The following is a 222,815-nucleotide window of genomic DNA, read 5'->3' as shown; positions in this document are numbered from 1 at the left end:
CGCTTGGCCTCGCCGCGGCTCATCACGCGGCCGGCGCCGTGCGAGCAGCTGTCGAAGCTGTCGGCGTTGCCCTTGCCGCGCACGATGTAGCTGCGCGCGCCCATGCTGCCGGGGATGATGCCCAGCTGCCCGGCCTTCGCGCTGACCGCGCCCTTGCGGGTCACGTAGACGTCCTCGCCGAAGTGGTGCTCCTTCTGCACGTAGTTGTGGTGGCAGTTGACCGCTTCGATGTGGCTCTGGAAGCTCTTGCGGATCACCGTCTTCGCGGCCTCGATCACGCGCCGCATCATCACTTCGCGGTTGACGGCCGCGAACTTCTGCGCCCAGCCCACCGCCCGCACGTAGTCGCCGAAGTAGCGGCTGCCTTCCTCGAAATAGGCCAGGTCGCGGTCGGGCAGGTTCACCTGGTGGCGCATCGCATCCTGCTTCGCCAGCTCGATGAACAGGGTGCCGATGAAGTTGCCGACGCCGCGCGAGCCCGAGTGCAGCATGAACCACACGAAGCCGGCTTCGTCGAGGCAGACCTCGATGAAGTGGTTGCCCGTGCCCAGCGTTCCCAGGTGCTGGATGTGGTTGGTCTTGGCCAGCTTCGGGTAGTCGCGGCACAGGGCCGTGAACTCGGGTTCGAGCTGCGCCCATGCGGTGTCGACCGACCCCGGCGCCTTCTGCCACGCCCCGGGATCGCGCGCGCCCGGCTTGCGGCCGTGCGGCACGGCACGCTCGATGGCCGAGCGCAGCGGGCCCAGGTTGTCAGGCAGGTCAGTGGCCACCAGCGTGGTCTTGCAGGCGATCATTCCGCAGCCGATGTCGACGCCCACCGCGGCCGGGATGATGGCGCGCAGGGTCGGGATCACCGAGCCCACCGTGGCCCCGATGCCGACGTGCACGTCGGGCATGGCCGCGATGTGCCTGAAGACGATCGGCAGGCGCGCCGCATGGCTCAGCTGGCGCCGGGCCTCGTCTTCGACCGGCACGCCGCGCGTCCACATCTTGATGGGCACGCCGCCACCGACTTCTTCCTCGACGTAGTTCTTGTCGTTCATGATGTTTCTCCTTGTGCGGCCGTCGCGCATCACGCCACGTGCAGCTCGCCGCGCCGCAGGCGCGAGCCAATGCGTTCGATGCGACGCCAGCCGCTGTTGTCGTTGAGGGTGATCCAGCGCCGCTCCTCGGAACGGTAGAACCAGTCCTTGTCCTGCTGGTAGTACACCTGGGCGCCGCTGGCTTCCCAGATGTTGGCGATCTCGTTGCTGTGCGCGCGCTGCTCGTCGAAGTCGGTGGTGGCCTTCTGGCCCATCTCGCTGTAGAGCGCGTTGAGCTGCAGCAGCAGCGCGGCGACCTCGGCCGGCATGCGCTCGGCGGCCAGGCCGATCTTCACCGCCTCGTCCAGCAGGATCGGATAGTTGTGCGAAGGGTACTTGCCGTTGAGTGCGCCCGCAATCGCCTCGGCCTTGGCCTCGTCGGCGATGTGGTAGGCCAGCAGCTCGCGGCACAGCATGATCGACAGCGACTCGGCCCGGTCGACCGCGCCGATCACCAGCGGATGCACGTACTGGAACAGCGACTTGTAGGCGTTCTCGGGCACCTCGCCTTGCTGCTCGCGCCACAGGCGGATCACGCGCTGCAGCTCGTCGAGGCTGACACTGACGCGGTCGTTGTCCCGGTCGACCGGCGACAGCGCGTGGTTCAGCGAAGTGTCCACCGCAGTGAGATAGGCGGTCGGGCCCATCAGGATGCTGTCCGCGCCGAGCGCCACCATGGTGGCGGCCGACGCGCACTCGAGCGGCACCAGCGCGACCAGGCGGCGGCAATGCTGCCGCAGCAGGTTCACCAGGCGCAGCGACACCTGGCCGCTGCCGCCGCTCGACTTCAGGAACAGGTAGATCACCTCGTGCTCGCCGAGCCGCTGCAGCACGTGGTACATCGCGACCACGTCGCTGTGGCACACCGAGCCGCGTGGCCCATTCCAGTAGGCGATGAGCGGCGCACCGAGCTGCTCGGCCAGCCGGGCGATCAGCGACTGCGTCTTGCCGAACAGCACCGGGGGCTGCTTGACCTTCACCGGCATCTCGATGGCCGGGAGTTGTTCGTTCTTCATGTTGTTCTCTTTCAGTTGATGGGGCTGCTCGACGCAGCCTCGGACGCCGTGGCGCCCGAGTTGCGAAATCGTCAGCTCAGGCGCGATCCCTTCGGCAGGCGCGCGGCCAGCCACCCGTGCACGTCGGCGCGAATCTGTCGACCTTCGAGCAGGAAGCCTTCGAAGCGACTCGGCACGTACGGCAGGTAAACCAGCGGCATGCGCGCCTCCTCCGGCGTCCGGTCGGCCTTGCGGCCGTTGCACGCGCCGCAGGCGGCGACCAGGTTCATCCAGGTCCAGCCGCCGCCCCGCGATGCGGGCACGATGTGCTCGCACTGCAGGTCGCGCTCCGCGAAGCGCTGGGCGCAGTAGGCGCAGGTCATGCGGTCGCGGCGCAAGAGCTTGCGCTTGCTGAAGGCCGGCGCGACGTCGAACAGGTTGACGCGCGAGGCGCCAGCCAGCGCGATGATCGGATGCACGTCGATGACCGACTGGCGGCCGCGCGCGACATTGAAGCCGCCGCGCAGCGTGGCCAGCGGGCCATCGCCATCGACCCATGCCACCGAGCCCGTGGCCACATGCAGCGCCGCGTGCTCGAGCGAGATCCACGCCTGCGGCGTGCCCTGGATGTCGAGTTGCAGCACGTGGCTGTGGTGTGGGTGCATGGGTGGCCTCCTTTCATGGCCGGGTCGGGGGAAAACGCTTGAATGAATGGGGTGCACGAACGGAATCGAACCGTCGTCAGCGGGATCACAACCTGCGGCTCTGCCATTGAGCTACGCGCACCATGGTCACCACTCGCCGAGCTCTCTCACGCGCTGGTCGAGATCCAGGCGATCGAGACGATCCGGCGCGTGCCGGCGGAAGATCAAGCCGCCGAGACGCCTCACCACGGCGAGAGCCAGCGGATCGCGCGGCATGGATGGCCGCACGGCGATCGTGCGAATCGGGGTGTTGCGTCTGCGCATGGCGGCTCCTGTGATGACGTTGAATTGGCGTTCCGCAGGGGAGTCGAACCCCTGGCTTCCTCCTGGACAGGGAGGCACTCTGGCCACTGAGTTAGCGGAACAAGGTCTGGTCCGTGCGGCAGGTTTCGAACCTGCGGCCTCGTGCTCCCAAAGCACGCGCGCTGCCTGCTGCGCCACACACGGAAAAACTGAAGATGGCGTCTCGTGCGGGGGTCGAACCCGCGATCTTCGGGATGAAAGCCCGATGTCCTTGGCCACTAGACGAACGAGACAAGAAGAAAAAGTTGGTGCCCCAGGGGAGAGTCGAACTCCCAGGATTCCGCTTCTGAGGCGGACACGTCTGCCGGTTCCGTCACCGGGGCTTTGAACGATCCATTTCGGTTGTGGCCTCACGCGATGGGCAGCGCGTCGCGCACGCTGCCCCGTCGACATCGCTGCACAGGGGTGATCAAGCCCCTGCACATCCCGCCAGGCCGTCCACGCGGCTGATCCCTGGCGGTGGGGTGAAGTCACACCCGAAATGGAGCGGGCGCCGGGCGCAAGTCCCGGGGTCCGCATCAAGTGCGAAGCGGCGATCCGGTCCAGTGTCCGGTCGCGCTTCGCGGCAAATTCTTAAAGAGCATCCACCGGGTCTGGACCTCGGTGCGTGCAGCGCGATCACTGCAGAAAAACAAAAAGGCCCGGAACCTTTCGGTGTCCGGGCCTCTGCAATAGAGAGCTTGGAGGTACGCGCCTACGCGCTCCCTCCACCCGGGGGCACCTGATCCTCATACGCCTTGGCCCACAAGCTGGCTTGCGTGGCATGCATGGGGTTCAGGCGCAGATCGAATTTCGACGGCAGGTTGCCGAGGTCGTGGCACGACGAGACGCGCACGAACGTCCGGCCCGATGCGGGTCGAATGCTGGTGAGGCTCAGAGCTGCGTTCACGTTGGTTCCTGCTTGCGTTGATGAAATTCGTGCGGCTTGGGCCGCGAAGGAAGTGGACTGTAAATAGTCTTTACTGCGACGTCAACAGGCTCGACAATCTTTTCCTGTCTCGTTGTTGTTTTTGAACAGTGCTCCCTCTCACCGTCATCCGTCGCCGCAATGCGCTGCTGCTCCATCGGCGCTTTCTCGAACAGGCAATCGCCGCCGGGCTGCCGGCCAAGGGCCTGGACCAAGCCTTCGCGAAGAAGCTCGAGATTTCGCCCAGCATGTGGAGCCAGATCAAGAGTTCGCGGCCCATCGGGGACACCCTGGCGCGGCAGATCGAGCGGCACTGCGATGTCGATGCCGGTTGGCTCGACGAAGACGACCTGGTCGCCGATGCGCCGGATCCCGCGGAAGAGCGCTTCGTCGCGGCTGCGCGGCAGGCTTGGCGGGGGGCCAATGCGAAGGGGAAGCGGGAGTTGAGTCGCTCGCTCCGAGCGATCACGCTCGGGCAAGCGCCTTTGCCGCAACGAGAGTGACGGCGCCGCGTGTCTGTCTTGGCGCTCGCACTCGAGGGCGTCGGTTTTAGACAGACCGAAACCCTTGGAGCCCATTCATGGCTGTTTCCACCCCCGCGTTCGCATCCTCCAGCCGCTCCTCGGCTCGCACCGTTCGCGATTCAAATGCCACCGAGGCACTCGCATCCCGACCCCGCACTTCAGCATCGCTCGCCTTCAAAGCGCAAGCCGAACTGGACCACCTGTGCGACGCCCAACTCGCCTACGCCTGCATCGAACAGCTGCTCGATCCGGACCGCTCGAGTGACGGCGAGGAGATGCAGATCCACGCCACGCGCAGTCAGTTCAGCGCCCTGTTGAGGCTGCTCAACGGGGAATTGAAGCAGCGTCTCGAGTCTGTGGATGCCGCGCTGCAGTCGGTGCGCGACGCCTTGAAGAGCGGTGCCTGACAGGCACTTCCTCCGGTTGACCCAAGACGTGGCGTTCCGTTATTTATGTAGTTGTTGATTTTTATATAAAAAAAGCAACATACTGCGACATGGCCAGCCACTCCCAAAGCACCCAGGAAGACGCCATCCTCGCGCTGGCAGCTGAGCACCCGCTGCTGAGAGCACGCGAACTGCGCGAGCACGGGCTGCCGACGATCGCCCTCAGCCGACTGGTGGGCGCCGGCAAGCTCGAACGCGTCGCTCGTGGCGTCTACAGCCGGCCGGGGCGCGCAATCAGCGAGCATCGCTCGTTGGCCGAGATTGCGCTGCGCGTCCCGCGCGGTGTGGTGTGCCTGTTGTCGGCGCTGCGCGTGCACGGGATCGGTACGCAAGCCCCCTCCGAGGTCTGGCTGGCCCTTCCGTCCAACGTGCCCGCCCCACGCATCGACCAGCCGGCCCTGCGCGCGATCCGCATGTCCGGTCCGGCGCTCACCGAAGGCATGGAGCATGTGCTGATCGACGGTGTGCAGGTTCCAGTCTTCAACGCGGCGAAGACCGTTGCCGACTGCTTCAAGTACCGCAACAAGATCGGCCTGGACGTGGCCCTCGAGGCACTGCATGACGGTTGGGCTCAGCGCAAGCTGACCATGGACGCGCTCTGGCACTACGCGAGCGTCGATCGAGTCGCCAATGTGATGCGCCCCTATCTCGAAAGCGTCACCCTATGAGCCGCAATGTCGGCATGACCTGCACAAAGCCAGGAAGAAGCCGCGCATGTAGAAACGCCCCAGGACCCTGAAGGGCGCTGGGGCGCATAAATATGGTGGCCTGGGGCGGAATCGAACCACCGACACGCGGATTTTCAATCCGCTGCTCTACCAACTGAGCTACCGGGCCTTGGTGTGCAGCCCGCGATTATACAGCGCTTCTGCGCCCTCGCGAAAGATCGACGCCAAGTTGCTTGAGTTTTCTGTACAGATGGGTGCGCTCGAGCCCGGTCTTCTCGGCCACGCGGGTCATCGAGCCGTTCTCCATCGCAAGGTGGAATTCGAAATACGCCTTCTCGAAACCGTCGCGCGCATCGCGCAGCGGGCGGTCGAGGTCGAAGCTCTGGGTCGACTGCGGACCCAGGTCGGCAGCCGGCTGCATGGGCGCGGCCGGCACCAGCGCGCTGTCGCCCACCGTCGTGACGACGGCGGCGAAGCTGCTCGCGGGCGGCACCACGCTGGCCGCGGCGCGGCGGGCGCTCTCGCGCGCCAGACCCTGCTCGACCGCCTTCAGCAGCTTCTGCAGGGTGATCGGTTTCTCGAGGAAGGCAAAGGCACCGATGCGCGTGGCATCGACCGCGGTGTCGATCGTCGCATGGCCGCTCATCATGACCACCGGCATGCTCAGCAACCCGGCCGCCGACCACTCCTTGAGCAAAGTCACGCCATCGGTGTCCGGCATCCAGATGTCGAGCAGGACCAGGTCGGGACGGGCCCGCTGTCGCGCGGCGCGCGCTTCGGCCGCGTTCTCGGCGAGCTCCACGTTATGGCCTTCGTCATTGAGAATTTCGAAGAGCAGGTCCCGGATGCCCAGCTCGTCGTCGACCACGAGGATGTTTGCCATGTGTGCTTGAGTTGTGCGCGTTGTAGTTAGAGTAATCAGTTCGTTTGCGGATCCATGCCCGCCTGGCGCCGCCCGCGCTCAAAGAAGGGTGGATGACTTCGAATCTTCGGTGTGAGCGACCGCTCCCTGCGGCTGTGCTGCAAGCGCGAATGATAACGAGACTTGCGCACCCGCCACAGCCCCCTCGACCATGCGGTTCGAAAGTTCGATCCGGGCGCCGTGCTCGTCCGCGATCTTCTTGACCACCGCCAGGCCCAGCCCGGTGCCCTTGGCCTTGGTCGTGACGTAGGGCTCGAAGGCCCGCTTGAGGATGTGCTCGGCAAAACCGGCACCGCTGTCCTGCACCGTGAGGCGCACCCGCTGGCCGGATTCGCCGAGCCGGGTGCGGACCACGACCTCGGCGGCCTGCCCGGTCCGCCCGGCGTTCGCTTCGGCCGCGTCCTGGGCGTTTTGCAACAGGTTGTGAATCACCTGTCGGATCTGCTGCTCGTCGGCACGGATCGGCGGGCAACGCTCGTCGAGCTCGGGCCGCAGGGCCACCGTCGCGTTCTCGGGCGGATAGAGATGCAGCACGTCCAGAACCAGCGCGTTCAGGTCGACCGGCCGCAGATCGGCCGCAGGCAATCGCGCATAGTCGCGAAACTCGTTGACCAGCCGCTTCATGGCGTCGACCTGGTCGACGATGGTCTTGACCGACTTGGTGAGGATCGCCTGCTCGGGCTGGGCGACCTTGCCCGAGAGCTTCATCTCGAGCCGTTCGGCCGAGAGCTGGATCGGCGTCAGCGGGTTCTTGATCTCGTGCGCCAGCCGCCGCGCCACTTCGCCCCAGGCCTGCGCGCGCTGGGCCGAGACGATTTCGGAGATGTCGTCGAACACCAGCAGCCGCTCGGCGCCCGGCAGCTCGGCGCCGCGGGCCACGATGTTGATCGTGTCCTGCCCCATGGCATCGCCGCCGGCATGCAGTTCGAAGGCGTGCTGCCAGTGGTCGAGGCCGTGCTGCAGCCGCTCGACCTCGAAGTCGTCGAACTGCTGCTGCACGTTCTGCGCGAATTCCGCCAGGCCCGGGACCTCGGCCAGCTGCTGGCCTTCGAAGGCCGCCAGCGGCGCCCGCAGGACGCGGGTCGCGCCCGGGTTGGTCGAGCGGATGAAGCCGCGGGCGTCGAGCACGATCACGCCCGAGGTCAGGTTGTCCAGGATGGTCTGCAGGTTCGAGCGGGCGGCATCGAGCTCGCCCATGGTCTTCTCGACCACGCTGCGCGCATCGGCCAGCTGCTGCGTCATGACCGCGAAGGAACGGGTGAGCCCGCCGAGCTCGTCGCGGCCCTGGAGCACCGCGGTGGGCCGCAGGTCGCCGCCGGCCACCTGGCGCACGCCATCGGCCAGCACCAGCAGCGGCCGGGCCAGCTGGGTGCCGAACAGCACGGCCAGCAGCACGGCACCGAAGACCGCCAGGAACAAGGTCAGGGTCAGCGTGCCGATGTACATCCGGCGCAGGCCCTCGCGCGCCAGCGCCCGCTCCTGGTACTCGCGGTTGGCCTCCTGCACCGCCAGGGCATTGCTCACGACCGCCGGCGGCAGCGGCTGGGTGACCTGCAGGAAGCGCGGCTCGGTGTTGAACTCGAAGCCCTGGCTCTGCACCAGCGCCAGCGCCCTGACGCTGGCGACCGGTGCCGGCGCACCGGGCATCGGCGTCTCGTCGAGTCCCTCGATGTGGGCGACGGCGCGATCGCCACGGACCTGCCGCAGTTGCTGCGGGTTCGGCCGCTCGGGGCTCAGCTGGAAGCGCGAGGCGCCCGCGCTGGCCACCAGCTGGCCGCTGCCGGTCCAGAGGATGACGTCGGTGGCGCCCAGCTGGTCGCGGATGCGCTCGAGCACCAGCCCGGCGCGCGTGTCCGGCACATTGGCCAGCTGCGCGCTGGCGGTGCGTGTCTTGCTCGCGAGGTCGTCGGCCAGCGAGTCGAGCGTGGCGCGCCCCAGGTTCAGGCCGGCGTCGAGCGCCCCTTCGACCTTGACGTCGAACCAGCTCTCGATCGAGCGGGCGACGAACTGGTAGGAGACCACGTACACCAGCAGCCCGGGCACCACGCCGACCAGCGCGAAGATCATGGCCAGGTTGATCAGCAGCCGGCTGCCGAACTTGCCCTGCCGAAGCCGGCGCAGCAACCGGAACGCGACCCAGCCGATGACGATGACCAGCACCGCCGCCACCACCACGTTGATGCCGAACAGGCGGGTGTAGTTGCGCTCGTAGAGGGCACGGTTGTTGGTGGCCTGCGCCAGCAGGAACATCAGCACCAGGCCGATCGCCGTGACCAGCGCAGCCACCACCCCGATGGCCCAGCGGATGGCACGCGATCGCCGCGCCGCCGGCGACGCCCGCGGCGCGACCCGCGGGTCGGTGCTCACTTCGACTTCTCCAGCGGCAGCCGGGCGTTCTTCTCGACCGAGATGTTCCAGTCGCTCTGGCCGACCGCGCCGATCTGGAACGGCCGCGGCAGCTGGGAGGTGTCGAGCCGGAAGCGGAAGCTCACGGCATGGGAGGGGTCGTCACCGATCTCGGCCAGGTCGCCAAGCCGCAGCCGGCCGATCCGGCTGATGACCTCGAGCGCATCGGCCAGGGTGTCGAAGTTCTGGTTCAGCGACACGCCGAAGCCGGAATTGGTGATGGGAACGGGGGACACGTTGAGGCGCCATCGGCGGGTCAGGGGCTGGTAGGCCAGCCGCATGTAGCGCGCCGCCTGAGCCACTTTGAGATCGGTCCAGTACCAACGTTCCCGGTACAGCTCGGCTTCGGCCACGAAATAGATCGCGATGCCCTTCTCGAGCACCTCCTCGACCACCGGCGCCAGGTCGAACTGGACCTGGGCCGTGAGGTAGACGGCGTCGTCGGCCTGCTCCAGCCGCAGCTGCGTGATCGCCGCATTGCGCGAGTCGGCCCGCGCGGTGCCGGTCAGCCAGGCCGACAAGGCAACGACGAGGATCAGAAGCGCAGCCAGCCGCACCGGCCAGCGCCTTTCAGCGGGGCAGCTTTTCAAGCAGCGCGTAGAAGAAACCGTCGTGGTCACCCAAGGCATTGTCCGGGACGCCACGCGCATTCATGCCGCTTTGGGGTAGCAAATGGCCCGGCGAAGGCAGCAAACGGGCATCGGTGTTGTGTGCAAGGAACGCCTCGATCTGGTGCGCGCCTTCCTCGAAAAACACCGAGCAGGTGCAATAGAGCAGGCGCCCGCCCGGCCGGACCAGCGGCCACAGGCCGGCCAGCAGCATCGCCTGCTGGAGAGCCAGCTGCTCAATGTCGCTTTCGCGCCGCAGCCAGCGGACGTCGGGGTGGCGGCGGACGATGCCCGAAGCGGTGCATGGGGCGTCGAGCAAGATTGCATCGAAGGCCTGGCCGTCCCACCAGTCGGCCGGGCGCGAGGCGTCGGCGACCACGACCTTGGCGCCGAGGCCGAGCCGCGCCAGGGTCTCGTCGATGCGCCGGGCGCGGACCGGATCGACTTCCAGCGCCGTGACCTCGATGGCCGCGCTGCCGGCCGCCTCGAGCAGGTGCGCCGTCTTGCCGCCCGGTGCCGCGCAGGCGTCCAGCACCCGCAGCGGCGCATCGCGGCGCAGCTCGAGGCCGGACAGCAGCAAGGGAGCGGCGACCTGGGCCGCCGCATCCTGCACCGAGCATTCGCCCTCGGCGAATCCGGGAATCTGGCTCACCGGCCGGGCGCGCGCGAGTTGCAAGCCGCTGGCGGCGACCGGCACCGACGGCAGCTGCGCGGCCGCCAGGCCTTGGCGGAAGGCGGCGACGCTGGTCTTGCGCAGGTTGACGCGCAAGGTCATCGGCGCCTGGTTGTTGTCGGCCGCCAGCACGCGCTGCCAGTCGCGCGGATGCTGGCGCTTGAGCCGCTCGATCCACCAGCGCGGGTGGTTCCACTGCGCGACCGGTTCGCGGTCGGTGATCGACACCAACTCGTCGCGCTCGCGCAGGAAGCGCCGCAGGCAGGCGTTGACGAAGCTGGCCTGGGCCCGGGTGCCCGGATTGCGCTTGGCGGCCTCGACCGCCTGGTCGACCAGCGTGAAGGGCTCGTAGGGCGAACGCTCGCCGTCCCAGGCCAGGGCCAGCGCCGTGCAGAGCAGGGCGTCGGCCGCCGGCGGCGGGGTCCGCTTGGCCAGCTGGCGCCGCAGCGCCTCGGCCCGGCCGAGCCAGCGCAGCACCTGGAAACCCAGCGCCTGGACGCCCGGACGCAGGCCCGGCTCGACGGCCTCGAAGGCGACCGAGCCCGACACGCCGGCGCGGATCGAGGCGAGCGCCGCGGCGGTCAACTGCAACTGGCGCCACAGCGGCGGGGAAGCCTGTGGCGAATCGGAAATGGGGTCTGGATGATCTGGCAACTTGGGTCGATGGTAAGGGCGCTGGGGACAAGGAGGACGGCGTCGCTGGCCGAGCGGCTCAGCGCAACGGGGCCGCAGGCCGTAGCTGCATGATCCACGCCACGATGAGCGCTGGAAACTGGCCGATCGCCGCGTTGTACTGCGCCACCGCCAGGTTGAACTGCCCGCGGGCGATTTCCGCCGCGGCGGAAGGCTCGGGCCAGGCGATCGGTGCGCTGTCGGGCAGCAGCTCGTCCTTGCCGTTCAGCGGCGCGGGACGCGACAGCGTGCCGTCGGCCTCGAAGCTGACGACCGCCTCCGGATGCAGGCGCTGCCAGGCCGCCACCATCACGTGCAGGGCGGTGCCCAGCGCGGCGATGCCGGCCGGGTCGAGCGCCCGCAGGCGGGTGGCCGCCAGCAGCGTGGCGAGCTGGCCCGAGGCCGCCTGCAGCGAAGCGTCGGATGGCGGTTCGGCGCCCGCTGCATCGGCCGCATCGGCCTCGGCCGCACGCGCCTGCACGAACTCGAGCTGGCGCACCAGCGCGGCGTCGAGCGTCGCATAGGCCTGCAGGGCGCCCGAACGCAGCCGCATCAGCCGGTTGTAGGCGCCGACGAACCAGAACAGCGCCAGCGCGCCGCCGATCCAGAACGGCAGGGAGTCCGGCATGCCGTTCATGGCGCGGGCTTCCATGCAAAAGAAAAAGCCCCCGATCCGCGGGCGGAAAGGGGGCTTCGGATTCCGGTCATGGCCGGAGATGCTAACCAGTTATTCGGTCGCGGTGCCTTCGCTGGCATCGACCGTGGTGGTCGCCTCTTCGGTCGCGCTGCCGGCGCCGGCCAGTTCGGCCGCTTCCGACTCGGCGATCGCGCGGCGCTCGGCCTCGTCCATCGCGTCCTTGACCTTGCGTGCCTGGTGGTACGCCATGCCGGTGCCCGCGGGGATCAGGCGGCCGACGATGACGTTTTCCTTCAGGCCGCGCAGCTCGTCGCGCTTGCCCATGATCGCGGCTTCGGTCAGCACGCGCGTCGTTTCCTGGAACGATGCGGCGCTGATGAAGCTGTCGGTCGAGAGCGATGCCTTCGTGATACCCAGCAGCAGGTTGGTGAACGTGGCGGGGATCTTGCCAGCGGCGCGCAGGGCGTCGTTGGTGTTGAGCATCTCGCTGCGTTCGACCTGTTCACCGGCGATGTAGTTGGTGTCGCCGACGTTCTCGACCACGACCCGGCGCAGCATCTGGCGAACGATCACCTCGATGTGCTTGTCGTTGATCTTCACGCCTTGCAAGCGGTACACGTCCTGCACTTCGTCCACGATGTAGCGCGCCAGTTCTTCCGAACCCAGCAGACGCAGGATGTCCTGCGGGTCCGCCGGGCCGTCGACCACGCTCTCGCCCTTGTTCACCACCTGGCCTTCGTGCACCAGGATGTTCTTTTCCTTCGGCACGAGGTCTTCCCAGACGGTGCCTTCGGGGTCGGTGATCTGCAGGCGGATCTTGCCCTTGGTCTCCTTGCCGAACGACACGGTACCGGTCATCTCGGCCAGCATGCCCTTGTCCTTCGGCGAACGGGCCTCGAACAGCTCGGCCACGCGCGGCAGACCGCCGGTGATGTCGCGGGTCTTCTGGCCTTCGACCGGAATCCGCGCCAGCACTTCGCCGGGGCCCACGTCCTGGCCGTCACGCACCTGCACCAGCGCGCCGATCGGGAAGCCGATCGTCACCGAGTGGTCGGTGCCGGGGATCTTGACCTCGGCGCCCGAGGCGTCGATCAGCTTCACTTGCGGACGCACGACCTTGGCAGCGCCGCGGCGCTTCGGATCGATCACGACCAGGGTCGACAGGCCGGTGACTTCGTCCACCTGCTTGGCGACCGTGAGGCCTTCCTCGACATTCTCGAACTTCGTCTTGCCGGCGAATTCCGTGATGATCGGGCGGGTCAGCGGGTCCCAGTTGGCCAGCACGTGGCCGGCCTTGATGGTCTGGTCGGCCTTCACTGCCAGGATGGCGCCGTACGGCACCTTGTGGCGTTCACGCTCGCGGCCGTGCTCGTCATGGATGACGATTTCGCCCGAACGCGAGATCACGACCAGCTCGCCCTTGCTGTTGGTCACGTAGCGCATCGTGGCGTTGAAGCCGATCGAACCGTTCGACTTGGCTTCGACGCTCGAAGCGACCGCCGCACGCGACGCCGCACCACCGATGTGGAAGGTCCGCATCGTCAGCTGCGTGCCGGGTTCGCCGATCGACTGGGCGGCAATCACGCCGACCGCTTCGCCGTTGTTGACCAGGCCGCCGCGGCCGAGGTCGCGGCCATAGCACTTGGCGCAGATGCCGAAGCGCGTGGCGCAGGTCAGCGCCGTGCGCACCTTGACTTCGTCGACGCCGTCGGCTTCGAGCGCTTCGATCAGGTCTTCGTCGAGCATGTCGCCGGCGTTGGCCAGCACCGCACGCGTTTCCGGGTGCAGCACGTCCTCGGCCGCGGTGCGGCCCAGGATGCGGTCGCGCAGCGATTCGATGACTTCACCGCCTTCGACGATCGCGCGCATCACGGCACCTTCGTGGGTGCCGCAATCCTGCTCGATCACGACCAGGTCCTGCGTCACGTCGACCAGGCGGCGCGTCAGGTAACCCGAGTTCGCGGTCTTCAGCGCCGTGTCGGCCAGACCCTTTCGGGCACCGTGGGTGGAGATGAAGTACTCCAGCACGTTCAGGCCTTCGCGGAAGTTCGCCGTGATGGGCGTCTCGATGATCGAGCCGTCCGGCTTGGCCATCAGGCCCCGCATGCCGGCCACCTGGCGGATCTGCGCGGCGGAACCGCGAGCGCCCGAGTCGGCCATCATGTAGATCGAGTTGAACGACTCCTGCTCGACTTCCTTGCCGTGGCGGTCGGTGACGGTCTGCTTCGACAGCTTGGCCATCATCACCTTCGACACTTCGTCGCCGGCCTTGCCCCAGATGTCGACCACCTTGTTGTAGCGCTCGCCGGAGGTCACGAGACCGGACACGTACTGCTGCTCGATCTCCTTCACTTCCTTGGCCGAGCGGTCGATGATGCCGTGCTTTTCAGCGGGCACCAGCATGTCGTCGATCGCGATCGAGATACCGGCCTTGGTCGCCAGCCGGAAGCCGTTCTGCAGCAGCTTGTCGGCGAAGACGACGGTTTCCTTCAGGCCGCACTTGCGGAACGAGACGTTGATGAGCTTGGAGATTTCCTTCTTCTTCAGCGCCTTGTTGATGTTCGAGAACGGCAGGCCCTTGGGCAGGATCTCGGACAGCAGCGCACGGCCCACGGTCGTGTCCACCAGCGAGGTCGACGGCACGAACTCGCCCGTTTCCTTGTCCTTGGTGTACTCGGTGATGCGGACCGCGACCTTGGCGGTGAGCTCGACCACATTGGCGTCGAGCGCGCGCTGGACTTCGCCGATGTCGGAGAAGACCAGGCCTTCGCCCTTGGCGTTGATGCGGTCGCGGGTCGTGTAGTACAGACCCAGCACCACGTCTTGCGACGGCACGATCGACGGTTCGCCGGAAGCCGGGAACAGCACGTTGTTGGAGGCCAGCATCAAGGTGCGGGCTTCCATCTGTGCTTCGACCGACAGCGGCACGTGGACGGCCATCTGGTCACCGTCGAAGTCGGCGTTGAAGGCCGCGCAGACCAGCGGGTGCAGCTGGATCGCCTTGCCTTCGATCAGGATCGGCTCGAAGGCCTGGATGCCCAGACGGTGCAGCGTAGGCGCACGGTTCAGCATCACCGGGTGTTCCTTGATCACTTCTTCAAGGATGTCCCAGACCACCGGCGTGCCGGATTCCACTTCCTTCTTGGCCGCCTTGATCGTGGTCGCGATGCCCATGGCTTCGAGGCGCGAGAAGATGAAGGGCTTGAACAGCTCGAGCGCCATCAGCTTCGGCAGGCCGCACTGGTGCAGCTTGAGCGTCGGGCCGACCACGATGACCGAACGGCCCGAGTAGTCGACGCGCTTGCCCAGCAGATTCTGGCGGAAGCGGCCGCTCTTGCCCTTGATCATGTCGGCCAGCGACTTCAGCGCGCGCTTGTTGGCGCCCGTCATGGCCTTGCCGCGACGGCCGTTGTCCAGCAGCGAGTCGACCGCCTCTTGCAGCATCCGCTTTTCGTTGCGCGCGATGATCTCGGGAGCCTTCAGCTCCAGCAGGCGGCGCAGGCGCGAATTGCGGTTGATGACGCGGCGGTACAGGTCGTTCAGGTCGGAGGTCGCGAAGCGGCCGCCGTCCAGCGGCACCAGCGGACGCAGGTCCGGCGGCAGCACGGGCAGCACTTCGAGCACCATCCAGTTGGGCTTGATGCCCGACTTGCGGAAGGCTTCCAGCACCTTGAGGCGCTTGGAGTTCTTCTTGACCTTGACTTCGGAGCCGGTCAGGTCGCCGCGCAGCTTCTCGATCTCGCTGTCGATCTCGATGCCTTCGAGCAGGTCCTTGATGCCTTCGGCGCCCATCTTGGCCACGAATTCATCGCCGTATTCCTTGCGCTTCGCGTCGTAGTCGTCCTCGGACATGATGCCGAACTTCTTCAGCGGGGTCATGCCGGGGTCGGTGATCACGTAGGCTTCGAAGTACAGCACGCGTTCGATGTCGCGCAGGGTCATGTCGAGCACCAGGCCCAGACGCGACGGCAGCGACTTCAGGAACCAGATGTGGGCGCAAGGCGCGGCCAGGTCGATGTGACCCATGCGCTCGCGACGCACCTTGGTCTGCGTGACTTCGACGCCGCACTTCTCGCAGATCACGCCGCGGTGCTTCAGGCGCTTGTACTTGCCGCACAGGCACTCGTAGTCCTTGATCGGGCCGAAGATCTTGGCGCAGAAGAGACCGTCGCGCTCGGGCTTGAAGGTCCGGTAGTTGATCGTCTCGGGCTTCTTCACCTCGCCGAAGGACCACGAACGGATCTTCTCGGGCGAGGCCATGCCGATGCGGATGGCATCGAAATGCTCGTCCGGCGTGAATTGCTTGAACAGGTCGAGTAATGACTTCATGTGACTCTTTCCTTGTTGGCTTATGAGCGTTCGAGTTCGATGTCCAGGCCCAAGGAACGAATTTCCTTGACCAGCACATTGAACGATTCCGGCATGCCGGCTTCGATCGAGTGTTCGCCCTTGACGATGCTCTCGTAGACCTTGGTACGGCCCACCACGTCGTCGGACTTCACCGTGAGCATTTCCTGCAGCACGTAGGCGGCGCCGTAGGCTTCCAGCGCCCACACTTCCATTTCACCGAAGCGCTGGCCACCGAACTGGGCCTTGCCGCCCAGCGGTTGCTGCGTGACCAGCGAGTACGGGCCGGTCGAGCGGGCGTGCATCTTGTCGTCCACCAAGTGGTGCAGCTTCAAGAAGTGCATGTAGCCGACGGTGACCGGACGCTCGAACTGGTCGCCGGTGCGGCCGTCGTACAGGTAGGCCTGGGTGCGGGTATCGGTCAGGCCCTTGAGCTTGGCGATCTCGTCCGGGTAGGCGAGCTTCAGCATGCCGCGGATTTCTTCTTCCGAGGCGCCGTCGAACACCGGCGTGGCGAAGGTCGCGCCGCTCGACAGGTTGGCCGCCATCTCGAGCACGTCGGAGTCGCTCAGCTTGCCGAGGTCTTCCTTGCGGCCCGAGCCGTTGTACATCTCTTCCAGGAACTTGCGCAGCTCGGCCACCTTGGCCTCTTGCTGCAGCAGGTCGCCGATGCGCTGGCCGATGCCCTTGCCGGCCCAGCCCAGATGCACTTCGAGCACCTGCCCGACGTTCATCCGCGAGGGCACGCCCAGCGGGTTCAGGCAGATGTCGCACGGCGTGCCGTCGGCCATGTGGGGCATGTCTTCGACCGGAACGATCTTCGACACCACACCCTTGTTGCCGTGGCGGCCGGCCATCTTGTCGCCGGGCTGCAGGCGGCGCTTGACGGCCAGGTAGACCTTGACCATCTTCAGCACGCCCGCGGGCAGCTCGTCGCCCTGCGTGAGCTTCTTGCGCTTTTCTTCGAACGCGAGGTCGAAGCTGTGGCGGGTCTGCTCGAGCGAGTTCTTGATCGATTCGAGCTGGGTCGCCACTTCGTCTTCCGCTGGGCGGATGTCGAACCAGTGGAACTTCTCGATCGACGTCAGGTACGCCTTGTCGAGCTTGGTGCCCTTGGCCAGCTTGTTCGGGCCGCCATTGGCGACACGACCGGTCAGGAGCTTCTCGATCCGGTCGAAGGCGTCGGCCTCGACGATCCGCAGCTGGTCGTTCAGGTCGAGGCGGAAGCGCTTCAGCTCGTCGTCGATGATCTGCTGGGCGCGCTTGTCGCGCGTGATGCCTTCGCGGGTGAACACCTGGACGTCGATGACCGTGCCTTGCGAGCCCTGGTCGACGCGCAGCGAGGTGTCCTTCACGTCGGAAGCCTTCTCGCCGAAGATCGCGCGCAGCAGCTTCTCTTCAGGCGTCAGCGTGGTCTCGCCCTTCGGCGTGACCTTGCCCACCAGCGTGTCGCCCGGCTGCACTTCGGCGCCGACGTAGATGATCCCGGATTCGTCCAGGCGATTGAGCTGCTGCTCGGCCAGGTTCGGGATGTCGCGCGTGATTTCCTCGGCACCCAGCTTTGTGTCGCGGGCCATCACCACCAGTTCCTCGATGTGAATCGAGGTGTAGCGGTCTTCGGCCACCACGCGTTCGGAGATCAGGATCGAGTCTTCGAAGTTGTAGCCGTTCCAGGGCATGAAGCCGATCAGCATGTTCTGGCCGAGCGCGAGCTCGCCCAGGTCGGTCGACGCACCGTCGGCCACGACGTCGCCCTTGGCGATCTTGTCGCCGCGCTTGACGATCGGACGCTGATGGATGTTCGTGTTCTGGTTCGAACGCTGATACTTGATCAGGTTGTAGATGTCGACACCGACTTCACCGGCCGTGGCTTCGGCGTCGTTGACGCGAACCACGATGCGGGTCGCATCGACGTAGTCGACGATACCGCCGCGGGTGGCCGTGACCACGGTGCCCGAGTCGACCGCGGAGACGCGCTCGATGCCGGTACCGACGAACGGCTTTTCGGGGCGCAGCACAGGCACGGCCTGACGCTGCATGTTGGCGCCCATCAACGCGCGGTTCGCATCGTCGTGCTCCAGGAAGGGCACGAGCGAAGCAGCCACCGACACGATCTGCGCCGGCGACACGTCCATGTACTGGACGCGCTCGGCGCTCACCAGGATCGATTCGCCGGTTTCACGCGCCGACACCAGGTCGCCGGTCAGGCGGCCGTCCTTGTCCAGGGCCGCATTGGCCTGGGCGATGACGTACTTGCCTTCCTCGATGGCCGACAGGTAGTCGATGTCCATCGTGACCTTGCTGTCGACCACGCGGCGGTACGGCGTCTCGATGAAGCCGTACTCGTTCAGGCGGGCGTACAGGGCCAGCGAGTTGATCAGGCCGATGTTCGGGCCTTCGGGCGTTTCGATCGGGCACACGCGGCCGTAGTGGGTGACGTGCACGTCGCGCACTTCGAAGCCGGCGCGTTCTCGGGTCAGACCGCCCGGGCCCAGGGCCGAGACGCGACGCTTGTGCGTGATCTCGGACAGTGGGTTGGTCTGGTCCATGAACTGCGACAGCTGCGAGGCGCCGAAGAATTCCTTCAGGGCGGCCGAGATCGGCTTGCTGTTGATCAGGTCGTGCGGCATCAGCGGCTCTTGTTCCGCTTGACCCAGACGTTCCTTCACGGCCTTCTCGATACGGGCCAGGCCGGTGCGGTACTGGTTCTCGGCCAGTTCGCCGACGCAACGCACGCGGCGGTTGCCCAGGTGGTCGATGTCGTCGACTTCGCCACGGCCGTTGCGCAGGTCGACCAGGATCTTGACCACGGCCAGGATGTCCTCGTTGGTCAGCACCATCGGGCCGGTCGATTCGTCGCGGCCGACCTTGGCGTTGAACTTCATGCGGCCGACGCGCGACAGGTCGTACGTGTCGGGGTTGTAGAACAGGCGCTGGAACAGGGCCTGCACCGCGTCTTCGGTCGGCGGCTCGCCGGGGCGCATCATGCGGTAGATGGCGACGCGGGCGGCGAATTCGTCCACGGTTTCGTCGATGCGGAGCGTCTGCGAGATGTACGCGCCCTGGTCGAGTTCGTTGGTGTAGATCGCCTGCACGTCCTGCACGCCGGCCGTGCGCAGCTTCTTCAGCAGCGCTTCGGTCAGCTCGTCGTTGGCCTTGGCCAGGATCTCGCCGGTGTCGGGGTCGACGATGTTGCGGGCCACGACGCGGCCGACCAGGAAGTCTTCCGGCACGCTGATGTGCGTGGTTTCAGATTGCTCGAGCTCGCGCGTGTGGCGGGCCGTGACGCGCTTGTCCTTGGCGACCACGACCTTGCCGGCCTTGTCGGTGATGTCGAAACGGGCGACTTCGCCGCGCAGGCGTTCGGCGACGAACTCCATCTGCGCGCCGCTGTCCATCAGGCGGAAGTTGTCGTTGACGAAGAAGTTCGCCAGGATCGATTCCGGGTTCAGGCCGATCGCCTTCAGCAGGATCGTGACCGGCATCTTGCGGCGGCGGTCGACGCGGAAATACAGCATGTCCTTCGGGTCGAACTCGAAGTCGAGCCACGAGCCACGGTAGGGAATCACGCGCGCCGAGAACAGGAGCTTGCCCGAGCTGTGGGTCTTGCCCTTGTCGTGCTCGAAGAACACGCCGGGCGAACGGTGGAGCTGCGACACGATGACGCGCTCGGTGCCGTTGATGATGAACGAGCCCTTGTCGGTCATGAGCGGCACTTCGCCCATGTAGACCTCTTGCTCCTTGACTTCCTTGACCACCTTCGACTGCGAGGTCGACGACTCGCGGTCATAGATGATCAGCTGGACCTTGGCACGCACGGCCGAGGCGAAGGTCAGGCCACGGGTCTGGCACTCGCGGACGTCGAAAGCGGGCTTCGCGAGGTTGTACTCGAGAAACTTCATCTCGACGAAACCGTTGTGCGAGACGATCGGGAACGCTGCGTCGAAGGCAGCCTGCAGACCTTCCACGGTCCGTTTCTGGGGCGCGATGCCGGCTTGCAGGAACGCGGTGTATGCGTCTTTCTGCATCTGCAGCAGGTAGGGGATTTCGACGACGCTGTCGCGGTTACCGAAATTCTTTCGGATGCGCTTGCGTTCGGTGTAACTGTACGTGGACGTTTGGGCCATGAGAGCTCCGGAGCTTGAGATCTTCAGCGACGTGGTGAGGTGCGCGAGCACCACTCTCCTTGGCGGCTGGCCACTACCAGCCCTGGCGGACGGCGATGCGTTGCACATCGCCCGAACCAAGGGGGTCTTCTGCAGTCGGGGTCAGAAGACACTCAAAAATCGTCTTGTTTTCGCGTCAACAAGCCGACTTTTGGGTGCGCTCTGAAAGCGGCAAAGGCTGGAGGGCCTTGCAGCACCTCCAGCCCTCTGGGGAGACTGAATTACTTCAGTTCCACCTTGGCGCCAGCTTCTTCCAGCTTCTTCTTGGCGGCTTCGGCGTCAGCCTTCGACAGGCCTTCCTTGACGGCCTTGGGAGCGGCTTCCACCAGGTCCTTGGCTTCCTTGAGGCCCAGGCCGGTGATTTCGCGCACGGCCTTGATCGCCGACACCTTGTTCGCGCCAGCTTCCATCAGCATGACGTTGAACTCGGTCTGCTCTTCAGCCACGGCGGCCACGGCGCCGCCGCCGGCTGCGGGAGCCGACATTGCAGCGGCGCTCACGCCGAACTTCTCTTCGATGGCCTTGACCAGGTCGTTGAGTTCCAGGACCGTCATTGCGTCGAGCGCGGTCAGAAATGCGTCTTTATCGAATGCCATTTTTGTTTCCTAACAATTGGGTTGAATGTTTCAAACGCAAGGCTCAGGCGGCCTGCGCTTCTGCGGCGGGAGCTTCCGCCTGTGCTTCGCCACCACCACGCTTCTCGGCCAGCGCCGCGAGCACGCGGGCGGTACGAGAGATCGGGGATTGCATCAAGCCCAGCAATTGCGCCAGCAGCACTTCCTTGGAAGGGATGTTGGCCAGTTGCTTCACGCCTTCGACGTCCAGGGCCTTGCCACCGAATGCACCGCCGCGAATCACCAACTTGTCGTTGGTCTTCGCGAAATCGGCCACCACTTTCGCGGCGGCCACGGCGTCTTCGGAGAAGCCATAGATCAGCGGACCGGTCATCTGGTCGCCGATGATCTCAAACGCGCTACCAGCGACAGCACGGCGTGCCAGCGTGTTCTTCAACACGCTGAGGGTCACACCCTTGCTGCGTGCATCGGTACGCAGTTTGGTCATATCGGCCACCGTGATGCCACGGTATTCCGCCATCACGAGCGTTTGAGCTTTTGCGGCGAGGCTGGTCACATCACTGATGACCGCTTCTTTCTCACTGCGATTCAGACTCAAGGTCTACTCCTTTTCAATGCGATCCTCGGCGGGAGCCTCGGATCGCGCTTCATGCAGCGACCAACTGTTCGGAACAAAAACCAAATTCCTTGCAGTGGGGTCGCCATCTGCGCTGGCTGCCCGGCAAAGGCCGGGTGATTAAGTGCAGGCGACCTGCACACCAGCGGTCTTGGATGGCCCGGGGCACCCTGTAGAGCTGCCCCGACCCACCACATCCGCCTCACCGTTCGACCGGCGAGGCAAATCTCATATCAACGCTCAGCTCGCGGCGATGGTTTGCGTGTCCACGCGGACACCCAGACCCATCGTCGACGACACGGCCACCTTGCGCAGGTAGACACCCTTGCTGGTCGCCGGCTTGGCCTTGACCAGGGCGTCGATCAGCGCGGCGAGGTTGCCCTGCAGCTTTTCGTTGTCGAACGAACGGCGGCCGATCGTGCCGTGCACGATGCCGGCCTTGTCGACGCGGAACTGGACCTGGCCAGCCTTGGCGTTCTTGACGGCGGTCGCGACGTCGGGCGTCACGGTGCCGACCTTCGGGTTGGGCATCAGGCCGCGCGGGCCGAGGATCTGGCCCAGCGTACCGACCACACGCATCGCGTCCGGTGCGGCGATCACGACGTCGAAGGGCATGTCGCCAGCCTTCACCATCGCAGCCAGGTCGTCCATGCCGACGATGTCGGCGCCGGCGGCCTTGGCTTCTTCAGCCTTGGCGCCCTGGGCGAACACGGCCACGCGCTTGGTCTTGCCGGTGCCGTTGGGCAGCACGACAGCGCCGCGAACGACCTGGTCCGACTTCTTGGCGTCGATGCCGAGCTGCACCGCGACGTCGATGGACTCATCGAACTTGGCGGTGGCGGCGTCCTTCACGAGCACGATCGCATCGGCCAGCGGGTACAGCTTGTTGCTGTCGACCTTGCCCACGAGGGTCTTTTGCTTCTTTGTGATCTTGGCCATTTACACGCCCTCCACATTCACGCCCATCGAGCGGGCCGAGCCGGCGATGGTACGAACCGCGGCGTCCAGATCGGCGGCCGTCAGGTCCTTCATCTTGGCCTTGGCGATTTCCTCGAGCTGTGCGCGAGTGATCTTGCCGACCTTGTCCGTGTGCGGACGTGCGGAACCCTTCTCGAGCTTGATGGCCTTCTTGATCAAGGTGATCGCCGGCGGCGTCTTGATGATGAAGGTGAAGCTCTTGTCGGCGAACGCGGTGATGACCACCGGCAGCGGCAGGCCCGGCTCGACGCCTTGGGTCTGCGCGTTGAACGCCTTGCAGAATTCCATGATGTTCAAACCGCGCTGGCCCAGTGCGGGACCGATCGGCGGTGAGGGATTGGCTTTACCAGCTGGGACTTGCAGCTTGATGAAGCCGACGATTTTTTTCGCCATGCTTTTCTCCTTGCGGGTGATGACGCCTGGGCTTTTGTAGGCCTGGGCTCCCCGGGGTTAAACGACTCTTTGCTTCTGCCTGCGCCGAGTCGGGAAGCGCAGACAATCTAATCAGTTGAGGACAGAGCACGCTTCGCGTGGTCTGTCCCGCAAGGTCTCAGGTTTTCTCGACCTGAGCGAATTCGAGTTCGACAGGCGTCGCACGGCCGAAGATCATGACCGACACGCGCACCTTGCTCTTCTCGTAGTTGACTTCCTCGACCGTGCCGTTGAAGTCCGTGAACGGGCCTTCCTTGACGCGGACGAACTCGCCGACGATGAACTCGACCTTGTGGCGGGGCTTCTCGGTGCCCTGCTGCATCTGGCCGACGATGTCCTCGACTTCCTTTTGCGAGATCGGGGCCGGGCGGTTCTTGGCGCCACCGACGAAACCGGTCACCTTGTTGGTGTGCTTCACCAGGTGCCAGCTCTCGTCGTCCATGATCATCTCGACCAGCACGTAGCCCGGGAAGAAGCGGCGCTCGGTGGTGCGCTTCTGGCCGTTCTTGATCTCGACCACTTCTTCGGTCGGCACCAGGATGCGGCCGAACTTGCTTTGCATGCCGGCGCGGTTGATGCGCTCGAGGATGTTGCGTTCGACGGCCTTTTCCATGCCGGAATAGGCGTGCACCACGTACCAGCGCAGGTCCGGGTTGGCGGCGGGCGCCAGCAGCGGATTGATTTCCGGCGTGGCTTCTGCTTCGACGGCTTCGTCAGTCATTATTTTCTCCAGCCCAGAATGAGGTCGAAAAACACCCATTCGAGCGTCTTGTCGGTGAGCCAAAGGAAGATGGACATGATCGCCACGAAGGCGAACACGTAAGCCGTCATCTGGATCGTTTCCTTGCGGGTCGGCCAGACGACCTTCTTGACCTCGCGCCACGAATCGCGGCCGAAGGCCCACAGCTGGCGGCCGCTCTCGGAGCTTCCGAAAGCGCCCACGGCAGCAGCCAGGCCCACCAGCAAAGCGACCCACTGCACCACGGCACCCTGGCGCGTGAGCAGGTAGAACGCCACGATGGCGCCCACCGCCAGCACGACGGCCGCGGCCAGCTTGGCCTTGTCCGCATTGGTGCTCACGGTTTCGATTTGAGAAGTGGCCATCTTGGGCTATGTTCCTGCGGCCTTGCGGCCTTCAAATTCAATGCGTCGTCTCAGACGCCGAAGCCCGTCAGGACATGACGGGCTTGTTTTGGAGCCACCTAGGTGGCAGGGGCAGTAGGAATCGAACCTACAACCTTCGGTTTTGGAGACCGACGCTCTGCCAATTGAGCTATACCCCTGTGGAATCCTTGATCAGATGTCGAGGATCTTCGCCACGACGCCCGAGCCCACGGTGCGGCCGCCTTCACGGATGGCGAAGCGCAGGCCTTCTTCCATCGCGATCGGGTTGATCAGCTTGACCGTGATCGACACGTTGTCGCCCGGCATGACCATTTCCTTGTCCTTCGGCAGCTCGATCGCGCCGGTGACGTCGGTCGTGCGGAAGTAGAACTGCGGACGGTAGTTGTTGAAGAACGGCGTGTGACGGCCGCCTTCGTCCTTCGACAGAACGTACACCTCGGCGGTGAAGTGCGTGTGCGGCTTGATCGAGCCCGGCTTGCACAGGACTTGGCCACGCTCGACTTCTTCGCGCTTCGTGCCGCGCAGCAGCACGCCCACGTTGTCGCCCGCTTGACCCTGGTCCAGCAGCTTGCGGAACATTTCCACGCCGGTGCAAGTGGTCTTGACCGTCGGGCGGATGCCCACGATTTCGATTTCTTCACCGACCTTGATCACGCCGCGTTCGACCGCGCCCGTCACCACCGTGCCGCGGCCCGAGATCGAGAACACGTCTTCGACCGGCATCAGGAAGGTACCGTCCACGGCGCGCTCGGGCGTCGGGATGTAGGTGTCCAGCGCTTCGGCCAGCTTCATGATGGCGCCTTCGCCCAGCTCGCCCTTGTCGCCTTCCAGCGCCAGCTTGGCCGAGCCGTGGATGATCGGGGTGTCGTCGCCAGGGAACTCGTACTTGTCGAGGAGTTCGCGAACTTCCATCTCGACCAGCTCCAGCAGTTCCTTGTCGTCGACCATGTCGCACTTGTTCAGGAACACGATGATGTAGCCCACGCCCACCTGGCGCGCCAGCAGGATGTGCTCGCGGGTCTGGGGCATCGGGCCGTCGGCGGCCGAGCACACCAGGATCGCGCCGTCCATCTGGGCGGCGCCGGTGATCATGTTCTTCACGTAGTCGGCGTGGCCCGGGCAGTCGACGTGCGCGTAGTGGCGGTTGGCCGTTTCGTATTCGACGTGCGCGGTGTTGATCGTGATGCCGCGCGCCTTTTCTTCAGGAGCCGCGTCGATCTGGTCGTAGGCCTTCGCTTCGCCGCCGAACTTGGCCGACAGCACGGTGGCGATCGCCGCCGTCAGCGTCGTCTTGCCATGGTCCACGTGACCGATCGTGCCCACGTTGACGTGCGGCTTCGTGCGGGTGAATTTTCCTTTTGCCATTTTCTCGACTCCGAAAAATAACTAGATCAACACACTGACATGGGGTTGCAACCGGACGGCTGCAACCCCAAAACTGGTGCCCATTGCGGGAATCGGACCCGCGACCTCTCCCTTACCAAGGGAGTGCTCTACCACTGAGCCAAATGGGCAATATCAAAAAACCTGCGCTTCGCGCTGACCTGGACCTCTGGAGCGGGAGACGGGAATCGAACCCGCGTCATTAGCTTGGAAGGCTAGGGTTCTACCATTGAACTACTCCCGCATCGTGACACCCACCGGGTGCCGCAACGGTCACAGTCAAGCGCTCTGCAAAATCCATTTTTCGCTGGTGGAGAGGGCTGGATTCGAACCAGCGTACTCGTAAGAGGGCAGATTTACAGTCTGCTGCCATTAACCACTCGGCCACCTCTCCGGCGAACCTCGGAATATAGCACGAGTAGCAGGGCTGGTCGATCGCAGGCCTTCTACCGGGGCTCATTTCCCGAGAGCCTTAGATTTTCGCACGAAATCAGGCCCCTTCTTGCCCCGACCCCAAGGTTTCTGCTTCGCGCCAGGCGCGCGCCTGCCCGAAATGGCCACAGCCGATGAAGGGCAGCGGGGGCCGCAGGGCCGACAGAGGCGAGGGATGGTTGGCCACCAATATTTTGTGACGATTTGTATCGATCAGGACCCGCTTGGTCTGGGCATGCGCCCCCCACAGCATGAAGACCACCGGCCGGACCTGCTCGGCCACGTGGCGGATCACCGCGTCGGTCAGCGCCTCCCAGCCGCGCCCCGAATGGCTGGCGGCCTGGCCCTCCTCCACCGTCAGGCAGGTGTTGAGCAGCAGGACGCCGTGCGTGGCCCATTTCGCCAGGCTGCCGCCCGGGTTCGGGAATGCCGGCGGCGGCGTGCCGAGGTCGCGCTGCAGTTCCTTGAAGATGTTGCGCAGCGACGGCGGCAGCGGCACGCCGGGCGCCACCGAGAACGCCAGCCCTTCGGCCTGGCCCCGGCCGTGGTACGGGTCCTGGCCGAGGATGACGACCCGGACGTCCTCGGGCGGCGTCAGTTCGAGCGCCCGCAGCGGCTGCGGCGGGAAGATCACGGCGCCGGCGTCGAGCCGCTCGCGCAGGTAGGCCAGCAGCTTGACGCCGACCGGGCCGGCGAAGAACGCGTCGACCAGCGGCTGCCAGCCTGGCGCGACCGGCCAATCGGCGGGATCGGCCGTGGCGAGTTGGCCGCCGAAGCTCATCGGAACAGCTCGGCCAGCGCCTCGCCCGGCTCGTCCGCCCGCATGAAGGTCTCACCGACCAGGAAGGCGTGGACGCCGGCGGCGCGCAGCCGGGCCACCTCGTCGCGGGTCGCGATGCCCGACTCGGTCACCAGCAGGCGATCGGCCGGCACCTGGGCCCGCAGGTCGAGCGTGGTCTGCACCGACACCTCGAAGGTGCGCAGGTTGCGGTTGTTGATGCCGATCAGCGGCGTGCGCAGCTTGAGGGCGCGCTCGAGCTCGGCGCCGTCGTGCGCTTCCACCAGCACCGCCATGCCGAGCCCGGCCGCGATGGCTTCGTAGTCGCGCATCTGGGCATCGTCGAGGCAGGCGACGATCAGCAGGATGGCGTCGGCGCCCATCGCGCGCGACTCGTAGACCTGGTAGGGGTCGACGATGAAATCCTTGCGCAGCACCGGCAGTTCGCAGGACGCCCGGGCCTGCTTCAGGTAGTCGACGCCGCCCTGGAAAAACTGGCGATCGGTCAGGACCGAGAGGCAGGCGGCGCTGACCTGGCCGTCGCCCTCGGCGTAGCTTTGCGCGATGTCGGCCGGGATGAATTCGGCGCGCAGCACGCCCTTGCTCGGGCTCGCCTTCTTGACCTCGGCGATCACCGCGGCGGCGCCGGCGTCGATCTTGGCGCGCAGGGCGCCGACGAAGTCGCGCGTCAGCACACGGCTCTCGGCATCGAAGCGCACCGCTTCCAGCGGGCTTTTCTTCTTGGCGGCGATGATCTCCTCGCGCTTGACGGCGACGATCTTGTCCAGGGTGTTCGACATGTCTCGTGTCCTCCTCAGGCGGCCGCGGTGGCGGCAGCGAATTCGGCCAGCTTGGCCTTGGCCGCGCCGCTGTCGAGCGCGGCCCGGGCGCGCTCGACGCCGGCGGCGATCGAATCGCTGACGTTGGCCGCGTACAGCGCGGCGGCGGCGTTCAGCACGACGATGTCGCGCGCCGGGCCCGGCTGGTTGTCGAGCACGTCGAGCAGCATCGCCTTCGACTGCTCGGGGGTCTCGACGCGCAGGCTGCGGTTGCTCGACATCGAGAAGCCGAAGTCCTCGGGGTGCAGCTCGTACTCGCGGACCTCGCCGTCCTTCAGTTCGCCGACCATGGTGGCGGCGCCGAGCGAGACCTCGTCCATGCCGTCGCGGCCGTAGACCACCAGCGCATGCTCGGCGCCCAGGCGCTGCAGCGCCCGCACCTGGATGCCGACCAGGTCGGGGTGGAACACGCCCATCAGGATGTTGGGCGCGCCGGCCGGGTTGGTCAGCGGGCCGAGGATGTTGAAGATGGTCTTGATGCCGAGTTCCTTGCGCACCGGGGCCACGTTCTTCATCGCCGGATGGTGGTTCGGCGCGAACATGAAGCCGATGCCGACATCGGCGATGCACTTGGCGATCTGCTCGGGCTTCAGGTTGATGTTGATGCCCAGCGACTCGAGCACGTCGGCGCTGCCGGACTTGCTGCTGACGCTGCGCCCGCCATGCTTGCTGACCTTGGCGCCGGCCGCGGCCGCGACGAACATCGTGCAGGTCGAGATGTTGAAGGTGTGGGAGCCGTCGCCGCCGGTGCCGACGATGTCGACCAGGTGGGTCGTGTCCTTGACGGGCACCTTGGTCGCGACTTCGCGCATCACCTGCGCGGCAGCGGTGATCTCGCCGATGGTCTCCTTCTTGACGCGCAGGCCGGTGATCAGCGCCGCCATCATCACGGGCGAGCATTCCCCGCTCATGATGAGGCGCACGATGTGCAGCATCTCGTCGTGGAACACCTCGCGGTGCTCGACAGTGCGCTGCAGGGCTTCCTGGGGAGTGATGGGCATGGTGTGTGTCTCTCTGGTTTCAGTGGGGAGCGGACGGTGCCTGCGGGGCGTCGGACAACGCAAGCCGCAGGCCGAAGCCGACGAACAGCGCACCGGCGCCGCGCTGCAGCCAGTGCATGCCGCGCTGCACCAGGCCGACGCGGCGCGCGGTCCAGCCGGCCGCGAGCGCCCACGCCACGTTGACGAAGATCGCATTGAAATTGAACAGCACGCCCAGCAGGAAGAAGGCGAGTGCCTTGTCGTCGGTGCCCGGCGCGATGAACTGCGGCACGAAGGCCAGGAAGAACAGCGCCACCTTGGGGTTCAGGGCGTTGGTCCAGAAGCCGCCGAGGAACACGCTCCTGGCGCTCGCCGGGCCGGCCGCTTCCAACGCCGGCGCGGCCTCGGAAGCGCGCGAGAACAGCATCCGCACGCCGACCCACAGCAGGTAGGCCGCGCCGACCCACTTGAGCACGGCGAAGGCCGTGCTGGAGGCGGCCATCAGGGCGCTCAGGCCCAGCGCCGCGGCAACGATGTGGACGAAGCAGCCCGCCGTGATGCCGAAGCCCGCGAGGATGCCGGCGCGCACGCCGGAACGCAGCGAATGGCTCACGATGTAGAGCACGTCGGGCCCCGGCGTGAGGTTCAGCAGCAAGCCGGCGGCGACGAACAGCAGCAGCGCGTGGGCGTCAGGCATGGAAGAAGCTCCGGATGGCGCCGATGGCGCGGTCGATGCCGGCCGCGTTGACGTCCAGGTGGGTGGCGAAGCGCAGTCGGTAGAGGCCGGTGGCGAGCACGCCGTGTTCCTTCAGGTGGGCCAGCAGTTCGGCCGAGCGCGAGCGTGCCGCGCCGGTCAGGTCGACGAACAGCAGGTTGGTCTGCGGCGCCTCGACCTGCAGGCCGTCGATGCCTTGCAGGCCTTGCGCCAGCCGCTGTGCCAGCGCATGGTCGTCGGCCAGGCGATCGACGTGGTGTTCGAGCGCGTAGGCAGCGGCCGCGGCCAGCACCCCGGCCTGGCGCATGCCGCCGCCCGCCATCTTGCGGATGCGGTGGGCGCGCGCGATGAACTCGCGCGAACCGCACAGGGCCGAGCCGACCGGCGCGCCCAGGCCTTTGCTGAAGCACACCGACACGCTGTCGAAGCAGCCGGCGATCCGGCGCGCCTCGGCGCGCGCGTCGGTGCCGAGCGCGGCCGCCTGGGCGGTGGCCGCGTTGAAGAGCCGGGCGCCGTCGAGGTGGCGCGCCAGTCCCTTGCGCTGCGCCAATTCCGTGGCCTGCTCCACGTAGGCGAACGGCAGCAGCTTGCCGCCCAGCGTGTTCTCGAGCGCCAACAGCCGGGTGCGCGCGAAGTGGGCGTCGTCGGGCTTGATCGCGGCCTCGATCGCGTCCAGCGCCAGCGTGCCGTCGGGCTGGTGGTCGAGCGGCTGCGGCTGCACGCTGCCGAACACCGCCGCGCCGCCGCCTTCCCAGCGGTAGCAGTGCGCCTGCTGGCCGACGATGTATTCGTCGCCGCGCTGGCAGTGCGAGAGGATCGCGCAGAGATTGCTCTGCGTGCCGGTGGGCACGAACAGCGCCGCCTCGAAGCCCAGCATCTCGGCGATCTGGCGCTGCAGCGCGTTGACGCTGGGGTCGTCGGCGAAGACGTCGTCGCCGAGCGGCGCCGCGAGCATGGCTGCGCGCATGGCGTCGGTCGGCTGGGTCACGGTGTCGCTGCGCAGGTCGACGACCTTGGACGAGGGATGGCTCATTGGCGTCACTCCAGGAAGTTCTTGAGCATCGCGTGGCCATGCTCGGTAAGGATCGATTCGGGGTGGAACTGCACGCCTTCGACACGCACCGCATGGGCGAAGCCGGTGTGGCGCACGCCCATGATCTCGCCGTCGTCGGTCCAGGCGGTAAGCGCCAGGGTCTCGGGGCACGAGGCGCGCTCGATTGCCAGCGAGTGGTAGCGGTTGACGCTGAACTTCTCGGGCAGGCCGGCGAAGACGCCTTCGCGCGTGGTCGTGATCTCGCTGACCTTGCCGTGCATCAGCTGCTGGGCACGGATGATCTTGCCGCCGAAGGCGGCGCCGATCGCCTGGTGCCCGAGGCACACGCCCAGAATCGGCAACTTGCCCGCGAAGGCCTGGATCGCCGCCACCGAGACGCCGGCCTCGGCCGGCGAGCACGGCCCCGGCGAGACCACCAGCCGGTCGACACCGCCGGCGATGCGCGCCTGCAGCCCCTCGAGCGTGATCTCGTCATTGCGATGCACCTCGACTTCGGCGCCGAGCTCGCCGAAATACTGCACCAGGTTGTAGGTGAAGCTGTCGTAGTTGTCGATCATCAGGAGCTTCATGGCTTGACTCCGATCCGGTGCACGCCCTTGACCACCGGGAACACGTTGAAGTTGATCAGAAGGCCGAGCCGCAGCCCCGACAGCCGCACGGCGGCCTGGGCCTGCGCGCGGTGCAGGTCGGTCAGCGCATCGACCGCCCTGAGCTCGACCACCACCGACTGCTCGACCACGAAGGCGGCGCGGCAGACTTCGCCCAGCGAGCGGCCCTTGTAGCTGGCGTCGACCGGCACATTGCGCTGGAAACCGATCTCGCGCTCGGCGAGTTCGATCTCGAGCGCGGCGGCGTAGACCGCTTCGGGAAGGCCGGTGCCCAGGACCCGCTGCACCTCGACCGCGGCGCCGATGATCTCGTGCGAGAAGTCGTTGTTGTTGTTGTCTTCGGTGCTCATTCCAGGCCTTCCTCGACCAGCTCGGCGGCGCGCAGCAGCGCCCGCGCCTTGGCCTCGGTCTCTTTCCATTCGAGTTCGGGCACCGAGTCGGCCACCACGCCGGCCGCGGCCTGCACGTGCAGCATCTGGTCCTTGACGATGCCGGTACGGATCGCGATCGCGACGTCCATGTCGCCGGCATAGCTGATGTAGCCGCAGGCGCCGCCGTAGAGGCCGCGCTTGGTCGGTTCGAGCTGGTCGATCAGCTCCATCGCGTGCACCTTGGGCGCGCCCGTGAGGGTGCCGGCCGGGAAGGTGGCCTTGAGCACGTCGATCGCGGTCATGCCGTCCTTGAGCGTACCTTCGACATTGCTGACGATGTGCATCACGTGGCTGTAGCGCTCGACCGCGAAGGCCTCGGTCACCTTCACCGTGCCGGTCTTGGCGATGCGGCCGATGTCGTTGCGCGCCAGGTCGATCAGCATCACGTGCTCGGCGCGCTCCTTGGGGTCGTTGATGAGCTCGACCTCGGCCGCCTTGTCGAGTTCGGGCGAGGCGCCGCGCGGCCGGGTGCCGGCGAGCGGGCGGATCGTGATCTTCTGCTCGCCTTCGCCGGTGTGCTCCTGCCGCACCAGGATCTCGGGCGAGGCGCCCACCACGTGGAAATCGCCCAGATGGTAGTAGTACATGTAGGGCGACGGGTTGAGCGACCGCAGCGCCCGGTACAGCGACAGCGGCGACTCGGTGTAGCGCTTGCTGATGCGCTGGCCGACCTGCACCTGCATGAAGTCGCCGGCCGCGATCAGCTCCTTGGCGCGCTCGACCGCCGCCAGGTAATCGGCCTTGGCAAAGCTGCGCTGCGCCGGGTGCGGCTGGCTGGCCTTCACCTGCGGCGCGCTGACCGAGTACTTGAGCTGGTCGCGCAGTTCGCGCAGCCGGCGCTTGGCGTTGGCATAGGCCTCGGGCTGCGACGGGTCGGCATAGACGATCAGGTAGAGCTTGCCCGAGAGGTTGTCGATGACTGCCAGCTCCTCGCACTGGAGCAGCAGGATGTCGGGGCAGCCCAGGGTGTCGGGGGGGCAGCTCTTCTCGAGCTTCTTCTCGATGTGGCGCACGGTGTCGTAGCCGAAGTAGCCGGCCAGGCCGCCGCAGAAGCGCGGCAGGCCCGGACGCAGCGCCACCTTGAAACGCTGTTGGTAGGCCGCAACGAAATCGAGCGGGTTGCCGTGGACTTTTTCCACGACTTTGCCGTCCGTTACAACCTCCGTCAGGGCGTCGGCGCCGAAGCCGCTGGCCCGCAGCAGCGTGCGCGCCGGCAGGCCGATGAAGCTGTAGCGGCCGAAGCGCTCGCCGCCGACCACGGATTCGAGCAGGAAGCTGTGCTTGCCGCTGTCCTTGGTGTAGGCCAGCTTGAGATAGAGGGATAAAGGCGTTTCGAGGTCGGCAAAGGCCTCGACCATCAGCGGGATGCGGTTGTAGCCCTGCGCGCTGAGGCTCTTGAATTCGAGTTCGGTGATCACGGGTGGGGTCTCCGTCGGCCAACGGACGCTTCGATGGTCGCTGGCGGGGTCATTCTGGTTGGCCGGTTCAGGTGAACTGAAGGCCGCGGGCGCACGGCGTGCGCCGTGCAATCAAACAGGCAACGACGATGGCGTGCGCCAAGGCCAGGCTCCCCGGCTGCCTTGACCTGTCTGAGTGACGTTGTGAATGAACATGGAATCGGGAGTTTAGCCCAGGGACAAGGCACATACAAAAAGATACATTGGGGCTCTTTAAAAATCCTTGCGGCCCACGGAGACCCTGATGCCTTCCTTCGACCTGCGGCGCGTGCTCGCGCTGTCCACCCTTGCCCTCGCGTCGCTCGCGGCATCGGCCGCCCAGGTCGATGTCGCGGGCGTGAAGCTCGACGACCAGATCGACCTGCGCGGCAACAAGCTGCTGCTGAACGGCGCCGGCGTGCGCTACAAGGCCGTCTTCAAGGTCTACACCGCCGGGCTCTACCTGGGCAAGAAGGCCGACACCGTCGAAGAGGTGCTGGCCGCACCGGGGCCCAAGCGCGTGACGATCACCATGCTGCGCGACATCGATGCCAACGAACTCGGCAAGCTGTTCACGCGCGGCGTCGAGGACAACTCGCCCAAGAGCGAAATGTCGCAGCTGATCCCCGGCCTGCTGCGCATGGGCCAGATGTTCGCGGACCAGAAGATGCTGAAGGCCGGCGACGGCTTCACGGTCGACTGGATCCCGGGCAGCGGCAGCCTGGTCACGGTGCGCGGTGTGCCGCAGGGCGAGCCGATCAAGGAGCAGGCCTTCTTCAATGCGCTGCTGCGCATCTGGATCGGGCCGTCCCCGGCCGACTACAAGCTGAAGGACGCGCTGCTGGGCAAATCATCCTGAGCGCTCAATTCGAGCAGCGAGTCGACGAAACCGTCAGCGTCCACGCCACGCACCGGCTCGCCGTGGTTGTAGCCATAGCTGACCAACACCACCGGGCAGCCGGCGGCGCGCGCGGCCTTGGCGTCGTTGCTCGAGTCGCCCACCATCAGGGTGCGCGCCGGCAGCGTGCCCAGCGCCTCGCAGGTCTTCAGCAACGGCAGCGGGTCGGGCTTCTTGCGCTCGAAGGCATCGCCGCCAAAGACCTGCACGAAGTAGCCGTCGAGGCCCTTGGCGGCCAGCAGCGGCAGCGCGAAGGCGGCCGGCTTGTTGGTCAGGCAGGCCAGGCGCAGGCCCCGCACCCGCAGCGCCGACAGCCCGTCGGCCACGCCTGCGTAGACCCGGGCATGCGCCCCGTTGATCGCGAGGTAGTGATGTTGATAGCGTTCCCAGGCGCGTTCGTAGAGCGCCGCGGCGCCGCCGACATGGCGCAGCACCGACGCGATCAGGTGCTCGGAACCCTTGCCGACCATGGCCTCGACAGCCGGCGCGTCGACCGCCGCCAGCGACAGGTCGCGCAGCATGAGGTTCAGGGCGGTGACGAAATCGCCGAGGGTGTCGACCATGGTGCCGTCGAGGTCGACGATCGCGGCGTCGAAGCGGGAAAGGTCGATGGGTTGAGGTTTCACGCGCCGGATCATAGGGGTCCGGCGACAGCAACGATGCGGGAATGCCGCACGCGCCCCGATTCAAGCCTCGGTGACAGTCTGGGCCGCGACCACCGCCTCGGTGCGGTTGCGCACGTTGAGCGCGCGGAAGATCGCCGCCAAGTGGATCTTGACCGTGCCTTCGCTGATGCCGAGGGCGCGGCCGATGAGCTTGTTGGGCTTGCCCTGCGACAGCAGCTGCAGCACCTCGACCTGGCGTTCGGTGAGCACGTTGCGCAGGTGCTCGAGCGTCTGGGCCGCGGCGGCACCCGATCCGCGCTGGGCACCGTCGGCGGCGCCGACGCCCGGGATGCCGGCGACCACGCCGGGCGGCAGCGACGACAGCATCATCGGCGGCACGTAGACGCCGCCAGCCAGCACCAGCCGCACCGCCGACAGCATGACCTCCGGCGAATAGGCCTTGGGAATGAAGCCGAGCACGCCGCGCTCGAGCACGCTGCGCATCACGGCCGGGTCTTCGTAGCCCGACAGCACGATGACCGGCACGGCCGGCAGGCGGCGGCGGACCTCGTCGATGTGGGCCTGGCCCTCGGCACCGGGCATGTTCAGGTCGATCACGGCCAGGTCGAGGTCGTCGCTGGCGCTGGCGAGCAACTCGTCGACGCTCATGGCCAGGACGAAGTCGATGCCGGGCTCTAGCTCCGACAGCTTGGCCTTGACCGCCTCGATGACGAGCCGGTGGTCGTCGGCGATCAGGATTTTCATGGCTTTCCCCAGCGACTTGGATGGATACGGGCCCGCCGACGATAACGGTGAACGAGACGCGCATCAAGGCGGATTTCGTTCCCCGAACGACATAGCTCCCAAGCGATATGGCGCCGGCGCGCAGCGATGACGGAATATTTCGCATCCAAGAACGAGCGGAGACAAGGGCATGTGCCAACGATGCAGGCGCAACCGCAGGGCTCCGATCGCCAGCCACGCCCCGGCGTGAACAAGCCTGGCCGCGAGGGCTGAATGGCTCGCCTGCTCGACACTTTTTCCAGCTTCGTGTCGTTCGGGCTCGGCCTCGATGCGTCGATCGCGGCGGGCCGTGCCGAGCCTGGCTGCGAGAGCGCCCGGCAGCAGGCGCTGGACCTGCTGGAAGAGGCCCGGGTGGCGGCCCTGGCGCTCGGCCGCCCGGCCGCGGCGGTCGAATCGGCCCGCTTCGCGATGGTCGCCTGGATCGACGAGGTTCTGGCGCGCCACCCCGGCTGCAAGAACGCGGGCGGATCGCCACTGCAGCTGCGGCTGTTCAATTCCAGCAATGCCGCCAGCGAGTTCTTCCATCACCTGTCGACGCTCACGGCCGGCGACGACAACGAGGTGCGCGAGGTCTACTGGCGCGCGCTGGCGCTCGGCTTCAAGGGCCAGTACTACTTCGAGAACGACGACAGCGGCGAGCTCGGCAAGCTCAAGGCGCTGCACGCCGAGCAGCTCGCGCTGCAGCCGGCGCCGATCGACGGCCCGGCCCAGGCCTCCATCGCGCCGCAACCCGATCGCCTTCCCGACCCGCCCGGCCCGCCCAGCCCGCGCGATCCGAGCGATCCGCTGTGGCGCCGGCGCGCGCTGCTGCGCGTCGGCGGGGCGCTGGCGCTGCTGGTCCCGCTGGCCTACGCGCTCTGGTTCATGTTCGCGGGGCCGAGCGAAGCGCCGCTGACGCTGGCCCAGCGCATCGACCTGCAACTCCAGGCCTATGCCTGCGCGGACCTGTCCGCCACGGTGGCGCCCGATGGCCAGGCGCGGGTGCAGGGCTTCGTCTCGAACGCCGAGGAGATGGCGCAGGTGCAGCACGACGTGCGCGCCCTGCCCGGGGTCAGCGCCGCGGCGTTCGACCTCCAGCTGCGGATCTGGCCGCACTGCGAGGTGCTGGCCCTGCTGAAGCCCTACCAGGCGCGCAACCGCGAGCTGGCCCTCGGGCTGGCGATCGCCACGCCGACGGCACCGACGGGCCGCCTGCGGGAAGGCGACCGGGTCCTGATCGAGGTCACGAACGCGCGGCGCGACGGCTACCTGTGGGTCGACTACTACACGGCCGACGGCGCCGTGCTGCACCTCAACGCGGGGCCGGTGCAGCTGCGCCTGACCGCCGGCGAGACCATCGAGCTCGGACGCGACATCCCGTCGAGCTGGCTCGCGGCGCCACCCTTCGGCACGGTGCTGGTGACCGCGCTGTCCTCTCCGATGCCCTTCGGCCAGGCGTCGGAGCGGCCGCCCTTCGAGCTGGCCTCGGCCTACCTGCAGCGGCTGCGCGAATCGCTGGCGGTGGGCGAATTCGGCGCCCGCGCGGTGGCCGAGATGGTGTTCCTCGAAACGGTGCCGCGCTGAGGCGGCTCAATCGTCGTCGCGCACGCGATGCTGCGCGGTCAAGGTCTGCTGGGTGCCCGGCGGCACCGCCTCGTAGTGCGACAGCACGATGGTGTAGCGGCCCTGGCCGCTGGTCATGGCGTTGAGCCGCGACTGGTAGCTGGCCAGCTCCGACATCGGCACCTGGCCCCGGACCACGACCGTGCCGGCGCCGCCGTTCGCGGTGCCCGTGACCAGCCCGCGGCGCGAGGACAGGTCGCCGGTGACGTCGCCGATCGCGTGATCGGGCGCGGCGATCTCGATCTGCACGATCGGCTCCAGCACGATCGGTCGCGCCGCCCGGATGGCGGCCATGAAGGCCTTGCGTCCGGCGGTCGCGAAGGCGATGTCCTTGCTGTCGACGCTGTGGTGCTTGCCGTCGTGCACCACCACCCGGACGTCGACCACCGGGTAGCCGGCGATCGCGCCCGACGCCAGCACCTCGCGCACGCCCTTCTCGACCGCCGGGATGAACTGGCCAGGAATCGCGCCGCCCTTGACCTCGTCGGCGAACTCGAAGCCGCTGCCGCGCGCCAGCGGTTCGATGCGCAGGAAGACCTCGCCGAACTGGCCGGCGCCGCCGGTCTGCTTCTTGTGGCGGTGGTGGCCCTCGGCCGGCGCGGTGACGGTTTCGCGATAGGCGATGCGCGGCGGCCGGGTCTCGACCTCGAAGCGGTAGACCTCGCGCAGCCGCTCGAGCATCACCCGCAGGTGCAGCTCGCCGAGGCCGTAGATGATGGTCTCGTTGGTGGCCACCACGTGCTCGACCCGCAGGCAGGGATCTTCGGCGACCAGCTTGCCGAGGATTTCCCAGGCCCGCTGTTCGTCGCCGTGGCGCTTGGGCTCGACCGCCAGGCCGTGCACCGGCACCGGGAAGGCCAGCGGCGCCAGGTGCACGTGGTCGTCCTCGGCGGCGTCGTGCAGCACGGCGTCGAAGTGGATCTCGTCGACCTTGGCCACCGCCACGATGTCGCCCGGCAGCGCCCGCCCCACCTCGACGTAGTCCTTGCCCTGCAGCATGAACAGGTGGCCGACCTTGAAGGGCTTGCGGCCGTCGCCGACATAGAGCTGGCTGTCGCGCGTGACCGTGCCCTGGTGGACCCGGAAGATCCCGAGCTTGCCCACGTAGGGGTCGACCGTGACCTTGAAGACATGCGCCAGCACGTGCAGCGACGGGTCGGGCCGGGCCTGCATCGGCTCGGCCGCAGCGCCCTCGCCGAGCAGGAAGTCCGGCGGATTGGCTTCGGTCGGATCGGGCAGCAGCTTGACGACAACGTCGAGCAGCTCCGTCAGGCCGGCGCCGTTGCGCGCCGAGACGAAGCAGACCGGGATCAGGTGGCCTTCGCGCAGCGCCTGCTCGAGCGGCGCGTGCAGCTCGGCGGCATCGACGTCGCCCTCGGACAGGTAGCGGTCGACGAAGGCCGCATCCACCTCGACCACCTGCTCGACCAGCGCCCGGTGCGCGTCCTCGACGCTGCCGATGTCGGACTGCCCCTCGCGGTTGAAGAAGCAGTCGACGACCTGCGTGCCTCCCGCGGCCGGCAGGTTGAGCGGCAGGCATTCGCGCCCGAAGGTCGACTGGATCTGCGCCAGCAGGCCGTGCAGGTCGACGCCCTGGGTGTCGATCTTGTTGACGATCACCATCCGCGCCAGGTGCCGCTCGGCGGCATAGGCCATCATCCGCAGGGTCATCGGCTCGATCCCGGTGGCCGCATTGACGACCACCGCCGCGGTCTCGACAGCTTCCAGGGCCGGTAGGCTCTGGCCGAGGAAGTCGGCGCCGCCGGGCGTGTCGATGAAGTGGACCCGGGTGCCGGCGTGCGTCAGGTGCATGACCGAGGCATTGAGCGAGTGCTGCATGCGGCGCTCGAGGGGATCGTGGTCGCTCACGGTGCTGCCGCGCTCGACGCTGCCGCGGGCGCCGATGGCACCCGCCTTGTGCAGCAGGGCCTCGGCGAGCGAGGTCTTGCCGGCGGCGGAGGCGCCGACGAGCGCCAGCGTTCGCACCGCTTCCATTTCGGCCGTCTGGCCGTTCGTTCGGCTTGGCATGGGCTGTCTCCTCGGCGCCTGGGCGGCGGCCCAGCGTACGGGATCGGCCGCTCCGATGCAAGCCGGACGCGCCAGCCGCCGCTTGCCGGAGAATGTCGGCCATGGGACCGCCGATCGCCTCCACCCCCGACAGCACGGGCTACCAACGCCGCGAATTCATGGTCGTCAAGATCCCGGTCGTCGAGGACGTGGACGACCGCTGGCACCAGCGCGAGGAACGCATCGACCAGGCGCTGCGCGCCGACGGGCTGGGCTCGGTGCTCGGCTGGGGCGACTCGCTCGGGGAGCCGACGCGGCGCGGCCGGCGCCGGGTCGCGTTCACCCGGGTCGACATCGACATCTCGGACATCGCCGCCGGACGGGCCCTGCTGCAGGCGACGCTGCCGGCGATCGGCGTGCCGCCGGGCACCGAGATCCACTACTCGATCGCCCGTGTCCGCTTCGCCGACATCTACGCGCCGCCGGAATGGCTGCTGGAGCGCCCGCAGGACTAATCCAGCAGGCCGACTAATCCTGCAGGGCGGCGACCTGCTCCGCGTAGGCGATCTCGATGCGCTGCAGCCGGGCCTGGCGCGCGGCCTCGCTGACCCACTGCGCGTTCAGCGCGCTCTGCCGGGCGAGCTGGTATTGCAGCCGGGCCGCCGGCAGCAGCGCCTTGTTGTCGGCGGCGACATAGCCCAGCGACGCCCGCAGCGACTTGAGGACCTCGCGCTGGGCCTCGGCGCGCGGACCCCGCCCGCGCCCGTAGGCCACCAGGAAGGCGCGCAGCTTCTTCTGCAGTTCGAGCGGCGCGTCGCTGCGCACCAGCACCTGGGCCGGCGGCGTCGGCTCCGAGTGCCAGATCACCTGCAGGCGCTCGGCCTCGGTCGGGAACTGCGCGCGGAAGCGCTCGAAATCGGTGGTGTTGTTGGTCGCCACGTCGGCGTCGCCGTTGGCCACCGCCAACGCCGTGGTCTGGTGGGTGCCGACGATCTCGCTCTTGAAGCGGGTCTCCATCGCGATCCGGTTCGGCAGGAAGAGCTGGACCTGCGGCAGGATGAAGCCCGACACCGACCGGCTGTCGCCGCGCGCCAGGCGCCATTGCTCGGGCCGGGCCAGCAGGTCGGCGAGCGGGTCGGACGGCCCGTCCTTGCGCACCAGCAGCACGGCGCGGTGGTCCGGCGTGCCGCCATGCCGCTCGACCTGGGCCAGCACCACCATGCGGCGCTGGGTCACGGCATCGAGCGCGAGCTGCGCCGACAGCAGGCTCAGGTCGACCTGGCCCCGCCGGATGGCCTCGCCGAGCGCCTCGTAGGTGGTCGCCGAATGCACCGTCACGGGCCGGCCCAGCGCACGGCTGAGCTCGGCCAGCAGCGGGGTCCAGCTTTCGCGCGACTCGACCATGCCGCCGACCGGCAGCACGCCGAAGCGCAACTCGGTCGGCGCGGTCTGCTCCGCGGCAGCGGCGTGCCAGCCGAGCGCAGCGGCCAGCGCCACGCCCGCGATCGCCAGGGCGCCTCGTCTCAGCATGCCGTCACGGCGCCCCCGAACGCAACGCCGCCACCTGCTCGGCATAAGTGGCTTCGATGCGCTGCAGCCGCGCCTGGCGCGCCGCCTCGTTGACCCACTGCGAGGTCATGGTGCTCTGCCGCGCCAGCTGGTAGGACAGCTTGGCGGCCGGCAGCAGCGAGCTGTTGTCGGCCGCCACGAAGCCGGCCAGGTCGTGCAGCGACTTCAGCACCGCGCGCTCGCTGTCGCCGCGCGGGCCCTTGCCGCGCGCGTACTCGACCAGGAAGAGCTGCACCTTCTTCTCGAACTCGGGCCCGTAACCGCGCCGGATCACGATCTGCGCATGCGGGATCAGTTCCGACTCCCAGATCACCTGCAGCCGATCGGCTTCGGCCGGGAACTGCAGCCGGAAGCGTTCGAAGTCGGCCGTGTTGTTGGTGGCGACATCAGCCTCGCCGTTGGCCACCGCCAGCGCGGTCACCTGGTGGGTGCCCACCACCTCGCTGCGGAAGCGGGTCTCCATCGCGATATGGTTGGGCAGGAAGAGCTGCAGCTGCGGCACGATGAAGCCCGACACCGACCGGCTCTCGCCGCGCGCCAGGCGCCAGCCTTCGGGTTCGGCCAGCAGCTCCTTGAGGGTGGTGCGAGGGCCCGACTTGCGCGTCAGCAGCAGCGCGCGATAGCCCGGCAGGCCGTCATGGCGCGTCACCTGCGCCACCACCTTCATGCGCCGCAGCGTCACGGCGTCGAGCGCCATCTTGCCGGACAGGAAGGCCATGTCGACCTGGTCGCGCTGGATCGCCTGCTCCAGGGCCTCGTACGAGGTGACCGACAGCATGGTGACCGGCCGGCCGATGGCGCGCTGCAGGTCCGCCAGCAGCGGCTCCCAGTCGTTGCGCGACTCGAAGGCCCCACCCAGCGGCAGGATGCCGAAGCGCACGGCGGTGCCGGCGGCGGCTTCGGCCCCGCCGGCCGCCTGCGCCGCCGCCCCGAGCTGCCAGCCCAGCGCCAGCGCGAGCCCGGCGCGCAGCATCCAGGCCGCCACCCGCGCCGCACCGGCCCGGAACCGATCCGGCCGGGAAACCGCGACATGAGGGGAAGCGCAGAGGACGGGAGCCTGCATCTTTTTCTGGACCGCATCGGCCCGACGAGCCGAATGGGCTGGTCAAGCGAGTGCTGCCTACAACACAATTAGAAACCAACTTAAGCAGTCAACGTGTCATTTTCATTGATCCATGCGCAACGGGGTGCCGCCCAGTGGCTGACAGCCGCAGCCGTTCCAGCTCCTCGATGAGCTGGTCCTTTCGCGCCCTGCGCCTGCTGGCCGGTCTGACACTGGCGCAGCAGCTGGTCCTGCTGGCGCTGTTGCCGGCGACCGTGGCGACCCTGGGCGCCATCGCGGTGCTGACGCGCCAGCACCTGGAGAACCTGACCGCGCTGATGCGCGCCAACGCCCAGACGGTGGCGCTGCAGGTTGCGACCGTGGCCCAGTCGCAGATGCAGCACATGGACCGCCGGGCGCTGCAGCGCACCGCGCTGTCCGGCAGCTTCCAGCCGCACGTGCAGCAGGTGCAGATCTGGTCGGAAGAAGGCGAGATCGTCGCCAATGCCGAAACCATGGACCGGCAGCGCGGGGAGGGGCTGCAGGTGGTCGCCCCGATCACCGGCGATGACGGCAGGCACAACGGCAAGGTGATGGTGGAGATGAGCCTGGACGCGGTCGCGAGCGCCAAGCAGGCGGTCTGGCTCAATGTCGTGATCGTCCTGGGCGCCAGCCTGGCCGGCGTCGGGCTGGCCGGCTGGTGGGCGGCGCGGCGCATCAGCGCGCCGATCCAGGCGCTCGGCGAGGCGGTCGACCGGCTCGGCGCCGGCGAGGACGCGCAGGTCGAGATCGAGGGCTCGGCCGAGGTACGGCGGCTGCAGCACGGCTTCAACCTGGCGGCGCGGGCGCTGCTGGACAGCCGCAACCAGCTGGAGAGCCGCATCGTCAACGCCACCGCCGAGCTGGCCAGCAAGAACCAGCAGCTGGAGGTCGCCAGCCAGGCCAAGACCCGCTTGCTGGCCGCCGCCAGCCACGACCTGCGGCAGCCGCTGCATGCGCTGACCTTGTTCTCGGACGGCCTCGCCAAGGGCGAGACCGATCCGGTGCGGCTGCAGCGCATCGGCCACATCCGGGAGTGCGTCGAGTCGCTGGACCGGTTGTTCTCGGAGCTGCTGAACCTCTCGCAGCTCGACGCCGGCGTTCTGCAGCCGCAGTGGACCGACTTCGCGCTCGATGCCCTGTTCGACGAAATCAGCCGCAACTTCCGCGCGGTGGCCGAGCAGAAGAACCTGCGGCTGGTGGTGCGCAAGACCGAGGCCTGGGTGCGCTGCGACTACGTCATGCTGTCGCGGATCCTCAACAACCTGGTTTCGAACTCGCTGCGCCACACCACCGAGGGCGGAATCCTGGTCGGCGCCCGGCGGCGCGGCAAGGCGATCCGCATCGACGTCTGGGACACCGGCATCGGCATCGCGGCCCATCACCAGCCGCGGGTCTTCGAGGAGTTCTACCAGGTCGACCCGCAGGGCCGGCAGGGCGGCCGGGAGTCGCGCGGGATGGGGCTGGGCCTGGCCACGGTGCAGCGGCTCGCGGCCCTGCTCAACACCCGGGTCGAGCTCATTTCCCGGCCCAACAAGGGCACCTGCGTGCGGGTGCCGGTGCGCGCCACGGCACCCACGCCCAGCCTGCCGGCGCCGCCCGCGCAGCCGTTTGGCCCGGCGGCCGAAGACGATGCCGGCCTGGTCGACATGGTGGTGCTGGTGATCGACGACGAGCGCACCATCCTCGAGGGCCTGCAGGTCGTGCTGGCGAACTGGGGCGCGCGGGTGCTGGCGGCGCAGAGCCGTTCCGAAGCCCTGGCACTGGCCGACGCCTGGGACCGGCCGCCCGACATCGTCGTGAGCGACCTGCTGCTGCAGGGCGGGGACAACGGGCTCGACGTGATCGCGGCGCTGGAACGCCATCCGCGCGGCATCGGGCCGTCGACCGCGCGGCTGCTGGTGACCGGCGAGACCAAGCCCGACCGCTTGCGCGAAGTCGCCAGTGCCGGCGTCGCGGTGCTCTACAAGCCGGTTTCGCCACGGGTGCTGCGCCAGGCCATCAACATCCAGCTGGCCGCGGTGCGCAGCGCCGCCGCGGCACTGTAGGCGCCCGCCGTCGGACGCGCCCGTACGTCGTCCGGCATAGACCGACAGGCTGCGGATTTTCGCCTGCGTTTCCCACAATGCGGCAGGCCGCGGGGCGACATAAGCCCTCTGCCTTATCGCGCCGAAACAGCCGGCTCCGTACATTCATTGGACCTCTCACCCCCTGCGGATGTGGTCCCGATGTTTGCCTGCCGTTTCCCTATGCTGCTTCGAGTGCAGCGCGCCCTTGTCGCCGTGTTTTGTGCAGCCTGGCTGTGCGGCGGCGCGCAGGCGGCCGGGCTGACGGTGCTGATGGCCGACGAGACGGCCGCCCATGCCGAATTCGTGCGCCAGCTGCGCGACGCCCAGGACGCCGACAGCCGCTTCGACCTGATCCACCTGGCGGCCGGCGAAAGCAGCCTCGATGAGCATGCGCCCGGCATCACGATGGCGGTCGGCATGAGCGCGGCGCGCTCGGCGATCGAGCGGCCCGGCCAGGATCCGCTGGTGCTCGCGATGCTCAGCCGGCTCGACTACGAAAGCCTCAAGGCCACGGCCGCGCTGCGGCGGCCGGAACGCCAGATCGGCGTGCTGCTGCGCGAACCCGCGATGGCCGACCAGCTGGCGCTGATCGATGCGCTGCTGCCGGCGAAGCGCCGGGTGGGCGTCGTCGCCACCGCCGAGTCGGAGCCGATCGTGAGCGAACTGCTGCGCGCCGGCCAGGGCTGGGACCTGCAGGTCGAGTACGCGCCGGACGCCAAGTCGCTGGCGGTGGTGCTGCGCCTGCTGGTGTCGCGCAGCGACGCGTTGCTGGTGCTGCCCGACAAGATCGGCGACAGCCAGGCCGCCACGCTGGCGGTGCTGCGCGCCGGCGCCAGTGCCGGCCTGCCGGTGTTCGGTACCAGCGATGGCCTGGTGCGCTCGGGTGGCCTCGGCGCCGTGGTGGCGACGCCGGGACAGCTGGCCCGGCAGGCGCACTCGCTCGGTCGCAAACTGGAGGCGTCCGGCACGGCCCCCGGCGTGCGGGTCGAGGTCGCCGCGCCGGCCACTGTCCGCGTCAATACCACCGTGGCGCGCGGCCTCGGCCTGCGCCTGCCTGACGAACGCGAACTGACCGCGCGGGTGAGCGCCCTCCGATGACCGCCCCGAGCCACCGCCTCGCCGCGCCCGCGCCGATCGTGCGGGCCAGCGACCCGCCGGTTGCGGAGCGCCGGGCGCTGGTGGTCGGCGCCAGCCTGCAGCGCGACCTGTTCCGGCTGGGCGTGGTGCCGTGCGTGGCGGTGGCGCTGGCGCTGACCGCATGGTTCACCCAGGGCCGGCTGGCGACGCTCGAAGCGGCCTTCGATGCCGAGGGCGAAGCGGTGGCTCGCCAGGTGGCGGCGATGTCCGACCTGAGCCTGTACGCCGGCGACCTGCCGGCGCTGCAGAACGTCGCCAACGCCGCCCTGCGCGGCGGCCAGGTGACGCGGGTCGAGATCAGCAACAGCGCCGGCATCTACGTCACGGCCGGACCGAAGACCGCACCGCTGGCCCAGCTGCGCATGTTCACCGCGCCGGTCACGCTGCGCGAGGCCTCGCGCGCCAACGCCTTCGCGCCGGCCGGGTCGACCGCCTCCGGCGAGACACCGATCGGCCTGGTCCAGACCTTCCGCGACACCACCGCCTACGATCGCGAACGCACCCGCTCGCTGATGGCCGGCATCGGCATCGCGATGATCGCGCTGCTGGCCGCCTGGGCCTGGGTGCGCCATACGGCGCGCGCGGTCGCCCAGCCGCTGCGGCGGATCTCGCGCACCGTGGCGGCGCTGGAATCGGGCCGCTTCGACGCCCGCTGCAACGTGGTGGCCGAGGACGAGGGAGAGCGCGAAGCCGGTGCCCGCGACCGTCGCGCCCGGCACGAGTTCGCCAACCTGGCGCACGACATCAATCGCCTGGCCGAGCGGCTGCAGCGCAACCGCCAGGCGAGCGAGGAGCGGGTGCGCGAAGCGACCGCGGTCGCACTGCAGCGGATGGCCGAGGCCGAGCAGGCGGCACTTTCCCGGGCCCGGTTCCTGGCGGCCGCGAGCCATGACCTGCGCCAGCCGCTGCACGCCATGGGCCTGTTCATCGACGGCCTGCTGCCGACCGCCTCGACGCTCCAGCGGCCGGCGGTGCTGCGGCTGCAGGAAGCGACCGAGTTCATGGGCGTGCTGCTCGACGACCTGCTGGAGATCTCGCGGCTCGACGCCCAGGTGCTGACGCCGGCGATCGGCGGCGTCTCGCTGGCCACGCTGTTCGACCAGCTCGAGGCCCGGCACGCCGCGCCCGCGGCCGCCGCCCGGGTGCGGCTGCTGTGGCGCGATCGCGGCCTGGCGGTGCGCAGCGATGCCGCGCTGCTGCTGCGGATCGTCGGCAACCTGGTGAGCAACGCGGTGCACCATACGCCGCCCGACGGCACGGTGCTGGTGACCGCGCGGCGACGCGGCGACGCGGTGCGCATCGAGGTGCGCGACAACGGGGTCGGCATCGCGCCGATCCACCAGACCCGCATCTTCGAGGAGTTCTACCAGGTCGCGAACACCGAGCGCGACCGGCGCCAGGGCTTCGGCCTCGGCCTCGCGATCTGCTCGCGCATCGCGGCCCTGCTCGGCGCCCGCATCTCGGTGCGCTCGGCGCTCCAGGCCGGCAGCACCTTCGCGATCGAACTGCCGCTGGCGAGTCCGCGCGAGGTGGTGCCGGTGGTGCCCGAAGCACCGGCGTCGGCGCCGCTGGCGGGCCTGCACTGTCTGGTGGTGGACGACGACCCGGCGATCCTCGAGGGCAGCCGGACGCTGCTCGCGCAATGGGGCTGCCAGGTGGATTGCGCCTCCAACCGGGCCGAGGCCCTGGCGCAGCTCGGCACCGACGGCGCGCACTTCGACGTCGTGCTGTGCGACCTGCAGCTGGCCCACGACGAGGACGGCATGGAAGTGCTCGCGGCGGCGCACCGGCTGCAGCCGGACGCGCTGCCGGTGCTGGTGTCGGGCGCCACCGGGCCCGAGGCGCTGCAGCGTTTGCGGCAGGGCGGCGTGCTGCTGCTCACCAAGCCGGTGGCGCCGGCCAAGCTGCGGGCCCTGCTGTCGACCCGGCGCAGCACTGTCATGGCATGACTTGAATTCGAAAGCATTCCTTGTCGAATCAACTTGTTGGTTGGCTGTGACATAGCGTCCGAATAGCGCATGCGCCAGCACGACGAATAGCCATTTTTATCGCGCGCCATTGATACCATTTGTGTCTTTACCCCGGTCCGCAGGCTGCGGAAGGATGAGTTGGGACACATGGAACCGATGCACTGGGAGTACATGGGCGCGCTGGGCGGCGTGATCGGCATCGGCTGGCTGGTCGTGGTGCCGATGTACCGTGGCTGGAACCACCTCAACGACAAGATGACCGCCCGGGTCAAGCGCAGCGTCCGCATGATGTCCGAGTGCGAAGAGCGCATGAACCCGATGACCACCGGCGCCGAGGCCGGCCCGACGGGCTCGCGGCTTCGCTGAGCGCGTCAGCCCGGCGCCGTCAGGACGGGGTCCATGGCGGTTCCGAGCCCGAAACGCACGCTCTCGCCCTCCACCGTCACCGCACAGCCCAGCCCGTCGGCCAGCGCCTGCAGCGCGATGGCGTCGATCGCGAGCGCGCGCGGCGCCCGGTGGGCGCCGGCGATGGGCTCGACCGGCTCCGCGGGGCCGTGGCTGGCCACGAAGCGCAGCCCGTCGCCGCCCTCGGCCTCGACCCGGATCTCGCCCAGGTTCGGCACGCTGTCGTGCAGGTGGCCGAGGGCGCCCAGCACCATGTAGCGCAGCGCCGCGGCGGCCGGAAAGCGCGGCTCGCCTTCGACCGGCGCGAGTCCCTCGCCGAGCCTCAGCCCGATGCCGTTGAGCTCGAACGCCACCCGCATCAGGGTCGTGCACTGGGCCACCAGTGCGCTGCGCGTGATGCCGTCGTCATGGGTGGCCAGCTCCCAGTCGCGCAACGAGCGCACGCCGGTGGCGAGGGCCGCCACCTGATCCTCGATCAGCGCCACGCGCTCGGCCATGGCGGCGGCATCGGGGGAGGCCTCGGCCCCGTTGGCGACCTGGCGCTTGAGCAGCAGCACGCCCATCCGGATCACCGACACCGGGGCCGCCATCTCGTGGCGCAGCGCCGGCAAGGCGCGGGTCAGCAGCTCGTGGCGCACGCCGGCGGCCATCCAGCTGCGCGCTCCGGGCGAAGACTTCATCGAGCCGTCATCCCGCCAGCGGCCGCGCCAGGATGCGATCGAGGACGTCGAAATCGATCGGCTTCTGCAGGTGGTGGTCGAACAGCCCCGCGGCGTTGCCGGCCTCGTCGGCGGCGTAGCCCGAGATCGCGACCAGCAGCGGCGGCTCGCCGCGGGCGCTGGCGCGCAGCTGGCGCGCCACCTCGGTGCCGGGAAAATCGGGAAGGGTGAGGTCGACCAGCGCGGCGTCGAAGCGCTGCTGGGCCGCCACATCGAGCGCCTGCTGGCCCGTGTAGGTGCAGCATGCCGTGTGATCCTGCAGCACCAGCAGCTCCTGCAGCAGATCCGCCGCGGCGTGGTTGTCGTCGACGATCAGGACGTTCACTTGCAAATCTCCGCCAAAGCAAAGTTCCAGAGTATCGGGCTGGCAAGCGCAGCGTCGGTGTAGGACGCCGCCCCGCACCGTTCAGGCCGCCGGCGTTTCGGCGCTCAGCGGCAGAATCACGCTGAAGGTGGCGCCCTGCCCCGGCGCGCTCGCCAGTTCGATCTCGCCGCCGTGCGAGCGCACGATCTGGCGCGCGATGTAGAGGCCCAGCCCCAGACCCGGGGCCTGCCGGCGGCTGTCGTCGGTGCGCTCGAACTGCTCGAAGATCCGCGCATGGTCCTCGGCCGCGATGCCCGGGCCCTGGTCGCTGACGCTCATCCGCGCGCGGCCGCCCGCCAGGCGCACGCTGACCTCGACCTGCTTGCCGCCACCGTAGCGCAGGGCGTTGGTGATCAGGTTGGTCAGCACCTGCTCGATGCGGAACTCGTCCCACACGCCCGGCACGCCGGCCGGCGCCTCGAAGCGGATCGGCGGGCCCACCGCCTCGGCCTGCTGCGCCAGGCTCTCGACCACGCCGCGCGCCAGCAGCGCCAGGTCCACCGGCCGGGGCTGGATCGACAGGGCGCCGCTGCGCATGCGGGTGACGTCGAGCATGTCGTCGATCAGCCGCACCATGTTCTGGATCTGCCGCTGGTCGCGCTCGATCATCGCCGGCAGGCGGTCGGGCGCGAAAGGCGCCGTGTTGTTCTTCGACAGGTGCAGCTTGCGCACCTGGGTCTCGAGGTAGAGCGTGTTGAGCGGCGTGCGCAGCTCGTGAGAGACCATCGACATGAAGTCGTCGCGCATGCGCACCGCGCGCTCAAGCTCGCGCTGGGTGCACTGCAGCTGCTGCACCAGCGCCTCCTGCCGGCGGTGCGAGGCGGCGAGGGCGTCAATCTCGTGCTTGAGCGCCTTGCGGTGCCGGTACAGGTCGACGAAGACGCTGACCTTGCTGCTCACCGTCTGGGCATCGAGCGGCTTCTGCAGGAAGTCGACCGCGCCGCTCTCGTAGCCCTTGAAGGCGTAGTTCATCTCGCGCCCGGCGGCGCTCACGAAGATGATCGGGATGTGGCGCGTGCGCTCGGTGCCGCGCATCATCTCGGCCAGTTCGAAGCCGTTCATGCCCGGCATCTGGACGTCGAGGATGGCGAGCGCGAACTCGTGCTCCAGCAGCAGCGCCAGCGCCTGCTCGGCCGACGACGCCTGGTACACCGGCCGCCCCGGGCCGCGGATCAGCGCCTCGAGCGCCAGCAGGTTTTCCGGCAGGTCGTCGACGATCAGCAGCTTGCTTTCGACATCAATGGGCATGGGCAGCATCCAGTTCCAGCAGAAGCGCGCGGATCTCGCGCAGGGGTAGCACGAAATCGGGCGCGTGGGTGGCGATGGCCGCACGCGGCATGGTCGGCACCAGGGCCTCGGCCGGGTCCTGGACCACCGTCAGTCCGCCGGCCTCGTGGATGCGCAGCAGGCCCTCGGCGCCGTCTTCGTTGGCCCCGGTGAGCAGCACGCCGGCCAGCGCCGGGCCATAGGCATCGGCCGCCGAAGCCATCAGCACGTCGATCGCCGGCCGCGAGAACAGCACCGGCGGCTCGCAGCTGAGCGAGAAGCAGCGGTCGCGCTCGATCGACAGGTGATAGCCGGGCGGCGCGAAGTACAGCGTGCCCTGCGCCACCGGCGCCTTGTCCTCGGCCTCCAGGACCGGGAACGGCAGCCGGTGGCGGAAGATCTCGGCCAGCCGGCTTTCATGGGCCTCGGGCAAGTGGATCACGACCGCGGTCGGCAGCCGCCAGCTTGCCGGCAGGTTGCCCAGCAGCGCGATCAGCGCGTCGACGCCACCGGCCGAGGCGCCGACGACCACGGCCTCGATCCGGCGCGCCGGCAGCGGACGGGTCGTCATGAGGCCTTCCGGTAGATGCGCTCGGCGCGCGCCAGCACCCCGAAGCGCTCGGCATAGCCGGAGAAGTCGATGCTCTCCTTGGCGCCGAGGCCGAGAAAGCCGCGGTGGCACAGCGACTCGTGGAACAAACCCAGCGCGCGGTCCTGCAGGGCCCGGTTGAAGTAGATCAGCACGTTGCGGCAGGACACCAGGTGGGTCTCGGCGAACACGCTGTCGGTCGCCAGGCTGTGGTCGGCGAAGGTCACGTCGGCGCACAGCGAGGGATCGAAGCGGGCGGCGTCGTAGGCCGCGGTGTAATAGTCCGAGAAAGCGCGCTGGCCGCCGGCGCGCTGGTAGTTGGCGGTGTAGTTGCGCACCGACTCGAGCGGAAAGATGCCCTGGCGGGCCTTCTCGAGCGAGGCCGGATTGATGTCGGTCGCATAGATGCGGGTGCGCTCGAGCAGGCCTTCCTCGCGCAGCAGGATGGCCAGCGAGAACACCTCCTCGCCGGTGCTGCAGCCCGCCACCCAGACCGTCAGCGACGGATAGGTGTGGAGCACCGGCACCACCTGGCGCCTCAGCGCCAGGAAGTAGGCCGGGTCGCGGAACATCTCGCTGACCGGGATCGTGAGGTATTGCAGCAGCTGCGCGAACAGCGTCGGGTCCCGCAGCACGCGCTCCTGCAGCGCCGAGATGTTCGGCAGGCCGAGCTGGCCCAGCGCATACAGCACGCGCCGTTTTTGCGAGGCGCCGGTGTAGTCGCGGAAGTCGTAGCTGTACTTGAGGTAGATCGCCTCCATCAGCAGGCGCAACTCGATCTCCGTGGCGCTCGGCGGATGCAGCGCGCGTTGCACCGGATTCGTCTTCACAGCCGCTCCATCTTCGGCATCCACACGCGCAGCAGCGAGAACAGCCGGTCGAGGTCGACCGGCTTCGCCAGGTAGTCGTTGGCGCCGGCCGCCAGGCACTGCTCCTGATCGTCCTTCATGGCCTTGGCGGTGACCGCGATCACCGGCAGCTTCTCGAAACGCGGGTCCTGGCGCAGCCGGCGCGTGGCCTCGAGGCCGTCCATCTCCGGCATCATGACGTCCATCAGCACCAGGTCGATGTCCTCGACCTGGTCGAGCTTGTCGAGTGCCTCGCGGCCGTTGCGGCCGATCTCGACCGTGGCGCCGCGCTGCTCCAGCGCGCTGGTGAGGGCGAAGATGTTGCGCACGTCGTCGTCCACCAGCAGGATGCGGCGGCCCTCGAACACCCGGTCGCGGCCGCGCGAGGTCTTCAGCATGCTCTGGCGTTCGCTCGACAGGTCGGCCTCGACCTTGTGCAGGAACAGCGTCACCTCGTCGAGCAGGCGCTCGGGCGAGCGCGCGCCCTTGATGATGATCGAGCGCGAGTAGCGCAGCAGCTCGGCCTCCTCGTCGCGCGTCAGGTTGCGCCCGGTGTAGACGATCACCGGCGGGAAGGACACGATCTCCTCGGTCGCCATCCGCTTGAGCAGCTCGCTGCCCTGCATGTCGGGCAGGCGCAGGTCGGTGATCATGCAGTCGAAGACGCGGCTGCGCAGCAGCGCCAGCGCCTCCTCGCCCGACGCCAGCGCGGTGATCACGACGTCGTCGTCGGCGATCAGCTTCACCACGCTTTCGCGCTGCAGCGCGTCGTCCTCGACCAGCAGCACCGCCTTGACCTTCTGCGTCAGCTTGTCCTCGAACTTGCGGAACACGGCCTTCAGCTGGTCGCGCGTGGTCGGCTTCAGCGCATAGCCGATCGCGCCCATGTGCAGCGCCGCCTCGGCGCTGTCCAGGGCCGACACCACGTGGACCGGAATGTGGCGGGTCAGCGGATCGTCCTTGAGCCGCTGCAGCACGCCGAGGCCGGGGCTGTCGGGCAGCCCCATGTCGAGCAGGATCGCGTCGGGCAGGAACTGGGTCGCCAGGCTGAAGCCGTCGGCCGCGCCGTGGGCGATCAGGCAGCGGTAGCCGAGCTCGTGCGCGAGGTCGTAGAGGATGTGGGCGAACTGCGGTTCGTCCTCGATCACGAGCACCCGGCGGGCCTGGTCGCGCGGCAGGGCGCGATCGTCGGCGAACTGGGGCGCGGGGATCGCCGTCGCGACCGGGGCCGCAGGGGCCGGCGGCGCCGGCGGCAGATCGGCGCGGGCCGGCGCAGGGGGCGCCTTGGGCGCCGCCGTCGCGTCGGCCTGCGGCGCCCGCGCCGGCAATTGCAGCGTGAAGGTGCTGCCGGCGCCGGGCACGCTGTGCACGCCCAGCGTGCCGCCGAGCAGCCGTGTCAGGTCGCGCGAGATCGACAGGCCCAGGCCGGTGCCGCCGTAGCGCCGGCTGGTGGTGCCGTCGGCCTGGCGGAAGGCCTCGAAGATCACCTCCTGCTGGTCGGCCGGGATGCCGATGCCCGAATCGGACACCGCGAAGGCGGCTCCCCCATCGGCCGTGCCCGACACGGTCAGCGCGACCTCGCCGCGGTCGGTGAACTTGAGCGCGTTCGACAGCAGGTTCTTGAGGATCTGCTCGACCCGCTGCCGGTCGGTGACCAGCGAAGCCGGTGCGTCGGGACGGATGTCGAGCCGGAAGCCGAGCTGCTTCTGTCCCGCCAGCGGGGCGAAGTTCATGCGCAGGCTCTCGCCGAGCCTGGCCAGCGGCACATGCTCGGCCACCACGTCGAGCTTGCCGGCCTCGACCTTGGCGATGTCGAGGATGTCGTTGATCAGCACCAGCAGGTCGTTGCCCGAGGCGTAGATCGATTCGGCGAACTTCACCTGCTCGGCATCGAGGTTGCCGCGCGGGTTGTCACCCAGCAGCTTGGCCAGGATCAGCGCGCTGTTGAGCGGCGTGCGCAACTCGTGCGACATGTTGGCCAGGAACTCGGACTTGTAGCGGCTCGCGCGCTGCAGTTCGTCGGCCCGCTCCTCGAGGTCGCGCTGGACCCGGCGCAGCGCGGCGTTGCGCTGGTCCAGCGCCTCCGTGCGCTCCGAGAGCTGGCTGTTGGTCTGTTCCAGTTCGGCCTGCTGGTTCTCCAGCGTGGCCTGCGAGGCCCGCAAAGCGCGCGACTGCTCCTCGAGCTCCTCGTTGGCGGTGCGCAGCTCTTCCTGCTGGACCTGGAGTTCCTCGTTGAGCTGCTGGGTCTCGGCCAGCGCGTCCTGCAGTTGCTGGCGATAGCGCACCGCGCCGACCGCGCTGCCGATGGTGGCGGCCACCAGGTCGAGCAGCTCCAGGTCGCGTTCGTTCGGCGAGCGCGGCAGGCCGAGCTCGATCACGCCGTTGACGACGCCGTCGTTCTGGACCGGCAGCAGCACCGCGGCCGCCGGCGCCATCTCGCCAAGCCCCGAATTGACCTTCAGGTAGTCGGCCTGCACCGGCTCGACCCGCAACAGACGCCGCTCCGACGCCGCCTGCCCGACCAAGCCCTCGTTGGGAGCGAACACCTGTGGCGAGGCCTCGGCCGCGGTCGAGAAGCCATAGCTCGCGATCCGGTGCAGCGCGCCATGGCGCTCGCGCAGGTACATCGCGCCGACCAGGCTGCCGACGTGGCGCGAGAAGAAGGCCAGCACCTTGCGCCCCATCTCCTGGGCCCCGGGCTCGCCCACCAGCTCGGCAGCCAGCTCGGTCTGGGCGCTGCGCAGCCAGGCCTGCTGCCGCAGCGTCTCGGCATGCGCGGCCTGCTCGCCCAGCACCGCGTCGTAGCTGTCCGACAGGCGCAGCAGCTGGCGCCGGCCGAAATAGGCCAGCAGCCCGGTGGAGGCCAGCGTGAACAGCACGAACAGCGCGACGATCGCGATGCTGGTGTTCGTGACCTCGTTGTTGCGCTGGAATCGCAGGTTGCGCTCGGTGTCGATGAAGGCCGCGAAACCGGCGCGCATGTCGTCGGTCAGGCGCTTGCCGCGGCCCAGGCTCACCGCCTGCTGGTAGTCGCCGCCGCTGCGCCGCAGGGCGATGGTCTCGCGGGCGAAATCGTTCCACGAGGCCTGCAGGGCAGCGATGCGGTCGACCCGCGTCGCCTGCGCGGGGTTGTCCGACACCAGCGCCTTCAAGGCACCGAAGTCATCCTTCACGCGCGCCAGCGCGCTGTCGTAGGGCTCCAGGAAACTCTCGTCGCCGGTGATCAGGAAGCCCCGCATGCCGGTCTCCATGTCGATGCTGCGGCGCTGCAGCTCGGTCGCGCTCCCGGTGACGCGGTCGGTGTGCTCGACCCAGCCGATCACCGACAGCAGGTAGAGGATCAGCCCGACGAACACCACGGCCCCGACCACGCCGCCGATCAGCGGCAGCTTCAGGTTGCGGCTGAGCAGGCGCTGGAATTCCTCGGGGTCGATCGCGGAAGGAGTTTTCATGGAGTCGGAGATGGACGAAGCAAAACCCGACAAGCGTGCCAGACCCGGCGGCGCCACCCTGTCGGATAAGGCCGCGAACTGGGCCGCCGCGCCTTGCGATGCGCAAGCGCCGCGCTAACCTTGCCCCATGAACATCTTCGACGAACCCAAGATCGACTGCCACAACCACATCCTCGACCCCAGGCGTTTCCCCTATGCGAGGGACACCCACTACGCGCCGGCGGGCCAGGAGACGGGCTCGGCCGATCTCTTCCTGGCCGTGATGGCGGCCCATGGCGTGCAGCGGGCCCTGGTCGTCGGCCCCAACTCCGGCTACGGCACCGACAACAACGCCTGCCTGCTCGACGCCATCGCGCGCAGCCAGGGCCGCATGAAAGGGGTTGCGGTGGTCGACAACGGCATCGCGCTCGAGGCACTGGCCGAGCTGAAGGCGCAGGGCATCGTGGGCGTGGCCTTCAACCCCTCCTTCCTCGGCGTCGACTACTACCTCGGTGCCGGCGCGCTGATCGGCAAGCTGCGCGAGCTCGGCCTGCTGCTGCAGGTGCAGGTCGAGCGGGACCAGCTGCCCGCGCTGCTGCCGCTGCTGGCGGACGCCGGGGTGCCGATCCTGATCGACCATTGCGGCAAGCCCGATATCGCGGCAGGCCTGCAGCAGCCCGGCTTCCAGGCGCTGCTGGCACTGGGGCGATCGGGCAAGGCCTACGTCAAACTCTCCGGCTTCGCGAAGTTCTCGGGCCAGCCGCATCCGCACCAGGATGTCCGGCCCTTCGTGCGGGCCCTGGCCGAGGCCTTCACGCTCGAACGCTGCCTGTGGGGCTCCGACTGGCCCTACCTGCGGGCGACCGAACGAATCGACTATGGCCTACAGCTGAAACTGATGGAGCAACTCTTCCCGGATGCCGGCGAGCGCCGGAAACTGTTCTGGGAAACGCCCCGACGGCTTCTTGGATGGACCGACTGAGCCGCGCGGCGCTGGAAAGGAACCCCCATGGACCCCACACCCCTCAACCCTCCCCCGGGCCGCTCGCTCAAGGCGATGTGGGCCACCATCGGCGCCCTCGCCGTGGCGGTCGCTGCGCTGGGCGGCATCCTGTTGCACCAGCAGGCCCGCAACGCGGACTCGGCGCCGACCACGCCGGTGGCCGCGGCGTTGCCCATGCAGGCGCCCGATGATGGCAAGCCGGGGCTGGTGCCGGCCGCGCCTCCGCCATCGGTCGTGGCACAGGCGCCGGCTCCCGTTCGCGCGCCCGAGGTCCTGCCGCCACCACCCGCGCCAGCAGCCGCCCCGGCGCCGCGCCCGGTTCCGGTCTGCGCCACCTGCGGCCACGTCGAGTCGGTCCGCACCGTGCAGCGCCAGGTTCCGGCCACCGGCGTCGGCGCAGTCGCCGGCGGGGTGCTGGGCGGTGTCCTGGGCCACCAGATCGGCCATGGCAACGGCCGCACCGCGGCCACGGTGATCGGCGCGGTGGGCGGCGGCTTCGCGGGCAACGAGGTCGAGAAGCGCTACCACACCGCCACCGTCTACGAGGTCGGGGTGCGGATGCAGGACGGATCGCTGCGCACCGTCGAGACCGCCACCGCGCCGCCGGTCGGCAAGGCGGTCACGCTCAACGGCAAGCTGCTGCAGCCGGCCGACGGCCGCAAGTAGCGCTCAGGCCGGCACCGCGTCGACGTTGGCCCGGTCCCAGTGCCGGTGCTTCGCGATCGCGGCGACGAAGTCCTGCGCCACCTGCTGCGCGGCGCTGGCATCGCCCAGGTTGGTGACCGGGGTCGCCGCCACCACCACGCCGGCCGGCGCCGCCTTCGGGTCGGCGCCGATGCCCAGCGTGGCCAGCAGTTCGACACCCTCGCCCACCGTGCAGATCGCCTTGCAGTGCTTGTAGGCCTCCAGCACGAAGTGGACCGCGTCGCCATTGGCTGCCAGCGTTCGGGCGCCCTCGGCCCCGGCCGGCACCAGCACGGCGTCGAACATCACCGAGGGCATGTTGACGAAGGTCGCATCGACATCGAGTTGGCGCTTCGACGCGCTGGCGACCGTGCCGAGCCGCGGACCGACCAGCTTGCACTGCGCACCGGCCTGCTCGATGCCCTCGCGGATCGCCTTCAGCGAGGCCGAGTCGACCCCGTCTGCGACCAGGATCGCGACCTTGCGGGTCTTGATCGAGCCGTTGCCGGTGTCTGCCATGCTGAGCGCCGGCGATTCGTCGATCGGCATCGTGAAGCGGTGGGCCCGGAAGCCCGCGCGACCGGCCGCGGCCTTGGCGTCGGGCGCGTTGATGCCCAGCACCTCGGCCACGCGCCGCGCCAGCTTCTCGTCCACGTGCGCCAGGTTGTCGACCATGCGCTGGCGCACCGCCGGCACCTCGACCTTGGACAGCTCGAAGCGGAAGGCCGCGATGATGTGCTCCTTCTCGGGCGCACTCTGGCTGTTGAAGAAGAGCCGGGCCTGCGTGAAGTGGTCGTCGAAGGACGGACTGCGCCGGCGCAGCTTGGGCGGCTCGAGTTCCTCCGGGAAGGACTGGAAGCCGGCGCTGGCGCCATCGACCCGGAACTCCTTGCCATCGCCCAGCGAGTTCGGCTCGTACGCCACCTGGCCGCGCGCGATGGTCTGCCGGTGCATGCCGTCGCGCTGGAAGTTGTGGAAGGGGCAGACGCCCTTGTTGATCGGCAACTCGTGGAAGTTGGCGCCGCCCAGGCGCGAGATCTGCGTGTCGGTATAGGAGAACAAGCGCCCCTGGAGCAGTGGGTCGTTCGAGAAATCGATGCCCGGCACCACGTGGCCCGGATGGAACGCGACCTGCTCGGTCTCGGCGAAGAAGTTGTCCGGGTTGCGGTTCAGCACCATGCGGCCGATGCGCTGCACCGGCACCATCTCCTCCGGAATCAGCTTGGTCGGATCGAGCAGGTCGAAGCCGAAGGCGTGTTCCTTGTCCTGCGGGATCATCTGCACGCCGAGCTCCCATTCCGGGAAATCGCCGGCTTCGATCGCCTCCCACAGGTCGCGCCGGTGGAAGTCGGCGTCCTTGCCGGCGATCTTCTGCGCCTCGTCCCAGGCCAGGCCGTGGATGCCCAGCTTGGGCTTCCAGTGGAACTTGACGAAGTGGCTCTCGCCGCGCGCGTTGACGAAGCGGAAGGTATGGACGCCGAAGCCCTCCATCATGCGCAGGCTGCGCGGAATGGCCCTGTCCGACATGGCCCACATCAGCATGTGGGTGGTCTCGGGCATCAGCGAGGCGAAGTCCCAGAAGGTGTCGTGCGCGCTCGCCGCCTGCGGCATGCCATGGTGCGGCTCCGGCTTGACGGCATGGACCAGGTCGGGGAACTTCATCGCGTCCTGGATGAAGAACACCGGGATGTTGTTGCCCACCAGGTCGTAGTTGCCCTGCTGCGTGTAGAACTTGACCGCGAAGCCACGCACGTCTCGCACCGTGTCGGCCGAGCCTTTCGATCCCGCCACGGTCGAGAAGCGCACGAAAACGGGCGTCTTCACCGCCGGATCCTGCAGGAACTCGGCCGCCGTGAATTGCGACATCGACTTGTAGACCTCGAAATAGCCGTGCGCCGCGGACCCCCGGGCATGCACCGCACGCTCGGGAATGCGCTCGTGGTCGAAGTGCGTGATCTTCTCCCGCAGGATGAAGTCCTCGAGCAGGGTCGGCCCGCGCGGCCCCGCCTTCAGCGAGTTGTGGTTGTCGGGCACCTGCAGGCCCTGGTTGGTGGTCAGCCGGGCGACGTTGTCGCTGGTGAAGGCAGCCAGTTGCTCCTGCTTGGCCTGGCTGCCGTCGCCCTGCTTCGGGCGACGGCCGGCGGCCGCCTTGTTCTGTTGCGTCATCGGGGTGTCCTCGGGTTTTCGCAAAACGACGGCCGGCGACCGGGCCGCGGTCCATACTGCGGGTGATGACCTCAGCTTAAGGTCGGGCCGGCGCGCGGCACGTAGTGGGCGCGCGCTCCCGGCTGTCGGCGCTGCGAGGCGATCAGGGTAGGACCGCACCGACGATCCTGCGCGATGGCCTACGCCGGTTCGGGCCTGCCCGCCCACCCGAGGCCGCGCTGCACTTCCTTACGATGCAGCATCGACGTCGGCATCAAACCTGCTTTACCAGCTTCTCCCCACCCAAAGGTCCGCGCACCATGCTCATCAGAATCGGATTCGACATCGAGCTCGGGGTCACGGCGCCGACGGCCCTCATCTACATGCTGCAGCTCCATCCTTCGCGCGCAGCCGACCTCCAAGGCAGCGAGCAGCTCACGATCAGCCCGCCGCTGCGCACCGACCACTACACCGACAACTTCAACAACCACTGCGCCCGCGTGGCGGTGCCCGCCGGTGTGAGCCGCGTGCGACTGCGCAACGAAGCGGTGGTGTTCGACACCGGCTGGCCGGACCCGGTGTGCCTCGGCGCGATCGAACATGCGCCCGCCGACCTGCCTCTGGAGACGCTGCAGTTCCTGCTGCCCAGCCGCTATTGCGAGGTCGACAGCGAACTGCTGCAGTTCGCGTGGGCCCAGTTCGGCGGCGTGCCGCAGGGCTGGCAGCGGGTGCAGGCGATCTGCAACTTCGTGCACCGGCACCTGCGATTCGACTACCAATGCGCCCGCGCCACGCGCACCGCGCTGGAGGGCTGGCGGGAGCGTGTCGGCGTCTGCCGCGACTTCACGCACCTGGCGATCACGCTGTGCCGCTGCATGAACATCCCGGCGCGCTACGTCACGGGCTACCTGGGCGACATCGGCATTCCACCGGTGCCGTATCCGATGGACTTCAGCGCCTGGTTCGAGGTCTACCTGGGCGACCGCTGGCACACCTTCGATGCCCGGCACAACACGCCGCGCATCGGACGGGTGGTGATCGCGCGGGGCCGCGACGCGGCCGACGTGCCGATCACGATGGTGTTCGGCGTCAACACGCTGCAGCGCTTCGAGGTCACGACCGACGAGGTGCTTGCAGTGTGAACAGGCCCTAGCTGGCGCTGAAGTGCGCCCCCGCCATCACGAACGGAATCACCAGTTCGGGAACCAGGTACGCGAGCCAGACCCGGTGCGGCTCGGGCAGGCCCACCTTCGAGATCGACAACAGCCGGCCCAGGCCCGCCAGCAGCACGCCCAGGGCGATCAGGTAGACCAGGAAGCCCTGCTGGCGGACCGTGATGCCGGCCCAGAGGCAGATCAGGCCCATCGAGAAATAGACGCCCGCCATGAAGCGGTGAACGTTGTCCAGGCGCGGACTGGTGTCCGGTTGGCCGAGCACCATCTGCACGGTGCCGCCGAACAGGGCGATGGCGGCCACGAGGAACAGGCAGGCACGCACGATGACCTGGCTGGCGAGGAGGGGGGCGTCGGGCGTCATGGAGCCTCTTTCTGGTGATCCGTTGCCGCATTCTGCCCAAGGCTAAGATCCGGCGAACCCCACTGCAGAGGAGAGGTGCCGGATGTTGCGAACAATCCTGGCTTCGAGCCGCTACATCATGATCGTCCCCGTGATCGGCACCTTCCTGGGGTCGATGGCGCTGATCCTGTACGAGGCCATGGCGCTGTACGCGAGCTTCATCGACACGATCCGCGACGGCACCGTCTCGGCCAAGGCGGTCAAGATCTTCGCGGTCGGCATCGTCGAGGCGGTCGACGTCTTCCTGATCGCCATCGCGGTCTACATCATCAGCATCGGCCTCTATTCGCTGTTCATCGACGACAAGCTGCCGCTGCCCAAGTGGCTCGAGGTCCACAACCTCGAGGACCTCAAGGGCAACCTGGTCAGCGTGGTCATCGCGGTGCTCGCCGTGCTGTTCCTGCGCGAGGTCGTGGCCTGGGACGGCACCAGCGCGATCGCCGCCTTCGGCGCTGGCATGGCCCTGGTGATCGGCGCCCTGACCTTCTTCCTCGTCAAGAACAACGCCCGCCGATGACGCAAGGCCCGCTCCGCGAGCGCAGGCCGCGGGCACCAACGGCGAGCGCCGCCTCATCGACCTCGCCCGCCGGCACTTCGATCGTCACCTCGATCGGACCCGGCGCAGCGAAGGCCTCGACCCCGGCATCGATCCGGCCGAGGACGTGGAAGCCGCCGCTGATGGCCTGCCCGTCCTGCCGATAGAGGATCGCCAGGTCGGGGCCGGGCGCCCAGCAGATCATGTCGCCGACCTCGTAGGCCTGGGTCCGCGTGCCGGTCGCCGAGACGGCCGAGGGCAGCGGGCCGAATTTCTCGCGCCTGAACAGGTCATGCAGCGTGAGCGTCAGCGGCAGCATCGCGACGAACTCCTGCGCCGCCCGGTTGTCCGCCAGGGTGGCCGGGATCACCTGGCCGTTCAGCTTCAGATGGATCTTCATGTCTGCCCTCCCCGGCCCAGCTGGAGCTCGCGCAGGCGCTTCACGTCGCGCGCGGGGGGCGAGCCGAAGAAGCGGCTGTATTCGCGATTGAACTGCGACTGGCTCTCGTAGCCGACCCGATGCCCGGCCGTGGCGGCGTCGACGTTCTCGCTGATCATGATGCGCCGCGACTCCTGCAGCCGCAGCTGCTTCTGGAACTGCAGCGGACTCATCGCCGTGACGGCCTTGAAGTGCTGGTGCAGCGACGACACGCTCATGTGGACCTCGTCCGCCAGGTCCTCGACCCGCAGCGCCTGCTGGAAGCGCTGCGAAAGCACGCTGATGGCCTGGGCGATGCGCTGGCTGTGGCTGTCGACCATCGCCATCTGGGCCAGCCGCCAGCCGTCGGGCGCCTTCAGGAGCCGGTACAGAATCTCGCGCGTGATCAGCGGCGCCAGCGCCGGCACGTCCTCGGGCGTGTCCAGCAGCCGGGTCAGGCGCAGCAGCGGGTCCAGCAGGGTGGTCGACAGGTCGCCGGTGAAGATGCCGCGCGGCGAGCGCCGGTTCGGGAGCGCGGCGTCGAGCTGCAGGTCCAGGCCGAGCGCCGCGATGTCCTTGACGTCGAAACTCAGCCGCAGGCCGAGGTACGGCGCTTCTGGCGAGGCGTCGACCACCTGGCCCGACACCGGCAGGTTCTGCGCCACGACCAGGTACTGGCTGCTGTCGTAGATGTAGACGTCTTCGCCGAGCAGGACCCGCTTGCTGCCCTGCGCCAGCACGCAGAACGCCGGCTCGTGGATCGCATGCACCGGATGCTGCATCTGCGAAGCCCGGGCCAGCAGGAGGCGCGGTATCGCCGTCTGATGGGCGCCGTCGACGACGGTCATCCGGTCGATCAGCGCGGCGAGTTCGGCCCGCATCACGGTGGTCTGCAGTTGCTCGACGGGGCGGTCGGCATGCAGCGATCGAGGGGTGGAAGTGAACATGGAGCGAAGCTTAGGCATCTCGCGCCCGCTTGTCTCGGCTCGGGCGCGCCTGCCGGACCATCGTGCAAACATCCTCCAGAATCCTGCAAGCCGAAGGCTTCGCGGCGACGCGGCAGCCTGGGGCGACAATCGGCGCGTCGTTCGAATTCACCGCCAAGATGCCGCCCCCACAGTATTTGTTCCTCAGCCTTGCGGACCCTCCGTCGCCTGGCGGCCCTGCGCGCGTGCTGAATGCCGCGGGCCGATGGGCCCTGCAGGGCAGTGCGCGATCCCCCCTGCTGGCGTGGCCCGCGACCGAGGCGCCTGCCGCGCAGGCGGCGGCCGAACGCGCCTCCGCGGCGCGCGGCTGCGCCGTCGCCGTGCGGGCGCAAGCGGATGTCGACGGGGTCGAAGCCAGCGAGATCCAGCGCTTCGGCGATGCCTTCGAGGCGGCGCTGCTGGGGCCCGCCGCCCACAGCGAGGCCAAGGCCCGACGCCTGCGCACCGAAGCCGAGAAGCTCGATGCGTTCTGCATGATCGTGCGTGCCGCCTCGGCCGCACCGGACCAGCAGGCCTTCGCCCAGGTCGGCCGGGCGGCGTCGAAGGCGTTGCAAGCCAAGTTCGGCGGCGGATCGATCACGTCCGCTTTCGCGTGGCTGGCCGGGCCGGCGGGGCAGGCAGCGCTCGTTAGCCTCCTCACCGGCGACATCGAGCCCACGGGCGGGCTGTCGATCGCGCAGATCGTCGAGGCGGCGCGGCTCGCGCGGGAGGCGGAGCAGCTGCGCGAGAACCGCTGAGGGGCCTCAGCCCAGCGGGTCGAAGCCGGGTGCCTGGCTCATCTCGGACGGCTTGTAGATCTTGTGCTGCGCCGCCGGGCCGCCGGCGTCCGTGACCACCAGCAGGCGCCAGAGGGGATCGCGCGCCGAGGCCGTGCGCTCTTCGTCCGTGAGCTTGAAACCCGGCAGGCCCGAGGTGGTGCCTTTCACCGCGACCTTCAGCAAGGTCACGCCCTTGGCATTCGACACCTCGAGGTCGAAGCCGATCTGCTGGGCGCTGACGTCCTCGGCCTTGTAGCCGTAGCCGCCGAAATGACGCTTCACGTAGTCCAGCGCGGCGGCCTGGAGATGCTCCGGCGAAGCGGCCTGCGCCGCCGCAGGGGCCGCCTCGGCCGGAGCCGGAACACCGCCACGCGCCTTGGCGGCCTGCACTTCGGCCTCGGTGGGCAGCCAGCCGCGCGGGCCGCGGACCAGCACCGCCAGCAGCTGGTCGGGCTCCCAGGAGGCGACGTGCCATTCGTCGTCGTCGCGCACCCGGGTCGACACCTTGGCGCTCTTGTTGGTCTCGAGTTCGGCGATCGGGACCCGGTTGGTCTGCACGACCGCCCTGAAGCCCTGGCCGGCGTCGAGGGTTCGCTTGAGCAAGGCCAGCCGGTCCTTGGCGCGCTGGACCTGGTTGGCCGTGCGCGCGCCGCCGCTCGCGCGGTGCTGGGTGTCCAGCGACTCGAGGTAGAACCAGCGTCCACCGGCGCCGACGCTGACATATTCGGCCCAGATGGTGGCGATCACGTTGTCGCCGGTCGCCATCCAGGCGTACTCGTAGGGCTTGTCGCGGGCATCGAACACGCCCATCTTGGCGACGATCTCGACCGGGGTGAGCCGTGGTCCTGACAGTCGCTTCTCATCGATGACAGCGAGTACCTGGGGGTCGACTTCCTTGTCCATTCAGTAGGCTTGTGGCGAGTTGGGGGGTTGGCAGTATGCCGCATCACCCATGGATGGCGAGTTCCCTTGCCTCCCGTCCGGCGTCCGTGTCCCTCACGGCCTGGACACGCTCGATGGCCTCGATGTAGCGCGCGGGAAGCCCGCTTTGCCTGGCCCCGGCAAGCACGTGCCGCAGGTACCAGGTGTAGGGCTTCAGCGCCGAATTCTTTCGGGTCGCCAGGTAGGTCAGCGCCAGGACCTCCCCCGAATCCGTCCGGACGCTGACCTGGACGGCGTCGTAGCCGTTTCCGAGGCCTTCCGCCTTGTCGAGCGCCTGTCGGTCGCGACCGGCGATCTGGAACAAGGCGCCATGGACCGTGTCGAGCGGCGCATCGGTGCGCTCGCAGTCGGCCTTGCCCGAGCCATCCCTGCCGACCTTGTCGAAAACCAGGCGGTAGCCCGCCACGCGGCCCGAGCCCTTCCGCTCGGCGGACGGGGCCCGGTCCGCGGCGCGGAGGCGCTCCCCGCTCATGTTGGAGCCGTAGGCAAAGTAAAGGAAGGGGGCCGGGTCCATCCCGCGAAGTCGTGGGCCGTCAGCGCACCGTCGACATCACGGTGGCGCGGCAGCGGGGCTGCTCGGAAGGCTGCAGCAGGCGGCAGTTGTCGAGGGCGCGTTGCTGCATGTCGCTCAGCCGGGGCTGGTTGCGCCGTGGCGGCGGCGGCTGGTGCCATTGATTCGGGGGCGGCCGGTGCCAGTTCTGCTGGTGCGGTGGCCGGTGCCAGTTCTGGTTGTGATTCCAGCGCTGGCCACCGCCGCGCTGCCAGCCGCGCTCCCACATGCAGCGCTCGAAGTTCACGCCCCGCCGGTCGCAGGCCCTGAGGTCGCGGTCGAACTGCGGGCTGTTGTGCCACTGGGCCGCGGCGGGCCCCGCGGTCAGGAACCCGGCCATGGCCAGGAGCAGGGTCGGGATCACCTTGTTCATGCCGCGCAATATTGCATCCCCGCGCCGATTGCGCAAGGCGGACGAAGAGCGCGCATCAGGCCGGCACGTAGCCCAGCTTCTTCATCGCCGGGCCCAGCGCCTTGCGGCTCTTCTCCATGTCGTCCCAGGGGCCGTTGCCGACCGCCAGGCGTTCGGCGATGTTGCGCACCGTCCATTGCGATGCGCTGCGCAGATCGGGCAGTTCGTCCCATGCCAGCGGCACCGACACACCCAGCCCCGGACGCGAGCGCGCCGACCAGGCGCTGGCGGTGGTCGCGCCGAAGCCGTTGCGCAGGTAGTCGACGAAGATCTTGCCGACGCGATTGCGCGGCCCGCTCTTGGCGACGAAACGCTCCGGGATGGTGGTCGCCAGGTGCTGCACGGCGGCCTGCGAGAAGCCCTTGACCGCATCCCAGCCGTGCTGCCGCTTGATCGGCACCAGCACGTGCAGCCCCTTGCCGCCGCTGGTCTTGAGGAAGGCCGGCAGGCCGAGTTCGGCCAGCAGCGTCTGCACCAGCATCGCCGCCTCCTGCATGCGCGCCCACGGCACGCCGTCGCCCGGATCGAGGTCGAAGGTCATGCGGTCGGGCGTGTCGATCGCCTTCGACGTCGCGTTCCAGGTATGGAACTCGATCACGTTCATCTGCGCCGCCGACAGCAGCCCGCGCGCGCTGTCGATCTGCAGCAGCGGATCGTGGTCGCGGTCGAGCGACGGGTCGAGCAATTTCACGCCCGGCATCTCGCCGTGCGGCGCATGCTTCTGGAAGAACAGCTCGCCGCCGATGCCCTCGGGCGCCCGCACCAGGGACACCGGCCGCCCCTTCAGGTGCGGCAGCATGAGTTCGGCCACCTGCTCGTAGAACGCCACCAGCTCGCCCTTGGTGGTGCCGCTCGCGGTGTCGATCACGCGCTCGGCGTGGGTGATGCGCATTGCCATGGACTTCTTCGCTCCTCGTGCGTGGTCGTCGGCGCGCGCGGAGGCGGCCTCGGGCGGCTCGGCGCGCTCGCGCCGGATCTGCGCCGCCGGCTTGTCGCTGCGCAGCCCCTGGAACACCGGGTGGCGGATCCGGCCCTCGCGGGTCCACTCGCCGAAAGACACCTCGCACACCAGCACCGGCTTCACCCACTGCGCCTTGACCCCGGCGGGCTTCTCGCCGAACGGACAGGTGTCGCTGGCCTGGCGGTCGAGCCGCGCCTTGATGTCGGCCAGCCGGCTCTCGTCGAAGCCGGTGCCGACGTTGCCGCAGTAGACCAGCGTGCCGGCATCGTCGTGCACGCCGAGCAGCAGCGCGCCGAAGCCGGAACGCGATCCCTTGGGCGCCGTGTAGCCGCCGATCACGAACTCCTGGCGGCGCTGGTTCTTGAGCTTGATCCAGTCGGGCGAGCGGCGCGAGACATAGATCGATCCCTTGCGCTTGCCGACGATGCCTTCGAAGCCCAGCTGCGCCGAGGAAGCAAGGAGGTCGCGCGGCGCGGCGTCGAAGACCTCGCTGAGACGCAGCTGCGCCGGCGGCCGGCTGCCGAGCAGTCGCGCCAGCCGGGCGCGGCGCTCTTCGAGCGGCACGGCGCGCAAGTCGAAGCCGTCGAGGAAGGGGGCGTCGAACAGCCAGTAGACGATGTTCGACGTGGCGCCGCTGTCGAAGGCGTTCTGCAGCGCCTGGAAGTCGGGCGCGCCGTGCTTGCCGGCGACCACGATCTCGCCGTCGAGCCAGGCCGACGTGGTCTTCAGCCTGCCCAGCGACCTGGCGAGCGCCGGCAGCTTCGAGGTCCAGTCGTGGCCGTTGCGCGTGATGCACCGGACCTTTTCGCCGTCGATGCGGGCCAGCAGGCGATAGCCATCGAACTTGAGCTCGTAGAGCCAGTCGCCGGGCGTGGCGGGTGGCGCCGCGGCGAGGGTTGCGAGTTGCGGGGCCAGCGCGGCGGGCAGCGCCGCCTTGCGGCCCTCGCTCTTCAGGGCGCTCTTTTTCGCGGCGCTCAGCACGCTGTCGGGCTCGGCCTCGACGACGTCGTAGTCGGCCAGAGGGCGCGCCTCGCCATCGCGCTCCTTGATCAACAGCCAGGGCACCTGCTTCTCGCCCTCGCCGCGCATCCGCACCAGGGTCCAGTGGCCGCGCAGCTTGTCACCGCGCAGTTCGAACTTGAGCTTGCCTTCGGCCAGCGCTTCGCGCGCATCGCCCTCGGCCGCCCACTGGCCGCGGTCCCAGACGATCACGGTGCCGGCGCCGTACTGCTTCGCCGGGATCGTGCCTTCGAAGCTCGCGTAGGAGAGCGGATGGTCCTCGACCTGCACGGCCATGCGCTTGACCGTCGGGTCGAGGCAGGGTCCCTTGGGCACCGCCCAGCTTTTCAGCGTGCCGTCGAGTTCGAGGCGGAAGTCGTAGTGCAGATGGCTTGCATGGTGCTTCTGGACCACGAAGGAGAGCGTGCCCCGCGCCGACTTGCCGCCGGTGCGAGGTTCGGGCGTCTTCTTGAAATCGCGCTTGCCGTGGTAGGGCGCCAGGGCGTCGCTCGCTCGAGTGGCTGCAGGCATGGGGGTTCTCCAGTCTGGCACGTTAGTGTGCGCCGGAGAACCCGCCTGTAGGAACGCGCCCCGAGTCCGATGCCGGGCCTCAGCCCCGCTTGGCCACCAGCGTCAGGATGTCGTAGCTCGCGACCAGGTCGCCGTCCTGGTTGGTCACCTCGACATCCCAGGCGACGACGCCCTGGCCGACGCCGTTGGCGTCCTTCTTCTGCCGATCGATCTTGCGCTTGCAGGTGAGGCGCGCGCGGATGGTGTCGCCGATGCCCACCGGCTTGACGAAGCGCAAGGTGTCGAGGCCGTAGTTGGCCAGCACCGGGCCTGGCGCCGGCGAGACGAACAGCCCGGCCGCGGCCGACAGCACGAAGTAGCCGTGCGCGATGCGCTTGCCGAACGGGCTTTCCTTGGCCGCGATCTCGTCGAAGTGCATGTAGAAGTAGTCGCCAGAGATGCCGCCGAAGGCCACGATGTCGGCCTCGCCGACGGTGCGGCGATGCGTCAGCAGCGAGTCGCCGATGGCCAGGTCCTCGAAGTGCTTGCGGAACGGATGCAGTTCGGATTCGTTGAGCTTCGCGCCGCGCATGTATTCGCCGGTCACGGCGGCGATCATGCTCGGCGAGCCCTGCAGCGCCGCGCGCTGCAGGTAGTGCTTGACGGCGCGCAGGCCGCCGAGCTCCTCGCCGCCGCCGGCGCGGCCCGGGCCGCCGTGCTTCAGGAAGGGCAGCGGCGAGCCATGGCCGGTCGATTCGGCCGCGGCCTCGCGGTCGAGCACCAGCATGCGGCCATGGTGGGCGGCGGCGATCGGGATCGCTTTGGCCGCGGTCGCCGGGTCCTTGGTGACCAAGGTGCCGACCAGGCTGCCGCGGCCGCGCGCGGCCAGCGCCAGTGCTTCGTCGAGGCCGTCGTAGGCCATCAGCGTGCTGACCGGGCCGAAAGCCTCGATGTCGTGCACTGCATCGTTGCCCATCGGGTCGCGGGCCAGCAGCAGGGTCGGCGCGAAGAACGCGCCTTCGGCCACGCCCTCGCCCTGCGGCGCGAAGCCGTCGCGCTCGCCGTAGACCAGTTCGGCGCCCTGCATCAGCAGGCGCACGCGCTCGGCGACGTCGGCCTGCTGCGCATGCGAGGCCAGCGCGCCCATGCGCACGTCCTCGCGCGCCGGGTCGCCGACCACGGTCTTGGCCAGCCGCGCGCGCAGCTTCTCGGCCACCGCGTCGATGTGCTGGCGCGGCACGATCGCACGGCGGATCGCGGTGCACTTCTGGCCCGACTTGACCGTCATCTCGCGCGCCACTTCCTTGACGAAGAGGTCGAACTCCTCGTCGTCGGGCGTCACGTCCGGTGCCAGGATCGCGCAGTTGAGCGAGTCGGCCTCGGCATTGAACGGGATCGACTGGCGCACGATGTTCGGATGCACGCGCAGCTTGGCCGCGGTGTCGGCCGAGCCGGTGAAGGTCACGACGTCCATGCCGTCGAGCCGGTCGAGCAGGTCGCCGGTGCTGCCGATCACCAGCTGCAGGCTGCCTTCGGGCAACAGGCCCGAGCGGTGCATCAGGCGCACCAGCGCTTCGGTGAGATAGCTGGTCGAAGTGGCCGGCTTGCCGATGCAGGGCATGCCCGCCAGGAAGCTCGGCGCCCATTTCTCGAGCAGCCCCCAGACCGGGAAGTTGAAGGCGTTGATGTGGACCGCCACGCCGCGCCGCGGCACCAGGATGTGGGTGCCCGCGAAGCCGCCCTTCTTGCCCAGGGGCATCGCCGGGCCTTCGTGCACCAGGTTGCCCGAGGGCAGCTCGTTGCCGCCGATGCCGGCATAGGCCGCCAAGGTGCCGGCGCCGCCCTCGATGTCGACCCAGCTGTCGGCGCGGGTGGCGCCGGTGTGGGCCGAGACCGCGTAGAGCTCTTCCTTGTGCTCGGCCAGGTACTTGGCGAGCGCGCGCAGGCGCTGGGCCCGCTGCTGGAAGTCCATCGCCAGCAGGTTGGCGAGGCCGACCGTGCGCGCATGCTGGAGCGCCTCGCCGAAGTCGATGGCCTCGGCATGCGTGCTGGCGACCGGCCGGCCGTTGACCGCGCTGCGCAGCTCTTGCGCAGCCTGCGCGCCGAGCCAGCGGCCGCCGATGAAGCTTTGAAGGATTTGAGTCATAGAGTTCTCCAGGAAGGAAGAGACGAGGCCGGCGCCGGGCCGCCCCAAGGCGGCCTGCGGCCCCCTCGGGGGGGCAGCGACTACACGAAGTGAGGGAGCGTGGGGGTCATGTCACGGCGCTCTTGTTGCCGAGGCCGAGGTAGGTGTCGATGATTCGCCGGTCGTGGAGCAGGTCCTGCGCCGGTCCGGTCAGCGCCACGGCGCCGGTCTCCAGCACATAGCCGCGGTCGGCGACCTGCAGCGCGGCGCGCGCGTTCTGCTCGACCAGCAGCACCGAGACGCCATGGGCGCGCAAGGACGACACCACGTGCAGCACCTCGCGCACGATCAGCGGCGCCAGGCCCAGCGAGGGCTCGTCGAGCATCAGCAGGCGCGGCCGCGCCATCAGCGCCCGGCCGATGGCAAGCATCTGGCGCTCGCCGCCAGACAGCGTGCTGGCGAGCTGGGCGCGTCGTTCCTTGAGGCGCGGGAAGATCGCGAAGACCTCCTCCATGCGCTCCTTCTGGTCGCGCTTGCCGGTGCGCCAGCGGTAGAAGCCGCCGAGCAGCAGGTTGTCCTCGACCGGCATCTCGCCGAACAGCTCGCGCCGCTCGGGCACCAGCGCCACGCCGCGCGCGACCATCGCCTCGACGCTCGGCCGCGCGATGCGTTCGCCCGCCAAGCTCAGGCTGCCGCTGGACGGCAGCAGGCCCATCGCGGCGCACAGCAGCGTGGTCTTGCCGGCGCCGTTGGGGCCGATGACGGTGACGATCTCGCCTTCGTTCACCCGCAGCGCGACCTGGTGCACGGCCTCCACCGCGCCGTAGGCGACGCTGAAGTCCTGGAGTTCAAAAAGCGCTGTCATGCGTTCACCGCGATCGGTTCTTCGTCGCTGCCGCCCAGATAGGCGTCCAGCACACGGGGATTGGATTGCACCTGGGCCGGCGTGCCCTCGGCGATGACGGCACCGAACTCGAGCACCGTGATGCGGTCGGCCAGGTTCATGACGAACTCCATGTCGTGCTCGACCACCAGGATGCCGAGGCCTTCCGCGCGCAGTTGCGACAGCAGTTCGGCCAGCGCCTGCTTCTCGAGGTGGCGCAGGCCGGCGGCCGGCTCGTCGAGCAGCAGCGCGGCCGGCTGGCCGGCGAGCGCGCGCGCGATCTCGACCACCCGCTGCTGGCCCAGCGCCAGCGAGGCGGCCGGCGCGTCGGCATGGGCGCCGAGACCGCAGCGTTCGATCTGGCGGCGGGCTTCGGCCAGCAGCGCGGCCTCTTCGGCGCGGTCGAGGCGCAGCATGGAGGCAATCCAGCCGCGATGGCCGCGCCGGTGGGCGCCGAGCGCGACGTTCTCGAGCACGCTGCGATTGCCGAGCAGCCGCACATGCTGGAAGGTCCGGCCCAGGCCGCGCGCCGCGAAGTCGCGCGAGGGCTTGCCGGTCATGGCCGCGCCGAGCAGGCGCACTTCGCCTTCGGTCGGGTCGTCGACGCCCGAGATCATGTTGAAGAAGGTGCTCTTGCCGGCGCCGTTGGGGCCGATCAACGCATGCACCTCGCCGGCCTTGAGCGTCATGGCGACCGCGTTGTTGGCGACCAGGCCGCCGAAGCGCTTGGTCACGCGGTCGGCCTCGAGCAGCAGTTCGCCGGCGGCCGGCAGCGTGCGGGCGTCCAGCGCCGCGATCGCCTTCGCCGGCTTCACCGGCACCGGCTTCAGGAAGCGGCCGCTCACGCGCGCCAGCGTCGGCCAGAGTCCGTCGGCGAAGCGCTGCAAGACGAACAGCATCAAGAGGCCGAAGACGATCACCTCGAAGTTGCCGCTGGCGCCCAGCAGCTTCGGCAGCAGGTCCTGCAGCTGCTCCTTGACCAGCGTGATCAAGGTCGCGCCCAGCACCGCACCCCACAGGTGGCCCGAGCCGCCGACCACCGCCATGAACAGGTATTCGATGCCGATGTTGATGTTGAACGGCGTCGGGTTCACGAAGCGTTGCAGGTGCGCGTAGAGCCAGCCCGACAGGGCTGCCAGCAGCGCAGCGAGCACGAACACCTTGACCCGGTAGCGCGCCGTGTCGACACCCATCGACTCGGCCATCACGCGGCCCGACTTGAGCGCCCGCACGGCGCGGCCCTCGCGCGAGTCGAGCAGGTTGTGCAGCGCCCACAGCGCCAGCAGCAGCACAGCCCAGATCAGCGGGCCGAGCGCCCGCGGCGACGCCAGCGAGACGCCGAAGACCGTCAGTGCCGGGACGCCCGTGATGCCGGTCTGGCCGCCGAGGAACTCGAGGTTGCCGAACAGGAAGTAGAGGCTCAGGCCCCAGGCGATCGTGCACAGCGGCAGGTAGTGGCCCGAGAGCTTGAGCGTGATCGCGCCGAGCCCCCAGGCGACCAGGAAGGTCAGCAGCAGGCCGAACAGCAGGCCGACCCACGGCAGCAGTGGCGCGGGCACGATGCCGCCGAGCGCGGCGGTGGCGGTCGGCGAGGTGCAGACCCAGGCGGTGGCATAGGCCCCCACAGCGACGAAGGCCGCCTGCCCGAAGGAGGTCATGCCGCCGACGCCGGTGAGCATCACGAGGCCGGCCGCGACCAGCGAATAGAGCGCGATGTAGCTGAACAGCGTGACCGTGAACTCGGGCAGCCAGGGCCAGCTGAGCGCCAGCGCGGCGATGCAAAGGAGGGTGAGGTGGCGACGGGTCATTCCTCGTCCTCCACATGGCGGCTGCGCAGCGAGCGCCACCAGAGCACAGGAATGATCAAGGTGAACACCAGCACTTCCTTGAAGGCGCTGGCCCAGAAAGAGGAGAAGGCTTCGAGCTGGCCGACCAGCAGCGCGCCGAGCAGCGCGATCGGGTAGCTGCCGAGGCCGCCGACGATGGCGGCCACGAAGCCCTTGAGGCCGATCAGGAAGCCGGTGTCGTAGTAGACCGTGGTCAGCGGCGCGATCAGCAGGCCCGAGACCGCGCCGATCAGCGCCGAGAGCGCGAAGCTCAGGTCGCCCGAGAGGTCGGTCGGAATGCCCATCAGGCGCGCGCCGACCCGGTTCATCGCGGTGGCGCGCAGCGCCTTGCCGACGATCGAACGCTCGAAGAACAGGAACATCAGCACCACCAGCACGAAGGCGACGCCGACCACCACCAGCGACTGGCCGCTGATCGGCACGCCGCCGATGTCGAAGCGCGCTTCCGAGAAGGCCGGGGTGCGCGAACCCTCGGCGCCGAAGAACAGCAGGCCGAGGCCGACCAAGACGCCATGCAGCGCCACCGAGACGATCAGCAGGATCAGCACCGTGGCGTGGGCCAGCGGACGGTAGGCCAGCCGGTAGAGCAGCGGCCCCAGCGGCGTGATGAGGAACAGCGTGGTCACCGCCTGCAGCGCCAGCGACGTGGGGCGCAGGCCCAGCACCAGGCCGGCCGCGAGCACGGGAAACAGCACGGTCCAGACCAGCGTCGACTTCCAGTCGACCGTGGCCCCGCGCTTCCAGCGCCAGGCCTCGACCACCAGCGTCATCGCGGCCAGCGCGACCAGCAGCCACAGCGTGGCCGGCACGCGCCCGGCGGTCAGCGCCGCCATCGACAGCGCGCCGAACGCGACCAGTTCGCCCTGCGGGATGAAGATCACCCGCGTGACGGAAAACACCAGCACCAGGGCCAAGGCCATCAGTCCGTAGACCGCGCCGTTGACGATGCCGTCCTGCCCGAGCAACAGGGCAATCTGCAAGTCCATTCAAGTCTTTCCAGTGTCGAGATGCCGTTTCTCAGCTGGCAACCTCGAGGCCAGCGAAGCGAGGCCCGTTGGTGGAACACCGCGGAACCGGCTTTGCCGGGCCGCTGGTGTTGCCCCCGGTAGGGGGTGGGCGGCTACACGAAGTGAGCCAACCTGGGGGCGAGCGTCAATTCGCGGGGGGAATGTATTTCCAGGTGCCGTTCTCGACCTTGACCATCACGCGTGCGCGCTGATCCAGACCCAGGTGGTCGTTCGGCGTCATGTTGAACACGCCATGCGCACCCGGCAGCTCCTTGACCTGCTCGAGCGCATCGCGCAGCGCCGCGCGGAACTCGGGCGTGCCCGGCTGCGCCTTCTTGAGCGCCACCGGCACCGCGGCGGCCATCAGCAGGCCGGTGTCCCAGGCGTGGGCGCCGAAGGTCGAGACCGTGCCCTTGCCGTTGGCGGCTTCGTAGGCGGCGACGTAGGCCAGCGCCGACTTCTTCACCGGGTTGCCCGCGGGCAGCTGCTCGGCCACCAGCACCGGGCCGGCCGGCAGCAGCGTGCCTTCGACGTCCTTGCCGCCGACGCGCAGGAAGTCGGCATTGGCCACGCCGTGGGTCTGGTAGATCTTGCCGGCGTAGCCGCGTTCCTTGAGGCTCTTCTGCGGCAGCGCGGCCGGCGTGCCGGAGCCCGCGACCAGCACCGCATCGGGCTTGGCCGACATCAGCTTGAGCGTCTGGCCGGTGACCGAGGTGTCGGTGCGCGAATAGCGCTCGTTGGCGACGATCTGCAGCTTCTTGAGCTCGGCGGCCTTGGCGAATTCCTGGTACCAGCCTTCGCCGTAGGCGTCGGAGAAGCCGACGAAGCCGACCGTCTTCACGCCGCTGGCGGCCATGTGCTCGGCAATCGCGAGCGACATCATGATGTCGTTCTGCGGCGTCTTGAAGACCCAGCGCTTCTTGGCATCCATCGGCTCGATGATGCGGGCCGAGGCGGCCATCGAGATCACCGGCGTCTGGCTCTCGGCCGCGACGTCGATCATCGCCAGCGAGTTCGGCGTGGTGGTCGAGCCCAGGATGATGTCGACCTTGTTCTCGGAGATCAGCTTGCGCGTGTTGTTGACCGCGGCCGTGGTGTCGCTGGCGTCGTCGAGCACGATGTAGTTGATCTTCTGGCCGCCGATGGTCTTGGGCATCAGCGCGATCGTGTTCTTCTCGGGGATGCCGAGCGAGGCGGCCGGGCCGGTGGCCGACACGGTGACGCCGACGTTGATGTCGGCCTGAGCCAGCACCGAAGCCAGCAGCATCGCGGCGAGGGCGATCGGTTTGAGTAGTTTCATTCGGGTTGTCTCCGGTTTTTCGAGGGGGTTGAGGATAAGCGGGAAGCGTGGGCGTCAGTCGTCGATGGCCGTCACGCGAAGAGGCGTTTGCACGGCGGGCAGGCCGCCAAGGAAAAGGTCGGCCACCACCGGCGCCATCGCGTCGTAGTCGAGCTCGCCGTCGGGGCGCATCCAGATGAACATCCAGTTGATCATGCCGAACAGCAACATGGTCAGCGGCTTGGCCAGCGCGGCCTGCTGCAGGTCGGGCCGCAGTTCGGCGACCACGCGCGCGAAGCCCGCCACCACGGTGCGCTGCGTGCCGAGCACGCGCTCGCGGTCGTCTTCCTCGAGGAACTTGACGTCCTCGGTCAGCACCCGGTGCGCGTGCTTGGCGCCGGCGTATTCCTCGACGAAGCGGCGGATCAGTTCGCGCAGCCGCGCGGCCGGCCCCAGGCCCTGCCGCTCGACGTCGCTCACCAGATCCTCGAGGCGCGAGACGTGGTTCTCGGCGATGCTCACGAGCAGGCTGTATTTGTCGCGGTAGTAGTGATAGAGCAGCGCCTTCGAGAAGCCGCAGGCCTCCGCCACCTGGTTCATCGAGGTCGCCGAATAGCCGCGGTTGGCGAACAGCAGCGCGGCATGCTCGAGGATCATGTCGCGTTGGTCGTCGTATCCGGCTGCTCGTCCTCGGGCCATGGTTTCCTTCGGGGGTGTTGGTTTAGCGTTCGTCGAATGAAAGCACCACGCGCTCGGTCAGCGGGTGGGCCTGGCAGGTCAGCACGAAGCCGGCCGCCACTTCATTCTTGTCGAGGGCGAAGTTTCGCTCCATCCGGACCTTGCCCTCGATCACCTTGGCGCGGCAGGTGCCGCAGACGCCCGAGGTGCACGAGAAAGGCACTTCCATGCCGGCCGCCGAAGCGCAGTCGAGGATGCTCGGCTGGTCCTTGCGGAATTCGATCTCACGCTGCAGGCCGTCGCGCACGATGACGATCTTCGCCACTTCGGCGTCGCCCGGTTTCGCCTCGTGGATCACGGCGCCGACCGGCGCGCCTTCGGGCGCGGCGACCCCGAAGCGCTCGATGTGGATGCGCTCCTCGGGCACGCCGGCCGCGAGCAGCGCGGCCTCGGCCTCGTCGTTCATCTGGAACGGGCCGCAGATGTAGGCATGGTCGATGCTGCCCGCCGGCACCACGCTCGACAGGAACTCGCCGAGCTTGGCGCGGTCCATGCGGCCCATGTTGAGCGGCGCGTCGGTCGGCTCGCCCGAGAACACGTGGTGCAGCACCAGGCGCGACATGTAGCGGTTCTTCAGGTCCTCGAGTTCTTCCTTGAACATCGTGGACTGCAGCTTGCGGTTGCCGTAGATGAGGGTGAAGCGCGACTGCGGCTCGCGCGCCAGCACCGTCTTCATGATCGACAGGATCGGCGTGATGCCGCTGCCGCCGACGATGCCCACGTGCTGGCGCTTCGATTGCGGCTCGATCGGCACGAAGAAGCGGCCCTGCGGCGCCATCACGCTGATGGTGTCGCCGGGCTGCAGCTTCTCGTTGATCCAGTTCGAGAAGGTGCCACCCTTGACCTTGCGCACGCCGACGCGCAATTCGCCGTCGTCGACCCCGGCGCAGATCGAGTAGGACCGGCGCAGGTCCTGGCCCTCGATGTCCTTGCGCAAGGTGAGGTACTGGCCCTGGGTGAAGCCGAAGGCCTCGCGCAGGTCGGTCGGCACGTCGAAGGAGACGATGACGGCTTCGTCGGTGTCGGGCTCGACGGCGCGCACACGAAGCGGATGGAAGATGACGCTCATGGGAGGCCCGTCAGATCGGTTTGAAATGTTCGAAAGGTTCGCGGCAACTGACGCAGCGGTACATCGCCTTGCAGGCCGTTGAGCCGAAGGCCGACAGCCGCTCGGTGTTGCTGCTGCCGCAGCGCGGGCAGGCCACCGCATCGACCCGGCGGCCGAAGAAGCGGATCGGCACCGTGCCGTCGGGCGAGGCCGGTCCGGGCGGTGCGATGCCGTACTCGGACAGCTTGCGGCGGCCGTCGGCGCTGATCCAGTCGGTGGTCCAGGCCGGTGCACGCTGCAAGGTGACATAGGCCGGGCCGAGGCCGGCCTGGTCGATGGCGGCCAGCACGTCGTGCTCGATCACCTCGGTCGCCGGGCAGCCCGAGTAGGTCGGCGTCAGCACGACCTCGAGCCGGTCGTCATGCTCGATCACGTCGCGCACGATGCCGAGGTCGCGCACCGACAGCGCCGGCACCTCGGGATCGAGCACGGTGCCGAGCACGTCCCAGGCCTGCGCGCAGCGCGTTTCGGCCGCGGCGGGTGCAGTCACAGTCACCACACGCCTCCGGGGAAGCTGCGCTGCAGGTGCTGCATCTCGGCCAGGATGTAGCCCATGTGCTCGGTGTGGACGCCCTTCTTGCCGGTGCTGCGGAAGGCTGCTTCCTTGGGCTCGACCAGCGCGGCTTCGCCGAGGATCGTGCGCATTTCCGCACGCCAGGGCGCCTCCAGCTCGGACCAGCGCGGCCCCAGGCCGTCGGCGGCCGCGGCCTCGTCGACCGCGTCGGACTCGAACATCTCGGGCGTGTAGCGCCACAGGTCGGCCAGCGCCGCTTCGATGCGCCGGCGCGATTCCTCGGTGCCGTCGCCCAGGCGCACCACCCAGTCGGCCGCATGCTGCTGGTGGTAGCGCGCCTCCTTGACCGCCTTGCCGGCGATGCCGGCGAGCTCGGCGTCGGAGGAGTCGCGCAGGCGCTCCCAGAGCAGCTTCATCAGCGTCGCGACCATGGCATTGCGCAGCACCGTGAAGGCGAAGTCGCCGCGCGGCAGCTCGACCAGCGTCAGGTTGCGGTAGTCCTTCTCGTCGCGCAGGAAGGCCAGTTGGTCCTCGTCATGGCCGAGGCCCTCGATGCGCCCGGCGTGGGTCAGCACGGCGCGGGCCTGGCCGATCAGGTCGAGCGCCATGTTCGACAGGGCGATGTCCTCTTCGAGGATCGGCGCGTGGCCGGACCATTCGGCAATGCGCTGGCCGAGGATCAGGCAGGTGTCGCCGAGCCGCAGCAGGTACTGCACGGCGGGCGTGGATTCGATGGCGATGGAAGCTTGCATGGTCAGGCGCTCACATGTGGTCCACGGAACCCGGCAGCTTGTAGAAGGTCGGGTGGCGGTAGACCTTGTCTTCCATCGGGTCGAAGTACATGTCCTTGTCGGCCGGGTCGCTGGCGACGATCTGGTCGGAGCGCACCACCCAGACGCTGGTGCCTTCCTGGCGGCGGGTGTAGACGTCGCGCGCCATCTGGATCGCCATCTTGGGGTCGGCCGCGTGCAGGCTGCCGCAATGCTTGTGGTCGAGGCCCGAGCGGCTGCGCACGAAGACCTCCCAGAGGGGCCATTCGGCGGCGGAGGCGGGGGTGGGATTCGTCATGTCGTCTTTTCCTTGCAGATGGGGCGCTCAGGCCGCCAGTGAGGTGGGTTCGGCGCGCTTGGCGGCATGGGCGAGCGCGGCCTCGCGCACCCAGGCACCGTCTTCCCAGGCCTTGACGCGGGCGCCCAGGCGCTCGCGGTTGCAGGGGCCGTCGCCGCCGATCACGCGCCAGAACTCGCTCCAGTCGATCGGGCCATGGTCGTGGTGCTGGCGCTCCTCGTTCCACTTCAGGTCCGGGTCGGGCAGGGTCACGCCGAGCACCTTGGCCTGCTCGACCGCGGCGTCGATGAACTTGGCGCGCAGGTCGTCGTTGGTGAAGCGCTTGATGCCCCAGCGCATCGACTGCGCCGAGTTGGGCGACTGGTCGTCCGGTGGGCCGAACATCATGATCGACGGCCACCACCAGCGGTCGACCGCGTCCTGCACCATCGCCTTCTGGGCCTCGGTGCCGTGCTGCATCATGGTCAGCAGCGCCTCGAAGCCCTGCCGCTGGTGGAAGCTCTCCTCGCGGCAGATGCGGATCATGGCGCGCGCATAGGGCGCGTAGGAGCAGCGGCAGATCGGCACCTGGTTCATGATCGCGGCGCCGTCGACCAGCCAGCCGATGGTGCCCATGTCGGCCCAGGTCAGGGTCGGATAGTTGAAGATCGAGCTGTACTTGGCGCGGCCGCTGTGCAGCGCGTCGACCATCTGGTCGCGCGAGGTGCCCAGTGTCTCGGCGGCCGAGTACAGGTAGAGCCCGTGGCCGGCCTCGTCCTGCACCTTGGCCAGCAGGATCGCCTTGCGCTTGAGGGTCGGCGCGCGCGTGATCCAGTTGCCTTCGGGCAGCATGCCGACGATCTCGGAGTGCGCGTGCTGGCTGATCTGCCGCACCAGCGTCTTGCGGTAGTGCTCGGGCATCCAGTCCTTGGCTTCGATGAAGCCGCCTTCGTCGATGCGTGCGTCGAAGCGCTGCTCGAGCTGCATTTCCTCGGCGGAGCGGATCGGCTTCTTGGCGTCGCCGGGCTCCTTGCCCATCGTATCCATCGCTTGGGTGTACATGGTGATCCTTTCCGGCGCGGGGCCTTATTTCGGTCGCTGGTCGACGACGCGCCGGGCCTTGCCGGTCAGCGTGCGTTCGATGGTGTCGGGGGTGAGCACGTTCACTGTGGTCGAGATGCCCACCAGGGTTTTGATGCGCTGCTGCAGCCATTGCGTGATCTCGCGCAGCTCGGCGGCATCGGTGCCCGCCGCGGCCTGCGGCTGCAGTTCGCACTGCACCACGACCGTGTCGAGCAGGCCGTCGCGGGCCACGTTGATCTGGTATTGGCCCGAGAGCTTGGCATGCTGCAGCACGATCTCCTCGATCTGGGTCGGGAACACGTTGACGCCTCGGATGATCAGCATGTCGTCGGAGCGGCCGACGATCTTGCCCATGCGGCGGAAGCTGCGCGAAGTGGGTGCCAGCAGGCGCGTGAGGTCGCGCGTGCGGTAGCGGATGATCGGCAGCGCCTCCTTGGTGAGCGAGGTGAAGACCAGTTCGCCCTCCGAGCCGTCGGGCAGCACCTCGCCGGTCTCGGGGTCGACGATCTCGGGGTAGAAGTGGTCTTCCCAGACCACCGGGCCGTCCTTGCTCTCGATGCATTCGCTGGCGACACCCGGGCCCATGACCTCCGACAGGCCGTAGATGTCGACCGCATCGATGCCGGCCTTGCCTTCGATCTCGCGCCGCATGGCCTCGGTCCAGGGCTCGGCACCGAAGATGCCGACCTTGAGCGAACTCTCGCGCGGGTCCAGCCCCTGGCGCACGAACTCCTCGATGATCACCTGCATGTAGCTCGGCGTGACCATGATCAGGTCGGGCCGGAAGTCGCGGATCAGCTGCACCTGCTTCTCGGTCTGACCGCCCGACATCGGGATCACGGTGCAGCCCGCGCGCTCGGCGCCGTAGTGGGCCCCGAGGCCGCCGGTGAACAGGCCGTAGCCATAGGCGACGTGGATGATGTCGCCACGGCGCCCGCCTGCGGCGCGGATCGAGCGCGCCACCAGGTCGGCCCAGCGGTCGATGTCGCCCTGCGTGTAGCCGACCACGGTCGGCTTGCCGGTGGTGCCCGACGAAGCATGGATGCGCGCCACCTGTTCGCGCGGCACCGCGAACATGCCGAAGGGATAGTTGTCGCGCAGGTCCTTCTTGGCCGTGAACGGGAACTTCGCGAGGTCGCTCAGCTGCTTGAGATCGGACGGATGGACGCCCTTGGCATCGAAGGCCTGGCGGTAGTGCGGCACGTTGTCGTAGGCGTGCTGCAGGGTCCAGCGCAGGCGCTGGAGCTGCAGCGCCTGGATCTCGTCGCGGCTGGCGGTCTCGATGGGGTCGAGATCGCCGGGCTGGGGTTGCTTGACGGGCATGTCGTGTCTCCTCTGGCGGTTCGGTCGGCGGCGGTTCAGTCAGCGACCGCCGGCTTGCCCTTGATGGTGTAGGAGCGGCCGCGGAACATCGCGATGCGCTCGCCGTGCTGGTTGGTGATCTCGCTGTCGTAGACGCCGGTGCGGCCGGCCTTCGACAGCTCGAAGCTGCGGGCCGTGAGCACGTCGCCTTCGCGCGCCGGCGCCACCAGGTCGATCGAGAAGCCCGAGGCCACCGTCAGTTCGTTGTACGAGTTGCAGGCGTAAGCAAAGGCGGTGTCGGCCAGCGCAGCCAGGAAGCCGCCGTGGCAGGTGGCATGGCCGTTGAGCATGTGGCCCTGCACCGTCATCGTGACCGTGGCCTGGCCCGGCGCGACCTCGGTCACGTCGATGCCCAGGCCGCGCACGGCGGGATCGTTGGCGTACATGCGCTCGCGGACCCGTTCGGCGGTCTGCTGGGGAGTGCGGTCGGGGGTGGCGGACATGTCTGTGGGGCTTGCGTTCATCGGTCGGTGAAGACGGGGGCGCGCTTGGCGCCGAAGGCGGCCACGCCTTCGAGGTAGTCGTGGGCGCTGCCGAGCTGCGACTGCAGCGCGGCTTCCATGTCGAGCGCCTGGTCGAGCGAGAGCGCCTGCGCGCCGTCGATCGCGGCGCGGGTGGCGGCCAGCGCCTTCGCGGGCATCGCGGCCAGCCGCTGGGCGAGCTTGGCGCATTCGTCGGTCAGGGCCGCGTCGTCCACGCATTTCCAGATCAGGCCGATGCGCTCGGCCTCGGCCGCGGGCAGCTTGTCGCCCAGCATCGCCAGGCCCAGCGCACGGGCGCGGCCGACGATGCGCGGCAGCAGCCAGGTGCCGCCGGTGTCGGGCACCAGCCCGATCTTGGCGAAGGCCTGGATGAAGCTGGCCGACTGCCCGGCCAGCACGAAGTCGCAGTTCAGCGCCAGGTTGGCGCCCGCGCCGGCCGCCACGCCGTTGACCGCGGCAATCACCGGCACCGGCATCGACTTGAGGCGCTGCACCAGCGGCTTGTAGAGCGTGTTGATCGCCAGCGCCAGGTCCTTGGGCGGCTCGCCGGGCGCCGCGGGCGCGACCATCGGGTCGGCCAGGTCCTGGCCGGCACAGAAGCCGCGGCCGGCGCCGGTCAGCACCACGCAACGCACGTCGGGGTTGGCGGCAGCGGCGTCGAGCGCCGCGCGCAGCGCCTGGTGCATGCCTTCGGTGAAGCTGTTGAGGGCGGCGGGCCGGTTCAAGGTCAGCGTCAGGACCGGACCCTGCTGGGCGGCGAGGACGAGGGAGTCGGACAAGCTGTGTCTCCTGTCTGGGTTCTTGGCGTGGGGCTGGGGGACTTGACCGGCGTCAAAAGTATCGTTGACCGACCGGTCGGTTAATCATAGGATCGGTCGGAGATTGACGCAAGTCAAAAACGCCAAGGGATAACCCTTAATTCAAACGACGGAGATTTCGCGATGCCTTGTTATTCCATCGAAGGCGTGGTGCCGGTCATCGACCCCAGCGCCTACGTGCACCCCACCGCGGTCCTGATCGGCGACGTGATCGTCGGCCCCGACTGCTATATCGGGCCCTGCGCCGTGCTGCGCGGCGATTTCGGCCGCATCGTGCTGGAGCGCGGCTCGAACGTGCAGGACACCTGCGTGGTCCACGGCTTCCCCGCGCACGACACGGTGGTCGAGGAAAACGGCCACATCGGCCACGGCGCGGTGCTGCACAGCTGCATCGTGCGGCGCGATGCGCTGGTGGGCATGAACGCTGTGGTGATGGACGAGGCCGAGATCGGCGAGGCCTCGATCGTCGCCGCCTGCGCCTTCGTGCCGGCCGGCCGCAAGATCCCGCCGCGCTCGCTGGCCGCCGGCATGCCGGCCAAGGTGATGCGCACCCTCAGCGACCAGGAAGTGGCCTGGAAGCTCGAAGGCACGCGCACCTACCAGGCGCTGACACTGCGCAGCCTGGCCAGCATGCAGGAAGTGGCGGCCCTGACCGCTGTCGAGCCCGAGCGGCCGCGCGTGGCGGCGCCGGACGTCAAGCCGCTCATCGCGACCAAGCGCGGCTGAGGGCTGGCGCGGGCCGCGTCAGGTCGCGGTCGCTCTCGACCGCGAAATAGAACCACTCGGTCCCCGGCAAGGCCTCGGCATTCGGGAACACGATGAACCCGTCGCGTTCGGCGTGCAGCATGCTGCCGTCCTCGCGCACGCCGATCGGCTCGCCCCGCGCCACCGGGTCGAAGGTGGCCCACTCGCGCACGAACTGGTCTTCGGCGTGTAGCCGGTCCACCACGCTGACCAGCCGCAGCAGCGAAGGCGCCCGCGGGGGCGCCGCCGCCGGATCGGGCTCGATCATGCCCAGCAGGCGCAAGGCCGACAGGATCGCCCGCCGGGCCACGTCGGGCGCCGCCGGGTCCTGGTGCTGGCCGCATTCGAGCGTCACGCCGTAGCCGCCGCGGCTGCGCATGTATTCATTGGTGCCCCAGCCGAAGGCCGGCGCCGCCTCGTCGGCGGCCTGCCCGCGCTGCGCCAGCCCGGCCGCATAGATATCGAGCCAGCCCTCGACCACCCGGGGCGTGCCGAGGTGCAGCGCCAGTTGCCCTTCCTCGAAGGCGCGCGAGAACGGCTCGAGCGGGCCCTGGTTGTCGCGCGGCCCGATCATCGCGAAGGCCTCGCCCTCGCTCTGGAACGAATGCAGGTCGAGCAGCACCTCGTGGCGATCGAGCAGCGGGCACAGCAGGTCGGTGATGCGGGCCTCGTAATCGGCCGGCTCGGCGCCCGGCGCGGACGGGCGGAACAGCCGGTTGAGGTTGCGCTCGCCCTCGCGCCGCAGCAGCCGCCGTGCGAGCGGATTGGCGACCGGCACCAGGGTCAGCTGGCCGCGCAGAAGCCGGAGCGAACCGCCATCCAGCGCGGCCACGATGCGTTCGATGCCGGCGGTGCCGCAGGTCTCGTCGCCGTGCACCCCGCCGAGGACGATCAGCCGCGGCCCCGGCTGCAGGCTGGCGTAGCCATGGACGCGAAGGAGGTCGGTGGAGGCGGTCATTTCGCTGTCGATCCTACAGGCCCGCGAAGGCCGGTCCTACCGCGTTCTCCCCCGTACCGTGAGACAAACGCAGGCACCAGACAGGAGCAAGCGATGGCCACGAAGAACGATCCCGCGAAGACCGATGCCCAGGGCTCGAAGGATGCGGGAGGAGGCAATACCCAGGTCGAGCAGGAGGGCGAATCGGCGCCGCGCCTGCCGCACGAGCACGACCAGTCGTCCGACAGCCAGAAAAGCGCCGACGGCAGCCCGCCGCGCGTCGGCCGCCAGGCGCACGAGGACCTCGAGCGCGGCCTGGTCGACACCGACAAGGGCCCGGTGACCGACCGGGTCTACAACGACAAGCTCAAGCCTTGACGGCGGTCGCCAGTTGCTCGCGCATCGCCCGCACCACGCCCCCATAGTCCTTCGCGTTGAAGATCGCGCTGCCCGCCACGAAAGTGTCGGCGCCGGCGCTCGCCACTTGCGCGATGTTGTCGGCCTTGATGCCGCCGTCGACTTCGAGCCGGATGTCGCGACCGGTGGCCTCGATGCGCTTGCGTGCAAGTTCGATCTTGCGCAGGGCGGAATCGATGAAGCTCTGGCCGCCGAAGCCGGGGTTCACGCTCATGATCAGGATCAGGTCGATGTCGTCGATCACCCAGTCGAGCGCTTCCAGGCCCAGGCCCGGGTTGAACACCAGACCGGCCTTGCAGCCCGCCGCCTTGATCGCCTGGATGCTGCGGTGCACGTGCGGCGAGGCGTCGGGATGGAAGCTGATGTAGTCGGCGCCGGCCTGCGCGAAGGCCGCGGCCAGGGCGTCCACCGGCTGGATCATCAGGTGGACGTCGATCGGCACCGGCTGGCCGTCGGGCGTCTTGGCATGCGGCTTGAGCGCCTGGCAGACCATCGGCCCGAAGGTCAGGTTCGGCACGTAGTGGTTGTCCATCACGTCGAAATGGATCCAGTCGGCGCCGGCGGCAATGACGTCGCGCACCTCGTCGCCAAGGCGGGCGAAGTCGGCCGAGAGGATGGAGGGGGCGATTCTGAAGGGGCTGCTCATGGGTCCGGATTGTCGCAGCAGGGGCGGCGGCTTGCAGCGCCGCCGGAGCCTTCCGTTACTATCCCTGCGATGTCCACGCTACCGATCAGTGTCCAGGTCGAGCCACGCTACCTGCCAGACCAGTCCTCGCCCGAGGACCGCGTCCACACCTTCGCCTACGCCGTGACGGTCACCAACAACGGCCCGGTGGCGGCGCAGCTGATCGCGCGCCACTGGATCTTCGCCGACGCCTCCGGCCACACGCAGGAGGTCGACGGCCTCGGCGTCATCGGCCAGCAACCCCTGCTGGCGCCAGGGGAATCGTTCCGCTACACCAGCGGCTGCCGGCTGCAGGCCCCCAGCGGTACCATGCATGGCAGCTTCTTCTTCGTCACCGAGCGCGGCGAACGCTTCGACGTTCCGATCCCCACGCTGGTGCTGGAAGCCGACGCGGGCGACATGCCCACCTCGCGCGTGCTGCACTGAGCACGCTTTTCTCTTTCGCGCCATGAACGCCTTGCGCGCTCTGGATCTTCCGCGGGGTGCCGATGCCCCCCTCAAGCTGAACCGATGACGTCTTTCCTGCCCAATGATCTGCTGGGTTTCTGGTCGGAGTGGGTGCGGCCCTCGGCCGGCCTGCCGACCGTGCTGTGGTCGCTGCTGCTGGCCACCGCGGCCGCGGCCGGCCACCTGGTGCAACGCTACATGGGCCTGCCCAAGGTGGTCGGCTATTCGATCGTCGGCACCGTGGTCGGCTTCGCCGGCTTCGAGGGCGCGATCTGGCCGCTGCAGGGCATCAGCCTGTTCCTGCTCGAGCTCGGCGTGGCGATCGTGCTGTTCGAGGCCGGCGGCCGGCTGCCGCTGCGCTGGTTCCGCCACAACCCGATGGTGCTGGTGCAGAGCCTGCTCGAGTCGACCTTGACCTACTTCGGCGTCTTCTGGGCCCTGCACTGGCTCGGCATACCCGACCCGGTGGCCAATCCAATCGCGCTGATGGCGATCGTGGCCTCGCCGGCGGTGCTGAGCCGGGTCGTGATCGACACCCGGGCCTCGGGCCCCGTGACCGAGCGCGCGATGACGCTCGCCACCCTGAACACTTTCTACGCGCTGGCGCTCGGCTATGCGCAGGCCGGGCTGATCGAGCATGCGCCCACCGGACTGCTCGAGAAGCTCAACCCGGTCGGCGTGGTGCTCGGCCTGTCCTTCGTGGTCGGCGCGCTGATGGCGCTGTCGCTGCGCTCGGCGCTGCGCGTCATGAGCCCGACCAGCGAGAACACCTCGATCCTGCTGCTGGCGATCATCGCTGCCGGGGCCGCGCTGGCGGCCCATTTCGGCGGTTCGGCGCCACTGGCGGCCCTGATCGGCGGCGTGCTGCTGAAGGCGCTGAACCCCAAACCCTGGGCCTGGCCACGGCAGCTCGGCACCGCGGCCTCGCTGCTCACGATGTTGATGTTCGTGCTGGTCTCGATCGTCGCCGCCCAGGCCGACTGGAGCCTGCCGGTGGCCAGCGTGGTGCTGAGCGTGATCGGCGTGCGCGCGGTCGCCAAGATCGCCGGCGTCGCGATCGCCAACCCGGGCAGCGGCGCGAGCTGGAAGCAGGCCTTCTGGGTCGGCTGCGCGATGTCGCCGCTGTCCTCGATCGCACTGCTGATCACCTCGGCCTTCGTCACCGCCTCGCCGCTGCTGGGCGCGATGATCACCCAGATCGCCTTGCCGGCGATCCTGCTGATGGAGGTGCTCGGCGCGGTGCTCGCGACGGTCGCCATCCACGCCGCCGGCGAGAGCTCCACGCCCTGGACCCCCGAAGCCTTCGGCACCGTGGAGGACACGCAAAGATGAGCCATCGCACGATCGATCCCGCCACCGGCGCGCCGGCCAACACGCCCGCCAGCCGGGTGGTGCCGCTCGAGCCCTTCAACAAGTCGGTGGCGCTGTCGCTCGGCGTCGAGCTCGAACTGCAGCTGGTCAACACCCACGACTACGACCTCGCGCCCTATGCCGAGGACATGCTGCGGCTGATGGCGCAGACGCCGCTGCCGGGCAGCGTGGTGCCCGAGATGACCTCGAGCATGATCGAGATCTCGACCGACGTCTGCCATTCGGCGCAGGACGTGATCGCCCAGTTGACGCCGATCCGCGACGCGCTGGTGCGCAACGCCGACAAGCTCAACATCGCGGTGGTCGGCGGCGGCACGCATGCCTTCCAGCAATGGCACGAGCGGCGCATCTACGACAAGCCGCGCTTCCGCGAGCTATCCGAGCTGTACGGCTACCTGTCGAAGCAGTTCACGATCTTCGGCCAGCACGTGCACATCGGCTGCCCCGATGCCGACGCGGCGCTGCTGATGCTGCACCGCATGTCGCGCTACATCCCGCACTTCATCGCGCTGTCGGCATCATCGCCCTTCGTGCAGGGGCAGGACACGCAGTTCGATTCGGCCCGGCTCAATTCCGTGTTCGCGTTCCCGCTGTCGGGCCGCGCGCCCTTCACCCTGTCGTGGCGCGAATTCGAGAACTACTTCAAGCGCATGACCCGCACCGGCGTGGTCCGCAGCATGAAGGACTTCTACTGGGACATCCGGCCCAAGCCCGAGTTCGGCACCATCGAGATCCGCGTCTTCGACACCCCGCTCACGGTGGAGCGCGCCGCCGCGCTGGCGGGCTACGTGCAGTCGCTGGCCGCCTGGTTCCTGCAGGAGCAGCCCTTCACGCCGACCGAAGACGACTACCTGGTCTACACCTACAACCGCTTCCAGGCCTGCCGCTTCGGCCTCGATGCGCTGTATGTCGACCCGGCCAGCGGCGAGCACATGCCGCTGCGCGACCATATCCTCATGACCATGACGCAGCTCGAATGGCACAGCGAAGCCCTCAACGCCACGCAGGCGCTGGGCGAGCTGCGCACCAGCGTCGAGGCCAACCGCAACGACGCCCGCTGGCTGCGCGAGAAGCAGGGCAAGGAACGCCTGCTGGCCGAGGTGGTGCGGCAGGCCGCGCTGCGCTTCCGAAGCACCACGGTGTGAGCACGGCATGAGCGGCACCGGCGAATTCGATCTCATCGCGCGCTACTTCACGCGCCCCGCGCGGCGCTCGCCGCTGGGCGTGGGCGACGACTGCGCCCTGCTGGCGCCGGCCGCGGGCATGCAGCTCGCGGTGTCCACCGACATGCTGGTCGAGGGGCGGCACTTCCTGTCGACGGTCGACCCGGCGCGCCTCGGCCACAAGGCGCTGGCGGTCAACCTCAGCGACCTGGCGGCCTGCGGCGCCAGGCCGCTGGCCTTCACGCTGGCGCTCTCGCTGCCGGCGGTCGATGCGGCCTGGCTGGAGGGCTTCTCGCGCGGCCTGTTCGCGCTGGCCGATGCGCACGGCTGCGAGCTGGTCGGCGGCGACACCACGCGCGGCCCGCTCAACCTCTGCATCACGGTGTTCGGCGAAGTGCCGGCCGGCGCGGCGCTGCTGCGCTCGGGCGCGCGCGCCGGCGACGATGTCTGGGTCAGCGGCACGCTGGGCGATGCGCGGCTGGCGCTCGAAGTCTTTCGCGGCACCCTGTCGCTGCCGGCCGACGCGTTCGAACTGGCGCGCGGCCGGATGGAGTTGCCCACGCCACGGGTCGCGCTGGGTCTGGCGCTGCGCGGCATCGCGACGGCGGCGGTCGACCTCAGCGACGGATTGCTTGGCGACCTCGGGCACATTCTGAAAGCCAGCGGCGTCGGTGCGCGGCTCGACGCCGATGCCGCCGCGAAGCTGCTGGCGACCGTCGATTCGGCAGGCCTGGATATCGACCTGCGGCGCGCCTGCGCACTGGCCGGCGGCGACGACTACGAGCTCGCGTTCACCGCGCCGGCGTCGGCGCGTGCGGCCGTCGAGCAGGCGGGCCGCGCGAGCGCGACCCCGGTCACGCGCATCGGCGCCATCGAGTCCGAAGCGGGTCTGCGGCTGGTCGATGCGCAAGGCGCCGCCGTGGCGCAGCGCTTCGCGTCGTTCGACCACTTCGCCTGAAGCAGGTTCAGGCGCGGCGCCGGGTCTGCACCGGTACCGCCTCCAGCACCGCGAACGCGGAATCGATCTCGAGATCGTTCAGCACGCAGGTCAGGCCCCGGTACAGCTCGTTCGGCGACACCGGCTTGTGCAGCAGCGGCACGCCGCTGGCACGGGCCTCGCGCAGCCGCTGCGGCGCTGTGTCGCCGGTGATCAGCAGCGCCGGCAGCCGGGCGCCGAACTCGGCGCGCAGTGCGGCGATGGCCTCGGCGCCGGTGCGCAGTTCGCGCAGCCGGTAGTCGCTGATGACCAGGCCTGGCGGATGAGTCCGGGCGAGCGCCTGGGCGTCCTCGATCGAATCGGCTACGTCGCATTCGCAGCCCCAGGCGGTCAGCAGCTGCTTCATGCCGGCGCGCACCGCTTCGTCGTCGTCGATCACCAGCACCCGCACGTCGAACACGCGCGCATGCCCGGCCGCCACCTCCAGGCCGCCGCTGGCCACGCCCGCCTGCGCCATCGGCAGTGCCAGCCTGAACACGCTGCCGCGCCCCGGCACCGACACCAGCGACAGCGAGTGGCCGAGCGCGCGCGCCAGGCCCTGGGCGATCGCCAGGCCCAGCCCCAGGCCCTTGCGCCGGTCGCGCTCGGCGTTGCCGAGCTGATGGAACTCGCGAAAGATCTCGCCCTGCTGGGTCGGCGCGATGCCGATGCCGGTGTCCCAGACTTCGAGCAGCAGCTCGCGGCGGCGCGCGCGGCAGGCCACCAGCACACCGCCGCTGTCGGTGTAGCGGATCGCGTTCGACACCAGGTTGCGCAGGATCAGCGCCACCAGCGCCGGATCGGAGCGCACCGCCGCATGGGTCTCGCGCGAACGGTAGACGATGCCCTTGGCGTCGGCCTGCGGCGCCAGTTCGTTCTCGATGCGGTTGAGCAGCGGCTGCAGCTGGAAGTCCTGCATCTGCGGCTCGACCACCCCGGCCTCGATGCGCGAGAAGTCGAGCAGGGTGTCGAGCATCTCGGCCGAGGCGTGCCAGGTGGCCCGGGCGTTGGCCAGCGCGTCGTACTGCGCGGCCGACAGCTTGCTGCGCGCCAGCACCTCGAGGAACAGCCCCTGGGCGTGGATCGGCTGGCGCAGGTCGTGGCTGGCGGCGGCCAGGAACTTGGACTTCGCCAGGTTGGCCTCGTCGGCCTTGAGCTGGGCCGCCTGCGCATGGCCGGTCTCGATCCGCAGCCGCTCGATCAGCTCGAGGTTCTCGAAGCGCAGGTCGATCGCCGCCCGCGCCGCCCGGGCGCCGTTGCGCGCCTGGCCGAGCAGGGTCGCCACGTACAGCACCCCGGCCGCCCCGAGCGCATTGAAGGCCGGGTCGCCCAGCAGCACCAGCTTGGCCGCCAGCACGGCCAGCTCGATCGTGCCGAAGACCACGAACACCGGCAGCACCGGCGAGAGCGAAGACATCGAGCTGCCGGCCACGCCCGCCAGCACCGCGATGACCAGGATGCTGCCGGCCGTCGAGGTGCTGCCCAGCGTGACCCAGGCCAGGGCGCCCCAGGCGGCGGCGTCGATGCCGTTGAGCGCCATCTGCCGCCAGACCAGCCGGGGCGCGCGCTCGAACGAGATCTCGCGGGCCAGCGTGCGGCGGGCATCGCGGGCGCAATACAGCTTGATCAGGATCACGACGCCGGCCCACAGCCGCAGCGCCAGCGCATTGGTGTCGTTGGCCAGCACCCAGACCAGCAGCAGCGCGACCCCGATCGTCGGGCCCACTGAACTGCCGATGTTGCCGAGCTGCAGCCGCAGCTGCTCCACCAGCGTGCGCCCGTCGGCCAGGCGCAGGAACCTCGTCATCAGCCGACCAGCCCCCGGCGGCGCGCCGCGAAGCCGGCCTCGGAGCGGCTCGACACCTGCAGCGCCGCCAGCACCGCCTGCACGTGGCCGCGCACCGTGTTCTCCGACAGCCCGAGGCGGCGGCCGATGACCTTGTTCGGCAGGCCCTGGCAGAGCAGGTCCAGCACCTCGAACTGCCGCGGCGTCAGCAACTGGGGCGACCCGGCGCCCTCGCCGGCCGCTGCCTGCGCGGCGGCGCCGGCAGGCTCTCCGCGGCGCAGCTGCTCGATCACGGCCAGGATGTTGTCGGCGCTGTCGGCCTTGGAGACGAAGGCGGCGGCACCGCGCTCCAGCGCCATGCGCACGTTGTGCGGGCCGGCGTCGGACGACAGGATGACCACCACCGCCTCGGGCCACTTGCGCTTCACCAGCGCGATGCCCTCCAGGCCATTGAGCCCGTGCAGCTGGATGTCGAGCAGCACCAGGGCCGGGTCGTCCATGCCGGCGCGCAGTCCTTCTTCGAGCGAGCTCGCCTCGGCCACTTCGAGCTCGGGAATGCCGGATGCGAGCACCATGCGAAGGCCGCAGCGGAACAGCGCGTGGTCGTCGATGAGGAGGATGCGGGCCGGGAGCATGAGGCGCCGATTCTGCGCGAAGTCGGACCGGTCCAAATGGACTATTTACCAGCGGTGCCCCAGGAGCGACCATCGATGTGCCGAAGCTCTCTCCGTTGACGAACCCCCGCCTGCCGCCACGCCGAATGAAGCCCCTGATCGACATCCAACGCATCGGACCGGATGCCTTCCGCCACCGCATCAGCGCCCAGGGCGGCGCGGTTCAGGAAGAGAGCCGCAGCTTCGCCGCGCTGGAGCATTGCCTGCGCGACGCCGGCGAGTCCCTGGGCCGCTACTTCCAGCAGGTGGAACTGAAGTTCGACGGCCTGTTCCTGGGCGCCTGCGCCGTCGACGCGCTGCGCAACACCCCGCTGGCCGTGGCCCGCCGCATCAGCCAGCACTTCCAGCCGGCCTGACCGTCGGCCCGGCGACGAAGCGCCAGGCCAGCAGGGCCGCGAGCGCGGGCGCCAGCGCAAAACTCCCGAACAGCCAGCTGGCGGCCGATTGCGCGCCCGCACTGCCGCCGGGCGTGGTCAGCCCCGCTGCGTTCGCCACCAGCCCGGCCACCGCGGCACCGATCGCCATGCCGTAGAGCTGCACGGTGGTGATCGACGCCGAGGCCAGGTTCTCTTCGCCGCGCGGCGCCAGCGTCAACACCCGGGTCAGCAGATGCGGCCACCCCATTCCGACGCCGAAGCCGGTGGCGCCCAGCGCGAGCGCCATGCCCAGGGTCTGGGCCGCCGGCGCCCATCGCGCCGCCGGCACCAGCAGCAGCAATCCGATCAGGCCGGCCATGCTGACCAGCGGGCCGAAGCGAAGCATGCGGTCGGCCCGCGGGCCGCTGCGGCCGGCGGACAGCAGCGAGGCCGCGCTCCAGCCGCCGGCCATCGCGGCCGTGAGGTAGCCGGCGACGAGCGGCGAATGGCCGTGCAGCGTCTGCAGGAAATACGGCACGAAGATCTCGGTGTCGGTGCCGATCAGCAGCAGCGCCACGCTGGCGTAGATCGCACCGAAGGCGGTGAAGGGGGCGCAGGCGCCGGTCGGCAGCAGGCGAACCCTCGCGCGCCGGTCGGTCCGCACCAGCGCCAGGCCCAGCGCCAAGCCGAAGAGCACCATGCCCACCTGCGCGGCCAGCGTGTCGAACAGGCTGGCGGTCGCCACGCTCAGGGCCGAAGCGATCAGCAGCAGGATCTGGCCGATCGGCAGGGCGGCGCGGGATGCGCCCGTCTCGCCCGGGCTGCGCGCCGGCAGCTGCAGGCCGGCGATCAGCGCCTGCCCCAGCGCCACCGGCAAGAGGGCCCAGAAAGCCCAGCGCCAATGCCCCAGTTCGGCGAAGACGCCGCCGACCGCCGGCCCGCACAGGGTCGCGACGCCCCACATGCCCGACACCAGCGCCACGGCGCGCGGCCACAGCCGGGCCTCGAACATCAGGCGGATCAAGGCATAGCCCAAGGCCGCCAGCACGCCGCCGCCCAGCCCCTGCACCGTGCGTCCGGCCAGCATCCAGGCCATGTCCGGGGCCGTGGCGCAGCCGATGCTGCCCAGCACGAACACCGCCAGCGCCGCGAGGTAGCTGCGGCGCGGTCCGAACTGCTGCAGCAGGCGCACCGACAGCGTGGCCCCGAGGATCGACGCCGCCACGAACAGCGTGGTGTTCCAGGCATACCATTCGACCCCGCCGATCTCCCGCACCACCGAGGGCAGGACGGTGGTCACGATGTGGACGTTGACAGCATGCAGCGCGACGCCGCCGGTGACGGCGACCGCGCGCCACGCGTTGCGGCCCGAGAAAAGCTCGGCCCACGAAGCGGTCGGGGGCTGGAGGGCGGCGGTGAACGACGAGGACATGCAATCGACTCCCTGGCGGCAATTATCAAAGCGATGGCTTGCATATTATCAGCACACCCCAATTAAGCAAGTAAACTCTTGGATAACATGACGCCGAGCGCCACCACCGCCGATCGCATCCTGCTGCTGCTGAAAAGCCGCGGCCCGATGTCGACGGCCGCGCTGGCGGCCGCGCTGCAGACCACCACCGAGGCGGTGCGGCAGCAGGTGCACAAGCTGGCGGAGGCCGGCCTGGTGCGTGGCGTCGCCGAAGCGCCTTCGGGTGTCGGACGCCCGGGCCAGGCCTGGTCGCTGAGCGCCCGCGGCCACGCCCGCTTTCCGGACCGGCACGCCGAACTCACTCGCCAGCTGGTCGACACGGTGCGCGAGGTGTTCGGCGAAGCCGGGCTGGAGCAACTCATCGCCCGCCGCGAAGAGGCCTCCCGCGCCAGCTACCTGGAAGCCTGCCGGGACCTGCCCGACCTGGCGCCGAGGCTGCGCCGGCTGGCCGCGCTGCGCGACCAGGAAGGCTACATGGCGCGGCTGGAGGCCGATGGCGACGACTGGCTGCTGATCGAGGACCATTGCCCGATCTGCGTCGCCGCCGAGGCCTGCCAGGGCTTCTGCCGCTCCGAGCTGGCGCTGTTCCGAGAAGTGGCCGGGCCCCAGGGCCACCTGCGCCGCGAGGAACATCTGATCGCCGGCGCGCGCCGCTGCGTCTACCGGATCACGCCGGTCACCGGTGCGCAGGCCAAGATGGGCGACACTGCGGGTTGATGCCAACCGCTCCCGATTCCCCTGCCGCCGCGCCCCCGTTCCGCCCGACCCTGCGCTTCCTGTTCGCGCATCCGGCGCACCTGATCGCCCTGGGCTTCGGCTCCGGGCTGCCGCGCCGGGCGCCCGGCACCGTCGGCACGCTCTGGGCCTGGGTTGCGTTCCTCGTGATGGAGCGCTGGCTGTCGAGCGCCGTCATCGGCTGGGTGATCCTGGCGTCGCTGCCGATCGGCTGGTGGGCCTGCACCGTGACCGCCCGCCACATGAACATCGCCGACCCCGGCTGCATCGTCTGGGACGAGGTGGTCGCCTTCTGGATCATCCTCTGGCTGGTGCTGCCCGGCGGGCTGCTGGCCCAGCTCATCGCCTTCGGGCTGTTCCGCTTCTTCGATGCCGTGAAGCCGGGCCCGGTGGGCTGGGCCGACCGGCTCTTCAAGCCGCGGGCGTCGGCCGATGGCACGGGCACGACCGGCTGGGGCGCCGCGGGCTTCGGCATCCTGTTCGACGACCTGGTGGCGGCCTTCTGCACGCTGCTGGTGATCGCCGCCTTGCGCGCATGGTGAACCCGATGAACGACCACCCGACCTCCTTGTCCGATCTCGACGTTTCCGCCCTGGTGCTTCAACTGGCCGAGTTGCTGCCGCAGAAGGGCTGGATGATGGCCACGGCCGAAAGCTGCACCGGCGGCCTAATCGCCGGCGCCTGCACCGACCTCGCTGGCTCCAGCGTCTGGTTCGAGCGCGGCCTCGTGACCTATTCGAACGAAGCCAAGAGCGAGCTGCTGGGCGTCGATGCCGCGCTGATCGAGGCCCATGGCGCGGTCAGCGAGCCGGTGGCCCGGGCGATGGCCGAAGGCGCGGTCGCCCGCTCGCGGGCCCAGGTCTCGGTCGCCGTCACCGGCGTCGCCGGACCCAGCGGCGGCTCGGCCGAGAAGCCGGTCGGCACCGTCTGGTTCGGCTGGTCGGTCGATGGCCGCACGCGCACCGAGCGGCGCCGCTTCGATGGCGACCGCGCGGCGGTGCGCGCGGCCACGGTGCACTACGCGCTGCAGACGCTGGTCGAGCTGCTGCGGACGCCCCCTTGATACGATGCCGCATGTCGCCCACCGAACAGACCCTTCGCCGCTTCTACGACGCCTTCGCCCGGCTCGACGCCGACACCATGGCGGCCTGCTACGCGCCGGACGCGTGCTTCGACGACGAAGCCTTCTCGCTGCGCGGCGGGCGCGAAGTCGGCGGCATGTGGAAGATGCTCTGCAGCGGCACCCAGGCCAAGGGCGCCTCGGTCTGGAAGCTCAGTTACCGCGACGTCGAGGCCGATGCCGCCGGCGGCAAGGCGCACTGGGACGCCCACTATCTCTTCAGCGCCACCGGGCGCATCGTCGACAACGCGATCGACTCGCGCTTCACCTTCACGCCCGAAGGCCTGATCGCCACCCAGCGCGACCGCTTCGATTTCTGGCGCTGGTCGCGGCAGGCGCTGGGCGCACCCGGCCTGCTGCTGGGCTGGTCGCCGATGCTGAAGAAGAAGGTGCGCGCCACTGCGGCGGCGAACCTCCAAGCCTTCCTGGCCCGCAACCCCTGACCCCACCACGGACCCGTCCATGACCGACATCACGATCGCCGACCACCCCGCCGAGCACCGCTACGAAGCCCGCATCGGCGGCGAACTCGCCGGCTACTGCGAATACAACCTGCTGAGCGAGGCCATCATGTTCACCCACACGGAAGTGCTGGAGGCCTTCGAAGGCAAGGGCGTCGGCTCGGCGCTCGCCAGGCACGTGCTCGACCAGGCCCGAGCCGACGGCAAGCACGTGATCCCGGTCTGCCAGTTCATCGCCGGCTACATCCGCAAGCACCGCGACTACGCGGACCTGGTGCGCCCCGACGTGCAGCGGGCCTTCAAGATCTGAGGCTGGGCGTCAATCGCAGCGGTAGCTGACCTCGCCCACGCCCGCTGCCGGGCCGTCGAGGAAGCGCGTGGGGGCGCCGAAATTGCGGCAGTAGGCCTCGGCATCCTGCGCGGTGGGCGACTTGAAGACGCCATCGCCGAGCCGGGTCACGCGCGGCACCGGGCGCGACGCACAGCCGGCGGCGAGCAGCGCCGCCAGGGCCAGGGCGCAGAGCTCAGTCCTGATAGAACACCTCGACCTTGCCCTTGAGCTTGATGAGCAGCGGCTTGCCCTTGCGGTCCAGCGTGCGGCCCGCGGGCACCTTGATCCAGCCTTCGCTGATGCAGTACTCCTCGACGTCGGAACGGTCCTTGCCGTTGAAGCGGATGCCGATGTCGCGCTCGAAGACGGCGGCGACGTGGTGCGGGCTGCGCGGGTCGATCGACAGGTGGTCGGGCAGCGGGGGAAGGGGCGTGTTTTCGGTCATGTCTTGAATTTCTCGATGGGCTCCATTTTGGCCGCTCCGGCACAAGGCCCCGGTCAGGCCGCCGTCTCGGCGTGCTTTCGCTCCAGCAGCCTGACCAGCGTGTGCAGCACCCGGTTGACCGGCGTCGCCACGCCCAGCAGCGCGCCGCGCTGGAGGATGTAGCCGTTCAGGTGGTCGATCTCGCTCGCCCGGCCGCGCGCCAGGTCCTGCGCCGTGGACGAATACTGCGTCGGCATGGTCTCGGCAATGCGGCGCACCGCGAGGTCCAGGCCGGCCGGCAGCCGCACGCCGTCGGCCTCGGCGACCGCGACGCACTCGGCCACGATGTCGCGCAGCACCTCGGCCACGCCGACCCCGGCGACGATCCTGCCGTAGGGCAGCTGCGTGATGGCCGACAGGGCGTTGTAGGCGCAATTGAGGATCAGCTTGGCCCACAGCGCGCCGCGCACGTTGTCCGAGATCTCGACCGGGACCCCGGCCTCGGCCAGCGCCTGCGCCAGCGCGCCGCTGCCGGACGACGGCTCGATCACGAGTTCGCCGCGCCCGTGGTGCTTCACGTGGCCCGGCCCGGCCATCTCGGTGGCGACGTAGACGACCGCCGCGGCCACCTCCTGCGGCAGCACGCCGCGCAGGCGGTCGGCGTTGTCGACCCCGTTCTGCAGGCACAGCACCAGCGCCTGCGGCTCGAGCCACGGCGCGAGCAGTGCACCGGCGGCCTCGGTGTCGGTCGACTTGACGCAGAACAGCACCAGTTCGGCGCCCTTCGCGGCGCTCGCCTCGGTGCTGGCCGCCAGCTTGATCCGTTGGTCGAAGTCCGCGGTCTCCAGACGCAGCCCCAGGCTCCGCACGGCATCGACATGCAGCGCACGCCCGATCAGCACGACCTCGTGGCCCTGCCGCGCGAGCATCGCGCCGTAGTAGCAGCCGACCGCGCCGGCGCCCATGACTGCAATCTTCATCACCACCTCCGATCGATCACCGCTACGAAGACACCCGCCCCGGCCGCGGCGCGGGTGCCGGAAGCATCGCAAAGCCGAGGGTCGCGGCCAGCAACAGGGCGGCGATGGTCGCCAGCACCGCGGTGAAGGGCTCCGCGCCGTGCGCCGCCGCGATCGATGCCGCGATGCCCGTGACCCACTGCATCAGCGCCACGCCCAGGAACATCGCCATCGTGAAGACCGCCATCGCCCGACCGGTGATCGCCGCCGGATAGGCGGCCCGCACGTCGGCGTACTGCCAGACGATGAAGCCCGAAAGCAGCCCGATCGCGATCGTGCCGCCGACGTCGACCCAGGCCTCGGTGAAGAAGCCGATCGCGGCGAACAGCGCGGCATAGGCCAGGCTGCAGCCGATGATGCGGCGCCGCCGCACCGGGCCCTCGCGATCGAGCCGGCCGAACAGCGGCGGGCCGACCAGCGAGATGATCGAGACGACCAGCGCCACGTTGCCGCTCTGCACCAGCGTGTAGCCGTGGCGCTCGATCAGCAGCGGCCCGAGCCAGAGCCCGCGCAGCGAGATGAAGGCCGCGTAGGTCACAGCCCCGAGCACCAGGATGCCGAGCGTGTGCGGCAGCGCGAACAGCGCGCCGAACTGGCGCAGCGCCGCGAGCGCCGACTCCCGCGGCTGGCCGCCCGGACGCGCCGGCTCGCGCACCCAGTGCCAGATCGCCAGCCAGGCGAGCACCGAGACCGCGGCGAGCACGACGAAGCCCATCCGCCAGGAGTGCTCCTGCACCAGCCACGCGAGCGGCGTGCCGGTGATCAGCATGCCGACGCCGCCGATGCCGAGCACCAGGCCCGACACCGAAGCGAAGCGCGCGGCCGGGAAATGGCGCGCGATGAAAACCGTGCAGACCAGGAAGGCCGGCGCGCAGCCGACGCCGATCAGCACCTGGCCGGCCACCAGCAGCGCGTAGTCCTGGGAAACTGAGGACAGCAGGGCGCCCACGATCGCGAGCGGAAAGGCGGTCAGCACGGTGCGGCGCACGCCGTGCAGGTCGATGCCGATGCCCATGAACAGCTGCATCGCGCCGAAGGAGAAATGGAAGGCGGCCGAGAAGATGCCGAGCGCCTGGGCCGACAGCCTGAACTCGGCCTGCAGCTGGCTGGCCATGATCGCGCCGACGGTGCGGTAGGCCTGGCTCAGCGCGAAGGCGGTGCACAGGGCCAGCACCATGGCCCAGGCGGCGCGCAGCGTCAACGCCGGCGGCGCCAGTCCTGCGGCGGCCGTCTCAGCCGGCACCGTGGCACTTCTTGTATTTTTTTCCGCTGCCGCAGGGGCAGGGGTCGTTGCGGCCCGGGGTGGCCTCCTTGCGGATCGTCTCGACGCGCGGCCCCATGCTGCGCCACAGCTGGCGCAGGTCGTACACGGCCCAGATCGCGGCGCCGAAGTCGTCGACCCGCTGCTGGCTGACGCTCGGTGGGCCGTCTTCGGCGTACATCGATAGCGCCGGCTTGCCGGTGTCGTCCTCGGTCAGCGTGACGATGGCGTCGAGCGCCTCGTCGAGCATCCCGGCCGCCTCCTTGTCGCGTGGCGGCGCCCAGTCGTCGGGCCAGTTCTCGACCGCGTACATGAAGCCCAGCGCCCAGACCTGGGCGAAGGACGGGATCGCCTCGCCGGCCATCTCGGCGCGCTCCTCTTCGGGCAGGGCGGCGATCGCGCCGCGGGTGTCGAGCACCTCCGGCTGCCAGGTGCGTTCGTCGTCGAGCGACTCCACGTCGGCGTCGAGGCCGGTCTCGATCTCGTGCCAGCGCCGCTTCCAGCGCCAGACGAATTCCATGTGCTGCGCCGGCACGAAGCCCTCGCCGAGCAGCACCGGCCAGTATTCGGCCGGCTCGATCGGGCGCCGGGTGCAGACCAGCGCGGCCATGAAGCCTTCGCAGAACTCCCACTGCGGCGTCTCGTCGTCCTGCTCGCGCAGGGCGTCGAGGACCTGGTCCTGGGCATCGAAATCGTCGGGGCCGAGCGGGGCTTGCTCGGGCGGGGCGGGGGTCGGGGTGTCGGGCTGGGTTGTCATGGCGTTACAAATGCAGCCCTCTATGATGCAGCAAGGCTTGCGGAGACCCACTATTTCGACACCGATGATTTCGCCGTTCCCGGCGCGCTACACCGCGTTCGCGCTGTCCGCGGCCGGCGCGGTCGCCAGCGTGGCGGCCGTCCTGATGGCCCCACAACTCTGGGCCGCCTGGGTGGCGCTGGCCGTTTTCGGAGGGCTCACGGGCACCGGCGTGCACGACCTGCGCCAGTCCCGCCACGCGATCCTGCGCAACTATCCGGTCATCGGCCACCTGCGCTTCCTGCTGGAATACATCCGCCCCGAGATGCGGCAGTACTTCATCGAAAGCGATGCCGAGGCGGCGCCGTTCTCGCGCGCCCAGCGCTCGCTGGTCTATCAGCGAAGCAAGGGCGAACCCGACAACCGGCCCTTTGGCACCCAGCTCGACGTCACGGTCTCGGGCTACGAGTGGATCAATCACTCGATGCAGCCGACCCAACTGGTCGACCACGACTTCCGCATCGTCATCGGCGCCACGCCCAACCCGGCCTCGCCCGCGGGCGAGACCTGCACCCAGCCCTACAGCGCGAGCGTGTTCAACATCTCGGCGATGAGCTTCGGCGCGCTGTCGGCCAACGCGATCCTGGCCTTGAACCAGGGCGCCCGCCTCGGCGGCTTCGCGCACGACACGGGCGAGGGCTCGATCTCCTCGCACCACCGCGTGCATGGCGGCGACCTGATCTGGGAGATCGGCTCGGGCTACTTCGGCTGCCGCAACGACGACGGCTCCTTCAGCGAGGAGCGCTTCATCGCCAACGCGCGCGACCCGCAGGTGAAGATGATCGAGATCAAGCTGAGCCAGGGCGCCAAGCCCGGCCACGGCGGCGTGCTGCCGGCGCCGAAGGTCACGGCCGAGATCGCGGCCGCGCGCGGCGTGCCGGTGGGCGTGGACTGCATCTCGCCATCCTCCCACAGCGCCTTCTCGACGCCGGTCGAGATGATGCATTTCATCGCCCGGCTGCGCGTGCTGTCGGGCGGCAAGCCCACCGGATTCAAGTTCTGCCTCGGCCACCCCTGGGAATGGTTCGCGATCGTCAAGGCGATGCAGCAGACCGGCCTGACGCCCGACTTCATCGTGGTCGACGGCGCCGAGGGCGGCACCGGCGCGGCGCCGGTCGAGTTCAGCGACCACGTCGGCGCGCCGCTGCAGGAGGGCCTGCTGCTGGTGCACAACACGCTGGTCGGCGTCGGCCTGCGCGAGCGCATCAAGATCGGCTGCGCCGGCAAGGTGATCACCGCCTTCGACCTGGCACGCATGATGGCGCTGGGGGCCGACTGGTGCAACGCGGCGCGCGGCTTCATGATGTCGCTGGGCTGCATCCAGGCCCAGGCCTGCCACACCGGCTTCTGCCCGACCGGCGTGACCACCCAGGACCCGGTGCGCCAGCAGGCGCTGGTGGTGCCGACCAAGGCCGACCGGGTGCGCAATTTTCACCGCAGCACGCTGCATGCGCTGCAGGAGCTGGTGCAGGCCGCCGGCCTCGACCACCCGCAGCAGATCACGGCCCACCACATCGTGCGGCGCATCTCCGACACCGAGGTGCGGCTGCTCAGCAACCTGGTGATGCAGGTGCGGCCCGGCGCGCTGCTCGGGCCGCTCGACGGCCAGCACAACGTGTTCCGCACCTACTGGCCGCTGGCCAGCGCCCAGAGCTTCCAGCCCCTGGCCCTATGAATCCCGTCCGACGAGGCGCGTCCACGCGCGTACAGATGCGCAAGAGCATGGCCTCCGCGCCGGCGCCGCTCGAGCCCGGCGCACCGCCGCTGCCCGAGGACTACGCCGAATTCCTGCGCCTCACCTTGCCGCAGCAGGAGAAGGCCGTGGCCAGCCACCGTTTCGGCAGCGAGCGCGTCTGGCTCAAGAAGGCCGGGCCGCGCCACGGCAAGCTGCGCTACCACCTGCTGGCGGCGATCGCCGGTGCGCTGCGGCTCGACGTGCTCAAGCCGGTGCCGAATCCGGGCGGCGAGGCGGCGATCGCGATCGAGGCCGAGCGGCTGCGCGAGCTCGGCGCCGCCGGCCTGCGGGTGCCGGCGGTGCTGGCGCAGCAGGCCGACGGGCTGCTGATCTCCGACCTCGGGCAAAGCGGCCGCCCGCCGGTGGTGCTGCAGGAGCGGCTCGACCAGGCCGCCGCGGCCGGGCCGGTCGCCCTGCTGGCGACCTGGCGCGAGGGGCTGGCGGCCATCGCGCTCGTGCATGCGCGCCAGACCTACCTGAGCCAGGCCTTCGACCGCAACCTCGTGCAATGCCCCGACGGCGCCATCGGCTACATCGATTTCGAGGACGACCCCGGCGAGACGCTGCCGCTGGCCGAATGCCAGGCGCGCGACTGGCTCAGCTACCTGCACTCGACCGCGATGCTGGTCGACGCCGCCTCGCCGCATGCGGCCGCCGCCCAATGGCACGAGGTGCTGGACCAGGCCAGCGAAGACGTGCGCGACCGCTTGGCGATCGCGGCGGGGCGCATGCGCTGGCTGCGGCACCTGCCCGAGGGCCGGCGCTGGGGCCGCGACACGCAGCGGGTGCGGGCCGTGGCGCGCCTGCTGGCGCGCTGGTACGGCCGCTAGGCCGGCGCCCAGTCTTTGGACACCGCGACGCCGCGGGCCGCCAGCCGCTTGCGCATCGACAGCACCGCGCGGTCCTTGCTCAGCAGCCGCGCGCCGTGCGCCACGGCGAGATCGATGAAGACCTGGTCGTCGGGATCGCTGCACACGCAGGGTGCGCGCGGCGGCGCGCCCTCGATCCGGCGCGTGCGGGCATCGAAGGCCGCCAGCACCGCGTCGGCCTGCCGCCCGCTGGCCTGCAGCCGGCGGGCGATCAGCGGATAGCCAAGCACGCGCGCCAGTTCGTCGCGCATTGCGGCGGTCGCGATCCATTCGAGCGCGCCGGCCGCCAGCGCTTCCACCAGCGGCGCCTGGGCCGGGTCGTCGAACACCAGCAGGTCGAGCGCGATGTTGGTGTCGATGACGACCCGCACCGGAGGCTCAGCCGCGCTTGGGGATATTGAGCCCGGCCACCACCGCGGGGCGCTTCAGGAAGGCCTCCAGCACGCGGCCCACGTTCGGGAAATCGGCGAAGCCGACCAGATCGCCGGCCTCGTAGAAGCCGACCAGGTTGCGCACCCACGGGAAGGTCGCGATGTCGGCGATCGTGTAGGCATCGCCCATCAGCCAGGCGCGGCCGGCCAGCCGCTGCTCAAGCACGCCGAGCAGGCGCCGCGACTCGGCCACGTAGCGGTCGCGCGGACGCTTGTCCTCGTAGGCCTTGCCGGCGAACTTGTTGAAGAACCCGAGCTGGCCGAACATCGGGCCGATGCCGCCCATCTGGAACATCAGCCACTGCAGGGTCTGGTAGCGCCCGGCCGCATCCTGCGGGATCAGCTGGCCGGTCTTGTCGGCCAGGTAGACCAGGATCGCGCCCGATTCGAACAGCGCCAGCGGCTCGCCGCCCGGACCGTTCGGATCGAGGATGGCCGGGATCTTGTTGTTCGGGTTGATCGACAGGAAGGCCGGCGACATCTGGTCGTTGGTCTCGAAGCTGACCAGGTGCGGCTCGTAGGCGAGCCCGGTCTCCTCGAGCATGATTGACACCTTGACGCCGTTGGGCGTGGGCAGCGAATAGAGCTGAAGGCGGTCGGGGTGGGTGGCGGGCCATTTCCTGGTGATCGGGAAGGCGGACAAATCGGTCATGAAGTTTCCTGTGTCGGGCCGCAGCGGCCCCGGGGTGGGCCGCATTCTGTCTCAAGCGGCCTTGCCGCGTGCGGAGCCCGCCACCATGTCGAACCTGAACAGCCGGCACTCGATCGGCCCGTTCCACATCGGCACCCGGCGCGACTCCTTCAGGCGCATCCGCTTGGGCAGCTGCAGCTCGGGCGTCAGCACCCAGGCGGTCCAGCCGGCGTAGTTTTTTTTCCAGTGGCTCGCGAGCTGGACGAAGAACTCGCCGCCGTCCTCGGTCTGCGCATCCTCGCGGCCGCGGGCCACGCCGCCGACTTCGATCCGCTCGCCATAGGGCGGGTTGAGCACGATCACGCCCGATTCGGCCGGCGGCATGCGCTGCAGGGCATCGCCGCCGCGGAACTGGATCGCCGATGCCACGCCGGCGCGCTCGGCGTTGCGTTCGGCGAAGTCGACCATGCGGTGCGAGACGTCGGAGCCGAAGATCGCCGGCGGCTGCGGCGGCGACGCCGGCACCGACGCGGCCTTCAGGGCCGACCAGACATGGGGCTGGAAGGGCAGCAGCTTCTCGAAGCCGAAGCGCCGCAGCGAGCCGGCGGCGATGCCCGAGGCGATCTGCGCCGCCTCGATGGCGATCGTGCCGCTGCCGCAGCAGGGGTCGTAGAGCGGCTGGGCGGCCACCGCGCCGGTTTCCGGGTTCCACCAGCCGCTGGCCGCCAGCATCGCCGCCGCCAGGGTCTCCTTGAGCGGCGCATCGCCCTTGTCCTGGCGCCAGCCGCGCTTGAACAGCGGCTCGCCCGAGGTGTCGATGTAGAGCGTGCAGGTGTCGGTCGTGAGGTGGGCGAAGACGCGGCAGTCGGGCCACTGGGTCTCGATGCTCGGGCGCACCCCGCCCGCCTTGGCGCGGAAGCGGTCGGCGATCGCGTCCTTGATGCGCAGAGTGGCGAAGTTCAGGCTCTGCAGCGGGCTGTGCTGGGCCGTGGTCTCGATCTTGAAGGTCTGCTTGGGCGTGAACCAGATCTCCCAGGCGACGCCGCTGGCGATCGCGTAGAGGTCGTTCTCGCTGCGGTAGGGCGCATGCGCGAGTTCGATCAGCACCCGCTGGGCCAGCCGGCTGTGCAGATTGAGATTGAGCGCGTCGCGCCAGTCGGCACGCACCCGCACGCCGCCACGCAGAGTGAGCAGGTCCTGCCCCATGCGCCCGGTCAGCGCATGCACTTCCTGCGCCAGGAAATCCTCGACGCCGGCGGCGCAAGGGAGAAAAAGCGAGAGATCGTTCACGCCGCGATTGTCGCCTCGACAGGGCCCGGCCAGCCGTCGGCTGTTCTATAGTCGACCGGCCGATGAGCTTCTCGCCCACCCCCGCACACCCCGAGGCCGCCGGCGCGGACCGGTTCGCCATCCGCTGCGAGGTGCTGCGGCTCAGTGCCCAGCCGAGCGGGCCGGTGCTGTGGGTGCAATTCTTGCTCGACTGCGGCGTGGCGGCACTGTTCGCCTGGCAATACTCGGTGCCGCACGCGGCCGCATGGATCGCGCTGATCGCGGCCACCACCGCCTGGCGCGGCCTCTTCCCGCAACGGCTCCCGGTGCCGCTGACCGCCGACAACCTGCCGCCGGCGCTGCGCCAGCACACGCTGCGCATCGCGCTGCACGAGGGCGCCCACGGGCTGGCCGGCATCCTGCTCTTCAACCCGCAGGATCCGACCTCGCAGCTGATGATCGGCCTGGTGGTGATGGCGATGACGCTGTCCTCGGCCTTCTCGGTCTCCTACCACACGCCGGCGATGCAGCTCGCGATCACGCTGCTGCTGGCACCGGTGATCGGCATGGGGCTGGCGCTGGGCGCGCCGGTCATGAAGGTGCTGTCGCTGCTCGGCATCGGCCTGCTGGCGATGGTCTGGAAACTGGTGTCGGAACGCTCCCGCCAGCTCGAGGAGAACATCGGCCTGCGCCACAACGAAAGCGCGCTGCGCCAGCAGGCGCTGGCCGGGCTGCAGGAAGCGCAGCAGGCCGAGGCCGAGCGGCTGCGCTTCTTCTCGGCCGCCAACCACGACCTGCGCCAGCCGGTGATGGCGATGGGCCTGCAGGCCGAGGTGCTGCGCCAGCAGCTGCATGCGGGCGAGGACATGGCCCGCGTGATGAACACGGTCGCCGCCCTGTCGCGGGCCCAGCAGGCGCTCGAGGGGCTCACCAACCAGCTGCTCGAGATCGGCCGCATCGAGGCCGCCGCCGACCCGATCTCGCCGGTGGCGGTCGCGCTGGCGCCGCTTTTGAACGAATTCGCGCGCCAGGCCGGCAGCGGCCGCGTGCGGGTGCGCTGCCCGGCCACGGCCGTGGTCTGGACCGACCTGGTGGCGCTGCGCCGGATCCTCGGCAACCTGGTCGACAACGCGCTCAAGTTCACGCCCCGAGGCCGGGTGCTGCTGGCCTGCCGCCAGCGCGGCGAGAGCTGGCGCATCGAGGTCCGGGATGCCGGCATCGGCATCGCGCCGGAGGCCCAGGAGCGCGTCTTCGGCGACTTCGAACAGGTCGGCAACGTCGAGCGCAACCTGCAGCGCGGCCACGGGCTGGGCCTGGCGATCGTGCGGCGGCTGGCGCTGCGGCTGGGCGTCGAGATGTCGCTGCGCTCGGCGCCGGGGCGCGGCTCGGTGTTCGCCTTCGCGCTGCCCGCGGCCCCGCCGGGGGTGCCGCTGGCGCCGACACCGGTGGCGGACGCCGAGGCCGCGCAGGCGCCGCAGCCGCTGCGTCCTGGCCTGGTCGTGCTGGTGGTCGAGGACAACGCCGTGGTGGCCGACGGCATCGCGGCGCTGCTGCGCCTGTGGGGCGCCCGGCCGCAGCTCTGCGGCAGCGCGGCCGAGGCGCTCGCGCTGCCCGACCTGGCGCCTTTCGACATTGCGCTGTGCGACATCCGGTTGCCCGGCCGGCTCGATGGCATCGCGCTGGCGACCGAGCTCCAGCGCCGCCGCCCATCGCTGCCGATCGCGCTGGTCTCGGCCGACATCGACGACGCGACCCGGCAGCTGGCGCACGAGCGCGGCTGGCAGGCGCTGCGAAAGCCCGTGCAGCCCGCCACGCTGCAGGCGCTGCTGCGACGCTTGCAGCGCTGAAGCGCCTATGCTGCCGTCATGTCCCCCGCGCTGCAGTCCCCCCTGGCCGAGTCCCGCGACGCCCCCCGCTACGGGCCGGTGGCGATCGCCCTCCACTGGCTGCTGGCGCTGATGATCCTGACCTCTTTTTGCGTCGGCCTGTCGATGACCGGGCTGCCCTTTTCGCCGCTGCGCGTGAAGCTCTACAACTGGCACAAATGGGCCGGCATCACGATCCTGGCGCTGTCGGCGGTTCGGCTGCTGTGGCGCCTGTCGCACCCGCCGCCGCCGCTGCCCGCGCCCATCCGCTCGGCCATGCCCGGCTGGCAGCTGGCCGCCCACCGCGGGCTGCACGCCCTGCTCTACCTGCTGTTCTTCGTCGTGCCGCTGCTGGGCTGGGCCTACAGTTCGGCGCTCGGTGTCCCGATCGTCTGGCTCGGCGTGCTGCCGCTGCCGGACTTCGTGCCGGTCGACAAGGATTTCGCCGAAGCGGTTCTGAAGCCGCTGCACGCCCTCGGCGCCTTCAGCCTGGCCGCGGTGGCCGGGGTCCATGCCGCCGCCGCCCTGAAGCACCATTTCATCGACCGCGACGGCCTGCTCGATCGCATGTCGCCCTTCCCACGCCGGAATCGCTTGCCATGACCTTTTCATTCCCGGGCCGCCACCTGCTGTGCGCGGCTGCGCTGCTCGCTGCCGGCGCGGCCGGCGCCGAACCGGTCACGCCGGCGAAGCTGCTGCCGGCCCAGAGCCAGATCGTCTTCGTGACCCGACAGATGGGCGTGCCGGTGGAAGGCTCGTTCAAAAAATTCGACGCTCAGGTGGCCTTCGATCCGCGCAAGCCCGAAGGCGGCAGCGTGGCACTGCAGATCGAGGTCGCCAGCGCCAGCCTGGGCATCCCGCAGAGCGACGCCGAACTGCCCAAGGCGGCCTGGTTCGACAGCCAGCACTTCCCCAAGGCCGAGTTCCACTCCAGCACGATCAAGGCGCTCGGCGGCGGCCGCTTCGAGATCGCCGGCAAGCTGACGATCAAGGGCAGCACCCGGGACGCGCTGGTGCCGGTCGAGATCACGCAGTCGGCCGGCCAGTCGACCGCGAGCGGAAGCCTTACGATCCAGCGCCTCGCCTACAAGATCGGCGACGGCGAATGGACCGACACGTCGGTGGTGGCCGACGACGTCCAGGTCCGCTTCAAGCTGGTGCTGGCGGGACTCGGTCAGCTGTGAATCCGCCACCTTCTCCACGTCCATCCGAAAGCTCGCCATGAAGAAACTGCTCACGCTCGCCGCACTGACGACCGCGGCGGCACTGGCCGGCGCCCAGCAGGCACCCGAAGCCGCCGCCAAGCCGGCCGGCGGCCCGGTCAAGGGCGCCACCTACGTGGTCGACCCGACCCACACCTTCGTCAACTACGAGATGGGCCACTACGGCACCACCACCAACCGCGGCCGCTTCAGCACCAAGGACGGCAGCATCAAGATCGACCCGTCGGGCAGCACCGGCAAGGTCGACATCACGATGGACATCAGCTCCATCAACACGGGCGTCGACCTGCTCAACCGGCACCTGATGAGCAAGGACTTCTTCAACGTCGCCGAGTTTCCGATCGCCCGCTTCGTCGCCGGCCAGATCGACTTCAGCGGCGACAAGGTCACGCAGGTCAACGGCACGCTGACCCTGATGGGCCAGACCCGCCCGGTGCTGCTCAAGGCCAACCGCTTCAACTGCTACCTGAGCCCGCTGATCAACCGCCAGATCTGCGGCGGCGACTTCGAGACCACGGTCGAGCGCAGCCAGTGGGGCATCAGCTGGGGCCTGGCCTTCGGCTTCGAGGACAAGGTCCGGCTGCTGGTGCAGGTCGAGGCGGTCAATATCCAGTGAATCGGCGGGCAGCGCGATCGACGTTTGCATTCGCGTTGCATTCACCCATGGTTTTCCTTTAGTCGCAGGTGCCGGATCGCTTGATTTGAATCAAGGCGACCCGTTCACGCGGGGAGGTGGCAAACGTACGCTACACCGTGGTCGATCCTCTACGGATCGGCTGCAGGGAGGCAGAGGCGCTATCCGGTCACGGATCCATCGCCCCGCCGGTATCGTCACACAGCCATAAAAAGGGATTGATCATGAGCGTTGTATTCACCCGCATCGGAACCCCGCTGCCCGGCAAGCAGGCCGAGGCTTTCGAATTCGTCAAGGGCCGCGCCGCCGCAGTCAACAAGGCCTACGGCACCAATGCCGAGGTCCATGTCCGCATCGGCGGCCCGATTGGCCAGATGGTCATGGTGTCCTACCACAAGAGCATCCAGGAACTCGAGGACATCAAGCGCCGCGTCATCGAGGACTCCTCCAGCGGCAAGATCCCGGTGGCACCCGAAGGCATCTTCTCGAGCGTCGAAGACGCCATCTGGCTGACCAAGTAGGCGAGCCCGCCAGCGCGGTCCCGATTCGCCGGCCCGGCTTCCTCCGAAGCGCCGGCGAATCTTCGTTTCGAGCCCACGCGGCCGATCCGGGTCAAGAACAAACCAGCCGGCCGCCGAGGCCACTGCCACCATTCAGGCGGGGAGACACATGAAATCACAGAGTTCCATGCGGTGGTACGGCATCACCACGCTGTTCGTCGTCGTTGCCATCTCCTACATCGACCGCATCAACATCGCCATCCTGTTCAACAACGCCGACTTCCTGGAGCACATCGGGCTGACGCTCGACGACAAGGGCAGGCAGGGCTTCCTGGCCACCGCCTTCATGCTGGGCTACGGCATCTCGGCCTTCATCTTCACGCCCTTCTGCGCCGCGCTCTTCGGCGTGCGCAACAGCCTGCTCGGCGGACTCCTGATCTGGGGCGGGGTCACGGCGATGTCGCCCTGGTTCGACAGCTACGGCAGCCTGCTGGCGTCGCGGGTCCTGCTCGGCGTCTCCGAAGGCCCGCTCTTCTCGCTCGCCTCCGCCTACATCAAGGCGCATTTCGAAGACCGCGAGAACGGCAAGCCGAATGCCTTCGTGAACATGGGCACCGGCCTCGGCCTGGCCGTCGGCTTCCCACTGATCAGCCTGATGCTGGTGCACTTCCAGTGGCAGACCTCGTTCTACCTGCTGGGCCTGATGAACGTCGCACTGGGCATTCCGCTCGTCTTCGCCTTCATCCACATGCCCAAGACCCTCGGCAACCAGACCCGGCCGGAATCCGTCGGCGCCGCCCTCAGCCAGATCCAGGGCATCATCAAGGGCGCCCTCCAGACGCGCCACCTGCTGCTGATCACGGTGCTCACCTCGGCGGCGTTGGCCTACCTGTGGGGCGCCAGCAACTGGCTGCCTGCCTACCTGGAGCAGGCACGCGGCTTCAGCCGCGCGGAAATGGGCTGGCTCGCCTCCCTGCCGCAGTACGCCACGGTGCTGGCGGTCCTGCTCGGAGGCATCCTGCTCGACAGGATCGACCGCCCGCAGGTGCCGCTGGTCTTCATGGCCGCCAGCGTCGGTGTCGCGCTGTCGGTGCTGCTGGCCATCAACGTCGAAGACGGCTATTCGGCCACCTACTGCCTGATCGCCGCCAGCTTCTGCTGGGGCCTGCTGAGCCCGGCCATTCCGAGCACGGTGCAGTACTTCTCACGGCCGGAACACGTTGCCAGCGCCTTCGGCGTGGTCAATGGCACGGGCAGTCTGGTGGCCGGCTTCATGCCGGCGCTGATGGGCATCGTGATCGGCTCGGTTTCCGCCAACACCGACGGATCGGGCGGCGCGGCCGCCGGATTCTTCGCCGGCTTCGCGCTGCTCATCGGTACGCAGGCGATCGTCCTCGCCTGTGGCGGCATCCTCTGGTGGCGCGAGCGCAAGAGAAGCCTTCCGCCCGGTGTCGTGCTGGGCGCATCCGGCTGATGGTCGCCAGTCCCTGGAACCCACTCGAGTGACAGCCCCCACACAACGCTACCTTGAAATTCTCCGCAACCTGCCTCTGTTCCAGGAGGTCAGGCAGGCGGACCTCGAAGCGCTCGCGCCATCGGTTCGAACCGTGCACGCCGAACGCCGGAAGGTGCTCTTCAAGCGAGGCGACCCCTGCGAGGGCTTCCACATGCTGGTATCGGGCAAGGTCAAGCTGTCTCTGGTGTCTTCGCAGGGTGTAGACAAGCCATTGGACTTCGTCACTTCTGGCGGCAGCTTCGGAGACATCACGATGCTGCTGGAGCGCCCGTACTACCTGACTGCGCAGGCGCTCGAAGACAGCCTGCTGCTCTACCTTCCGCGCAATGCGATCGTGCGGTTGATCGAGAGCGACAGCCGCTTCGCGATGCGCATGCTCGCCAGCCTGTCGATGCGGATGCGCAACGTGGTCGATGACATCGAATGCTTCTCGCTGCAGCCCCCTGCCGCGCGGCTGGTGACCTACCTGCTGCGCCTGCTGCCGCCGGGCAGCATGACGCCCGCCAAGATCGAGCTGTCGATGCACAAGAACGTGGTCGCGGCGCAGCTCAACCTCACGCCGGAGACCCTGTCGCGCTACTTCCGCGAACTGGCCGACCGCGGGCTGCTCAGCCTGGAGGGGCGCACGATCGTGGTCAACGACATCGACCGCCTTGGCGAGTACCTGGCGGATCGAACCAAGCTTTGAGCCGCCGGTCCGGTGGGATCGCCTCGAGGCAGATCCCGCGTTTTTTTATTCCACAGGAGATCATCGAGTGAACTTCTTCAGCGTCTTCTTGCTTGCTGCGTCATTGACGGGTGCAGTCGTTGCCATTGCATCGGACGATTCGCAGACCCAACACGCGAGTACGACGGGCTCGCCGTGGCTGTCTTCCCGGCTGATCACGCCCCACCTGACAGTCAAGAACGTCGCCGCCAGCAAGCAGTTCTACACGCAGACCTTCGGCTTCAAGCTGCGCTACGAAAACCTCAAGGATGGCCTTCCCGTGCACGTCGAGATGGACTATCACGGCGAACTGGCGCTCATGTTCGTGCCGGAGAACGTAGGTGGCCGCCCGACATTGGCGCCGATCTCTTTCGCCGACCCCAGGCAGCACACAGCCTACTTCTACATCTACGTAGACGACGTGGATGCGGTGGCTGCACGTGCGAAAGCTGCGGGGGGAGTCGTGCTCGAGACGCCCCGTGACGCCCCTTGGGGGGATCGGTTCGCCCTCATCGCGGACATCAATGGCTACCACTGGGGCTTGGCGCAGACCCGAGAACCAGGCTTCCCCACATTCGACCCCCGCAAACGGTCGTCGAAGTGAGTCAAGTCCGCAGCGCCTCCACCTCGGCTCGACGGCCGGCCCGGTCCGCGGCTTCTACAGCAGGCTCTCCGGCGCCAGCGGCGCGAGCAGTTCCAGCATCGCGCGGTCCCACAGGTTCGAGTCGGGCTCGACCGTCAGCACCTGGTCGGCCCCGTCTTCCGACGTGACCCATTCGAGCTTTTCACCGCCCTCGGCGAAGCGCACCCGGTAGGCGCCCTGCTGCTTGAGCACGTCGAGCAGCTTCAGGACCTGCTGCGCCATCTCGGGGCTGGCGATGAAGAGCCCGATCTCGGTGTTGTGGGTGTCCGAGCGCGGGTCGAAGTTCATCGAACCCAGGAACAGCGCGCGGCGGTCGAAGATCGCCGACTTCGCGTGCAGCCGGCCGACCTGCGAGCCGAACAGGCCGAGCCGCACGCTGCGCTTGGTGCGCGCCGAACTCAACTCGTAGATCTCGACGCCGAGCCGCAGCATGTCGGGCCGGTAGCGCCGGTAGCCGGTGTGGACCAGCGGCTCGTCGGTGGCCGCCAGCGAGTTGGTCACGACGCTGATCCGCACCCCGCGCCCGCGGACCTCGCGCATGACCTCGAGACCGGCCTTGCCCGGGATCAGGTAGGGCGACACCAGCGTGACTTCGGAGCGCGAGCGCCGCATCTGCTCGATCACGTTGTAGCGCACGCTGTCGACATCGAGCAGCGGCACGCCGCCGTACGACGCAGTCTTGCCGACGACCCGGTCGGGGGCGTCGGCATAGGCCTCGGCCAGGGTCCAGATCAGGTCGAGCCGGGCGCCGTCCTTCAGCTCCGGCCCGAGCGGCGCGTAACCCAGCACGTCGTTGGGCGCCGGCGGGCGCGGCGCCGGCGTCGTGGCGGGGCCCGTGGCCTGCTCGAAACGCTGCTGCAGTTCCGCCGGCGGCAGCGGGGAGGCGACCACGGTCCCGATCGGCCGCACGTAGGGGCTGTTCCAGAACAGGTCGAACAGGTTGCCGAGGCGCTTCACGAGGGCGCCGGCAACGAAGGTGTCGATGTCCAGGAAGTTCGCGCCGGCGGTCTGCGTGAAGTACTGGTTCCCGATGTTGCGGCCGCCCGCCACAGCCATCGCGCCATCGGCGATGAAGAGCTTGTTGTGCATCCGGCGATTGACGCGGTCGAAATCGAACAGCGAGCTGGAGAAGCGCTGCAGCAGGCTGCCGCGGCCGGCCGGAAACGGGTTGAACAGCCGCAGCTCGAGGTTCGGCGTCGCGGCCAGCGCGAGCAGCAGCTCGTCCTCGCCGGAGGTGTAGAGGTCGTCCATCAGCAGCCGCACGCGCACGCCGCGCAGCGCCGCGTCGCGCAGGGCGCGCAGGAAGTAGCGGCCGGTCTCGTCGTTCTCGATCTGGTAGTACTGGACGTCGAGCGTGCGCTCGGCGCGGCGTGCGAGCTGCAAGCGGGTGTCGAGCGCGAAATCGCCGCCGGGCATGAGCCGGAAACCACTCAGCTCCGGGTCGGGCGAGGAGGCCTTGGCGATCCGGCCCAGCGTGGTCTCGGCGGAGGCCGCGATCGCGCTCGAGGGCTGGCGCTCGAAGTCGGCCGGCAGCATCGCGCAGCCGCTGGCCAGCAGCGTCGTCGCCGCCAGGGCCAGGCCGAGCCGCCACCAGCGCGCCAGCAGGCCCGGGCCGTGAAGCATCGCTAGAGGGCCTTGCGCAGATTGGCCGGCGCGATGCGCAGGGCCTCGCGGTACTTCGCCACCGTGCGGCGCGCGCATTCGATCCCCTGCTCCTTGAGCATCTCGGAGATCTGGCTGTCGGACAGCGGCTTCTTCAGGTCTTCGGCGCTCACGAACTGCTTGATCAGCGCCCGCACCGCGGTGCTGGAGGCGTTGCCCCCGGTCTCGGTGCCGAGCGCCGAGCCGAAGAAGTACTTGAGCTCGACCGTGCCGTAGGGCGTCGCCATGTACTTGGCGGTGGTCACGCGGCTGATGGTGGATTCGTGCAGCCCGAGTTCGTCGGCGATCTCGCGCAGCACCAGCGGCCGCATCGCGAGCTCGCCGTGCACGAAGAAGCTCTTCTGCCGTTCGACGATCGCGTTCGACACCCGCAGGATGGTGTCGAAGCGCTGCTGGATGTTCTTGATGAACCAGCGCGCCTCCTGCAGCCGCTGCGACAGCGCCTGGCTGCCCTCGCCCTTGTGCTGCTTGAGCGCGCCGGCGTAGATGTCGTGCACCCGCAGCCGCGGCATGACCTCGGGGTTGAGCATGACGCGGAACCTGGTGTGGGTGCCGTTGCCGATGCGCGTCACGATCACGTCGGGTATCACCACGTTGCGCTCGACGTCGACGAAGCGGCGGCCCGGCTTGGGCTCGAGCCGGGCGATCAGCTGCAGCGCCGCGCGGACCTCTTCCTCGTTGCTGCGCGTGAGCGTCGCCAGCCGCTTGAAGTCGCGCCGCGCGAGCAGCTCCATCGGCTGCTTGCAGATCGCGATCGCGGTCATGCGCACCTGCGCCTCGTCGGCGTCCTCGTCGGGCTGCGCCAGGGCGCGCAGCTGGATCGTCAGGCACTCGCCCAGGTTGCGCGCGCCGACACCGGCCGGCTCCAGGCTCTGCAGCAGGCCGAGCGCGACCTGGAAGTGATGCACCAGGTCGTCGAACTGGTCGTTGTCGTCGCCGGCCAGGCCCGAGGCCAGCGCCGGCAGCGAATCCTCGAGGTAGCCGTCGTCGTTGAGCGATTCGATCAGGAAGCGCAGCGCCGCGCGGTCGGTCTCGCTGAGCCGCAGGCCCAGCGCCTGGCGGTGCAGGAAGGACTGCAGCGACTCCTGGCTGCGCGCCAGCTCGGTGGCATCGGTGCGCTCGTCGTCGCCCAGGTTGTTGGTGCGCGCGGGCGCATCGCTGCCCCACTCGCTGTCGTCGGGCGCCATGTCGACCGTGCCGTCGCCCTCCCAGTCGGGCTCGCCGTCGACCGCGTCCAGGGTGGCGGGCTCGGCAACGTCGGCGGCCACCGCGACCTCGGCGGCGGGCGCCGAGGGGCCGGGCGTGAAGTCGCCATCGCCGTCGCCGCTGAATTCGGCCTGGCGATCTTCGTCGCGCACCGGCGCATCGGCGGTATCGAGGCCGAATTCCTCGCGCGCGGCTTCCTCGGCCGTGCGTTCGAGGAACGGGTTGTCGTCGAGCATCTGCTCAACCTCCTGGCTCAACTCGAGCGTGGAGAGCTGCAGAAGCCGGATCGACTGCTGCAGCTGCGGCGTGAGCGCCAGGTGCTGGGAGACGCGAAGCGAAAGCCCCTGCTTCATCGAGATTGGGCTCCTACATCCGGAAGTGCTCGCCCAGGTACACGCGTCGTACCTCGGCGTTGTCGACGATCTCCGAAGGCGTGCCTTGTGCCAGCACATGCCCGTCGCTGATGATGAACGCGTGATCGCAGATGCCCAGCGTTTCACGCACGTTGTGGTCGGTGATGAGCACGCCGATGCCGCGCTCCTTCAGGAAACTGATGATCCGCTGGATCTCGATCACCGCGATCGGGTCGATGCCGGCGAAGGGTTCGTCCAGCAGGATGAAGCGCGGCTGTGTCGCCAGGGCGCGGGCGATCTCGACCCGGCGGCGCTCGCCGCCGGACAGCGACAGCGCCGACGAATCGCGCAGGTGGTCGACCCGGAGGTCGGCCAGCAGTTCGCCCAGGCGCTCCTCGATGCGAGCCTTGTCGAGCGGCACCATCCGGCCGCGTTCGTCGGGCTCGCCCTGCAGCTCGAGCACCGCGCGGACGTTTTCCTCGACCGTCAGCTTGCGGAAGATCGAGGCCTCCTGGGGCAGGTAGCTCAGGCCCATGCGGGCGCGGCGATGGATCGGCATGTGGGCGATCGGCTCGCCATCGATCGAAATGTCGCCGGCATCGGCCCGCACCAGCCCGACGATCATGTAGAACGAGGTGGTCTTGCCGGCGCCGTTGGGGCCCAGCAGTCCGACCACTTCGCCCTTCTGCACCGCCAGCGACACGTCCTTGACGACCGTGCGGCTGCCATAGCTCTTCTGCAGGCTGCGCGCTTCCAGCCGGCTGCCCGGCTGGCTGTCGCTGACACTCATCCCGGCTGTTTCGATCACTGCTTGGAGTCTCCGCCCAGCGTGGTGGTGGAACGCAGGCTGTTGCCCGGCGCCGGCGTGGTGGCCGGCACCGCCGGCTTGGCGCCGGGGGTTGCGGGTGACGCGGCCGCCTTGGGCGTGAGGATCGCCTTGACCCGGCCGCTCGCCTGGGTCGAGACGCCGGCATTCGGCGGCAGCGACGAACCATTCACCGTGAAGGTGTCGTTGCTCTGGTCGTAGACGATCAGCGGTCCGCTGCTCTCGTCGTTGGGGGTGGCGCCGATCAGGCGGCGCATGACCGCGCGGCGGATGAACTTCACGTTGTCGGCGCGGCTGTCGTATTCGATCACTTCGCCCTCGCCCTCGATCCACTCGTCGGTGCCGCTGTTGCGCTTCTGCTTGAAGTAGGCCAGCTTGCCCGGTTCGGCCGTGACGACGCCGTACTGGTAGCCCTCGGGATCCTGGCGGACGTCGATCCGGGTGCCGCGGATCTGGATCGTGCCCTTGTTGACGACCACGTTGCCGGTGAACACGCTGGTCTGCTTGAGATCGTCGTAGCGCATGTTGTCGGCCTCGATGTTCATCGGCTTGCTCCGGTCGGCCTGCTCGGCCGGGGCCAGCGATGCGAAGCCGGCCAGCGCCAGGGCGAGCATCAGCACGCGCACAGGACGACGGCGGGGGGAAGAGCGTAAGGGAAATGTCATAGAGGCACGAAACTTGCTCTGCGATTGTAAGCGTCTGCGGGACGCCGCCTCGCGCGGCCTGGACGAAAAAGCCCGCGGATGCGGGCTTCATGAACGGAAAAGTGGCGGCGGGGCCGCCCTTCGCTCAGCCCTTGCGGGCTTCGGTGACCAGGAAATCGACCGTCTGCAAGGCGCGGTCGAGCGAGCCGGCGGTGTCGCCGTCGACATACCAGCGGCCGGCCACGCCCAGGGCGGGCACGCCGGCGACTTGGTAGTCGGTCGTCAGCTGGGCGGCGCGCTTGGCCTTGCCGACCACCGAAAAGGACTTGAACAGCTCGGCGAACTTCTTCGAATCGAGGCCCGGCTGCTTTTCGACCCAGGCCAGGATCGCGGCGTCGCCGGTCAGGTTCAGGCGCTGCTGGTGGATCGCCTCGAAGACCTTGGGCACGAATTCGTCGGCCTTGCCCATGGCCTCCAGGGCATAGTAGAAGCGCGCCTTGGCGTCGGTGTCGTTGCCGACGAAAGGCACCGGGACCCGCCGGAACGCGACATGCGGCGGCAGCTGCTTGATCCAGGGCTCTACCTTCGGCTCAAAGGCCGCGCAATGCGGGCAGTTGAACGAGAAGAACTCGATCACTTCGACCTTGCCGGCCGGCGCATCGACCGGTGCCGGCTTGCCGAGCACGATGTAGTCGGTGCCGGCCTTGAAGGCGCGGCCCTGCGCATGCGAAGGGCTGGCCAGCGGAAGAAGGGCCAGCGAAGCAGCGGCCAAAGAAAAATCACGACGTTGCATTTGGAAATTCTCCTGTCGGCAGAAAGAGCCCGCGAACCGGGGTGGAGTTCCCCGGGCGCACGAAGTAAAGATGGGTGAAGTACCAGGCCGGCGCCGTCGCCGGCCTATCGCTGGACGCGCACCAGGGCGGATTCGAGGCCGCCGCTGTCCAGGCGCTCCTTGAGCTGGTCGGCGTCGTCCTTCTTGTTGAACGGACCCGCGCGCACCCGGTAGACCGTGCGGCCCGCCTGCTCGCGCTCGGTCACACGCGCCTCGACGCCCATCAGCGAGAGCTTGGCGCGCTGGGCGTCGGCATCTTCCTGGGTTCGGAACGCACCCGCCTGGACGAAGTACATGAAAGGATCGGTGCCGGTGCCGGCTGCCGCCGCGCCGCTGCCAGAGCCGCTGCGCGCCTTGGCGAGATCGCCGATCGGGTCGTTCGAGGGCGGCAGCGCATTGGCTTCCGCCGGCACCGGCGCGGTCCGCGGCGGCCGCGGCGTGGCGGTGCTGCCGGGGGCCACCACCACCGGCACCGGGGCCGTGGGTGGCGCCGCGGCCGTTGCCGGGGCGGTGGCCGGAACCGGGGCCGCGGTCGCCGGGCCACGGCCCGGCGCGCCGGCCTTGCCCGCCAGCGGCGCGTTGGGGTCCCAGTCGCGGTTCTTGCGCGCCTCGGCTTCGTCCTGCTCGGCGCCACCGCGCTGGGTCTTGGTCATGAACGGGATCGGCACCTTGGTCACGTAGACCGCGATGCCGAGCGCGATGCCCAGGCCGAGCACCAGGCCGATGATCAACCCGATGACGATGTTGCCGCTTTGTCTTTGTTTCATGGTGGAGAGAGGAATCACATCTTCTGCGGCGCACTGACGCCCAGAACAGCGAGGCCATTGTGCAGCACCCGCGCGGTCGCCGCGACCAGCGCCAGGCGAGCTCGCTTGACCGGCTCGTCATCGACCAGGATGCGCTCGGCGTCGTAGTAGCTGTGGTAGCTGGCGGCCAGCTCGCGCAGGTAGAAAGTGACGTCGTGGGGTGCGAAATCCTTGGCCGCGGCGGTCAGCATCGCGGGGTACTTGGCCAGTTGCAGCAGCAGCGCCTGCGACGCCGGGCTTTCGAGCGGCGACAGGTCGGCGCCTTCGAGGCTCGCCGGGTCGCCGCCCCAGGCCGCCAGCACCGAGCAGATGCGCGCGTGGGCGTACTGGACGTAGTACACCGGGTTGTCGTTGTTCTGCGCCAGCGCCAGGTCGATGTCGAAGGTGTATTCGGTGTCGGGCTTGCGGCTCAGCAGGAAGAAGCGCACCGCATCGGTGCTGGTCCATTCGATCAGGTCACGCAAAGTGACGTAGCTGCCGGCGCGCTTGCTGATCTTGACCTCTTCGCCGCCGCGCACCACGCGCACCATGGTGTGCAGCACGTAGTCGGGATAGCCGGCCGGAATGCCGACCCCGGCCGCCTGCAGGCCGGCGCGCACCCGCGCGATCGTGCCATGGTGGTCGGTGCCCTGGATGTTGACCACCTTGTGGAAACCGCGCTCCCACTTGGCGATGTGATAGGCCACGTCGGGCACGAAGTAGGTGTAGCTGCCGTCGCCCTTGCGCATGACCCGGTCCTTGTCGTCGCCGTAGTCGGTCGACTTGAGCCACAGCGCGCCGTCCTGCTCGTAGGTCTTGCCGGCATCGACCAGCTTCTGCACCGTGGCGGCGACCCGGCCGCTGGTGTAGAGGCTGGACTCCAGGTAGTAGTTGTCGAAGCGGACCTGGAAGGCCTTGAGGTCCAGGTCCTGCTCGTGGCGCAGGTAGGCGACCGCGAACTGGCGGATCGAGTCGATGTCCTCGACGTCGCCGCTGGCGGTGTATTCGCGGTCGTCCGAGCGCACGGTCTTCCTGGCCTTGAAGTCGGCCGCGATGTCGGCGATGTACTCGCCGTTGTAGGCCTGCTCGGGCCACTCGGCGTCGCCCGGCTTGAAGCCCTTGGCGCGCAGCTGGGTGCTGGTGGCCAGCGTCTGGATCTGCACGCCGGCGTCGTTGTAGTAGAACTCGCGCCAGACCTTGTCGCCCTGCGTGGCGAGCAGGTTGCAGATGGCGTCGCCCAGGGCCGCCTGGCGGCCGTGGCCGACGTGCAGCGGGCCGGTCGGGTTGGCCGAGACGAACTCGACCAGCACCCGCTCGTCGCGCGCGGGCTGGCTGCCGAAGGCGGCGCCGGCCTGGAGGATCTCGCGCACCACCTGCTGGCGGGCCGCGGTCTTGAGGCGGATGTTGAGGAAGCCGGGACCGGCGATCTCGACCGCTTCGACCCATTGGGCGAAGGCCGGTGTGGCTTGCAGCGCGGCCGCCAGCTGTTCGGCCAGCTCGCGCGGCTTGCGCTGCAGCGGCTTGGCCAGCTGCATGGCGGCGGTGCTGGCGAAATCGCCATGGGCCGCCACCTTGGGCGACTCGAACGCGGCTTTGCTGCCGGCGCCGGGCGAGAGGGATTCGAGCGTGTTCGCGAGCGCCGCGAGCAGCTCCTGTTTGACCAATAGCATCGCGGGATTTTACCGGGGCCAAAAGACGCACCCGTAACGAACGTCATCCAACAGTGAACGTCGGCCGTTAGGATGAACAGCCCCGGGGCGGGGGAACACCGTCTCAACCGACTTTCCAAGGACTCCTACATCATGAAAAAGCTCCTTTCCCTGCTGGCTCTGGGCGCCACCCTGTCGTTCGGCATCGCACACGCTTCCCCCTGCGACACCCAGGCGGCGGACAAGAAGCTGAGCGGCGCGGCCAAGACCAGCTTCGTCAAGAAGTGCGAGAAGGACACCGCGGCCGCCGCCGCACCGGCTTGCGCCGCCAAGGCGATCGACAAGAACGGCAAGGCCCTGGCCGGCGCCGCCAAGACGAGCTTCATGAAGAAGTGCGAAGCCGACGCGAAGGGCTGATCCGCCCCAGGCCCGGTCCGCAGGGCGATTCGAGCCGGGCCGGCTTTCGGCCTACTTGCCGAAGCCGCGCGCCAGGAACACCGCCGCCAGCGGGATGACCGCGATCAGGTGGGCCTGGATCATCACCAGCTTGCGGGTCTTGCGGACCTCGGCCTCGGCCGGCAGTGCGCCGGTGGTGCGCAGCGCCTGGCGCCAGCGCAGGTAGCGCATCGTCGGAAAGATCGAGATCACGCCGACGATGACGAACAACGTGAGCTTCAGGTGCAGCAGCGGATTGGTCCAGTACCAGGCTGTGCCTTTCACGCCCCACCAGGTGCGCGCCACGCCGGTGGCGATCACCGCCACCGCGGCGATGCCGTAGACCCTGTCGACCTTGGCCAGGCGCTCGACCACCGCGGCGTTGAGCCACTCGACGCGGCACAGCGCGGCCTCGCTGGCGACGAAGACCACCATGGTCAGGATGGCCAGCAGGTGCAGATAGGCAAGGATGGCTTCGAGGGTCATCGGGGGTTTCCTTCTTGGGGTTCTACGGCGCCGCGATTGTGCCGCCCCAGAACTCCGGCCGGGCGTACTGGGCCTTCAGGAAGTCCAGCCACAGCCGCACCCGCAGCGGCAGGTGCTTGCGCTGCGGGAACACGGCGTAGATGCCGTTGGGCGGCGCGGCGAAGGCGTCGAGCAGCGGCACCAGCAGGCCGGCATCGATCTCGGCCTCGACCTCCCAGGTGCTGCGCCAGGCGATGCCATGGCCGGCCAGGCACCAGTCGTGCAGCACCTGGCCGTCGGAGCAGTCGAGCGGACCGGTCGGCTTCAGGTAGATCACTTCATGCTCGCCGCCGGCCGCCGGCACACGGAAGGCCCAGCCGCGGGTTTGCGAGGCGTCGCTCGACAGGCTCAGGCAGGCGAAGCGCGCCAGCTCCCCCGGATGGCGCGGGGCCCCGTGGCGGCGCACGAAATCGGGCGTGGCAACGCAGCGCCGCCGGTTGTCGGCCAGCCGCAGGCTGACCAGCGACGAGTCGGGCAGGTCGCCGACCCGCACCGCGCAATCGAAGCTCTCGCCCGCCATGTCGACCAGCCGGTCGCTGAGGTTCAGCGAGATCGTGACCTCGGGATGCAGTTCATGGAAGCGCGGCACCAGCGGCGCCACGTGGCGGCGGCCGAAGCCGGCCGGCGCGGTGACGCGCAGGTGGCCGCTGGCCTTGACGCCGCCGGCGCTGACGCTGGCCTCGGCGTTCGCCAGCTCGACCAGCAGCCGCTGGCAGTCCTCCAGGAAGGCGCTGCCCTCGTGGGTGAGCGCGATCCGTCGCGTGGTGCGCACCAGCAGCTTGACGCCCAGCCGCTCCTCGAGCGCGTCGATGCGCCGGCCGACGATCGCCGGCGCCACGCCCTCGGCCTTGGCCGCCGCCGTGAGGCTGCCGCGGGCAGCGATCGCGACGAAGGATTCGAGTTGCTTCAGGCGGTCCATCGCCGGCGATTATCACGAGCGGGCGACACCGTGCGGGACTTTCTTATTTTCGATACACTATCGTTTCGAAACTACATAGTTCCACAAATACCATGTCGCCCACCGCCGCCCCACCCGCCACGCCGACCGTCGGCCGCCCGCGCGACGCCGCCCTCGACGCCAACGTCCTGCGCGCGGCGATGGAGCTGCTCGGTGAAGGCGGCATCGCCGCGGTCACGATGGACGCGGTGGCCCAGCGCGCGGGCGCCGGCAAGGCCTCGATCTACCGGCGCTGGAAATCCAAGGACGAGTTGCTGGCCGATGCGCTGACCCTGCACTCGCCGATCGACGTCGAGGTCGACACCGGCAGCCTGCGCGGCGACCTGGTCAAGCTCTACGAGCACTACTACGGCATCGGCAACCACGTGATGCAGGCCGCCATGCAGGAGATGCTGGGCAATGTGCGCCAGCACCTGGCCTGGACCGAGAAGGTGGCGCCCGAGCGACTGACCGCGCGCCGCGCCAAGGTGCGGGCGCTGTTCGAGCGCGCCGTGGCGCGCGGCGAGATCGCGCCGCCGGCCGACATGGACCTGCTGCTCGACCTGGTGCCGGCGATGATCCTCTACCGCTACAACACGCGCAACCAGAAGGTCTCGCGGGCCTCGATCGCCCGCTTCGTCGACGGCGCCGTGCTGCCGCTGGCCGGAGGGAAGCCCCGGGAGCCGCGGCCGTGAGCGACGCCGCTGCCGTGCCCGCCGCCCCGGCACCGCCGGCGGAGCCCTACGACCTGCGCCAGGGCCTGGTGTTCGCCTCGATCTCGCTGCTGCTGGGCCTGACCCAGGGCCTGGGCGTGAACCTGGTCAATTCGAACCTGACCGGCATCCAGGGCTCGCTCGGCGCCACGGCGGCCGAGGCCAGCTGGCTCACCACGGCCTATTTCGCGACCAACATCTCGGCCTCGCTGCTGCTGACCAAGGTGCGCTACCAGTACGGCCTGCGCTGGTTCGCCGACTTTGCGATCGGCGTCTTCCTCCTGCTCTCGCTGGCCCACCTGTTCACCCAGCACCTGGCCTCGGCGGTCTTCGTGCGCGCGGCGCTGGGCGTGGCGGCGGCGCCGATCAGCAGCCTCACGGTGCTCTACATGGCGCAGGCCTTTCCACCGGCGCGGGCGCTGACCGGCTTCATGCTGGGCTTCGCCGCGCTGCAGATCGGCATGCCGCTGTCGCGCATCATCTCGGGCGACCTGCTCCAGAACGGCCAGTGGCACGGCCTGCACTTCGTCGATGCCGGGCTGGCGCTGGTCTCGGTCGCCGCGATCAACGTGGTGCGGTTGCGCCCGATGCCGACGCAGCAGATGTTCGCGCGCGGCGACGGCCTGGCCTTCACGCTCTACGCGAGCGCGCTGGCGTTGATCAGCGTGGTCCTGACCCAGGGCCGGCTGCACTGGTGGACCGACACGCCGTGGATCGGCCTCTGCCTGGCGGCCGCCATCGTGCTGCTCGGCCTCTACGTCCTGGTCGAGCTGCAGCGCGACAAACCGCTGATCGACCTGCGCTGGCTGGCCAGCCCCTTCATGCTGCGCTTCATCGGCGCGACGCTGCTGTTTCGCATCGTGCTGTCGGAGCAGACGGTGGGCGCGGTCGGGCTCATGAACCAGCTCGGCTTCACCAACGACCAGATGCACCTGCTGTTCGTGTTCGTCACGGCCGGCACCGTCGCCGGCTTCCTGGCCGTGCTGCCGGTGCTGCCGTCGCGCAAGTTCGGCCGCGTCGGCACCCTCGCGCTGGTGCTGATCATGGCCGCGGCCTGGATGGACGGGCAGTCGACCGTGCTGACCCGCCCGCACGAGCTGGTTCTGTCGCAGACGCTGCTGGCGGCCGCCAGCGCGATGTTCCTGGCCTCCGCCATGCTCGAGGGCTTCCTGCACGTGATCGCCGGCGGCCTCAAGAACCTGATCAGCTTCATCGCGGTCTTCAGCGGCGGCCAGGCGCTGGCCAGCCTGATCGGCCAGGCCTGGCTCACGACCTTGCTGGCCGAGCGCCAGCGGCTGCACTACGCGCACCTGGTCGACGGCCTGCAGCTGGCCGACCCGCTGGTGGTGCAGCGCCTGGCGCAGCTCGGCAGCGCCTATGCCGCCAGCCTCAACGACGGCACGGCGCGCGCCGCGCAGGCCCTCGCCCTGCTGGGCCAGCAGGTGACGCAGCAGTCATGGGTGCTGGCCTACGACGACCTCTTCCACCTGATCGCCGCAGTCTCGACCCTGGGCTTCCTGGTCTTCGCGGGCACCCACACGCACCGCTGGCACCGCGCGCGCCGCGCCGCGCCCAGCGCCCTCGTTGCCACTTCTTCCTGATTTCTTCCCGATCGCCGGATTCATCATGTCTTCCCTTCCCAAAGCCCTTCGCTCGCGCGGCACCTGGATCGTCCTGGCGGCCACGCTCGCCTGCCTCGCGATGGTGCTGCACGCCTGGCGCCTGCCCCCCTTCCGCGACGGCACCGAAAGCACCGAGAACGCCTTCGTCCGGGGCATGGTGACGATCGTCGCGCCCAAAGTCGACGGCTACGTCGCCGAAGTGATGGTGCAGGACTACATGGCCGTGAAGGCCGGCCAGCCGCTGGTCCGGCTGGACGACCGCATCTATCGCCAGAAGCTGGACCAGGCGCGCAGCGGCCTCGCAGTGCAGGAGGCCAACCTCGCCAACACGGCGCAGGCGCGGCGTTCGCGCGAAGCCGCCATCGGCAGCACGCAGGCCCAGATCGCCAGCGCCGACGCCCAGCTCGGCAACGCCCGCGCCCAGCTGGCACGGGCCCAGGCCGACATGCGCCGGGCCACGCCGCTGGCGAAGGACGGCTCGCTCTCGCAGCGCGAGCGCGACCAGACCGAGGCCGCGCTGCACCAGGCCGAAGCCACGTTGAAGCAGGCCGAGGCCGCCGCCAGCCAGGCGCGTGCCGGCCAGGCCGTGGCGACACAGGACCTGCACACCGTGGTGGTCAACCGCGACGCGGTCGAGGCCGCGGTCGAGTCGGCCCGCGCCGCGGTGCGGCTGGCCGAGATCGATCTCGAAAACACCGAGATCCGGGCCCCGCGCGACGGCCACCTGGGCGAGGTCGGCGTCAAGCTCGGCCAGTACGTCACGCCCGGCACCCAGCTGATGGCCGTGGTGCCGCAGCAGGTCTGGGTGGTGGCCAACTTCAAGGAGGCCCAGACCGCCCTGATGGCGCCGGGGCAGCGGGCGCACTTCCACGTCGATGCGCTGGCCGATGCCGAGCTCGAAGGCCGGGTCGAGCGCCTGTCGCCGGCGACCGGTTCGGAGTTCAGCGTCATCAAGCAGGACAACGCGACCGGCAACTTCACCAAGATTCCGCAGCGCCTGTCGGTGCGCATCGCGGTCGATCCAGGACAGCCGCTGGCCCAGCGGCTGCGCCCGGGGATGTCGGTGGTGGTCAGCGTCGACACGCGCTCGCGCCGCGACGCCGGGGCCGCCGTGCCGACCGAAGGAGACCCGTCATGAAAGCGGCGGACCTGCGCCGAGGCGCCGGCGCGCTGGCGGCCGCGCTCGGCGCGGCCTTGTGGCTGTCTGCCTGCAGCAGCGTGCCGACCGCCCCGACGCTCGCCGCCACGGTGCCCAGTGCCTGGCAGGCCGCGGCCGCCGCCGCACAGCACGGCGCGCCGGTGCAGTCCGGCTGGTGGAGCGCCTTCGGCGATCCGGTGCTCGACGGGCTGGTGCGGCAGGCGCTGGCGCACAACACCGACCTGCGCGCGGCGGCGGCGCGGGTGGCCGAGGCGCGCGCGCTGGCCGACGTCCAGCACGCGGCCGCCTGGCCAACGCTGGACTTCGGCCTCGGCGGCCAGCGCAGCCGCAGCATCAGCGCGGCGAGCGGCAAGCCCTATGTGTCGAACGTGCTGCAGCCCCAGTTCCAGGCCGCCTACGAGGTCGACCTGTGGGGCCGCGTGGCTTCGCTCGGCCAAGCGGCCGATGCGCTGGTGCTGTCCAGCGAGGACACGCGCGACAGCGCGGCGCTGAGCGTCGCCGCCACCACGGCCGCCAGCTACATCAACCTGCGCGCGCTGGACGCCCGCCTCGAGGTCGCCAGGCAGACGCTCGCGGCGCGGCAATCGGCGCTCGAGCTGGCCCGTTCGCGCCAGCAGCGCGGCTACAGCTCGGAGCTCGAAACCGCGCAGAGCGAAGCCGAATACCGCGCGACGGCGCAGGCGATCCCGCAGCTCGAACTGGCGATCGTGCGCCAGGAGCACGTGCTGAACCTGCTGACCGGCGCCGCCCCGGCACCGGTGCCGCGCGGCCTGCCGCTGGTCGAACTCAGGATGCCCGAGCTGCCCGGTACCGGGCTGCCCTCGGAGCTGCTGCGCCGCCGGCCCGACCTGGCGAGCGCCGAGGCCCAGCTCGCCGCCACCGATGCCCAGCTGGCCGCCGCGCGGGCGCAACTGCTGCCTTCGCTGCACCTGGGCGCGACGCTCGGCAGCATCAGCTCGACCGCGCTCACCGGCGACCCGTTCAAGCTCTGGAGCCTGGGCGGCAGCGTGCTGGCGCCGATCTTCGACGGCGGCCGGCTGCAGGCCCAGGTGCGGGCCTCGGACGCCCGCCGCGACCTGGCGCTCGCCGGCTACGAGAAGGTGGTGCTCACCGCCTTCGCGGAGGTCGAGGACCAGCTCGCCGCCGTCGGCGACCTCGGCCGCCAGGGGCAGCAGGCCGAGGCGCAGCGGGTGGCGCTGCAGGAGGCGGTGCGGGTGGCGACCAACCGCTATCGCGAAGGCTACGCGTCCTATCTCGACGAGCTTGACGCCCAGCGCAACCTGTTCAGCGCCCAGCAGGCCGAGCTGCAGCTGCGGGCCGACCAGCTGGCGGCGCAGGTCGGGCTGTACCGGGCGCTGGGCGGCGGCTGGCAGCCCGAAGCCGGCTGATGCGGCCTCAGCCGCCGGCGACCGCGTTGCTGGCCTTGAGCTGCGCGATCTGCGCCTCGCTGTAGCCGACTTCGCCGAGCAGCTCGTCCGTGTGCTCGCCGAGCAGCGGCGGCTGCAGCCGTACGCCCGGGCGTTCGCCGCCGAGCGTGAACGGCATCAGCGGCACCTTCGACTGGCTGCCGTCGTTCATGCGGATCGGCGCCAGTCCGCCGGTGGCATTGAGGTGCGGATCGTCGAACAGCGCCTGCGGCCGGGTGATGGGCGCGAAGGGCAGTTCGTTCTGCTCGAACACGGCGCTGAGCTCGGCCGCGCTGCGGCCGGCCAGGTGCGAACGCAGCATCGGCATCATCCAGTCGCGCGCCAGCACGCGGTCGTTGTTGGTCACCAAGCGCGGATCCGCCAGCAGCTCCTCGAGCCCGAAGGCCTTGCAGAAGATGCCCCACTGCTTGTCGCTGACCGCCGCCAGGAAGATCTGTTCGCCGTCCTTGACGGTGAAGACGTCGTACACGCCCCAGGCCGAGATGCGGCTGGGCATCGGGTCGGCGGCGCGGCCGGTGGCTGCGAACTGCATCATGTGCTGCGCGACCAGGAAGACGTTGTTCTCGAACAGCGCCGACTGCACCTCGCAGCCCTGGCCGGTCTGGTCGCGCTGGCGCAGCGCGGCCATCGCGCCGATGGCGCCGAACATGCCGCCCATGATGTCGTTGACGCTGGTGCCGGCGCGCAGCGGGTCGCCGGCGCGGCCGGTCATGTAGGCCAGGCCGCCCATCATCTGCACCACTTCGTCGAGCGCCGTGCGGTGGTCGTAGGGGCCGGGCAGGAAGCCCTTGTGGCTGACGTAGATCAGCCGCGGGTTCAGCTTCTTCAAGCTGTCGTAGTCGAGGCCGAGCTTCTTCATCGTGCCGGGCTTGAAGTTCTCGCTCACGATGTCGGCGGTGGCGATCAGGCGCAGCGCGGCCTCCACGCCCTCGGGCTTCTTGAGGTCGAGCGCGATGCTCTTCTTGTTGCGGTTGAAGGTCGGGAAGAAGCCCGCGCCCGAGCCGAGCAGGCGGCGGGTGTTGTCGCCGTCGATCGGCTCGACCTTGATGACCTCGGCCCCGAGGTCGCCCAGCAGCAGGCCGCAGGTGGGGCCCATCACCATGTGGGTGAACTCCACGACGCGGATGCCGGCGTACGGCAGAGGGGGCTTGGACTCAGACATGGGACTTTCCTTGCGTGAAGCCCTTGGGCAGACCGGCCTCGGGCGTCATGCCGTAGACCGGTTCGCCCGGCAGGCCGGCTGCGAGCGGCGCGCGGGCCGCGATGAGTTTGGCGAGATCGACGCCGGTGCGGACGCCCATGGCCTCGAACATGAAGACCAGGTCTTCGGTGACCACGTTGCCCGACGCGCCCGGCGCATAGGGACAGCCGCCCAGGCCGCCGAGCGATGCATCGAAGGTGCGCACGCCCTCTTCGTAGGCGGCCAGGCAGTTGGCCAGGCCGAGTCCGCGCGTGTTGTGCATGTGGGCCGCGCCCGCCCGGTCGCCGAGTTCCGCGCGCAAGCGCCTGAACAGGCGGCGCACCTGCGCCGGATTGGCATAGCCGACGGTGTCCGACAGGCCCGATTCGTCGGCGCCCGCGGCGACGCATTGCACCGCAAGCCGGATCACCTCATCCTCGGGCACCTCGCCCTGCAAGGTGCAGCCGAAGGCGGTCGAGATGCCGGCCTCGAGCCGGACCTGCGGCGCCATCTCGCGCCGCAGCGCCGCGATGGCCCGGACTTCCTCGACCATCTCTTCGCGCGTCTTGCGCACGTTGGCGAGCGAATGGGCGGCGCTGGCCGACACCGGCATGGTGAGCTTGTGGACGCCGGCAGCGAGCGCGGCTTCGGCGCCGCGGCGATTCGGCACCAGCGCCATCACGGTGAGGCCGGGCAAGGTGATCGCATGCCTGACCACCTCGGCGGCGTCGGCCATCTGCGGCAACAGTCGGGCCGGCACGAACGAGGCCACCTCGATCTCCCGCAGGCCGGCGGCGTGGAGGGCGTCTATCCAGCGCAGCTTGTGGGCAGTCGGCATGGTGGCCTTGACCGATTGCAGGCCGTCGCGAGGGCCGACCTCGCTGATGAGCACGTCGGGGGCGGACATCGGGGGTCGTCTCCTTCGGGGTGGTGGTTTGGTAGTTCTATCTAATAGAACTGTATTCTATACAACAGAATTAGACGGGCAATTCCGCTTCCTGTCAAGCCGCGCCCGCATGCACTGTATGCCGGCTCGGCTGTCAGGTCTGAAGCTTGCAGCGCGGATTTCCCGCGGCGGGACGCGTACGCTTGGGCTGCACGGACCCCGTCATTGATTACCTTCATTTTCGTCACGGATAAAACCCGTTTTCGGCTATTACTCGCCAGACTTGTATCGAATAAAGTGCTGGCAAGCATCTATTCAAGGAGTACAGAACCATGACCGCCCGCACCACCGTCCACGGCCTCCAGGTCGCCACCGAACTGCACCAGTTCATCGAGCAGCAGGTGCTGCCCGCGACCGGTGTCGCCAGCGAGGTCTTCTGGAAAGGCTTCGATGCCATCGTGAGCGAGTTCGCGCCCAAGAACCTGGCCCTGCTGGCCGAACGCGACCGGCTGCAGGCCGAGATGGATGCCTGGCACAAGGCGCACCCGGGCCCGATCGCGGACATGCCGGCCTACCGCGCCTTCCTCGAATCGATCGGCTACCTGCTGCCGCAGCCCAAGGACGTGCAGACCACCACCGCCAACGTCGACGCCGAACTGGCCCTCCAGGCCGGCCCGCAGCTGGTGGTGCCGATCCTCAATGCGCGCTATGCGCTGAACGCGGCCAACGCGCGCTGGGGCTCGCTGTACGACGCGCTCTACGGCACCGACGCGATCCCCGAGACCGGCGGCGCCGAGAAGGGCAAGGGCTACAACCCGGCGCGCGGCGCCAAGGTGATCGAGTTCGCGCGCCACGTGCTCGACCAGGCCGCGCCACTGGACAACGGCTCGCACAAGATGGCGACCGGCTACAAGGTCGAGCACGGCAAGCTGGTGATCGCGCTGCAGAGCAGCAGCACCGGCCTCAAGGACCCGTCGCAGTTCATCGGCTACACCGGCGAGGCGGCGGCGCCGAAGTCGGTGCTGCTCAAGCACAACGGCATCCACCTCGACATCCAGATCGACCGCTCGACCGCGATCGGCAAGAGCGACGCGGCCGGCGTCAGCGACGTGGTGCTCGAAGCGGCGCTGTCGACCATCCTCGACCTCGAGGACTCGGTGGCGGTGGTCGATGCGGCCGACAAGGTGCTGGCCTACTCGAACTGGCTCGGCATCCTCAAGGGCGACCTGACCGAGGAAGTCGCCAAGGGCGGCAAGACCTTCACCCGCGGCCTGAACCCGGACCGCGAATACACCGGCGCCGACGGCCAGCCGGTGAAGCTGCACGGCCGCTCGCTGATGTTCGTGCGCAACGTCGGCCACCTGATGACCAACCCGGCGATCCTGTACGCCGGCGGCAAGGAGATCCCCGAAGGCATCATGGACGCGGTCATCACCACGACCATCGCCACCATTGACCTGAAGCGCAAGGGCAACTCGCGCACCGGCAGCGTCTACATCGTGAAGCCGAAGATGCACGGCCCGGCCGAAGTGGCCTTCGCGAGCGCGCTGTTCGGCGCGGTCGAGCAGCTGCTCGGCCTGCCGGCCAACACGGTCAAGCTCGGCATCATGGACGAGGAACGCCGCACCAGCATCAACCTCAAGGCCTGCATCGCCGAAGCGGCCGCGCGCGTGGCCTTCATCAACACCGGCTTCCTCGACCGCACCGGCGACGAGATGCACACCGGGATGCAGGCCGGCCCGATGCTGCGCAAGGGCGACATGAAGTCCACGCCCTGGATCCAGGCCTACGAGAAGAACAACGTGCTGGTGGGCCTCTCGTGCGGCTTGCGCGGCAAGGCCCAGATCGGCAAGGGCATGTGGGCCATGCCCGACCTGATGCACGCGATGCTCGAGCAGAAGATCGCCCACCCGAAGGCCGGCGCCAACACCGCCTGGGTGCCCTCGCCGACGGCCGCCACGCTGCATGCGCTGCACTACCACCAGGTCAGCGTGGCCGAGGTGCAGAAGGAACTCGAGAAGATCGACGCCAATGCCGAGCGCGACAACATCCTGAACAACCTGCTGCAGGTGCCGGTGGCGCCGTCGGTGAACTGGACCGCCGCCGAGCGCCAGCAGGAGCTCGACAACAACGTGCAGGGCATCCTGGGCTACGTGGTGCGCTGGATCGACCAGGGCGTGGGCTGCTCGAAGGTGCCCGACATCCACGACATCGGCCTGATGGAAGACCGCGCCACCTTGCGCATCTCCAGCCAGCACATCGCCAACTGGCTGCTGCACGGCGTGGTCACTTCGGCCCAAGTCAACGCCACCTTCGAGCGCATGGCCGCGGTGGTCGACCAGCAGAACGCCGGCGACCCGCTCTACAAGAACATGGCCGGCCACTTCTCGACCTCGGCCGCGTACAAGGCGGCGCAGGACCTGGTGTTCAAGGGCATCGAGCAGCCGAGCGGCTACACCGAGCCGCTGCTGCACGCCTGGCGCCTCAAGGTGAAGGCCGGCACGGCCTGAGCTCAGGCGCGCATCAGGCCCCGGGCCGCACCCGGCGCCCTGAAGGCGAAGCCGGGAAACAGCTCGGCCATCCGCGCGGCCTGCAGGAGCAGGTGCCGCTCGCCGATTTCCGCCAGCACCTGGCGGAAATCGGTGGTCACCGCCAGGTCGCGGCCCTCGTGCAGCGCACCATCGTCCAGGCCCGGCCAGCGTCCGTGCACGCGGCCGCCGGCCACCCGCCCGCCGAGCAGCCACATCACGTTGCCATGGCCGTGGTCGGTGCCGCCGTTGCCGTTCTGGCGCACCGTCCGGCCGAACTCGGACATCACCACCACCACCGTGTCGTCCCACACCGGCCCCAGCCGCGTCGCGAAGGCCGACAGGCCCTGCCCCAGCGGCCCGAGCCGGTTGGCCAGCTGGCCGCTGGCGGCGCCCTGGTTGGCGTGGGTGTCCCAGCCGCCCAGGTCCATGAAGGCCAGCTGCACGCGCGGGTCGTTGCGCATCAGGGTCGCCAGCCGGGCCGCGTTGTCGGGGAAGCCGTTGGGCAACGGGGCGCCGTTGCTGGCGGCCTGCATCTCGCGCTCGAGGCTGTCGGCATTCATCGAGCGCATCACCTCCTGGTGCGATTGGCGCGACGCCTGGAAGGCGCGCGACAAGGCGTCGTCGCCGCCATAGAGCCGGCCGAAGGCTTCGGCGACCTGCGGCCGGTCGAGCAGCGTCGGCTTGCCGGCGGCGGCCCCCAGCGGGACATTGGCGACGCTGTTGCGGCCCGCGTAGATGCGTGGCAGCACCGGGCCCATGCTGACGGCCCGGGTGGCAGGCGCGGCGCCCGACGGGTCGGGCGGCAGCACGCCGAGCAGCCGGTTGAGCCAGCCGTCGGCGGTCGACTTGCGTCCCGGCGTGCCGGACTCCATGTAGTCCTGGGCATCGAAATGCGAGCGCGTCGCATCGGGTGAGCCGCAGGCCTGCACGAAGCCGAGCTGGCCGGCCCGCCACAGCGGCATCAGCGGCGCCAGCGCGGGATGCAGGCCGAAATGGCCATCGAGGTCGAGGACCCCGCCATCGTCGCCCGGACGCGCCAGGGCGATCGACGGGCGGGCGGCGTGATAGGCGTCATCGGCATGGGGCACGACGACGCTCAGGCCATCGACGGCGCCGCGCAGGAAGATCACCACCAGCCGCGGCGGCGCGGCGGCAAGGCTCTCGCCCACCGCGGCCCACGCCGAGGGGCCGATCGGGAGCAGGACGGCGCCGCGCTGGACGGCGAGTTTCAGCAGATCGCGGCGCAGCATGGCGGCTCCCGGCAAGTCAGCGGTGCATGAAATCCGGGCTGCCGAGCGCCATCGGCGCCTGCAGCTCGGGCGTGGCCTCGGCCAGGGCGGCACGGGTCTTGGGCGAGATGCCGCCGCCCAGCGTCGCCAGCAGCGCCTGCGCATCGACGGGCGGCGTGGGCGCGGCCGGCAGCCGGCCCGAGGCCAGGGCGGTCGCAAAGGTGATGCGGCGCGTGATCGCGTCCGGGTTGAGCCAGGCGTCCTGGGTGTTCTTGTAGCCGTCCGGCGTCTGGCAGCCGTAGAGCGGCATGCCGAGCTGGCGCAGCGTGCCGAGCAGGGGCCGGACGTCGGTCGACGGCCAGTCGGTGGCGCGGACGGTCGAGACCACGTAGTCGTAGGGCGTCTTGAACTTCTGTCCGTGCACCCTGGGACTGCGGAACTCGGGGCTGGCGAACAGGGTCTCGAGCAGCGCGCGGATGTCGCCGCCGCTCGCCAGGTAGCGCTGGGCGAGGCGGTCGACCAGCGCCGCGGGCGGCTGGTCGGCGACGAAGTACTGCGCCAGCTGGTAACTGACGTGGCGCGCGGTGGCCGGATGCATGGCCAGCAGGTCCAGCGCCCGCTCGCCCTCGGCCTGGCCCTGGTCGCCGATCCGCTGTCCGAGCCAGAGCTTGTCGCCGCGGTCGTGCCGCCGCGCATCGAACACGAAGACCGAGGCGCCGGTGGTCAGGCGCGGCGCGAAGGTCCATCCGGTCAGCACGCGGGCCAGCTCGGTCACGTCCTGCTGGGTGTAGCCGCCATCGACACCCAGCGTGTGCAGCTCCATCAGCTCGCGGGCGTAGTTCTCGTTCAGGCCGCTGGCCCTGGCGGCCGGGCCGGCGCCGCCTGGCGGCTGCGAGCCCGCGGCCACGGACTGCCAGTTGTCCAGGTAGAACAGCATCGCCGGGTGATGGGCCGTGGCTCCCAGCAGGTCGCGGAAGCGGCCCATCGCGTAGGGCCGGATCGCCTCGCGCTCGTAGTTGCCGACCAGCACCCGGTCCAGTCCCTTGCCGACGAAGACATTGAAGTGGTTGAACCAGAAGTCCACCATCCGCTCCTCGAGCTGGCGCGGACTGCGCGCGGCCCGCCAGAGACGCGCCTGGCCCGATTCGATGTCGAGCTGACGGAGGGCCTCGCGGCGTGCCGCCCTGGCCTCGTCGCCGCCGTCCTTGACCGCCTGCGCCGCCTCGCGGTACTGCGTGATCAGCTCCCGCTGCGACGCCGCGGCCGTCGGCAGGGCGGCGAGCTGCTGCGCGAGATCGGCCGGCAACGGCAGGCGCTCGGGGTGCAGCTGCTCGTCGATGTAGCGATCGATTCCGACCTGCCGCACATGCGCCAGGTCGCCGGGCGCGGGGCCGTAGCCGAGGCGATTCAGCACATGGAGCGCGTCGGCCTCCGAGGCGCGCTGCGCTTGCGCGGGCAAGGCGGCGAAGGCCGCGCAAGCCAGGGCCCAGGCGAGGACGCGAGCTTTCATGGACAACTCCTGCAACGGTGGTGGCTGACGGGCGACACCTCCACAACGCCGCGCCGGCGCACTCGGCCGACCCTGCCCGGTAAAACTCGACCGACTGACCGGCGTCGTCAGCCGCCAGGCGCCGGCCGGGCGCGCGCCAGGGTCCGCCCGACCTCGGCCGGGTCCATGCCGTACATCTCGGCGAACTCCGCCACCGTGCGGCCGCTGGCCTCGAAGGCACGCAGCAAGGCCTCGCGCTTGGCGGTGCGGGCACCGACCTCTACGAAGGCCTCGTCGAGCACGGCGTTGGTGACTTCGTCCTGCGTGCGCACGGCCAGCACGTAGTCCTCGCGCGACAGGCCCGAGGCCTCGATGGCCTCGACCAGACGGACGCGCAGCTTCGGCCGCAGGTCTTCCGCGGTGCGCGCCTGGCGGCGCTTGAAGACTTCGAGGATGGCGTGGTGCACGTGCTCGGGGGCCACGGGCTCGACCGGCACGCCGTTCAGGTCATGGCGCTGCTCGCCGGCGGCCACCGCATCGAGGTAGCGGGTCGAGCGCGCATGCAGGCCGAGCGCGATCTTGAGGTCTTCCTTCTTGAAGTCGTCGGGGTGCAGGGCCAGCAGCTCCTGGTAGACGCCGAGCTTGAGCGGTCGGAAGCGGGCCCCGAACATCTTCGGATAGAGCTCGAACAAGCGCTCCAGCACCGCGTTGGCCTTGCGCGGCGCACGCTGGCCGCCCTTGGCCTCGGGGCCGGCCTTCGGCGTGGCGTCGGACCTGGCCTCGGGCCGGGGCTTGCGCCGTCCGCGGCGGCCTTCCCTGGGGGCGGCGGGCGCGGCGGATGCGGCGGGGGCCTCGGCGGCCTCGGGTGCGGAAACGGTCTCTGTCGTCGGGGTCATCGGAATCTTGGTCAGCGAAGCGAGGGGGCTCGGAAGCCCCGGAATGGCACCTACTGTAATCGTGTCGCGACCCGAGGTCCCACGGCCCTCAGGGCGGCCCCTGGGCGGCCTCGGCCTCGGCCCGCAGCCAGCGCACGAAATCCTGGGCGTCCGGGTTGGCCGACGCACGGCGCGCGCTGTCGACGAAATAGCCGCGGCGCGAGGCCGCACCTTCGCCGAAGGGAGACACCAGCTGGCCGCTGCGCACCAGCGCGCCCACCAGCGGCAGCCGGCCGATCACCACGCCCTGGCCCGCCACCGCCGCGGCGACCGCGTCGGTGTAGAGCGTGAAGCGCAGCGTGTTCTTCATGCGCAGGTCGTTCAGGCCCATGACCTGCAGCCAGGGCTCCCAGTCGACGGTGGGCGTGCTGGCGTGGCCGGGCTCGTCGATCGTGAGCAGGGTCTGGCCCAGCAGGTCGGCCGGTTCGTGCAGCCGCGCCGCGATCTCCGGCGCGCACAGCGGCAGGACGGTTTCCTCGAACAGCGCCAGCCCGGTGCCGCGCGCGATGGGAACGAAGCGCACCGCGACGTCGACCCGGCTGCGCTCGAGGTCGAGCACGTCGAGGGTGGCCGACACCCGCACGTCGACCTCGGGATGATCGGCCGTGAAGCGCGCCAGCCGCGGGATCAGCCAGAAAGAGGCGAATCCCGGCGTGGTCGTGACCGCCACATGCCGTGGCAGCGGCACGCTGCGAACGCGGGCGGTGGCATCGCGCAGCCGCTCCAGGCTCTCGACCACCGCGCGCTGCAGCACGCCCCCGGCGTCGGTCAGCGCCAGCGCCCGATGGCGGCGCTCGAACAGCAGCACGCCGAGCGCGGCCTCGAGTTGCTGGATCTGCCGACTGACCGCCGACTGGGTCAGGAACAGCTCGGCCGCGGCCTGCGTGAAGCTCAGGCAGCGGGCCGCGGCCTCGAAGCTGCGCAGCAGTTCGAGCGGCGGCAGGTCGGCCGTCGATGCGGCGCTTTTCGCATTCTCAGGAAGCATGCAGCGAGTTCCGAATGACCGTATGACACAGTGGGCCCTGCTCACTATATTCATTCCCACCGCGAATGCAAAGGAGCTCTTCATGGACCCCCGCACCCAACGCCTGAGCCTCAGCCTGCCGAAGATGGCCGTCTTCACGCTGCCCGACGCCCACGAAGTCGACATCGAATGCACCCGCGGCGCGGTCTGGATCACGCTCGACCACGACCGGCGCGACATCGTGCTGGAGCCCGGCGAGCGCTTCCGCAGCGACTCGCACCGCCGCGCACTGGTGGCGGCGCTCGAACCGTCCTGCGTGCGCTTCAGCGCCGCCGCGTTGTCGGTGGCCGCCCGGCCGGCGCCGGCCGAGCGGTCGCCTTGGCGACTGTGGGCCCACGGGATGACCCCGGCTTGACCCGACGCCCCGGGCGTTGAACCATCGACGCTCCGGGCCAGGAAAGGCGCATTCCGTCGCCGTCGTGAACCGACGGCCCGACGCCGTCCGCTCCGGGCCCCCATTTCTCGGAGGAAGGACACACCATGGCAGAGGCATACATCGTGGCCACCGCGCGCACCGCGGGCGGCCGTCGCGGCGGCAGGTTGTCGGGCTGGCACCCGGTCGACCTGGCGGCCCAGGTCATCGACGCGCTGGTGGCGCGCAGCGGCATCGACCCGGCCGCCGTGGAGGACGTCATCCTCGGCTGCGTGAGCCAGGTCGGCGAGCAGGCCACCAACGTCGCGCGCAACGCGGTGCTGGCCTCGAAGCTGCCCGAATCGGTGCCCGGCACCTCGGTCGACCGCCAGTGCGGCTCGTCGCAGCAGGCGCTGCACTTCGCGGCCCAGGCCGTGATGTCGGGCAGCATGGACGCGGTGATCGCGGCCGGCGTCGAGAGCATGACGCGGGCGCCGATGTTCACGCCCAATGCGCTGCCGGCCAAGGCCGGCCTCGGCACCTACATGAGCCCGGCGATGCAGCGGCGCTACCCCGGCGTCGAGTTCAGCCAGTTCACCGGCGCCGAGATGATCGCGAAGAACTACGGCCTGACCAAGGACATGCTCGACCGCTATGCCTTCGAGAGCCACCAGCGCGCGATCGCGGCCACGCGCGAGCAGTTGTTCGCCGACGAGATCGTTCCGCTCGAGGTGCGGCTGGCCGATGGTTCCGCCAGCGGCGAGATGCACACGGTCGACGAGGGGATTCGCTTCGAAGCCACGCTGGAAGGCATCGCCGGCGTCAAGCTGATTGCCGAGGGCGGGCGCTGCACGGCGGCGACCGCGAGCCAGATCTGCGACGGCGCCAGCGGCGTGCTGGTGGTCAACGAGCGCGGCCTGAAGGCACTGGGTGTGAAACCGCTGGCGCGCATCCACCACATGAGCGTGATGGGCCACGACCCGGTGATCATGCTCGAGGCCCCGATCCCCGCCACCGCGCGGGCGCTCGCCAAGGCCGGCATGAAGATCGACGACATCGACCTCTACGAAGTCAACGAGGCCTTCGCGCCGGTGCCGCTGGCCTGGCTCCAGAAGCTGGGCGCCGACCCGGCCCGGCTCAACGTCAACGGCGGCGCGATCGCGCTCGGTCATCCGCTCGGCGCCTCGGGCACCAAGCTGATGACCACGCTGGTGAACGCGCTCGGCCAGCGCGGCAAGCGCTACGGGCTGCAGACCATGTGCGAGGGCGGCGGCATGGCCAACGTCACGATCGTGGAGCGGCTCTGACATGGGCCCGGTTCTCTACGAGCTCAACGAAGGCATCGCGACGATCACGCTCAACCTGCCCTCCAAGCTCAATCCGATCGCGCTCGACCTGCAGCAGGCACTGCGCGAATGCTTCGCGCGGGTGCGCAGCGACAGCCAGGTGCGCGCCGTGCTGCTGACCGGTGCCGGCAAGGCCTTCTGCGTCGGCGCCGACCTGAGCGCGATGCGCCCGCCCGAAGACGGCCAGACCCTGGGCGACCAGACCGCCGACTGGATGCAGACCATGAGCAACCCCTTGATCCAGGAGCTGCGCGAGCTCCCGGTGCCGGTGGTCTGCGCGGTCAACGGCCCGGCCGCCGGCGCCGGCGTCGGCCTGGCGCTGGCCTGCGACATCGTGGTGGCGGCGCGCAGCGCCTACTTCTACCTGCCCTTCCTGCCCAAGCTCGGCATCGTTCCCGACCTCGGCTGCACCTGGTTCATTCCGCGCCGGGTCGGCCCGGCGCGGGCAATGGGCATGGCGCTGCTCGACGAGAAGCTCAATGCCGAAACGGCGGCGCAGTGGGGCCTGATCTGGGCCGCGATCGACGATGGCCCGCTGCTGCTCGAGGCGCTGAAGATCGCCCAGCGCCTGGCGCAACTGCCGGCCCATGCGGTGCACGAGGCGCGCCGCGCGATCGAGCGCTCCGAGCGCCACACGCTTGCCGAGCAGCTGCACTACGAGAGCGAGCGCCAGCGCGAACTTCTCGAGCGGCCGAGCTTCGCCGAAGGCGTGATGGCCTTCCTGCAGAAGCGCGCACCGGTCTTTCCCCCGCGCGCGACGCCATGATCGAACGCACGCTTTTCGGGCCCGATCACGAGGCCTTCCGCGACGCCTTCCGCCGCTTCATGGACAAGGAGATCGCGCCCTTCCACGAGGCCTGGGAAGAGCAGGGGTACGTGGCCCGCGAAGTCTGGACCAAGGCCGGCCAGAACGGCTTCCTGTGCATGTCGCTGCCCGAGGAATACGGCGGCTCGGGCGCCGACCTGCTCTATTCGGTGATCCAGTTCGAGGAGCTCTGGGCCCGCGGCTTCACCGGCATCGGCTGGGGCCTGCACAGCGAGATCGTGGCGCCCTACATCCTGCGCTACGGCACCGAGGCGCAGAAGGCGCACTACCTGCCCCGGCTCGCCAGCGGCGAGATGATCGGCGCCATCGCGATGAGCGAGCCGGCCGCCGGCAGCGACCTGCAGGCGGTGCGCAGCACCGCGCTCAAGCAGCCCGACGGCAGCTACCTGCTCAACGGCAGCAAGACCTTCATCACCAACGGCTGGCATGCCGACCTGGTGATCGTGGTCGCCAAGACCGACCCGGCCGGCGGCGCCAAGGGCACCAGCCTGTTCCTGGTCGAGCGCGGCATGCCGGGCTTCGAGAAGGGCAAGCGGCTCAAGAAGCTGGGCCTGAAGGCGCAGGACACCTCCGAGCTGTTCTTCGACGGCGTGCGGCTGCCGGCCGAGGCGCTGCTGGGCGGCGCGGCGCAGGAGAACCGCGGCTTCGTCTGTCTCATGGAGCAGCTGCCCTGGGAACGGCTGCAGATCGCGATCAGCGCGGTGGCGGCGTCGCAGGCGGCGATCGACCAGACCGTGGCCTACGTGAAGGAGCGCAAGGTGTTCGGCCAGCCGGTGGGCGCCTACCAGAACACCCGCTACACGCTGGCCGAACTGCAGACCGAGGTGCAGGTGGCGCAGGTCTTCGTCGACAAGTGCATCGAGCTGCTCATGGCGGAGAAGCTCGACACCGCGACCGCCAGCATGGCCAAGTACTGGACCAGCGACCTGCAGTGCAAGGTGATGGACGAATGCGTGCAGCTGCACGGCGGCTACGGCTTCATGTGGGAGTACCCGGTGACGCGCGCCTACGCCGATGCCCGGGTGCAGCGCATCTACGGCGGCACCAACGAGATCATGAAGGAAGTGATCACGCGCGCGATGGGCCTGCCGGGCCGCTGAGCCGGCCACTGGCGCCCGGCGGGGGGCTGCGGGACAATGCCGCCATGCCCCTCCTCAACGCCTTCTACGCCCAGTCCGGCGGCGTCACCTCCGTGATCAACGCCTCGGCCTGCGGCGTGATCGAGACGGCGCGCCGGCATCCCGATCGCATCGGCCATGTCTACGCCGGCCGCAACGGCATCCTCGGTGCGCTCACCGAGGACCTTATCGACACCGGCCGCGAGTCGGCCGAGGCGATTTCGGCGCTGCGCAGCACACCCAGCGGCGCCTTCGGATCCTGCCGCTACAAGCTCAAGTCGCTCGACAAGAACCGGCGCGAGTACGAGCGCCTGGTCGAGGTCTTCAAGGCCCACGGCATCGGCTATTTCTTCTACAACGGCGGCGGCGATTCGGCCGACACCTGCTTCAAGCTGAGCCAGCTGTCGCAGTCGCTGGGCTATCCGCTGCAGGCGATCCATGTGCCCAAGACCATCGACAACGACCTGCCCCTGACGGATTGCTGCCCGGGCTTCGGCTCGGTCGCCAAGTACGTGGCGGTGTCGACACTCGAAGCCTCGATGGACGTGCGTTCGATGGCCGCGACTTCCACCAAGGTCTTCGTGATCGAGGTGATGGGCCGCCACGCGGGCTGGATCGCCGCGGCCGGCGGGCTGGTGGCCGACCAGGGCATCCCGGTCGTGATCCTGTTCCCGGAGATTCCGTTCGACCAGCCGGCCTTCCTGGCCCGGGTCGACGCGCTGGTCAAGTACCACGGCTACTGCACGGTGGTGGTGTCCGAAGGCTGCCACCATCCCGACGGCAGCTTCCTCGCCGAGCAGGGCACCAAGGATGCCTTCGGCCATGCGCAGCTCGGCGGTGCCGCCCCGGTGGTGGCGCAGATGGTCAAGGAGGCGCTGGGCCACAAGTTCCACTGGGCGGTCGCCGACTACCTGCAGCGCGCGGCGCGGCACATCGCCTCGGCCACCGACGTCAAGCAGGCCTACGAACTGGGCCAGCGCGCGGTCGAGCTGGCGCTGGAGGGACGCAACGCGGTGATGCCGACCATCGAGCGCATTTCCGACGTCCCCTACGACTACTGGCTCGGCACGGCATCGCTCGATGCGGTGGCCAATGCCGAGAAGTTCATGCCGCGCGATTTCATCTCGGACGACGGCTGGGGCATCACCGAGAAATGCCGGCGCTACCTGCTGCCGCTGATCCAGGGCGAGGACTACCCGGCCTACCGCGACGGGCTGCCGGTCTACGTGACGCTCGAGAACATCGCGGTGCCGAAGAAGCTGCCGCGGTTCGAGGTCGCTGGATGAACGCGGGCCAGCGCCCCGATCCGTCGCGCTGTCCGTTGTGCGGCGAGTCCAATCGATGCGCACTGGAGATCGAGCGCGAGACCGGCCAAGCGCAGCCGGCCTGCTGGTGCATGGGGGCCGATTTCAGTGCGGAACTGCTGGCGCGGGTGCCGGAGGGGCAGCGGCGCATGGCCTGCATCTGCGCGCGCTGCGCGGCGCGAGACGCGCTTCAGGACTGAGCCTTGGACCGGCACGCCGACGCGCGCGTGCCGGCACCCATCCATCAGCCAAGCGCATCCAGCGAAACCCCCAGGGCCGCCGCCAGCTTTTTCAGCGTCGCCGTGGAGCCCTCGCGCTTGCCGCCCTCGATCTGGCTGATGAAAGGCTTGCTGACGCCAGCGGCGGTGGCCAAGGCATCCTGCGTCATTGCGCGGTGTTCACGCCAGGCCCGCACAGGATGAACACCGTCGGCCATCGCGTGCGCAACCGCTGCTGGAAAGCGCACCCCGTCATCGTTTGCAACGGCCCGGTCGTAGGCGGCCACGTCTTCCGCATCTTCGACTTCTCCGCGCACCTTCTTCCACAGAGCAGCAGGAACAACGTAGAAGGCCGGCTTTCCGTCTTGCTCGATCACCTGTACTTCGTTCATTTGTAGATCCCACCCCTCGTGCCGATCTCCAGCACAAGAATCACCAACCGCCCGGATTCCAGCGTGTAGATGACTCGCCAGTCCCCTGCACGAAGCCGATAGCCCGGGCGGCCCACCAGCTTCTTGACATTGGTCGCCCGTGGGGTTCGCAGCCATTGCCTGAATCTTCGTCTTCACCAATTCGCGCGTCGTGCTTGGCATGGCAGCCAAGGCCTTCACCGCCTGCTTGGTGTATTCGATCGAATGCATGTGCGATGTTAGCATTTTGCTAACAAAGTGCGGATGCACTCTCCGCCTCAACGACGGCTGCGAAAAACACAACTGTCCTGTGGGGCGATGAGCCCGCTGCAGCCACCGGGGCGGATGGCCTCGACCCGCCTAGCCTGGTGCCTGAGATTGATCGACCGCCTCAGGCGCGGGCGCAGCCGGCGCCTCCTCCTTCACCGCCATCGCCGGCAGCCCGCCGCGCTCGCGCTGCTCGGTGATCACCTGGTGGATGAACTGCAACTTGCCGACCGCCGCCCGCGGCAGCACGAACGGGTAGTAGTCGGGCTGGCCCATGCTGCGCGACAGCTCGTTGAGCACATTGGTGAGCCGCACCCAGCCGTTCAGGAAATCGAGGAACTGGCCGGCGCCCGGATGATCGGGCTGCCAGAGGTCCGCGAGTTCGAAGAGGTCGCTCGCGAGTTCGACGTTCTGCGCGTCGACGCCGAAGCTCAACGCGGTGTCGGCGGTGTCCGCCATGTGCAGGTAGTGGGCCCAGGTCTCCGCCCAGTCCTCCCAGGGATGCGCGCTCGCGTAGCTGGTCACGAAGCGATCGGCCCAATCGAGCGGCGGGCCGTTGTCATAGTGGTTGCGCAAGGCCGCGGCGTAGTCGTCGCGTTCGTCCCCGAAAAGCTGGCGGAAGCCGTCGACCCAGGGCGTAGGGCCCACCAGGAGATCCCAGTAGTAGTGGCCGATCTCATGCCGGAAGTGGCCCAGCAGGGTCCGGTAGGGCTCGCGCATCTCGGCCCGGATGCGCTCGCGCACGGCGTCCTCGGCCTCTTCGGCATTCAGCGTGATGACGCCCATCTCGTGGCCGGTCATGACGTGCGGTCCGCCCGGCACATGGCTCAGGAAGTCGAAGGCCAGGCCGTGCCCCGGGTCGCTCAGGCGCGTGACCACCGGCAGGCCGAGCGCGAGCAGCTGCGAGATCAGCCGGCGCTTGGCCAGTTCGAGGCTCAGCCAGAGCGCGCCGTTGCTCTCCACCGACAGGTCGGGAATGGTGCGGGTCACGCTGCATGCCAGGCACAAGCCAGGCACCAGGCCCTCGGTGTTGAAGGCCGGGTCGTCACCCTCGCGCGGCGCCGGCACCATCCAGTTGCAGGCAGCCGGCGTCATGAGGTTGGCGCAACGCCGGTAGGCCTTGCCGTGGAGGTCGCCGAAGACCGTGAAGGTGTCGGCCTCGGCGCCCTCGAAGCCGGCCGGTGCGAGCGGCACCACGCCGAGCCGCTCGACCACGTAGCCGAGCGGCGTCAGGCAGGCCAGGCACTGGCTGTTGCGCAGGAACACCGGGCGGCCGCACTGGCACTGGTAGGCCCGGCTCAGGGTCGGCGCCTGCAGTTCGGCCGCCAGCGAACCGCCGCTGTCGGCCCCGCTGTCGGCTTCGAGCGGATCGGCGACGGCGTCGGGGCTGTTGTTCTGGTTCTGGGCTTGCATGGCGGTCTGGATCGCGAGCGGGACGGCCAATGATTGTGGCCGCGCGCATCGGGGCGCGGAGCGGTGCAAACGCCGATATCCTTGTAGGACGGCCGAGCGCGGCAATTTCCCTCCTTGATGAACAATCCTCCCCCGCAGTCCCTGAGCAGCCGCTACGGCGAGCGCTACCGCTGGCTCCTGCTCGTCTCGGTCATGGTCGGCGTGATGGCCTCGATCATGTCGTCGACGATCGTCAACGTCGCCATCCCCGGCATGAGCCACCATTTCTCGCTCGGCCAGGAACGGGCCCAGTGGGTCAGTTCGGGCTTCATGGTGGCGATGACGGTGTCGATGCTGACCACGCCCTGGCTGCTCTCGCGCTACGGCTACCGGCGCACCTACGTCGGCACCATGGTGCTGCTGCTCGCTGGCGGGATGGCGGGCGGACTGGCGACCGATTTCACGCTGGTGCTGGTCGCACGCGTGGCCGAGGGGCTGGCGGCGGGGGTTGTGCAGCCGATCCCGGCGATCATCATCCTGCGCGCCTTCCAGCCCCACGAGCAGGGCCGCGCCAGCGGCATCTTCGGCATGGGCGTGGTGCTGGCGCCGGCCATCGGACCGAGCATCGGCGGGGTGCTGGTCGACCTGTTCGGCTGGCGTTCGATCTTCTTCATGGTGGTGCCCTTCTGCCTGGCGTCGATCTGGCTGGCCTACAAGTTCGTGCCGACCACCGCGCCCGGCGGCGTGGTCGCGGCACGCAGCGAAGGCCTCGACTGGCGCGGTCTGGCGCTCGGCACGGTCGGCACCCTCTGCCTGCTGAACGGCCTGGTCGCGCTGCGCGGCGAGTCGGCCCTGCACGCGACGCTGCTGCTGGCCGGCGCCGGCGTCGCCTTCGGCGCTTTCGTTGCCTGGCAGAAGCGCCTGGCCGCGAGCGGCGGCGCGCCCTTGATGAACCTGGCCCTGTTCCAGTACCGCCAGTTCGCGATGGGCAGCGTGGTCGCCTTCATCTATGGCACGGCGCTGTTCGGCTCGACCTACCTGCTGCCGGTCTACATGCAGGTCGGGCTGCAGCTGTCGGCATCGCACGTCGGCACCATCCTGCTGCCGGCCGGCATCGTGCTGGCGATCACCATCGCCGGCGTCGGCCGGCTGGCCGACCGGCATCCGACCTGGCTGCTGGTGTGCACCGGGCTGCTGCTGCTGGCCGTCTCCTTCGCGCTGATGGTGGTGCTGAAGCTCGACAGTGCGCTGTGGCTGCTGGTGGCCTTCGCGGTCATCGGGCGCATCGGACTCGGCTTCATCCTGCCCTCGCTCAACCTGGGCTCGATGCGGCCGCTGGCCAAGCCGCTGATTCCGCAGGGCGCCAGCGCGATCAATTTCCTGCGCATGCTGGGCGGCGCCGCCGGTGTCAGCCTGTGCGCGATCGTGCTCGAGTGGCGGCTGGCGGCCCATGGCGATTCGCTCGCCAACGTGGCGACCAGCCCAGCGCGGCTGGCGGCCTTCGACGAGGTGTTCCTGATGCTGGCGGGCCTGTGTGCGCTAGCGATCGTCGCGGCCTGGCAGCTGCGGGTGAAGCCGCCCGCCGCGCAGCCATGAGCCCGCTTCAGTTCTAATAGCCGCCATGTGCCAGCTGCTCGGAATGAACTGCAACACGCCGACCGACGTGACCTTCAGCTTCACGGGCTTCGCCCAGCGCGGCGGCCGCACGGATCACCACGCCGACGGCTGGGGCATCGCCTTCTTCGAGGACCGCGGGCTGCGGCATTTCGTCGACCATCAGCCGGCCTGCGAGTCGCCGGTGGCCGAGCTGATCCGGCGCTACCCGATCCAGAGCCGCAACGTCATCGCCCATATCCGCAAGGCGACGCAGGGCGCGGTCAACCTGCAGAACTGCCACCCGTTCGTGCGCGAGCTGTGGGGCCGCTACTGGGTGTTCGCGCACAACGGCGACCTGAAGGATTTCCGGCCCCGGCTGCACGGCAACTTCCATCCCGTCGGCAGCACCGACAGCGAACACGCGTTCTGCTGGATCATGCAGGAGCTGGCCAAGTCGCATGCCGGCGTGCCGAGCGTCGACGAGCTGACCTTGACCTTGCGCGAACTCGCGCCGCGGCTGGCCGCCCACGGCACCTTCAACTTCATGCTGTCGAACGGCCAGGCGCTGTGGGCGCACGCCTCGACCAACCTCTGGTACGTCGAGCGCCGGCACCCGTTCCTGACGGCCGAGCTGTCCGACGAAGACCTGAGCATCGACTTCGCCCAGCACACCACGCCGAACGACCGCGTCGCCGTGGTGGTGACCGCGCCGCTCACGACCAACGAGCAATGGACGGCGTTCGCGCCGCAGGAGCTGGCGGTGTTCGTCGACGGACGACGCTGCAGCTGAGGCCTCAAAAAAGCGTTGCCGCGGATCTTGGAGACCCTGGGGCCAGCGTGGACTTCCAGGCGCCGGCGACCTTCATCGCCGGACCTCGGCCTCCAGCGCATCGATGAACATCGCCGGCACGTCGAAGCCGGTCTGTTCGGTGATCTCCTGGAAGCAGGTCGGGCTGGTGACGTTGATCTCGGTCACGGAGTCGCCGATCACGTCGAGGCCGATCAGCAACAGCCCGCGCGGCGCCAGCGCGCGGCCCACGGCCTCGGCGATCTCGCGGTTCTTCGGCGTCAGCGGCTGCGCCACGCCCTTGCCGCCGGCCGCCAGGTTGCCGCGCACCTCGGTGCCCTGCGGGATGCGGGCCAGCACGAAGGGCACCGGCTCGCCGCCGATGATCAGGATGCGCTTGTCGCCGGCCGCGATCTCGGGCACGAAGCGCTGCACCATGAGGGTCTCGGCGCCGTTCTTGTTGAGGGTCTCGGTGATCGAGCCCAGGTTGAGCCCGTCTTCGCGGACGCGGAAGATGCCCATGCCGCCCATGCCGTCGAGCGGCTTCAGGATGATGTCCTTGTGCTCGGCATGGAAGGCCCGCACGGCCGCCGGGTCGCGCGTGACCAGGGTCGGGCTGGTGAATTGCTGGAACTCCATCACCGCGAGTTTCTCGGGGTGCTCGCGCAGCGCGGCCGGCCTGTTGACGACCTTCGCGCCTTCGCGCTCGGCCTGGCCCAGCAGGTGCGTGGCGTAGATGTACTCGGCGTCGAAGGGCGGGTCCTTGCGCATCAGGACCGCATCGAAGCCGTGCAGCGCCGCCTGGCGGCGCGGGGTTTCGGTGAACCAGTCGTCGCCGTTGCCGGTAAGCGTGATGTCGCGCACGCCGGCCGTCACCGGCTGCCCGGTCTGCCAGCCCAGGTCGCGCGGCTCGCAGGCCGAGATGCCATGGCCGCGGCGCTGGGCCTCTCGCATCATCGAGAAGGTGGTGTCCTTGTAGATCTTGAATTGCTCGAGCGGGTCGGCGACGAAGAGGATGTTCACGGGCTGTTCTTTCCAATAGCGGCTTTGGCTTCCTGCTTGATCTTGCACGCAGGCGCGATGTCCTTGCCCGGCGCGGCCTTCTTGCGGCCGAGCTGCTGGATGCCGAGCGCCAGCGCACCGGCCACCACGCCCCAGAAGGCCGAGCCGATGCCCGCCAGCGTGACGCCCGAGAGCGTGACCAGGAAGGTGATCAGCGCCGCCTCGCGGTGCGTCTCGTCGCGTACGGCCGCGGCCAGGCCGCCGCCGATGGTGCCGAGCAGCGCCAGGCCGGCGATGGTGGCGACGAGTTCTTTCGGGAAGGCGGTCAGAAGCCCCGTGACGGCAGCCCCGAACACGCCGATCACGATGTAGATCGCGCCGCAGCTGACCGCCGCCGTGTAGCGCCGTGCCGGGTCTTCGTGCGCTTCGCGACCCATGCAGATCGCGGCGGTGATGGCGCTCAGGTTCAGCGCGAAGGCGCCGAAAGGCGCCAGCACCAGCGTGAACAGGCCGCTGATCGTGATCAGCTTCGACACCGGCATGTCGTAGCCCGCGGCCCGGATCGCAGCCACGCCGGGCAGGTTCTGCGAAGCCATCGTGACGACGAACAGCGGCAGCGCCAGGCTGACCACCGCCTGCCAGCTGAAGGCCGGCATCGTGAACACCGGCAGCGCCAGGCTGAAATGAACGGCGCTCCAGGCCAGTTCGCCGCGCGCGGCGGCGAAGGCGATGCCCACGCCCAGGGTCAGCGGCACCGCATAGCGCGGCAGCACCCGCTTGGCCACCAGGTAGGCGCCCAGCATCAGCAGCACCAGCGGCAGCGCGGTCTGGGCGGCGATGAAGGCCTGCAGGCCGAATCGCGCCAGCACGCCGGCCAGCAGCGCCGAAGCCAGTGCCATCGGGATCTTGTTCATGACGCGCTCGAACCAGCCGGTGGCGCCGGCCAGCGCCATCAGCAGCGCGCAGACGATGAAGGCGCCGACCGCCTGGTCCATGCCGTAGCCGGCGCCGGCGACCGCCAGCACGGCGGCACCGGGCGTGCTCCAGGCGATCATCACCGGCTGGCGCCACCACAGCGAGGGCAGCACCGACGCCAGGCCCATGCCGATGCCCAGCGCCCACATCCAGGAGGACACCATCTCGGGCGTGGCGCCGAAGGCCTGGGCGGCCTGGAACACGATCGCCACCGAACTCGTGAAGCCCACCAGCACGGCGACGAAGCCGGCGGTGAAGGCCGAGAGGCTCAAATCCTTGAAAAACCGCATCCCTGGATTGTGCCGGGGCCTAGATTTCTATCTTGGAGCCGAGCTCCACCACCGCGTTGTTCGGCAGCCCGAGGAAATCCGCCGCACCGCTGGCGTTGTGGTGCATTTGCGCAAACAGCTTTTCACGCCAGGGCGCCATGCCGCTGCCGAGGGTCGGGATCACGACGTCGCGCGACAAGAAGTAGCTGGTGGCCATCGGCTCGATCTGGCAGCCGCGCAGCCGCGCGTTCTCCAGCGCCCGCGGCAGGTCGATTTCGTTCTTGAAGCCGTAGTGCACCACCACCTGCCAGCAGTGGTGGCCCAGCGCTTCCATCTCGATGCGCTTGTCCATCGGGATCCAGGGCACCTCGTGGTTGCGCACCGTGACGAACAGGTTCTGGTCGTGCAGCACCTTGTTGTGCTTCAAGTTGTGCAGCAGCGCATTGGGCACGACGCCCGGCTCGGCCGTCATGAAGACCGCGGTGCCATCGACCCGCGCCGGCGGGCTCACGAAGACCGAATCGAGGAAGCCGCGCAGGTCGATGGCCTCGGCCAGCTGGGTCTCGCCCATCAGCCGGCGTCCTTCCTTCCAGGTCAGCATCAGCATGAAGATCGAGCCGCCGATCAGCAGCGGGAACCAGCCGCCGTCGAACAGCTTGAGCAGGTTCGAGGCGAAGAACAGGAAGTCGACCACGAAGAAAGCGCCGGTGGCCGCGATGCACAGGATGAGCGGGTACTTCCAGGCATAGCGGATCACGAAGAAGGTCAGCACCGTGGTGATCAGCATGTCGGTGGTCACCGCGATGCCGTAGGCGGCCGCCAGGTTGCTCGACGAGCGGAACATCACGACTGCCAGCACGATCGCCACGAACAGGCCCCAGTTGACGAACGGGATGTAGATCTGGCCCGCGGTGCGCACGCTGGTGTGCTCGATGTTCATGCGCGGCAGGAAGCCGAGCTGGATCACCTGGCGCGTGACGCTGAAGGCGCCGGTGATCAGCGCCTGCGAGGCGATCACGGTGGCGGCCGTGGCCAGCAGTACCAGCGGCAGCAGAGCCCACTCGGGCGCCATCATGAAGAACGGGTTCTTCACGGCCAGCGGGTTCTCGAGCAGCAGCGCGCCCTGGCCGAAGTAGTTGAGCGTCAGGGCCGGCATGACGACCGAGAACCAGGCGATGCGGATCGGCGCCTTGCCGAAGTGGCCGAGGTCGGCATAGAGCGCCTCGGCACCGGTCACGCACAGCACGGTGGCGCCCAGGATGATGAAGCTGGTGCCCGGGTTCTCCCACATGAAGCGCAGCGCGTAGAACGGGCTCAGCGCCTTGAGGATCTCCGGATGGGTCAGGATCTGCATCACGCCGAGCACCGCGATGGCGAAGAACCAGGCCAGCGTGATCGGACCGAAGAAGCGGCCGATGCCCGCCGTGCCGTGCTTCTGCAGCGCGAACAGGCAGAACAGCACGACCAGGGTGATCGGGATCACGTAGTGCCTGAACTGCGGCGACACCACCTCCAGGCCCTCGACCGCCGACAGCACCGAGATCGCCGGCGTGATCACGCCGTCGCCGTAGAACAGCGAGGTGCCGAAGATGCCGACCACCAGCAGCACCCGGCGCAGCCGCGGCTTGTCGACCACCGCCTGGGAGGCCAGCGCCAGCATCGCGACCAGGCCGCCCTCGCCTTCGTTGTCGGCCCGCAGCACCAGCACGACGTACTTCAGCGAGACGATCACCGTCAGCGTCCAGAAGAACATCGACAGGATGCCGTAGACGTTGTCGATCGTGAAAGGCACGTGGCCATGGCCGAACACCTCCTTGACCGCATACAGGACGCTCGTGCCGATGTCGCCGTAGACGACACCGATGGCCGCGAGGATCAGCGCAGCGGAGGAGGATTTAGGGGCGGACACGGGGAAGGGCTGCAAAGGGTCGGCGGCGCGCAGCACGCCACGAGGCGCTGTTGCGGCCCGTTGCGGCCGCTGCATCGGCTCCCACCCTCGTCGACGTTGTTATGGGGTGGCTATTTTGCCGCCGCGGCGACGGTCTGCAAGTTGCATCGCCAAATCATTCATAGACTTCGGCGTCCGGATCGGTCGCCTCCAGCTCGTAGCTCGCGGCCACCATCGCCAGCCGGCCGATCACGCCGTACATGTAGAAGCGGTTGGGCGCGCTGGCGCCCGGCTTGGCGCCTGGCTGCGGTAAGTGCGCACTTTCCGAGAACGCCAGCGGCACGAAGCTGGCGCCCGGCAGGTTCAGGTTCTCGTCCGGCGCGCGCTCGGCGTGCACCCGGTAGAAACCGCCGACCACGTAGCGGTCCATCATGTAGACCACCGGCTCGGCGACGCCGTTGTGGACCCGCTCGTTGGTCAGCACGCCCTCCTGGACGATCAGGTCGCAGGGCTCCTGCTCTTCCTTGGCGGCGCCGGCCTTGCTGGCCCGCGGCCGGCGGACCAGGGCCTCGATCTCCTTGGCGTCGCGCACCGTCATGACGCCCAGCCCGGGGCTGCCGTTGTCGGTCTTGACCACCACGAAAGGCTTCTCGTTGATGCCGTATTCCTTGTACTTGCGGCGCACCTTGGTGAGCAGGGCGTCGACATGGCTGGTCAGGACGTCGATGCCCTGGCCGGTCGCAAAGCTGACCTCGGCCGCCTTGGCGTACATCGGGTTGATCAGCCACGGGTCGATGCCCAGCAGCTTGCCGAAGCGCTTGGACACCTCTTCGTAGCTGTGGAAGTGGTTGCTCTTGCGGCGCACCGACCAGCCGGCGTGCAGCGGCGGCAGCAGGTACTGCTCGTGCAGGTCCTCGAGGATGCCCGGCGTGCCGGCCGACAGGTCGGTGTTGAGCAGGATGGTGCAGGGGTCGAAGTGCTTGAGCCCCAGGCGCCGCTTGCTGCGCGCCACCGGCTCCAGGCAGACCGTGTCGCCGTTGGGCAGCTCGATCTTCTTCGGCGACTTGATCGCCGGGTCGATCGAGCCGACCCGCACGTTCAGGCCGGCCATGTGGAAGATCCGCACCAGCTGGGCCACGTTGGCCAGGTAGAAGGTGTTGCGCGAATGGTTCTCGGGGATCACCAGCAGGTTGCGCGCCTCGGGGCAGATCTTCTCGATCGCCGCCTGCGCCGCCTGCACCGCCAGCGGCAGCATCTCGGGCGTGAGGTTGTTCCAGCCGCCCGGATAGAGGTTGGTGTCGACCGGCGCCAGCTTGAAGCCGGCGTTGCGGATGTCGACCGAGCTGTAGAACGGCGGCGTGTGCTCCATCCATTCGAGCCGGAACCAGCGCTCGATGGCGGGCGTCGAGTCGAGCACGCGCTGCTCGAGTTCGTTGATGGGGCCGGTCAGGGCGGTGACGAGATGGGGGACCATGCGGCGGCCTTGTTGGATTTATGCCTGGGCTAAGCCAAGGATTGTAGATTTGGGGACGGATGCCCCGATGACAAGCTCGCCCCTGGTTGCCCGGCGCTTCGTGTCCGGGCACCCGGGTCAGGTCCGTACTTCGCCCTGGCCCAGAACCACGTACTTCAGCGAGGTCAGGCCCTCGATCCCGACCGGCCCGCGGGCGTGGAACTTGTCGGTGCTGATGCCGATCTCGGCGCCCAGGCCGAACTCGAAACCGTCGGCGAAACGGGTGCTCGCATTCACCATCACGCTGGCCGAATCGACCTCGCGCAGGAAGCGCTGGGCGTTAATGTGGTCGCGGGTGACGATCGCGTCCGTGTGGTGGCTCGAGTAGCGGTTGATGTGCGCGATGGCCTCGTCCACGCCCTCGACCACCTTGATGCTGATGACCGCGGCCAGGTATTCCTCGGACCAGTCCGATTCGACCGCGTCGACCACCTTGTCCGCCGGCAGGTGCGCGCCCTCGGCGCGCAGGATCTGCGCCGCCACCGGGTCGCAGCGCATCTCGACGCCCTTGGCGGCGAAGATGGCGGCGATCTCGGGCAGGAAGGTCTCGGCGATCGAGGAGGCCACCAGCAGGCCTTCGGCCGCGTTGCAGGGGCTGTACTTCTGGGTCTTCGCGTTGTCGACGATCTTCAGGGCCATGTCGAGCTCGGCCGTGTGGTCGACATAGACATGGCAGTTGCCGTCGAGGTGCTTGATCACCGGCACCCGGGCGTCGCGGCTGATGCGCTCGATCAGGCCCTTGCCGCCGCGCGGGATGATGACGTCGACGAATTGCGGCATCGCGATCAGCTGCCCCACGGCCTCGCGGTCGGTGGTGCCCACCAGCTGCACGGCGTCGACCGGCAGGCCGGCCTCTTCGAGCGACTCGGCCACCAGCAGCGCCAGCGCCTTGTTCGATTCGATCGCCTCCGAGCCGCCGCGCAGGATCGCCGCGTTGCCGCTCTTGATCGCCAGGCTGGCCGCCTCGATGGTCACGTTGGGCCGGCTCTCGTAGATCATGCCGAAGACCCCGATCGGCACCCGCATCTGGCCGACCCGGATGCCGCTGGGCTGCTGCCGCATGCCGATGACCTCGCCGATCACGTCGGACATCGCGGCCAGCTGCTCGCAGCCCTGGGCGACGGTCTCGATGGCCTTGGGTGTCAGCTTGAGGCGATCGACCATCGGCGCCGACAGGCCGGCGCCTTCGGCCCGCGCCAGGTCCTTGGCATTGGCTTCGGCCAAGGGGGCGGCCGCGGCGCGCAGGCGGCGCGCCAGCGCCTTCAGGGCCTTGTTCTTGGTGGCGGCGTCCGCCCGTGCCATCAGGGCCGAAGCGATCTTGGCCTGCAAACCGAGCGTCTGGACGTACTCGGAGACATTCAACGTATTCATCCCCGGATTGTGCCGCGAGGGCCAAAGGCGGCGTGCGCCAGGGGACAGTCATGCACCATTCTTGTGCGTCGCCGGCCCGTCGCCCGCTCGGTCAGCGGGCCCGGGGCGCCGACGCGGCGGGTCCGCAGGCCCGGCACAGCATCAGCGCCAGCCGCTGCAGCGCCTGCCAGCCGTTGGCCGGCCAGTCGGGCTGCTTGAGGCCCTTGACGATGCCGTCGACCACGTGCGCGGCGCGCAGCATGCGCGCCAGCGCCCGGTCGTCCAGCCGCGGCAGCACCCGCTCGAAGGCCCGCTCGCGCGGACCCCAGATGCGGTTCTCGCGCAGCGCCATCGGCAGCGGCCGGCCGGCCGCCATCGCGTCCCTGACCCGCTTCAGGGCCCGGATGTCCTCGGCCAGCGTGTAATGCACCAGCACTTCGGCCTCGCCTTCGGCCTGCAGGCCGTCGAGCATGCGCGCGACGCGCTGCGGATTGCCCGCCAGCACCGCTTCCGACAGCTTGAAGACGTCGTAGCGCGCGACGTTGTTGACCGCGGCTTCGACCTGCTCCCAGCCGAGTTCGCCTTCAGGGTGCAGCAGCGCGAGTTTCTGGATCTCCTGGTGGGCGGCGAGCAGGTTGCCCTCGACCCGGTCGGCGAAGAACTGCAAGGTGCGCTGGCCTTCCTCGCCGGCCTTGACGCGCTGCCCCTGCAGCGCCAGCCGCTGGGCGATCCACTGCGGCAGCGCGGCGCGCTCGACGGTGTCGACCTGCAGGCTGACGCCATGGTTCTCGAGCGCGGCGAACCAGGCGCCGCTGCGGGTCGCCTTGTCGAGCCGGGGCAGCAGCACCAGCGTCAGGGTGCTGTCATTGCCGGCTGCGGCCTCGGCGATCTGCTGCAGCGCGGCGCTGCCGTCCTTGCCGGGCTTGCCCGACGGGATCCGGATCTCGACGATCTGCTTGTCCGCGAAAAGGCTCAGCGAACCGCCCGCCGCCAGCACCGCGCCCCAGTCGAAATGGGCACCGGCCACGGTGTAGGCGCTCCGCTCGGTGTAACCCTGGCTGCGCGCCGCGGCGCGAATCGCATCGGCGGCCTCCTGCGCCAGCAGCGGCTCGTCGCCGTGGATGGCGTAGAGCGGCGCCACCCGTTTCGCGAGGTGGGACGAGAGCTGGGCAGTCGCAAGTTGCACGGCGGATCAGGCGGTCTTGATCGCGGCGAGCCGGCGGAGCACCTGCTGGGCGATGTCGTTCTGCATGTCGCGATACAGCAGTTCGGCCTCGCCTTCCTTGGCCAGCGCCGCCGTCTCGTTGTAGGTGATGTCGCGCGACTGCTGGATCTCGGTCGGCCCGAGCAATTCCTTGCCGCCCTGGCCCCGCACCCTGAAGCGCAGCGTCAGGATCAGCTGCAGTTCGCGCACCTGGCCGTCGGGCGTGGTCGAGAGCACGATGTTGTTGCGACTCTCGCCCAGGATCTCCAGCACCGCCTCGGCCTTGTCGGCCTGGTCGGCCGGCAACACCTCCACGGTGCCGGCCGCCCGCAGCTGCCGCCGCAGGTAGTTCGAGAACGCAGAGGTACCGAGCACCGCGATGCTCTTGAACGCGAACTCCGGCGCCTTGCGCAACTCGAAGCCGCAGCCCGCGAGCACCATCGCGCTCGCGGCTGCCAGGAAGCCGCGGCGGTTGGATCGGCGGCTCATAGAACCACGTTCACCAGCCGGCCCGGCACCACGATGACGCGCTTGGCAGCCGCACCCGCGGCGTGCTGAATGAAATCCTCGCAGGCGAGCGCGATCTTCTCGATCTCCGGCTTGGTCGCCGCGGCCGGCACGCGCAGCGAACCGCGCAGCTTGCCGTTGATCTGCAGCATCAGTTCGATCTCGTCGCGCGCCAGCGCGCTGGCGTCGACCACCGGCCAGGGCGCATCGAGCAGGCCGCCCTGGTCCTTGTCGTAGCCGAGCAGATGCCAGAGCTCGTGCGCGATGTGCGGCGTCGCCGGGTACAGGCAGCGCAGCAGGATGCCGAAGCCTTCGCGCACCGCGGCGCGGTTGCCGGCGTCGTCCGCGGCCGGCTTGAAGCCTTCCAGCGCGTTGAGCAGCTTCATCGCCCCCGACACCACCGTGTTGTACTGCATGCGCTGGTAGTCGTAGTCGATCTGGCGCAGCACGGTGTGGATCTCGTGGCGCAGCACCTTGGCCTGCTTGCCGAACACGGGCTGGCCCGCCGGTGCCGCCGTCGCGCCGGCGCCATGCTGCGCGACGCCGAAGTTCCAGACCCGGCGCAGGAAGCGGTAGCTGCCTTCGACCGCCGCGTCGTTCCATTCGAGCGTGGCCTCGGGCGGCGCGGTGAACATGGTGTAGAGCCGGGCCGTGTCGGCGCCGTACTTCTCGATCAGGTCCTGCGGGTCGACGCCGTTGCGCTCGGTCTTTCCCATCTTGCCGACGCCGCCGTATTCGAGCTTCGTGCCGTCGGCCAGCGTCCCGCCGACGATGCGGCCCTGCGCGTCGAGTTCCGGCGTGACCTCCGAGGGCGGGAAGTAGTTCTTGCCGCCCTTCTCGCCCCGGTTGTAGAAGATGTGGTTGAGCACCATGCCCTGCGTCAGCAGCTTGCTGAAGGGCTCGTCGACCTTCACCAGGCCGAGGTCGCGCATGACCTTGGTCCAGAAGCGGGCGTAGAGCAGGTGCAGGATCGCGTGCTCGATGCCGCCGATGTACTGGTCCATCGGCATCCAGTACTGCGCGCCGTCGGCCACCATGGCTTCGTCGTTCGTCGGATCGCAGTAGCGCATGAAGTACCACGAGCTGTCGACGAAGGTGTCCATGGTGTCGGTCTCGCGGCGCGCGGGCTTGCCGCAGACCGGGCACACGACGCCGGCATGGAAGCCTTCGTGCTTGATCAGCGGGTTGCCGTGGCCGTCGGGCACGCAGTCGGTCGGCAGCACCACCGGCAGGTCCTTCTCGGGCACCGGCACCGCGCCGTGCTCTTCGCAATGAATGATCGGGATCGGCGTGCCCCAGTAGCGCTGGCGGCTCACGCCCCAGTCGCGCAGGCGCCAGGTGGTCTGCATCTCGCCCAGGCCCTTCTGGCCGAGGGCATGCGCCACCGCCTTGACCGCCTCGGCATAGTGCATGCCGCTGAAGTTGTCGGAATTGATGGTCACGCCGCGCTGCTTGTCGGCGTACCAGTCCTGCCAGCGGTGGTAGTCGAAGTGCGGCTCGTCGTCGACCAGCACGACCTGGATGATCTCGATGCCGTACTTGTTGGCGAAGGCGAAGTCGCGCTCGTCATGCGCCGGCACCCCCATCACGGCGCCGTCGCCGTAGCTCATCAGCACGTAGTTGCCGACCCAGACCGGGACCTGCTCCTCGGTGATCGGGTGGGTCACGGTGAGGCCGGTGGGGACGCCCTTCTTTTCCTGCGTGGCCAGCTCGGCCTCGGTGGTGCCACCGCCCTTGGCCTCGGCGATGAAGGCGGCCACCTTGGGGTTGGTCTTCGCGGCATGGACGGCCAGCGGATGCTCGGGCGCCACGGCGCAGAAGGTCACGCCCATGATGGTGTCGGCACGGGTCGTGAAGACGTACATGCGGCCGTCCTGGATGAGGTGGCCCTGGTCGTCCTTGATCTTGTGCGTGAACGCGAAGCGCACGCCTTCGCTCTTGCCGATCCAGTTCTCCTGCATCAGCTTGACGCGCTCGGGCCAGCCCGGAAGCCGGTGCTGGGTGTGCTCGAGCAGTTCCTCGGCGTAGTCGCTGATCTTCAGGTAGTAGCCGGGAATCTCGCGCCGCTCGACCGTGGCGCCGGTGCGCCAGCCCTTGCCGTCGATCACCTGCTCGTTGGCCAGCACGGTCTGGTCGACCGGGTCCCAGTTGACCACCTGGGTCTTGCGGTAGGCGATGCCCTTCTCGAGCATCTTCAGGAACAGCCACTGGTTCCACTTGTAGTAGCTCGGATCGCAGGTGGCGATCTCGCGGCTCCAGTCGATCGCCAGGCCCATGGCCTGGAGCTGGCCCTTCATGTAGCCGATGTTCTCGTAGGTCCATTTCGCCGGTGGAACACCGTTTTTGAGCGCTGCGTTCTCGGCCGGCAGGCCGAAGGCGTCCCAGCCCATGGGCATCAGGACGTTGTAGCCGCTCATGCGCAGGTAGCGCGTGAGCATGTCGTTGATCGTGTAGTTGCGCACGTGGCCCATGTGCAGCTTGCCGCTGGGGTAGGGCAGCATCGAGCAGGCGTAGTACTTCTTCTTGCGCGTGTCTTCGGTCACGCGGTAGGCATCGGCGGCGGTCCAGTGGGCCTGGGCGGCCGACTCGACATCGGCGGGTTTGTAGCTGGGGTTCATGGGCACTCGACAACAGCCCGGCGCCAGGCGGCCGGGTGAAGGCGGATTATCGCGGGGAACTGATACTCGCCCCCAGGTTGGGCTCACTTCGTGTAGCCCGCCCACCGCCTGCCCGGGGCGAGCGGCATGCTTTTCGCATGCCACAATGAATTCGATTCCCTGGGGGGCATGCATGGCGAAGGACTGGTGGCGAGGCGCGGTGATCTACCAGATCTACCCGCGCAGCTTCATGGACAGCAATGGCGACGGCATCGGCGATCTGCCGGGGATCACGGGCACCTTGGGCCACGTGGCGGGCCTGGGGGTGGACGCGATCTGGATTTCTCCGTTCTTCCGCTCCCCGATGAAGGATTTCGGCTACGACGTCTCGGACTACCGGGCGGTCGACCCGATCTTCGGCACCCTGGCCGATTTCGACGCCCTGCTGGCCCGGGCCCACGGGCTGGGCCTCAGGATCATCATCGACCAGGTGCTGTCCCACACCTCCGACCAGCACGCCTGGTTCGCCGCCAGCCGGGCCAGCCGCGACAACCCGCAGGCCGACTGGTACGTCTGGGCCGACCCCCAGCCCGACGGCACGCCGCCCAACAACTGGCTCTCGGTCTTCGGCGGCTCGGCCTGGCAATGGGATTCGCGGCGGCGCCAGTACTACCTGCACAGTTTCCTGGCCGAGCAGCCGGACCTCAATTTCCATTGCGCCGCCGTCCAGGAGGCGCTGCTGGGCGAGGTGAAGTTCTGGTGCGAGCGCGGCGTCGACGGCTTCCGCTTCGATGCCTGCAACCACCAGTTCCACGATGCGCAATTGCGCGACAACCCGCCGGCCAACGGCGGCGAGGTGAGCACGGTGCGGGCCGACAACCCCTATGCGATGCAGCAGCACCTGCACGACAAGAGCCAGCCCGAGAACCTGCTGTTCCTCGAAGAGCTGCGCCGGCTGCTCGACGGCTACGGCGCGGTCGCGCTGGGCGAGGTCGGCGACGAGGACGCGCCGCCCGTGATGGCGCGCTACACCGAACGCGACAAGCGGCTGCACCTGGCCTACAGCTTCAGCCTGCTGACCAGCGAACACAGCGCGCGCCACCTGCGGACCCAGGTCGAGACGCTCGACACTGCCCTGGCCAGGACCGACGGCTGGGGCTGCTGGGCGGTGTCGAACCACGACGTGCCCCGGGTCGCCAGCCGATGGAACGCCGCCGGCTCGGCCGACACCCGGCGCGACCGGCTCTGGCTGGCGCTGCTGCTGTCGCTGCGCGGCAGCGCCAGCGTCTACCAGGGCGAGGAACTCGGCCTGCCCGAGGCCGAAGTGCCTTTCGAGCTGCTGCAGGACCCGTACGGCCGCGCCTTCTGGCCCGAATTCAAGGGCCGCGACGGCTGCCGCACCCCGATGCCCTGGCGGGCGGACCAGCCGCACGGGGGCTTCACCGACGGCCTGCCCTGGCTGCCGGTCTCGGACGCCCACCTGGCACTGGCGATCGACCAGCAGGCCGGCGATCCGCGCTCGATGCTGCACTACAGCCGCGCCCTGCTGCACTGGCGCCGCACCCAGCCGCTGCTGCGGACCGGCGGCATGCGCTTCTTCGAGGCGCCCGAACCCTTGCTGTGGTTCGAGCGGCGCGAAGGTGACAAGGCGCTGCAGGCGGTGTTCAATCTGTCCGACGCACCGGCGACGCTGCAACTGGACGCGCCGTTGGTGCCGCTGTCCGGATCGCCGTTCGCCGGCGCCGGACTCGACGGCCGCATGCTGACGCTGCCGCCCTATGGCGTTTTCATGGGAGAACCCCCGCATGCTGCCTGAAGCCGAAGTCCACGCGCTGATGCGCGCCGAACATGGCGACCCGTTCGCCGTGCTCGGCCCGCACGAGACGGACGAGGGCTTCTGGGTCCGCGCCCTGCTGCCGGGCGCGCAGTCCGTGGCCGTGCTGCACTCGGGCTCGGGTTGGCCGCTGGCCCAACTCGACCGCCAGGGCGACAGCGACCTCTTCGCCGCCCGGGTGCCGGCCTCGGAGGCCCGGCTCGGCTATCGCTTCGAGGTCGACTGGGGCGCGCACAGATCGGCGCTCGAAGACCCGTATCGCTTCCCGCCGGTGCTCGGCGAGACCGACGTCTGGCTGCTGGCCGAAGGCACCCACCTGCGGCCCTACGAGCAGCTCGGCGCCCACCTGCGCGAGATCGACGGCGTGCGCGGCGTCGCCTTCGCGGTCTGGGCACCGAATGCGCGCCGGGTCTCGGTGGTCGGCGACTTCAACCAGTGGGACGGCCGGCGGCACATGATGCGCCTGCGGCGCGAGTGCGGTGTCTGGGAGATCTTCGCGCCGCACGTGGCGCCGGGCGATGCCTACGAATTCGAGCTGCTCTCGGCCCAGGGCGAGGTGCTGCGCAAGGCCGACCCCTTCGGCTTCTCGGCCCGCCTGCGGCCCGACACCGCCTGCGTGGTGCAGCCGCTGCCGGCCCCCGTGGCCCTGCCGGCCGGACGCGCGGAAGCCAACGCGCGCGACGCCGCGATCAGCATCTACGAAGTGCACCTGGGCTCCTGGCGGCGCAAGAACGGCCACGAATGGCTCGACTACCGCGAACTGGCCGACACCCTGGTGCCCTACGCCCGCGACATGGGCTTCACCCACATCGAGCTGCTGCCGGTCAGCGAGCACCCGTTCGACGGTTCCTGGGGCTACCAGCCGATCGGCCTCTATGCGCCGACCTCGCGCTTCGGCACGCCGGGCGACTTCCGCCACTTCGTCGAAGCCGCCCATGCGGCGGGCCTGGGCGTGATCCTCGACTGGGTGCCGGCCCATTTCCCGACCGACGTCCACGGGCTCGCCAACTTCGACGGCACCGCGCTGTACGAGTACGCCGACCCGCGCGAGGGCTTCCACAACGACTGGCAGACGCTGATCTTCAACTATGCGCGGGTCGAGGTGCGCAACTACCTGGTCGGCAACGCGCTGTACTGGCTCGAGCGCTATGGCGTCGACGGCCTGCGGGTCGACGCGGTGGCCTCGATGCTCTATCGCGACTACAGCCGCAAGGCCGGCGAATGGGTGCCGAATGCGCTCGGCGGCCGCGAGAACCTCGAGGCGATCGAATTCCTGCGCCGAATGAACCGCGTGGTCGGCGTCGAGCGGCCGGGCGCCATGACCCTGGCCGAGGAATCGACCAGCTTCCCGGGCGTGACGCGGCCGCCCGAGAGCGGCGGCCTCGGCTTCCACTACAAATGGAACATGGGCTGGATGAACGACACCCTGGCCTATGCCGGAATCAACCCGGTCTACCGCAAGCACCATCACCAGCGGATCACCTTCGGCCTGATGTACGCCTTCAGCGAGAACTTCGTGCTGCCGCTGTCGCACGACGAGGTGGTGCACGGCAAGGGCTCGATGATCGGGCGCATGCCCGGCGACAACTGGCAGAAGTTCGCCGGCCTGCGCAACTTGTATGGCTACCTGTGGGCCTACCCGGGCAAGAAGCTGCTGTTCATGGGCGGCGAATTCGCCCAGTTCGCCGAATGGAACGCCGACCGCAGCCTCGACTGGCACTTGCTCGACCAGCCGGCGCACCAGGGAATCCGCCGGCTGGTGCGCGACCTCAACAACGTCTACCGGCACTTCCCCGCGCTGCACGAGCTCGACTGCGAGGGCGAAGGTTTCGAGTGGATCTGCCACGACGACGCCGACCACTCGGTGTTCTCCTTCGTGCGGCGGGCACGCGACGGCCGCTTCGTGGTGGCGGTGTGCAACTTCACGCCGGTGCCGCGGCTCGGCTATCGGCTCGGGATGCCGGCGGACGGCACCTACCGCGAACTCATCAACACCGACAACCAAGTCTACGGCGGCAGCGGCGTCGGCAACGGGCCGATTGCCAGCGAGCCCGTGCCCTGGCATGGCCGGGCGCGCTCGATGGTGATGTCGGTGCCGCCGCTCGGAACCGTGATGTGGGTGCTGGCGTGAGGCCGGGGCGCCGCGCATGAACGACGGCACGCCCCTGCCGCTCGGCGCCACGGCGAGCCCCGAAGGCGTCAATTTCGCGCTCGCCGCGCCGAACGCCACGGCCGTCGCGCTGTGCCTGTTCGACAGCACCGGCAGCCACGAGCAGCAGCGCCTCCAGTTGTCGGCCCGCACCGACGGCGTCTGGCACACCCGCCTGCCGGGCGCCCGGCCCGGCCTGGTCTACGGCTGGCGCGTCCATGGCCCCTGGTCGCCCGCCGAGGGGCTGCGCTTCAACCCCGCCAAGCTGCTGCTCGACCCCTACGCGCGCGAGATCGTCGGCCGCTACGGCGGCGAAGACCTGTTCCTCGGCCACGACCCCGCGCAGCCGCTGCAGCGCGACACGCGCGACAACGCGGCCATCGCGCTCAAGGCCCGCGTCACGGCCCCGCTGCCCCCGGCGCCGCCGGGGCGCAGCCGCATCCCGGCCGGCGAACGGGTGCTGTACGAGGTCCACGTGCGCGGCCAGACCCGCCGCCACCCGGGCGTTCCCGAGGCCCTGCGCGGCAGCTACGCCGGCCTCGCCGAGCCGGCGGTGCTCGACCACCTGCAGCGCCTCGGCGTCACCACCCTGAGCCTGATGCCGGTCCAGCAGCGCGCCGACGAGTCGCGCCTGCTCGCCCTCGGCCTCAGCAACTACTGGGGCTACAGCACGATCGGCTGGTTCGTGCCCGAGGTCCGCTACTGGAGCGGCCGCGCCGGCAGCACGCCGGCAAGCGAGTTCCGCGCCCTGGCCGATGCCGTCCATGCACGCGGCATGGAACTGGTGATCGACGTGGTCTACAACCACAGCGCCGAGACCGACGAGCTCGGGCCGACGCTGAGCCTGCGCGGCATCGACAACGCGCTCTACTACCACCTGCGCCCCGACGACCGGGCGCTCTACCAGAACTGGACCGGCTGCGGCAACTGCCTCAACCTGGCCGAGCCCAGGGTGCTCGCGCTGGTGATGGACAGCCTGCGCCACTGGGTCTGCGAGCTCGGCGTCGACGGCTTCCGCTTCGACCTCGCACCGGAGCTCGCGCGCGGCGCCGACGGCGACTTCGACCCTCGCGCGCCCCTCCTCGCGGCCATCGCGCAGGACCCGGTGCTGGCGCGGACCCTGCTGATCGCCGAACCCTGGGACATCGGCCCTGGCGGCTACCGGCTCGGCGAGTTCCCGGCCGGCTGGCTCGAATGGAACGACCGCTTCCGCGACGTGCAGCGCGGCTTCTGGCTGCAGGGCAGCGAGGGCCTCGGCGAATTCGCCCATCGCTTCGCGGCCTCGAGCGACGAGTTCAGGCGCAACGCCCGCGCGCCCACGGCCAGCGTCAACTTCATCACCGCACACGACGGCTTCACGCTGCGCGACCTGCTGAGCTACGACGAGCGCCACAACCTGGCCAACGGCGAGGGCAACCGCGACGGCAGCGGCCGCAACCTGAGCCGCAATTGCGGCGTCGAGGGCGAGACCGACGACCCCGCCGTGCGCGCCGAGCGGCAGCGCCTTCAGCGGGTGCTGCTGGCCGTGCTGCTGCTGTCGCAGGGCACGCCGATGCTGCTGGCCGGCGACGAGATCGGCCACACCCAGCGCGGCAACAACAACGCCTACTGCCAGGACAACGACACCACCTGGCTCGACTGGGACCGTGCCGACGGCGCCATGACCGCCTTCGTCGCCCGCCTGCTGGCGCTGCGCCGCGAAGCCGCGCCCCTGCGCAGCACGCGGTGGTGGCCGGCCGAGCCCGTGCCGGGCACCACCGCGCTGCGCTGGCTGGCGCCGGAGGGCCACCCGATGCGCACCGAAGACTGGCAGGCCGGCGAGCGCCGCGCCATGGCGATCCTGTTCGAGGCGCCGCCACCGGCCGAAAGCTGGCTGGTGCTGATGAATGCCGGCGATGCCCCGATCGGCTTCACCCTGCCGCCGGGGCGCTGGACCTGCCGGCTGGCCAGCGACGCGGTCGACGACGAGGCCGCGGCCCGGCCCCTCGGTGCAACCCAGACCCTGGCGCCGGGCAGCCTCTGGGTCGCAAAAACATGAAGGCGCCGGCACCACGGTGCTAGGCTGGAATCACTCGAGAAAACCAACGGAGACATCTGATGGAAGACATCGCGCAACCCACCCTGCAGGCCCACCAACTCGTTCGCCGCACCATCGCCCTGGTGCTGGCCGGCGGCCGGGGCTCCCGGCTCAAGCAGCTCACCGACCGGCGGGCCAAGCCGGCGGTCTATTTCGGCGGCAAGTTCCGCATCATCGATTTCGCGCTGTCGAACTGCCTCAACTCGGGGATCCGGCGGATGGCCGTGGTGACGCAGTACAAGTCGCACTCGCTGATGCGCCACCTGCAGCGCGGGTGGAGCTTCCTGCGCGCCGAGCTCAACGAGATGGTCGACGTGCTGCCGGCCCAGCAACGGGTCGGCGACGAGCACTGGTACCGCGGCACGGCCGACGCGGTCTACCAGAACCTCGACATCATCCAGACCCGCTCCACGCCGCATGACTACGTCGTGGTGCTGGCCGGCGACCACGTCTACAAGATGGACTACTCGATCATGCTGACCGACCACGTGGCCAGCGGCCGTGGCTGCACGGTCGGCTGCATCGAGGTGCCGCGCATGGAGGCCACGGCCTTCGGCGTGATGGACGTCGACGAGAACCGCAACATCACGGCCTTCCTCGAGAAGCCAGCCGACCCGCCGGCCATGCCGGGCAAGCCCGACATGGCGCTGGCCAGCATGGGCATCTACGTCTTCGATTCCGAGTACCTCTACCGATTGCTCGAGGAGGACAGCGCCAACCCCGTCTCGGACCACGATTTCGGCAAGGACATCATCCCGCGCGCGGTCGCCGAAGGCCGCGCGCTGGCCCATCCTTTCGGCATGTCCTGCGTGACCCGGGCCAGCCGCGGCCCCGGCGCCGCCGCCTACTGGCGCGACGTGGGCACGATTGATGCATTCTGGGCAGCCAACCTCGACCTGGCCTCGATCACCCCGGAGCTCGACATCTATGACACCGACTGGCCCATCTGGACCTACCAGCGGCAGCTGCCGCCGGCCAAGTTCGTGCTCGACCGCGACGGCAAGCATGGCATGACGGTCAACACCATCGTCTCGGGCGGCTGCATCGTCTCGGGCTCCAAGGTCAGCAGCTCGGTGCTGTTCTCGGGCGTGCGCATCCATTCGTTCTGCGAAATCAACGAAGCCGTGCTGCTGCCCGACGTCGAGGTCGGCCGCGCCTGCCGGCTCAACAAAGTCGTGATCGACCGCGCCTGCGTGATCCCCGACGAGATGGTGATCGGCGAGGACCCGGCCGCCGACGCCGCGCGCTTCGAGCGCACCGAGGGCGGCGTGGTGCTGGTGACGCGCGAGATGCTCAAACGCCTGGCGCCCTGAAACCGATGAGGATCCTCCAGGTCAGCGCCGAACTGTTTCCCCTGCTCAAGACCGGAGGGCTGGCCGACATCGCCGGCGCGCTGCCGCTGGCGCTGATGGCGGCCGGCCAGGAGGCGCGGGTGCTGCTGCCGGGCTTCCCGGCCATCCTCGCCGGCGTCACCGATGCGGCGCCGGTGGCCGAGCTGACCGCGCCCTGGGGCGAGCGGGCCAGGCTGCTGCTCGGCCGGATCGCCACCGCCGGCGCGCCCGACACGCCGGCCTACGTCATCGATGCGCCGGCGCTCTACGACCGCCCCGGCAATCCCTATGAGGATCCGCACCGCCAGCCCTATGCCGACAACCACCGGCGCTTCGCGCTGCTCGGCTGGGCCGCGGCACAGCTGGCCCAGGGGCTCGACCCCGGCTGGCAGCCCGATATCGTGCATGCGCACGACTGGCACGCCGCCCTGGCGCCGGCCTACATGGCCTTCGCGCCGCGCGGGCGCCACCCGCGCGTCGGCAGCGTCTTCACGGTCCACAACCTGGCCTACCAGGGCCTGTTCGCCGCTTCGCATTTCGCCGAACTCGGCCTGCCGGCGGCGGCCTTCTCGATCGACGGCCTCGAATACCACGGCCAGCTGTCGTTCATGAAGGGCGGCCTGTGCTTCGCCGACCGCATCACGACCGTGAGCCCGACCTACGCGCGCGAGATCCAGACGCCCGAGCAAGGCTGCGGCCTCGACGGCCTGCTGCGCAGGCGGGCCGGGGTGCTGACCGGCATCCTCAACGCGGTCGACGACCAGGTCTGGAACCCCGCCACCGACGCGCTGATTCCGCACCGCTACGACCTGCGCCGGATGACCGGCAAGGTGCGCAACAAGGCGGCGCTGCAGGAAGAGCTCGGCCTGGCGCCCCAGACCCATGCCCCGCTGTTCGTGCTGGTCAGCCGGCTGACCGAGCAGAAGGGCCTGCACCTGGTGCTCGAAGGCCTCGACGGGCTGCTCGCACAAGGCGGCCAGCTGGCACTGCTGGGCAGCGGCGACGCCTGGCTCGAGGCGGCGTTCAAGCAACGCGCGGCCCACGCGCCGCAGTCGGTCAGCGTCACGCTGGGCTACAGCGAAGCGACCGCCCACCGCCTGTTCGGCGCCGGCGATGTCACACTGGTGCCCTCGTTGTTCGAGCCCTGCGGCCTGACCCAGATGTACGGCCTGAAGTACGGCAGCCTGCCGCTGGTGCACCGGATCGGCGGCCTGGCCGACACGGTGGTCGACGCCACGCTCGAGGACATGGCCGGCGGCCAGGCCACCGGCTTCTCGTTCGACACCTTCGGCAACGAAGGCTACGCGCGCGCGGTGCGCCGCGCTTTCGCGCTCTACCAGCGCCCGGCCGACTGGCGCGCCGTGCGCGCCAGCGCCATGCGCCGCCCCGCCGACTGGGGCAGCGCCGCCGCCGAATACCTCGGCGTCTATGCCGAAGCCCTCCCACGCGAATCACCATGAACATCGAAGACTTCAAATACGACCACCCCGACCGAGACGTTGCAGCCTTCAAGCGCGCGGTCGCCAACAAGCTCATCTACGCGGTCGGCAAGGACCCCTTCGCCGCCAGCCCCGACGACTGGCTGCACGCCACCGCGCTGGCGGTGCGCGACCAGCTGGTCGAGCGCTGGATGGGCACCACGCGGGCGCAGTACGCGCAGAAGCTCAAGCGCGTCTACTACATGTCGATGGAGTTCCTGATCGGGCGCACCTTCACCAACGCGCTGCTGGCGCTCGAGCTGCAGGGCACCGTGAAGCAGGCGCTGGCCGACTTCGGGGTCGACATCCAGGCGCTGTCCGAGCGCGAACCCGACGCCGCCCTGGGCAACGGCGGCCTCGGCCGGCTGGCGGCCTGCTTCCTCGACTCGATGGCCACGCTCGGCGTGCCGGGCATGGGCTACGGCATCCGCTACGAGTACGGCATGTTCCGCCAGCGCATCGTCGACGGCCAGCAGGTCGAGCAGCCCGACTACTGGCTCACGCGCGGCAACCCCTGGGAGTTCCAGCGGCCCGAAGTGACCTTCCGCGTGCGCTTCGGCGGCCACGTGCAGCGGCGCGAGGGCATCCACGCGCCCTACGGCGCGGCCAACTGGGTCGACACCCACGACGTGCTGGCGATGGCCTACGACACCATCATCCCGGGCTACGGCACGCAGGCCACCAACACGCTGCGCCTGTGGTCGGCCAAGGCCACCGAGGAGATCGACCTGTCGGCCTTCAACCGGGGCAACTACATGGAGGCCGTGGAGAGCAAGAACCACTCGGAGAACGTCTCGCGCGTGCTCTATCCCGACGACTCCACGCCCTCCGGCCGCGAGCTGCGGCTGCACCAGGAATACTTCTTCGTCAGCGCCAGCGTGCAGGACCTGCTACGCCGCTACCTGCGCAACCACACCACCTTCGACGACCTGCCCGACCAGGTCAGCATCCACCTCAACGACACCCATCCGGTGCTGGCGGTGCCCGAGTTGATGCGCCTGCTGATCGACGAGCACAACCTGCCCTGGGACACCGCCTGGGCCCACACCCAGAAGGTCTTCAGCTACACCAACCACACGCTGATGCACGAGGCGCTCGAGACCTGGCCGGTCGAAATGTTCGGCCGCATCCTGCCGCGCCACCTGCAGATCCTGTTCGACATGAATTCGCGCTTCCTGGCCGAAGTCACCCAGGCCCACGGGCACGATGTCGAGCTGCTGCGGCGGCTGTCGCTGATCGACGAATCGGGCGAGCGGCGGGTGCGCATGGCCTACGTGGCGGTGCTCGCGAGCCACTCGATCAACGGCGTTTCGGGGCTGCACTCGGAGCTCATGAAGCAGTCGATCTTCGCCGACTTCAACACCCTGTTTCCCGAGCGCTTCAACAACAAGACCAACGGCGTCACGCCGCGGCGCTGGCTGGCGCAGGCCAATCCGCCACTGGCCGCGCTGCTCGACGCCCGCATCGGCCGAGGCTGGCGGCGCGACCTGACGCAATTGCAGGCGCTGCGGCCGATGGCGCAGCAGCCGGCCTTCGTGCGGGCCTTTCGCCATGCCAAGCGCGAGAACAAGCTGCGGCTGGCCAACTGGGTCGACGAGCACCTGCGCATCGACATCGACACCGACGCGCTGTTCGACGTCCAGGTCAAGCGCATGCACGAGTACAAGCGGCAGCTGCTCAACGTGCTGCACGTGGTCACGCGCTACCACCGCATCCTTGCCGATCCGACGGCCGGCCATGTGCCGCGCGTGATCGTCTTCGCCGGCAAGGCGGCCTCGGCCTACCAGATGGCCAAGCTGGTGATCCGGCTGATCAACGACGTGGCCAGGGTGATCAACGAGGACGAGCGGGTCGGCAAGCTGCTGAAGGTGGTGTTCCTGCCGAACTACAGCGTCAGCCTGGCCGAGATCATCATGCCCGCGGCCGATCTGTCGGAGCAGATCTCTACCGCCGGCACCGAGGCGTCTGGCACCGGCAACATGAAGTTCGCGCTCAACGGCGCGCTGACCATCGGCACGCTGGACGGTGCCAACGTCGAGATGCGCGACAACGTCGGCGCCGAGAATTTTTTCATCTTCGGCAACACCACGCCGGAGGTGGCCCAGATCCGCGCCACCGGCTACCACCCGCGCGGCATCTACGACGCCGACCCGGAACTGCAGCGCACGCTGGACAGCATCCGCGACGGCCTGTTCTCGGCCGCCGAGCCGGCACGCTACCAGCAGATCTTCGACGCCCTGGTGAGCTGGGGCGACCACTACCTGCTGCTGGCCGACTACGCGAGCTACGTCGAGGCCCAGGCCAGGGTCGACGCGCTGTACCGCGACGCCGATGCCTGGACCCGGATGGCGATCCTCAACGTGGCGGGCATGGGGGAGTTCTCGTCGGACCGGACGATCGCGCAGTACGCGCACGAGATCTGGAAGACCAGGCCGGTAGCGCTGGGGCCGGCCGTGGACGCCGCTACGGCTTCTTCGGCGGCGCCTCGGTGACGAAGCCGATGCGGCTCAAGCCCGCCTTGTTGGCGATGCCCATCAGCTCGACCACGCGGCCGTAGGGCACGCTCTGGTCGGCCCGCAGCTGCACCTCGGTGTCGCGGCTGTCGGCTGCGGCCTTGGCCAGGCCGGCGGCGAGTTCGTCGGTGCTGACCGCCTGGTCGTTCAGGTACACCTTGCCCGCCGCATCGACCACCAGCGTGACAAACCTGGGCGTGTCGTTGGCTTGGCCGGCGTCGGTGCGCGGCAGGTCGAGCTTGATCGAGCTGGCCATCAGCGGCGCGGTGATGATGAAGATCACCAGCAGCACCAGCATCACGTCGACCAGCGGCGTGACGTTGATGTCCGACAGCGGCCGCTGGCCGCCGGCGCCGGTCGAGCGGCCGCCGCTGGCGGCGCTGCCGAGCGAGGTGCGACCGAAGGCCATAGGGGCTCCCTGCCGCCTAGGCCGGCATCGGCCGCGCCGGCGGCAGGGCTGCCTCCCGCGATGCAGGCTCGCCGAACATGCCGAGCAGGTCGTGGGCAAAGCCCTCGAGCTCGGCCTCGATGCGGCCGACCACCCGGCCGAAGACGTTGTACGCCAGCACCGCCGGGATCGCGACCGCCAGGCCGAAGGCGGTCATGATGAGTGCCTCGCCGACCGGCCCCGCCACCTTGTCGATGGTGAAGCCGCCGGTCTCGGCGGCAATGGCGACCAGCGCGCCGTAGATGCCCCAGACGGTGCCTAGCAGCCCCACGAAGGGCGCCGTGGCGCCGACCGTGGCCAGCAGGATCTGACCGGCCTGCAGTCGGCGCAGGGCCGCGTGCAGGGCGTCGCGAAGGATCCGTGTCAGGCGCTGGGTGCGGTCGACCTTGCCGCCGAGCGTTGCGCCCTCGGCCGACAGCGCCAGCCGGTTCAGGGCGCGCACCGCCGGCAGCACCATCAGCGCCCGGTCGAAAGCTGGCAGGCGGGCTTCGGCATCCTGCAGCGAGGCGGACTGCCAGAAGGCTGCAATGCTGCGGAGCACGTCGCGCGTGCCGCCGCGCAGCAGCCAGGCCTTCCAGAGGATCACGACCCAGCTCGCCACCGACATCGCCAGCAGCAACGCCGCCACCGAGCGGCTGACGCCGTCGCCGTGGCGGAGCAGTTCGAGGATGCTCATTGAATGACCTCCGTGCTTCGCACTGCGGTGCGAGCCCCCTTCGGAACGGCCGGGCGCGGGCTCATGCCGGGCCGGTCCTCAGCGCAGGCCGAGGACGTCGAACATGTCGAACAGGCCCGCCTTCTGGCCGGCCAGGAAGCGCACCGCACGCAGGCTGCCCTGGGCGTAGGTCGCGCGGCTGGACGACTTGTGGCTGATCTCGATGCGCTCGCCGGTGCCGGCGAACAGCACGGTGTGGTCGCCGACGATGTCGCCGCCGCGGATCGCCGAGAAGCCGATGCTCGAGGGATCGCGCTCGCCGGTGATGCCCTCGCGCGCGTAGACCGCGCAATCCTTGAGGTCGCGGCCCAGCGCCTGGGCGATCACCTCGCCCATCTTGAGCGCGGTGCCCGAGGGCGCATCGACCTTGTGGCGGTGGTGGGCCTCGATGATCTCGATGTCGTAGCCGGTGGCGAGCGCCTTGGCCGCCATCTCGAGCAGCTTGAGCGTGACGTTGACGCCGACGCTCATGTTGGGCGCCATCATGATCGCGATGTCCTTGGCGGCATCGGCGATCTCGGCCTTCTGGGCGTCGCTGAAGCCGGTGGTGCCGATCACCATCTGCACCCCGAGTTCGCGGCACACCGCCAGGTGCGCGAGCGTGCCCTCGGGCCGCGTGAAATCGATCAGCACCTGCGCATCGGCGAGGCCGGCGCGCAGGTCGGAGACGATCGGCACGCCGCTCGCGGCACCGAGGAAGGCGGTGGCGTCGGTGCCGATCGCCGGGCCGCCGGCGACATCCAGCGCACCGGCCAGGCGGCAATCGGGCCTCTCGCGCACGGCCTCGATCAGCATGTGGCCCATGCGGCCGGAAGCGCCGGCGATCGCCACGCGTCGGAGGGGGGAATTGGAAGCGGAGGAGTCGGTCACGCGTTTCAGCCTCTGGAAATGCGGAAGAACGGAAAGGAGCGGGCAGGCCGGAGGTCCCGGCCAGGGTGCGCGCTCAGCGCGTCGGTTCGAGCGGCGGGTAGACCGCCGGCAACGGCGGCTGCGGCGCGGCAGGGGCCGGCTGGCTTTCCGCCGGTTTTTCCTTGGGCGGATCGAACTTCTTGAGCTGGTCGTCGGTCGCCTCGAGCGCCGGCACCGAGCCATGGCGCTTGCGGGCGTCGAGCTGGGCGACGAATTCCTCTTCGCTCGGCATCGGGTCGCCCTCGAAGCGCTCGAGCAGTTCGCCGTTGAAATACAGCGTCAGGCGGCGCTGCTGGGCCTCGACGCCCTGGCGCCGGATCGTGAACACGTAGTCCCAGCGGTTGGAATGGAAGACGTCGGTCAGCAGCGAGGTGCCGAGGACTTCGCGCACCTGCTGGCGCGACATGCCGGGCTTGAGGGCCGCGACCTGCTCCTTGGACACGAAATTGCCTTGGACCACCTCGACCTTGTAGGGCGTGACGGCCGTGAGCGCACCGCGCGCGCTGTTGCCGACACTGCTGCAGGCGCCCAGGCACAGGCTCGCGGCGACGGCGCCGAGGAGCAGCCATGGGCGGCGTTGGGAAATGGCGGGCATGGGAAAAGGGTTGGGCGATATGATCGAATCATTGTAGCGGCTGGCCCCCGGCGGGCCTCGCCCGCCTGGCCGGCGGAGGAACGACCCATGGGCAACATCGACGAACTCAAGAACACCGGCCTCAAGGCCACCCTGCCACGCCTGAAGATCCTCGAAATCTTCCAGAACGGCAGCCAGCGCCACATGACCGCGGAAGACGTCTTCCGCGTGCTGCTCAACGACCACTCCGACATCGGCCTGGCCACGGTCTACCGCGTGCTGACGCAGTTCGAGCAGGCTGGCATCCTCGAGCGCAGCCACTTCGAGAGCGGCAAGGCGGTCTACGAGCTCAACGAGGGCAAGCACCACGACCACCTGGTGTGCACCGGCTGCGGCAAGGTCGAGGAGTTCTACGACGCCGAGATCGAGCGGCGCCAGCAGATGATCGCCAAGGACAAGGGCTGGATCCTGCAGGACCACGCCATGTCGCTTTACGGCCTCTGCGCCGATTGCGTGAGCAAGCGCTGACTCTCGCTCGCCTCCAGGCGGGTCAATCGTCGTCGCGCGCGCTTTCCATCGCCTTGTGGTGGCGCGCCACGAAATCGGCATAGGTGTCGATGCCGCGCAGCTGCAGGATCGAATTGCGCACCGCGGCCTCGACCAGCACCGCGATGTTGCGCCCGGCCACCACCTGGATGATCACCTTGCGCACCGGGATGCCCAGCACGTCCTGGGTCAGCGGCGCCGACGGCATGCGCTCGTAGTCGCGCTCGAAGCTGTCGCGCCGCACCAGGTGCACGATCAGCTTGAGCCGCATCTTCCGGCGCACGGCGGTCTCGCCGAAGATCGCCCGGATGTCCAGCAGACCGATGCCGCGCACCTCCAGCAGGTTCTGCAGCAGTTCGGGGCAGCGGCCCTCCAGCGTGGTCTGGTTGATGCGGTAGAGGTCGACCGCGTCGTCGGCCACCAGGCCGTTGCCGCGCGAGATCAGCTCCAGGCCGAGCTCGCTCTTGCCCAGCCCCGACTCGCCCGTGATCATCACGCCCAGGCCCAGGATGTCCATGAAGACGCCGTGCATCGAGGTGCGCTCGGCGAAATGCTTCGACAGGTAGGCCCGCAACAGGTCGATCACGAAGGCCGACGACTCGCGGGTCGCGAACAGCGGCAGCTGGGCGCGCTCGCAGATCGACAGCAGCTCGTCGGGCGCCGGCTGGCCATCGGCCAGCACCAGCATCGGCGGCTCCAGCGTGACGATGCGCGCGATCCGCCGGGCGGTGTCCTGGAGGGTGCCGCGGGTCAGGTAGGCGACTTCGCGGGCGCCGAGGATCTGGACCCGGTACGGATGGATGTAGTTGAGGTAGCCGACCAGGTCGGCGGCCGACTGGGCGCGGCTGATGACGTCGGGGTCGAACTGCCGTTCGGAGGCGCCGAGCCCGGCCAGCCACTCCCAGCGCAGCGAGCCGCGGAACTCCTCGAACATCGCATCGGCGCTGATGACGGTCGGCTTCATGTCCGAACCCGCCCTGCGCCGATGAAGTTCAAGCCACCTGTGCGGACTGCCATCCGGCGATCAGGGCGTGCAGGGCCGCCGCGTCGGTGCTGGACTTGATCTGCTCGCGCAGATTGGCATCGCTCAGCAGCTCGGCGATTTCCGAGAGTATTTCCAGATGTTTCTGGGTCGCGGCTTCCGGCACCAGAAGGAAGATCAGCAGCACCACCGGCTGTTCGTCCGGGGCGTCGAAGCCGATCGCGTTGGCGAGCTGGAACACCGCGGCCATCGGCGACTTGAGGCCCTTGATGCGGCCATGGGGAATCGCCACGCCGTGGCCGAGACCGGTCGAGCCCAGGCGCTCGCGCGCAAACAGGCTGTCGGTGATCAGGGCACGCCCGAGACCGTGCAGGTTCTCGAACAAAAGCCCTGCTTCTTCGAAAGCACGCTTCTTGCTAGTGGCATCGACGCTCACGAGCACTTGAGCGGGCGGCAGGATGGACGCGAGTCGGTTCATGTTGGGGCGGGGGCGATTATGCACCCACCCTGAAAAAAGCAAAGGGCCGCCTGACGGCGGCCCGCAAGAGTATTTGCCCGAACAGCGGAACTACATCACGCGCTTGGGGGCGGCGTGGTGGTGATCCTGCAGGCGGTCCTTGTGGCGCACGACCTGGCGGTCGAGCTTGTCGACCAGTTCGTCGACGGCGGCATAGAGATCAGCGTGGCTCGACTCCGCGAACATGTCGTTGCCCTTGACGTGGATATTGCATTCGGCCCTTTGCCGGCGTTCCTTTTCCTTCTGCTTTTCCACCGTGAGGATCACCTTCACATCGACCACCTGGTCGAAATGCCGTGTGATCCGGTCCAGCTTGCTCGTAACGTAGTTGCGCAAAGCAGGTGTGACGTCGAGGTGATGACCGCTGATCGTCAAATTCATGAATGACCTCCTGGAATTGACGGTTGGGGAAATAGCCGCGCCCCTGGGAGTAGAGGCGTGGCCGGGGAAACGAGAGGGGGAATGAGGGGAAGGAGAGAGAGAGGGGAAAGAGGGGGAGGGAGAGAGAGGCTTCGGGTCACTATGCCCATGCTGTCATCGAATTGCAATCCCTTCGTGCCAGGGGTCTGCGCCAGATCAAATGCAGTTTGTCACACGCTATCGATTTGATAGCCAACAAGCGCCGGGCGGCGCGGCCGACCGGCGCCACTGGAAACAAACCCAGGCTCCGGCGAGGGGGCTTTCGACCCCGCAGTCCGAAGGGACAGGAAGCCGCCGGCGGCCGCGCGTTCAGCGCCAGGCGGCGCGCATCCGGCTCAGCAGGTCGATCGTGGCGGCCGGCGGCGGCACGTGCGGCGCGCGCTCGGGCGGCGGCGGCCAGGTCTGCTGCTCGAAGCGCTGGGCATCGGCGGCCGGAATGAAGCGGGTGCGGCCCGCGTACAGGTGGCGGTCGCCGCGCGCCGCCTGCTGCGTCACGTAGAAGCGCTGCGGCACCAGCAGGTGCAGGTGGTCGCGGGCACGGGTCATGGCGACGTACAGCAGCCGGCGCTCTTCTTCGAGCTCGCGGGCGCCTTGCGCCACGTCGGCCGGGATGCAGCCGTCGACCACGTTGAGCACGTGGACCGATTTCCACTCCTGGCCCTTGGCGGAGTGGATGGTCGACAGGATCAGGTAGTCCTCGTCGAGCAGCGGCGGGCCGGGGCGGTCGCTGGTGGCCTCGGGCGGGTCGAGCGTGAGCTCGGTCAGGAAGCGCTCGCGCGAGCCGTAGCCGGCGGCCAGCCGGGCCAGCTGCTCGACGTCGCCGCGCCGCACGGCGGCATCGTCGTGCAGCCGCTCCAGGTGCGGGAGGTACCAGTCGAGCGCCAGTTCCATGTCGGCCGGCCAGGGCAGTCCCGGGGCGCGCAGCGCGGCGTAGGTGGCTGCGAAGCGGGCCCATTCGACCTGCGCCGCGGCCGGCGGCACGAAGTCCTGCACCGCGGCGCCCGGATCGCCCGCCTGGTCCATGGCGTCGAGCAGCCGCGCCGAGCTGACCGGGCCGATGCCCGGGATCATCTGGGTGACCCGGAAGCCGGCCATCCGGCCGCGCGGATTCTGGGCAAAACGCAGCACCGCGAGCAGGTCCTTGACGTGGGCCGCCTCCAGGAACTTGAGCCCCCCGTATTTCACGTAGGGGATGTTGCGCCGCGCCAGTTCCAGTTCGAGCGCGGCGCTGTGGCTGGAGGTGCGGAACAGCACCGCCTGCGACTTCAGCGCCAGGCCGCCCTCGCGATGGGCCAGCACCCGGTCGGCGACCCAGCAGGCCTGCTGCGCTTCGTCGGGCACCAGCACCAGCTGCGGCTTTCCGGCCGAGGGCTTGTCGGTCCACAGGGTCTTGGCGTGCCGTTCGGCGGCGCCGGCGATGAGCGCATTGGAGACGTCGAGGATCGGCTGGGTCGACCGGTAGTTGCGCTCCAGCGTGACGATCCGCGCCGGCTGGCCGAATTGATTCGGGAAGTCGAGGATGTTGCGGACCGTGGCGCCACGGAACGAGTAAATCGATTGGGCGTCGTCCCCGACCACGGTCAGGCCGCGGCCATCGGGCTTCATGGCGCGCAGGATGGCGGCCTGCAGCAGGTTGGTGTCCTGGTATTCGTCGACCAGCACGTGGTCGAAACGGCCCCCCACCTGCTCGGCCAGCGCGGGCTCGGCAACCATCGCCGACCAGTAGAGGAGCAGGTCGTCGTAGTCGAGCACCTGCTGCTGCTGCTTGGCCTCGACGTAGGCGCCGAACAGCCGCTTGAGCTCGGCCTCCCATTCGGCGCACCAGGGGAAGGCCTCTTTCAGCACCTCGGCCAGCGGCGCGCAGGTGTTGACGGTGCGCGAATAGATCGACAGGCAGGTGCCCTTCTGCGGAAAGCGCCGCGTGCTGGACGACAGGCCGAGGTTGTGGCGCACCAGCCCCATGAGGTCCTCGGCGTCGCCGCGGTCATGGATGGTGAAGTTCTCGCCCAGGCCGATCTGCGCCGCGTACGCGCGCAGCAGCCGGGCGCCGATGCCGTGGAAGGTGCCGGCCCAGGGCAGTGCCGGCGGCGTCTGCGAGGCCAGGCCCAGCACGCGCTGCAGCACCTGGCCGGCGCGGCGCTCCATCTCCTGCGCCGCGCGGCGTGAAAAGGTCAGCAGCAGCAGGCGCTGCGGGTCGGCGCCGCCGGCGATCAGGTGGGCCACGCGGTGCGCCAGCGTGCTGGTCTTGCCCGAGCCGGCGCCGGCGATGACCAGCAGCGGACGCGGGTCCTGCTGCGCCGGGCCCAGGGCGGCATCGACGCCGTGCAGGACCGCGGCGCGCTGGGCCTCGTTGAGGGTCGCGAGCGCTTCAGCCAGCCGCTCGGCCTGGCTTCCGGCCGCGGTGGGAAGAGGGGTGGCAAGGCGCTGCATCGACGCAACTGTACTGTATGTCCGTCCAGTCGGACACCGGCGGCACCGGGGACCGGATGACATAATCGCGCCTCGCTGCAACCGGAGACTCACGCATGGAAATCGATCCGTCTCGGCAGCTTTCACTTCCCCTCTGACGCGCCGTTGGCGAGGGAGTTGAAAGCGCCCCGCCCCTCGCCCCAACGCCAGACATTTCAAGGGAGTGAGCCATGCTCAACATCTTCACGCTTGCCAACGGCCGCCTCGTCCAGGAAGAGATCGAGGCCCTTGAAGAGCTTTCCAAGTTCCAGCCGATCTGGGTCGACCTCGAATCGCCGACGGTCGAGGAGAAGCGCTGGATCAAGCAGTACTACGGCCTGTCGATCCCCGAAGACGCGATGGACGAGGACATCGAGGAGTCGGCCCGCTTCTACGAGGAAGACAACGGCGAGCTCCACATCCGCAGCGACTTCCTGATCGCCGACGACGAGAACCCGCGCTCGGTGCGCGTCGCCTTCATCCTGAACCAGCACAACACCGAGCTGCGCAGCCGCGGCGTGCTGTTCTCGATCCACGACGAGGACGTGCCGGTGTTCCGGCTGCTGCGCATGCGCGCGCGGCGTGCCCCGGGGCTGATCGAAGACGCCAAGGAAGTGCTGCTGAAGCTGTTCGACGCCGACGCCGAGTATTCGGCCGACACGCTGGAGAACATCTACGACGAACTCGAGATCGCCGGCCGCAAGGTGCTCTCGGGCAACGTCAGCGACGAGTTGGCCGGCGAGGTGCTGGGCCTGATCGCGCGCCAGGAAGACTTGAACGGGCGCATCCGCCGCAACGTGATGGACACCCGCCGCGCCGTGAGCTTCATGATGCGCAGCCGAATGCTCAACGCCGAGCAGTTCGAGGAGGCGCGGCAGATCCTGCGCGACATCGAGTCGCTGGACAACCACACGGCCTTCCTGTTCGACAAGATCAACTTCCTGATGGATGCGACCGTCGGTTTCATCAACATCAACCAGAACAAGACCATCAAGATCTTCTCGGTGGCGAGCGTCGCGCTGCTGCCGCCGACCCTGATCGCCAGCGTCTACGGCATGAACTTCAAGTTCATGCCCGAGGTCGACTGGAGCTACGGCTACGCGTATGCGATCGTATTGATGATCATCAGCGCCCTCGGGCCGATGTGGTACTTCCGTCGCCGCGGCTGGCTCAAGTAGCCTCGTCTTGCTCGTCGGGCGGCGGCAGGGTCGCCAGCCACCCATCGATCAGCGCCAGGCTGTAACGGCTCGCGACCACCGAGACGAAGCGCGTGAAGTCGCCATGCGCCGCGTCGTCGGCGCGGTCGGAGATGGTGCGCACCGCGGCGAAGGGCACGCCGAAGTCGTGGCACACCTGGGCCACCGCGGCGCCTTCCATCTCGACCGCCAGCGCGTCCGGCAGGTCGTTGCGCAGCGCGCTGCTTTCGGCGGCGGACGAGACGAAGCGGTCGCCGCTCACCAGCAGGCCGCGGTGCACCGCGGGCGCGGCCAGCCCGAAATCCTCGACCACCTGCTGGCCCAGCAGGCCCACCGTGTCGGCCAGCACGCCGGCGGCCACCGCGGCCAGCGCGTCGCTGATCGCGGTGTCGGCCGCGAAGCGCGCATGGCCGGTGAGCGGCACCTCGTACTTCGGGAAGATCGGCGAGGCGTCGAGGTCGTGCTGCAGCAGTCGGGTGGCGACCACCACGTCGCCGACCTGGACGCCCGGCGCCAGCCCGCCGGCGACGCCAGTGAAGACGATCGCCTGCGCCTGGAAGCGCTCGAGCAGCACGGTGGCCGTGAGCGCCGCCGCGACCTTGCCGATGCGCGACAACACCGCCACCACCGGCTGCCCCTGCAGATGGCCGACCCAGAAGTCGCGCCCCGCCACGCGCACGCGCTGCTCGTCCGGCATCTGCGCCAGCAGCGCAGCCAGTTCCTCGTGCATCGCGGCGACGATGGCGATCGTCATTGCTTGATGTCGACCCCGTAGAAGGTGTGGCGCCCGAAGGGGCTCAGCTTGAAGTCCACGACCTCCTTGCGCACCGGCTTCAACTGCACCGCGTGCGCGATCGTGAACCAGGGCGCTTGCTCCTTGAAGACCACCTGGGCCTTCTTGTAGAGGGCCTCCCGGTCGGCCTGTTTGGGCACGTTCTTGGCCTTCACGACCAGTTCCTCGTAGGGCTGGTAGCAGAACTTGGCGACGTTGCTGCCGCTGGCCGATTGCGCCGAGGCGCAGCCCAGCAGCGAGTACATGAAGTTGTCCGGATCGCCGTTGTCGCCGGTCCAGCCCAGCATGCCCATCTGGTGCTCGCCGGCCTGCATCCGCTTGCGGTATTCGCCCCATTCGAAGGTCTTGATCTCGGCCTTGACGCCGACCTTGGCCAGGTCGGCCTGCATCAGCTCGGCGATCCGCTTGGCGTTCGGGTTGTAGGGCCGCTGCACCGGCATCGCCCACAGGTCGGTCGTGAAGCCGTCCGGGTAGCCGGCCTGCGCCAGCAGCTTCTTGGCCGCTTCGGGATCGTAGGGGTCGTCCTTGATGGCGTCGTTGTAGGACCACATGGTCGGCGGGATCGGGTTCTTGGCGGCGACGCCGGTGGTCAGGTAGACGCCATCGATGATGGCCTTCTTGTTGATCGCCATGTTGATGGCCTTGCGCACCCGCACGTCGTCGAAGGGCTTCTTCTGCGTGTTGTAGGCCAGGTAGCCGACATTGAGGCCGGCCTGCTCGAGCACCTGCACGTTCGGGTCCTTGCGGATGGTGTCGAGGTCGGCCGGGTTCGGGTAGGGCATGACGTGGCACTCACCCTTCTGCAACTTGGCCCAGCGCACCGAGGCATCGGGCGTGATGGCGAAGATCAGGTCGTCGATCTTGGCCTTGCCGCCCCAGTACTGCGGGAAGGCCTTGAAGCGCACGATTGCGTCCTTCTGGTACTGGACGAGGTAGAACGGGCCGGTGCCGATCGGGTCCTGGTCGATCTTCTCGGGCGTGCCGGCCTTGAGCATCGCGATCGCGTATTCCTTCGACTGGATGCCGGCATAGGGCATCGCGAGGTTGGCGAGGAAGGGCGCCTCGGGCTTGTTGAGCACGAACTTGACCGTGTGGTCGTCGATGCGGTCGATGGACTTCAAGAGCTTCGGCATGCCCATGTCGTTGAAGTACGAGTGGTTCGGGCTCGTGACCTTGAAGTAGGGATCGTTCTCCTTCCACTGCCGCTCCATCATGAAGACCACGTCGTCGGCGTTGAAGTCCCGCGTCGGCTTGAAGCTCTTGGCCGTGTTGTGCCACTTGACACCCTGGCGCAGCTTGAAGGTGTACTCGGTGCCGTCGGGCGAGATGGTCCAGCTCTCGGCCAGGCCGGGCACGACCTTGGTGGTGCCGCGCTCGAACTCGACCAGGTTGTTGTAGACCTGCGTGGTGGCGTCGAAGGAGGTGCCGGTGGTGTTCACGGCGGGATAGAAGTTCTCGGGACTGCCCTCCGAGCAATAGACCAGGGTCTTGGCCGATGCGGCGCCGCAGGCCAGCGCGATCGCGGCCGGTGCCAGCAGCGCGGCCGCGCGGAGGCGGCGCGAGAGAGGGGACGTGGTGGGCATGTCGTTCGACTCCTTCAAGGTTGAGGCCGCGCGAACGCGGACGGGGAAACATCGGCGGGCAGGAATTTCTCGGCGTGATGGCAGGCCACCATGCGCCCGTCGAGCAGGCGCGGCAGCGGACGCTCGCTGCGACAGCGCTCGGTGGCATGCGCGCAGCGGGTGTTGAAGACGCAGCCCGGCGGCGGTGCGAGCGGCGAGGGCAGCTCGCCCTTGAGCACGATGCGTTCGGCGGCAAGACCGGGCGTCGATGCCAGCAGCGCCTGGGTATAGGGGTGCAGCGGCCGCGCGAAGATGCGCGCCTTGGGGCCCTGCTCGACCGCATGGCCCAGGTACATCACGAGCACATCGTGCGCGATATGACGCACCACGCCGAGGTCGTGCGAAATGAAGAGATAGGACAGGCCGAGCTCGGCCTGCAGGTCGGCCAGCAGGTTCAGCACCTGGGCCTGGATCGAGACGTCGAGCGCCGACACCGGCTCGTCGGCCACCAGCAGGCGCGGGTCGAGCATCAGGGCCCGCGCGATCGCGATGCGCTGGCGCTGGCCGCCCGAGAACATGTGCGGATAGCGGTTGGCGTACTCGGGCCGCAGGCCGACCCGGGCCAGCATGTCGCGCGCCTTGGCGGCCCGCTCGGTCTTGCCGAGCGTGGTGTTGATCGCCAGCGGGTCCTCGAGCACGGAGGAGATCTTCTTGCGCGGGTTGAGCGAGCCGTAGGGGTTCTGGAACACCAGCTGCACCGCCTGGCGGAGTTCGCGCCGGCGCTCGTGCGGCGGATCGACCGCGTCGTGGCCGACCAGCCGGAGCGAGCCCGCGGTCGGTTTCTCGATCAGCGCCACCATGCGCGCCAAGGTGGACTTGCCGCAGCCGGATTCGCCGACGACCGCCAGCGTGCGCCCCTTCTCGACCTTGAACGAGATGTTGCCGACCGCCTGCAGCTGCGCCGGTGCGCGGAACAGCCCGCGGCGCACCGCGTAGACACGCTGCAGGTCCTGGGCCTCGACCACCCATTCGGTCATCGCACGAACTCCACCACCTGCGCACCATCGCGCGCCAGCGCCGCGTCGCGCTGCGGATCGCCGAGCGCGTAGTGGCAGCGCACCTGGCCGCCCATCCAGTCGCGCAGCTCGGGCCGCACGGCGCGCGAATGCGCTGTCGCGTAGCTGCAGCGCGGCGCGAACAGGCAGCCCGTGGGGCGATCGTGCAGGCCCGGCACCACGCCCGAGATGGTGGCCAGCCGGCCCTCGCCGGCCGCGCGCTCGGGCAGCGCCGCCAGCAGCGCCGCCGTGTAGGGATGCTGGGGCGCCGCGAACAGCTCGGCCACGCCGCGTTCCTCCATCACTTGGCCCGCGTACATCACGGCCACGCGCTGCGCCATCTCGCTCACCACGCCCATGTTGTGGGTGATCAGCACCAGGCCCATGCCGCGCTCCTTCTGCAGGCTGCGCAGCAGGTCGAGGATCTGGGCCTGGATCGTGACGTCGAGCGCGGTGGTGGGCTCGTCGGCGATCAGCAGCTTGGGGTTGCAGGCGATCGCCATCGCGATCATCACGCGCTGGTTCATGCCGCCGGACAGCTGGTGCGGGTAGCTGCCCAGGCGCGAGGACGCCGCCGGGATGCCGACCTGCTCGAGCAGGCCGATGGCCCGCTTCTTCGCTTCGCGCTTGTCGAGCTGGAGATGCAGGCGCAGCGTTTCCATCAGCTGCCAGCCGATCGTGAAGCAGGGGTTCAGGCTGGTGGTCGGCTCCTGGAAGATCATCGCGACGTCCTTGCCGACCAGTCCGCGCCGTGCCTTGTCCGACAGGCCGAGCAGGTCGTGGCCGTCGAAGCGCAGGTGCTGCGCCCGCACGCGACCCGGCCAGCCGATCAGGCCCATCAGCGCCATCATCGTGACGCTCTTGCCCGAGCCGGATTCGCCGACGATGCCGAGCACCTCGCCCTGCTCCAGCCGCAGGCTCACGCCGTCGACCGCATGCAGCGTGCCGCCCTGGGTCGGGAACTCCACATGGAGGTCTCGGATGTCGAGAAGAGGCATTTCAGCGTTTGAGTTTCGGGTCGAGCGCGTCGCGCAGCCCGTCGCCCAGCAGGTTGAAGGCCAGCACCGCGGCGAGGATCGCCATGCCCGGGAAGGTCACGACCCACCAGGCGCGCAGCACGAACTCGCGCGCATCGGCGAGCATCGTGCCCCACTCGGGCGACGGAGGCTGCGCGCCGAGGCCGAGGAAACCCAGCGCCGCGGCGTCGAGGATGGCGGTCGAGACGCCCAGCGAGGCCTGGACGATCAGTGGTGCGGCGCAATTGGGCAGCACCTCGCGGAACATCAGCCGCAGCGTGCCGGCGCCGCTCACGCGGGCCGCCGTGACATAGTCGCGCGAGACCTCCGAGATCACGGCGGCCCGCGTGATGCGCACGTAGTGCGGCAGCACCACGACGGCCACCGCGAGCATCGCGTTGGTCAGGCCCGGGCCGAGGATGGCGACGATCACGATCGCCAGCAGCAGGCTCGGCAAGGTCAGCACGACGTCCATCAGCCGCATGATCGCGATCTCGAGCACGCCGCGGAAGAAGCCCGCGATCAGGCCCAGCGCGATGCCCGCCGCGGCCGAGATCGCCACCACGGCGATGCCGATCGACAGCGACAGCCGGGCGCCGAACATCAGCCGCGAGAGGATGTCGCGCCCGATCGCGTCGGTGCCCAGCAGGTGCGCGGCGGTACCGCCCTCCTGCCAGGCCGGTGGCCGCAGGAAGGCGCTGCTGTCGGTCTGGTTGGGCGCATGCGGCGCGATCCACGGCGCCAGCAGCGCCACCAGCAGCAGCAAGGCGATCACGGCCAGGCCGATCACCGCGCCGCGGTTGGCCGAGAACGCACCCCAGAACTCGCGCCACGGGCCGGGTGGCGCGGTGCTCTTGTCGACCACGAGGGTTGCGCTCATCGACGGATCCTCGGATTGATGAGCCCATAGGCGACATCGACCGCCACGTTGACCGTCATGACGATCACGCCGAGCAGCAGCATGCCGCCCTGCAGCACCGGGTAGTCGCGCCGGCCGATGGCCTCGATCAGCCACTTGCCGACGCCGGGCCAGGAGAAGATGGTCTCGGTCAGGATCGCGCCGGTGAACAGCACGCCGACCTGCAGGCCGATCACGGTGACCACCGGGATCATCGCGTTGCGCAGCGCATGCAGGCCGATCACGCGCAGCGGCGCCAGGCCCTTGGCCCGGGCGGTGCGGATGTAGTCCTCGCCCAGCACTTCGAGCATGGCCGATCGTGTCATGCGCGCGATCACGGCCAGGGTGTTGGTGCCGAGCACGATGGCCGGCAGGATCAGGTGCTGCAGCGCCGAGACGAAGGCGCCCTTTTCATCGGACAGCAGCGTGTCGATCAGCAGGAAACCGGTGACCGGCTCGATGAAATACTGCACCGAGATCCGGCCCGAGACCGGCGTCCAGCCGAGTTGCACCGAGAAGAACAGGATCAGCAGCAGCCCCCACCAGAAGATCGGCATCGAATAGCCGGTGAGAGAGGTCGCCATCACGCCATGGTCGAACAGCGAATTGCGCTTGACCGCCGCCAGGATGCCGGCCGGAATGCCGAGCAGCAGCGCGAACGCGATGGCGCACAGCGCCAGCTCGACCGTGGCCGGGAAGAGCGCCAGGAACTCGCTCATCACCGGCTCCTGCGTGATCACCGACTTGCCGAGGTCGCCATGCAGCACGCGGCCGATGTAGATGCCGTACTGGGTGAACAGCGGCTTGTCGAGCCCGTAGTCCTTGAGCAGCGCCGCGTGGCGCACCGGATCGATGCCGCGCTCGCCGGCCAGCGTCTCGATCGGGTCGCCCGGCACCAGACGGATCAGGAAGAAGGCGAGCAAGGTCATGCCGATGAAGGTCGGCACGAGCAGGCTGGCGCGGGTCAGGATGAATCTGAACATTCATTCCCAATATGCAAGAGCGATGCCGGCTATGGTCCCCGGCCGAACCCTTACTACTTTTGAGCGTCGCGCAGTTCGCGCCGCAGGATCTTGCCGACCGGCGTCTTGGGCAGGTCGGTGCGGAACTCGATCACCCGCGGCTGCTTGTAACCGGTCAGGTTGGCGCGGCAGTGGGCCCGAACCTCGGCTTCGGTGAGGTCGGGGTTCTTCTTGACGATCACCAGCTTGACGCCCTCACCGGTCTTCTCGTCCGGAATGCCCACGGCGGCGCATTCGAGCACGCCCGGCATCAGCGCGACCACGTCCTCGATCTCGTTCGGATACACGTTGAAGCCCGAGACCACGATCATGTCCTTCTTGCGGTCCACGATCTTGAAGTAGCCGCGCTCGTCCGCGATCGCGATGTCGCCGGTCTTGAAGTAGCCGTCGGGGGTCATGACCTTGGCGGTCTCGTCGGGCCGCTGCCAGTAGCCGGCCATGACCTGTGGCCCCCGGACCGCGAGTTCGCCCGTGCTGCCCAGCGGGACCTCTCGGCCGTCGTCGTCGAGCAGCTTGACCTCGGTGCTCGGCAAGGGCACGCCGATGGTGCCGGTGTAGGCGATGCTGGTGGTCGGGTTGCAGGTCACCGAGGGCGAGGTCTCCGACAGGCCGTAGCCCTCGCAGATCGGGCAGCCGGTCTTCTCGAGCCAGAGCTTGGCCACCGCGGCCTGCACCGCCATGCCGCCGCCGACCGAGACCTTGAGGTTCTTCCAGTTGACGGTGTTGAAGTCCGGGTGGTTCGCGAGGCCGTTGAACAGCGTGTTGACCGCCGGGAAGCTGTGGAAGGTGTGCTTCGACAGTTCCTTCAGCACCGCCGGGATGTCGCGCGGATTCGGGATCAGGATCAGCTTGCCGCCGGTGCGCATGCTGAGCATCATGTTCACCGTGAAAGCGAAGATGTGATAGAGCGGCAGCGCGCAGATGCTGGTCGGCTGCTCGCCGGCCGGCACCTTCTGCATCACCGGGTCGTTCCAGGCCTCGGACTGCAGCACGTTGGCGATCACGTTCCGGTTGAGCAGCACCGCGCCCTTCGACACGCCGGTGGTGCCGCCCGTGTATTGCAGCACCGCGACGTCGTCCGGGCCCAGCGCCGGCGCCTTCAAGGTGCGCGTGGCACCCTTCTCGAGCGCGTCGTTGAAGCGCACCGCGCCCGGCAGGCTGAACGCCGGCACCATCTTCTTGACGCTGCGCACCACGTAGTTGACCAGCGCGCCTTTCAGCATGCCGAGCCGGTCGCCCATCGAGGCCAGCACCACGTGCTTGACCTGCGTGGCACCGATGCACTGCTGCAGCGTGGTGCCGAAGTTCTCCATCAGCACGATCGCGGTCGCGCCCGAGTCCTTCAGCTGGTGCTCGAGCTCGCGCGGCGTGTAGAGCGGATTGACGTTGACCACGATCAGGCCGGCACGCAGCGCGCCCGCCACCGAGATCGGGTACTGCGGGCAGTTCGGCATCATGATCGCCACCCGGTCGCCCTTGACCAGGCCCAGGCCCTGCAGGTAGCAGGCGAAGGCGCGGCTCTGGTGGTCGACGTCGGCGTAGCTGACGTCTTTGCCCATGAAGCTGTAGGCCGTGCGGTCGGCGTATTGGGTGAAGCTCTCTTCCATCAGCGCCACCAGCGAGGCGTAGCGCGAGGCGTCGATGTCGGCGGGCACGCCTTGCGGATAGCTGCCGAGCCAGGGTCGATCAATCACTGTCAGTCTCCAGAACGAAATCTTGTGGGGAAATCTGCCGCCATCGTAACTTGAGCTTCGGATGCGGCACGGGCCGCGACATTGCGCGGCCCGTGGTCTTCGCGGCGCGGCCGGGTGCTACTCGATCGCCTTGGCCATGTCCTCGACCACCTTCTTGGCGTCGCCGAAGACCATCATGGTCTTGTCCATGTAGAAGAGTTCGTTGTCCAGGCCGGCGTAGCCCGCAGCCATGCTTCGCTTGTTCACGATCACGGTCTTGGCCTTGTACGCCTCCAGGATCGGCATGCCGTAGATCGACGTGCCCTTCTGCAGCGCCGCCGGGTTCACCACGTCGTTGGCGCCCAGGATGATCGCCACGTCGGCCTGGCCGAACTCGCCGTTGATGTCCTCCATCTCGAACACCTGGTCGTAGGGCACCTCGGCCTCGGCCAAGAGCACGTTCATGTGGCCCGGCATGCGCCCCGCCACCGGGTGGATCGCGTACTTGACGGTCACGCCGTGCTCGGTGAGCTTGGCCGCGAGTTCCTTGACGGCATGCTGGGCACGGGCGACCGCCAGTCCGTAGCCCGGCACGATGATCACGGTCTCGGCGTTGGACAGCACGAAGGCCGCGTCGTCGGCGCTGCCGCTCTTGACCGGGCGCTGCTCCTTGGCCGCGCCGCCGGCCGTGGCCGCCTCGCCGCCGAAGCCGCCCAGGATCACGTTGAAGAACGAGCGGTTCATCGCCTTGCACATGATGTAGCTCAGGATCGCACCCGAGGAGCCCACCAGCGAACCGGCCACGATCAGCATCGCGTTGTTCAGGCTGAAGCCGATGCCCGCGGCCGCCCAGCCCGAGTAGCTGTTGAGCATCGACACCACCACCGGCATGTCGGCGCCGCCGATCGGGATGATGATCAGCACGCCCATCACGAAGGCCAGCAGCAGCATCGCGAGGAAGGCCGCCCAGCTCTCGGTCGCCATGTAGACCAGGCCCAGCGCGATGGTCAGCAGGCCCAGCACCAGGTTGAGCATGTGCTGGCCCTTGAACTGCACCGGCGCGCCCTGGAACAGGCGGAACTTGTACTTGCCCGAGAGCTTGCCGAAGGCGATCACCGAGCCGCTGAAGGTGATCGCGCCGATGGCCGCGCCCAGGAACAGTTCGAGCCGGTTGCCGGCCGGAATGGCATAGCGCAGGAAGCCGTCGATGATCGCCGCGCCTTCGGGGGTCTGCACGCCGACTGCGGCCGCCACTGGCGGCGGCGTGATGCCGAAGGCCCAGGGCTCGACCACCGCGGCCACCGCGATGAACACCGCCGCCAGGCCGATCATGCTGTGGAAGAAGGCCACCAGCTCGGGCATCTGCGTCATCTCGACGGTCTTGGCGCGGTAGGCGCCGTAGCCGCCGCCGACCACCAGCCCGAGCAGCACCCAGGCCATGCCCATGGCCTTGCCGCCCGAGAGCTGCACGATCAGCGCCGCGGTGGTCAGGATGGCAATCGCCATGCCGACCATGCCGAAGATGTTGCCGCGGATCGAGGTGGTGGGGTGGCTCAGGCCCTTCAGGGCCTGGATGAAGCAGACGCTGGCGATGAGATACAGCAGCGTGACGACGTTCATGCTCATGCTGCGTTCCCCTTGCCGCTCGCTTCAGCCGCAGGCGCCTTCTTGTCCTTCTTCTTGAACATCTCCAGCATGCGCCGGGTCACGAGGAAGCCGCCGAAGACGTTGACCGCGGCCAGCGCCACGGCCAGCACGCCCATGGTCTTGCCGAGACCCGTCTCGGTCAGCGCGGCCGCCAGCATGGCGCCCACGATCACGATCGCCGAGATCGCGTTGGTGACCGCCATCAGCGGCGTGTGCAGGGCCGGCGTGACGGTCCACACCACGTGGTAGCCGACGTAGATCGCCAGCACGAAGATGATCAGGTTGATGACGGTATGGGATACGGGATCCATGGCGATGCTCCTCCGGGGGTTTCTTGTCTTACTTCCTGGTGACCTGGCCGTCTTGCGCCATGCGGCAGGCCGCCACGATGTCGTCCTCGAGGTCGATCTTGAGCGTGCCTTCCTTGGCCACGATCAGCTTCAGGAAGTCGAGCACGTTGCGCGCATAGAGCGCCGACGCATCGGCCGCCACCAGCGCCGCCAGGTTGGTCTCGCCGACGATCGTCACGCCGTGCTTGACCACCGTCTTGTCGGCCTCCGACAGCGGGCAGTTGCCGCCCACGCCGTCCGGGCCCTTGCCGGCGGCGATGTCGACGATCACCGAGCCCGGCTTCATGGCCTTGACCATGTCCTCGGTGATCAGGGTCGGCGCCGCGCGGCCCGGGATCAGCGCGGTGCTGATCACGACGTCGGCCAGCGCGACGCGCTTGGCGACTTCGACCTGCTGGCGGGCGAGCCAGCTCGGGGGCATCGGCTTGGCGTAGCCGCCGACGCCGACCGCGGCCTCTTTCTCTTCGTCGGTGTCGTAGGAGACCTCGATGAACTTGCCGCCCAGCGACTCGATCTGCTCCTTGACGCTCGGGCGCACGTCCGAGGCCTCGATCACCGCGCCCAGGCGCTTGGCCGTGGCGATGGCCTGCAGGCCGGCCACGCCGACGCCCAGGATCACGACCCGGGCCGCCTTCACGGTGCCCGCGGCGGTCATCAGCATCGGGAAGAAGCGCTGGTACTTGTCGGCGGCGATCATCACGGCCTTGTAGCCGGCGATGTTGGCCTGCGACGACAGCACGTCCATGCTCTGGGCACGGGTGGTGCGCGGGGCGGCCTCGAGCGCGAAGGCCGTGAGGCCCGCGGTCGCCAGGCGCTGCAGGCCGGCGGCATCGAAGGGGTTGAGCATGCCGATGAGCACCGTGGCGGGTTTCATCAGCGCGCATTCGCGGTCGTCGGGGCTGCGCACCTTGAGCACGATGTCGGCGCCAAAGGCGCCCGCGGCATCGGTGATCTCGGCGCCGGCGGCCTGGTAGGCCGCATCGGTGACGCTGGCGGCCACGCCGGCGCCCGACTGCACACGAACGACATGGCCTTGGGCCACCAGCTTCTTCGCGGTCTCCGGGGTCACGGCGACACGGGTTTCGCCTGGCACGGTTTCGACCGGCACGCCTATCAGCATGGACTTCTCCTCAGGGCAGCATTGGAATTCGGGCCGAGCTTACCCGAAGACGCCAGCCGGAAGTTGTCCCCCAGGTGCCGACGCCAGCGGCGCCTCGGAGCGCCCGGACTGTCCATTCCGCTATCAAATCGATAGCACTCCGGAACCTTCTTCGCTGGGTACACTGTCCGGCGCGACGATCGGAACGAAGAACGCCGGCTTCGCATGACAACAAGATTCAGGGGGATCAAATGCGTATCGCTGCGCTTGACGACGAGGGGATTCAGCTCGAACTGATTCGCCATGCCGTGGAGGTCATCGGCCACGAGTGCCACGGCTATGGCGACGGCAAGTCGCTGCTGCGCGACCTGCACCGCGAAACTTACGATCTGCTGATCCTCGATTGGGGACTGCCCGACATCGAGGGCCCGCGGGTGGTCAAACGGATCCGCGACGATCTCAGGAGCGCCATGCCGATCCTGTTCGTCACCAACCGGCGCGAGGAAGAGGACCTGGTCGAAGGGCTGGCGGCCGGCGCCGACGATTTCATGACCAAGCCCATCCGGGTGGCCGAATTGCAGGCCCGCGTGCGCGCCCTGCTGCGCCGCACCTACCCGGCCCAGCAAGAGAGCCTGCTCGTGTTTCGCGACTATCGCTTCGATGCGGCGACGCGCACCCTTCGGATCGCCGGCAGACTGGTCGAACTCAGCCGCCGCGAGCACGCGCTGGCGCTGTTCCTGTTCCGCAACCTGGGCCGCCTGCTGTCGCGTGACCACCTGCGCGAGGCGGTCTGGGGCCTCGACACCGAGACACCGTCGCGATCGCTGGACACCCACATTTCGCGACTGCGGCAGAAACTCGACCTGCAGCCTTCCAACGGCTTCCTGCTGTCCGCCGTCTATGGCATGGGCTACAGGCTGGAGCCTCTCGAGTCGGAGCAGATCGAGGCGCTCAATGGCCGGGGCACCTGAATGAAGCGGCACGCCCGCACGCCGCCGCCGCCCGACTGGCGCCGGTTGCGCGACAGCCTGGACCACTGGCCGGATGCGGCGCTGCTGCTCGACCCCGAAGGCCGCGTGGCGGTCGCCAACCTGGCGGCACAGGGCCAGTGGCAAGGCGGCGGGGCGCCGCTGCAGGGCCAGCCTGCAGACAGCCTGCTCGGCGGCCTTCGCCGCCGTGGCGACGGTGCGCCGCTGCTGCCCCGGGCCGCGCTGCGCGGCGGCCCGCGAGCGACCTGCGGCGAGGGCGAGGATGCGCAGGGCCGCGGCTGGTTGCTGCGCTGCCTGCCGCTCGTCGACGAGGGCCAAGGCTTGCACGGCTGGCTGGTCGTGCTGGTCGATGTCACGCTGCTGTGGCTGGCCGAGGCGCAACGCGACCAGGCCTTGCGATTCCTCTCCCACGACGCCCGCCAATCCGCGACGACGATCCTCGCCATGCTCGACCTGGCGCGCCAGCGGCCGGAAGCGGCACAGGCGGACGGCCGGCTGCTGCAGGGCATCGAGCGCGAGGCGCAGGCCGGCCTCGACCGCTCCGACCGCTTCGTGCGGCTGGCGAGGACGCAGGCACGGCCGCTGCAGACCGAGTTGCTGGACCTCGCCGCGCTGCTGCGGATGGTGGTCGACGCGGCCTGGTCCACGGCGGGCCGGCAACGGGTCCGGATCCTGCTGCGGCCCCTGCCCGACGAAGCGCCTTGCGTCGCCGATCGCGGCATGCTCACGCGCGCACTGGGCGCGATGCTCGACCATGCGCTCGGTCGCTCGCCACCCGGCTCGGTCCTGTCGTGCGCTGTCACGGCGGACGGCGGGCAGTGGCGCGTCGCCCTGCGGGAGCCTGCCGCGGGCCCACCGGTGCAACAGGCGCTGCAGCTGGCCCGCACCGTGGCACGGCGCCATGGTGGTAGCCTGGACATCGAACACGCAGCCGATGCCGGCTGCACCGTCACGCTGGTGCTGCCCAGGCCGACCGCGGCCGAACTTGCGGCGCCTTTCACGGAGTCATGAGCATGGCGAAGCGCTGGAAACCCAACGTCACGGTGGCCGCAGTGATCGAGCAGCAGGGCCGCTACCTGCTGGTCGAGGAAGACACGGCCGACGGCCTGCGGCTGAACAACCCGGCCGGGCATCTCGACCGCGGCGAATCGCCCGTCCAGGGCTGCGTGCGCGAAACGCTGGAAGAAACCGCCCACCACTTCAGCCCCACCGCCCTGGTCGGCATCTACCTGGCCCGCACCCGGCAGCCCGAGGACATCACTTACCTGCGCTTCGCCTTCACGGGCACGCTCGGCGCCTTCGAGCCGGCGCGGCCGCTCGACCACGGCATCGTCCGCACGCTGTGGATGACGATCGATGAAATCCGCGCCAGCGTGGCGCGGCATCGCAGCCCGCTGCTGCTGCAGGGCGTCGAAGACCACGCGGCCGGCAAGCGCTACCCGCTGGAGCTGGTGCGGATCGATCCGTCGGTGATCTAGTTGGCGATCACGCCGCCGCCGAGGCAGACTTCGCCGTCGTACAGCACGGCCGACTGGCCGGGCGTCACTGCCCACTGGGGCTCGTCGAATTCGAGGCGGAAGGCGCCATCGCGCCCCGCACCCAGCCGGCAGGACGCGTCGGCCTGCCGATAGCGCGACTTGGCGGCCAGCACGCCGGGCACCGGCACCCGGCCCGAGACCCAGCTCGCATCGTCGGCCTCGAGCGCCGACGACAGCAGCCACGGATGGTCGTGACCCTGCACCACCCACAGCGTGTTGTCGGCGACATCCTTGCGCGCCACGAACCATGGCGCGTGGTCGCCGGCGCCGCGCCGGGCGCCCTTGGCCTTGATGCCGCCGATGCCCAGCCCCTGGCGCTGGCCCAGCGTGTAGAAGCTCAGGCCCTGGTGCTCGCCGATCTGGCGGCCGCGCTCGTCGCGCACCGGGCCCGGCTCCTTCGAGATGTAGCGGTTGAGGAACTCGCGGAAAGGGCGCTCGCCGATGAAGCAGATGCCGGTGGAGTCCTTCTTCTTCGCGTTCGGCAGGCCGATCTCGTCGGCGATGCGCCGCACCTCGGTCTTGTGCAACTCGCCAACCGGGAACAGCGTCTTCGACAACTGCTGCTGGTTCAGGCGATGCAGGAAGTAACTCTGGTCCTTGGCCGGATCGAGTCCCTTGAGCAGTTCGTGCAGGCCACTGGCCGCGTTGCGGCGAACGCGCGCGTAGTGACCCGTGGCGATCTTCTCGGCGCCGAGCCGCATCGCGTGGTCGAGGAAGGCCTTGAACTTGATCTCGGCGTTGCACAGCACGTCGGGATTCGGCGTGCGGCCAGCCTGGTACTCGCGCAGGAATTCGGCGAACACGCGGTCCTTGTAGTCGGCGGCGAAATTGACGTGCTCGATCTCGATGCCCAGCACGTCGGCCACGCTGGCGGCGTCGATGAAGTCGATGTTCGACGAGCAGTATTCGCTGTCGTCGTCGTCTTCCCAGTTCTTCATGAAGATGCCGACCACCTCGTGGCCCTGCTGCTTCAGCAGGTGCGCCGTGACCGCGGAGTCGACTCCGCCGCTCAGGCCCACCACGATGCGCTGCTTTTCCATAGGGCTGGCATTGTCCCAGCACCGGCCAAGCCGGTGCCGGCGGCGGGTCAATCAGCGCGCGGGCGCCTGGTCGCGGAGTTCGGCCAGGATCTCGTAGGAGCGCAGCCGCGCCTCGTGGTCGAAGACCTGCGAGGTGATCATCAGCTCGTCCGCACCGGTGCGCTCGACGAAGGCCTGGATGCCGGCGCGCACGGTGTCGCGCGACCCCACCGCCGAACACGACAGCACCGAATCGAGCAAGGCGTTCTCGGCCGGGCCGACCTTCTGACGATAGTTGGCAACCGGGGGCGGTAGGCGGCCCGGCCGGCCGCTGCGCAGGTTGACGAAGGCCTGCTGCCAGGAGGTGGCGCGGAACGCGGCTTCCTCGTCGGTCTCGGCCGCGAACACGTTGAAGCCCAGCATCACGTAAGGCTTGGCCAGTTGCGCCGAGGGCTTGAAGGTCTCGCGGTAGATGCGGATCGCCTGCATCAGCTGCTGCGGCGCGAAGTGCGAGGCAAAGGCATAGGGCAGGCCGAGATGGGCCGCGAGCTGGGCACCGAAAGTGCTCGATCCGAGGATCCACACCGGCACCTCGAGCCCCCGGCCGGGCACCGCGAGAACCGGCTGGCGCGGCTCCTTCGACATGAAGTCCATCAGCTCGACGACGTCCTGCGGGAACTGGTCCGAATCGGATTGAAGGTCGCGCCGCAGCGCCTGCGCGGTGCGCTGGTCGGAGCCGGGCGCGCGGCCGAGGCCGAGATCGATGCGTCCCGGGTACAGCGATTCCAGCGTGCCGAACTGTTCGGCGATCACCAGCGGCGAGTGGTTCGGCAGCATCACGCCGCCGGCGCCGATCCGGATCGTCGAGGTGCCGGCGCCGATGTGGGCCAGCAGCACCGCCGTGGCTGCGCTTGCGATGCCCGGCATGCCGTGGTGTTCGGCCAGCCAGTAGCGGCGGTAGCCCAGCTTCTCGCCATGCCGCGCCAGCGACAGCGAATTGCGAAAGGACTGCGCGGGATCGCTGCCTTCGGTGACGGGGGAGAGATCGAGAATTGAAAACGGAATCATGCCGCTATCTTGGCGCGGATCGGCCGGTTTCAAGCGCCGAAGGGCTATTGGCCCGGCACCGGGTAGGCTTGCGGCCATGAATTGGCGACGCTTCGGTTTCTGCATGCTGGGTTTTGCGCTGGCCCTGGCCCTGGGCGCTTGCGGCTCGCTGCCGGCAGGCGTCGAGCGGCCGGTGTCGACCAGTCTTCCCGCCGCGCCCGATGCGAGCCCGCTGGCGCGGCTGGCCGAGTCCGCGCTGCCGGCCGGCGCCCAGTCGGGCTTCCGGCTGCTGCCGCTGGGCGCCTACGGCCTCGATGCCCGGCTGGCGCTGATCGGCCGCGCCACGCGCACCCTGGACCTGCAGGTCTACATCATGGACAACGATGAGTCCGGGCGCGCCGTGTTCGCCGCGCTGCGCGACGCCGCCCAGCGCGGGGTGCGCGTGCGGCTGCTGCTCGACGACCTCAACAGCGCGGGCGCCGAGCCGCTGCTGGAGGCGCTGGTCGACCTGCCGAACTTCGAGATCCGCTTGTTCAATCCATTCTGCTGCGCCCGCCAGAGTCTGGCCGGGCGCATCGCGACCTCGCTCGGCGACCTGCCCCGGCTCGACCACCGGATGCACAACAAGCTGATGATCGCCGACGGCGCGCTGGCGATCGTCGGCGGCCGCAACATCGCCGACGCCTACTTCGGCCGCGATCCGGTGGCGAACTTCATCGACCTCGACGCCATCGCCGCGGGCCGCGTGGTGCCCCAGCTCGGCGTGCTCTTCGACCGCTACTGGAACAGCAAGGAGTCCTTTCCGGCCAAGTCCCTGGTGCGACCGCTCGGCCCCGAGTCCGCGCGCATGGCCGCGCTCGCGCGCCTCTTGCCGGACAGCGCGGCACCGATCGATCCCGGGCTGCCCGCACGCGACCTGCTGGGACGCGAGCCGGTCGGCAAGGAGCTGGCGGCGAATCGGCTGAGCCTGGTCCCCGGCCTCGCCTACGGCGTCGCCGACCAGCCGTCCAAGCGGCTGCAGATCGGCGACGAGCTCGAGGACGGCAGCCTGATGACCGGCGCGGTCAGCCAGATGCTCGGCACCCGCAACGAACTGGTGGTGAGCTCGCCCTACCTGGTGCCCGGCACGCGCGGCATGGCGGTGATGCACAGCCTGCAGCGCAAGGGCGTCGAGATGACGCTGGTGACCAACTCTCTGTCGGCCAACGACTCGGCCCTGGTCAACATCGGCTATGCGCGCTACCGGCGGCCGATCCTGCGCGCCGGCGTCAGGCTGTACGAGATCAGCGCCCAGCCTTCCGCAAATGCGAGCCAGCCCTTCTTCAGCGGCTCGTCGCGCGGTCGCCTGCACGCGAAGCTGATGGTGATCGACCAGGAAGTGGTGCTGCTCGGCTCGCTCAACCTCGACCCGCGCTCGGCGCGGCGCAATACCGAGCTCGGGGTCGCGATCGACAGCCCGGCACTGGCCAGGGAAGCGCTGCGCCTGATCGACGCGATGAAGAACGAGGCCTACTTCCTGCGGCTGGAGACGCAGGGCAGCGCGCTCGCGTGGGTGTCGCCGAACGAGGACGACGACCAGGGCGTCGACACCGAGCCTGGCGTGTCGCCATGGAACGCGCTGCAGCGGCTGCTGCTGCAGCCGCTGGTGCCCGAGGACCTGCTCTGACGCGCGTCGGCGCGCTGCTCAGGCCAGGGCCTTGGCCTTGAGCCTGGCGAATTCTTCCGGCGTGATGGTGCCGGCGTCCAGCAGCGCCTTGGCATCCGCGATGTGCTCGGCCGGCGACTTGCCGGCCACTTCGCGGATGTAGGCGTCGGTGTCGGACTTGGCGCGCTGCAGGCTGGCACGCTGCCGCTCCGCCATGCCCCGGCCGCGGATCACGATGTAGAGGATCGCGGTGAGGCCCGGGATCACGACCAGGCCGATGATCCACAGCACCTTCGACCCGCCGCCCAGTTCCGAGTCGCGGAACAGGTCGCCGATGATCTGGAACAGGATGAGCAGGTAGACGATCAGGACGAAGGTCGACAGCAGCAATTGAATCAGGTCCCAAAAATTGCTCATGGAGGTCTTTCTAGCTTGTTGAAAAATCGAGAAAAAAGAGGCGCGGCTTCAGGGCCGGCGCGTGGCGCCGTGCGCCAGCGAGCGCAGCAGGCTCAGCACGAAGCCGCCTGTGAACATGCCCAGCACGTAGATCAGCAGCACCAGCACCGAGATCGGCAGCGTGATGCTCATGGAGAACAGCGAGACGGTCGCCGACTCCAGGTTCTGGAACTTGAACAGCAGGACGATGCCGGCCAGGATCACGATCAGCACGATGTAGACGAAGCGGTGCATGAGGGGTCTCTCCTTGGTGAAATGCGAAGCGGCGTGGTTCATCGAGGCGGCCGCATCGGCGGCGGTGGCGGCGGCCGGAACCCGGGCGAGCTCCAGTTCGACCACTGGTTGCGATCGACGTCCCAGGGCCGCCCGCGATAGTGCCGGCCCCAGTAGGTCGGCACCGAGAAATTGACGATCGGCGCCCGCCGCACCGCATTCGAGAGATAGCGCGAATCGACCCAGCCGCGGTTGCGGCCGGCGGCGACATCGCACCAGCGCCAGCGCGTGGTGCAGCCGAAGACCCGCACCGGCGTGCGCGCCGGCAGCCAGCTCACGACCGGGAAAACACGGTCGGGACCGGCCCGCATGTTGACCGCTTGCAAGGTGGAGGCCGTTTGCGCCAGCGCCGCCAGCGGCAGCAGCAGCAACGACAGGGCGGCGAGCCATCGGGTCGAGACGGGGATCGGCATGGTCACCCTCACACTACACCGTGATCGAGCCGGACACCAGCGCCCACAGCGCCGCCAGCGCAGCGAGCACGAGCAGGCCGAAGACGACCGTCTCGGGCCCGGTGAAGATCCGCTCTTTCTGCTCGCGCCGGGCGAGGAAGTACAGGATGGTGCCCGGCGCGTAGAGGATCGCCGAGAGCAGCAGGAACTTCGGGCCGCCCGCATACAGCATGCCCGCGGCGTAGAGCGTCGCGATCGCGCCGCGCACCCAGTCGCCCGTGCGGCTGCGGCCGTCCTGCTCGTAGGTCTTGCCGGTCCATGCGAGCTTGAGCCCGTAGGCAGCGACCAGCAGATAGGGGATGAGCGTCATCGAGCTCGTCATCTTCAGCGCCATCGTGAAGGCGTACTCGGCGAACCAGGTCACGAGCAGGAAGAGCTGGATCACGATGTTGGTCAACCACAGCGCGGCGGACGGCACCTTGTTGGCATTCTCGCGGGCGAGAAAACTCGGCATGGTCTGGTTCTTGGCCGCCGAATGCAGCACCTCGGCCGCGAGCAGCGACCACGACAGGTAGTTGCCGAGGATCGAGATCAACAGCCCGACGCTGATGAAGACCAGGCCCCACGGGCCGACGATCGAGGCGAACACGCCAGCCATCGCGGGTGTCGGCAGCGCCTGCAGGTCGGGGCGCAGCAGCACGCCGTACGAGAACATCGTGACCAGGATCAGCAGGCACAGCACGCCCAGGAATCCGAGCACGGTGGCGGCGCCGACGTCCTCGCGCTTTTTGGCGTGGCGCGAATAGACGCTGGCGCCCTCGATGCCCACGAACACGAACACCGTCACCAGCATGGTGTTGCGGACCTGACCCGCGACGCTCGACAGGCTGCGCTCCTCGCCGCCCCAGAAGTTCCAGGCAAAGATGTCGGCCTTGAAGCCGGCGACGGCGACCACCAGGAAGACCGCGATCGGCACGATCTTGGCCACGGTCGCGATGGTGTTGAGCGCCGCCGCCTCCTTGACGCCGCGCAGCACCAGTACATGCACGCACCACAGGAGCACCGAGGCGGAGACGATCGCGACCGCGGTCGAGCCGTCGCCGAAGACCGGGAAGAACTGGCCCAGCGTGGCCTTGATCAGCACCAGGCAGGCGACGTCGGCCAGGCAGCAGCCGATCCAGTAGCCCACCGCGGACGCGAAACCCAGGTAGTTGCCGAAGCCGGCCTTGGCATAGGCATAGATGCCGGTGTCGAGGTCGGGCCGTCGCATCGACAGGGTCTGGAAGACCAGCGCGAGCATCAGCATGCCGGTACCGGCGATGGCCCATGCGATCAGTGCGCCGAGGCCGCCGGTCGACCGGCCGAAGGCCGAGGGCAGCGCGAAGATGCCCGAACCGATCATGGACCCGACAACGAGCGCGATCAGGGCGCCACGCGAAAGCTTCTGGTCTTGCGAAGTGCTCATGCAGGGTCAACAGGGCGGAACCGAAGTGCCCGTCCAACCTCCAGATTTGTTGTTCTCATGGTTCCCACGATGTGTCGTGCGCGTCGGCCGAGTCCATGGAACACATCCGGCGGCGAGCATCGATGGCTCGCGAACCTTTGTCAAGCGCGTCTTCTAGCGCCGCGCGCTGGCTGGATTTTCGGCATCGATCGCCGCATCATGGGCTCGACAACCACGGAGGTACGTCCATGACATCGATCCAGAATTGCTGCGGCCGGCGGAGCTGGCTGAAGGCCGGCGCCGGCACCGGGGCCGCCGTGCTGATGGCCGGCATCGGCCTGCGCACCGAGGACGCCCAGGCGGCCTCGCTGAGCCAGGCCCAGCGCGACGCGCTGACCCCCGACCAGATCATCGAGATGATGAAGCGGGGCAACCAGCGCTTCCGATCCGGCAAGACGACGCAGCACGACTACCTGGCGCAGAAGCGGTCCAGCGCATCGGGCCAGTTCCCGGCGGCGGTGATCCTCAGCTGCATCGACTCGCGCGCGCCGGCCGAGATCATCCTCGACATGGGGATCGGCGACACCTTCAACGCCCGCATCGCCGGCAACATCGCCAACAAGGACCTGATGGGCAGCCTGGAGTTCGCCTGCGCCGCCGCCGGTGCCAAGGTGGTGCTCGTGATGGGCCACACCGCCTGCGGCGCGATCAAGGGTGCCATCGACAACGTGCAGCTCGGCAACCTGACCGGCCTGCTCGACACCATCAAGCCGGCCGTGGCGGCGACGACCTACGCGGGCGAGCGAACCAGCAAGAACGCGGCCTTCGTCGACGCGGTGGCGCGAACCAACGTGCAGCAGACCATCGACACGCTGCGCAGCGGCAGCCCGACCCTCTCGGACCTCGAGAAGAAAGGGCAGATCAAGATCGTCGGGTCGATGTACGACCTGTCGAACGGTGCCTTGACTTTCCTGAGCTAAGGCGCGTTCCCCCGTCCACTTTTTTCAAACCGACTCCAAAGACTTTCACATGACGACGAACTTCTTCTCCCGCATCGCAGCGCTCGCCACGGCGCTGGTCCTGGCCGCCTGCGCAGCCCCCGGCCCCGATGCCAACTCGATGGTCATCCGCCAGGGCAAGATCGAGCAGATCACACCGACGACGATCCGCAGTGAAGCCCACACCGGCGTCGGCGCGGTGGTCGGCGGCCTCACCGGCGTGGGCCTGGGCAGCCTGATCGGCGGCGGCACCGGGCGCGACGTCGCGATGGTCGCGGGCGCCATCGGCGGCTCGATGGCCGGCGCCCAGATCGCCAACAACGCCGCCGGTTCGATGCCGGGCCAGGAAGTGTTCGTGCGCACCGACAGCGGCGTGCTGGTCGAGGTGACCCAGCCGGTGGTGCCGGGCCTGCGCGTGGGTCAGCGGGTGTTCATCCAGGGCCAGGGCCACATGGCACGGGTGGTGCCGCAGTAGTCGCGAGACTTCAGCGCCGCCCACCGGCCAGCCGAAGCGCCTGCGGCCGCTGCCGCAGCCGGTACATCGCCACGCAGCCGAGCAGCGGCCCGACGGCCAGCATGCTGAAGGCGCCGGGCCAGCCGGCCAGGGCCACCACGTCGGGCACCAGGTGGATGCTGACCAGCGTCAGCAGGAAGCCGGTACAGGTCTGGATGGTCAACAGGGTGCCGACCGAGGCCGGGTCGCCGAGTTCGGCGATGCTGGCCGAGAACTGGGCCGAGTCGGCGATCACGGTCACGCCCCACAGCAGCGCCACCGGAACCACGATCCAGGGCGAGGCCCCCAGCAGCCATCCGATCAGCAGCGCGCAGCTGGCGCTGGCGGCCATGGCGCCGATGGTGACCGCGGTCCGGCCGATGCGGTCGGCCAGCAGGCCTCCGCCCCAGGCGCCCAGCATGCCCGACGCCACCGCGGCAAAGGTCCAGAGGCTGGCCTGGTGGGCGGCATCGGGCCGGCCGCTGAGCGCGAAGCTGGCCTGCAGGAACACGGCCAGCCAGGCCCACATGGCATACAGCTCCCACATGTGGCCCAGGTAGCCCAGGTTGGCGAGCCGGACCGCCGGGTCGCGCCAGGCCTGCATGAACTTCGTCGGGTCGAGCCGGGCGGCGCGGGCCATTTGCGGGCCGATCCCGCAGGCCAGCACGGCGACGCCCGCGAGCGCGGCGCAGGCCGCGGCCACGCCGTAGACCAGGCGCCAGTCCAGCCCGCCGCTGGCCGCCAGCAGGTGCGGGCTGGCCGAGCCCAGTGTCAGGGCGCCGACCAGCAGGCCGATCAGCAGGCCGAGGTCGCCCTGGGCCCAGGTCGCCGCCAGCCGCATGCCGACCGGATACACGCCGGCCATGCAGACGCCGGTGAGAAAGCGCAAGGCATACACGAGCGGGCCGGTCGGCGGCAGGAACACCAGCCACGCAGTGGCCGCGGCCGCGACCAGCGCCGAGGCCATGAACAGGCGCCTCGGATCGAAGCGGTCGGCCAGCGAGAGCACGGCGCTGAAGATGGTGCCGGCGACGAAGCCGACCTGCAGCGCGCTGGTCAGCAGCGCCGCCGCCTGGGCGCTGACCGCCTGGGTCTGCTTGACGGTCGCGACCACCGAGGCGGAGGAGAACCAGACGGTCATGGCGCCGACCTGGCACAGCAGGAGGATGGCCAGCGAGCGGACCTTGGCGCGGGACGGCGGCAATGGGGGGATCGACATGGCTCCGGCTCCTGGCGGGGGGCGTCAGATCATCGCCGAAATGCGAAGGGCCGGTTCTGGTGGAGAACCGGCCCTTTTGCCTTTTGTCTACGGATCGACGTCGAGGTCAGAACGGGATGTCGTCGTCCATGTCGTCGAAGCCCGACGACGACTTGGCCGGCGCCTGGCGCGGTACCGGTGCCGCCGCAGGCGCGCGAGGCGCCGCTGCCGGCGGGCGCGAGTAGCCGCCACCGCCGCCGCCGCCGCCGCCGCCCTGCGAGTAGCCGCCGTCGTCGTCGCCGCCGCCCGAGGGACCGCCCTGGCCCTGGCGGCTGCCCAGCATCTGCATCTGGTCGACGCGGATGTCGGTGGCGTACTTCTCGACGCCGTCCTTGTCGTTGTACTTGCGCGTGCGGATCTGGCCTTCGACGTAGATCTGCGAGCCCTTGCGCAGGTACTGCGCGGCGATCTCGGCCAGCCGGCCGTTGAACACGAGGCGGTGCCACTCGGTGGCCTCGCGCATTTCGCCGCTCTGCTTGTCTTTCCACTTGTCGGTGGTGGCCAGGGTCACGTTGCAGACCTGGTCGCCGCTGGGAAAGGTGCGGGTTTCGGGATCGCGTCCCAGATTGCCGACGAGGATGACTTTGTTGACCGATGCCATATGCACTGCCCCTGATGAATGGATGGAGGAGAAGGAAAAAGAGAACCGGAGATTGTGCCGCATGCGCCGGGCCGGAGCGTTGCCGCGGAATCGTCCGCATTGGAAACCGGACGAAACCGCAAGATGGCCGGGAAAACGCCCAGGACTTATCATGTCCGGTTGCCCAAAATCGACCGCCCCGTGAATCTCCCCCCTGAAGACGCCTACCTCGGCGCCGTGCTGGCGCAGCAGCGCATCAGCATCCGCGGCGCGCGCACGCACAACCTCAAGAACGTCGACCTCGACATTCCGCGCAACAAGCTGGTGGTGATCACCGGCCTGTCGGGCTCGGGCAAGTCGAGCCTGGCCTTCGACACGCTCTATGCCGAGGGCCAGCGCCGCTACGTCGAGAGCCTGTCGGCCTATGCACGGCAGTTCCTGCAGCTGATGGACAAGCCGGACGTCGACATGATCGAGGGCCTGTCGCCGGCGATCAGCATCGAGCAGAAGGCGACCAGCCACAACCCGCGCTCGACCGTCGGCACGGTGACCGAGATCCACGACTACCTGCGCCTCTTGTACGCCCGCGCCGGCACGCCCTACTGCCCCGAACACCACCTGCCGCTGCAGGCGCAGACCGTGTCGCAGATGGTCGATGCCGTGATCGCGCTGCCCGACGAGCCGCGGCTGATGATCCTGGCGCCGGTGGCGCGCGAAAAGAAGGGCGAGTTCCTGGAACTGTTCGCCGAGATGCAGGCCCAGGGCTACATCCGCTTCCGGGTCGACGGCCAGACCTACGAATACAACGACCTGCCCAAGCTCAAGAAGACCGAGAAGCACGACATCGACGTGGTCATCGACCGCCTGCGCGCCCGCCCCGACATGCAGCAGCGGCTGGCCGAGAGCTTCGAGGCCGCGCTGCGGCTGGCCGACGGCCGCGCGATCGCGCTCGAGATGGAAACGCCGGCGGCCGAGGGCAGCACGCCCGCCCCGCCGCGCGAGCACCTGTTCAACGCCAAGTTCGCCTGCCCGATCTGCCACTACTCGCTGGCCGAACTGGAGCCGCGCCTCTTCTCGTTCAACTCGCCGGTAGGCGCCTGCCCGAGCTGCGACGGGCTCGGGCATCGCGAGTTCTTCGACCCGGCGCGGGTCGTTGCCTTCCCGTCGCTGAGCCTCGCGAGCGGCGCGGTCAAGGGCTGGGACCGGCGCAACGGCTACTACTTCAGCATGCTGGAGAGCGTGGCCAAGCACTACAAGTTCGACATCGACAAGCCCTTCGAGGAGCTGCCGGCCTCGGTCCAGCAGACCGTGCTGAACGGCTCGGCGCAGGAAGAGATCAAGTTCAGCTACGTGATGGACAGCGGCCAGCAGGCCGGCAAGAAGCTGGTGCGCAAGCACCCCTTCGAAGGCATCATCCCGAACATGGCGCGGCGCTACCGCGAGACCGATTCGGCGATGGTGCGGGAAGACCTCTCGCGCTTTCGCAACATGCAGCCCTGCCCCGAGTGCGAAGGCAGCCGGCTGCGGCCCGAGGCGCGCAACGTGTTCCTGGTCGACGAGTCCGGCCCCGAGCCGAAGCGCATGGCGATCTACGAGATCAGCCGCGCCACGCTGCGCGACAGTCTCGCCTATTTTCAGCAGCTGCAGCTGCGCGGCGCCAAGGCCGAGATCGCCGACAAGGTGGTGCGCGAGGTCGGGCTCAGGCTCAAGTTCCTGAACGACGTCGGGCTCAACTACCTGAGCCTGGACCGCAGTGCCGAGACGCTGTCGGGCGGCGAGGCGCAGCGCATCCGGCTGGCCTCGCAGATCGGCTCCGGCCTGACGGGCGTGATGTACGTACTCGACGAGCCCAGCATCGGCCTGCACCAGCGCGACAACGACCGGCTGATCGGCACCCTGCGCCATCTGCGCGACATCGGCAACAGCGTGATCGTGGTCGAGCACGACGAGGACATGATCCATGCCGCCGACCACGTGATCGACATGGGGCCGGGCGCCGGCATCCATGGCGGCCGCGTGATGGCGCAGGGCACCTACGCCGAGGTCGCAGCCAGCGCCGACTCGCTGACCGGCCAGTACCTCTCGGGCGCGAAGAAGATCGAGGTGCCCGCGCGCCGCACGCCGTGGCTGCCGGTGGTGGCGACACGGGCCTTCCACGAAGGCAAGAAGGCGCCGCGCTTTCCGCCCAGCCCCGCCGCCGAGCGGCGCGCGGCGCGCGAGGCGGCGCACCTGGCCTCGCAGAGCGACCTGCAGGAGATCCGCGTCATCGGCGCCAGCGGCAACAACCTCCAGGACGTCAGCGTCGCCTTCCCGGTCGGCCTGCTGACCTGCGTGACCGGCGTCTCGGGCTCGGGCAAGTCGACGCTGGTCAACGACACGCTCTACAGCGCGGTCGCCCGCACGCTGTACCGCGCGCATGAAGAGCCGGCCGCGCACGAGGCGATCGAGGGCATCGAGTACTTCGACAAGGTGATCAACGTCGACCAGTCGCCGATCGGCCGCACGCCGCGCAGCAACCCGGCGACCTACACCGGTCTCTTCACGCCGATCCGCGAGCTGATGGCCGAGACCAACACCGCGCGCGAGCGCGGCTACGGGCCCGGCCGTTTCAGCTTCAACGTCGCCGGCGGCCGCTGCGAGGCCTGCCAGGGCGACGGCGTGGTCAAGGTCGAGATGCACTTCCTGCCCGACGTCTACGTGCCCTGCGAGGTCTGCCACGGCCAGCGCTACAACCGCGAGACGCTGGAGGTGCTCTACAAGGGCCGCAACATCGCGCAGATCCTCGACATGACGGTGGAGACCGCGCACGACTTCCTGAAGGCGGTGCCGACCATCGAGCGCAAGCTGCGCACCCTGCTCGACGTCGGCCTCAGCTACATCAAGCTCGGCCAGTCGGCGACCACCTTGTCGGGCGGCGAAGCGCAGCGCGTCAAGCTGGCGCTGGAGCTCAGCAAGCGCGACACCGGCCGCACGCTCTACATCCTCGACGAGCCGACCACCGGGCTGCACTTCGCCGACATCGAACTGCTGCTGAAGGTGCTGCACCAGCTGCGCGATGCCGGCAACACGATCGTGGTGATCGAGCACAACCTCGACGTCATCAAGACCGCCGACTGGGTGATCGACATGGGCCCCGAGGGGGGTGCCGGCGGCGGCACCGTGGTGGGGGTGGGCACGCCGGAAGACATCGCCGCCAACGAGGCCAGCCACACCGGGCGCTACCTGAAGCGCCTGTTGGGCGGCCAGGGTGTGAACACGCCCTAGATCAACGCGCCAGCTCGGGGAAATCTTCCATGGACCGGGCGTAGTGACGCCATGCCGCCTCGCGGCGCTGGCGTCGGCGTCGCTCGCGACTCAGGATCCTGGAGACCGACCCACCCGTGAACAGGGCGCAAGAGACATCGAAAAGAAGGAGCAGCAAAGGCGTCTGACTGCCAGCCAACCCGAAGAACTGAGGGAACATGGTGAAGCAACAAAGGTTTGACGACGCCGGAATCCGAGCGCAGGCCTCTATTGGGACAGGCGCGGCGCCCCGTCACCATGAGATGAATCCGAAAGCGCTGCTGCGGCAAGCAGTGCGGGAGCTGACCATCGGCCGCGCCATGACCTGCAAGGTCATCGACGCCGCGCAGGGGCTCGGCGACATTGGATGCAAGCCGAGGCCAGGGTGGCACCGGCAGCCACCAGGCCGAACCTTCCAGGCCAACGAAAGCGCACCATGACCGGCTTCGACATCCTCCCCCTCGCAGTGGCCCTCCTCATCGGCATCGCCGCCGTGGGTTCGTGCATCGGCATCGGCATCGTGGGTGCGAAGCTGCTGGAAGGCACGGCACGGCAGCCCGAGCTCAAGGACACGCTGCAGACGCTGTTCTTCCTGATCGCCGGCGTCACCGACGGTGCCTTCATCATCGCCACCGGCATCGGCCTGTGGTTCGCGACCGCCAACCCGTTCAGGTAGCGGCCACTGCGCAGTCAGCGCTGGCCGATGCGGGCGTCCCCGAACAGGGCCTTCAGCTCGCGCGGCTGCGAACGCCAGTACTGCGGCGGCGCCTCGACCTGGGCGCCGAGCTCGGCGGCGGCGCGCCAGGGCCAGTGCGGCTCGAACAGGATGGCGCGGGCCAGCGCCACCAGGTCGGACTGCCCGGCCGCGACGATGGCTTCGGCCTGCTGCGGCTCGGTGACCAGTCCGACCGCGACGGTCGGCAGGCCTGCGGCGCGCTTGATCCGCTCGGCCAGCGGCACCTGGTAGCCGGGGCCGACCGGAATCTTCTGCTCCGGCGAGACGCCGCCCGACGACACGTGGATGAAGCTGCAGCCGCGCTGCGCGAGCCCCTGGGCGAAGGCGATGCTCTGCTCGACGTCCCACCCGCCCTCGACCCAGTCGGTGGCCGAGATGCGGACCCCGACAGGCATGCGCTGCGGCACGGCGGCGCGCACGGCCTCGAAGACCTCGAGCGGGAAGCGCATGCGCCGCTCGAGGGAGCCGCCGAATTCGTCCTCGCGGCGATTCGCGATCGGCGACAGGAACTGGTGCAGCAGGTAGCCGTGCGCCGCATGCAGCTCGATGGCATCGAGCCCGAGCGCATCAGCGCGCTGCGCCGCCCGCACGAAGGCCGCCTTGACGCGCGCCAGGCCGTCGGCATCGAGGGCCATAGGCAGAGGCTCGCCGGGCGCGTGCGGCAGGGCCGAAGGCGCGACCGTCTGCCAGGCGCCTTCGGCCGGCGCCAGGCACTGGCCGCCTGCCCACGGCACATGGCTGGACGCCTTGCGCCCGGCATGGCCGAGCTGGATCGCGACCGGGATTCGCGAATGGCGCCGGATCGCCGCCAGCACCCGCGCCAGCGCCGCCTGGTTGTCGTCGGTGTAGAGGCCGAGGTCGCCGAGCGTGATGCGCCCCAGCGCCTCGACCGCGGTCGCCTCGATGATCAGCAGCCCGGCGCCCGACAGCGCGAGCTGCCCGAGATGGATCAGGTGCCAGTCGGCCGCGTTGCCGTCCTCGGCCGAGTACTGGCACATCGGCGCGATCACGATGCGGTTGCGCAGCGCCAGCGGGCCGAGCGAGAAAGGCGAGAACAGGAGGCTCATGCGCTTTCGGGGCGCCGCACCCGCAGCATCCCCTCCTGGGCGGTGGAAGCGACCAGCCGGCCGTCGCGCGCGAAGATGCTGCCGCGGCACAAGCCGCGGGCACCGCTCGCGCTCGGCGAATCGAGGCTGTACAGCAGCCAGTCGTCGAGCCGGAAATCGCGATGGAACCACATCGCGTGGTCCAGGCTCGCGGGCCGCACCTGGCCGCTCATGAAGCTGAGCCCGTGCGGCCGCATGGCCGCGCCCAGCAGGCCATGGTCCGAGGCATAGGCCAGCAGCGCACGGTGCACGTTGGGGTCGTCGGGCAGCGGCGCGATGGCGCGCATCCAGAGCGCGCTCTCGGAGGGCCGTACCGCGGGCGCGAGCAGGTCGTCGGGGTCGACCCGGCGGTACTCGAGGCCGTGCGGCGCGAGGGCCTTGTCGCGCCAGCGCGCGGGCAGGCGCTCGCCCATCGCGATGCGCTGCTCGAGTTCGCTCGCCAGGCCCTCCGGGCCAGCCGCGGCGGGCATCGGCAGCTGGTGCTCGATGCCGTCGTCGACGGTCTGGAACGAGGCCGACATCTCGAAGATGATGCGCTCGCCCTGGCGCGCCACCACGTGGCGGGTGGTGAAGCTGCGGCCGTCGCGCACGCGGTCGACCGAATATTCGATCGGCGCATGCTCGCCGGGCAGCAGGAAATAGGCGTGCATCGAGTGGGCCGGCCGGTCGGCCTCGACCGTGCGGCTGGCGGCCATCAGGGCCTGGCCGAGCACCTGGCCGCCGAAGACGGCGGGGGTGCCGATGTCCTCGCTCTGGGCCAGGAAGCGGTCGGCGCCCAGGGTTTCGAGGCGCATGAGATCGACCAGGTCGGCGACGACGCGGGCGGCGGTGGAAGGATCAATCATCGGGGAGGCGGGAAAACGGGAGCCTGCCACGATAGCAAAGACCCGGCCTCCGCGCTGTCCCGCGGCTGTCAGCCGGTGTTCAGCGGTCCAGGTCGACGCCGTCGGCCGCGAGCTTGCGCTGCAGCGCCGGCACCTCGACCTCGGCGAAGCGGCCGCCGCCCAGCGCCGCCGCGGCGGTGCCCGCGGCCTGCCCCATCACGAAGCAGCCGCCGCTGGCGCGCGCGGCCGACTGGCCCTCGTGGGTCATCGAGGCGCAGCGGCCGGCCACCAGCAGGTTGTCGACCCCGCGCGGCACCAGCATGCGCCAGGGCAGCTGGTTGAAGGTGCGCCGCCCGTCGCGCGGAAAGGCCCACTCGATCCGGCCCGCCGCGTGCATCTCCATCGGCCAGGCATTGATGCCGATGCTGTCGTCGAAGCGCGCCGACGACAGGATGTCTTCGCCGGTCAGCGCATACAGCCCCTCGATGCGCCGGGTCTCGCGGATCCCGACCTGGGGCGCGATCTCGACGATGGCCGACTGCTCGAAGCCCGGCACCTCGGCTTTCAGGAACCTGAAGAACTCGCCGATCTGGCGCCGGCCCTCGACCTCGCCGTCGCTGAGCTGGCGGGCATCGACGCCGTTCATCGCGCCGCCTTCGGCATTGCGGATCTGCGTCACGTTGGCGCGCCATTCGCGCGGGTCGATCTGCGGACGCAGGATCGCGCCCTCGCGCGGAAACCGGTAGGCCTCCGGGTCGCGCTCGCGCACCTGCGCCATCAGGTCGTTGATGGCCTTGAACTCGCCCACCGCGGCCAGCGCGCGCGCCGCCTCGACATGGCCGACCCGGAACATGGTCGAGGGGAACAGGCCGCTGCCGTGGCCATCGCCAACCGCGAAGGGCACGCCGGCGAAGGCCGCGACATCGGCGTCGCCGCTGCCGTCGACGAAGGCATTGGCGCGGATCGCCTGGCGCCCCGACTTGGTCTCGACCACCAGCGCCGCGATGCGCGCGCCATCCATCACGACCGCGGCAGCCAGCGCGTGGAACAGCAGTTCCACTCCGGCGCCCAGCAGCAGCTGGTCGGCCGCGCACTTGTAGATCGAGGTGTCGTAGGAGCGCACGCGGATGCGGCCCTGCAGGCCGTCCTGCGGCTTGTTGAGGCCGCCCAGGGCGTCGATGCGCGCCAGCAGCGCGTCGGCCACGCCGTGCACCAGCTGGGTCATCTCGCCGTCGCGCCGGCCGTAGAGGCCGGCGAAATTGGTGACGCCGCCGGCGGTGCCCATGCCGCCGAGGAAGCCGTAGCGCTCGACCAGCAAGGTGCGGGCGCCGTGGCGCGCCGCGCTCACCGCGGCAGCGATGCCGGCCGGCCCGCCGCCGACCACGACGACGTCGTACTCGCCGTAGACCGGCAGCGTGCGTTGCGGCTCGACGACTGTCTGGCTCACTGCAGCTTGATGCCGTTGGTGGAAATGATCTTGGTCATGATCGCGGCCTCTTCCTTCACCCGCGCGCGCATGCCGTCGGGCGAGGTGCCGACCGCCTGCCAGCCCTGCTCGAACAGCTTCTGGCGCACGTCGGGCGACTTCATGATGATCGCCAGTTCCTTCGTGATGCGGTCCTGCGCCGTCTTCGACAGGTTGGCCGGGCCGACCAGCGCGGTCCAGACTTCGAGGTTGAAGTCGCGCACGCCCGCGTCCGCCAGCGCCGGCACGTCGGGCGCCAGCGTGCTGCGTCCGCTGGTGAGGCCGACCGCCTTGACCTTGCCGGCCTTGATCTGCGGCAGCGCCACGCCGGGCGGGATCAGCGCCATCTGGATCTGGTTGCCGATCAGGTCGGTCATGACCTGCGGGTTGCCCTGGTAGGGCACGTGCTCGGCCTTCAGGCCCGGCACCTTGCTCTTGAGCAGCTCCATGCCGAGGTGGCCGACCGAGCCGACGCCGACCGAGCCGTAGCTCCACTTGTCTCCGCCCTTGCGCGCGGCGTCGAAGAAGGCGGCGCCGGTCGGCAGGCTCGCCTGCCCCACCAGCACCAGCGGCGCGGTGGCGATCAGCGACAGGTAGGTGAAGTCCTTGCCCGGGTCATAGGGCAGCTTCGGATACAGCATCTTCGACGAGGTCAGGTTGCCGTTGATGACGATGCCCAGCGTGTGGTCGTCGCTCGCCTTGGCCACCTGGTCGGCCGCGATGTTGCCCGAGGCGCCCGGCTTGTTGTCGACCACCACCGGTTGGCCGAGCGCCTTGGACAGCGGCTCGGCGATGGCGCGGGCCGCGATGTCGGGCGTCGAGCCGCCAGGGAAGCCGACGATCAGCCGGATCGGCTTGGTGGGCCAGGCAGCGCCCTGCGCCGAGGCGGCGAACGGCAGGGCAGCGGTGGCGATGCCGCAGGCGGCAGCGATCAGGAGGGCTCTCTTGGAGGGATGCATGGGGGAAGGAGGAATGAGGAACGAACGAGAACCCAAGGATAGCCCTGTCTTGTAACAAGACGTCATTCGAGGCTGATGTTCCCGCGCCGCACGAGCTCGCCGTAGATCTTCGACTTGACTTCGGCGTTGCGTTCGATCTCCTCGGGCGACCAGGCCAGCGGCTCGAAGGCGAAGGTATCGAAGCGGGCCCGGATCTCGGGGTCGGCGATGACCTTGGCGACATCGGCGTTGATCCGGGCCCGGATCGCCGCCGGCACACCCTTGGGCGTCAGCAGCGAGACGAAGGAGTTCACCTCCAGCCCGGCCGGGCCGCCGGATTCGGCCATGGTGGGCACGTCGGGCATCTGCGGGATGCGCTTGGGCGCCGCGATCGCGATGTAGCGCAGCTTGCCGGCCTTGTAGATGCCCTGGCTCGACGGCAGGCTGGCGAAGCTCCACGCCACCTCGCCCGAACCCACGTTGGCGAACAGTTGCGAGACCTCGCGGTAGGGCACGTGCTGCATGTGGGTGCCGGTCAGCGACTCGAGCTGCTGGCCGCCCAGGTGGCCCGGGCTGCCGACACCCCACGAGCCGTAGCTGATCTGGCCCGGCTGCGCCTTGGCGGCGGCGACCAGGTCGCCCATGGTCTTCCACTTCGAATCGGTCGGCACCGCGACGAAGAAGGGCGTGCGGAACAGCGAGGCCACCGGGTCGAAGTGCTGCAAGGTCACGAAGTTGCGCGACTTGTACAGGTGCGGCAGGGCGGCGATGTGCTCGCTGTCGAGCTGCAGCAGCGTGTAGCCGTCGGGCGCGGCGCGCCGGGCCTGCTCAATCGCGATGAAGCCGCCGCCGCCGGGCTTGTTGTCGACCAGCACGCGCTGGTTCCAGAGCCGGCCGAGCTTGTCGGAGATCAGCCGCAGCACCGCATCGGGCCCGCTGCCGGCGGCGAAGGGCGTGACGATGGTCACCGGTTTGCTCGGGAAGTCCGTGGCCGGCGCCTGCGCCGCCACCGGGGTGGACAGCAGGGCCGCGGCGCCGGCGGCGATCAACGACAGGAGGAGTTTCATTTTTTTGTCTCGAGATTGTTAAGACATGCCGGCGCATTTGTATCAGGTCGCCGTGGCGCTCGCATAATCGGCGTCCTCGATCCACTCCTCGCCCAGGCCCTCCATGTCGTCCATCACCCTGCGCTTCCTGGCCGAACCCAGCACCGTCAACTTCGGCGGCAAGGTCCACGGCGGCACCGTCATGAAATGGATCGACGAGGCCGGCTACGCCTGCGCGACCAGCTGGTCCAAGCGCTACTGCGTGACGGTCTTCATCGGCAGCATCCGCTTCCATCGCCCGATCATGATCGGCGACCTGGTCGAGGTCGAGGCCCGCCTCGCCTACACCGGCAACAGCAGCATGAACATCTCGGTCGAGGTGCGCAGCGGCGACATGAAGGGCGGCGAGATGCACAAGACCACCGAATGCCTGGTGGTCTTCGTCTCGGTCGACTCGCACGGCCGCACCCTGCCGGTCGACAGCTTCACACCCGGCACGCCGGGCGAGATGGCGCTGGCCGAGCGGGCCCGCTTGCACCTGGAGGCCACCCGGGCCGCGACCGGCGCCTAGCGCAGCGACGTCCCGTCAAAAACTCACGGCCAGCCCCAGCGAGAACCCCGACACGTTGTTGCCGAACACATAGCGCACCACGGCCCGGATCCGGGTGATGAAGATGTCGTGGGCGCTGGTGTCCAGTTCGAGCCCGGTGCCCAGCGTGGTCAGGCGGTCGAAGCCCAGCACGTCGGCCTGGCTGCCCAGGTAGCGCGAATGGGAGAACTCCAACACGTAGCGCAACGGCCGGTCGAAGGCCTGCAGCCCGGTCGGGGCGCGCCAGCGCGCCCACAGGTTGGCGGTGCGCGCCGAGGCGCTGCCCTCCACCGCGGCGCTGCTGCTGCCGTAGGACTTGAGCTCGATGTCCGAATAGCGCAGCTCGACATCGACTTCGTAGTCCTGGCGGTAGTGCTCCCAGTCGAGCATGACGGCGCCGCCGAGCCCATAGGCGTTGAGCGAGCCGCCGTCGAGGAAGTCGAGCTGGCGGTCGGTGACGTGCCCGAGATAGGCCCTGGCAACCTGCAGGTCGCTCGCCACCTTGCCGAGCGAGAAATTGAAGATCGGACGGAAGGCGAGCTCCGGTGCGATGGGGAAGTCCCAGCCGATGCCGGCGGTACCGCTCAACGAATTCCAGCGCGTCGGCAGCTGGCGCGCGTCGACACCGTTGCTGGCGACGAAGACCGGGTCGTAGCGGCTGTAGGCGATCGCGCCCTCGAGGTACAGCGGCAGGCTCTTGCTCACCGTGAAACCGCCGCCCAGCTGCGACATCACGATGCCGGGGTTGCCGCTGGTCGGGTTGGTGATCGACAGGCTGCTCGATGTCAGGTCCGGCACCGCCTGGTATGCCATCAGCGCCAGCACCCCGTTGGCATGCTGCTGAATGCGCGAGCCGACGATGTCCAGCCCCTGCGCACAGGCGGTCGCGGGACCCAATGCGCAAGCCATCAGCAGCGCGAACGCCTCGTGCGGTTTCATCGATCTCGATCGTGCCCGCCGCACGCCGACGCGCAATTGCCCTTTGGTGAGGGGCCGCGGCCCCGCACGCTTTCGGATCAGCCGGCCGCCAGCACAGTCCCGCTGACTTCGCCGAGGCCGATGCGCACCGCGCCCGCGCGCTCGCACCAGCCGCGCATCACGAGCGTGTCACCATCTTCCAGGAAGCTGCGCTGCTCGCCGTTGGGCAGCACGATCGGCTGCTTGCCGCCGCTCGTGAGCTCCATCAGCGAACCGGCCTCGATCGCCTCCGGGCCGGACAGGGTGCCCGAGCCGAGCAGGTCGCCAGGCTGGAGGTTGCAGCCGTTCACCGTGTGGTGGGCGATCAGCTGGGCCGGCGTCCAGTAGGCGGCGCGGGTGCTGTTGGTCTTCGACAGGCGAACGGGCGCCTCGCCCGCCTCGCGCATCTTCGCGGTCTGCAGCAGCACCTCGAGCTCGATGGAGAACGCGCCCTGGGCGCGGTTGGCCTCCGAGTCCAGGTAGGGCAGCGGCTGCGGATCGTCGGCCGGGCGCTCGAAGGCCGCGCGGAACGGCGCCAGCGCCTCGGTCGTGACCAGCCAGGGCGACAGCGTGCTGGCGAAGTTCTTCGACAGGAACGGGCCCAGCGGCTGGTACTCCCAGCCCTGGATGTCGCGCGCCGACCAGTCGTTGAACAGCGTGACGCCGAAGAGATGGGCCTCGGCCGCGCCCATGCCGACGGGCTCACCCTGCGCATTGCCCTGGCCGACGAACCAGCCGAGCTCGAGTTCGTAGTCCAGCCGCTTCGACGGACCGAAGCTGGGCACCGCGGCGTCCGGCGCCTTGGTCTGCCCCTGCGGCCGCTTGAAGCGCTGGCCGCTGACGCCGATCGAGGAGGCCCGCCCGTGGTAGCCGATCGGGACCCACTTGTAGTTCGGCAGCAGCGGGTTGTCCGGACGGAACTGCTTGCCGACGGTGGTCGCGTGGTGCACGCTGGTGTAGAAGTCGGTGTAGTCGCCGATGCGGCAGGGCACATGCATCGTGACCGCCGACTGGTTGACCAGGGCCGACTCCCATTCCGCCTGCCGCGCGCTGCCTTCGGCCAGGCCCTGGGAGATCAGCGCCCGCAGCGCCGCGCGCTTCTCGGGCGTGGCCGCCATCAGCGCGTTCATGTCGTCGGTGTCGATCAGGCCGGCGCGGCGCAGGTCGAGGATCCGGTCGCCGATCGCGACGCCGATGCGCGGCGCCGCGTCGGCGCCGTGACTGAAGCGGCCGAAGGGCAGGTTCTGGATCGGGAAGTCGCAGCCGGCCTGGTTGGCCGAGGCGACCCAGCTGCGCAGCTTCGGGTCGTGGGTGGCGTCGATGGATGTCATGGCTTGAATTGATCCTTGAGGCCGGCCCAGCAGTCGGCGTAGTTCTGGTCGAGCGCCAGGCTTTGCATCGCGTAGGCGGTCGGGATGAATCGGAACCGGCTTTCGAACATGAAGGCCAGCGTGTTGTCGAGCTTCTGCGGCTTGAGATCGCTGTGGCTCGCCTTGTCGAAGGCTTCCTCGTCGGGGCCGTGCGGCACCATGCAGTTGTGCAGGCTGGCGCCGCCCGGCTTGAAGCCGCCGGGCTTGGCGTCGTACTCGCCGTAGACCAGGCCCATGAACTCGCTCATCAGGTTGCGGTGGTACCAGGGCGGACGGAAGGTGTCTTCCATCACCAGCCAGCGCGGCGGGAAGATCACGAAGTCGCAATTGGCGGTGCCGGGCGTGTCGGAGGGCGCGGTCAGGACCGTGAAGATCGACGGGTCCGGATGGTCGAAGCTGATCGAGCCGATGGTCATGAAGTGCGCGGTGTCGTACTTCACCGGCGCCAGGTTGCCGTGCCAGGCGACCACGTTGAAGGGCGAATGCTTCGTCGGCGCCGACCAGAAGCGGCCGCCCGACTTCTTCACCAGCTCGTAGGCCACCGTCGCGTCCTCGAAGGCCGCCACCGGGGCCTGGAAGTCGCGCGCGTTGGCCAGCCCGTTGGAACCGATCGGTCCCAGCTCGGGCAGCCGGAACTGGGCGCCGTAGTTCTCGCAGACGTAGCCGCGCGAGGGCCCGTCGACCAGGTCGACCTTGAACACCACCCCGCGCGGCAGCAGCGCGATCTCGCCGGGCTTGACGTCCAGCACACCCATCTCGGTGGTGATCACGAGGCGGCCCTGCTGCGGCACCACCAGCATCTCGCCGTCGGCGTTGACGAAGGCCCGGCGTTCCATCGAGCGGTTGGCGTGGTAGACCAGCGCGCCGATGCCGCTCTGGGCCTCGGCATCGCCGTTGGCCGCCAGCGTGCGCATGCCGTCGACGAAATCGGCGTCGGCGCCGTCCAGCGGCAGCGGGGCCCAGCGCAGCGGCTCGGGCGCGAGCGCCATCTCGCGGTCGGCGCCGGTGGTCCAGTGCGCCTGCGCATAGGCCTGGTAGCGCCCGGCGACCACCGACGGCTGGCGCCGGTACATCCAGGTGCGCCGGTTCTGGTGCCGCGGCGCCGTGAAGGCGGTGCCCGAGATCAGCTCGGGGTAGAGGTCGAAGGGCGCGCGCTGCGGGCTGTTGCGGCCCTGCGGCAGTGCGCCGGCGACGGCTTCGGTGGCGTACTCGTTGCCGAAGCCGCCCTGGTAGCGGCGCTCGGCCGCGGATGCGATCGTCATGGGGAGTCTCTCTGAGGGTTCAACGGGAAGCCGCGGCCGCCTCGAAGGCCTGGCGCAGCACGGCGGTCGAGCCGATGTGGTTGGCCAGCACCAGCACCAGGCGGGCATTGAAGGCGTGGCTCTGGTCGCTCGACAGGCCCTGGTGGGCTTCGATCAGGGCCTCGTAGAAGTCGTCGGGGGCGTCGAGGTTGGGTGTGGTGATCAGGTCCATGGCGGTCTAGCCCTTGGCGAGTGCGCGGTCGCGCGCGGCGCGCACGGCCTCCGGGGTGGGTGCGCGCCAGCGCGCGCAGACATGCTGGTCGGGGCGAAGCAGGTAGACGGTGCCGGGCCGGGCGTCGTAACGCCGGGCGGCGAGCTCGCCCGCGCTGCCCGGGGCCACCCGCACGACGTGCAGGGCGACGTCGGCGCGGGCCAGCGCAGCGAGGCTGCGCTCGGCCTCGGCGCCGTCACCGAAGACCAGTGCCGTGAAGCGCGTGGTGGCGCCGGCGGGCGGACTCAGTTCGCGCAGCAGCCAGCCGGCGCGGCCATCGGCGCCGGCCAGCGGCGCGTCGGCGGCCGCCGCGCCGGGCACCATCGGGCCTTCGAACGCATCCACGTCGGGCGTGTTGAGCGTCGACTCGCGCAAGGTGCTCGGCACCGACAGCCGGCCGCTGTTGACCAGCGCCCGCGCGAAGGCGTGGCGCTTCGACAGCTCCAGCACCGCGTCGCGGAACAGCCGGCTGACCTCGCTCTTGGGCGTGATGAAGTCAGTGGCGCGGGTCGAGTTGCGGATGTTCTCGTCGGCCGCGTACTCGCGCTCGCTGGCGTAGCTGTCGAGCAGCGCGTCGGGCCCCTCGCCGCGCAGCACCGCGGCCAGCTTCCAGGCCAGGTTGTCGGCGTCCTGCACGCCGGAGTTGGCCCCCCGGGCACCGAACGGCGACACGCCGTGCGCCGAATCGCCCGCGAACAGCACGCGGCCGTGGCGGAAGCGCTCCATGCGCTGGCAGGCGAAGGTGTAGACGCTGGCCCAGCCGATGTCGAAGCGCACGCCCTGGTGGCCGATGCTGTCGAGCAGCGCGCGCACCCGCGGGATGATGTTTTCGTGCTTGCGCTCCTCCACCGGGTCGGCGTCCCAGCCGAGCTGGAAGTCGACCCGCCACATGTTGTCGGCCTGCTTGTGCAGCAGCACGCTCTGCTTCGGGTGGAAGGGCGGATCGAACCAGAAGCGCCGCTCGGTCGGCAGGTCGGCGTCCATGTTCACGTCGGCGATCAGGAAGCGGTCGCGGAACACCCGGCCCTTGGCCTCCAGGCCCAGCAGCTGCCGCAGGCTGGAGCGCGAACCGTCGCAGGCGGCCACGTGGCCGGCCGCGAGGCGGTACTCGCCCTCGGGCGTCTCGATGGTCAGGAGCGCCTGGTCGGCGCCCTGTTCGATGCCGACCACCTTGTTGCTCCAGCGCAGGTCGATCAGCGGCAGCTCGGCGGCGCGCTCGGCCAGATAGCCTTCGACGTAGTACTGCTGCAGGTTGATGAAGGCCGGGCGCTCGTGGCCGGCCTCGGGCAGCAGGTCGAAGCTGTAGACCTGCTCGTCGCCGAAGAACACCCGGCCGACGTTCCACGACACGCCCTTGTCGACCATGCGCCCGGCACAGCCCAGGCGGTCGAAGATCTCCAGCGTGCGCTTGGCGAAGCAGATCGCGCGCGAGCCGGTCGACAGGGTGCAGTCGTTGTCGAGCAGCACCACGGGCACCTGCCGCTGGGCGAGGTCGATGGCCAGCGCCAGGCCCACGGGGCCGGCGCCGACCACCACCACCGGGTGGCGGGCCGGTGTCGCGGCATCCTGGTCGGCGTGCCGCCTGTAGTCGAAGCGCAGCGACTGGTAGTCGACCGGCGCCGCGTCGTGCGATGCGAGCCCTTGCATGGCGTCAGCCCTCGAGCGTCTTCCACATTTCGATGTCGCGCTCGGCGGTCCAGATGCGCGGATCGGCGTACTTCGTGGCCTCGTCGTAGCAGCGGGTGACGTCGAAGGGCATGCAGTGGTCGAAGATCACCCAGTGGCCGTACGTGGGCTTGAGCGCTGCGTAGGTTTCCTTGTAGACCGCATTCAGGTCCTTGCCGGCCGCGACGCCCTTCTGGACATTGGCGTAGACGTCCGAGATGAACGCGCGTGTTTCGTCCAGGCCCTTGGCCACTTCTTCAGGCGTGGTCAGCGCGGCGCCGCGGCCGGGCACCAACGCCTTGGGCTTCAGCGCCGCGAGGTTCTCGAGCGTCTTGGGCCAGTCCTTGAAATAGGCGTCGCCGGCATAGGGCGTGGCGCCGAATTCCACCAGGTCGCCGGACAGGAGCGCCTTTTCTCCGGGCAGCCAGACGACCGTGTCGCCCTTGGTATGGCCGCGGCCCAGTTGCAGCAGCTGCACTTCGAGCTTGCCCAGCCAGAGCGTCATCTTGCCGGTGAAGGTCATGGTCGGCCAGGTCATGCCGGGCGGCACGGTCTCGACACCCGCGAACAGGCGCGGGAAGCGGCCGATCTCGCTGGCCTTGTCCTGCTCGCCGCGCTCGACGATCAGATCGTAGGTGTCCTGGCTCGCCAGGATGTGGTCGGCGCCGTAGGCGCTGGCCCCGAGCACGCGCACCGCGTGGTAGTGGGTCAGGACCACGTACTTGATCGGCTTGTCGGTCACTTCGCGGATGCGGCGGATGACATCGGCGGCCATCGCCGGAGTGGCCTGCGTGTCTGCCACCAGCACGCAGTCGTCGCCGATGACGATCCCGGTGTTGGGGTCGCCCTCGGCCGTGTAGGCCCAGGCGTGCTCCGAAATCTGGCTGAAGGTGATCTTCTTTTCTTCGAGATCGGCCTGGCTGGCGAACTTCTTGGTCTCTGACATCGCGGAGTCTCCTGAAATTTGTCTAAAGTGAATGAATTCGCGTGGGACGAATTCGCGAAGTGTAAATCGAGGATCAGTTAATGTCTAATGCCTTCTGTATCAACGAATGACGAAATCCGATGGCGGCTGACTCCGATCGCGCCCAGCGCGGCATCCAGAGCATCGAGGTGGGCGGCCAGCTGCTGCGCGCCCTGGTGCACCATGGCCGGCCGATGGCGCTCAAGGACCTGGCGCGCGAGGCCGAGATGTCCGCCGCCAAGGCGCACCCGTACATGGTCAGCTTCGGCCGCCTCGGGCTGATCGAGCAGGACCGCACCACCGGCCACTATCTGCTCGGACCGCTGGCCTTGCAACTGGGGCTGATCAGCCTGCAGCAGGCCAATCCGGTGCACATCGCGACACCGCTGATCGCCGAGCTGGCGCAGCAGATCGGCCACACGGTGGCGATCGCGGTCTGGGGCGACCGCGGCGCGACCATCGTGCGGATCGCCGAATCGCCGGCGCCGCTGCACGTCAACATGCGGCACGGCACGGTGTTCTCGCTCACCCACACGGCCTCGGGCCGGCTGTTCGGCGCCTACCTCGACCCGGAAGCGGTGCGCGGCATGCTGGAGCAGGAGCGCCAGCGCGAGCAGAAAGGCGCCGCGCAGCCGCCGCAGCGTGGCATGCCGCCGGCCCGGCCGCTGCCTGGCTGGCCGGCCTTCGAGGCGCAGCTTCACGAGGTGCGGGCCCGCGGCCTGAGCCGCTCCGAGGGCGAGATCCTGCCGGGCATCAGCGCGATGTCGGCGCCGGTGTTCGACAGCAGCGGCGCGATCGTGCTGGCGGTCACCGCCATCGGACCGGCAGCGATCTTCGACACCCGCTGGGACGGCGAGATCGCCGTGGCGCTCAAGGCCTGCGCCGACCAGGTCTCGCAGCGTCTCGGGGCTACGCTTTCAAGGCCTTGAACCGATCGATGCTGGCCGCCGGCCAGTGCTCGGAGCGCCGGTAGTACTCGGCCACGGCGGGCGTGCCCGGCGGCAGCAGCACCCAGGGCTGCTTCGACATCGTGAAGATGTGGATGTCGGGCGGCAGCAGGTCGGGGTCGTCGAGCGTGCCGACGCGCACGAAGCTGACCGCGTCGCCGCTGCCGGCGTAGTGGCTCCACAGCGCGACGCGGCAGCGGCCGCAGCGAACGATGGCCTGGCCCTTGCCGCTAGCCGAGGGCGTGGCCACGCGCTCGGTCTGGCCTTCGAGCAGCTGCACGCGGTCGGCCTCGATCATCGCGTTGAGCGCGAACGCCGAGCCGCTCTCGCGCTGGCACCAGCGGCAATGGCAGCAGTGCACGAACAGCGGCGCGGTGGCCATGCCGTAGCGGACCGCACGGCAGGTGCAGCCGCCCTCGATCGGGAACGGGTCCGGGTTGGCGGGATCGGTCATCGGGCAGTCTCCGTCGCTGGGGCGACCGGCAGATTACACCCCCGCCTCAGGCCATGAAACCCACGTTCTTCGGATACTCGATGCCGTTGAAGTTGCCGCCGAAGTTCTTCAGGTTCGGCAGGATGCCCGGCAGCTCGGCGTCGGGCACGCCGAACCACTTGGCGAGCGTGGCGCCGTACTGGTCGACCGAGGTGGTCGGGATCAGGCGGCCCTGCCCCACGTGGCCTTCGTAGCCCGCCAGCTTGGAGTCGTTGTTGATGCTGACCACCTGCGGCGTGCCATAGAACGCCTTGCCGTTGACCGCGCCCCCGACCACGAAATGATGGCCGCCCCAGCCATGGTCGGAGCCATCGCCGTTGCTGGCCAGCGTGCGGCCGAAATCCGAGGCGGTGAAGGCCGTGACCTTGTCGGCCAGGCCCTGGGCGACCATTTGCCGATGGAAGGCGGCCATGGCATCGCTCAGCTGCTGCATCAGGCCCGGCTGGTTGGCGATCAGGTTGTCGTGCAGGTCGAAGCCGCCCATCGAGACGAAGAACACCTGCCGCTTGGCGCCCAGGGTGCTGCGGCCGCGGATCAGGCGCGCGACCATCTTGAGCTGGTTCGCGAGCCCGGTGTTGAGCGAGGCGAAGGTGTCGGTCGCGAAGGTCGCGGACTGGATCGCGCTGGTGACCGTGGTCTCGGCCTGGACCGCGCGCTGGGTCACCTTGTTGTATTCATTCTCCAGCGGGTGGCTGCGGGTTTCCTGCGCCAGCTGCGCCATCGCGGCCTTGACGCTGCTCGAGCCGTAGGTGGTGCCGTCCTTGATGCTGCGGATGCCGACCGCGCCGCTGGTGCTGACCTGGTATTGCAGGGCCTGGTCGCCCGACAGGAACACGGCGTTGCCGGCGACCGAGATGCAGGTGAACAGCGCGTTGGTGTTCTGCCGCTGGTCCAGCACCAGGTCGCCGATGTTGCCGCCCCAGCCCACGGTCGAGCCCTCGGGCGAGGACGACTGCCAGGTCGACTGCTGGTCGTTGTGCGAGAACAGCTTGGGCGGCTGCGGGTAGAGCTTCTTGTTGCTGTTGTTGTACTGGGCCCGGGTCAGCGGCACCACCAGCGGGCCGACGTTGAGCTGCACCGCGACCTTGCCGTCGGTGTTGAACAGGCCGGCGAGCTGCGTCATCGACGGGTGCAGCGCGTACTGGCGGCCGTCGGGCAGCGCCACGGTCGGCGCCAGCAGCGTGGCGGCGAGCGCATCCTTGGCGATCGCCACCCCGCCCGCGCCCTGCGGCACGCGGATCGTGCTGTAGGCGTTGTAGCTCGGGTCGTCGTAGGTGATGACGGTGTTCGCGTAGTCGTTGCCGCCGAACAGGAAGACGCAGACCAGCGCCTTGTAGTCGTCGGCGGGGGCGGCCTGCGCCGCCGCCTCGCCCATCGCGGCCAGGTTGAGGGCGAAGGGCAGCGCGGTGCCGGCCATCGCCAGCTGTCCGGAGCGGCGCAGGAAGGCACGTCGCGTGTGCGCGGCAGGATCGATCAGGTACATCGCGCGGTCCCTTATTTCTGGATCAGGTAGGAGGGCGAGGCCATCACCAGCAGCACCGCGGCGTAGACGCGGTTGAGCTTGACCGCGTCGGTGCTCTTGTCGGACACCGCGGGATTGGCCAGCGCACCGGCGATCAGCGCCTGGGTGGCCGCCGACAGCTGGTTGGCGGTCAGCAGCAGGTTGAGCCGCTGCACCAGGGCCGCCGGGTCGAGCACCAGCGCCAGCTCGCTTGCATAGGCGGCGTTGACATCCCGCCCGGTGCTCTTCGGCAGCACGCTGTTCTGCATGAAGTTCAGGTAGCCGCCAACGCTGGTCTCGTTGACCAGCTGGAACTCGGGCGCGACCATCTTGGCGGCGGCGATCGAGGTCGATGGCGGCACGTAGCCGGGCCGGAAGAAATTGAACACCGATGGCGAGCGCAGCGGGCTCTGGCCGAGCTGGTCGTTGGGCCGCGAGAGGTCACCGATCTTCCAGTTGCCGCTGGTCGAGCCGGCACCGAAGGTGCGGCCCCACTGCGTGAAGCGCAGCATCGGCTCGCGCAGCCGGCCGAAGCCGGGGTCCGACAGGCCGGCCGGGCTGCGCGCCTCGTTGTCGAGCAGCACCGCGGCGAAGACGCTCTTCATGTCGCCGCGCACGCCGGCCCCGTTGTCGGCGAAGACATCCGACACCCGCTTCACGTAGGCCGGGCTCGGGTTGCTGGTGACCAGCCGCTGGATCAGCTGCTTGCCGATGAACGGGCCGACGTTGGGGTGGTTGAAGAGCGCGTCGAGCGCGATCTTCAGCGCCGCCTTGCCTTCGGTGCCGGCCGGCACCGAGGTACCCAGGAACCGGGCCTCGAGCACCGAGTGCCGGGCCGCCGTGAGCGCCATCGGCCGCGCGGTCCAGGCGCTGGTGTCGACGTCGCTGGCCCGGATGTCGAGGTCGTAGCCGGTGAAGACGCGCGCCAGGTTGGTCACGTCGTCCAGGCTGTAGGTGTCGAGCGGCGTGCCGTCGCCGCCGGTCTTGACGCTGCCGTCGGCGTTGAGCTGGTAGAGCCCGATGGTCATGAGCTGCATGACCTCGCGCGCATAGTTCTCGTCCGGCTGGCGGCCCTGAGCGTTCTCCTTCTGGTTGCCCCTGGTGTTGAGGTAGTAGCCCATCGCCGGGTTGAGCGTCACGTCCTCCAGCAGCTTGCGGAAGCTGGTCGTGACGCCGGCCACCAGCATGTCCCAGTACTGGGCCATCATGAGATCGGGCCAGCTCGATCCGATGTCGTTGCGCGAGACCACGAAGATCTCGCTGAAGACCAGCGCCATGCGCTTGCGGAAGCCGTCCGGCGCGGTCATGAGCTGGTTCCAGATCATGTCGTCGGCGTTGACCGTGTTGGCGGCCTTGCCCAGGATCCAGTCGCGCCCGCCCTGCTCGGCCGGGCGGTCGACCTGCTCGCCGAGCCAGGGCAGGTAGCCCTTGCTGCGGACGGCGGCGATGTCCGCTTCCGAGGCCGAGAACTGCGACTGCAGCAGGAAGCGCGCGGCCTCCTCGTCGGTCTTGGCCTGGGTGTAGACATAGGTCTGCGCGGTCGGGGTGCTGGCCAGGGCGCTCAGCGAGCCGGCCTGGACGGTGGCCTCGGACGACCCGCCGACCGCGGCGAAGCCCGCGCCGCCCCCTCCACCGCCGCCACCACCGCCACAGGCCGCCAGCGCCGCCGCCGACGCGGCCAGGGCGGCCGCGAGGGGCAGGGGGCGGGACGATGCGCCCGCCGTGGTTGGCGCTGCCGCCTCGGGCACGCGCGCGCTAGCGTCGGCCGCCGTGTCGCGGCCGGTTGCGATGTCTTCCACCATGGGATGCCTCACTCCTCGACGCGGACGCGCCGACCCTCTTCAGGCAAGTGCCATGCCCGCCGTTTTCGGGCGGCTGGATGCGGCTAGTAGAAGTGTTTAGTACGACAGTTGTGAAAAAATGTGACTTTTTCCGTCACATCGATACAACCGGGCGCTTGCGGACTGACGCGGAATGTCGCTCAGGGCCTGGCGGCCTGGAGCGCGTCGCGGGTGCGCAGGGCCTCGCGCCGGGCCGCTTCGGCGAAGTCTTCGCCGGCCGAGGCGTAGCAGATAGCGCGCGAGGAGTTGACCACGATCGGCGCATCCGGGCGCCAGCCGGCGCGGACCGTGGCGACCGCGTCGCCGCCCTGTGCACCGACGCCGGGGATCAGCAGCGGCACCGTGGGCGCCAGCGCCCGCACGCGTTCGATCTCGGCCGGGTAGGTGGCGCCGACCACCAGGCCCAGCTGGCCGTTGAGGTTCCACGGGCCCTGGGCCAGCCTGGCCACGTGCTCGTAGAGGAAGGGCTGGCCGTCGACGTCCGCCAGCCGCTGCCCCTGCAGGTCGGCGCCGCCCGGGTTGCTGGTGCGGCACAGCAGGAAGGCGCCCTTGCCCTGGTGGCGCAGGTACGGCTCGACCGAATCGAAGCCCATGAACGGCGACAAGGTGACGGCGTCGGCGCCGTAGCGCTCGAAGGCCTCGCGGGCGTACTGCTCGGCGGTCGAGCCGATGTCGCCGCGCTTGGCGTCGAGGATGGTGGGCACGTGCGGCGCGTTGCGGCGCATGTGCTCCATGAGCTGTTCGAGCTGGTCTTCGGCCCGATGGGCGGCGAAATAGGCGATCTGCGGCTTGAAGGCGATCGCCAGGTCGGCCGTGGCGTCGACGATGCGGGCGCAGAAGTCGTAGATCCGGCTGGCGTCGCCTTTCAGGGCGGCGGGGAATTTGGTCGGCTCGGGATCGAGGCCGACGCACAGCAGCGAGCCGTTTTGGCGCTCGGCGGCGCGCAGCTTGTCCAGGAAGGTCATGGGCCGAATTTTAGGTCGGCCGGTGGCTGGCTCGACTCAGGCGTCGGGGCTGGCGCCGGACAGCCCTGACGACACCTGTTCGGCGGCGAGGCACAAGTCGGCCCAGGCGCGGGCCTTGTCGGCCGGGTTGCGCAGCAGGTAGGCCGGGTGGTAGCTCGCGACCACCGGCAGCGCCGCCAGGCCCGGCAGGTCCATCGGCACCGCCCGGCCACGCAGCTTGCCGAGCGGTTCGCCGCTCTGCATCAGGCTCTGCGCCGCCAGCGGCCCCATGGCGAGCACCACGCGTGGCGCCAGCGCCGCGGCGCCCTGCGCCAGCGCTTCGTCGATCGGCTGCGGGCTGCCGGGCTGGCCCGAGGCGACGCCGCGGTGGGTGCGCATCAGGTGCACCGGCAGCGCGCCACCATGCAGTTGCAGCGCGTTCAGCATGTTGTGGAGCAGCCGGCCGGCATCGCCGTCGAAGGGATCGCCATGGCGGCCATCGAGCGCCGGCGGCATGTCGGCCACGATCAGCCAGCCCCCCTGGGCCGCGGCCGGATCGCCGGCCAGGCGCCGTGGCGCCTCGGCCAGCACGGCGGCTCCGTGCGCCGCCGCCGCGGGTGCGCGCTGGACGACGGGCGCCGGTGCGGCCACGGCCGGTGCCGCTCGCGCGGGCGCCGCGGCAGGGAGCGCCGGCGCCTCGGCCTCGATGGCGGGCGCCGCCCGGGCCGCGGGGGCTTCCGGCACCGGCGCTTCAGCCGCTTCCGGCTGGCGCCACCAGAAGAGCTTGATGCCCATTTCGTCGAGCATGGCGCGCTGGCGCGCATCGAGTGTCAAAGCTTCGGAAGTCATTTCAGTCCGCCCCAGGCGCTCGTCGATTCGTGCAGGCGCAGGCTCATCACGACCGCATCCTCGCGGGCGCTGCCTTGCGCCGGGTAGTAGCCCTTGCGCATGCCTACGCGCCGGAAGCCGTTGCGCTCGTAGACCGCCAGCGCGCGCAGGTTGCTGGCCCGCACTTCGAGCCACAGCCACTGCGCGTTCTGGCCGCGCGACCAGCCGGCCAGGGCCTCCAGCATCAGCGGCGCCCAGCCCTGGCCCTGGAAGGCCGGCGCGACCGTGATGTTGAGCAGATGCACTTCGTCGACCCCCTTCATGGCGACGAAATAGCCGATCAGCGTCTCGCCGGGCTCGCGCGCCACCACCCGGTGCCAGAGGGCGCGGGCGCCCCGCGGCGCCTCGGCGGGATCGCTCTCGGGCGGCGGCGCCACCAGGCACTGGCAGTGGTAGCCGGCGGCCAGCGAATCGGTGAAATTGGCCGGTGTCCAGGGATGGGTGAAGGCGCTGCGTTCGATCGCGCAGACGGCCGGCACCCGCTCGAGCGTCATCGGCTCGAGGCGCGCCTCGCGCGGCGACGACAGGACGGCGCTCATCCGGCCCCCTTCAGCGCCGCGCGCTCTTCGGTCGTCTGCGCCACCTTGTCGCGCACGTACAGCGGCCAGGCCTCGGCCGGCGCCACCGTCCGGCCGGCGGCCAGCAGCGCCGGCGCCAGCCGCAGCATCGCGGCCGCGGTGGGCAGCACCTCGTGGCGCGCCACCGCGCGCGGCAGGCGCTCGCCATAGGCGGCGAAGGCATTGCCGGCCAGCGCCCAACCCTCCGGCACCACGACGCCTTCGGGTGCCAGCAGTTCGGCCTCGCTGGCGACCCACTCGACGCCGAAGTCGTAGCCGGCCGCATAGACCTGGTCCATGCGCGCATCGAGCACCGCCACCACGCGGGTGGCGCCGAAGCGGTCGTGGGCTTCCTCGGCCACGGCATGCAGGGTGTCGATCGGCAGCAGCCGGACGCCGGCGCCGTAGCCGAGCCCCTGCGCCACCGAGCAGGCCGTGCGCAGCCCGGTGAACGAGCCCGGCCCGCGGCCGAAGGCGATAGCGTCGAGTTCGCGCAAGCTCAGCCCGGCGGCCCCGAGCAGCTGCTGGATCAGGGGAATCAGGCTGGCCGACGACTGCGCGCCGCCGGTCCCGCTGTGCTCCAGCAGCAGGTCGCCGTGGCGCACCGCGATCGACAGCGCCTCGGTGCTGGTGTCGAAGGCGAGCAGCCTAGCCATCGGAACGCCCTCCGGCCGCGGCCGCCACGGCCCCCGCGGGAATCGGCCACACACCCGGCGCCCGGCTGCGCTGGACGCCGAACAGGATGCCCGCGGTCACCAGCATGAGGCCCGCGAACAGGCTCCAGCTCAGCGGTTCGCCGAGGAAGATCACGGCGCCGAACGCGGACAGCCCCGGCACCAGCGCCGTGATCATGGTCGAGCGCACCGGCCCGAAGTACTGGATCATCCGCGTGAAGGCGATGCCCGAGATCACCACCGAACCGAGGCCCTGGAACGCCATCTGGAACAGGATCTCGCCGACCGGCGCGCTGGCCAGGTGGCTGCGGACGAGGCCGGCCGCGGTCAGCAGCGCATAGGCCGGCACGAAGGCCGCGAAGGCGAACACGGTGATGGCGATGGTGGCG

General features: G+C 69.1%; 214 protein-coding genes and 10 tRNA genes (2 of these 224 running past the window's edge). 69 read left to right on the top strand and 155 right to left on the bottom strand.

From position 1 onward, the window contains the following. The 11 genes from QTI68_RS05340 to QTI68_RS05290 all read right to left on the bottom strand — a co-directional run. Positions 1-1,043, bottom strand: partial view of an RtcB family protein gene (locus QTI68_RS05340; RefSeq protein ID WP_286520094.1) — the 5' portion only. The gene continues 178 nt to the left of window position 1, outside the view; the window shows 1,043 of its 1,221 coding nt (coding positions 1-1,043); the start codon lies at positions 1,041-1,043; its stop codon lies beyond the left edge, outside the window. A gap of 29 nt (positions 1,044-1,072) precedes the next feature. Continuing rightward, positions 1,073-2,098 (bottom strand): SDH family Clp fold serine proteinase, encoded by a 1,026-nt coding sequence (locus QTI68_RS05335; protein ID WP_286520091.1) that lies wholly within the window; start codon positions 2,096-2,098, stop codon positions 1,073-1,075. Between the two features lie 71 nt (positions 2,099-2,169). Beyond that, positions 2,170-2,742 carry an HNH endonuclease gene (locus tag QTI68_RS05330; RefSeq protein WP_286520090.1) on the bottom strand — a complete coding sequence of 191 codons (573 nt, stop codon included), beginning with the start codon at positions 2,740-2,742 and terminating at the stop codon, positions 2,170-2,172. 47 nt (positions 2,743-2,789) lie between these two features. Further along, a tRNA-His gene (locus QTI68_RS05325) sits at positions 2,790-2,863 on the bottom strand. A 5-nt stretch (positions 2,864-2,868) separates the two neighbouring features. Beyond that, positions 2,869-3,045, bottom strand: a complete 177-nt coding sequence (locus QTI68_RS05320) for a short-chain dehydrogenase (protein ID WP_286520087.1) — start codon at positions 3,043-3,045, stop codon at positions 2,869-2,871. Between the two features lie 25 nt (positions 3,046-3,070). Further along, positions 3,071-3,146: transfer RNA gene (locus tag QTI68_RS05315), tRNA-Asp, on the bottom strand. A 6-nt stretch (positions 3,147-3,152) separates the two neighbouring features. Further along, positions 3,153-3,228 (bottom strand) — tRNA-Pro (locus QTI68_RS05310). 12 nt (positions 3,229-3,240) lie between these two features. Continuing rightward, positions 3,241-3,317 (bottom strand) — tRNA-Glu (locus QTI68_RS05305). A gap of 13 nt (positions 3,318-3,330) precedes the next feature. Continuing rightward, positions 3,331-3,407: transfer RNA gene (locus tag QTI68_RS05300), tRNA-Leu, on the bottom strand. A gap of 371 nt (positions 3,408-3,778) precedes the next feature. Next, positions 3,779-3,973: a hypothetical protein gene (locus tag QTI68_RS05295; protein ID WP_286520086.1), complete on the bottom strand. Its 195-nt coding sequence runs from the start codon at positions 3,971-3,973 to the stop codon at positions 3,779-3,781. After that, entirely contained in the window at positions 3,970-4,569 is a 600-nt protein-coding gene (locus QTI68_RS05290; RefSeq protein WP_286520085.1) for a hypothetical protein, read from the bottom strand. The genes QTI68_RS05295 and QTI68_RS05290 overlap by 4 nt, the downstream gene beginning before the upstream one ends. A 2-nt stretch (positions 4,570-4,571) precedes the next feature. Between QTI68_RS05290 and QTI68_RS05285 the strand changes: the two genes are divergently transcribed. After that, positions 4,572-4,922: a hypothetical protein gene (locus QTI68_RS05285; RefSeq protein ID WP_286520084.1), complete on the top strand. Its 351-nt coding sequence runs from the start codon at positions 4,572-4,574 to the stop codon at positions 4,920-4,922. An 89-nt stretch (positions 4,923-5,011) separates the two neighbouring features. Further along, on the top strand, positions 5,012-5,629 hold the full coding sequence (locus tag QTI68_RS05280; RefSeq protein WP_286520083.1) for a type IV toxin-antitoxin system AbiEi family antitoxin domain-containing protein: 618 nt from the start codon (positions 5,012-5,014) through the stop codon (positions 5,627-5,629). 93 nt (positions 5,630-5,722) lie between these two features. On the opposite strand, the gene QTI68_RS05275 is transcribed toward QTI68_RS05280, so the two are convergent. The 27 genes from QTI68_RS05275 to trpE form a co-directional block, all read right to left on the bottom strand. Beyond that, positions 5,723-5,798: transfer RNA gene (locus QTI68_RS05275), tRNA-Phe, on the bottom strand. An 18-nt stretch (positions 5,799-5,816) separates the two neighbouring features. Next, entirely contained in the window at positions 5,817-6,512 is a 696-nt protein-coding gene (locus QTI68_RS05270; protein WP_286520082.1) for a response regulator, read from the bottom strand. A 78-nt stretch (positions 6,513-6,590) separates the two neighbouring features. Next, positions 6,591-8,918 carry a sensor histidine kinase gene (locus QTI68_RS05265; protein ID WP_286520081.1) on the bottom strand — a complete coding sequence of 776 codons (2,328 nt, stop codon included), beginning with the start codon at positions 8,916-8,918 and terminating at the stop codon, positions 6,591-6,593. Continuing rightward, on the bottom strand, positions 8,915-9,514 hold the full coding sequence (locus QTI68_RS05260; protein ID WP_286520080.1) for a DUF4390 domain-containing protein: 600 nt from the start codon (positions 9,512-9,514) through the stop codon (positions 8,915-8,917). The genes QTI68_RS05265 and QTI68_RS05260 overlap by 4 nt, the downstream gene beginning before the upstream one ends. A 13-nt stretch (positions 9,515-9,527) precedes the next feature. Continuing rightward, positions 9,528-10,892: a 16S rRNA (cytosine(967)-C(5))-methyltransferase RsmB gene (gene rsmB / locus QTI68_RS05255; protein WP_503011624.1), complete on the bottom strand. Its 1,365-nt coding sequence runs from the start codon at positions 10,890-10,892 to the stop codon at positions 9,528-9,530. A 58-nt stretch (positions 10,893-10,950) separates the two neighbouring features. Next, positions 10,951-11,547: a lema family protein gene (locus QTI68_RS05250; RefSeq protein WP_286520079.1), complete on the bottom strand. Its 597-nt coding sequence runs from the start codon at positions 11,545-11,547 to the stop codon at positions 10,951-10,953. A 90-nt stretch (positions 11,548-11,637) separates the two neighbouring features. Continuing rightward, entirely contained in the window at positions 11,638-15,876 is a 4,239-nt protein-coding gene (rpoC, locus tag QTI68_RS05245; RefSeq protein ID WP_286520078.1) for a DNA-directed RNA polymerase subunit beta', read from the bottom strand. Between the two features lie 20 nt (positions 15,877-15,896). Beyond that, positions 15,897-20,021 (bottom strand): DNA-directed RNA polymerase subunit beta, encoded by a 4,125-nt coding sequence (gene rpoB / locus QTI68_RS05240; RefSeq protein WP_286520077.1) that lies wholly within the window; start codon positions 20,019-20,021, stop codon positions 15,897-15,899. Positions 20,022-20,281: 260 nt separating this feature from the next. Further along, on the bottom strand, positions 20,282-20,656 hold the full coding sequence (rplL, locus tag QTI68_RS05235; RefSeq protein ID WP_286520076.1) for a 50S ribosomal protein L7/L12: 375 nt from the start codon (positions 20,654-20,656) through the stop codon (positions 20,282-20,284). 43 nt (positions 20,657-20,699) lie between these two features. Beyond that, on the bottom strand, positions 20,700-21,233 hold the full coding sequence (rplJ, locus tag QTI68_RS05230) for a 50S ribosomal protein L10 (RefSeq protein WP_286520075.1): 534 nt from the start codon (positions 21,231-21,233) through the stop codon (positions 20,700-20,702). 258 nt (positions 21,234-21,491) lie between these two features. After that, positions 21,492-22,190 carry a 50S ribosomal protein L1 gene (gene rplA / locus QTI68_RS05225; RefSeq protein WP_286520074.1) on the bottom strand — a complete coding sequence of 233 codons (699 nt, stop codon included), beginning with the start codon at positions 22,188-22,190 and terminating at the stop codon, positions 21,492-21,494. Next, positions 22,191-22,622: a 50S ribosomal protein L11 gene (gene rplK / locus QTI68_RS05220; protein ID WP_007831051.1), complete on the bottom strand. Its 432-nt coding sequence runs from the start codon at positions 22,620-22,622 to the stop codon at positions 22,191-22,193. It lies immediately after the preceding gene. A 157-nt stretch (positions 22,623-22,779) separates the two neighbouring features. Next, positions 22,780-23,382, bottom strand: coding sequence for a transcription termination/antitermination protein NusG (nusG, locus tag QTI68_RS05215; RefSeq protein WP_286520073.1), 603 nt, complete (start codon positions 23,380-23,382; stop codon positions 22,780-22,782). After that, positions 23,382-23,765 carry a preprotein translocase subunit SecE gene (gene secE, locus QTI68_RS05210; RefSeq protein WP_286520072.1) on the bottom strand — a complete coding sequence of 128 codons (384 nt, stop codon included), beginning with the start codon at positions 23,763-23,765 and terminating at the stop codon, positions 23,382-23,384. Before secE ends, nusG begins: the two co-directional genes overlap by 1 nt. Before the next feature lie 103 nt (positions 23,766-23,868). Then, positions 23,869-23,944, bottom strand: a tRNA-Trp gene (locus tag QTI68_RS05205). 13 nt (positions 23,945-23,957) lie between these two features. Beyond that, a complete protein-coding gene (gene tuf, locus QTI68_RS05200; RefSeq protein WP_093060175.1) occupies positions 23,958-25,151 on the bottom strand; it encodes an elongation factor Tu in 1,194 nt (397 codons plus the stop codon). A gap of 74 nt (positions 25,152-25,225) precedes the next feature. Beyond that, a tRNA-Thr gene (locus QTI68_RS05195) sits at positions 25,226-25,300 on the bottom strand. A gap of 39 nt (positions 25,301-25,339) precedes the next feature. Next, positions 25,340-25,413: transfer RNA gene (locus QTI68_RS05190), tRNA-Gly, on the bottom strand. Positions 25,414-25,477: 64 nt separating this feature from the next. Continuing rightward, positions 25,478-25,563 (bottom strand) — tRNA-Tyr (locus QTI68_RS05185). 96 nt (positions 25,564-25,659) lie between these two features. Further along, positions 25,660-26,382: a uracil-DNA glycosylase gene (locus QTI68_RS05180; RefSeq protein WP_286520069.1), complete on the bottom strand. Its 723-nt coding sequence runs from the start codon at positions 26,380-26,382 to the stop codon at positions 25,660-25,662. Next, positions 26,379-27,179, bottom strand: coding sequence for an indole-3-glycerol phosphate synthase TrpC (gene trpC / locus QTI68_RS05175; protein ID WP_286520067.1), 801 nt, complete (start codon positions 27,177-27,179; stop codon positions 26,379-26,381). The genes QTI68_RS05180 and trpC overlap by 4 nt, the downstream gene beginning before the upstream one ends. Positions 27,180-27,193: 14 nt before the next feature. Then, positions 27,194-28,219, bottom strand: coding sequence for an anthranilate phosphoribosyltransferase (trpD, locus tag QTI68_RS05170; RefSeq protein WP_286520065.1), 1,026 nt, complete (start codon positions 28,217-28,219; stop codon positions 27,194-27,196). A 19-nt stretch (positions 28,220-28,238) separates the two neighbouring features. After that, positions 28,239-28,895 (bottom strand): LysE family translocator, encoded by a 657-nt coding sequence (locus tag QTI68_RS05165; RefSeq protein WP_286520064.1) that lies wholly within the window; start codon positions 28,893-28,895, stop codon positions 28,239-28,241. After that, entirely contained in the window at positions 28,888-29,946 is a 1,059-nt protein-coding gene (gene ltaE / locus QTI68_RS05160) for a low-specificity L-threonine aldolase (protein WP_286520063.1), read from the bottom strand. The genes QTI68_RS05165 and ltaE overlap by 8 nt, the downstream gene beginning before the upstream one ends. A 5-nt stretch (positions 29,947-29,951) precedes the next feature. Next, positions 29,952-30,536 carry an aminodeoxychorismate/anthranilate synthase component II gene (locus QTI68_RS05155; RefSeq protein ID WP_286520061.1) on the bottom strand — a complete coding sequence of 195 codons (585 nt, stop codon included), beginning with the start codon at positions 30,534-30,536 and terminating at the stop codon, positions 29,952-29,954. Further along, positions 30,533-30,925, bottom strand: a complete 393-nt coding sequence (locus tag QTI68_RS05150; RefSeq protein ID WP_286520060.1) for a GxxExxY protein — start codon at positions 30,923-30,925, stop codon at positions 30,533-30,535. Before QTI68_RS05150 ends, QTI68_RS05155 begins: the two co-directional genes overlap by 4 nt. Beyond that, positions 30,922-32,424 carry an anthranilate synthase component I gene (gene trpE, locus QTI68_RS05145; RefSeq protein WP_286520059.1) on the bottom strand — a complete coding sequence of 501 codons (1,503 nt, stop codon included), beginning with the start codon at positions 32,422-32,424 and terminating at the stop codon, positions 30,922-30,924. Before trpE ends, QTI68_RS05150 begins: the two co-directional genes overlap by 4 nt. Positions 32,425-32,707: 283 nt before the next feature. Between trpE and QTI68_RS05140 the strand changes: the two genes are divergently transcribed. Next, positions 32,708-33,301, top strand: a complete 594-nt coding sequence (locus QTI68_RS05140; RefSeq protein WP_286520058.1) for a chalcone isomerase family protein — start codon at positions 32,708-32,710, stop codon at positions 33,299-33,301. Here QTI68_RS05140 and gph read toward each other — a convergent pair. Next, positions 33,262-33,978, bottom strand: a complete 717-nt coding sequence (gene gph / locus QTI68_RS05135; protein WP_286520057.1) for a phosphoglycolate phosphatase — start codon at positions 33,976-33,978, stop codon at positions 33,262-33,264. The genes QTI68_RS05140 and gph overlap by 40 nt on opposite strands. Before the next feature lie 48 nt (positions 33,979-34,026). Further along, complete coding sequence (locus QTI68_RS05130) at positions 34,027-34,710, bottom strand: LuxR C-terminal-related transcriptional regulator (RefSeq protein ID WP_286520056.1); 684 nt, start codon at positions 34,708-34,710, stop codon at positions 34,027-34,029. 252 nt (positions 34,711-34,962) lie between these two features. Between QTI68_RS05130 and QTI68_RS05125 the strand changes: the two genes are divergently transcribed. After that, positions 34,963-36,312 (top strand): DotU family type IV/VI secretion system protein, encoded by a 1,350-nt coding sequence (locus QTI68_RS05125; RefSeq protein ID WP_286520055.1) that lies wholly within the window; start codon positions 34,963-34,965, stop codon positions 36,310-36,312. 6 nt (positions 36,313-36,318) lie between these two features. Here the strand turns inward: QTI68_RS05125 and fusA are convergent, their stop codons facing one another. Continuing rightward, positions 36,319-38,379 (bottom strand): elongation factor G, encoded by a 2,061-nt coding sequence (gene fusA / locus QTI68_RS05120; RefSeq protein WP_286520053.1) that lies wholly within the window; start codon positions 38,377-38,379, stop codon positions 36,319-36,321. A gap of 101 nt (positions 38,380-38,480) precedes the next feature. Here fusA and QTI68_RS05115 point away from each other — a divergent pair, with 101 nt between their 5' ends. Continuing rightward, positions 38,481-38,873, top strand: a complete 393-nt coding sequence (locus QTI68_RS05115; protein ID WP_286520052.1) for a hypothetical protein — start codon at positions 38,481-38,483, stop codon at positions 38,871-38,873. A 13-nt stretch (positions 38,874-38,886) separates the two neighbouring features. Here the strand turns inward: QTI68_RS05115 and QTI68_RS05110 are convergent, their stop codons facing one another. Then, on the bottom strand, positions 38,887-39,888 hold the full coding sequence (locus QTI68_RS05110; RefSeq protein WP_286520051.1) for a phosphate/phosphite/phosphonate ABC transporter substrate-binding protein: 1,002 nt from the start codon (positions 39,886-39,888) through the stop codon (positions 38,887-38,889). 4 nt (positions 39,889-39,892) lie between these two features. After that, on the bottom strand, positions 39,893-40,900 hold the full coding sequence (gene phnD, locus QTI68_RS05105) for a phosphate/phosphite/phosphonate ABC transporter substrate-binding protein (protein WP_503011629.1): 1,008 nt from the start codon (positions 40,898-40,900) through the stop codon (positions 39,893-39,895). A 257-nt stretch (positions 40,901-41,157) separates the two neighbouring features. Here phnD and QTI68_RS05100 point away from each other — a divergent pair, with 257 nt between their 5' ends. From QTI68_RS05100 to QTI68_RS05085, 4 genes are all read left to right on the top strand, one after another. Next, positions 41,158-43,056, top strand: coding sequence for an ATP-binding response regulator (locus QTI68_RS05100; RefSeq protein ID WP_286520048.1), 1,899 nt, complete (start codon positions 41,158-41,160; stop codon positions 43,054-43,056). A 213-nt stretch (positions 43,057-43,269) separates the two neighbouring features. Continuing rightward, positions 43,270-44,175, top strand: coding sequence for an ABC transporter substrate-binding protein (locus tag QTI68_RS05095; protein ID WP_286520047.1), 906 nt, complete (start codon positions 43,270-43,272; stop codon positions 44,173-44,175). Further along, positions 44,172-46,163: an ATP-binding protein gene (locus tag QTI68_RS05090; RefSeq protein WP_286520046.1), complete on the top strand. Its 1,992-nt coding sequence runs from the start codon at positions 44,172-44,174 to the stop codon at positions 46,161-46,163. Before QTI68_RS05095 ends, QTI68_RS05090 begins: the two co-directional genes overlap by 4 nt. Before the next feature lie 168 nt (positions 46,164-46,331). Beyond that, positions 46,332-46,550, top strand: coding sequence for a hypothetical protein (locus QTI68_RS05085; protein WP_286520044.1), 219 nt, complete (start codon positions 46,332-46,334; stop codon positions 46,548-46,550). 5 nt (positions 46,551-46,555) lie between these two features. Here the strand turns inward: QTI68_RS05085 and QTI68_RS05080 are convergent, their stop codons facing one another. From QTI68_RS05080 to QTI68_RS05055, 6 genes are all read right to left on the bottom strand, one after another. Further along, positions 46,556-47,269: a hypothetical protein gene (locus QTI68_RS05080; protein ID WP_286520042.1), complete on the bottom strand. Its 714-nt coding sequence runs from the start codon at positions 47,267-47,269 to the stop codon at positions 46,556-46,558. A 7-nt stretch (positions 47,270-47,276) separates the two neighbouring features. Continuing rightward, entirely contained in the window at positions 47,277-47,633 is a 357-nt protein-coding gene (locus QTI68_RS05075) for a response regulator (RefSeq protein WP_286520040.1), read from the bottom strand. Positions 47,634-47,714: 81 nt separating this feature from the next. Further along, complete coding sequence (locus QTI68_RS05070) at positions 47,715-48,920, bottom strand: hybrid sensor histidine kinase/response regulator (protein ID WP_286520039.1); 1,206 nt, start codon at positions 48,918-48,920, stop codon at positions 47,715-47,717. Next, positions 48,910-49,509: a chemotaxis protein CheB gene (locus QTI68_RS05065; protein WP_286520036.1), complete on the bottom strand. Its 600-nt coding sequence runs from the start codon at positions 49,507-49,509 to the stop codon at positions 48,910-48,912. Before QTI68_RS05065 ends, QTI68_RS05070 begins: the two co-directional genes overlap by 11 nt. Further along, positions 49,506-50,357 (bottom strand): CheR family methyltransferase, encoded by an 852-nt coding sequence (locus tag QTI68_RS05060; protein ID WP_286520035.1) that lies wholly within the window; start codon positions 50,355-50,357, stop codon positions 49,506-49,508. The genes QTI68_RS05065 and QTI68_RS05060 overlap by 4 nt, the downstream gene beginning before the upstream one ends. Next, entirely contained in the window at positions 50,354-53,827 is a 3,474-nt protein-coding gene (locus QTI68_RS05055) for a response regulator (RefSeq protein ID WP_286520033.1), read from the bottom strand. The genes QTI68_RS05060 and QTI68_RS05055 overlap by 4 nt, the downstream gene beginning before the upstream one ends. A 127-nt stretch (positions 53,828-53,954) precedes the next feature. On the opposite strand from QTI68_RS05055, the gene QTI68_RS05050 reads away from it, so the two are divergent. Together QTI68_RS05050 and QTI68_RS05045 are read left to right on the top strand one after the other, a co-directional pair. Next, entirely contained in the window at positions 53,955-54,788 is an 834-nt protein-coding gene (locus QTI68_RS05050) for an amidohydrolase family protein (RefSeq protein WP_286520032.1), read from the top strand. Positions 54,789-54,815: 27 nt separating this feature from the next. Further along, positions 54,816-55,475: an outer membrane lipoprotein gene (locus QTI68_RS05045; protein WP_286520031.1), complete on the top strand. Its 660-nt coding sequence runs from the start codon at positions 54,816-54,818 to the stop codon at positions 55,473-55,475. 3 nt (positions 55,476-55,478) lie between these two features. On the opposite strand, the gene katE is transcribed toward QTI68_RS05045, so the two are convergent. Continuing rightward, entirely contained in the window at positions 55,479-57,866 is a 2,388-nt protein-coding gene (gene katE / locus QTI68_RS05040; protein ID WP_503011623.1) for a catalase HPII, read from the bottom strand. 92 nt (positions 57,867-57,958) lie between these two features. Between katE and QTI68_RS05035 the strand changes: the two genes are divergently transcribed. Continuing rightward, positions 57,959-58,780: a transglutaminase-like domain-containing protein gene (locus QTI68_RS05035; RefSeq protein WP_286520028.1), complete on the top strand. Its 822-nt coding sequence runs from the start codon at positions 57,959-57,961 to the stop codon at positions 58,778-58,780. A gap of 7 nt (positions 58,781-58,787) precedes the next feature. Here the strand turns inward: QTI68_RS05035 and QTI68_RS05030 are convergent, their stop codons facing one another. After that, a complete protein-coding gene (locus QTI68_RS05030; RefSeq protein WP_286520027.1) occupies positions 58,788-59,174 on the bottom strand; it encodes a DUF4345 family protein in 387 nt (128 codons plus the stop codon). A gap of 82 nt (positions 59,175-59,256) precedes the next feature. Here QTI68_RS05030 and QTI68_RS05025 point away from each other — a divergent pair, with 82 nt between their 5' ends. Continuing rightward, positions 59,257-59,730, top strand: coding sequence for a YqhA family protein (locus QTI68_RS05025; protein WP_286520025.1), 474 nt, complete (start codon positions 59,257-59,259; stop codon positions 59,728-59,730). On the opposite strand, the gene QTI68_RS05020 is transcribed toward QTI68_RS05025, so the two are convergent. Further along, positions 59,708-60,148 (bottom strand): cyclophilin-like fold protein, encoded by a 441-nt coding sequence (locus QTI68_RS05020; protein WP_286520024.1) that lies wholly within the window; start codon positions 60,146-60,148, stop codon positions 59,708-59,710. The genes QTI68_RS05025 and QTI68_RS05020 overlap by 23 nt on opposite strands. Continuing rightward, complete coding sequence (locus QTI68_RS05015) at positions 60,145-61,113, bottom strand: AraC family transcriptional regulator (RefSeq protein WP_286520023.1); 969 nt, start codon at positions 61,111-61,113, stop codon at positions 60,145-60,147. The genes QTI68_RS05020 and QTI68_RS05015 overlap by 4 nt, the downstream gene beginning before the upstream one ends. A 224-nt stretch (positions 61,114-61,337) precedes the next feature. Between QTI68_RS05015 and QTI68_RS05010 the strand changes: the two genes are divergently transcribed. After that, a complete protein-coding gene (locus QTI68_RS05010; protein ID WP_286520022.1) occupies positions 61,338-61,889 on the top strand; it encodes a hypothetical protein in 552 nt (183 codons plus the stop codon). Between the two features lie 6 nt (positions 61,890-61,895). On the opposite strand, the gene QTI68_RS05005 is transcribed toward QTI68_RS05010, so the two are convergent. The 18 genes from QTI68_RS05005 to QTI68_RS04920 all read right to left on the bottom strand — a co-directional run bounded on the left by QTI68_RS05005 (position 61,896) and on the right by QTI68_RS04920 (position 80,538). Continuing rightward, positions 61,896-62,813, bottom strand: coding sequence for a hypothetical protein (locus QTI68_RS05005; RefSeq protein WP_286520021.1), 918 nt, complete (start codon positions 62,811-62,813; stop codon positions 61,896-61,898). Positions 62,814-62,856: 43 nt separating this feature from the next. Next, the gene (locus QTI68_RS05000; protein WP_286520020.1) at positions 62,857-63,366 is read right to left on the bottom strand and encodes a gamma-glutamylcyclotransferase family protein; all 510 of its coding nucleotides are present in this window, start codon (positions 63,364-63,366) and stop codon (positions 62,857-62,859) included. Positions 63,367-63,385: 19 nt separating this feature from the next. Next, positions 63,386-63,775 carry a hypothetical protein gene (locus QTI68_RS04995; protein WP_286520019.1) on the bottom strand — a complete coding sequence of 130 codons (390 nt, stop codon included), beginning with the start codon at positions 63,773-63,775 and terminating at the stop codon, positions 63,386-63,388. 55 nt (positions 63,776-63,830) lie between these two features. Beyond that, positions 63,831-66,305 carry a DNA ligase D gene (gene ligD / locus QTI68_RS04990; RefSeq protein ID WP_286520018.1) on the bottom strand — a complete coding sequence of 825 codons (2,475 nt, stop codon included), beginning with the start codon at positions 66,303-66,305 and terminating at the stop codon, positions 63,831-63,833. Between the two features lie 79 nt (positions 66,306-66,384). Further along, the gene (gene paaZ, locus QTI68_RS04985; protein ID WP_286520017.1) at positions 66,385-68,430 is read right to left on the bottom strand and encodes a phenylacetic acid degradation bifunctional protein PaaZ; all 2,046 of its coding nucleotides are present in this window, start codon (positions 68,428-68,430) and stop codon (positions 66,385-66,387) included. Between the two features lie 106 nt (positions 68,431-68,536). After that, a complete protein-coding gene (locus QTI68_RS04980) occupies positions 68,537-69,274 on the bottom strand; it encodes an ABC transporter ATP-binding protein (RefSeq protein WP_286520016.1) in 738 nt (245 codons plus the stop codon). Beyond that, entirely contained in the window at positions 69,271-71,100 is a 1,830-nt protein-coding gene (locus QTI68_RS04975; RefSeq protein ID WP_286520015.1) for a branched-chain amino acid ABC transporter ATP-binding protein/permease, read from the bottom strand. The genes QTI68_RS04980 and QTI68_RS04975 overlap by 4 nt, the downstream gene beginning before the upstream one ends. Then, positions 71,097-72,125: a branched-chain amino acid ABC transporter permease gene (locus QTI68_RS04970; protein ID WP_286520013.1), complete on the bottom strand. Its 1,029-nt coding sequence runs from the start codon at positions 72,123-72,125 to the stop codon at positions 71,097-71,099. The genes QTI68_RS04975 and QTI68_RS04970 overlap by 4 nt, the downstream gene beginning before the upstream one ends. 166 nt (positions 72,126-72,291) lie before the next feature. Beyond that, positions 72,292-73,446: an ABC transporter substrate-binding protein gene (locus QTI68_RS04965; RefSeq protein ID WP_286520012.1), complete on the bottom strand. Its 1,155-nt coding sequence runs from the start codon at positions 73,444-73,446 to the stop codon at positions 72,292-72,294. Positions 73,447-73,500: 54 nt separating this feature from the next. Further along, positions 73,501-74,124, bottom strand: a complete 624-nt coding sequence (locus QTI68_RS04960; RefSeq protein ID WP_286520011.1) for a TetR/AcrR family transcriptional regulator — start codon at positions 74,122-74,124, stop codon at positions 73,501-73,503. A 22-nt stretch (positions 74,125-74,146) separates the two neighbouring features. Continuing rightward, positions 74,147-75,232, bottom strand: coding sequence for a 1,2-phenylacetyl-CoA epoxidase subunit PaaE (paaE, locus tag QTI68_RS04955; protein ID WP_286520009.1), 1,086 nt, complete (start codon positions 75,230-75,232; stop codon positions 74,147-74,149). Positions 75,233-75,242: 10 nt separating this feature from the next. Next, a complete protein-coding gene (paaD, locus tag QTI68_RS04950) occupies positions 75,243-75,767 on the bottom strand; it encodes a 1,2-phenylacetyl-CoA epoxidase subunit PaaD (protein WP_286520008.1) in 525 nt (174 codons plus the stop codon). Then, entirely contained in the window at positions 75,764-76,537 is a 774-nt protein-coding gene (gene paaC, locus QTI68_RS04945) for a 1,2-phenylacetyl-CoA epoxidase subunit PaaC (protein ID WP_286520006.1), read from the bottom strand. The genes paaD and paaC overlap by 4 nt, the downstream gene beginning before the upstream one ends. 10 nt (positions 76,538-76,547) lie before the next feature. Next, entirely contained in the window at positions 76,548-76,853 is a 306-nt protein-coding gene (paaB, locus tag QTI68_RS04940; RefSeq protein ID WP_286372007.1) for a 1,2-phenylacetyl-CoA epoxidase subunit PaaB, read from the bottom strand. 27 nt (positions 76,854-76,880) lie between these two features. After that, entirely contained in the window at positions 76,881-77,894 is a 1,014-nt protein-coding gene (gene paaA, locus QTI68_RS04935; RefSeq protein WP_286520004.1) for a 1,2-phenylacetyl-CoA epoxidase subunit PaaA, read from the bottom strand. A 24-nt stretch (positions 77,895-77,918) separates the two neighbouring features. Next, on the bottom strand, positions 77,919-79,238 hold the full coding sequence (gene paaK / locus QTI68_RS04930) for a phenylacetate--CoA ligase PaaK (RefSeq protein ID WP_286520003.1): 1,320 nt from the start codon (positions 79,236-79,238) through the stop codon (positions 77,919-77,921). Positions 79,239-79,273: 35 nt separating this feature from the next. After that, positions 79,274-79,720: a hydroxyphenylacetyl-CoA thioesterase PaaI gene (gene paaI, locus QTI68_RS04925; protein WP_286520002.1), complete on the bottom strand. Its 447-nt coding sequence runs from the start codon at positions 79,718-79,720 to the stop codon at positions 79,274-79,276. A gap of 17 nt (positions 79,721-79,737) precedes the next feature. Then, on the bottom strand, positions 79,738-80,538 hold the full coding sequence (locus tag QTI68_RS04920; protein ID WP_286520001.1) for an enoyl-CoA hydratase-related protein: 801 nt from the start codon (positions 80,536-80,538) through the stop codon (positions 79,738-79,740). Between the two features lie 162 nt (positions 80,539-80,700). On the opposite strand from QTI68_RS04920, the gene QTI68_RS04915 reads away from it, so the two are divergent. Continuing rightward, the gene (locus QTI68_RS04915) at positions 80,701-81,303 is read left to right on the top strand and encodes a phenylacetic acid degradation protein PaaY (RefSeq protein WP_286520000.1); all 603 of its coding nucleotides are present in this window, start codon (positions 80,701-80,703) and stop codon (positions 81,301-81,303) included. Here QTI68_RS04915 and QTI68_RS04910 read toward each other — a convergent pair. Then, positions 81,281-82,279 (bottom strand): succinylglutamate desuccinylase/aspartoacylase family protein, encoded by a 999-nt coding sequence (locus QTI68_RS04910; RefSeq protein ID WP_286519997.1) that lies wholly within the window; start codon positions 82,277-82,279, stop codon positions 81,281-81,283. The genes QTI68_RS04915 and QTI68_RS04910 overlap by 23 nt on opposite strands. Positions 82,280-82,372: 93 nt before the next feature. Here QTI68_RS04910 and QTI68_RS04905 point away from each other — a divergent pair, with 93 nt between their 5' ends. After that, a complete protein-coding gene (locus QTI68_RS04905; RefSeq protein ID WP_286519994.1) occupies positions 82,373-82,636 on the top strand; it encodes a hypothetical protein in 264 nt (87 codons plus the stop codon). Here the strand turns inward: QTI68_RS04905 and rpe are convergent. Then, positions 82,626-83,321, bottom strand: coding sequence for a ribulose-phosphate 3-epimerase (rpe, locus tag QTI68_RS04900; RefSeq protein WP_286519993.1), 696 nt, complete (start codon positions 83,319-83,321; stop codon positions 82,626-82,628). The two genes, QTI68_RS04905 and rpe, sit on opposite strands and share 11 nt — an antisense overlap. Positions 83,322-83,390: 69 nt before the next feature. Here rpe and apaG point away from each other — a divergent pair, with 69 nt between their 5' ends. The 4 genes from apaG to thiL all read left to right on the top strand — a co-directional run bounded on the left by apaG (position 83,391) and on the right by thiL (position 87,299). Continuing rightward, positions 83,391-83,786 (top strand): Co2+/Mg2+ efflux facilitator ApaG/CorD, encoded by a 396-nt coding sequence (apaG, locus tag QTI68_RS04895; RefSeq protein ID WP_286519991.1) that lies wholly within the window; start codon positions 83,391-83,393, stop codon positions 83,784-83,786. 84 nt (positions 83,787-83,870) lie between these two features. Further along, entirely contained in the window at positions 83,871-85,139 is a 1,269-nt protein-coding gene (locus QTI68_RS04890) for a cation:proton antiporter (RefSeq protein WP_286519990.1), read from the top strand. A gap of 59 nt (positions 85,140-85,198) precedes the next feature. After that, on the top strand, positions 85,199-86,323 hold the full coding sequence (locus QTI68_RS04885) for a YbdK family carboxylate-amine ligase (protein ID WP_286510404.1): 1,125 nt from the start codon (positions 85,199-85,201) through the stop codon (positions 86,321-86,323). Between the two features lie 7 nt (positions 86,324-86,330). Further along, on the top strand, positions 86,331-87,299 hold the full coding sequence (thiL, locus tag QTI68_RS04880) for a thiamine-phosphate kinase (protein ID WP_286519989.1): 969 nt from the start codon (positions 86,331-86,333) through the stop codon (positions 87,297-87,299). Positions 87,300-87,306: 7 nt separating this feature from the next. Here the strand turns inward: thiL and QTI68_RS04875 are convergent, their stop codons facing one another. Next, complete coding sequence (locus QTI68_RS04875; RefSeq protein ID WP_286519987.1) at positions 87,307-89,124, bottom strand: ATP-binding response regulator; 1,818 nt, start codon at positions 89,122-89,124, stop codon at positions 87,307-87,309. Further along, a complete protein-coding gene (locus QTI68_RS04870) occupies positions 89,124-89,738 on the bottom strand; it encodes a response regulator (RefSeq protein ID WP_286519986.1) in 615 nt (204 codons plus the stop codon). The genes QTI68_RS04875 and QTI68_RS04870 overlap by 1 nt, the downstream gene beginning before the upstream one ends. 125 nt (positions 89,739-89,863) lie before the next feature. On the opposite strand from QTI68_RS04870, the gene QTI68_RS04865 reads away from it, so the two are divergent. Then, on the top strand, positions 89,864-90,133 hold the full coding sequence (locus QTI68_RS04865; protein WP_286519984.1) for a hypothetical protein: 270 nt from the start codon (positions 89,864-89,866) through the stop codon (positions 90,131-90,133). Here the strand turns inward: QTI68_RS04865 and QTI68_RS04860 are convergent. Then, on the bottom strand, positions 90,108-91,565 hold the full coding sequence (locus QTI68_RS04860; protein WP_286519983.1) for an MFS transporter: 1,458 nt from the start codon (positions 91,563-91,565) through the stop codon (positions 90,108-90,110). The two genes, QTI68_RS04865 and QTI68_RS04860, sit on opposite strands and share 26 nt — an antisense overlap. A gap of 87 nt (positions 91,566-91,652) precedes the next feature. Between QTI68_RS04860 and QTI68_RS04855 the strand changes: the two genes are divergently transcribed. From QTI68_RS04855 to QTI68_RS04835, 5 genes are read left to right on the top strand one after another with little or no spacing between them, the layout of a single operon-like run. Next, a complete protein-coding gene (locus QTI68_RS04855) occupies positions 91,653-92,321 on the top strand; it encodes a helix-turn-helix transcriptional regulator (protein ID WP_286519982.1) in 669 nt (222 codons plus the stop codon). Continuing rightward, a complete protein-coding gene (locus QTI68_RS04850; protein WP_286519980.1) occupies positions 92,321-92,881 on the top strand; it encodes a phosphatidylglycerophosphatase A family protein in 561 nt (186 codons plus the stop codon). The genes QTI68_RS04855 and QTI68_RS04850 overlap by 1 nt, the downstream gene beginning before the upstream one ends. Next, positions 92,875-93,402 carry a CinA family protein gene (locus QTI68_RS04845; protein ID WP_503011622.1) on the top strand — a complete coding sequence of 176 codons (528 nt, stop codon included), beginning with the start codon at positions 92,875-92,877 and terminating at the stop codon, positions 93,400-93,402. Before QTI68_RS04850 ends, QTI68_RS04845 begins: the two co-directional genes overlap by 7 nt. A gap of 11 nt (positions 93,403-93,413) precedes the next feature. Beyond that, on the top strand, positions 93,414-93,902 hold the full coding sequence (locus tag QTI68_RS04840; protein WP_286519977.1) for a nuclear transport factor 2 family protein: 489 nt from the start codon (positions 93,414-93,416) through the stop codon (positions 93,900-93,902). A gap of 19 nt (positions 93,903-93,921) precedes the next feature. Then, complete coding sequence (locus QTI68_RS04835; RefSeq protein ID WP_353506398.1) at positions 93,922-94,230, top strand: GNAT family N-acetyltransferase; 309 nt, start codon at positions 93,922-93,924, stop codon at positions 94,228-94,230. 9 nt (positions 94,231-94,239) lie between these two features. Here QTI68_RS04835 and QTI68_RS04830 read toward each other — a convergent pair whose 3' ends face one another. The 5 genes from QTI68_RS04830 to QTI68_RS04810 are packed head-to-tail and all read right to left on the bottom strand — an operon-like array spanning position 94,240 to position 97,712. Beyond that, positions 94,240-94,389 (bottom strand): hypothetical protein, encoded by a 150-nt coding sequence (locus QTI68_RS04830; protein ID WP_286519976.1) that lies wholly within the window; start codon positions 94,387-94,389, stop codon positions 94,240-94,242. A 55-nt stretch (positions 94,390-94,444) separates the two neighbouring features. Next, entirely contained in the window at positions 94,445-94,696 is a 252-nt protein-coding gene (locus tag QTI68_RS04825; protein ID WP_286372029.1) for a DUF3297 family protein, read from the bottom strand. A 53-nt stretch (positions 94,697-94,749) separates the two neighbouring features. Then, positions 94,750-95,655 (bottom strand): ketopantoate reductase family protein, encoded by a 906-nt coding sequence (locus tag QTI68_RS04820; RefSeq protein WP_286519975.1) that lies wholly within the window; start codon positions 95,653-95,655, stop codon positions 94,750-94,752. Positions 95,656-95,677: 22 nt separating this feature from the next. After that, a complete protein-coding gene (locus QTI68_RS04815) occupies positions 95,678-96,871 on the bottom strand; it encodes an MFS transporter (RefSeq protein ID WP_286520223.1) in 1,194 nt (397 codons plus the stop codon). 55 nt (positions 96,872-96,926) lie between these two features. Further along, positions 96,927-97,712 carry a UPF0149 family protein gene (locus tag QTI68_RS04810; RefSeq protein WP_286519974.1) on the bottom strand — a complete coding sequence of 262 codons (786 nt, stop codon included), beginning with the start codon at positions 97,710-97,712 and terminating at the stop codon, positions 96,927-96,929. Between the two features lie 64 nt (positions 97,713-97,776). On the opposite strand from QTI68_RS04810, the gene QTI68_RS04805 reads away from it, so the two are divergent. Next, a complete protein-coding gene (locus QTI68_RS04805) occupies positions 97,777-99,426 on the top strand; it encodes an FMN-binding glutamate synthase family protein (RefSeq protein ID WP_286519972.1) in 1,650 nt (549 codons plus the stop codon). Continuing rightward, entirely contained in the window at positions 99,423-100,316 is an 894-nt protein-coding gene (locus QTI68_RS04800) for a BUD32 family EKC/KEOPS complex subunit (RefSeq protein WP_286519971.1), read from the top strand. The genes QTI68_RS04805 and QTI68_RS04800 overlap by 4 nt, the downstream gene beginning before the upstream one ends. Here QTI68_RS04800 and QTI68_RS04795 read toward each other — a convergent pair. The 3 genes from QTI68_RS04795 to QTI68_RS04785 are packed head-to-tail and all read right to left on the bottom strand — an operon-like array spanning position 100,313 to position 102,707. Then, positions 100,313-100,726, bottom strand: a complete 414-nt coding sequence (locus QTI68_RS04795) for a putative toxin-antitoxin system toxin component, PIN family (protein WP_286519969.1) — start codon at positions 100,724-100,726, stop codon at positions 100,313-100,315. The two genes, QTI68_RS04800 and QTI68_RS04795, sit on opposite strands and share 4 nt — an antisense overlap. A gap of 7 nt (positions 100,727-100,733) precedes the next feature. Then, complete coding sequence (locus QTI68_RS04790; protein WP_286519968.1) at positions 100,734-101,438, bottom strand: glutathione S-transferase N-terminal domain-containing protein; 705 nt, start codon at positions 101,436-101,438, stop codon at positions 100,734-100,736. 51 nt (positions 101,439-101,489) lie between these two features. Continuing rightward, positions 101,490-102,707, bottom strand: a complete 1,218-nt coding sequence (locus QTI68_RS04785) for a THUMP domain-containing class I SAM-dependent RNA methyltransferase (RefSeq protein WP_286519966.1) — start codon at positions 102,705-102,707, stop codon at positions 101,490-101,492. A gap of 62 nt (positions 102,708-102,769) precedes the next feature. Here QTI68_RS04785 and QTI68_RS04780 point away from each other — a divergent pair, with 62 nt between their 5' ends. The 8 genes from QTI68_RS04780 to QTI68_RS04745 all read left to right on the top strand — a co-directional run bounded on the left by QTI68_RS04780 (position 102,770) and on the right by QTI68_RS04745 (position 109,734). Beyond that, complete coding sequence (locus QTI68_RS04780; RefSeq protein ID WP_286519965.1) at positions 102,770-104,533, top strand: ATP-binding response regulator; 1,764 nt, start codon at positions 102,770-102,772, stop codon at positions 104,531-104,533. 18 nt (positions 104,534-104,551) lie between these two features. Next, positions 104,552-105,154, top strand: coding sequence for a cytochrome b (locus tag QTI68_RS04775; protein WP_286519964.1), 603 nt, complete (start codon positions 104,552-104,554; stop codon positions 105,152-105,154). After that, on the top strand, positions 105,151-105,735 hold the full coding sequence (locus QTI68_RS04770) for a YceI family protein (protein ID WP_286519963.1): 585 nt from the start codon (positions 105,151-105,153) through the stop codon (positions 105,733-105,735). Before QTI68_RS04775 ends, QTI68_RS04770 begins: the two co-directional genes overlap by 4 nt. A gap of 37 nt (positions 105,736-105,772) precedes the next feature. After that, on the top strand, positions 105,773-106,390 hold the full coding sequence (locus QTI68_RS04765; protein WP_286519962.1) for a YceI family protein: 618 nt from the start codon (positions 105,773-105,775) through the stop codon (positions 106,388-106,390). Positions 106,391-106,632: 242 nt separating this feature from the next. Beyond that, positions 106,633-106,929 carry a hypothetical protein gene (locus QTI68_RS04760; RefSeq protein ID WP_286372042.1) on the top strand — a complete coding sequence of 99 codons (297 nt, stop codon included), beginning with the start codon at positions 106,633-106,635 and terminating at the stop codon, positions 106,927-106,929. Positions 106,930-107,077: 148 nt separating this feature from the next. Continuing rightward, positions 107,078-108,382: an MFS transporter gene (locus tag QTI68_RS04755; RefSeq protein WP_286519961.1), complete on the top strand. Its 1,305-nt coding sequence runs from the start codon at positions 107,078-107,080 to the stop codon at positions 108,380-108,382. Between the two features lie 28 nt (positions 108,383-108,410). Next, positions 108,411-109,112: a Crp/Fnr family transcriptional regulator gene (locus QTI68_RS04750; protein WP_286519960.1), complete on the top strand. Its 702-nt coding sequence runs from the start codon at positions 108,411-108,413 to the stop codon at positions 109,110-109,112. Between the two features lie 67 nt (positions 109,113-109,179). Further along, positions 109,180-109,734, top strand: a complete 555-nt coding sequence (locus tag QTI68_RS04745; protein WP_286519958.1) for a VOC family protein — start codon at positions 109,180-109,182, stop codon at positions 109,732-109,734. Between the two features lie 54 nt (positions 109,735-109,788). Here QTI68_RS04745 and QTI68_RS04740 read toward each other — a convergent pair whose 3' ends face one another. The 7 genes from QTI68_RS04740 to argS form a co-directional block, all read right to left on the bottom strand. Further along, entirely contained in the window at positions 109,789-111,396 is a 1,608-nt protein-coding gene (locus QTI68_RS04740) for a phospholipase D family protein (RefSeq protein ID WP_286519957.1), read from the bottom strand. A 2-nt stretch (positions 111,397-111,398) separates the two neighbouring features. Next, on the bottom strand, positions 111,399-112,994 hold the full coding sequence (locus QTI68_RS04735) for an RNA polymerase factor sigma-54 (RefSeq protein WP_286519956.1): 1,596 nt from the start codon (positions 112,992-112,994) through the stop codon (positions 111,399-111,401). A gap of 13 nt (positions 112,995-113,007) precedes the next feature. Beyond that, positions 113,008-113,784, bottom strand: a complete 777-nt coding sequence (gene lptB, locus QTI68_RS04730; protein ID WP_286519955.1) for an LPS export ABC transporter ATP-binding protein — start codon at positions 113,782-113,784, stop codon at positions 113,008-113,010. Between the two features lie 14 nt (positions 113,785-113,798). Continuing rightward, on the bottom strand, positions 113,799-114,485 hold the full coding sequence (gene lptA, locus QTI68_RS04725; RefSeq protein WP_286519954.1) for a lipopolysaccharide transport periplasmic protein LptA: 687 nt from the start codon (positions 114,483-114,485) through the stop codon (positions 113,799-113,801). Positions 114,486-114,609: 124 nt separating this feature from the next. Next, complete coding sequence (locus tag QTI68_RS04720) at positions 114,610-115,257, bottom strand: thiol:disulfide interchange protein DsbA/DsbL (RefSeq protein ID WP_286519952.1); 648 nt, start codon at positions 115,255-115,257, stop codon at positions 114,610-114,612. Between the two features lie 104 nt (positions 115,258-115,361). After that, positions 115,362-116,063 carry an SPOR domain-containing protein gene (locus QTI68_RS04715; RefSeq protein ID WP_286519951.1) on the bottom strand — a complete coding sequence of 234 codons (702 nt, stop codon included), beginning with the start codon at positions 116,061-116,063 and terminating at the stop codon, positions 115,362-115,364. A 14-nt stretch (positions 116,064-116,077) separates the two neighbouring features. Next, positions 116,078-117,751, bottom strand: a complete 1,674-nt coding sequence (argS, locus tag QTI68_RS04710) for an arginine--tRNA ligase (RefSeq protein WP_286519949.1) — start codon at positions 117,749-117,751, stop codon at positions 116,078-116,080. Positions 117,752-117,883: 132 nt separating this feature from the next. Between argS and QTI68_RS04705 the strand changes: the two genes are divergently transcribed. Then, positions 117,884-118,147 (top strand): hypothetical protein, encoded by a 264-nt coding sequence (locus tag QTI68_RS04705; RefSeq protein ID WP_286519947.1) that lies wholly within the window; start codon positions 117,884-117,886, stop codon positions 118,145-118,147. Between the two features lie 51 nt (positions 118,148-118,198). Here the strand turns inward: QTI68_RS04705 and QTI68_RS04700 are convergent, their stop codons facing one another. Beyond that, on the bottom strand, positions 118,199-118,651 hold the full coding sequence (locus tag QTI68_RS04700) for a DUF2214 family protein (RefSeq protein ID WP_286519945.1): 453 nt from the start codon (positions 118,649-118,651) through the stop codon (positions 118,199-118,201). Positions 118,652-118,673: 22 nt separating this feature from the next. Then, positions 118,674-119,609, bottom strand: coding sequence for a LysR family transcriptional regulator (locus tag QTI68_RS04695; protein WP_286519944.1), 936 nt, complete (start codon positions 119,607-119,609; stop codon positions 118,674-118,676). 92 nt (positions 119,610-119,701) lie between these two features. On the opposite strand from QTI68_RS04695, the gene QTI68_RS04690 reads away from it, so the two are divergent. The 4 genes from QTI68_RS04690 to QTI68_RS04675 are packed head-to-tail and all read left to right on the top strand — an operon-like array spanning position 119,702 to position 124,509. After that, complete coding sequence (locus tag QTI68_RS04690; RefSeq protein WP_286519943.1) at positions 119,702-120,322, top strand: TetR/AcrR family transcriptional regulator; 621 nt, start codon at positions 119,702-119,704, stop codon at positions 120,320-120,322. Further along, complete coding sequence (locus QTI68_RS04685) at positions 120,319-121,941, top strand: MFS transporter (RefSeq protein ID WP_286519942.1); 1,623 nt, start codon at positions 120,319-120,321, stop codon at positions 121,939-121,941. The genes QTI68_RS04690 and QTI68_RS04685 overlap by 4 nt, the downstream gene beginning before the upstream one ends. A 25-nt stretch (positions 121,942-121,966) precedes the next feature. Next, complete coding sequence (locus tag QTI68_RS04680; protein ID WP_286519940.1) at positions 121,967-123,100, top strand: HlyD family secretion protein; 1,134 nt, start codon at positions 121,967-121,969, stop codon at positions 123,098-123,100. Then, on the top strand, positions 123,097-124,509 hold the full coding sequence (locus QTI68_RS04675; RefSeq protein ID WP_286519938.1) for an efflux transporter outer membrane subunit: 1,413 nt from the start codon (positions 123,097-123,099) through the stop codon (positions 124,507-124,509). The genes QTI68_RS04680 and QTI68_RS04675 overlap by 4 nt, the downstream gene beginning before the upstream one ends. 7 nt (positions 124,510-124,516) lie before the next feature. Here the strand turns inward: QTI68_RS04675 and QTI68_RS04670 are convergent, their stop codons facing one another. Continuing rightward, positions 124,517-125,710 carry a CaiB/BaiF CoA transferase family protein gene (locus QTI68_RS04670; protein WP_286519936.1) on the bottom strand — a complete coding sequence of 398 codons (1,194 nt, stop codon included), beginning with the start codon at positions 125,708-125,710 and terminating at the stop codon, positions 124,517-124,519. Continuing rightward, positions 125,703-126,635, bottom strand: a complete 933-nt coding sequence (locus QTI68_RS04665) for a hydroxymethylglutaryl-CoA lyase (protein ID WP_286519935.1) — start codon at positions 126,633-126,635, stop codon at positions 125,703-125,705. The genes QTI68_RS04670 and QTI68_RS04665 overlap by 8 nt, the downstream gene beginning before the upstream one ends. Before the next feature lie 311 nt (positions 126,636-126,946). Here QTI68_RS04665 and QTI68_RS04660 point away from each other — a divergent pair, with 311 nt between their 5' ends. Further along, the gene (locus QTI68_RS04660) at positions 126,947-129,124 is read left to right on the top strand and encodes a malate synthase G (protein WP_286519934.1); all 2,178 of its coding nucleotides are present in this window, start codon (positions 126,947-126,949) and stop codon (positions 129,122-129,124) included. 2 nt (positions 129,125-129,126) lie between these two features. On the opposite strand, the gene QTI68_RS04655 is transcribed toward QTI68_RS04660, so the two are convergent. The 4 genes from QTI68_RS04655 to QTI68_RS04640 all read right to left on the bottom strand — a co-directional run bounded on the left by QTI68_RS04655 (position 129,127) and on the right by QTI68_RS04640 (position 133,783). Then, positions 129,127-130,395 (bottom strand): DUF1501 domain-containing protein, encoded by a 1,269-nt coding sequence (locus QTI68_RS04655; protein WP_286519933.1) that lies wholly within the window; start codon positions 130,393-130,395, stop codon positions 129,127-129,129. Positions 130,396-130,411: 16 nt separating this feature from the next. After that, on the bottom strand, positions 130,412-131,884 hold the full coding sequence (locus QTI68_RS04650) for a DUF1800 domain-containing protein (RefSeq protein ID WP_286519932.1): 1,473 nt from the start codon (positions 131,882-131,884) through the stop codon (positions 130,412-130,414). A gap of 107 nt (positions 131,885-131,991) precedes the next feature. After that, complete coding sequence (locus QTI68_RS04645; protein WP_286519931.1) at positions 131,992-132,759, bottom strand: ProQ/FINO family protein; 768 nt, start codon at positions 132,757-132,759, stop codon at positions 131,992-131,994. An 88-nt stretch (positions 132,760-132,847) separates the two neighbouring features. Then, positions 132,848-133,783 carry a LysR substrate-binding domain-containing protein gene (locus tag QTI68_RS04640; protein ID WP_286519930.1) on the bottom strand — a complete coding sequence of 312 codons (936 nt, stop codon included), beginning with the start codon at positions 133,781-133,783 and terminating at the stop codon, positions 132,848-132,850. Positions 133,784-133,865: 82 nt separating this feature from the next. Here QTI68_RS04640 and QTI68_RS04635 point away from each other — a divergent pair, with 82 nt between their 5' ends. From QTI68_RS04635 to QTI68_RS04610, 6 genes are all read left to right on the top strand, one after another. Beyond that, the gene (locus QTI68_RS04635; RefSeq protein ID WP_286519929.1) at positions 133,866-134,177 is read left to right on the top strand and encodes a DUF2917 domain-containing protein; all 312 of its coding nucleotides are present in this window, start codon (positions 133,866-133,868) and stop codon (positions 134,175-134,177) included. A 125-nt stretch (positions 134,178-134,302) separates the two neighbouring features. After that, positions 134,303-135,481 carry an acetyl-CoA C-acetyltransferase gene (locus QTI68_RS04630; protein WP_286519928.1) on the top strand — a complete coding sequence of 393 codons (1,179 nt, stop codon included), beginning with the start codon at positions 134,303-134,305 and terminating at the stop codon, positions 135,479-135,481. Between the two features lies 1 nt (position 135,482). Then, complete coding sequence (locus tag QTI68_RS04625) at positions 135,483-136,286, top strand: enoyl-CoA hydratase-related protein (RefSeq protein ID WP_286519927.1); 804 nt, start codon at positions 135,483-135,485, stop codon at positions 136,284-136,286. Beyond that, a complete protein-coding gene (locus QTI68_RS04620) occupies positions 136,283-137,446 on the top strand; it encodes an acyl-CoA dehydrogenase family protein (RefSeq protein WP_286519926.1) in 1,164 nt (387 codons plus the stop codon). The genes QTI68_RS04625 and QTI68_RS04620 overlap by 4 nt, the downstream gene beginning before the upstream one ends. 44 nt (positions 137,447-137,490) lie before the next feature. After that, positions 137,491-138,750 (top strand): 6-phosphofructokinase, encoded by a 1,260-nt coding sequence (locus tag QTI68_RS04615; protein ID WP_286519925.1) that lies wholly within the window; start codon positions 137,491-137,493, stop codon positions 138,748-138,750. Further along, entirely contained in the window at positions 138,747-138,968 is a 222-nt protein-coding gene (locus QTI68_RS04610) for a cysteine-rich CWC family protein (RefSeq protein WP_286519924.1), read from the top strand. Before QTI68_RS04615 ends, QTI68_RS04610 begins: the two co-directional genes overlap by 4 nt. Before the next feature lie 44 nt (positions 138,969-139,012). Here the strand turns inward: QTI68_RS04610 and QTI68_RS04605 are convergent, their stop codons facing one another. The 3 genes from QTI68_RS04605 to QTI68_RS04595 all read right to left on the bottom strand — a co-directional run bounded on the left by QTI68_RS04605 (position 139,013) and on the right by QTI68_RS04595 (position 141,076). Then, positions 139,013-139,378, bottom strand: a complete 366-nt coding sequence (locus tag QTI68_RS04605; RefSeq protein WP_286519923.1) for a helix-turn-helix domain-containing protein — start codon at positions 139,376-139,378, stop codon at positions 139,013-139,015. After that, complete coding sequence (locus QTI68_RS04600; RefSeq protein WP_286519922.1) at positions 139,375-139,494, bottom strand: type II toxin-antitoxin system RelE family toxin; 120 nt, start codon at positions 139,492-139,494, stop codon at positions 139,375-139,377. Before QTI68_RS04600 ends, QTI68_RS04605 begins: the two co-directional genes overlap by 4 nt. A gap of 262 nt (positions 139,495-139,756) precedes the next feature. Further along, on the bottom strand, positions 139,757-141,076 hold the full coding sequence (locus QTI68_RS04595) for a zinc-binding metallopeptidase family protein (protein WP_286519920.1): 1,320 nt from the start codon (positions 141,074-141,076) through the stop codon (positions 139,757-139,759). A 117-nt stretch (positions 141,077-141,193) separates the two neighbouring features. On the opposite strand from QTI68_RS04595, the gene QTI68_RS04590 reads away from it, so the two are divergent. Further along, positions 141,194-142,651: an MFS transporter gene (locus QTI68_RS04590; protein ID WP_286519919.1), complete on the top strand. Its 1,458-nt coding sequence runs from the start codon at positions 141,194-141,196 to the stop codon at positions 142,649-142,651. 25 nt (positions 142,652-142,676) lie between these two features. Then, a complete protein-coding gene (locus QTI68_RS04585) occupies positions 142,677-143,441 on the top strand; it encodes a class II glutamine amidotransferase (protein ID WP_286519917.1) in 765 nt (254 codons plus the stop codon). A 72-nt stretch (positions 143,442-143,513) separates the two neighbouring features. Here QTI68_RS04585 and gshB read toward each other — a convergent pair whose 3' ends face one another. The 8 genes from gshB to leuS form a co-directional block, all read right to left on the bottom strand. Further along, positions 143,514-144,461, bottom strand: a complete 948-nt coding sequence (gene gshB / locus QTI68_RS04580) for a glutathione synthase (RefSeq protein WP_286519915.1) — start codon at positions 144,459-144,461, stop codon at positions 143,514-143,516. Continuing rightward, positions 144,458-145,705: a benzoate/H(+) symporter BenE family transporter gene (locus tag QTI68_RS04575; protein ID WP_286519914.1), complete on the bottom strand. Its 1,248-nt coding sequence runs from the start codon at positions 145,703-145,705 to the stop codon at positions 144,458-144,460. Before QTI68_RS04575 ends, gshB begins: the two co-directional genes overlap by 4 nt. Positions 145,706-145,724: 19 nt before the next feature. Further along, positions 145,725-147,593: a potassium transporter Kup gene (locus QTI68_RS04570; RefSeq protein ID WP_286519913.1), complete on the bottom strand. Its 1,869-nt coding sequence runs from the start codon at positions 147,591-147,593 to the stop codon at positions 145,725-145,727. Positions 147,594-147,747: 154 nt separating this feature from the next. Continuing rightward, the gene (gene gshA, locus QTI68_RS04565) at positions 147,748-149,046 is read right to left on the bottom strand and encodes a glutamate--cysteine ligase (protein WP_286519912.1); all 1,299 of its coding nucleotides are present in this window, start codon (positions 149,044-149,046) and stop codon (positions 147,748-147,750) included. 117 nt (positions 149,047-149,163) lie between these two features. Further along, entirely contained in the window at positions 149,164-150,456 is a 1,293-nt protein-coding gene (locus QTI68_RS04560) for a glutamate-5-semialdehyde dehydrogenase (RefSeq protein WP_286519911.1), read from the bottom strand. A gap of 91 nt (positions 150,457-150,547) precedes the next feature. After that, positions 150,548-151,621: a DNA polymerase III subunit delta gene (gene holA, locus QTI68_RS04555; RefSeq protein ID WP_286519909.1), complete on the bottom strand. Its 1,074-nt coding sequence runs from the start codon at positions 151,619-151,621 to the stop codon at positions 150,548-150,550. A gap of 6 nt (positions 151,622-151,627) precedes the next feature. Continuing rightward, positions 151,628-152,128, bottom strand: a complete 501-nt coding sequence (locus QTI68_RS04550) for an LPS-assembly lipoprotein LptE (protein WP_286519908.1) — start codon at positions 152,126-152,128, stop codon at positions 151,628-151,630. Next, entirely contained in the window at positions 152,125-154,764 is a 2,640-nt protein-coding gene (gene leuS / locus QTI68_RS04545) for a leucine--tRNA ligase (protein WP_286519906.1), read from the bottom strand. Before leuS ends, QTI68_RS04550 begins: the two co-directional genes overlap by 4 nt. Before the next feature lie 172 nt (positions 154,765-154,936). Between leuS and QTI68_RS04540 the strand changes: the two genes are divergently transcribed. The 6 genes from QTI68_RS04540 to QTI68_RS04515 are packed head-to-tail and all read left to right on the top strand — an operon-like array spanning position 154,937 to position 166,104. Beyond that, the gene (locus tag QTI68_RS04540) at positions 154,937-156,559 is read left to right on the top strand and encodes an alpha-glucosidase (protein WP_286519903.1); all 1,623 of its coding nucleotides are present in this window, start codon (positions 154,937-154,939) and stop codon (positions 156,557-156,559) included. Continuing rightward, positions 156,549-158,708 carry a 1,4-alpha-glucan branching protein GlgB gene (gene glgB, locus QTI68_RS04535; RefSeq protein ID WP_286519902.1) on the top strand — a complete coding sequence of 720 codons (2,160 nt, stop codon included), beginning with the start codon at positions 156,549-156,551 and terminating at the stop codon, positions 158,706-158,708. Before QTI68_RS04540 ends, glgB begins: the two co-directional genes overlap by 11 nt. A gap of 16 nt (positions 158,709-158,724) precedes the next feature. Then, entirely contained in the window at positions 158,725-160,764 is a 2,040-nt protein-coding gene (gene glgX / locus QTI68_RS04530; protein ID WP_286519901.1) for a glycogen debranching protein GlgX, read from the top strand. A 59-nt stretch (positions 160,765-160,823) separates the two neighbouring features. Next, positions 160,824-162,116: a glucose-1-phosphate adenylyltransferase gene (gene glgC / locus QTI68_RS04525; RefSeq protein ID WP_286519899.1), complete on the top strand. Its 1,293-nt coding sequence runs from the start codon at positions 160,824-160,826 to the stop codon at positions 162,114-162,116. Between the two features lie 5 nt (positions 162,117-162,121). Next, complete coding sequence (gene glgA, locus QTI68_RS04520; protein ID WP_286519898.1) at positions 162,122-163,594, top strand: glycogen synthase GlgA; 1,473 nt, start codon at positions 162,122-162,124, stop codon at positions 163,592-163,594. Further along, positions 163,591-166,104, top strand: a complete 2,514-nt coding sequence (locus QTI68_RS04515; protein ID WP_286519897.1) for a glycogen/starch/alpha-glucan phosphorylase — start codon at positions 163,591-163,593, stop codon at positions 166,102-166,104. The genes glgA and QTI68_RS04515 overlap by 4 nt, the downstream gene beginning before the upstream one ends. On the opposite strand, the gene QTI68_RS04510 is transcribed toward QTI68_RS04515, so the two are convergent. From QTI68_RS04510 to QTI68_RS04495, 4 genes are all read right to left on the bottom strand, one after another. Next, entirely contained in the window at positions 166,076-166,534 is a 459-nt protein-coding gene (locus QTI68_RS04510) for an ExbD/TolR family protein (protein ID WP_286519896.1), read from the bottom strand. The genes QTI68_RS04515 and QTI68_RS04510 overlap by 29 nt on opposite strands. A gap of 16 nt (positions 166,535-166,550) precedes the next feature. Then, complete coding sequence (locus tag QTI68_RS04505) at positions 166,551-167,249, bottom strand: MotA/TolQ/ExbB proton channel family protein (RefSeq protein WP_286519895.1); 699 nt, start codon at positions 167,247-167,249, stop codon at positions 166,551-166,553. 78 nt (positions 167,250-167,327) lie between these two features. Then, positions 167,328-168,158 (bottom strand): 4-hydroxy-tetrahydrodipicolinate reductase, encoded by an 831-nt coding sequence (gene dapB / locus QTI68_RS04500; protein ID WP_503011621.1) that lies wholly within the window; start codon positions 168,156-168,158, stop codon positions 167,328-167,330. A 73-nt stretch (positions 168,159-168,231) separates the two neighbouring features. Beyond that, the gene (locus QTI68_RS04495; RefSeq protein WP_286519894.1) at positions 168,232-168,792 is read right to left on the bottom strand and encodes an outer membrane protein assembly factor BamE; all 561 of its coding nucleotides are present in this window, start codon (positions 168,790-168,792) and stop codon (positions 168,232-168,234) included. An 87-nt stretch (positions 168,793-168,879) separates the two neighbouring features. Here QTI68_RS04495 and fur point away from each other — a divergent pair, with 87 nt between their 5' ends. After that, on the top strand, positions 168,880-169,299 hold the full coding sequence (gene fur, locus QTI68_RS04490) for a ferric iron uptake transcriptional regulator (protein WP_286519893.1): 420 nt from the start codon (positions 168,880-168,882) through the stop codon (positions 169,297-169,299). Between the two features lie 22 nt (positions 169,300-169,321). On the opposite strand, the gene hprK is transcribed toward fur, so the two are convergent. From hprK to QTI68_RS04470, 4 genes are all read right to left on the bottom strand, one after another. Further along, positions 169,322-170,281 (bottom strand): HPr(Ser) kinase/phosphatase, encoded by a 960-nt coding sequence (gene hprK, locus QTI68_RS04485; RefSeq protein ID WP_286510392.1) that lies wholly within the window; start codon positions 170,279-170,281, stop codon positions 169,322-169,324. Positions 170,282-170,309: 28 nt separating this feature from the next. After that, on the bottom strand, positions 170,310-170,777 hold the full coding sequence (locus QTI68_RS04480; RefSeq protein WP_286372102.1) for a PTS sugar transporter subunit IIA: 468 nt from the start codon (positions 170,775-170,777) through the stop codon (positions 170,310-170,312). A gap of 90 nt (positions 170,778-170,867) precedes the next feature. Continuing rightward, entirely contained in the window at positions 170,868-171,197 is a 330-nt protein-coding gene (gene hpf / locus QTI68_RS04475; protein ID WP_093381418.1) for a ribosome hibernation-promoting factor, HPF/YfiA family, read from the bottom strand. 348 nt (positions 171,198-171,545) lie between these two features. Then, positions 171,546-173,666 (bottom strand): ATP-dependent helicase, encoded by a 2,121-nt coding sequence (locus tag QTI68_RS04470; protein ID WP_286519892.1) that lies wholly within the window; start codon positions 173,664-173,666, stop codon positions 171,546-171,548. Between the two features lie 209 nt (positions 173,667-173,875). Here QTI68_RS04470 and corA point away from each other — a divergent pair, with 209 nt between their 5' ends. Continuing rightward, positions 173,876-174,862, top strand: coding sequence for a magnesium/cobalt transporter CorA (gene corA, locus QTI68_RS04465; protein ID WP_286519890.1), 987 nt, complete (start codon positions 173,876-173,878; stop codon positions 174,860-174,862). Here the strand turns inward: corA and QTI68_RS04460 are convergent. From QTI68_RS04460 to QTI68_RS04415, 10 genes are all read right to left on the bottom strand, one after another. Then, on the bottom strand, positions 174,855-175,634 hold the full coding sequence (locus QTI68_RS04460; protein ID WP_286519888.1) for a 5'-methylthioadenosine/adenosylhomocysteine nucleosidase: 780 nt from the start codon (positions 175,632-175,634) through the stop codon (positions 174,855-174,857). The genes corA and QTI68_RS04460 overlap by 8 nt on opposite strands. Further along, the gene (locus QTI68_RS04455) at positions 175,631-177,256 is read right to left on the bottom strand and encodes an ABC transporter substrate-binding protein (protein WP_286519887.1); all 1,626 of its coding nucleotides are present in this window, start codon (positions 177,254-177,256) and stop codon (positions 175,631-175,633) included. Before QTI68_RS04455 ends, QTI68_RS04460 begins: the two co-directional genes overlap by 4 nt. 14 nt (positions 177,257-177,270) lie before the next feature. Then, positions 177,271-178,272, bottom strand: coding sequence for a peptide ABC transporter ATP-binding protein (locus tag QTI68_RS04450; RefSeq protein ID WP_286519886.1), 1,002 nt, complete (start codon positions 178,270-178,272; stop codon positions 177,271-177,273). Further along, the gene (locus QTI68_RS04445) at positions 178,269-179,288 is read right to left on the bottom strand and encodes an ABC transporter ATP-binding protein (protein ID WP_286519885.1); all 1,020 of its coding nucleotides are present in this window, start codon (positions 179,286-179,288) and stop codon (positions 178,269-178,271) included. The genes QTI68_RS04450 and QTI68_RS04445 overlap by 4 nt, the downstream gene beginning before the upstream one ends. Position 179,289: 1 nt before the next feature. After that, positions 179,290-180,186 carry an ABC transporter permease subunit gene (locus QTI68_RS04440; RefSeq protein ID WP_286519884.1) on the bottom strand — a complete coding sequence of 299 codons (897 nt, stop codon included), beginning with the start codon at positions 180,184-180,186 and terminating at the stop codon, positions 179,290-179,292. Next, positions 180,183-181,187: an ABC transporter permease subunit gene (locus QTI68_RS04435; protein WP_286519883.1), complete on the bottom strand. Its 1,005-nt coding sequence runs from the start codon at positions 181,185-181,187 to the stop codon at positions 180,183-180,185. The genes QTI68_RS04440 and QTI68_RS04435 overlap by 4 nt, the downstream gene beginning before the upstream one ends. 53 nt (positions 181,188-181,240) lie before the next feature. Further along, the gene (locus QTI68_RS04430) at positions 181,241-182,920 is read right to left on the bottom strand and encodes a long-chain-fatty-acid--CoA ligase (protein WP_286519881.1); all 1,680 of its coding nucleotides are present in this window, start codon (positions 182,918-182,920) and stop codon (positions 181,241-181,243) included. A gap of 117 nt (positions 182,921-183,037) precedes the next feature. Then, complete coding sequence (locus QTI68_RS04425) at positions 183,038-184,525, bottom strand: NAD(P)(+) transhydrogenase (Re/Si-specific) subunit beta (protein ID WP_286519880.1); 1,488 nt, start codon at positions 184,523-184,525, stop codon at positions 183,038-183,040. After that, the gene (locus tag QTI68_RS04420) at positions 184,522-184,857 is read right to left on the bottom strand and encodes an NAD(P) transhydrogenase subunit alpha part 2 (protein WP_286519879.1); all 336 of its coding nucleotides are present in this window, start codon (positions 184,855-184,857) and stop codon (positions 184,522-184,524) included. Before QTI68_RS04420 ends, QTI68_RS04425 begins: the two co-directional genes overlap by 4 nt. A gap of 28 nt (positions 184,858-184,885) precedes the next feature. Continuing rightward, a complete protein-coding gene (locus QTI68_RS04415) occupies positions 184,886-186,016 on the bottom strand; it encodes a Re/Si-specific NAD(P)(+) transhydrogenase subunit alpha (protein WP_286519878.1) in 1,131 nt (376 codons plus the stop codon). A 230-nt stretch (positions 186,017-186,246) separates the two neighbouring features. Between QTI68_RS04415 and QTI68_RS04410 the strand changes: the two genes are divergently transcribed. From QTI68_RS04410 to QTI68_RS04400, 3 genes are read left to right on the top strand one after another with little or no spacing between them, the layout of a single operon-like run. Then, positions 186,247-186,966, top strand: a complete 720-nt coding sequence (locus tag QTI68_RS04410) for a response regulator transcription factor (RefSeq protein ID WP_286519877.1) — start codon at positions 186,247-186,249, stop codon at positions 186,964-186,966. Then, complete coding sequence (locus tag QTI68_RS04405) at positions 186,967-187,995, top strand: sensor histidine kinase (RefSeq protein ID WP_286519876.1); 1,029 nt, start codon at positions 186,967-186,969, stop codon at positions 187,993-187,995. 2 nt (positions 187,996-187,997) lie between these two features. Further along, positions 187,998-188,462, top strand: coding sequence for an NUDIX hydrolase (locus tag QTI68_RS04400; protein WP_286519875.1), 465 nt, complete (start codon positions 187,998-188,000; stop codon positions 188,460-188,462). On the opposite strand, the gene mnmA is transcribed toward QTI68_RS04400, so the two are convergent. Both mnmA and QTI68_RS04390 read right to left on the bottom strand, forming a co-directional pair. Continuing rightward, the gene (mnmA, locus tag QTI68_RS04395; RefSeq protein WP_286519874.1) at positions 188,459-189,562 is read right to left on the bottom strand and encodes a tRNA 2-thiouridine(34) synthase MnmA; all 1,104 of its coding nucleotides are present in this window, start codon (positions 189,560-189,562) and stop codon (positions 188,459-188,461) included. The genes QTI68_RS04400 and mnmA overlap by 4 nt on opposite strands. Positions 189,563-189,613: 51 nt before the next feature. Further along, on the bottom strand, positions 189,614-190,609 hold the full coding sequence (locus QTI68_RS04390; protein ID WP_286519873.1) for an LLM class flavin-dependent oxidoreductase: 996 nt from the start codon (positions 190,607-190,609) through the stop codon (positions 189,614-189,616). A gap of 76 nt (positions 190,610-190,685) precedes the next feature. Between QTI68_RS04390 and QTI68_RS04385 the strand changes: the two genes are divergently transcribed. Continuing rightward, positions 190,686-192,254 carry a phospholipase D-like domain-containing protein gene (locus tag QTI68_RS04385; protein ID WP_286519872.1) on the top strand — a complete coding sequence of 523 codons (1,569 nt, stop codon included), beginning with the start codon at positions 190,686-190,688 and terminating at the stop codon, positions 192,252-192,254. A gap of 18 nt (positions 192,255-192,272) precedes the next feature. On the opposite strand, the gene QTI68_RS04380 is transcribed toward QTI68_RS04385, so the two are convergent. Genes QTI68_RS04380 through QTI68_RS04365 form a run of 4 tightly spaced genes read right to left on the bottom strand, consistent with a single transcriptional unit; the run spans position 192,273 to position 194,819 of the window. Continuing rightward, on the bottom strand, positions 192,273-192,650 hold the full coding sequence (locus QTI68_RS04380) for an SHOCT domain-containing protein (RefSeq protein ID WP_286509795.1): 378 nt from the start codon (positions 192,648-192,650) through the stop codon (positions 192,273-192,275). A gap of 48 nt (positions 192,651-192,698) precedes the next feature. Further along, a complete protein-coding gene (locus tag QTI68_RS04375) occupies positions 192,699-192,923 on the bottom strand; it encodes a LapA family protein (protein WP_286519871.1) in 225 nt (74 codons plus the stop codon). A gap of 38 nt (positions 192,924-192,961) precedes the next feature. Continuing rightward, positions 192,962-193,375: an SH3 domain-containing protein gene (locus QTI68_RS04370; RefSeq protein ID WP_286519870.1), complete on the bottom strand. Its 414-nt coding sequence runs from the start codon at positions 193,373-193,375 to the stop codon at positions 192,962-192,964. Between the two features lie 13 nt (positions 193,376-193,388). Then, positions 193,389-194,819, bottom strand: a complete 1,431-nt coding sequence (locus tag QTI68_RS04365; RefSeq protein ID WP_286519869.1) for a basic amino acid/polyamine antiporter — start codon at positions 194,817-194,819, stop codon at positions 193,389-193,391. A gap of 227 nt (positions 194,820-195,046) precedes the next feature. On the opposite strand from QTI68_RS04365, the gene QTI68_RS04360 reads away from it, so the two are divergent. Together QTI68_RS04360 and QTI68_RS04355 are read left to right on the top strand one after the other, a co-directional pair. Further along, a complete protein-coding gene (locus QTI68_RS04360) occupies positions 195,047-195,778 on the top strand; it encodes a carbonic anhydrase family protein (protein WP_286519868.1) in 732 nt (243 codons plus the stop codon). A gap of 49 nt (positions 195,779-195,827) precedes the next feature. Next, positions 195,828-196,271 carry an outer membrane lipoprotein gene (locus tag QTI68_RS04355; protein ID WP_286519867.1) on the top strand — a complete coding sequence of 148 codons (444 nt, stop codon included), beginning with the start codon at positions 195,828-195,830 and terminating at the stop codon, positions 196,269-196,271. A 10-nt stretch (positions 196,272-196,281) separates the two neighbouring features. Here the strand turns inward: QTI68_RS04355 and QTI68_RS04350 are convergent, their stop codons facing one another. Together QTI68_RS04350 and ssb are read right to left on the bottom strand one after the other, a co-directional pair. Beyond that, positions 196,282-197,508, bottom strand: coding sequence for an MFS transporter (locus QTI68_RS04350; RefSeq protein ID WP_286519866.1), 1,227 nt, complete (start codon positions 197,506-197,508; stop codon positions 196,282-196,284). Positions 197,509-197,614: 106 nt separating this feature from the next. Then, complete coding sequence (gene ssb, locus QTI68_RS04345; protein WP_286519865.1) at positions 197,615-198,148, bottom strand: single-stranded DNA-binding protein; 534 nt, start codon at positions 198,146-198,148, stop codon at positions 197,615-197,617. A gap of 123 nt (positions 198,149-198,271) precedes the next feature. Between ssb and uvrA the strand changes: the two genes are divergently transcribed. From uvrA to atpE, 3 genes are all read left to right on the top strand, one after another. Then, a complete protein-coding gene (uvrA, locus tag QTI68_RS04340) occupies positions 198,272-201,391 on the top strand; it encodes an excinuclease ABC subunit UvrA (RefSeq protein WP_503011620.1) in 3,120 nt (1,039 codons plus the stop codon). A gap of 197 nt (positions 201,392-201,588) precedes the next feature. After that, positions 201,589-201,849 carry a hypothetical protein gene (locus tag QTI68_RS04335; protein ID WP_286519863.1) on the top strand — a complete coding sequence of 87 codons (261 nt, stop codon included), beginning with the start codon at positions 201,589-201,591 and terminating at the stop codon, positions 201,847-201,849. Then, the gene (gene atpE, locus QTI68_RS04330) at positions 201,846-202,085 is read left to right on the top strand and encodes a F0F1 ATP synthase subunit C (protein ID WP_286509773.1); all 240 of its coding nucleotides are present in this window, start codon (positions 201,846-201,848) and stop codon (positions 202,083-202,085) included. Before QTI68_RS04335 ends, atpE begins: the two co-directional genes overlap by 4 nt. A 14-nt stretch (positions 202,086-202,099) precedes the next feature. Here atpE and QTI68_RS04325 read toward each other — a convergent pair whose 3' ends face one another. From QTI68_RS04325 to QTI68_RS04305, 5 genes are all read right to left on the bottom strand, one after another. Continuing rightward, positions 202,100-203,212: an NADH:flavin oxidoreductase/NADH oxidase gene (locus QTI68_RS04325; RefSeq protein WP_286519862.1), complete on the bottom strand. Its 1,113-nt coding sequence runs from the start codon at positions 203,210-203,212 to the stop codon at positions 202,100-202,102. Then, positions 203,209-204,096, bottom strand: a complete 888-nt coding sequence (locus QTI68_RS04320; RefSeq protein ID WP_286519860.1) for an acyl-CoA thioesterase — start codon at positions 204,094-204,096, stop codon at positions 203,209-203,211. The genes QTI68_RS04325 and QTI68_RS04320 overlap by 4 nt, the downstream gene beginning before the upstream one ends. Positions 204,097-204,175: 79 nt before the next feature. Then, positions 204,176-205,522 carry an FAD-dependent oxidoreductase gene (locus tag QTI68_RS04315; protein WP_286519859.1) on the bottom strand — a complete coding sequence of 449 codons (1,347 nt, stop codon included), beginning with the start codon at positions 205,520-205,522 and terminating at the stop codon, positions 204,176-204,178. After that, the gene (locus QTI68_RS04310; protein WP_286519858.1) at positions 205,519-206,499 is read right to left on the bottom strand and encodes a Bug family tripartite tricarboxylate transporter substrate binding protein; all 981 of its coding nucleotides are present in this window, start codon (positions 206,497-206,499) and stop codon (positions 205,519-205,521) included. The genes QTI68_RS04315 and QTI68_RS04310 overlap by 4 nt, the downstream gene beginning before the upstream one ends. Positions 206,500-206,561: 62 nt before the next feature. After that, the gene (locus QTI68_RS04305; protein WP_286519857.1) at positions 206,562-207,545 is read right to left on the bottom strand and encodes a Bug family tripartite tricarboxylate transporter substrate binding protein; all 984 of its coding nucleotides are present in this window, start codon (positions 207,543-207,545) and stop codon (positions 206,562-206,564) included. A gap of 103 nt (positions 207,546-207,648) precedes the next feature. Between QTI68_RS04305 and QTI68_RS04300 the strand changes: the two genes are divergently transcribed. After that, entirely contained in the window at positions 207,649-208,095 is a 447-nt protein-coding gene (locus QTI68_RS04300; protein WP_286509763.1) for an acyl-CoA thioesterase, read from the top strand. 15 nt (positions 208,096-208,110) lie between these two features. On the opposite strand, the gene QTI68_RS04295 is transcribed toward QTI68_RS04300, so the two are convergent. From QTI68_RS04295 to QTI68_RS04270, 6 genes are all read right to left on the bottom strand, one after another. Next, positions 208,111-209,052: a hypothetical protein gene (locus QTI68_RS04295; RefSeq protein ID WP_286519856.1), complete on the bottom strand. Its 942-nt coding sequence runs from the start codon at positions 209,050-209,052 to the stop codon at positions 208,111-208,113. 77 nt (positions 209,053-209,129) lie between these two features. After that, the gene (gene fahA / locus QTI68_RS04290; RefSeq protein WP_286519855.1) at positions 209,130-210,401 is read right to left on the bottom strand and encodes a fumarylacetoacetase; all 1,272 of its coding nucleotides are present in this window, start codon (positions 210,399-210,401) and stop codon (positions 209,130-209,132) included. Then, positions 210,398-211,702 (bottom strand): homogentisate 1,2-dioxygenase, encoded by a 1,305-nt coding sequence (hmgA, locus tag QTI68_RS04285; RefSeq protein ID WP_286519853.1) that lies wholly within the window; start codon positions 211,700-211,702, stop codon positions 210,398-210,400. The genes fahA and hmgA overlap by 4 nt, the downstream gene beginning before the upstream one ends. A 19-nt stretch (positions 211,703-211,721) precedes the next feature. Next, a complete protein-coding gene (locus QTI68_RS04280) occupies positions 211,722-211,913 on the bottom strand; it encodes a DUF2783 domain-containing protein (RefSeq protein WP_286519852.1) in 192 nt (63 codons plus the stop codon). Positions 211,914-211,919: 6 nt separating this feature from the next. Beyond that, a complete protein-coding gene (locus QTI68_RS04275) occupies positions 211,920-213,599 on the bottom strand; it encodes an FAD-dependent oxidoreductase (protein ID WP_286519851.1) in 1,680 nt (559 codons plus the stop codon). A gap of 4 nt (positions 213,600-213,603) precedes the next feature. Then, a complete protein-coding gene (locus QTI68_RS04270; protein ID WP_286519850.1) occupies positions 213,604-214,563 on the bottom strand; it encodes an MBL fold metallo-hydrolase in 960 nt (319 codons plus the stop codon). A 119-nt stretch (positions 214,564-214,682) separates the two neighbouring features. Between QTI68_RS04270 and QTI68_RS04265 the strand changes: the two genes are divergently transcribed. Next, entirely contained in the window at positions 214,683-215,510 is an 828-nt protein-coding gene (locus QTI68_RS04265) for an IclR family transcriptional regulator (protein WP_286519849.1), read from the top strand. On the opposite strand, the gene QTI68_RS04260 is transcribed toward QTI68_RS04265, so the two are convergent. The 8 genes from QTI68_RS04260 to QTI68_RS04225 all read right to left on the bottom strand — a co-directional run. After that, positions 215,491-215,982 (bottom strand): GFA family protein, encoded by a 492-nt coding sequence (locus tag QTI68_RS04260; RefSeq protein WP_286519848.1) that lies wholly within the window; start codon positions 215,980-215,982, stop codon positions 215,491-215,493. The two genes, QTI68_RS04265 and QTI68_RS04260, sit on opposite strands and share 20 nt — an antisense overlap. Positions 215,983-216,028: 46 nt before the next feature. Beyond that, positions 216,029-217,504 (bottom strand): DUF1501 domain-containing protein, encoded by a 1,476-nt coding sequence (locus tag QTI68_RS04255; protein WP_286519847.1) that lies wholly within the window; start codon positions 217,502-217,504, stop codon positions 216,029-216,031. Between the two features lie 11 nt (positions 217,505-217,515). Continuing rightward, positions 217,516-219,324 carry a DUF1800 domain-containing protein gene (locus QTI68_RS04250; protein ID WP_286519846.1) on the bottom strand — a complete coding sequence of 603 codons (1,809 nt, stop codon included), beginning with the start codon at positions 219,322-219,324 and terminating at the stop codon, positions 217,516-217,518. A gap of 179 nt (positions 219,325-219,503) precedes the next feature. Then, positions 219,504-220,328: an orotidine-5'-phosphate decarboxylase gene (pyrF, locus tag QTI68_RS04245; RefSeq protein ID WP_286519845.1), complete on the bottom strand. Its 825-nt coding sequence runs from the start codon at positions 220,326-220,328 to the stop codon at positions 219,504-219,506. Positions 220,329-220,364: 36 nt separating this feature from the next. Further along, the gene (locus QTI68_RS04240) at positions 220,365-221,156 is read right to left on the bottom strand and encodes a uracil-DNA glycosylase family protein (RefSeq protein ID WP_286519844.1); all 792 of its coding nucleotides are present in this window, start codon (positions 221,154-221,156) and stop codon (positions 220,365-220,367) included. Continuing rightward, complete coding sequence (gene rimI, locus QTI68_RS04235; protein ID WP_286519843.1) at positions 221,153-221,734, bottom strand: ribosomal protein S18-alanine N-acetyltransferase; 582 nt, start codon at positions 221,732-221,734, stop codon at positions 221,153-221,155. The genes QTI68_RS04240 and rimI overlap by 4 nt, the downstream gene beginning before the upstream one ends. Next, positions 221,731-222,408 carry a tRNA (adenosine(37)-N6)-threonylcarbamoyltransferase complex dimerization subunit type 1 TsaB gene (gene tsaB / locus QTI68_RS04230; RefSeq protein ID WP_286519842.1) on the bottom strand — a complete coding sequence of 226 codons (678 nt, stop codon included), beginning with the start codon at positions 222,406-222,408 and terminating at the stop codon, positions 221,731-221,733. The genes rimI and tsaB overlap by 4 nt, the downstream gene beginning before the upstream one ends. After that, positions 222,401-222,815, bottom strand: partial view of a DMT family transporter gene (locus tag QTI68_RS04225; RefSeq protein ID WP_286519841.1) — the 3' end only. The gene runs 602 nt beyond the window's last position; only the last 415 of its 1,017 coding nucleotides appear in the window; its start codon lies beyond the right edge, outside the window — the gene reads right to left on this strand; the stop codon is at positions 222,401-222,403. Before QTI68_RS04225 ends, tsaB begins: the two co-directional genes overlap by 8 nt.

The organism is Variovorax sp. J31P207 (assembly GCF_030316965.1).
GTDB classification, from domain to species: domain Bacteria; phylum Pseudomonadota; class Gammaproteobacteria; order Burkholderiales; family Burkholderiaceae_C; genus Variovorax; species Variovorax ginsengisoli_B.
This window is presented reverse-complemented; position numbering and strand designations above follow the sequence as displayed.

Coding starts and splice junctions, on each gene's coding strand:
- QTI68_RS05335 (WP_286520091.1), bottom strand. CDS start 2,098: ATGAAGAACGAACAACTCCCGGCCATCGAGATGCCGGTGAAGGTCAAG.
- QTI68_RS05330 (WP_286520090.1), bottom strand. CDS start 2,742: ATGCACCCACACCACAGCCACGTGCTGCAACTCGACATCCAGGGCACG.
- QTI68_RS05320 (WP_286520087.1), bottom strand. CDS start 3,045: ATGCGCAGACGCAACACCCCGATTCGCACGATCGCCGTGCGGCCATCC.
- QTI68_RS05290 (WP_286520085.1), bottom strand. CDS start 4,569: ATGGGCTCCAAGGGTTTCGGTCTGTCTAAAACCGACGCCCTCGAGTGC.
- QTI68_RS05285 (WP_286520084.1), top strand. CDS start 4,572: ATGGCTGTTTCCACCCCCGCGTTCGCATCCTCCAGCCGCTCCTCGGCT.
- QTI68_RS05280 (WP_286520083.1), top strand. CDS start 5,012: ATGGCCAGCCACTCCCAAAGCACCCAGGAAGACGCCATCCTCGCGCTG.
- QTI68_RS05270 (WP_286520082.1), bottom strand. CDS start 6,512: ATGGCAAACATCCTCGTGGTCGACGACGAGCTGGGCATCCGGGACCTG.
- QTI68_RS05250 (WP_286520079.1), bottom strand. CDS start 11,547: ATGAACGGCATGCCGGACTCCCTGCCGTTCTGGATCGGCGGCGCGCTG.
- rpoC (WP_286520078.1), bottom strand. CDS start 15,876: ATGAAGTCATTACTCGACCTGTTCAAGCAATTCACGCCGGACGAGCAT.
- rpoB (WP_286520077.1), bottom strand. CDS start 20,021: ATGGCCCAAACGTCCACGTACAGTTACACCGAACGCAAGCGCATCCGA.
- rplL (WP_286520076.1), bottom strand. CDS start 20,656: ATGGCATTCGATAAAGACGCATTTCTGACCGCGCTCGACGCAATGACG.
- rplA (WP_286520074.1), bottom strand. CDS start 22,190: ATGGCCAAGATCACAAAGAAGCAAAAGACCCTCGTGGGCAAGGTCGAC.
- rplK (WP_007831051.1), bottom strand. CDS start 22,622: ATGGCGAAAAAAATCGTCGGCTTCATCAAGCTGCAAGTCCCAGCTGGT.
- nusG (WP_286520073.1), bottom strand. CDS start 23,382: ATGACTGACGAAGCCGTCGAAGCAGAAGCCACGCCGGAAATCAATCCG.
- secE (WP_286520072.1), bottom strand. CDS start 23,765: ATGGCCACTTCTCAAATCGAAACCGTGAGCACCAATGCGGACAAGGCC.
- tuf (WP_093060175.1), bottom strand. CDS start 25,151: ATGGCAAAAGGAAAATTCACCCGCACGAAGCCGCACGTCAACGTGGGC.
- QTI68_RS05180 (WP_286520069.1), bottom strand. CDS start 26,382: ATGAGCTTCGGCGGCCAACTCGCCACGGCCGATCCCGCCGATTGGCCG.
- trpC (WP_286520067.1), bottom strand. CDS start 27,179: ATGTCGAACACCCTGGACAAGATCGTCGCCGTCAAGCGCGAGGAGATC.
- trpD (WP_286520065.1), bottom strand. CDS start 28,219: ATGCCCATCACTCCCCAGGAAGCCCTGCAGCGCACTGTCGAGCACCGC.
- QTI68_RS05165 (WP_286520064.1), bottom strand. CDS start 28,895: ATGCCTGACGCCCACGCGCTGCTGCTGTTCGTCGCCGCCGGCTTGCTG.
- ltaE (WP_286520063.1), bottom strand. CDS start 29,946: ATGAGCCATCCCTCGTCCAAGGTCGTCGACCTGCGCAGCGACACCGTG.
- QTI68_RS05155 (WP_286520061.1), bottom strand. CDS start 30,536: ATGAAGCTCCTGATGATCGACAACTACGACAGCTTCACCTACAACCTG.
- QTI68_RS05150 (WP_286520060.1), bottom strand. CDS start 30,925: ATGAGCACCGAAGACAACAACAACAACGACTTCTCGCACGAGATCATC.
- QTI68_RS05140 (WP_286520058.1), top strand. CDS start 32,708: ATGCCTTCCTTCGACCTGCGGCGCGTGCTCGCGCTGTCCACCCTTGCC.
- gph (WP_286520057.1), bottom strand. CDS start 33,978: ATGATCCGGCGCGTGAAACCTCAACCCATCGACCTTTCCCGCTTCGAC.
- QTI68_RS05130 (WP_286520056.1), bottom strand. CDS start 34,710: ATGAAAATCCTGATCGCCGACGACCACCGGCTCGTCATCGAGGCGGTC.
- QTI68_RS05125 (WP_286520055.1), top strand. CDS start 34,963: ATGGCTCGCCTGCTCGACACTTTTTCCAGCTTCGTGTCGTTCGGGCTC.
- fusA (WP_286520053.1), bottom strand. CDS start 38,379: ATGCCAAGCCGAACGAACGGCCAGACGGCCGAAATGGAAGCGGTGCGA.
- QTI68_RS05115 (WP_286520052.1), top strand. CDS start 38,481: ATGGGACCGCCGATCGCCTCCACCCCCGACAGCACGGGCTACCAACGC.
- QTI68_RS05110 (WP_286520051.1), bottom strand. CDS start 39,888: ATGCTGAGACGAGGCGCCCTGGCGATCGCGGGCGTGGCGCTGGCCGCT.
- phnD (WP_503011629.1), bottom strand. CDS start 40,900: ATGCTGCGCGCCGGGCTCGCGCTGGCGCTGGGCTGGCAGCTCGGGGCG.
- QTI68_RS05100 (WP_286520048.1), top strand. CDS start 41,158: ATGAGCTGGTCCTTTCGCGCCCTGCGCCTGCTGGCCGGTCTGACACTG.
- QTI68_RS05090 (WP_286520046.1), top strand. CDS start 44,172: ATGACCGCCCCGAGCCACCGCCTCGCCGCGCCCGCGCCGATCGTGCGG.
- QTI68_RS05085 (WP_286520044.1), top strand. CDS start 46,332: ATGGAACCGATGCACTGGGAGTACATGGGCGCGCTGGGCGGCGTGATC.
- QTI68_RS05080 (WP_286520042.1), bottom strand. CDS start 47,269: ATGAAGTCTTCGCCCGGAGCGCGCAGCTGGATGGCCGCCGGCGTGCGC.
- QTI68_RS05070 (WP_286520039.1), bottom strand. CDS start 48,920: ATGCCCATTGATGTCGAAAGCAAGCTGCTGATCGTCGACGACCTGCCG.
- QTI68_RS05065 (WP_286520036.1), bottom strand. CDS start 49,509: ATGACGACCCGTCCGCTGCCGGCGCGCCGGATCGAGGCCGTGGTCGTC.
- QTI68_RS05055 (WP_286520033.1), bottom strand. CDS start 53,827: ATGAAAACTCCTTCCGCGATCGACCCCGAGGAATTCCAGCGCCTGCTC.
- QTI68_RS05050 (WP_286520032.1), top strand. CDS start 53,955: ATGAACATCTTCGACGAACCCAAGATCGACTGCCACAACCACATCCTC.
- QTI68_RS05045 (WP_286520031.1), top strand. CDS start 54,816: ATGGACCCCACACCCCTCAACCCTCCCCCGGGCCGCTCGCTCAAGGCG.
- QTI68_RS05035 (WP_286520028.1), top strand. CDS start 57,959: ATGCTCATCAGAATCGGATTCGACATCGAGCTCGGGGTCACGGCGCCG.
- QTI68_RS05030 (WP_286520027.1), bottom strand. CDS start 59,174: ATGACGCCCGACGCCCCCCTCCTCGCCAGCCAGGTCATCGTGCGTGCC.
- QTI68_RS05025 (WP_286520025.1), top strand. CDS start 59,257: ATGTTGCGAACAATCCTGGCTTCGAGCCGCTACATCATGATCGTCCCC.
- QTI68_RS05020 (WP_286520024.1), bottom strand. CDS start 60,148: ATGAAGATCCATCTGAAGCTGAACGGCCAGGTGATCCCGGCCACCCTG.
- QTI68_RS05015 (WP_286520023.1), bottom strand. CDS start 61,113: ATGTTCACTTCCACCCCTCGATCGCTGCATGCCGACCGCCCCGTCGAG.
- QTI68_RS05005 (WP_286520021.1), bottom strand. CDS start 62,813: ATGGACAAGGAAGTCGACCCCCAGGTACTCGCTGTCATCGATGAGAAG.
- QTI68_RS05000 (WP_286520020.1), bottom strand. CDS start 63,366: ATGGACCCGGCCCCCTTCCTTTACTTTGCCTACGGCTCCAACATGAGC.
- QTI68_RS04995 (WP_286520019.1), bottom strand. CDS start 63,775: ATGAACAAGGTGATCCCGACCCTGCTCCTGGCCATGGCCGGGTTCCTG.
- ligD (WP_286520018.1), bottom strand. CDS start 66,305: ATGCCTGCAGCCACTCGAGCGAGCGACGCCCTGGCGCCCTACCACGGC.
- paaZ (WP_286520017.1), bottom strand. CDS start 68,430: ATGACTCAAATCCTTCAAAGCTTCATCGGCGGCCGCTGGCTCGGCGCG.
- QTI68_RS04980 (WP_286520016.1), bottom strand. CDS start 69,274: ATGACAGCGCTTTTTGAACTCCAGGACTTCAGCGTCGCCTACGGCGCG.
- QTI68_RS04975 (WP_286520015.1), bottom strand. CDS start 71,100: ATGACCCGTCGCCACCTCACCCTCCTTTGCATCGCCGCGCTGGCGCTC.
- QTI68_RS04970 (WP_286520013.1), bottom strand. CDS start 72,125: ATGGACTTGCAGATTGCCCTGTTGCTCGGGCAGGACGGCATCGTCAAC.
- QTI68_RS04965 (WP_286520012.1), bottom strand. CDS start 73,446: ATGAAACTACTCAAACCGATCGCCCTCGCCGCGATGCTGCTGGCTTCG.
- QTI68_RS04960 (WP_286520011.1), bottom strand. CDS start 74,124: ATGGCCCGAGGACGAGCAGCCGGATACGACGACCAACGCGACATGATC.
- paaE (WP_286520009.1), bottom strand. CDS start 75,232: ATGAGCGTCATCTTCCATCCGCTTCGTGTGCGCGCCGTCGAGCCCGAC.
- paaC (WP_286520006.1), bottom strand. CDS start 76,537: ATGCAAGCTTCCATCGCCATCGAATCCACGCCCGCCGTGCAGTACCTG.
- paaB (WP_286372007.1), bottom strand. CDS start 76,853: ATGACGAATCCCACCCCCGCCTCCGCCGCCGAATGGCCCCTCTGGGAG.
- paaA (WP_286520004.1), bottom strand. CDS start 77,894: ATGTACACCCAAGCGATGGATACGATGGGCAAGGAGCCCGGCGACGCC.
- paaK (WP_286520003.1), bottom strand. CDS start 79,238: ATGCCCGTCAAGCAACCCCAGCCCGGCGATCTCGACCCCATCGAGACC.
- paaI (WP_286520002.1), bottom strand. CDS start 79,720: ATGTCCGCCACCCCCGACCGCACTCCCCAGCAGACCGCCGAACGGGTC.
- QTI68_RS04915 (WP_286520000.1), top strand. CDS start 80,701: ATGCCTTGTTATTCCATCGAAGGCGTGGTGCCGGTCATCGACCCCAGC.
- QTI68_RS04910 (WP_286519997.1), bottom strand. CDS start 82,279: ATGACCGCCTCCACCGACCTCCTTCGCGTCCATGGCTACGCCAGCCTG.
- QTI68_RS04905 (WP_286519994.1), top strand. CDS start 82,373: ATGGCCACGAAGAACGATCCCGCGAAGACCGATGCCCAGGGCTCGAAG.
- rpe (WP_286519993.1), bottom strand. CDS start 83,321: ATGAGCAGCCCCTTCAGAATCGCCCCCTCCATCCTCTCGGCCGACTTC.
- apaG (WP_286519991.1), top strand. CDS start 83,391: ATGTCCACGCTACCGATCAGTGTCCAGGTCGAGCCACGCTACCTGCCA.
- QTI68_RS04890 (WP_286519990.1), top strand. CDS start 83,871: ATGACGTCTTTCCTGCCCAATGATCTGCTGGGTTTCTGGTCGGAGTGG.
- thiL (WP_286519989.1), top strand. CDS start 86,331: ATGAGCGGCACCGGCGAATTCGATCTCATCGCGCGCTACTTCACGCGC.
- QTI68_RS04875 (WP_286519987.1), bottom strand. CDS start 89,124: ATGACGAGGTTCCTGCGCCTGGCCGACGGGCGCACGCTGGTGGAGCAG.
- QTI68_RS04870 (WP_286519986.1), bottom strand. CDS start 89,738: ATGCTCCCGGCCCGCATCCTCCTCATCGACGACCACGCGCTGTTCCGC.
- QTI68_RS04865 (WP_286519984.1), top strand. CDS start 89,864: ATGAAGCCCCTGATCGACATCCAACGCATCGGACCGGATGCCTTCCGC.
- QTI68_RS04860 (WP_286519983.1), bottom strand. CDS start 91,565: ATGTCCTCGTCGTTCACCGCCGCCCTCCAGCCCCCGACCGCTTCGTGG.
- QTI68_RS04855 (WP_286519982.1), top strand. CDS start 91,653: ATGACGCCGAGCGCCACCACCGCCGATCGCATCCTGCTGCTGCTGAAA.
- QTI68_RS04850 (WP_286519980.1), top strand. CDS start 92,321: ATGCCAACCGCTCCCGATTCCCCTGCCGCCGCGCCCCCGTTCCGCCCG.
- QTI68_RS04845 (WP_503011622.1), top strand. CDS start 92,875: ATGGTGAACCCGATGAACGACCACCCGACCTCCTTGTCCGATCTCGAC.
- QTI68_RS04840 (WP_286519977.1), top strand. CDS start 93,414: ATGTCGCCCACCGAACAGACCCTTCGCCGCTTCTACGACGCCTTCGCC.
- QTI68_RS04835 (WP_353506398.1), top strand. CDS start 93,922: ATGACCGACATCACGATCGCCGACCACCCCGCCGAGCACCGCTACGAA.
- QTI68_RS04825 (WP_286372029.1), bottom strand. CDS start 94,696: ATGACCGAAAACACGCCCCTTCCCCCGCTGCCCGACCACCTGTCGATC.
- QTI68_RS04820 (WP_286519975.1), bottom strand. CDS start 95,655: ATGAAGATTGCAGTCATGGGCGCCGGCGCGGTCGGCTGCTACTACGGC.
- QTI68_RS04815 (WP_286520223.1), bottom strand. CDS start 96,871: ATGGTGCTGGCCCTGTGCACCGCCTTCGCGCTGAGCCAGGCCTACCGC.
- QTI68_RS04810 (WP_286519974.1), bottom strand. CDS start 97,712: ATGACAACCCAGCCCGACACCCCGACCCCCGCCCCGCCCGAGCAAGCC.
- QTI68_RS04805 (WP_286519972.1), top strand. CDS start 97,777: ATGATTTCGCCGTTCCCGGCGCGCTACACCGCGTTCGCGCTGTCCGCG.
- QTI68_RS04800 (WP_286519971.1), top strand. CDS start 99,423: ATGAATCCCGTCCGACGAGGCGCGTCCACGCGCGTACAGATGCGCAAG.
- QTI68_RS04790 (WP_286519968.1), bottom strand. CDS start 101,438: ATGACCGATTTGTCCGCCTTCCCGATCACCAGGAAATGGCCCGCCACC.
- QTI68_RS04780 (WP_286519965.1), top strand. CDS start 102,770: ATGAGCTTCTCGCCCACCCCCGCACACCCCGAGGCCGCCGGCGCGGAC.
- QTI68_RS04775 (WP_286519964.1), top strand. CDS start 104,552: ATGTCCCCCGCGCTGCAGTCCCCCCTGGCCGAGTCCCGCGACGCCCCC.
- QTI68_RS04770 (WP_286519963.1), top strand. CDS start 105,151: ATGACCTTTTCATTCCCGGGCCGCCACCTGCTGTGCGCGGCTGCGCTG.
- QTI68_RS04765 (WP_286519962.1), top strand. CDS start 105,773: ATGAAGAAACTGCTCACGCTCGCCGCACTGACGACCGCGGCGGCACTG.
- QTI68_RS04760 (WP_286372042.1), top strand. CDS start 106,633: ATGAGCGTTGTATTCACCCGCATCGGAACCCCGCTGCCCGGCAAGCAG.
- QTI68_RS04755 (WP_286519961.1), top strand. CDS start 107,078: ATGAAATCACAGAGTTCCATGCGGTGGTACGGCATCACCACGCTGTTC.
- QTI68_RS04740 (WP_286519957.1), bottom strand. CDS start 111,396: ATGCTTCACGGCCCGGGCCTGCTGGCGCGCTGGTGGCGGCTCGGCCTG.
- QTI68_RS04735 (WP_286519956.1), bottom strand. CDS start 112,994: ATGAAGCAGGGGCTTTCGCTTCGCGTCTCCCAGCACCTGGCGCTCACG.
- lptB (WP_286519955.1), bottom strand. CDS start 113,784: ATGAGTGTCAGCGACAGCCAGCCGGGCAGCCGGCTGGAAGCGCGCAGC.
- lptA (WP_286519954.1), bottom strand. CDS start 114,485: ATGACATTTCCCTTACGCTCTTCCCCCCGCCGTCGTCCTGTGCGCGTG.
- QTI68_RS04720 (WP_286519952.1), bottom strand. CDS start 115,257: ATGCAACGTCGTGATTTTTCTTTGGCCGCTGCTTCGCTGGCCCTTCTT.
- QTI68_RS04715 (WP_286519951.1), bottom strand. CDS start 116,063: ATGAAACAAAGACAAAGCGGCAACATCGTCATCGGGTTGATCATCGGC.
- argS (WP_286519949.1), bottom strand. CDS start 117,751: ATGCTATTGGTCAAACAGGAGCTGCTCGCGGCGCTCGCGAACACGCTC.
- QTI68_RS04705 (WP_286519947.1), top strand. CDS start 117,884: ATGAAAAAGCTCCTTTCCCTGCTGGCTCTGGGCGCCACCCTGTCGTTC.
- QTI68_RS04700 (WP_286519945.1), bottom strand. CDS start 118,651: ATGACCCTCGAAGCCATCCTTGCCTATCTGCACCTGCTGGCCATCCTG.
- QTI68_RS04695 (WP_286519944.1), bottom strand. CDS start 119,609: ATGGACCGCCTGAAGCAACTCGAATCCTTCGTCGCGATCGCTGCCCGC.
- QTI68_RS04690 (WP_286519943.1), top strand. CDS start 119,702: ATGTCGCCCACCGCCGCCCCACCCGCCACGCCGACCGTCGGCCGCCCG.
- QTI68_RS04680 (WP_286519940.1), top strand. CDS start 121,967: ATGTCTTCCCTTCCCAAAGCCCTTCGCTCGCGCGGCACCTGGATCGTC.
- QTI68_RS04675 (WP_286519938.1), top strand. CDS start 123,097: ATGAAAGCGGCGGACCTGCGCCGAGGCGCCGGCGCGCTGGCGGCCGCG.
- QTI68_RS04670 (WP_286519936.1), bottom strand. CDS start 125,710: ATGTCTGAGTCCAAGCCCCCTCTGCCGTACGCCGGCATCCGCGTCGTG.
- QTI68_RS04665 (WP_286519935.1), bottom strand. CDS start 126,635: ATGTCCGCCCCCGACGTGCTCATCAGCGAGGTCGGCCCTCGCGACGGC.
- QTI68_RS04660 (WP_286519934.1), top strand. CDS start 126,947: ATGACCGCCCGCACCACCGTCCACGGCCTCCAGGTCGCCACCGAACTG.
- QTI68_RS04655 (WP_286519933.1), bottom strand. CDS start 130,395: ATGCTGCGCCGCGATCTGCTGAAACTCGCCGTCCAGCGCGGCGCCGTC.
- QTI68_RS04650 (WP_286519932.1), bottom strand. CDS start 131,884: ATGAAAGCTCGCGTCCTCGCCTGGGCCCTGGCTTGCGCGGCCTTCGCC.
- QTI68_RS04645 (WP_286519931.1), bottom strand. CDS start 132,759: ATGACCCCGACGACAGAGACCGTTTCCGCACCCGAGGCCGCCGAGGCC.
- QTI68_RS04640 (WP_286519930.1), bottom strand. CDS start 133,783: ATGCTTCCTGAGAATGCGAAAAGCGCCGCATCGACGGCCGACCTGCCG.
- QTI68_RS04635 (WP_286519929.1), top strand. CDS start 133,866: ATGGACCCCCGCACCCAACGCCTGAGCCTCAGCCTGCCGAAGATGGCC.
- QTI68_RS04630 (WP_286519928.1), top strand. CDS start 134,303: ATGGCAGAGGCATACATCGTGGCCACCGCGCGCACCGCGGGCGGCCGT.
- QTI68_RS04625 (WP_286519927.1), top strand. CDS start 135,483: ATGGGCCCGGTTCTCTACGAGCTCAACGAAGGCATCGCGACGATCACG.
- QTI68_RS04620 (WP_286519926.1), top strand. CDS start 136,283: ATGATCGAACGCACGCTTTTCGGGCCCGATCACGAGGCCTTCCGCGAC.
- QTI68_RS04615 (WP_286519925.1), top strand. CDS start 137,491: ATGCCCCTCCTCAACGCCTTCTACGCCCAGTCCGGCGGCGTCACCTCC.
- QTI68_RS04610 (WP_286519924.1), top strand. CDS start 138,747: ATGAACGCGGGCCAGCGCCCCGATCCGTCGCGCTGTCCGTTGTGCGGC.
- QTI68_RS04605 (WP_286519923.1), bottom strand. CDS start 139,378: ATGAACGAAGTACAGGTGATCGAGCAAGACGGAAAGCCGGCCTTCTAC.
- QTI68_RS04595 (WP_286519920.1), bottom strand. CDS start 141,076: ATGCAAGCCCAGAACCAGAACAACAGCCCCGACGCCGTCGCCGATCCG.
- QTI68_RS04590 (WP_286519919.1), top strand. CDS start 141,194: ATGAACAATCCTCCCCCGCAGTCCCTGAGCAGCCGCTACGGCGAGCGC.
- QTI68_RS04585 (WP_286519917.1), top strand. CDS start 142,677: ATGTGCCAGCTGCTCGGAATGAACTGCAACACGCCGACCGACGTGACC.
- QTI68_RS04575 (WP_286519914.1), bottom strand. CDS start 145,705: ATGCGGTTTTTCAAGGATTTGAGCCTCTCGGCCTTCACCGCCGGCTTC.
- gshA (WP_286519912.1), bottom strand. CDS start 149,046: ATGGTCCCCCATCTCGTCACCGCCCTGACCGGCCCCATCAACGAACTC.
- QTI68_RS04560 (WP_286519911.1), bottom strand. CDS start 150,456: ATGAATACGTTGAATGTCTCCGAGTACGTCCAGACGCTCGGTTTGCAG.
- QTI68_RS04550 (WP_286519908.1), bottom strand. CDS start 152,128: ATGAGCCGCCGATCCAACCGCCGCGGCTTCCTGGCAGCCGCGAGCGCG.
- leuS (WP_286519906.1), bottom strand. CDS start 154,764: ATGAACCCCAGCTACAAACCCGCCGATGTCGAGTCGGCCGCCCAGGCC.
- QTI68_RS04540 (WP_286519903.1), top strand. CDS start 154,937: ATGGCGAAGGACTGGTGGCGAGGCGCGGTGATCTACCAGATCTACCCG.
- glgB (WP_286519902.1), top strand. CDS start 156,549: ATGCTGCCTGAAGCCGAAGTCCACGCGCTGATGCGCGCCGAACATGGC.
- glgX (WP_286519901.1), top strand. CDS start 158,725: ATGAACGACGGCACGCCCCTGCCGCTCGGCGCCACGGCGAGCCCCGAA.
- glgC (WP_286519899.1), top strand. CDS start 160,824: ATGGAAGACATCGCGCAACCCACCCTGCAGGCCCACCAACTCGTTCGC.
- glgA (WP_286519898.1), top strand. CDS start 162,122: ATGAGGATCCTCCAGGTCAGCGCCGAACTGTTTCCCCTGCTCAAGACC.
- QTI68_RS04515 (WP_286519897.1), top strand. CDS start 163,591: ATGAACATCGAAGACTTCAAATACGACCACCCCGACCGAGACGTTGCA.
- QTI68_RS04510 (WP_286519896.1), bottom strand. CDS start 166,534: ATGGCCTTCGGTCGCACCTCGCTCGGCAGCGCCGCCAGCGGCGGCCGC.
- QTI68_RS04505 (WP_286519895.1), bottom strand. CDS start 167,249: ATGAGCATCCTCGAACTGCTCCGCCACGGCGACGGCGTCAGCCGCTCG.
- QTI68_RS04495 (WP_286519894.1), bottom strand. CDS start 168,792: ATGCCCGCCATTTCCCAACGCCGCCCATGGCTGCTCCTCGGCGCCGTC.
- fur (WP_286519893.1), top strand. CDS start 168,880: ATGGGCAACATCGACGAACTCAAGAACACCGGCCTCAAGGCCACCCTG.
- hprK (WP_286510392.1), bottom strand. CDS start 170,281: ATGAAGCCGACCGTCATCAGCGCCGATGCGATGTTCGAGGAGTTCCGC.
- QTI68_RS04480 (WP_286372102.1), bottom strand. CDS start 170,777: ATGAACCGACTCGCGTCCATCCTGCCGCCCGCTCAAGTGCTCGTGAGC.
- hpf (WP_093381418.1), bottom strand. CDS start 171,197: ATGAATTTGACGATCAGCGGTCATCACCTCGACGTCACACCTGCTTTG.
- QTI68_RS04470 (WP_286519892.1), bottom strand. CDS start 173,666: ATGCAGCGCCTTGCCACCCCTCTTCCCACCGCGGCCGGAAGCCAGGCC.
- corA (WP_286519890.1), top strand. CDS start 173,876: ATGCTCAACATCTTCACGCTTGCCAACGGCCGCCTCGTCCAGGAAGAG.
- QTI68_RS04460 (WP_286519888.1), bottom strand. CDS start 175,634: ATGACGATCGCCATCGTCGCCGCGATGCACGAGGAACTGGCTGCGCTG.
- QTI68_RS04455 (WP_286519887.1), bottom strand. CDS start 177,256: ATGCCCACCACGTCCCCTCTCTCGCGCCGCCTCCGCGCGGCCGCGCTG.
- QTI68_RS04450 (WP_286519886.1), bottom strand. CDS start 178,272: ATGACCGAATGGGTGGTCGAGGCCCAGGACCTGCAGCGTGTCTACGCG.
- QTI68_RS04445 (WP_286519885.1), bottom strand. CDS start 179,288: ATGCCTCTTCTCGACATCCGAGACCTCCATGTGGAGTTCCCGACCCAG.
- QTI68_RS04440 (WP_286519884.1), bottom strand. CDS start 180,186: ATGAGCGCAACCCTCGTGGTCGACAAGAGCACCGCGCCACCCGGCCCG.
- QTI68_RS04435 (WP_286519883.1), bottom strand. CDS start 181,187: ATGTTCAGATTCATCCTGACCCGCGCCAGCCTGCTCGTGCCGACCTTC.
- QTI68_RS04425 (WP_286519880.1), bottom strand. CDS start 184,525: ATGAGCATGAACGTCGTCACGCTGCTGTATCTCATCGCCAGCGTCTGC.
- QTI68_RS04420 (WP_286519879.1), bottom strand. CDS start 184,857: ATGGATCCCGTATCCCATACCGTCATCAACCTGATCATCTTCGTGCTG.
- QTI68_RS04415 (WP_286519878.1), bottom strand. CDS start 186,016: ATGCTGATAGGCGTGCCGGTCGAAACCGTGCCAGGCGAAACCCGTGTC.
- QTI68_RS04410 (WP_286519877.1), top strand. CDS start 186,247: ATGCGTATCGCTGCGCTTGACGACGAGGGGATTCAGCTCGAACTGATT.
- QTI68_RS04405 (WP_286519876.1), top strand. CDS start 186,967: ATGAAGCGGCACGCCCGCACGCCGCCGCCGCCCGACTGGCGCCGGTTG.
- QTI68_RS04400 (WP_286519875.1), top strand. CDS start 187,998: ATGGCGAAGCGCTGGAAACCCAACGTCACGGTGGCCGCAGTGATCGAG.
- mnmA (WP_286519874.1), bottom strand. CDS start 189,562: ATGGAAAAGCAGCGCATCGTGGTGGGCCTGAGCGGCGGAGTCGACTCC.
- QTI68_RS04390 (WP_286519873.1), bottom strand. CDS start 190,609: ATGATTCCGTTTTCAATTCTCGATCTCTCCCCCGTCACCGAAGGCAGC.
- QTI68_RS04385 (WP_286519872.1), top strand. CDS start 190,686: ATGAATTGGCGACGCTTCGGTTTCTGCATGCTGGGTTTTGCGCTGGCC.
- QTI68_RS04380 (WP_286509795.1), bottom strand. CDS start 192,650: ATGAGCAATTTTTGGGACCTGATTCAATTGCTGCTGTCGACCTTCGTC.
- QTI68_RS04375 (WP_286519871.1), bottom strand. CDS start 192,923: ATGCACCGCTTCGTCTACATCGTGCTGATCGTGATCCTGGCCGGCATC.
- QTI68_RS04370 (WP_286519870.1), bottom strand. CDS start 193,375: ATGCCGATCCCCGTCTCGACCCGATGGCTCGCCGCCCTGTCGTTGCTG.
- QTI68_RS04365 (WP_286519869.1), bottom strand. CDS start 194,819: ATGAGCACTTCGCAAGACCAGAAGCTTTCGCGTGGCGCCCTGATCGCG.
- QTI68_RS04360 (WP_286519868.1), top strand. CDS start 195,047: ATGACATCGATCCAGAATTGCTGCGGCCGGCGGAGCTGGCTGAAGGCC.
- QTI68_RS04355 (WP_286519867.1), top strand. CDS start 195,828: ATGACGACGAACTTCTTCTCCCGCATCGCAGCGCTCGCCACGGCGCTG.
- QTI68_RS04350 (WP_286519866.1), bottom strand. CDS start 197,508: ATGTCGATCCCCCCATTGCCGCCGTCCCGCGCCAAGGTCCGCTCGCTG.
- ssb (WP_286519865.1), bottom strand. CDS start 198,148: ATGGCATCGGTCAACAAAGTCATCCTCGTCGGCAATCTGGGACGCGAT.
- uvrA (WP_503011620.1), top strand. CDS start 198,272: ATGGCCGGGAAAACGCCCAGGACTTATCATGTCCGGTTGCCCAAAATC.
- QTI68_RS04335 (WP_286519863.1), top strand. CDS start 201,589: ATGGTGAAGCAACAAAGGTTTGACGACGCCGGAATCCGAGCGCAGGCC.
- atpE (WP_286509773.1), top strand. CDS start 201,846: ATGACCGGCTTCGACATCCTCCCCCTCGCAGTGGCCCTCCTCATCGGC.
- QTI68_RS04325 (WP_286519862.1), bottom strand. CDS start 203,212: ATGAGCCTCCTGTTCTCGCCTTTCTCGCTCGGCCCGCTGGCGCTGCGC.
- QTI68_RS04320 (WP_286519860.1), bottom strand. CDS start 204,096: ATGATTGATCCTTCCACCGCCGCCCGCGTCGTCGCCGACCTGGTCGAT.
- QTI68_RS04310 (WP_286519858.1), bottom strand. CDS start 206,499: ATGCATCCCTCCAAGAGAGCCCTCCTGATCGCTGCCGCCTGCGGCATC.
- QTI68_RS04305 (WP_286519857.1), bottom strand. CDS start 207,545: ATGAAACTCCTCCTGTCGTTGATCGCCGCCGGCGCCGCGGCCCTGCTG.
- QTI68_RS04300 (WP_286509763.1), top strand. CDS start 207,649: ATGTCGTCCATCACCCTGCGCTTCCTGGCCGAACCCAGCACCGTCAAC.
- QTI68_RS04295 (WP_286519856.1), bottom strand. CDS start 209,052: ATGAAACCGCACGAGGCGTTCGCGCTGCTGATGGCTTGCGCATTGGGT.
- fahA (WP_286519855.1), bottom strand. CDS start 210,401: ATGACATCCATCGACGCCACCCACGACCCGAAGCTGCGCAGCTGGGTC.
- hmgA (WP_286519853.1), bottom strand. CDS start 211,702: ATGACGATCGCATCCGCGGCCGAGCGCCGCTACCAGGGCGGCTTCGGC.
- QTI68_RS04280 (WP_286519852.1), bottom strand. CDS start 211,913: ATGGACCTGATCACCACACCCAACCTCGACGCCCCCGACGACTTCTAC.
- QTI68_RS04275 (WP_286519851.1), bottom strand. CDS start 213,599: ATGCAAGGGCTCGCATCGCACGACGCGGCGCCGGTCGACTACCAGTCG.
- QTI68_RS04270 (WP_286519850.1), bottom strand. CDS start 214,563: ATGTCAGAGACCAAGAAGTTCGCCAGCCAGGCCGATCTCGAAGAAAAG.
- QTI68_RS04265 (WP_286519849.1), top strand. CDS start 214,683: ATGGCGGCTGACTCCGATCGCGCCCAGCGCGGCATCCAGAGCATCGAG.
- QTI68_RS04260 (WP_286519848.1), bottom strand. CDS start 215,982: ATGACCGATCCCGCCAACCCGGACCCGTTCCCGATCGAGGGCGGCTGC.
- QTI68_RS04255 (WP_286519847.1), bottom strand. CDS start 217,504: ATGTACCTGATCGATCCTGCCGCGCACACGCGACGTGCCTTCCTGCGC.
- QTI68_RS04250 (WP_286519846.1), bottom strand. CDS start 219,324: ATGGTGGAAGACATCGCAACCGGCCGCGACACGGCGGCCGACGCTAGC.
- pyrF (WP_286519845.1), bottom strand. CDS start 220,328: ATGACCTTCCTGGACAAGCTGCGCGCCGCCGAGCGCCAAAACGGCTCG.
- QTI68_RS04240 (WP_286519844.1), bottom strand. CDS start 221,156: ATGACTTCCGAAGCTTTGACACTCGATGCGCGCCAGCGCGCCATGCTC.
- rimI (WP_286519843.1), bottom strand. CDS start 221,734: ATGAGCGCCGTCCTGTCGTCGCCGCGCGAGGCGCGCCTCGAGCCGATG.
- tsaB (WP_286519842.1), bottom strand. CDS start 222,408: ATGGCTAGGCTGCTCGCCTTCGACACCAGCACCGAGGCGCTGTCGATC.